We start from the raw sequence: 230,686 nt of genomic DNA, 5'->3' as shown, positions 1-230,686 counted from the left end.
CCGAAGCCGGGCACTACTACTACACCAACGAAAGCTACCGCGATGGCAACGGCCGCACGCAGTCGCGCCGGAAGCGCCACGTGCGCTGGGAGCCCGCCGCAGGCCATGTCGAGCACTTCTTCGACGATGCACTGGTGGCCGGCACGGTCGGCGTCCATCCGCAACTGTTGCGCCAGGTGGAGCCGTTTCCGACCGCCACCGACCTGCGCCCCTACTCGCCCGAGTTCGTGCGTGGCTGGACGGTCGAGCGTTACCAGGTCGACCTGCACAAGGCCTCGCAGATCAACATGGACGACATGCAGGCCAGCCTGCGGTCGCGCTGCGCGCAGGCGGTGCCGGGCGACACCCAGCGCAACCTCGAGGTCGACGCGCAGTACCACGGCCGCACCTTCAAGCACGTGCTGGTGCCGGTCTGGCTGGTCAGCTACACCTACGGTTCGCGCACCTTCCAGGTGCTGGCCAACGGCCACACCGGCGCGCTCGCCGGCGAGCGTCCCTACAGCTGGATCAAGATCGCCCTGGCGATACTGGCCGTGGTGATGGCGCTGCTGGTGATGCTGGTGTTGTCGGGCGGAGACGCCTGACTCCGCACGGGCGGTCGTGTCTTCGGCGAATCGCAGGCAGTGCCTTCGTCTTGCGCGGCGCGGCCGACCCGATGCAGCTGCTTCAGCAGACCGTCGATCGCCCCTTCCGACATCGCGCGCCACCGTCGGTGACACGCGATGCCCGTCCCATTTGCAGGGGCAAGCAGCCGACGCCCGCATTCACGCAATGCGAACGCCGGCCACTGCCCGGCTTACACGGCCTCGAGCACCTTCTCTTCGAACGCCTTGAGCTCACGCACCTTGTCGGCCCAGGCCACCTTGGCCGTCGACGGCGGGTCGTTGCTCTGCATGGTCCGCGACGGATCGACGTAATCCGGGAACGTGCCTGTCCATTCCTGCGGATTCAGCGGCAAGGCGTGCGTGAGCACCGTCTGCAGGTTCACGATCGAATGGCGCGACAACTCGTGCACGAACCATTCGCCCTTCACGTAGAACGCCGTGCGGAAGCCGCCACCGACCGACGTATAGCCGAGGAACTCCGAAGGCGGCAACGACGGCACGTAATCCCAGTAGTTGTAGCAGCGGATGCTGTTCGCCGCCGGGACGTTGGCGTCGTACGCGGTCTTCCAGTTGCTGGTGCCCACCATCGGACTGGCGAAGTTGATGTTGAGCACGGGCACGGACGTGGGCTTGCTGATCGCCAGATCCAGCGTGAACAGCTGGCTCAGCGCCGCGCCCAGGCTGTGTCCGGTGATGTAGATCTGCTTGGGCGAGTACTGCGTCAGCAACGCGAACAACTGCTCGCGCATCGACTGGACCATGTCGCCGCCCTTGCTGTTGTAGACGCCATAGAAGCCGCCGGCCACGTGCGGCGTCGGCGTCACGCTGCCCGCGCTTGGCACGAAATCGACGGTCTCGAAATGGACGTCCTCGTAGATGTCCATGTCCGAGTCGGTACCGCGGAACGCGAAGATGTACGTACCCGGGTCCACCGAGGATTCAAACAGCAGGCCGTACTTCTCGACGCTGCCAAGGAAAAGTATCGCGTCCCAACCCGTCCAGCGCGCGACGAACTTGTAGTTTGGCGGCGGCACGATGGGCTGGTTCATGTAGTCGGCGTAGGCGGCGATCGACGCCTGCGTCAGGGCCAGCGTGAGCGTGGTGTCGAGGGTCGGTTGATTGACCGAGAGCTTGGTTTCCTTGTTCACCGGTTTCCTTCCTTGTCGGTTGTGGAGGACGCAGTGCGCGGGCCGGCTTGTGGCGATTCGCGGCAGTTGAATGGTGCCGCAAGCATTGCGCCGGCAGCAGGTTGTCGCACGTCCCCTCGTCAACGGGATTGCCGCCGCCTGGCCCGCTCCCGTAGATACGACTCGCCCACCGCCGATACAGCTGTAGCAACCGGCAGGTACGAGGTCGTCCACGGATGAATCACCCGGGAAGGCGCGCCCGATGCGATCCGCCTGAGCTGCCCATCTCGGGCGACGCCGGGCCATGGCGTCCCGTGCCAAGGCGCGCTCCGCGGTGAGTCCGGGGCGTCGCGCATCCCGTTCGCCCACGGGCCCCGACGCAGTCGATCCCGCGGTCTGCCCGACTCCGGCCGACCGCCGGTACCTGGCCGGGTTGCCCGCCGGGCGCCGGGCGCCACGCGCCATCCCGCGGGACCAGGCGTCCCGCCGGCCAGACGCACCGGTCGGAATCACGGACATGACGGGCGACCGCGGGATGTCGGCCCACAGGGCGGCGCGCGCTTCATCGGGCAATGCAGGCGCGACGCGCCGTGGTCGTCACCCGAACGTAACCCCGACATCACGCGCCGTCGTTTGACAGGGGCACAGCGCCTTGCCATCGTCGTGATGGTCGCTCCCGTGGCGAGGGCAACGACCGCCCTTGGCAACACCGAGCGCTGCCCGCCATGCGGAACGAGGAACACCCACCTGCGATGTCCGAACGCCTGCTGGAGGTCATCCGCACGCAGACGGAGATCGCCAAGCTCGGCCTGGACCTCGGGCACGTGATGGATCTGGTTGCCCAACGGGCACAGCTGCTCACCGGTGCCGGTGGCGCCGTGGTCGAGCTGGCCGAGGGCGAGGACATGGTCTACCGCGCCACCTCGGGGATGGCCGCTCCGCACCTGGGATTCCGGCTACGGCGCGGCAACAGCCTTTCGGGTCTGTGCATCCGCGAAGGCCATCCGCTGTATTGCGAGGATTCGGAAATCGATCCGCGCGTCGACCTTCCCGGCTGTCGCCAGATCGGGTTGCGCTCGATGATCGTGGTGCCGTTGCGCCACCACGATGCCGTGATCGGCGTGCTCAAGGTGTTGTCCAACACGCCTGCGGCCTTCGACGAGACCGACCTGCACATCCTGGGCCTGATGTCGGACCTGATCGCGGCGGCCATGTTCCATGCGTCCAAGTACGAGACCAGCGAGCTGTTCCACCAGGCCACGCACGACGCCCTGACGGGCCTGCCCAACCGCGCGCTGTTCTTCGAACGCCTGCACCTGTGCCTCGCGCATGCGCAACGCAACAGCAACCGCTTCGGGTTGCTGAACCTGGACATGGACGGTCTCAAGCCGATCAACGACCGACTCGGCCACCGCGCTGGCGATGCTGCCATCCGAGAAATCGCCCAGCGCATCCGCCAGGTCACGCGCGGCTCCGACACGGTGGCGCGCCTGGGTGGCGACGAGTTCGGCGTGATCCTGTGCTACGTGGACGACCACGAAGGCGCCCTGGCCCACGCGCAACGGTTGGCCGAGCAGATCTGCCAGCCGTTCGAGTTCGAGCAGGAGATCATTGCGCTCGATGCCAGCATCGGCGTCGCGGTGTTCCCCGAGGATGGCCAGGAGATCGATGCCCTGCTCGACCAGGCCGATCAGTCGATGTACGCCACCAAGCGCTCGAAACAGCGCCCCTCACCGCGATAGCGCTTGCTCAGCGCAGCTGGCTGTCCTTGCTGCCGCGTCGGTTGTAGCCGCCGACGGCTCCCTGTTCGAGATCGTGTGCCTCCTGGCAGGCGACGCACAGGCGCACACCCGGCATCGCCTTGCGTCGCGCTTCGGGAATCGGCGCATCGCACTCTTCGCAATGCTCCAGCCCGGGCCCATGCGGGAGCTGACTGCGGGCGCGCTTGATGGCGTCGCTGATGGTCGCGTCGATCTGGTCCTGCACGGCGCCGTCGCCTGCCCAGCCGGTGGCCATGGCTGTCTCCGGAGGTCGATTCGTGGTGGGTGCATGAGCATACGCCTGGACGACGCCGTGGGTCGTCACAACATCGTCCCGATGCGTTCGAAGCTGCGTCGCGACGACGCGCCGCACACTCCCTCGCACGCCCTGGCGGCCATTGCCGTTTAGCGCTGCGCCAGCTATCCCGCCATCGGCTGAATGCCGCCAAATTCCTCAGAGGCCATTCATGCCCCGCGTCGCCTAGTACGCACAGGCCAACACCGGGTTGGCATTTGCGACGAAGGCAATCGAGATGACCTCCCATCGACAGACATTGTGGATTGCCCTGCTGGGTGCCGCTCTCTCCATGGGCGGCGTCGTCACGGTCGACGCACGCGAAGCAGGCCAGGCCGCCGAACGCGACCAGCCCAGGATGGCGGGCGAATCGGGACGACAACGGGCCGAGAAGCGCCAGGACACCCAGCAGGCGCAACGCGACGAGGACGAGCAGGAGCGCGCCGCGGGCCGCCGTGACCAGGCGCGCCGCGACGCCGAACGCCGTCAGGCGGCGCAGCAGGCGCAGCAACGCAACGCGCGCGAACAGGCCGCGGCACGCCAGGAAGCGCAGCGCCGTCAGGCCGGACAGATGCAACGTCGCAACGACGCGGCGCAGCGCGACGCACGCGAACGCGCCGCGCGCCAGGATGCGCAGCGCCGACAGGCCGGGCAGATACAGCGTCGCGACGATGCGATGCAGCGCAACGCACGCGAACGCGCCGCGCGCCAGGACGCGCAGCGCCGACAGGCGGGGCAGATACAACGCCGCGACGACGCGATGCAGCAGCGCGAAGCGCGCGAACGGGCCGCGGCACGCCAGGACGCGCAGCGCCGACAGGCCGGACAGGTGCAGCAGCGAAACGCGGAACGACAACGTCAGCAGCGTGAGCAGGCCGAAGCGGGCCGACGCGCCGGCATGCGTCCGGACGATCGCACGAATCGTGATCCTCGACAGTTCGACCGCCGCGATCGCGACCAGCCGCGCGTCGCGGGCCAACGTGACCGACAGGACGCCAACGATCGACGCGCCGGCGAGCGACGTGCCGGTGAGCGCGATGGTGGCCGGGACTGGTCCAACAACGATCGCCGCGTCGATCGTGGTATCGACCGCCGCTGGGATGAGCGCCGGATCCGCGACGACGGCCAGCGCGCCGATCGCTATCGCGCCGCCGTACGCGCGCAGCAACGGTCGGTCAACCAGCAGCGCATCCGCCTGCTGCAACAGCAACGGCGCATGGCCCAGTACCGGTACGAACAGCAGTACTACCAGCGCCTGAACCAGCGGCAGGCGCGCTGGAACATGCACAACCCGTACAACTTCGACAATTCGTACTACTACGAGCCGGCGAGCTATCGCTATCTCTACGGCGGCCGCTACTACCAGACCAACCGTTACGGCGCGGACCTGATGCGTCAGGCGGTCGATCTTGGCTACCGGGAGGGCTTCAACGCCGGTCGTGCGGATCGTCAGGACAGCTGGCGCAACGACTACCGCAATGCGTTTGCCTACCAGGATGCCAACTACGGCTATGACGGCTACTACGTCAGCCAGGCCGAGTACAACCACTACTTCCGCCAGGGCTTCCGACGCGGATACGAGGATGGCTACAACAGCCGCTACCACTACGGACGCCGCGACGACGACGGCAACATCGTCATCCTGGCCGCGGTGCTCGCCGCGATCGTGGGGCTGCAGCTGCTGTAAGGCCCCTTCCACCTGACCCGAACGCCCGGCTCGCCCGGGCGTTCGCATGTCCGGCGGCGCCGTACGACGGCACCCGTCCGGTCGCTCACGTCATTGGGCGCGCTCGTGCTCCGACGGGCCCGTCACCGAGCCTGCGACCGCGTCGCGCTCATCGCGCGGGACCCCAGGCCTCCAACCACCCGGCGTGTGTGGCCCCTCAACGCCGCCCGGGGGCGACCGGTGGGGGCGTGGCATTCAACTGCCGACTTCCGTCGCCCCTCATGCTGGCGGTGCGCACGAAGGCGTCGAGTCCGCGCGCGGGATCGTCGACGAAGGATTCGCCGGCGCGTTCGTTGCTGGCGATGCGGTCCAGCCGGAATTGGCGGAAGCCCTGACGCAGGCGGCACCACGCGCCCAGGGTCCAGCTTCCGCCCCAGAACACGATGCACACCGGCTCGATATCGCGAACGCTGGTGATTCCTGATTCGTCGCGATACGCCAGGCGCAGCACCTGCCGCTGCGTGATCGCGACGTTCAGATCGTCCAGCAATTGGCCGAACTCGCCGTCTCGCTCGCCACGCCACTCCGGCGCGAAGATGCGCGAGTGCTCGCTGCGCTGGCGCAGGTTTTCGGGCAGCACCGCCTCGATCTTCAGCAGGGCCGTCTGCGCGCCGGCCGCCAGGCGCGTACCGGCGAAGGCACGCGCAAAACGGATACCGACCACCAGCGCCTCGATCTCGTCGCTGTCGAACATCAGCGGAGGAATGTCCGAGCCCTTGCGCAGCATGTAGCCCACGCCCGCTTCACCCTCGATCGCCACGCCGGAGCGTTGCAGGTCGGCCACGTCGCGGTAGACGGTGCGCAGTGAGACCCCCAACGCTTCGGACAGCCGTCGTGCAGGCAGCGCGGTGCGCCGCCCCTGCAGGGCGTTGATGATGAGGAACAGGCGATCGGCGCGGCGCATCGCCGCAGTGTAGCGATGCGCCGCGCCGATTCCTGCGCGATGTTGCCTGCGCGGCATTACCCGCGCGGCATTACCCGCACGGCATTACCTGCATGAACCGCCTCAGCCCTGGGCGGCGACCAGCCCGGCATCCTTCTCCGCGGCGCGCTGCATCGCCGGACGCGCCGCCACGCGGTCGATGTAGGCGCGGATCACCGGCACCTCGGGCACCAGTTCGAACATCGTGGTCCAGTTGAGGGCCGTGCCCCACAGCACGTCGGCCGCGCTGAAGCGCTCACCGAGCAGGTAGGGCCCGCGCTCGAGCTGGTCGGTCAGCACCTTCAGCATCGTGTCGTAGTCGCCATAAGGCGAACTCGACGCGGGTCCGGCGTCGCGTTGCATCGAACGGTCCACCACGGCCGGTTCGAAGCACGAGCCGTAGAACACCATCCAGCGCAGGTAGGGGCCGCGCAGCGGATCGCCGATGCCCGGCGCCAGCTCCGCCTCCGGGTACAGGTCGGACAGGTACATCATCACCGCCGGCTGCTCGGTGACCACCGTGTCGCCGTGACGGATCGCCGGCACCTTGCCCATCGGATTGACGGCCAGGTACGCCGACTCGCGCTGCGTGCCAGCCCCCAGGCGATGCACGTGCAGGTCGTACTCGACGCCCAGTTCCTCGAGCAGGGCCAAAGTGCCACCCGAGCGGGACTGCGGGGCGTGGAAGAAGGTGATGCGGGGATGATCCAAGGTGCGTTCTCCTTTGCGTATCGACGTGAGAGGCGCTGCGTCTGGTCCCGATGGCGGGTCCGGATGCGCGTGGCGCCGTCGAGACGAACAATGGGCCAGTGCTGCTGCCAACGTCCTGTCAGCAGGGATGCGAAGGCGTGGCCGAGAACACCCGAAAGCGGCGAGCTGCGGGAAGCGCGTCGGGCGTCAACAGACTCGGGACAGTGCGCCCACGCACGGCTTGCCGAAGGGCGGATGGCGCTCGCCGACAGCACCAGTCATCACGGTGAACACCCGACTCCGCGGACGAAATCCAGGTCTGCGTTGCGTCCGCCGCAACCATTGGTTGCGCGACGTTACCCGTGCAGAAGTCGCAACCATTGATTGCGCGGGCGATGCCTAGTGCAAATGGGGTGTTGGTGATCTCTTAACGCGCAACGGACCCTTTCCCGCATGGACGCGCAGTAGCGAGGAAGCGCCGATGAGTATCACCAAGCCCCGAATCTGGCTGCGTCTGTACGGATCACGATGCAAGCAGCAGGCCGGCAAACTCGCACTTGCGCTGGCATTGCTGCTGATTGTCAGCGGGCCGATGCAGGCCTTCGCGCAAGCGCGTTCCACCCCATCCGCACCGACGCAAGGTCCGCTGTCGGTCGTGCTTTCCCAGGTCAAGGTCATCAAGGATCCCGAAGGGCGCGAGCGTTATGCGCCGGTCGAGACCGTCGTGCCTGGCGATGTGATCGAGTACCGCGCGACCTACCGCAACTCGTCGGCCACGCCGATGTCAGGCGTTGAGGCCACGCTGCCGGTTCCCAAGGGCACGAACTATCTGCCGAAGTCTGCGTCCGCGCAGGGATTTACTGCCGAAGCGGCAACACCGGATGGACGATTCGCCCCTGAGCCGCTGATGCGGAAGGTCACCGGTCCCGACGGCAAGCTGCGCGACGAGACGGTTCCCTACTCCGAGTACCGGACGCTGCGCTGGATGCTTGGCCGGATTGCCGGAAAGGGGGAAGTGACGGTGAAGGCTCGAGTCCAGGTCGAGCGTTATGAGTCGCCGGCACGCATTGGCCTCAACTCACCGCAATCGGACTCGGCCGCGAGGGGGAAATCCGCGGCCCTGGCCAACAGATAACGCCGATCCGCGCGGCGCTCACAGCGCCGCGCTCACAGCTCATCCCGTCTCCGAATGGACTCAGTTCCGTGTTGTTTCGCACGGGCGGAGCTTGCTTCTTGATCATCAACCGCGAGGACGGATGAAATGAAAACACCTCTCCTATCAGCGCCTACAGGCTGGAGGGTGCCTCTGCTGGTCGGCATGGCATTCGCCGGCATTGCAGCGGTGCTGGTCACCGGCTACGCAGTCGCGGTTCCGGCCGCGAACACGCGCATCGGCAACCAGGCCTCGGCAAGCTACATCGACCCCAACGGCCAATCGCAGATCGCCACGTCCAACCTGGTCGAGACGATCGTGCAGCAGGTTGGCGCGTTCACGCTGACGCCCGACAACACCAAGTCCGCGGCGGCTGGCAACGTCGTGTACATGGCGCATACCCTTACCAATACCGGCAACGGGACTGACAGCTTCGATCTGTCGGTTGCGGAGCCGGCAGACGGCATCGAGTTCAGCCGTATCGAAGTCTTCGCCGATGCCAACGGCGACGGCCTGCCCGACAGCACGACGCCTCTGTGCTCCAGCGCAGGTGCGCCGCTGTGCACGGCGGGCTTCACCACGTCGGTGGGCGGCAATGGCGGCGACTTCAAGTTCGTTGTCGCCTACACCGTGCCGGGAACCGCAACGCTCGCGACCTGGCCCACGAACGTGGCGACCGTCACGGCGGACGTGAACGCGGGCTCGCCCGTGCTCGCGACCTACCCCACGGCCACTGCGACCAACGACGACACCGTCAATCTGACGGACCAGGCGGCATTCTCCGTTACCAAGAGCCTCCAGCAACCGGCAGTCGCGGCGGCTGGCGGTGGTGCTTGGCCGACTGCCCTCACAAGCGGTCGGGCATCGCCGGCTGCCGGCTGTTCGACCACGTGGGGCTCTGGCCTGACTCCTGGCTGCACCTACACCGTCTACACCTTGCGCTACAGCAACACCGGTGGCGCGGCGGGCGACTTGTCGGTTGCCGACACGCTGCAGACGGGCTTTACCTATGTCGCGGGATCGGCCGTGTGGAGTTCGGCGCCGGGCACCGGTCTGGGCGACGCGGTTGGCAGCGCCGACGACCCGGCAGGCATCACCTACGAGTCCGCGGCCGGCACGCTGCGCGCGACCATCGCGGGTGTGGCTCCCAACGTCAGCGGCACGCTGAGCTTCGTTGTCCTGGTGAACTCGACCGCATTGGTCGACGACTCGAACACCAACAATGCAGCCGACTATTCGCCCGAGAGCTGCTCCGATCCGCTCGTCTGCGCGAATGCCACGACCAATATCGCAACCTTCGACGTCCTGGCCACCTATGGCGTGGTGGCGGTCGATACCAGCGGCGTGGTCGCCGTCGACGACGTCGAGGACAACCCATCGATGGCGTCCCCCAACCTGGTCGTGGAACCGACGGTGGTTGCGGGTGGCTCGGTGGCGTTCACCACCTACGTGGCCAACACGGGCAACGCGTCCGATACGTTCAACATCACCCTTGGTTCCAGCAACTTCCCCGTCGGGACGACTTTCAGCCTGTTCAAGGCAGACGGCGTCACTCCGGTGCTGGACACCAATGGTGACGGTATCTCCGACACCGGTCCGCTCGCCGCAGGTGTCGAAGGCATTGTGGTGGTCCGCGCCAACGTGCCGGCCAGCGCCACGGTCGGATCGGGCCCCTACTCGGCCATGATGACCGCGGACTCCGTGGGCGACACCAGCACGGCCGTGACCGGCGACGACTCCGTCTGGGTTCAGGTGACCCAGGTGGTCGGTTCGCTGGTCGATCTGACCAACACGGCAGCCGGCACCGGATCGGGCACCGTCGGCGGCGGTGACCTTGGCCCGGGCCCGAGCCCGATGGCCACGACCACCAACACCACGCCGGCTGGAACGGGCACCACCTTCACGCTGTTCATCGCCAACAACGACTCCGTTGCCAACACCTACTCGCTGGCAGCAAGCCAGTCGCCGGCATTCCCGGGCTCCTTGCCCTCCGGCTGGACGGTGACTTTCCACGCAGCCGGTGGCGTCTGCGGTAATCCGACGATCGTCAGCATCGCCGTGGCAGCTGGTGCCCAGGCGCAGGTGGCCGCGTGCGTCACACCGCCGGCGACGGCAACGATTGCCACGCAGAACATCTACTTCCAGGCGAGGGCCCTGGCTGCGGCGTCCAACGGCGGCTTCCCGGTCGACACGAAGCTCGACGCGGTGAACGTCACCGTGCCCGATGTCTGGGCCTGGATGCTGGTGCCGGACAACACCGGGCAAGTGGCGCCGGGCGGTTCCATCGTCTACGCCCACACGCTCTCCAACACGGGCAACCAGCAGTGCGGCACGACCACCCTGACGACGATGCTGTCGGCGGCCGATACGGCGGCGGGATGGACGGCGGTGACCTACGTCGACGTCAATGGCGATGGCCAGATCGATGCCGGCGACACCCTGATCACTGCCCCGCTCCCGACCTTGGCCGGTGGCGCGCAGACCAAGATCCTGATCAAGGTGTTTGCACCGGGCGGCGCAACCGTGGGCAGCATCAGCACCATCACCGTCACGGCCACCGACGCCGATACCGACGGCGATGGCAACGTGTGCCCCGTGGTCTCGGCCACCGACACCACGACCGTGATCACCGGCCAGGTGCGCTTGCTCAAGACCCAGGCGCTGGACACGAACTGCGACGGAACGGAAGAACCTGTCAGTTCGGCGCCAATGGGAGCACAGCCGGGCCATTGCATCGTCTACAAGGTGATTGCCACCAACGAAGGCGCTGCACCGGTTGCCAACGTGTCCATCAACGACGCGGTGCCGGTCTACACCAACTACGCGGGGGCCACCCAGCCGGCCGCCCAGTGTGGCTCGACCGGACTCACTCCCGCGCTCAGCAACCCCGACTACGCCACCTCTGGTTTGCCAGTTGCGGCGGTGAGTTGCGGCAGTGCGTCCAGCACGCTCTCGCCGGGAGGCACGGTAACGCTGCGCTTCTCCGTCCAGGTCGATTCGCTATGACCGGCAGCTGAGTTTTCCTCCTGGGCGGGCGGTTGCCCCACGCAATCTTCCCGCCCAGGAGCCCTCCCCGATCGCGATCTTCCCTTCGCGCGGCAGCACGAGAAGAAGACCGGTCGACGCATTCGGAAGAGCGACTGCGATGGCATTCCAGGACCCGTCAGGTAGCAGGAAGATGGCGTCGCGCGAAGATCGATTCGTGGCGTTCAAGCGGGCCTTCCTGGTGGCCTGGCTTGCAAGTGTTCTGTGCCTGGGCCTCGCGTACTCCAAGGCCACGCAAGCCACCGCACCGGCGGCGGGAACCACCATCTCCAACCAGGCCTTGGGCAGCTATGTTCCTGCCGGCTACACGCAGCAGGAGACCACCAGTTCCAACACGGTGCATGCCAGCGTGCAGGCCGTCGAGGCACTGCTCCTCACCCAGGACCAGACGATCGCACGGACGCCCGGCTCCACCGCACGCTTTGCCCATCTGCTGACGAACACGGGCAACATCGCGTCCACCTACACCCTTACGATTTCGCCTGGCGGCAGCGGCTGCCCGGGCACCACCTTCGAACTCTCCGGCCTGAAGGTTCACCTCGACCTCAACGGCAACGGCAGCATCGACCGCGACGATCCGGCAATCACCCTGGGGGCGCCGGCGGCCATCAGCCTCTCGCCGGGCAGGATCGCCAGCCTGATCGTGGAGGGCAACGTGCCCACTTCGGTCACCAGCGGCCAGGCATGTTTCACCCTCACCGCGACGGCGAACGCGAGCGGTCGCTTCGCAAACAACGTCGACGTGACCACGGTACGCAACGCCGCGGTCATCTGGCTCACCAAGTCTGCGAGCCATCCCGGCATCGTGGTACCGGGTTCGACCCAGGTCGATTACACCGTTAGCGGCAGCAACATCGGCAACCAGGACGCAGCGCCCTCGGAAACCACGGCCGATGGGAGCACGATCCGCGTGGACGGGTCCGCGCGCAGCCTCGTCCTGATTCGCGACGCGATCCCGGAAGGCACGCAGTACGTGGCCGGCTCGCTGAGAACGGCCATGCCGGGCGCGCTGCGCCTGTTCCGGCTGCCGGGCGATCCCGCTTACAGCTTCCGCACCGCGGGCGACGACGCGGCAGCCATCGAGGTCGCCATCGGCCTGCCCTTCTCGCTGGTGCACGATGCTTCGGTGGCGATGACGTTCTCCGTCAGGGTGCTGGCGACGGCCCCGGCCCAGATTCTCAATACTGCCGACGTCGACTACGACGACGGCCTCGGCCCCACGGACGGCCGGTCCAATACGGTAGTGATCCAGACCACGCCGGCCAGCATCGGGCTCGCGAAGGACGCGGACCATCCCATGGTCAATCGCTCGGCGAAGGGTCTCGCCGACGGCACCGTCACGGTGACGTTCGCATTGCGCGCAAAGAACTACGGCGGCGGCACGCTCTACAACGTCCAGGTGACCGACGCTCTCGAGGGCGGTGGGACGCGCTTCGGCGTCCATACGCCGCAGGAAGTGCCGGGCGCCGGTCAGTACACGGTCGTGGCCGGCAGCCTGCGCATCGCCGACATGCAGGGGCCCGGCACCACCGCGGCCGTGAACGCCGCCTTCACCGGTGCAAGCAGCCAGACCGGGCTGCTCCAGTCGGGTGCGACGCTGCCTGCGGGCGGCGAGATCACCATCGTCTTCGCCGTGCGGTTCGCCACCCAGGGGCACCCGCCCACGCTCTACAACAACGCCACGGCCGAGGCCGCGCTCTTCGCCACTGGGCCGAGCGCGGTATCGGACCCGTCGGTCAACGGCACCGATCCGGATCCCGACGGCAATGGAGACCCCTCGGACAACACGTCTCCGACACCGGTGTCCACCACACTGCCGGTGCTGACGCTTCAGAAAACGGTGACTCCACCGCAGCGTACCGGGGCGTCGGGCGAGTTGGAGTTCGAGTACCGCCTGACGGTCACCAACATCGGGACGGCAGCGGCCCCCAACGTCAGGCTGATCGACAATCTCGATTGCACCTTCCTGATGGATCAGGCTGATGGCGCGATCGCAACCTGGCAAATGGTCGGGCGCCCCACCGCGCAGAACGGCCTGCTGACGCCCGCCACGAGCTTCACCGGCAGCGCTCCCTGCAACCGTGCGCAGCACAATGATCCGAACGCGTTCGCGAGCATGCCGACTCAGATCGCGCTGGTGCTCACGGACGGCTCGCGGTCGCTTGCGCCGGGCGCCAGCGAAACCATGACCATCCGCGTGCGAGCCACGCTCAAGCCTGCCGACATCGGCACGCGCGTGCAGATCGACAACCGCGCCTGGGCGGCCTCGCTGGTCAGCAACACCGTCGGCGGTGGTCCGGACGCGGTGGTGATGGCGGTGGCTGACGATGTCGAGCTGCTGCTGATCGACCCGCAAGGCGTGGTCTACAACGCGGTGACTCGCCAGCCGGTCCGGGGGGCGACAGTTCGGTTCTACCGCGAGTCCTGTGCCAGTGCCGCGGCAGGACCCATCACGGCGGACCAGATCTATTACGGCGAGACGTCTGGGCTCTACACCTACCACTCCGACGGCAGCGTCTCGATGGTGACGCCTGCCTCCGGCGAGTATCAGTTCTACTTCAAGTCGCCCCCGATCGTGGAGCGCTGCACCTATCGCGTGGAAGTGGCTCCCCCGGCAGGCAGCGGACTGGCTGCGCCGTCGACCCTGATTCCGGCCGAGCCCGGCACCTTCACCACGTGCAGCGCGGTCGTGCCAAACAGTGCAGCGCCACAAGGGAACGACCCGACGACGCACTACCTGCGCCTGGAGGCCGGACGGGACGGCGCCAACGGCGCGATCTGCGAAGTGGTGCATAACCACTTCCCGCTGGACCCGGCGGGCAGTGGCGGCCTGATGCTGCAGAAGGTGGGCGACAAGCAGTTGGCGGAACTGGGCGACTTCGTCCACTACACGCTGACGCTCACCACCGGTTCGGGCAACCCGACGGTCGGCCTGCGATTCGTCGACGAACTGCCACTGGGGTTTGCCTACGTCCCGGGTTCCACGCGCGTCGACGGTGCAAAGGCGCCCGATCCCGAGGGCGGCCAAGGACGCACGCTGACCTTCGACTACCCTGACTATTCGCTGGCCGCTGGCGCCTCGGTGACCGTGCAGTACCGCCTGCGAATCGGCGTTGGCGCGCCAACGTCGGGCGATGCCATCAATCGCGCGCGCGCCTACTCGGGGACAGTGCAGAGCAACGAGGCGTCGTGGCGTGTCCGGCTCACCGGCGGCGTCTTCTCCGACGAGGCCTTCGTCGTGGGCAAGGTGTTCCTCGACTGCAACCGGAACCAGGTGCAGGATCCGGGCGAGCTTGGCGTACCGGGCGCGCGACTGTTCATCGAGGACGGCACCGGCGCCATCACCGATTCCGAAGGCAAGTGGAGCCTGTACGGCCTGCGGCCGATCACGCATGCGCTGAAGCTCGATGGCACGACCCTTCCCGAGGGTGCGCAGCTGGAGCTCGTCGACAACCGTCAGGCAGGCAGAGCTGACAGCCGCTTCGTCGACCTGCGCAAGGGCAACCTCCACAAGGCCAACTTCGCCATCGCCGGTTGCGACGACGCTGCCGTAGTCGAGGAGGTGAAGAGGCGCCATGCGGAACTCGAAGCCCGCCCGAATGCCGAAGGCGAGGCCGTGCGGGCTCGCGTTCGCCTGACACCCGATGGCCAACCGGTCCGTGTCGGCGACGTCCGTGCGCTCGCCGCCAGTGGCAAGGTCACCGACAGCGGCAGCCCGCAACTGAACCTGCCCGCGCCGCGGCCGCTCATCGAAACACCCGGAATGCGGTCGCAGTCCGGGCAGGCCACCACGTCGAGCGGATTCCAGGCCGTGGCACCCGCACAGGTCCGCGTCGCGCCGATGAGTGCGCTACCTGAAGTGGGTGGGCCAGTCGCTCCTTCAGCAGTGCCCCTGGAGCAGGCGCTGGCGGGGGTGGACAACTCCCTCGCCTTCATGGAACTGAAAGATCGCGACACGCTTCCGTCTCGCCAGGTCAACGTTCGTGTCAAAGGCAGCGACGGCGTCGAGCTGCGGCTCAAGGTCAACGGCGAGGAGGTCTCCGTTCGCCGGGTCGGCAAGAAGGCCGCGCTTTCCGTGCGCAACCTGGTGGCGTGGGAATACATCGGCATCGAACTCAAGCCCGGCGGGAACCTGCTAGAACTCGAAGCCGTCGACCCGTTTGGCAACGTGCGCGACCGCCGTTCCGTCACCGTCATCGCGCCCGACCAGTTCGAAAAAATCGACATCGACGCGCCGACGAGTGTTCGTATCGGCGTGCCCTTGAGGTTCGGTATCCGCCTGGCCGATGCCGCCGGCGTCCCGGTCACGGCCCGCACCGCCGTCACCCTGGAAGCCAGCTCAGGGCGCTGGATCACCAACGACCTCAATCCGGACGAACCGGGCCTGCAGGCTTTCATCGAGGGCGGCCAGGGCGAGTTCGAACTCATGCCGCCGGATGAACCCGGCGACGGCTTCATTCGCGCCGCCGCCGGCGAGGTGCAGCGCGAGGCGAAGATCGACTTCCTGCCCGAACTTCGTCCCATGGTTGGCATCGGCATCGCCGAGGTCCGCGTGGACTTTGGCACTCGCGCGCAGGGCCTGGGCAGCCGCGATGTGTTCGAAGCGGAGCTGGAGAACTGGTCGGAGGACTTCGCCGACGGCAAGGGCCGCGCTTCGGCCCGTCTCGCCCTCTTCTTCAAGGGCGTGATCAAGGGCGAGTATCTGCTGACTGCGGCCTACGACTCCGAAAAAACCTCGCGCGACCGTCTGTTCCGCGACATTCGCCCGGACGAGTACTACCCCGTGTACGGCGACGCGTCGACGCGTGTGTTCGACGCCCAGACCACCGACCGCGCCTACGTGCGGATCGACAAGGATCGCTCCTTCCTGCTCTACGGCGACCTCACCACCGCAGCGAGCCCGGAAGTTCGCCAGCTCAGTCAGGTCAACCGCTCGCTGACCGGCATCAAGCATCACTACGAAAACGACCGTGTCCGCGTGGAGTCCTACGCGTCGCGTGATCGCCTGAAGCAGCAGATCGAGGAATTCCCCGCCAACGGCACGTCAGGACCGTTCTACCTCAAGGCCGCCGGCGACCTGTTCGCCAACGGCGAGCGCGTCGAGATCCTGGTGCGTGATCGCAATCAGCCAAACCTGATCATGTCGATCTCCCCCCTCACCCGCTTCGCCGACTACGCGATCGAGCCGGTGTCCAAGCGCCTGTTGTTCAACCAGCCGGTTCCGTCGCTCGACCCCGACCTCAATCCCCAGTCCATCCGCGTTACCTACGAGGTCGACGGAGGCGGCCCCGCGTTCTGGGTGGCCGGCGTGGATGCCCAGGTAAAGGTGGGCGAAAGGGTCCAGCTCGGCATGGCCGCGTCGGTCGACGAAGACCCGGACAACCGGCGCAAGCTGGTGGCCGCCACCGGCATCGCCCGGCTCGGAGAGCGGACGACGGTCGCCGCTGAGCTCGTCGGCACGCGCACCGATGAAAAGGGCGACGGCCTCGGCGCCCGGTTGGAACTGCGCCACGAGGGCGAACGGCTCAAGGCGCAGGTCCAGGTGGCCAAGGTCGACGGCAACTTCGACAACCCCTCCTCGGCCATCGCTCCGGGGCGCACCGAGGCCAATGCGCGGGTCGAGTACAGCCTTACCAAGGACACGCGGCTCAAGGGAGAGGTGGTCTATTCGGACGGGGAAGACGATGCGAACACCCGCCGCGGCGTTGCCGTCACCGTCCAGCACCGGGTCAACCAGAACCTCACGGCCGAGGTCGGCGTGCGGGCGGGCCGCGAAACCGCGTCGCCTGCCGGATCGTTCGACTACGGAACCGTGTCGTCCCCTTCTGCATCGTCGAATCACCCAAATGGGGCGTCGGAGAACGATCTGCTCACGCTGCGTGGGCGCCTGACCGCGCGACTCCCCTTTGCTCCCCAGGCGCGCGTGTTCCTTGAGGCCGAGCAGGCGCTCGACGATTCCGATCGCCAGGTCGTCGCGGCCGGTGGCGACTACCGGATCAACGACAAGCTACGCGTCTACGGCCGGTACGAGTTCATTTCCAGCCTCACCGGGCCGTACGGACTCAATGACGACCAACACAACAACGTCGGCATCTTCGGCATCGAAAGCACCTACTCGAAGAGTGGTCGTGCCTACAGCGAGTATCGGCTGCGCGATTCCTTCGACGGCAGCTCGGCCCAGGCGGCTTTCGGTCTGCGCAACGCTTTCCGGATCGGCAACGGATTGCGCCTGCAACTCGGCGTGGAGCACACCCAGGCCCTGGGCGGCGAAGCAGGCGTCGAGTCAACGGCTGTCACCAGCGCAGTCGAGTACACAGCGCTCGACTGGCTCAAGGCCAGCGGCGGCCTCGAGATGCGGTTCGGCGACGACGCCGACTCGCTGCTGGGAACCGCGGGCGTTGCGTGGAAGATCGATCCGGACTGGACACTGCTTTCGCGCCTGGCGGTGAGCAGCACGGATGCCAAGCGGGACGACGGCACCGACCGGTTCCTGGTGCGCCAGCAGGTTGGCATCGCCTACCGCCCGGTCGACCAGGACATGTGGAACGCGCTGGCGCGCTACGAGTACAAGCTCGAGCGCCTCAATGGACTGACCGACGAGGAAACCGCCTCCCACATTCTGTCCGCACACGTGAACGTCCAGCCGGACCCGCGGCTGCAGATCAGCGGCCGCTACGCCGCCAAGTACTCGGTCCTTGGCATGGACGACGTGCGCAGCACCTACTGGGCGCAGCTGGTCTCTGGACGGGCGATCTATGACCTGGGCGAACGCTGGGATGTGGGCCTGCAAACCGCCTTCCTGTACGGCAAGGGTGGCGCACGCCAGTGGTCATTCGGCGTGGAAGCCGGCTACCGGCTCATGACCAATCTGTGGCTGTCGGCGGGTTACAACTTCATTGGACTGGACGATCCCGATCTGGCGGGCGAGGACTACCTCGACCAGGGAGCCTACGTCCGTCTGCGGTACAAGTTCGACGAGGGCCTGTTCGGCGCCGCACGCGCGCGGCCGGCCACGCCGCCGGCGGCTGTGCCATCGGCTTCGCGTGAGCCTTCTCCCCCGCCCGCCCCGGTGACGTTGCCCGCTTCGCCATCGGCGGTGTTGAAGGCATCCGAGCTGGCAGGCGTGGCCCATTTCAACTTCGATGGCTACGGCCGCGAAGATCTGGTGCCTGGAACGATGGACGAACTGGCCCGCGTCGCCGCCCAGTGGCGGGAGCAGGCGGCGCCGAGCCTGCTCTTGCTCACCGTCGGCCACGCCGACAAATTCGGCACCAGCGACTACAACCAGCGTTTGTCCGAACGCCGCGCGGAAACGGTCAGGGCCATCCTCATCGAGCTGGGCGTCGAGCAGGACCGCGTGCGAATCACGGCGCGGGGAGCTGACAGGCCGGTCTCCAAAGGCTGCACCGATGCCCTTACCCCCGAGAACATCGCCTGCCTCGCAGCCGACCGCCGCGTCGAGATCCTGATAGCGCCCCACGCCCAGAAGGGAGCGTCGCCAACCGCAGGGGGCCTGCTGCCGTGATCAAGACGCTGCTACGTTTGCTTTCCTGGACCCCGGCCAGCACCTATGCGCGCCGTTGGCCGCAAGTCTTGCCGTGCCTTGCTTTGCTGATCCTTCTGGCCTCTTGCGGCACCGCGCACGCGGCCACCGTCTCCGGCACGGTGTTCGAAGACACGGATGGCGACCTGCTGGGCGGCGGCCCTGGCATCGTTGGGCAGACGGTGCGGCTGTACAACAGTGCGGGCACGCTGGCGCAAACCACCACCACAGTGGCCGGTGGCAGCTATTCGTTCCTCGCCGTGGCAGATGGCGTCTATTACGTTGCCGCGGATGCCCCGACGGTGACTGCGGGCGGTACGGTAGGCGTCCTCTCCGAGCAGACGTTCGCCGGGGCCGGCACCGGCAACGGCGGCGCGATCGGTACGAACTACGGCCCCCTCTGCGTCATGGGCACCCCACCCACCTATACCGATCAGGGGGGCACGACCACCACCAATACGCCCGTCAATAACTCCGCCACCAGCGCTTGCTACGGCGGCCGCCGCGGCAGCGTGGCCGACAGTGGGTCCGCCGTGCTCAACACCAAGGAGCACGTGACCCGCATCAACGTCGCAAGCAATAACGATGTTGCGATCGTTGATTTCGGCTTCTCCTTCAACGTCCTCACCAACGTCAACGACGCCGGCCAAGGCTCGCTGCGGCAGTTCCTGACCAACGCCAACGCGATCGCGGGCGCCAACGTCATGCGCTTCGTGCCGGCGGTGGCCACCAACGCGACCAGCGGCGGCAGCTGGTGGCGCATCGCCTTGGCCTCCAACCTGGCGCCCATTGCCGCGGGCAACGGCGACGGCACCCGGATCGAGGGCACGGCCTACAGCAAGGTCGATGGCAGTACGGTGCTCGACACCAATGCGGGCGACTTGCGGCCCGCCACGGTCGTCGGCTACCTCGCGGACCAGGCCACAATTCCTGCCCTGGCCCGGCCCGAACTGCAGATCGATCGGGCCGCGACGTCGACCGCGTCCTTCGTCATGCCCGTGATCCACGTGCAGGCGGCGAACGTGGCGGTGCGCAGCGTCTCCATCACCTTCGGCACCGAGTCGATCCTGGTGAACACCACCGGCGTGACCGGGCTCTTGGTCGAAGACAGCGCGCTCGGCGTGACGCCTGCCCTGGCCCCTGCGATGCCGTCCACCTGGAACGGTGGCAGCGATGCCGGCGCCAACATTATTGTCACGTCAGCGGCCAACTGCACTGCGGTGGGCAGTGCGGGGACGGTCCGTCATAACGTCCTGATGTCTGCTAACGCTAACGTGCGCTTATGCGGCAACGCTACTTCATACGCGATCAATTTCAATTTTTCCCTTGCCGCTGTTGGCCACCCCCTCGGCACCACCGGCATCGGATTGGCGTTCTGGGGCTCGCTCAGTGCGCTTCCAACGACTTGCAGCAGCAACAACACCCTGGTCAACAATCACACGGCCAGCATGCGCCTGGTCACGGCGATGTGCGGCAGCAACAGCCAGGTGATCGGCAACACGGCCATCTCGGGAAATGGGTCCAGCATCGATGCGAATACAGCGACGAGACTTCTGGTCCGTGGCAACGTCGTTACCAACTACAGCTTCGGATCCCCGGTGCTGGTCCGTAACGCCGCGGTCGGGCAGCAAGTTGAGATCACCCAGAACAGCTTCGCGAACAACCCTGCCAACGGCATCGACCTGAACGGCAATGGCGTCACCACGGTCACGGCCACGGGCGGCAACTGTCCCTCCTCCGGCGTGACGAACGGCGGTATCCCGCGGCCACGAATCACGAGCAACCAGCTGTCGGGGACCACGCTGACCGTCTCTGGCAACTACTGCAATACAGGCACGTACCGGATCGAGTTCTTCAAGGTGGCAGCGGGCAGCGCGGGCGACATCGGCGCCGACACCCTGCAGGCCGGCGAAGGCCAGTTCTATCTCGGCGCGCTGACGGGCCAAACCGGTGGCACCTTCACCAACAGCGCGGTCACGATTCCCGCCGCTACGCTCGCGATCGGCGATTCGATCACGGCGGTCGCGATTCGCGAGGACGGGGCGACGACGGCGGGCAACTCGTCCGAGTTCTCCGCCAACGCATTAGTGGGTGTGGCAGTCAGCGGCACGGTGTTCCAGGACACGGTGGGCGATCTGCTGGCCGACGGCGCGGTGGGCAGCGCGGGCAATCCTGCGATCGCGGCGCGAACCGTGCGTCTGTTCAACAGCGCGGGCACGGAACTGCAAACCGCGACCACCGCCGCCGACGGCACGTACGCCTTCAACGGCGTGGTGAACGGTGTCTATTACGTCGCGGTCGACGCGCCGATCGTGGACGCGGGCGGTACGGCAGGCGTACTCGGCGAGCAGACCTACGCCGTTGCCGGTACCGGCAACGGCGGCACGGCGGGCACCAACTACGGTTCGCTCTGCGTCATGGGCACACCGCCAACGTACACCGATCAGGGCGCCACCACCACGACCAACACGCCGGTCAACAACTCGGCCAATGGTGCCTGCTATGGCGGACGCCGCGGCAGCGTTGCCGACAGCGGCACCACGACGATCAATACCAAGGAACACGTCGTCCGCATCAACGTGTTGGATAGCAGCGTCACCTCAGTCGATTTCGGCTTCTCGTTCAACGTCGTCACCAGCATCAACGATGCCGGCCAGGGCGCGCTGCGGCAATTCATGATCAATGGCAATGCCATCGCGGGCGCCAACGTCATGCGCTTCGTGCCGACAGTGATGCCGAATGCGGGCGCTGCCACGTGGTGGCGAGTAGCCCTGGCGTCCAACCTCCCGGCGATCACGGCCGGCAACGGCGCAGGCACCCGGATCGAAGGCGTGGCCTACAGCAAGGCCGATGGCAGCACGGTGCTCGATACCAATTCGGGCGACCTGCAACCCGCCACGAGCGTCGGCTACCTCACGGACCAAGCCACGATTCCGGCCATAGCCCGGCCCGAACTGCAAATCGATCGGGCCGTAGTGTCAAACGCGGGGTTCGGTTGGGCACTCCCAGTGATTCATGTCCAGGCGGCCGACGTGGCGGTGCGCAACGTTTCCATTACGTTTGGCAGTGAGAGCGTCCTGGTCAATAGCAACGGCGTCACCAATCTACTTCTGGAGAACAACGCGCTGGGCCTTACGCCCAATGGCGCTCAGGCGTGGCCGTCCACCTGGAATGGTGGATCCGATAGCGGCAACAATGTGAGCGTGACAAACACGAATTCCGGAAACTGTAGCGCGCTCAGCAGCACGGGCACGATCCGCAGCAACGTGATCGCTTCGCCGGGACCCAGCATTCGTCTTTGCGGCAACGGGGTGGCCTATACGATCTCCTCCAACATCGCACGCATCATCACCGGCCATCCGACGGGAACAAAAGGTCAGGCCTTGGTGCTATGGGGGAGTAATCTTTCTGCCCCGGCTACGTGCGTAAGCAACTCGACTCTCCTCAACAACATGGCAGAGACCCGGGCTCTCGCCTTCGCTAGTTGCGGCAGCAACAACGTGATCGTTGGCAATACGGTCAACACGGCCGCGGGTGGCGACCTGCTTGCCGCCGTCATGGCAACAGACGCCACCGGACTTCTGATCCGTGGCAATGTCCTTGCGAACATGAATTCGGGAGCCGCCCCTCCCAACGCGGGCGCGGGCGTACAGGTCCGGCAAGCTAACGCCGGCGGCGGGCTGCGGGTTCAGATCACGCAGAACAGCTTTTTCGCCAACGCTGCCAACGCCATCGACCTGAACAACAATGGCGTGACCACCACAACCGCCACCGGCGGCAACTGCCCCTCCTCCGGCCTGGCGAATGGCGGTCTCCCGCGGCCACGGATCACGAGCTCCTCGCTGGCCGGAACGACACTCACAGCCTCCGGCAACTACTGCAACACCGGCACCTACCGACTCGAGTTCTACAAAGTGGCCGCGGGCAACGCGGGTGACGTCGGCGCCGATACCCTCCAGGCCGGCGAGGGCCAGATCTATCTCGGCGCGCTGACGGGCCAGACCGGTGGCGCCTTCACGAACAGCGCGATCACGATCCCCGCCAGCACGCTGGCGAACGGCGACTCGATCACGGCCATTGCCATCCGCGAGGATGGGGCCGCGACGGCAGGCAATACCTCGGAGTTCTCCGCCAATGCATTGCTGGGTGCCACGGTCAGCGGCACGGTGTTCCAGGACAGCGTGGGCGATCTGCTGGCCGACGGCGCGGTTGCCAACGCGGGCAACCCCGCCCTCGCGGGTCGGACCGTGCGGCTGTTCAACAGCGCCGGCACGCAGCTGCAAACCGCAACCACGGCTGCGGACGGCACGTACTCGTTCGGGAGCGTGGTGAACGGCGTCTACTACGTCGCGGTCGACGCGCCGATCACGGATGCGATCGGCACCGCAGGCGTGCTCGGCGAGCAGACCTATGCCTCGGCCGGTACCGGCAACGGCGGCACCGCGGGCACGGACTACGGTTCGCTCTGCGTCATGGGCACGCCGCCCACTTATACCGACCAAGGCGCCACGACCATCACGAACACGCCCGTCGACAACTCCGCCACCGGCGCCTGCTACGGCGGACGCCGCGGCAGCGTTGCCGACAGCGGTACCACGACGATCAACACCAAGGAACATGTCGTCCGCATCAACGTGTTGGATAGCAGTGTCACATCGGCCGACTTCGGCTTCTCGTTCAACGTCCTCAGCAACGTCAACGACGCCGGTCAAGGCTCGGCGCGGCAGTTCGTCGTCAACGCCAACGCCATCGCAGGCGCCAACGCGCTGCGTTTTGTTCCGGCGATAGCCACCAACGCGGTGGGCGGCGGCGGCACCTGGTGGCGCGTCGCCCTGGCCTCGAACCTGCCCGCGCTGACCTTGGGCAACGGTAACGGGACCACGATCGACGGCATGGCCTACTCCAGGGTCGACGGCAGCACGGTGCTGGACACCAACGCCGGCAACTTGACGTCTGCGCAGACGGTCGGCGTCGGCTCGGACCAGGCAACGATCTCCCCCGTGGCGAGGCCGGAATTGCAGTGGGAGCGCAACGCGACCGGAGCGATGACGACGGTGCCTGTCCTTCATGTGCAGGCCGCCAACACCAGCATTCGCAGGGTGTCGGTCACACGGGGCACGGAGTCGGTATTGGTTACCACCAGCAACGTGAGCAACCTGCTGGTGGAAGACAGCGCCCTGGGCGTGGCACCGGACGGCAGCAGCGCCCCACCGACCGACACCGGCAGCAGCGGCACTGCAATTCGTGTGGGCTTTACGGGCGTGAACATCTGCCCCGGCCTCACGAACAGCACGGGCACGATTCAACGCAATGTGTTGGGCAGCATCGCCGGCAACGTGAACTTCTGCGGACTGGCCCTGGCTTCAGGGAGCAGCTACACGGTGTCCTCCAACTTCTTCTCGGTAAGCGGCACCACCGCGGCGGGCTGGGGCTCGGCTGCTGCCCTGGGGCCATCGTTGAGCGCGAGCAACATCACGTTCATCAATAACCATGTTCAGGGACGGAATGCTGGCGTCATGCCCTACTCCGGAAGCAACAACCGGGTGATCGGCAATTTCATTGGCGGCTCTATTGGTAATGGCCTCACCTCCCGCGATGCCACGGGGCTTCTGGTCCGAGGCAACCAATTTACGGGCGGCGGTACCGCAGCTGTCTTCCTCCTGGCCGCCTCGGGCGCGACCGGTCAGCAGGTCCAGGTCACTCAGAACAGTTTCTCCGCCAATGGCGGCAACGCCATCGACCTGAACTGGAATGGCGTAACCACCACCACCGCCACGGGCGGCAACTGTCCCTCCTCCGGCCTGCACAATGGCGGCCTCCCGCGGCCGCGGATCACCAGTGCCACGCTAGCCGGAACGACGCTGACGGTCTCCGGCAACTACTGCAACGCAGGCACGTACCGGATCGAGTTCTACAAGGTGGCCGCGGGCAACGCGGGTGACGTTGGCGCCGACACCCTGCAGGCCGGCGAAGGCGAGACCTATCTCGGCGCGCTGACGGGCCAGACCGGCGGCGCCGTCACCAATGGCTCGTTCACGGTCTCCGGTTCGCTCGCGATCGGCAATTCGATCACGGCCATCGCCATCCGAGAGGACGGCGCGACGACCGTCGGCAATACGTCGGAGTTCTCCGCCAACACCGTGGTCACGCTGCAGTTCCCGCGCATCACGCTCACCAAACTCTCCATCGGGGCTGTCGGTACGTTCGTCTTCAACGGTGAGGCCGCGAACGCGAACGGCTTCCCGACCAACAGCAGCTATTCGCTCACGACGACGGCCCCGAACACGCCCGTGGCAGGGACGCAGGTCACCCTTGCCGCTGCCAACGTGCTTACCGACATCAAGGAGACCTTGCCCGCAGGTTGGGTGCTGAGCGCAGTGACCTGCACTGACGCGAATGCGGCCGGCTCCGGCAACCCGACCGGCACGCTCACGCCGCAGATCGTGAATGGCAACACGATCAGGATCGCTGCCGAGAACGCGAAGCTGGGCGCGGACCTGCGTTGCACGGTCACCAACACGCAAGCGGGCTTCTCGCTTTCCGGCCTGGTCATCCTGGACGACGGCGCGGGCGGCGGCACAGCGCACGACGCGATCCAGAACGGCGCAGAGACCGGCCGGGGAAGCGTCACCCTCAGCCTCACCAACTGCGGCCCCACCACTTACAGCACCGCAACCACGGATGCAGGCGGCACCTTCTCGCTCAGTCTATCGGGGGTGCCGGCGGGCCCGGTGTGCCTGGTCAAGACGCCCACGGCAGGTTTCCTCCCCGTGAGTGCCAACATCGGCAATGCGGCCGGTGGTGTCTACACCCGAACGACGGACACGCTCGCCTTCACCCTGGCGGCGAACACGAACTACTCGAGCATCATCCTGGGCGAAGTCACGCAAAGCCGACTGACGACCGATGGCGCGCAACAGGTTCCGGACGGCGGCAACGTCACCTATGCGCACACCTTTGTGGCTGGAACCTCGGCGCAAGTGGCCTTCTCCACCTCCGACGCGCCCACCCCCGCCGTGCCGGGCTGGGCGAGCTTGCTCTATCGCGATGCCAACTGCGATGCACTGCTCGATGCGGGCGATTCGCCAGTGACCAGTCCGGTTGCGGTGACCGCAGGACAGACCGTGTGCCTGCTCAATCGGGTGACCAGCCCGGCAGGCGCGACCGATGGCATGTCCAACGTGACCACCGTGACGGCAAGCGAAGCCCTGACACTGATCACGCTCATCGTTCCGCACACGCGCACCGACACGACCACGGTAGGCAAGGCGGGATTGACCCTGATCAAGCAGGTGCGGAAGGTCACGGTGTGTCCGGCGACCGCGGCGGCCTCCCAGCTGGACGCCACGGTGTGGACGACGTCAAACACGGCGCTTCCTGGGCAGCTGCTCGAATACCGCATCATCTATCGCAACGACACGCCTGCCCCCGTGACGCAGGTGAAGGTCCACGACACTGTCCCTGCCTACACGCAGTTCAAGTCGGCGCTATGCCTGGACACGCCGGTAACGGGGCTATCAGGCTGCACGGTCACCTCCGCGCCGGCAGTCAATGCCACCAGCGGTGCCGTCGAATGGACCGTTGCTGACGCCGCTGGCCCCGTCGCGGGGCTGCAGCCAGGAGCGACCGGGAACGTGGGCTACTGCCAACAGGTGATGCCGTGAAGGCTGAGGTCGGCCCCCCCCATGTCCATGCGACGCAGCCCGATCGGGATCCCATTTGGGATCCCATCCTTGGCACCCGTGTGGGGGCATGTTGCGACCAGCGGCCCGCACCGCCCTCATGTGCGTCAACGATCAACCGGCCAGGGCGTCCCCGGCATGAAACATCATGTTCGGCATTGCATGACGCCCGGCGTGCACGCCATTGCGGCGCCTCACGGGCAGGAACCACCGAAATCTTTCGCCGGCCGTCACGCGATCGGCGCGCATAATGAAGCTGCAAGGTCGCCCCCGCCCTGCTCCCTGCTGCCGGTGGCCTCGATGCAGAGGGACCTCGATGTGAACGGAGTCGGGTGCCACAAGCGATTGAGAACGATCGTCATCGATGACGATCCGTTCTTCGTGGAGCTCCTTTGCGCGCTCCTGAGAGATGCCGGCCTCAACGAAATCGACGTAGCCACCAGCGGCGACGACGCCCTGAGCAAGATCGGCCCGACGCCACCGGATCTCCTGGTGTGCGACCTCAACATGCCGACCATGGACGGCGTGCAGCTCCTGCAGGCTGTCGCCTCCCTTGGTGTGCGGCCCTCCATCATTCTTGTCAGCGGCGAGGACGTACGCGTACTGGATGCGACCCGTCGTTTTGCCGAGGCCATCGGACTCCCCGTACTCGGCGTACTGAGCAAGCCCATCTCGTCCGACGCGCTGCTTGACCTCCTGCGCCAGTACCGGCCTCAGCCGGTCCCGCAAGAGGACCACGAAGTCACCATCTCGATGGAAGCACGACAGTTGATGTCCGGGCTGAAGACCGGCGCCATGCACCTGGCGTACCAACCGAAGGTCGAACTGGCAACCGGCGCCCTGTACGGGGTCGAGTGCTTGCTGCGCTGGGAGGACGCGCAGATCGGCAGCATTTCCCCGCGGGATGTCGTGACAGCCGCCGAGAAGAGCGGCGTCATCAACGAACTCACCCTGGCAATCCTTGACCAGGTAGCGATCGATCATGCCGCCATGGAACACAGTGGGGTGCGCACGAACTGCGCGGTCAATCTTTCGATGCGGAGTCTGTACGAAGTCGAGATGGTGGACCGGATGAAAGCCGCGCTCGCCGCGGAGGGCGGCTTGTTCCGCGACTACACCTTCGAGGTCACGGAAACCCACATGGTGGAGGATCTGCCCCGCGTCCTCGAGGCGCTGATCCGTCTGAGACTCTCCGGATTCAGCGTATCGATCGACGACTACGGCACGGGCGCTTCGACGATGCAGATGCTGGCACAGCTTCCCAGTTCCGAGCTGAAGATCGACCGCAGCTTCGTGGCCGCCGGCGTCCGGAGCGAGGAAGGTCGCCTGTTCCTGCGCTCGGCGATCGAACTGGGCCTGGGCCTGAACCAGACCATCGTGGCTGAAGGAGTCGAGATCCAAAAGGAGCATGAGCTGGCGCACCAGCTGGGTTGCCACCTGGGCCAAGGCTTCCTCTACGCAAGGCCCATGCCGCTGGATGAACTGCTCACCTGGGTACGGGACCGAGGGTAGTGCCTATTGTCCGGCGACAGCGAGGCTTTCGATTCCGTCCTCTGCGAGGCGCCTCTTGACGTCGTCAAGCTCGGTCGTCGTGGCGTATGGCCCCAACCGCAGGCGATAGAGCGTCCGACCATCTTGTTGGTAGGTTTCGATTCTCGAAACGTATGCAAGAAGCGCGATGCGCGCCTTGAGCGCTTCGGCCTGCAGCCCCGACGGGAACGGGCCGACCATGAGCAGGGAGGCGGTTCGCCGCTGCGTGGAGGAGTCGTACTTCATGCTGCTGGCACCGACCGCCTCTAGCTGCAAGGCATGGGGAAGAAGGACACCGGTCGGGCTTGCTTCTATCGGAGTGAATGTGTCCTTTCCTTGAGGTTCACTCCCACCACTCCTCTCCATGTTCGTGAATGCTGGCGGCCCGTCGCGAAAGATGGCGAGCGCGACACCCAGGACACCCACGAGCAACCAAACCGAAACGGGGACTCCTTCCTTGTAGCGACCTCTCCCCGTTCGCTTCATCGCTAGCCACCAGACTCGCAGATAGCTCATGACAAGACGCCTACTCCACATGCGCACTGGCCATGCTCCGATCTGGCGTGGGCGCATCGGCGAACAGGTGATGGATCTCGTCCTGCTTGACGTAACCGACCAGTGCTTCCAGGCGGGCGTACATCAGTACTCCGTTGCTTATCAATGAGACGGTAATCGACAGGCCTTGTCTCTAAAGCGTTGCACTCGATCAACAGCTTACGCAGCGATTGGGCAACTGCCGAGGGTGTTTCCGGGAAACCTCACGTTGGCAGATGGCGAACACCCACCGGACCGCAACGTGACTGCAACGCAGGAAAGCAATGGGCTCTGGTCATGGCACTGTCCGTTACGCCGTGACCTGTCCTGAAGGGCGTTCTGGATTTGCTCCCTCCCAGGGCGGAGGGTTCGGAATGCGCTCCATCAGGAAGCTGATCAGGGCCTGCACCTTCTGCGATGCTTTCCGGCTGAGCGGATAGACGATGGACACAGGGTTCGGCCGGGGCGCGCACTGCGCCAGGACGATCTTCAGCTGGCCCGATGCAACCAGATCGGACGCCACGTAGCTTGGCAGTAGCGCAAGGCCCAGCCCCGACTTGGCAGCTTCGAGCAGATGGAAATAGCAGGCACTGCGGATCCGCTCGCGCACGCGGAAGATGCGCGGTCCTGCGCTGTCAAGGCACCACCCTGACTGCATTTCACCGCTTGAATGCACCAGGCAGTCGCGTTGCTCGAGCTCGTCTGGCGATTCAGGCGTGCCATGTGCCTCCAGGTAGGATGGGCTCGCGCACACCCACATGCTGCTGTAGCTGATTGTCCGCGCAACCATGCTTGAGTCAGGCAGGCGGCCGATTCTGAGCGCCAGGTCGAACCCCGTGTCGTGAAGACTCGACTCTCGCTCGTCAACGTCGATCTCCACCTTCAAGTCCGGGTAGCGTCCCGCGAATTCGGCCAGCATGGGAGCGACGACGCGCGCGCAGAAAAACCGCGGCACGGAGACGCGAACCACTCCGCGAAATCCGCCATTGGAGCTGGCGACGAAATCGTTCGCAGCCTCGATGGACTCGAGTATTCGTACGCATTTGACGAAGTACACGGCCCCGACTTCCGTGGGGCTGACGCGCGCCGCGGTACGGTCGATGAGCCGGGCCCCGAGATGAAGCTCCATCTCGCTGATGCGGCGGCTTATCACGGACTTGGAAGTACCCAGGCGGCGGGCCGCACCGGTGAAGCTGGCCGCATTGATGACGGCCACAAAGGCGGCCATGCTGGCTACGTCAACCAAAGTACCGTTCCGGATTGCCAGACCTGAAGGGGCCGCTTCCTGATTCATATCCGCAGCGCTCCTTCAATGGCTGCCCTGAGCACGTCGGCATCGGCGTCTGGCGAGATGATGGTCCTGCGGCCATCGAACACCCACGCGGATGCTCCAAGCCCGGCAACCGGTCGCAACAGCAGCATTCGCCTTTTCACCCCGGCAGCATGGAGCCGATAGCTCAATCCGATGCCCGTCGCGCCGGCGAACTCGCCCCCCAGGATGATCATCTCGACACCCGCAGCAGCAGCGGCATCCTCCACTTCCTCCAGCTCCCCGCATGTGCGCGCGTTCAGGCCCAGACAGGAAAGCTGGGACAGCACCCGCTTGCGGAGCCGGGAATCATCAATGGCAACCAGGATCGTCGTGGACAATGGTGGCCAGTGGTTTTCGTCGCCGCTCCCGGCGGGGGAGCCAGAGCTGAGCGGTAGTTCCAGACGAACTCCTGACTCGGGCTCACGCGAACAAACCAAGCGACCGCCAAGAGCGCTGACCAATTGATGCGTCGCCGGATACCGCAGGTCCTTGGGCAGGTCCCGCAGGCCGCAGTCTTCCTTCCCCGCACCGCGATCCACCAGGACGTCCGCCACAAGTTGGTCATGCTCGAGAAACACCCTGATCGACAGCGTCCCTCGGGTGGCGTCCAGGACACCTGTAATGAGGCCAACGAGGATCTGGTAGACCGCCGCGTGCTCAATCGAAGCCAGCTCAATTGAGCCCAGCCGGTAATCGACTTCGAAGCAAACACGCTGAAGCTGCGGACCTTCGCCGAACTGGCTCTCCAGTTCCTTTACGAGATGCTTGACATCAAGCGGCTCCCAGCCAATTGCGTCGTGCGTGCAGGAGCCTTGCAGCGATGAATGACACGCCCAGGCAAGCGCCTGCAGGTGCATCGAAGCGCGCTTGATGCAGGAGATCGCATGCGCCTGCGCGCTGGGTTTGGCAACACCGTCGTCGAGAACCTGGGCGTGGCCTCGGATCTCGTCCAGACGCGCCTGGAAATCCCATGAAAGCGTCTCGACGACTTCCAGCCGATGCCGCTCCATGTCACCCGCCTCACGCACGCCCAGGCGATCCCCGGACAGGCCATACTGGCGCTCAAGCGAAACGCGACGTCGCCGTTCTCTCAACGCCAACTCGTGACTCGCCTGCAAGACTTCGCGAAGCTCAAGGGCCTCACCGGCAGCATCGAACAAGACCATATGCCGCATCACCCCCTCGGGAACGATGCGTATGTCGGCATGACGACCGGAGGGCATCTGCACCTCTACAATCGAACCGACAGGCTCCTGCCAACCGACAAGCAGATCGCTCAGCATCTCAACGAGCGTGTCCTTGCAGTCGGCGTAGTACGCCAGATCGCCGGAGGTATCCATCACCTCGCCCAACTCGCCAAAGGTGACGATCACAGGGGCCCGCTGGCGAACCAGAGTGGCGACCAGGTCCTGCATATCCTTGGAGAAGACGGGATCGGTCATAAGCTGACCGCTCCAGCAATCTCGGCAAACGCCAGCTCGATGGACTCGCCCGTCTTTGCGCTCGTGCAGAACACCGCCAGGTTGTGACTGAGCGATTCGATCAGCTCGGGCGAGATATCCCACTCGTCGGCCAGGTCGACCTTGTTGACGAGCAGCACGGCGGGGACATCAGCATTCAGGGCCTCGGCGGCCTGTTGCCATAGGTCCAGGGCACTGCTCACGGTGTCGCGACGCGTGCCATCGGCAACCAGCACGAAGCCGTGCGCACCAGCCACGTAGTTGAGCCTGCTCTGACCGAGCTTGCTGGAGCCGGCAATATCCCAAAGCACCAGTCGCATGCTCGGGCGGGCGACAAGGTCAACCACCTTCGTGTCGACCTTGACGCCGACCGTGGTCAGATAGGACTCGGAGAACGTGCTGCGAACGTAGCGGGCCACCGCACTCGTTTTTCCGACCGAGAAGTCGCCGAGCAGGCAGATCTTTCGCGCGAATGAGTTCATCTTTCTCGCCAACCTCCGTCGGACTTCGACGGATCATGTTCGCGTCCATGTCGGGCGCCTATCGTGACTTCCGGCACCGCTGAAGCGCTGCCGGCAAGGTCAGGTTGGACGAACAAGCGTCCGTTTGATACTGGGAAAAGTCTTAGTCGGGCCTTCTGTTCGGCGGTCCAAGCGGCGTGCTCATGACCTGGGCATTGGCGGCCCGGCACCTGCCGTGAAAGCGCACGGACAGAGTGTCCATGCTCACATCGATATCGATGGACTCGTTCATCCGCGAGCGGATTGCTTCGCCAAGCCATTCGGCGCGACGCAGGCGAAGCTGTCGGTTGATGCCCAGTGGACCCGGTTCGTCGGTGAAGCCGTAGGTGCGGACGTGGATCTTCAGTCCGGACCGATGGGCCTGGCGCTGCAGGGCTTGCAACGATGCCACGAGCGCCCGCAGGTGCAACTCATCCGCCACCGCCGCGGACACCCCACCTGCAAAGTCGATGCGAATGCTTTCGATCTCACCGATGAGCGCATCGACGTGCGTCATGCCAGGGTAATCCAGCCCACCCGTCTCTAGTCCCCGTACCCCCTCGACAGCCGGGGGCCGCCTGTCGAGCCCATACCACATGGCGAATGGAACCGATCCGCGCAGGTGCAACGTGCCCGCTTCGTCCAGCTCCGTTGACACGCCATGCGGAAGCGCCAGCTGCTGTCGTGCACGACGGACGACCACTTCCGGGTCGGACGACACATAGGGACGCAGGCGCCAATCGGTTCGCACACCGGGGTGGAGGCTGCGCAGTACAGAACGCGGGTCCTGGCCGGCCGGATCGAGCAGACCGTTGATCATCAACGCCCCGCGCCCTTCCGACTCGATGCTGAGCAGTGCGAAACCAGGCAGAGCGTCCAGGTCGTTGCGGATGGTGCCGACCTGGCGCGACCAGCCAACTGCCATCCAGCTCCAAACCAGCATCGCGACGAGAATGCTGGCAACCAGTGCACCCACAAAATAGTGGCCGGAGGTGCGCCGCCTGACAGGATCAACCTCCTTCAACTCTTCAAGGTCAGCCAGCGCCCCGGCTGGGAGGTTCACTTGCTCCTCGCCGTGTTGCTCCCGAAGCGTGTGCAGCGTCTCGTTCAGCTCATCAAGACGTCTTCCCAGGTTGCTCGGTGGCACGCCACTGACGAACGCCGCCAGGCGCAGGCAAGGCCCATGACTGAGCAACAGACGATAGTCGCCGACCGTGGCCCCTCCCAGGCCGCCTTCCTCCCCTGAAGCGACCGAGTCCTGCACGAACTGTTCGATGGCCGTCAGCATGCCGGCAATGGCATCGACGTCGACGCCCGGCCGGTCATGCCGGCAGAGGTGATCCAGTAGCAAGCCGCTTTCGCGACGGATCAGGAACAGGTGTTCGACCTGGTAATGCAGCCTGTGCCGCAAGGCAACACTGGCGTAGGGAATTCCGGTTCGCAGGCACTCCAGTCGCCAGCGCAACGCCCTCAGACTGAGCGTCTCCTGCAGCGCCTGGTCGAGATCCTGCGCCATCGCGCGCAGCGCCTCACTCAGCGCGCGACGTATCGCCGGGCCAATGATCGGAAACACGGCTTGGACAATCGCGCCCGGGCGCTTCTGGACAGCCAGCTCCAGCGATTCGGCCGTGGATTCGGAGAGCGCGCGCGCGAGCCTCGACGCGCCGCGGGTCGAGTTTGCGACCTCAATGCTCTCGGCGAGCGTTTCCGGAAGGCGCTCGAAGCGAGCATCGCTTCGTTGAACGGCCAGGTCGATCTTTTCCAGACGAAGCTGCTCTACACCCAGCAACAGTGTCCGGATGCGATGGTAGTCGCCGCTCATGGCGAAGTGCCTAGTCGACCTCGGGCAGATCGAGCGCCCCGCGCAGCCGCATGGACAGCTCACTCATCAGATCGGCCATGTCGTGGCGGCTGAGCTTGCCTTGATGGATCTGGTCGCGCTCGCGTGCCAGGGATTCGCGCAATGTCTGGAGCGCCGCGGCGATCTCGGCACCCAGACTGGCGATGGACTCATGCGATCGGCTGTCGGTCCTGGCCAGATCCTTCTCCAGACTCTCGATAGCCACGCTCAGCTCACCGCGCTGGGTTCGCATGGCCTGGCTGATGCGGCTGTCCAGATCATCCAGCGCCGCCGTTCGCGCATGGCATTCCTGCCTGAGCTGCGACTGCAGGCGCTCGGCCAGCGAGTCCAATCGGGAGTCCATTGCCGACAACCGTCGTTCGACATCGCCTTCGATTCGAGCGACTTCATGCGTCAAGCGCTCGCCGATCTCCTGGAACCTTCGGTCGTATTCCCGCGACAGCCCGCCAAAGAGAATGTCGCGAATCTGCTCCATCTTGCGATCATCGGGCGTCGTCGGCCCCGAAGACTCGACTGAATGGAGGATGGCCATCTCGGCCAATGTCGACTTCTTATTTGCCATGGCCTTCTCCGGGCAGCGTGTCGCCGGGCTCCGTTGCTTGGCTCTTTCCGGATTCCACGAGCATGGAGGTTCGATCGATGAGTTCCACCAGCGCTGCCCGGGCTCGCACGATCTGCTGGGTGAGCACGGGATCGATCGCCTGTGTGCCCGCATTTTCGATCACCGCCAACCGTCGGCCGGCGCGCTTCTCGCCTACCAGGTGGCAGGCCATTGCGGCACGATGGGCGGCCTCATGCGCCAGCCGACGGTCTCCCGACTTCAAGGCAAGGTCCAACAACTGCAGTTCATCGCTGATGGCCTGGCGAAACGCCAGTAACACCCCCATCGTGCGTCCGGGATCCTCGCCCAGCAGCTTGGACAGCGACGCAAACGCCGTCGGTGGCGCTATCGTTCTTGCACGCATCGCATTGCTGCTGAGTGCTGACCGCTGCCCCTGATATCCACGACAAACCCGACTCCAGAACCGTGACCCGTAGGATCGATGGTAGGGAGATGGCCACCGGATGCCATTGGGAAAAGTCTTAGGTCCGCCGTCGGCCACGCACGGCGATTCAATCAATCAGATAGTCCAGCCCGTGTGCGGAAAGATAGGGCCCGATCTCGGCATTGGATCTCAGTCCAAGCTTGCTCAGCGCGTTGTACTTGTGAGTGGTGACCGTCTTGTAGCTGCGACACGTGTCTATGGCGATGACCTGGAGATTCTCGCCGCGTGCGAGTGCCAGCAGCACCTTTCGCTCGCCGCTGGTGAGCTGATGCCAGGGGTGGCTGCGCGCAGACTCCAGGTCAATCGCGGGGTCGACGAACGCCCCCCCTGCCAGCACGGCGCGAATCGCGTCGATCGCGAGGTGGGGGCCGCTCGCCTTCAGCACATGCGCCCTCGCCCCAAGATCAGATGTCGCCAGGGCCAGGGATGGATGCGCATAACCGGTGTAGATCACGATCTTCAGATCCGGCCGCATCGCAACCACCGCTTCCAGCAAGGTAACGCTCTTCAGCTCCCCGGGCATCTGCAGATCCAGCACCAGCAGGTCGAACGAGCGCGCCTGGATGGCTGCGAGCAAGCTGTCACTGTCGCTGGCGGTCTCGATCGACGTGCCTTCACCGGGAAAAGCCGTCTTCAGCATCTCGCTCAACGCAATGCAGATGATCGGATGGTCGTCGGCGATCAGTATCCTCATGAACGCGCCCCGCGCGATTCAGCCACCTGCAACGGGCTGGCGCCGTACTGCTCCACCCTGGCCAGGGTTTGCTCGGTTTCGTTCCTTGCCACCTCCAGGAGCTGATTCAAGAGAGCATCGTCGACCTGCGTGCTCCTTGCGGCCCCCTCCAATTCATCGAGCGCCTGCCAGGTGGATTGCTCTCCCATCTGCATGCAGGCCGACTTCAGCCGATGCGCCAACCTGGCGACGGCGCTGCGATCCATGCTTTGCCTGGCTGCCTCCAGCGCAAGGAGGTCGTTTCGCGTGGTGTCGGTGAAGATTCGCAACAGACGCGCAAGCTTCGCCTCGTCGCCCTGGAGCATCTCGGCCAGGGCGGAGAGCCCCAACGGGAGGCCGGGCTTCGCCTGCCCAGGCACGCAGACCGAGGGCTCGTTCGAGATGCCTTCTGGAAGCAACTCACTGAGCATCCCAAGCAGGTCGTCCATACGCACTGGCTTGGCCAGATAGCCGTCCATGCCAATCGACAGGCAACGGGCTTCTTCACCCTTATCGGCGTTGGCCGTCAGCGCAAGAATCTTGAGGCGCGATCGCTTGTGCTCATGCTCGAGCCTGCGGATGCGCTCGGCGAGCTGGTATCCATCCAGCCGGGGCATGTAGCCATCGGTGATGAGAAGGTCGTAGCGATCCGGATGAGCCAACAACTTCATCCAGGCTTGCTCGCCATCCTCGACCACATCACAGGTGCATCCAAGCTGATTCAGCTGATGCGTGATCACTTCGCGGTTGGTCGGATTGTCCTCGGCCAGGAGGATCATCCTTCCCGGCGCTGCTTCGGGCTCCCGCCATTCCGACACCTCGCCCCCCTTGGCCTCGCTGGGCACGCCCTTGGCAGGTGCATCGACTCGTCCGAGCGCAAGCTCCACCCCGCGAACAAGTTCGGCGCGCACCAACGGATTGCCCTCGATAACGACGATGCCCCCTCCCATCGGAGTATCGAGGGTGCCTCCAGCCTGTAACAGGATGATGGGGCGTCTGGCGAGCGATGGGTCCGCCTTCATTGCAGCCAGGCGCTCTTGAGTACCCTCGCCTCTGTCGATCAACACAACGTCGACTGCCTGATTCTGCTGATCGCGCGGCCTGGACTTCAGCACCTCGATGTCCTGCGCGAAGTCGACGTCGGCACCGAGCAGACTCAGCGGCTCCCCGATGATCGATTGCCGTCCCACGTTTGCCAGGACAAGCACTCGCACCCCGCTCAAGGGCTTTGCAGCCGGCCTGCCAGGCGAGACGGCATCGGAAGGGATGGTGACGGTGAAGCAAGCACCCTCTCCGATCCGGCTGTCGCAGGCGATACGTCCTCCCATCATCTGGGTGAGATGCTGGGCGATGCTCAACCCAAGCCCAGTACCGCCGTACCGGCGCACGGTGGTTGCGTCGGCCTGCTGGTAGGGCTGGTACAGGTTCTGTACGGTTTCCTCATCCATTCCGATGCCGGTGTCTGCGATCGAGATGCAGAGCACATCGGGCGCTGCCATGACCGCGCTGATGCTTACACCACCGCGCTCCGTGAACTTCACCGAGTTGCTGACGAGGTTGGTGAGAATCTGGTGCAGCCGCACGCGGTCTCCGAGAATTCGCGCGGGAACCGCCGGATCCACATGGAGGTCGAGATCAATTCCCCTCTTGGTTGCCTGAATGCCGAACGCCGAGGCCACGGACTCGATCAACCTGCGCGGGGAAAGCGGGGCGCGTTCCAGCTGCAGCTTTCCGCTTTCAATCTTGGAGAAATCCAGCACGTCATTGACGACGGACATCAGCACCGACACCGAGTCCTTGCAGGTCTCCAGAACCTTCTGCTGGGCCCGGCCCAGCGGCATCCGGTCCAGCAGTTCGATCGTCCCCACGACGCCGTTCATGGGGGTGCGGATCTCATGGCTCATCATCGCCAGGACGCGCCCCTTGGTCTCGGCTTGAAGCTGCGTTTCGTAGGCCTTCTGACGCAGTTCCCGCGTATGACGGTCCTCGGTGATGTCGTGGAGCATGCCTGTAAACAGTTCGATCCTGCCTTCTTGGCTGTGCCGTTCGATGAGCTGTCCCCGCAGCCGAACCCAGGCCCATGTCCCGTCCGGCTTGCGCAATCGGTACTCGACTTCCGAATCGATGGCGCGACGCGCCAGGAGCGACTCCCGCAGACTTTTCGCGACGTGAGCGTCGTCGGGGTGGATCAAGCCATTGGTCAGCGCGAAGTACTCGTCGATCTCGGTGGGGAGCTTGCCAAGCTCATACCCGAGCATGCTTTCGCCGACGTGCACCACCCGGCCATGCGTCAGATCGATCTCGATCATGACGTCGCCGGAGGCTTGCATCGACATCCGCAGCCGTTCGTCACGCTCCTGCAGTTCTCGCAGATGCTCCAGGCGACGCCGGCGGCGTACCAGGTACTGGCGTGCCACCAGGGCCACCAATGCTGCAGCCGCGAGCGCATAGAGCAGATAAGCCCAGGGCTGCTTCCATGGCGGTGGCGCTACTTCCAGCGGAATGGAAAGTTCAGGAGAACGCCATCCGCCCCGGTTGTCGAGCTGGCGAACTTCGAACTGGTACGAACCTGGCGCCAATCGGTGATAGCTGACGGATAGATCGGACGGCATGTCCTGCCATCGCTCGTCGAGGCCAACCAACCGATACGAGAGGCGCCGCGAGTCACCAAGCACCGCAATTCGAAACGTGATGCGCCCGTCGTCGTATCGCGCACCGAGCGATTGCAGCTCGCTGCCGCGCAAGTTGACCGCCCTTCTACCACCCGCTTCATAGTCGCTTAGCAGTACGGGGGCCGACTTGGCCATGCGGACGCGCTCCGCATCCAACCGCCATACGCCGTCAACGCCGCCGAAGTACAAGCCACGATCTGAACTCAGGAAGGCCGCGCCCTTGCCGATCTCGCCATCGGGTACGCCATCAGGCTTGAGGTAGCTCTCGAATCTGTCCAGCTTGGGATCCCAACGAGCGATGCCTCGGTTGGTACCAACCCACAGCGCGTCCTGGGTATCGCTGGTGATCGCAGAGACGGTCATGTCCGGCAGACCTTCGGCGATGCCGTAACGCTGGAAGCGGACGGTTCCCTTATCGACGACGACCATTCGGTTGAGACCGGCCTGGGTGGCTACCCAGACATGCCCCAACCTATCGGTGTAGGCCTGCAGGACCCGGTTATCGGACAGGCTTCTGCGGTCATTGGGATCGTGGCGAAACTGCAGCACCCGCTGCTGCTTCGGCCAGTACCGGATCAGACCGATATTGCTGCTGACCCACAAGGAGTCATCTGGCCCTCCGGTCACGTCATGCCCGATGAATTTGATCTCGCGCTTCCTGTCGAGTACGGATATCTCCCTCACATACGCAGCACCCGGCTCCAATACGGTCAGTCCGCGATTGCTGGTAATCCATAGCTTCCGATCTGCACCCAGGAATGCGCCGGTGAAGTACAGGCCGGGCAGTTCCGACTTGCCATCCTCCGATCGCGATGGGATCTGGACGGTCCCTTCCCTGGGGTGCCACCGCAGCAACCCTTCCCGACCCGTAGGGATCCAAACGCCACCTCGGCCATCCTTCACCAGTACGTGTGCGTTCAACGCCGGAGATGGCGCCGGGAGCGCGCGATCGAGTTCCGGGGCCAAGTCGGTGACCTGGCCTGTATCGAGGTCGAGTCGCGCGAGGCTGTTTCCGCACAGAGCCAGCAGGAGCTGGCGGCCTTCCCCTTCCTGCATGGCACAGACACTCCGGCCCCGGCTGCCTGGAAGGCTGTAACGGGTGACGACATCCTGGCCGAGGCGAAGGCGGCTGACGCCTCCAGTCAGGAGACCGATCCAGAGATTGTTGTGTCGATCGATCGCCAGCGACAGCATTCGATCCGACGTCATGCTCGACGGATCCTCCGGACGATGCTTGTAGATCGTCAGCGTGCGCTCTCGCGAATCGAATCGATGCAAGCCCAGGTCGTATTCGCTGCCAAACCACACGATGCCGTTGGCATCCACGACCATGGAAGTCGCATACAGCGACTCCACCGGAAGCTCGGTCTTCTGCATCGAGCCCGATGCCGCATCGAACTTCCAAAGCGCCTTTCCTGCGGCCAACCACAGGTTCGGACCTTCCGCAGCCATCGCGGAGATCGGTTCGCGATCCGGATTGGTCAGCAAGGCACGAACCTTTTCCGGCGCGTTCACATCCACGTCGACAACGCTGTGGCCGTTGCTCACCACGAACAGATGGCGAGCGTCCGCACTGAACGCCATCGTCAGCACCGGCGATCCGTCTTTGGGAAGCTTGGCTACGACCACTGCAGAGGTGTTGGGGTCGTATCGCAACAGCCCAAGCTCGGTCAGCATCCAGATGCGATCGTTTGCATCACCGCCAAGCCAGACGATCAGCTTGGGACTTGCGCCCTCACGGGTTTTCACCGGCACGGCGGTCAGACGCTCGTTCGCGGTATCGAGGCGCTGCAGGGTGCCGTCATCACTGGCGAACCAGATCGCCTCGCGAGTCGGGACCACAAACCTGTTGTCGCGGCTCGCCAGCGAGTCGCGGCGATTGGGATCGCGATCCAAGCTATAGATGTGGTGCCCGTCGTAACGGTGGACGCCACTGTTGCCTGCGATCCATACGAAGCCGTGGCGGTCTGCCGACACCTTCCAGACATAGCTGCTGCGCAGCCCTTCATCACGGCCGATCGCGTCGAACATCGGCTCGATCCCGCTCGCAACCAGTCTTACCGGTGCAGGGTTCGGTTGCTCGATCTTGGTGGGGACTTCGGCCCGTTGCGTGGCAAAACCCGCCCCCGGCCAGAGCAGGGCCAGGGACAACGCCAAACCACTTGCAAAGCGCCGCATGGAAGGGCTTCCACGACAATCCGGCATTCGCCGTTAGTGGACTCCTCTGCGCCCAATCCATTGTCTTATCGGAGCCGGGGCCAGCCTGCGCGTGTGGTCGCGTGGATGTCAAGCTGATCGCCAGCCCCTTCGGGATTGGTGGATGGCATGCCTGCCAGGACCTGCAACTCTCGCAGGCGACCGGTGTGGGTAGAGGGCAGCAATGGTCAACAGGCTTAGCACCTTCTCACGATCCGACGCCTGGAACGGAGTGCTCGCCTGGACCCGATTCGCGAACGCACTGTTCGCGATTTTCGAACGCCTAACCGCGGAAGCTTTGAAGATGAAGGCTGGTTTCGGTGGCGCTGATGCCCTTCACCTTGCGGATGCGTTCGAGCGCGGCGGACAACTCGCCCAGGCTGCCGACGCGCAGCTCGGCCAACAGATCCCAGCGACCATTGGTGTCGTGCAGGCTGGCCACGGCCGGTTCGCCGAGCAGCGCACGCACCACGGCATGCTGGTTGCCCTCCACCGCGATGCTGGTCCAGGCGTGGATCTCGTCGGGTGTGGCATCGGGTCGCAGCTTGACGGTGTAGCCCACGATGACGCCGTCACGCTCCAGCCGCGCAATGCGGTTGGTGATGGTGCCGCGCGACACGCCCAGGGCGCTCGCGAGCTCGGCGATGGATGCCCGGGCGTTGTGGCGGAGCTTGGCGATCAGTTGCTGGTCGAGTGCGTCCATGGCGCATTGTGGCAACGGATCCTGCCGAAATGCCATGCGAATACCAAAAAGCTGCCACTTCTGCCGTTTTGCGCTGACAGCCGCGTGCGGACAATGGCGCCATCGCCGGTGCTTCCCCGCGCTGCGCCATCGCCATGAGGACCACCATGACCACCCTGCTCACCACCCAGGACATCGCCCGCATCGTTTCCGCCTACGGCCTGCCGCGGGTGCTTGCGAGGATGGTTGACTACCTCGAGGCCGACTTCCGCCGCTGGCCCGAGTTCGAGAAGTGCGCGCGCCTGGCCTCGCATTCCGACGTCGGCGTGATCGAGCTGATGCCGGTTTCCGACGCCCACGAGTACAGCTTCAAGTACGTCAACGGCCACCCCAAGAACACCCGTGAAGGCCTGCCGACGGTGATGGCATTCGGCGTGATTGCCGATGTCGCCACCGGTACGCCGACGCTGCTCAGCGAGTTGACCCTGACCACGGCGATCCGCACCGCGGGCACCTCGGTAATGGCCGCCAAGGTGTTGGCCCGCCCGGACAGCCGCGTCATGGCGCTGGTCGGCAACGGCGCGCAGAGCGAATTCCAGGCACTGGCTTTCCATCACTTGCTGGGCATCGAGGAAGTGCGTCTGTTCGACGTCGACACGCAGGCCACCGACAAGCTGGCCGCGCATCTTGCCCAGGTGCCGGGTCTGCGCGTCACGCGTTGCGCCAGCACGGCCGAAGCCGTGCGTGGTGCAGACATCGTCACCACCGTCACCGCCGACAAGAGCAACGCCACCATCCTCACGCCGGACATGCTGGCGCCGGGAATGCACATCAATGGCGTCGGCGGCGATTGCCCCGGCAAGACCGAACTGCACGCCGAGGTGCTGGCGCGCTCGGCGGTGTTCGTCGAATTCGAACCGCAGACGCGCATCGAGGGCGACCTGCAGCAGATGCCGGCCGATTTCGCCGTCACCGAACTCTGGCGCGTGCTGGTGGGCGAGGCCGCCGGTCGCAGCAGCGACGCGCAGACCACCGTGTTCGACTCGGTCGGCTTCGCGCTCGAGGACTACTCGGCCCTGCGCCTGCTGCGCGATTGCGCGCGCGAGCTGGGCCTGGGCGTGGAAGCCGGGCTGATCCCGGCGCTGGCCGATCCGAAGGATCTGTACGGCCACCTCGTGGCGCCGCAGCAGGAGCAGCGCGCGGCGGCGTAACGCGACGCGCGGACGACGCCACGCCATGGCGCCAACTGGCGGACATTGCTGACCGTCGGCCGCTGGCCTGCCACGCGGCGGTGGAGGATTTCCGACCAGGCCGGCACCTCGCGGCGCCGGCCTGCCTTGCCTGATCGGCGTCCGTGACGCTCACCCTCCCGGCCCCGCTGCTGCGACACCGGGCCCTTCGCAGGTTCACTCCGCCAGTTCCACCCGGTCGCGGCCCTCGGACTTGGCGCGATACATCGCCGCGTCGGCGCGTCTGAGCATGTCGGCAATCGACTCGCCGTGGCGGTACTGCGCAACGCCGGCCGAGAACGTGATCGACAGCGGGCCGGCGCTCGTCAGGGCCGGGCTGTCGTGCATCGCGGTGCGCAGGCGTTCGATGGAAACCCACGCGTCGGCGCCGTCGGCATGCGGCAGCACCAGCAGGAACTCCTCCCCACCGTACCGACCGCAGGTGCTCTGACTCTTTCCGCGCCCGATGACGTCCATCCGCCTGAGGTGCGAACGCACGCATTCGCCCACCGCGCGCAATGCCTCATCCCCCACGCCGTGGCCGTAGGAATCGTTGACGCGCTTGAAATGATCGATGTCAAGGATGCAAAGCGCGAACGGCTCGTCGTAGCGAACAGCGCGATCCTGCTGCTGCTCCAACGTGTCCATCAGGTGCCGGCGGTTGTAGAGTCCGGTCAGCTCGTCGCGGCTGGCAAGCTCCTTCAGTCGGGCCAGCGCGGTGGCAAGGTCCGCTGACCTGCGCGCCAGGCTCGCACGCAGCTGCACCACGTAGCTGCCCAGTATCGACAGCCACAGCAGCACCATCACCAGCACCACGAAATACAGCAGCTCCAGCCGGAAGGCATCGCTGCCGCGTTGCGATGGGTCGTACTTGATCACCAGCATCAAGGCGTAGCCCAGCACCACCGCGGCGGTCAGCGCCAGGTACTGGACCCTGGTGAAAGAGAAGATGCCGAAGAAGAAGGCGGTGAAGAACAGGGCCGTGGTGATGACCGTCGCTTCCTTGGCGTAGTAGGCCATCACCAGTGCCAGCAGCGCGGCCAGGCCCACCTGCAGCACCACCATGCTGGGATCGGCGAATCGCCGGCTGAACCCACCGCGGATGGCGACGAAGAAGAGGACGTTGATCGTCACCGCCACGCCGAGAAACCACGCCAGCCCAACGTAGCCGAAGCCCACCCATCCGTTTTCCACCGAATACACCAGTGGCGCCATGAACATCAGATAGGACACCAGGCCCATGACCTGGCGTTTGAGTCGGGTCGCCAGCTGACGATCGTCCTTGGGGATCAGCGAACGCACCATGCGGAGCCTCTTGCGCCGTTGCGGCCATTCTCGCGACGGAAGTTCACGGCGCTGTGAAGGTCGCGCGATGCCGGCGCCGGCCACACGTGGGATTCACGCAACAGGCAGCAGCATCGCGACGTCATTTCGGCGCACGCAGCCATCGCGCCGCCCGCCTGCGGTGGCGCCCACGGGCGCCACAAACGAAGGACCCCCATGACGATCCTCCAACAGATCGGTGAAACGCTCGCCGCCGAGTTCGCGCTGCCCGACGCGGGGCATTGGACACTCATCCTGGTGCGCTTGTTGACGGCCGCGCTGCTGGGCGGCGTGCTGGGTCTGGAGCGCGAGAGCAAGGGGCGCGCCGCCGGCCTCAAGACCCACATCCTGGTGTCGATGGGCTCGGCATTGTTCGTGCTGGCGCCGCTGCTGGGGGGCATCGACCCGGCCGATGTCACGCGCATCATGCAGGGCATCGTCTCGGGCATCGGCTTCCTCGGTGCCGGCGCCATCATCAAGCAGGGCCGGGGCGAACGCGTCGAAGGCCTGACCACCGCCGCCGGTATCTGGATGACCTCCGCGATCGGCATGGCCGCCGGCATGGGCCAGCAGATCGTGGCGATCGTCACCACCGCGATCGCCCTGTTGGTGTTCGCGGTCATCCCCAAGCTGATGCGCGGCAAAGAGGCTCCCGGACCATAGGTCTACCGTCGGGCCAGCGCGACGCGACGTCGCCCACCACCAACCCGCACGCGACACCGCGCGCCCTTCGCCGGGCGTGCGAAGCCCGCTCGCCCGCGATCGCCGGCGATGCAACCACGGCAAGACGGCACGGCTGTGCAGACGCGCATGTCAGTCCACGGGCCGCTACCTCGTACCCATTGCTGTCACCCCTCGTGACCAACCCCGACCAAACCCGCGGGCGCACCACGCCGCCATCGCCCATTCCATGGAGACCCGACTCATGCTCATGACATTCCCCGCCGGACGTCGGCGGACGCAGCGCCTGCTGCCTGCGCTGCTGGCAACCCTGGCGCTCGCGCTGTCGACGACAGCCGTTGCCGCGACGCGTGGCAACGCGACCGCCGTTTCCTCGTTCGGCGCTGTCGTGTCGCAGGACAATCTGCAACGGCAGTTCCTGGTCAAGAACGGGCGCGTCTACCGACGCAGCGAATCCAACTGGAACCTGTGGGAAAGCATCGACACCGGCCTCAACGGTACCGCCCAGGTTGGTGTCGGTGAGATCACCGGTTTCAGCGCCGAGGTGTACCAGGACGGTCTGCAGCGCCAGTTCCTGACCCGCGGTGGCCAGGTGTATCGCCGGACGCAGCAGACCAACAACGCCTGGGGTGCCTGGGAAGACATCACCGCTGTTTTCGCCGCCGCCGGTCAGGGCCGGATCACCGCCTTCAACGTCGCCGTCTACAAGGACAACCTGCAGCGGCAGTTCCTGGTGCGCGCCGGCCAGGTCTATCGCCGGACCCAGCTGGCCAACAACGGCTGGAGCGGGTGGGACAACCTCACGTACCTGTTTGCGGGCGTGGGCGGGAACGCGGTCATCACCAGCTTCAGTGCGAGCCTCTACCAGGACAACGTGCTGCGGCAGTTCCTGGTCAAGGGCAACAAGGTCTATCGCCGCCTCGAAACGGACCTCAACACCTGGCAGGAGATCTCGCCGATCTTCGCGCCGGTCGGGCGTTCGCCCAACGCACGTGTCGCCGAGCCGATCCACCGGCGCGTGATGGTGCTGGAGTTCAACCCGGTGATCGAAAGCCACGGCAGCCGCCGGCTCAACGATGCCATGGGCTGGCGCAATCCGCTGGTCCTCGAAGACCAGTACACCCGCTATCTCGAATCGGCCACCAGCCAGGTCGTCCAGTACACCGTGGCCCAGCGCGTGCGCCTGGACCAGTTTCCGCCCCGCACCGATGGCACGGTCTACACCGATGACCAGTACATCGCATGCTTCCGCGCCAAGACCTGCAACGAGCGCGAGACGCTGAACTATCGCAAGGTGCTGACCGACCACCGTGTCTGCGAGAAATTCAACGCCGGCGAGATCGACGAGCTGTGGCTGTGGGGCGGCCCGTTCTTCGGCTACTGGGAAGCCAACATGGCCGGAACCGGGGCATTCGACACCAACGGTGCCCCGGTCACCGGCACCGCCTGCCAGGGCAAGCTCAACATCATGGGCTTCAACTACGAACGCGAACCCGAGCGCATGCTCGAGGACATGGGACACCGCGTGGAAGGCACGATGGTGCACCTGTTCGGCGGCGTCTGGCGCAACGGCTACCTGAAGCTTCCGAACCCCTTCCCCGCCAACGCCAACGTGTTCGAGCGCTTCACCGCGCGCGGCTTCGACAACACCACGGCGGCGTGCGGCAACATCCACGGCAGCCTCAATACGCCGGTGTACGACCGCGTCAACAACGCGTGGGGGTACGACTTCAAGAACCCCAACCTCGAGAGGAACACCTGCGACGACTGGGACCGCTACCCCAGCCTCACCGGCGCCACCACCACCAACAACTGCACCCGGTGGGGCTGCAGCGACCTGGGCTGGCACACCTACTGGCTGTCGAAGATCCCCAAGTACGTGGGCACCCACAACGGCCTGCACAACAATTGGTGGGTGTACATGCTGGATTGGGACGCGGTGGTACCGCAGTAAGGTGACCTGTCGGCGCGGCCACTTTCGGTCGCGCCGGCGACGCTGGCGCTCACGCCACCGGGACACGGTGGTGAATCATTGCGGTGCAATGGCGACGGCGGTGGGCGCGACAGACCGTCGTGGCTCACAGCCCGTCCAGGAACGCCCGGACACGGGCCAGGGCATGCCGGGCCTCTTCGCGCTCAAGATCGAACTGGTATTCGTGCCCCAGCGCAGGCGCGTGATCGCGGGCGTAGAACAGTCGATTGACGCGGACACCCTCGCGTTGCAGGGCATCGGCCATCGCCACCGACTGCGGCGCCAGCGGATCGGCATTGCCCACCGAAATGAAGGTGGGCGGGAACGCGGGCGTGACGTGGCGGGCGACGGAAAACTGTTCGACCTTCTCCCTGTCCGGCGGCATTGCGCCCAGGTACGACCACACCACCGTCCGCAGGAACCACGAGGCGGAGGAATCGCTGGCCCAGGTCAGCGCGTCGTGCGGTCCGCAGAACAGCACGGTGCCGACCAACTGCGAACGAGCGATGCCCGGCGTCAGTCCCATCGCGTTGGCGTAGTCCGGCGACGACACCAGCGCGGCCAGTTGCGCGGCCAGCTGCGCGCCGGCCGAGTCGCCGGCCAGCACGAAGCGCGTGCGATCGATGTGCAACCGGTCGGCGTTGTCCGACAGATGCGCCAGCGCTCGGTTCAACTGCCGGACCGGCGTGGGGTACTGCGCGCCCGGTGCGATGGAGTAGTCCACCGCAATCACGGTGTAGCCATCCGCGGCAAGCAGGCGGGCGTAGTTGGCCACCTGAGTACGGCTGCCGGCCAGGAACCCGCCGCCGTGCACCCACACGATGGTGGTGAGCCGGCGATCGGTGCCTGCCACCTTCGCAGGGAAATGGATGTCGAACAGCGCGTCCGGGTCGGCCGTGTCGTAGCGCAATCCCGTTTGGCTGGAAACGCCGGCCGGCACATGGTTTCGCAACGCGGCATCGGATGCCACGCCGCCGCGATCGAAGGCCCAGCGGATCAACAACGCCGAGGGCCAGGGGCTGGTCCGGAACGCCACCAGCCCGGCACCGGTCAGCAGCGCCAGCGTCGCCAGGAGGATCGACAGCCCGCGCCGCTGGTGGTGCAGCGAGCGGACCGGATGCGATGCAGTCATGCCGACCTCGCGCGTGTGCGTCGGTTCATCCTACGACGTGCACGAGCGACCAGGCCGCCCCCGGAAAACCCGTCGAAGGCGCCCGTGCGTCCGTAGGGCGCGGCCGGCGCGCCGCCGCCGATCAACCTACAGGCGCGCCGACGACAAGCGGTCGAGCACCGATTTCAACGCCAGCGGTTTCATCGGCTTGGCCAGCAACGACAGGCCGGCCTCGTGCACCGCGCGGCGCACCGGCTCGCTACGATCGGCGCTGAGCACCAGCGTGGGGCGATCACCGAAACGCGCGGCCAACCGCGCGGCCAGATCGACGCCGGTGTCGCCCCGGTCGAGGTGGAAGTCGAACAGCCACAACGCCGCAGGCGTAGCCACCATCGCCGCCTGCGCGCCGTCCTCGTCGCGGGCGGTGGCCACCTCGCACCCCCAGCGCCGCAACAGCTCGGCCAGCGCCCTCAGCGCCTGGTCGTCGTTGTCGACCGCCAGCACCCGCAGCCCGGCCAGCCCCCCACGCGGCATTGCAATGGTGTGGGCCGCGTCGACGGCCGTCATCGCCGGTCGCGGCATCGCGCGCGCAACGCGCACCGAGAACACCGTGCCGTGGCCCGGTCGACTGCGCAGTCGCAGTGGTGCGTGCAGCAACTGGGCGATGCGGTCGGCGATCGACAGGCCCAGCCCCAGGCCCTGCCCCGGCGCGTCCTCGCCACGCCGGAACTCTTCGAAAATCAGCGTCTGCTGCTCGGGCGCAATGCCCGGGCCGGTGTCGTGCACCTCGATGCGCAGGCCATCTCCCTCGCGCCGAACGCCCAGCAGCACACCACCACGGCCGGTGTAACGCACGGCATTGGCGAGGAAGTTCTGCAGCACGCGGCGCAGCAGCTGCGGGTCGCTGCACGTCCACGCGCGGCTGGCAACGAAGCGGAAGCGCAGGCCGCGCGCCGCGGCGATCGCACCAAACTCGGACGCCAGCGGCTCCAGTACCTCCGCCAACGGCAGTTCGCGTGTCTGCGGCACCAGGCCGCCGGCCTCCAGTCGCGACATGTCGAGCAGGCCCGTCAGCAGATCGGCCGTGGAATCGAGAGCACCGGAAATCTGCGCGACGGTTTCGCGCGGTTGGACGCGCACCGCTCCCTTCGCACCGTCGAGCGGAGCGCCGAGCTGCTGGGCCAGCGCATCGGTGAACAGCTGCGCGGCGTGCAGCGGCTGCATGAGGTCGTGTCCGATCGCGGCGAGGAAGCGGCTCTTGGCGTGGTTGGCACGCTCGGCGTCGCGGGTGGCGACTTCCAGGTCGATCGTGCGCGCGGCGACGCGTTGTTCGAGCGTCGCGTTGGCCTCGATCAATCCGGCCTCGGCGCGACGGAATGCGGTGACATCGGTGAACGTGGCAACGAAGCCACCGCCGGGCATCGGGTTGCCGCGGATTTCGATGATCGCGCCGTCGCCCAGCACCCGTTCGGACAGGTGGGGCGTGCCGGCGCGCATGAAGGCCAGCCGCCGCGCCAGCGCGGCGTCGAGATCGCCCTGCATCGGCAGGCGGCGCATCGCCCACATCGACAACTCGGCGATCGGCTGGCCGACCCGCAGCAGTTCCTCGGGATAGCCGAACAGCTCGGCGTAGCGCCGGTTCCATGCCACCAGACGCAGTTCGGCGTCCACCACGCTGATGCCCTGGCTCATGTTCTGCAGTGCCGCCTCGAGTACGCGCTGGTTGAAGCGCAGGTCGGCCGAGGCTTCGCCGACGATCGCGGCCACCGTGTCCAGGTGCAGCGACTCGCGACGCGCGGCATCCAGCAGCACGCGCGCCGAGGCCGAGCCCAGCACCGCCGCGAGCTCGCGCTCGATGCCCTCTTCCACCAGCGCCGGCACCGCGCCGCTTGCCGGCGCACCGGACAGCAGTCGCGCGACGCGATCGCCCGGCAGGAAGCGCAGGCCCGCGTCACGCAACGACTTGGCGTCGAGTCCACGGCGCGCGCGATGCGGCGTGTGCCGCCGCCACGCCGCGACCAGCACCGTCACCAGCGACCCGACGAACAGGCTGGCGCCCACCGCGCGGCCAAGCCGGCTCCAGCCCGTCAGTCCGAACAGGCCGTCGGGCGACAACAACGCGAGCCCGAACGGCCCACTCGACAGCCAGTCCGGCGCTTGCCCGCGCACCGCCAGCGTCAGTGGCACCAGCAACACCCACGCCCACGCCGCGAACCCGGCCAGTACGCCGGCAATGGCCGCGCGCGGCGGTGTCTGAGGCCGCCACACAGCGAACGCCAGTGCCGGCACCAGCGTGGCAAGCGCGGAGAACGACACCGCGCCGACGTCGGCCAGCGCCTCGCTGCCGGCAACCAGGCGGCTGTAGGCCCACGCCAGCAGCATGATCACCACGATGCCGATGCGCCGCAGCGCCAGCACGCGGCCGCGCAGGTCGCTGCCGTCGTTTCGCGACCACGCCCCGCGCAACAGCCCGGGCGCAAACCAGTGGTTGCCGATCATCAGGCTCAGGGTCAGCGTGCTGACCACCACCATGCCGGTGGCCGCGCTGAGCCCGCCCAGGAACGCAAACAGCGCCAGCCCCGATTGCCCCTGCGCAAGCGGCAACGCCAGCACGTACAGATCCGACGGCACGCCGCTATCGCCCAGCAAGGCGGCGCCCGCGCGCGCCAACGGCAGCACCGGCAGTGCGATCAGCACCAGGTACAGCGGAAACAACCAGCGCGCGGTGCGCACGTCGCGTTGATCGCGGCACTCGACCACGCCGACGTGAAACTGGTGCGGCAGGATGAACATCGCGAATGCCCCCAGCAACACCAGTGGGGCGAAACCGCTCGGCGTCGATGTCAGCACCGGGGGTGCCGCGGCGGGCTCGGGCAGGTGGTCGAGGCCGAGCCACACGAACGCGCCCAGTGCCAGCATCGCCGCCAGCTTGAACACCGACTCGAACGCCATCGCCAGCACCAGGCCGCGGTTGTGCTCGGCCGCGCTCGCACGACGCGTGCCGAACAGCATCGCGAACAGCGCCATCGCCAGCGCGACATACAACGCACTGTCGTGCCAGAGCGGCGCGCCGCTGTCGTCGGCCGAGTGCGTGGTCAGCATGGCGAAGCTCATTGCGACGGCCTTGAGCTGCAGCGCGATGTAGGGAATCAGCCCGAGCGCGGCGACCAGCGTGACCGTCGCGGCCAGCCACGCATCCTTGCCCAGGCGCGTGGCGATCAGGTCGGCAAGCGAGGTGGCGTTGGTCTCACGCGCCAGCCGCACCAGTCGCATCATGAAGCCCACGGCGAGCGCATACAGCACGATGGCGCCGAGGAAGGTCGGCGGCAATGGCCAGCCGTACCGCGCGGCCTGGGTGACGGTGCCGTAGAAGGTCCACGAGGTGCAGTGCACCGCCAGCGACAGCGCGTAGACGTGCCGCCAATGGCGCGCCAGCACCCCCGGGTGGCGTTCGCCGTACAGCGCGGTGGCGAACATCAACGCCAGCCACACCAGGCTGGCCAGCGCGACCGTGGTGAAACTCAGCATCGGCAATCGCCGTCACGCAAGACCACGCCCGTGCTCCCCTTGTGCCGTTGCCGAGCATAGCCAATGGCGCCCGGAAAGTTCGGGGCGCGCTTGGTGCGGCCCCGGACGGGGGCGACGGCGGTGGGTCGGTGGGCCAGGGCCCACCCTACTTTTTCGTTTGGACCGTAGGGTGGGCTCAAGCCCACCGGCAGGACGCCGCCGGCCGCTTCCGCAACGCGACGCCACGCCACGCAACAACGACGACGACGACGGACCGAAGGGTGGGCTCAAGCCCACCGTCACGAAGCCCACCGCCAGACTCGAGTTGGAGGGCGCGCTCCGTGTGGCCCGGGCGCGAGCGGCGCCGCGGCGCCCGGTCCGGTGGGCCAGGGCCCACCCTACGGCTCGACGGCAGGTGCGCAGCCCCCCGCACGCCGGGCGAATTCAGAAGTCGTAGCGCGCCGTCAGGCTGTACTGGCGCGGCGGACCGTAGAACCCCGTCATCACGCCCAGCGCGGCGTTGAGGTTGTAGCCGGTGGTGCGGTACTCCTCGTCGGCCAGGTTGGTGCCCTGAAGCGCGAGCGTCCACGCGCCGCCGGTCTTCCAGGTCACGCCGGCGTTGACCAGGCCATAGCCGTCCTGGCCGATCGGCCGCGCGCCGCTGCGGACGATCTCGGTGGTGGCCACCACCTCGCTCTGGTAGCTGTAGCCCACGCGCGCGGAAAGGTTGCCGCCACCGGACAGTCCGGTGCGGTACTCCAGGTTCAACGCGCCGGAGAACTCCGGTGCGTTGGTGAACGCCTGCTCGTGCGCGATGTTGACGCCGGCGTACAGGAACTCGTCGTACTTCGCGTCCAGCCAGGCCAGGTTTCCCGAGACCAGCCAGTTCTGCGTCGGCAGCCACTGGTACTCGACCTCCAGGCCATTCACCGTACCCGCGCCGGCGTTGGTGAAATCGCCGAAGAACGCGTCGTTGGTGCCGTCGCCATTGCTGTCGTAGGACGTGAACACCGACAGCTGGATGTCCTTGTACTTGTTGTGGAACGCCGACAGGTTGACGAACAGCGACTGGTCCAGGAACGCCATCTTGCTGCCGATCTCGAAGCTGTCCACCACCTCGTCGTCGAACGGCTCGGCCGAACGCGGCACCGCGGTGGCCTGCGCGCGGATGTTGTAGCCGCCGGACTTGAAGCCGCGCGTGGCCAGGCCGTACAGCAGGATGTCGGGCGTCAGCTGGAAGTCCAGCGAGACCTTGGGCGAGGTGTTCTTGAAGTTGATCGTCCGGTCGAAGTCCGCCGCCACCGAGATGGGCGTGGTGTAGGTCGCGTCGGTGTAGCCGCGATTGAGCACGTCGGCGCGCTTGTCTTCGTCGGTATAGCGCACGCCCGCGTCGAGCGTGAGCCGTTGCGTGAGGTCGAATGTCCAGTCGGCGTACAACGCGACGCTCTCGGTGTAGACAGTGCCCTGGGTGTCGCCGAACAACAGGTTGAAGAAGTTGTTGCGCACCTGCCCGCCCGCTTCGCCGTCGAAGGCGTACAGGCCCATCACGCCACGCGCGCGACCGCCACCGTCGTAGTTGAGCTGCAACTCGTGGCTGACCTGCTGGTCGCGGTAGAACGCCTTCACGTCGGCGATCTTGTTGGGCAGCGTGTCGAAGTCGATGTTGGTCTCGGTGTCGGATTCGCGCTTGGCCAGCACGTACTTGACGCCCCAGTTGTCGTTGATGCGCCAGTTGGCCGTCGCCGATGCGCCCTTGATCGTGGTGTCGTTGACGTTGGGCATGCCGCTGCGGATGTCGTAGCGGCTGTCCATCGGTGCGAAGCCGGGCGCGAAGCGGTTGGGTGCCAGCATCTTCGCGCCGCGCACGCCGGACTGGTCGTCCATCCAGTCGAACGCGAACTGCAGGTTGAAGTCGTCGCTGACGTAGGCGCCCAGGCTGCCGCGAAGGGCGAGGATGTCCTTGTCGCTGACCTGGGCGCCGGTGAGCGTGTTTTCACCGAACCCGTCGCGGCTGAGCCGTGCGACCGCGACGCGCGCACGCAGCGCGTCGTTGCCACCCAGCGAGCCGCCGATGGCTGCCTTCACGTCGAGTTGCCCGTAGTTTCCGGCGGTGACCGAGACGAAACCGCTGGTATCGGCCGGCAGGCCGCGCGAGATGTACTTGATCGCGCCGCCGATGGTGTTTTTGCCGTACAGCGTGCCCTGCGGCCCGCGCAACACCTCGACGCGCTCGACGTCGAACACGTCGAGCAGTGCGCCCTGCGGACGGGCGATGTAGACGTCGTCGAGGTAGATGCCGACGCCCGGGTCGACGCCCCACAGCGGGTCGGACTGGCCGACGCCACGGATGTAGGCGGTGATGGTGCTGCTGGAACCGCGCGCGGCGTAGATGGTGAGGTTGGGCACCTGCGCGTCGAGATCGCCCAGATCATCCACCGCCAGCCGGTCCAGTGCTTCGGCGGTGAACGCGGTGACCGCGACCGGCACTTCCTGCAAGGTCTCCTCACGCTTGCGCGCAGTGACCGTCACCCCGCCCAGCGTGCGCGGCGCTTCGGCGGCCGGCGGCGTGGCGGCCACGTCACCGCCGACCTCCTGGGCCCAGGCAGCCGGCGCGAGCAGCGCGCAGGCAATGGCGACACTCAGGCGCTTGCGGCTGTTGCAGTAGCGGTAGTCGGTACGACCCATCACGTTTGCTCTCCCCTGATGCTTCGAGTGCTGGTGCTTCGAATGCTGGCGCTTCGAATGCGTGGCATGCGGCCGTCTGCCGTCATGCCGCGAAGACTAGGGGCCCGCCAACACACCCGGCAGTTGTACGTTCGGACAATGCCCCGCAACGGGTGCGATGCCGACACTGCGTCCCTGTCCCGCCACATGCGGTCCGCAAACCGAGCCGTACGTCGCGTTGGTCCATGGCCCCGCCACGCCGGCCCGCCGGCAATGCGATCGCCGTCAACCAAGCCGCCGGCGAGGCGCACACCGTTCACCCGGGGAGATCGAATGGCTTTCCTGATCGTGCTGGCCGCACTGTGTTTCCTGATGCTGGTCGCCTACCGCGGCTACAGCGTGATCCTGTTCGCGCCGGTGGCGGCGCTGGGCGCGGTGCTGCTGACCGACCCGAGCCTGGTCGCACCGATGTTCACCGGGTTGTTCATGGACAAGATGGTCGGGTTCCTGAAGCTCTACTTCCCGGTGTTCCTGCTCGGCGCGATCTTCGGCAAGTTGATCGAGCTGTCGGGATTCTCGAAGGCGATCGTGGTCGCCACCATCGCGTTGTTCGGCGCCAGTCGCGCGATGCTGTCGATCGTGGTGGTTTGCGCGCTGCTGACCTACGGTGGCGTGTCGCTGTTCGTGGTGGTGTTCGCGGTGTACCCGTTCGCCGCCGAGCTGTTCCGCCAGAGCGACATCCCCAAGCGACTGATCCCGGGAACGATCGCGCTGGGCGCCTTCACGTTCACGATGGACGCGTTGCCGGGCACGCCGCAGATCCAGAACATCATCCCGACCACGTTCTTCGGCACCAACACCTGGGCCGCGCCGTGGCTGGGCACGATCGGCGGTGTGTTCATCCTCGTCGTGGGGCTGCTCTACCTCGACTGGCGGCGGCGCGTCGCGCGCAAGGCCGGCGAGGGGTACGGCGATCCGGCCACGCTGCTCAACGAACCGCTCGCGTTCGCCGGCGGCGCGCTGGCCAACCCGGCGATCGCGATCCTGCCGCTGGTGCTGGTGGGCGTGTCCAACAAACTGTTCACCACGTGGATTCCGCGCCTCTACGGCGAGTCCCACGCGTTCGATCCGGCGGTGATCGGCGACGCCGCGCCGGTGGTGCAGAAGGTGGCGTCGGTGGCTGCCATCTGGGCGGTCGAAGGCGCGCTGCTGGTCGGCATTGCCACGGTCCTGGCATTCGCCTGGAAGCCGGTGATGGCGGGCTTCGCCGAAGGCACGCGCAGCGCGATCGGCGGCGCGTTGCTGGCCGCGATGAACACCGCGTCGGAGTACGGCTTCGGCGCGGTCATCGCGGCGTTGCCGGGGTTTCTGGTGGTGGCCAACGCGCTTTCGGCGATTCCCGATCCGCTGGTCAACGAAGCGGTGACCGTGACCGCGCTGGCCGGCATCACCGGCTCGGCATCGGGCGGAATGAGCATCGCGCTGGCGGCGATGGCCGAAACCTTCATCGCCAACGCCAACGCCGTCGGCATCCCGATGGAAGTGCTGCACCGCGTCGCGGCGATGGCCTCCGGCGGCATGGACACCCTGCCCCACAACGGCGCGGTGATCACATTGCTCGCGGTCACCGGCCTGACCCACCGACAGGCCTACAAGGACGTCTTCGCGATCACGCTGGTCAAGACCGCCGCGGTTTTTGTGATCGTTGGCACGTTCTACGTCACCGGCCTGGTCTGAATCGACCCAGCGGCTTCGCGGCGTCGCTGGGGCTGGCTATGCTCGAACAAATCGCCGCCGTCGCGGTGGCGACAGGGGAAACCAAGATGCCAGCGCGCCGTCGCCTGATTCGCCTCCTCGGCCTGACCGATTCGCAACCCGGCGGCCACCCCGCCGACGCCGCACCCACGCTGCGGGCCACGCCGACAACGCCGGGTGTGCATCGTGCGCCCGGGTTGTCCAGCCCGACGCCTGCCAGGCCGGCTCCCGGTGCGCCGCCGGCAACGGCCCGCCCGCGCCCTGCGACCGACATCCGTACCGTCATCGCGCGTCGCTACCGCTTCGACCGTACGCTGAGCCGCTCGGCTCGCACGTCGACGGTTCCACCGCCGGTCAAGTCCACCGCCCCGTCACCGGCGACCTCGGCGCCCCCGCTCAAGCTCACGCTCGCTCGGCCCGCGCTCCCCGTGCGGGTGCTTGGCAACATGGGCTACGGCGCCACGCCGGCGATGCTCGCCAAGTTCAACAGCTTCGGCAGCGACGAGATTTCGCGCTGGCACGGCTTCGTCGAATGGCAGCTTGACTGGCAGGCCATCGACGACAGCGCCGTCGAGGCACGCCTCGCCAGCGCGGGCTACTCCACCCTGGGCAAGAGCCTGCCGCAGCTGTGGACCGACCACGTGCTGAACGACCCGGAGTGGGATGTGCGCATGCGCCCCGCGTGGGAAGTGCAGCGCGCTTCATTCGTACGCGCCGTGCATTCGCAACGGCAGCTGCGCGAGGTAGTCGTCAACTTCTGGCACGACCACTTCAACGTCACCGCCAACGAGTTCTCGGCCGGTCCGGTGTACCCGCACTACGATCGCGACGTGATCCGCGCCAACGCGTTCGGCAATTTCCGCACGATGCTCGAAGCGGTCGCCCGCAGCCCGGCGATGCTGTACTACCTCGACAACGTCGACAACAAGCGCTCCGGCCCCAACGAGAACTTCGCGCGCGAACTGCTCGAACTGCATACCTTCGGCGCCGAGCACTACCTGGGCTTCATGGACCCGTTCGCGGTGCCGCCGTGCCCGGAAGATCCGACCTACCCGTCGGGCTATACCGACATCGACGTCTACGAAACCGCCTCGGCGTTCACCGGCTGGTCGCTCAAGAACGGCAATTGGGAGTTCCCGACCGAGAACGACGGCACGTTCGCCTACCGCGCCACCTGGCACGACAGCGGCCCGAAGTTCCTGCTGGGCAAGATGCTCTATCCGGAACAACCGGCACTCAAGGACGGCCGCGACGTGCTCGACCGCCTCGCCAGCCATCCGGCCGTGGCGCGCCACGTCTGCCGCAAGCTCGTGCGTCGCCTGGTTGATGACAACCCGCCTGAAACGCTGGTCGCCAGCGCGGCCGCGGTGTTCCGCACGCACTGGCAGAGCCCCGACCAGATCGAACGCACGCTGCGCCACATCCTGCTGTCGGATGCGTTCTACAACAGCTGGGGACTCAAGCAGAGGCGCCCGTTCGAGCTGGTGGTCGCGGCGATGCGCAGTCTGGGCATCAACTGGACACTCGCGGTCGGCGACGACACCAGCGACGGTTTCATGTGGCGCATGGGCTTCACTGGCCACGTGCCGCACGAGTGGCCCGCGCCCAACGGTTACCCCGATCGCGGCAGCGCGTGGGAAGGCGCCAACAGCCACGCGATGACCTGGAAGATGATGGGCTATCTGACCGAAGGCAAAGACGGCGGCGGCATTCCGCTGGCGCCGATCCTGGCCACAACGCGCAGCGAAGTGGCCAGCTGGACCGCCGTGCAGCTTGTCGCGTTCTGGTGCCTGCGGCTGTTGGGCTACCTGCCCAGCGCCGCGCAACGCCAGCCGTTGGTGGCCTTCATGGCACAGAACGGCGACCCGGCCACCTACGTGATTGCCGATACCGATGGCTGGTCGGGCAGCGACCTCAAGCAGCACTACAACCAGCAACGCCTGCGCAGCATGGTGTCGCTGATCCTGATGTCGCCCGAATTCGCCAGCCGCTAGGCCATAGGAATCGCACCCATGTCCGTCACCATGAACCGTCGCCAGTTCCTCAAGGGCTGCGCCGCGACCGGCGCGCTTGGCGTCGCAGGCCCCGGCCTGTTGTTCTCCGGCAGCGCCCAGGCTGCCGCCAACGCCCACGACACGGTGGTCCACCTGTTCCTGCGCGGGGCAATGGACGGCCTGAACCTGGTCATCCCCACCGGCGGCGTCGACCGGGGCTTCTACGAGCAGGCGCGTCCCGACCTCGCCATCGCGGCCAGCGGCAGCAGCTACGCCGCCCTGCCGTTGACCCTGGCCGGCGGCGGCGACACCGGCTTCGGCCTGCACCCGTCGGCCACCGGCCTGCGCGACCTGTGGAACGACGGCCACCTCGGCATCGTGCACGCCTGCGGCCTGGCCACCACGCTGACGCGCAGTCACTTCGATGCCCAGCTGTACATCGACCTGGGCACGCCGGGGCAGCAGTCGATCGGCAGCGGCTGGATGGGCCGCGCCTGGGACAGCCAACCCGGTGCCAGCGGTTCGGTGACGATGCCTGCACTGGCGGTCGCCTCGCGCGCACCCGCCTCGATGCTGGGCTCGACCAAGGCGCTGGCGATGGCCAGCCCCGGCGATTTCGAGCTCAACAGCGGCGCCTGGGCCTGGCAGTCCACGCGACCGGATTCGCCAGCCGGCCTGCGCGGCGTCAACCAGACGCTTGCCAGCCTGTGGGCCGGTCAGACCGGTCTCGAGCTCGGCGGCCAGCGCGCCGATGCCGCGCTGCGCGTGGTGGCACAGCAGGACTATTCCGCACTGCCGGCAAACTGGCCCACCAGCACGTTCGCACGGCAGCTGTGGACGATCGCGCAGTCGATCCGTTTCGACCTCGGCCTGCGGTACGCAACGCTCGACCTCGGCGGCTGGGATACCCACGACGGCCAGGGCACGGCCGGCGCGGGCTACCACTACTACCAGAACAAGATCGTCGAGCTGTCGGCCGCGCTCAGCGCGTTCTATGCCGAACTCGCCGGTACCGGCCACATGTCGCGCGTGACGGTGGTGGTGCAGTCCGAGTTCGGCCGACGCGTACGCCAGAACGGCAACGGCGGCACCGACCACGGCTACGGCAATCCGGTGCTGGTGCTCGGTGGGGCGGTCAACGGCCGACGCTTCTACGGCCAGTGGCCCGGCATCGATCCGGAAGTCCTGTCGCCCTACTTCGGCGACTTGCCGGTGACCACCGATCATCGCCGGGTGCTGTCGGAGATCCTGATCCGTCGCATGGGCAACCCCAACATCAGTGCAGTGTTCCCCGGTTACAGCGGCTACAGCCCGCTGGGCATCATGCAGGGCACCGACCTCACGCCGCAGTTGTCGGTCGCAACAGCGGCAACCGCCACATCGGCACCCTCGCGCGGCACGCAGCATCATCACCTGATGCCGACCTCCAACCGCGGCCGCGTCGGCGTGTCCGAACGCTGACCGCGCCTGGGCCAGGGCCTGCCGGAATCTTCCGGCAGGGCTTGCGGCTCGACCTGATCACCCGATCGGACGTCCGCCGATCGCACGCCCGTCGATCGCGTGCCCGCCGGCCGCGATCCGGTCCGGTCCGGTCACCAATCTCCGGCACCCAATACGCGACCGTCACCGGCGTCTCAGCCGGTGGGACGCGACGCGCTAGTATCGCCGCGCCGCCAACGCTCCCGGTCCTGCCATCGCCGTCGTGTCCAACCCACCGCGAAAGATCCTGCATGTCGACATGGACGCGTTCTACGCGTCGGTCGAACAGCGCGACGACCCCTCGCTGCGCGGCCAGCCGGTGGTGGTGGCATGGCGCGGTGCACGTTCGGTGGTGTGCGCTGCCAGTTGCGAGGCGCGCGCGTTCGGCGTGCGCTCGGCGATGCCCGCCGTGCGCGCCGAGCGGCTGTGTCCGCAGGCGGTGTTCGTGCCGCCGGACTTCGCCCGGTACAAGGCGGTATCGCGGCAGATCCGCGAGATCTTCGCCCGCCACACCGACCTGATCGAGCCGCTCTCCCTCGATGAGGCCTACCTGGACGTCACCACCACCCACAGCGGCCTGCCATCGGCCACTGCGACCGCGGAGGCGATCCGCGACGCAATCCGTGAGGAGACGCTGCTGACCGCCTCCGCCGGCGTGGCGCCGAACAAGTTCGTCGCCAAGATCGCCTCCGACTGGAACAAGCCCGACGGCCTGTGCGTGGTCAAGCCGCAGCAGGTGGAAGCCTTCCTCGCCCCGCTGAAGGTCGGTCGCCTGCCGGGCGTGGGCAAGGTCATGGAAGGCAAACTCGCCGAACTGGGCGTGGCGACCGTCAACGACCTGCGAACGCTTGGCCTGGCCGCGCTGGAACACCGCTTCGGTCGATGGGGTCGACGCCTCCACGAGCTCTCGTTCGGCATCGACGACCACCCGGTCACGCCCGAACGCCCGACCGTGCAGATCTCGGCCGAGGACACCTTCGCCACCGACCTGCCGCTGGACGAACTCGAACCCCACATCCGTCGACTCGCGCAAAGCACCTGGCAGCGCTATCAGCACGAACGTGCGCAACCGCAAGGACGGATCGCGCGCACGGTGGTGCTCAAGCTCAAGACCGCCGACTTCCAGATCCTCACGCGCAGCCTGACGCCGGCCGCGCCGCCTGGCTCCGTGACCGAGCTGGCCGACATCGCCTGCGAGCTGCGCCAACGCGTCGAACGCCCCGCCTCGACGCGCTACCGGCTGGTGGGCGTTGGCTTGGGCGGCTTTGTCGACAGCGACGACTTCCAGCTGCAGACGGAATTGTTCGCCGGACACGAATAGGCGACAGATTGCGACCGACGCACCGCGAGCGCCGGATGGCACGCGATGGATCGCCGGAAATGACCAGCGCGCGCCGGTTGCAGCGCGCGCGCCCAAACCCCGCCGCGGCAGCACGCCTGCCTGACGGGCGCGTTGCCGCCGGTCCGAGCAAGCGGTGCGCGATCGCCGGCGAGCTGCCGGCGACGGCGCGCCCGTCAGGCAGTCGGCTGGCTCGCGGACGCCACCTCGGCCGAAGGCATGCTGCCGCCTTCACCGCCCGTCGACGCTGCAGGCCTGCGTCGCGCCCACCGATCGCGCAGTTGCAAGAACGGCCGTTCGACCGCGTAGTGCAACAACGCGCCAGCCAGCAGCGTCGCCACCGCATACGCGGCAAACGCGAGCAACCCGCGCCCCTCGAGTTGTGCGCCAAACGTCTCGCTGACGAAGTGGAACACCTGCTTGTGGGTCAGGTACAAGCTGTACGAGGCCACCGCGATCCAGCCGGCGCCCGGCACGCGGCAACGCGCGATCCAGCCTTCGCGTCCCGCCGCCGAGGCGACCAGCAATGCCAGGCCTGCCGACAGCACGGGAAACCCGAACGTGTTGCCGATCAGGCCGACGCGATCGCGGAACAGCCACATTGCCAACGCGACCCCCACCACGCCGCCGAGCAGCAGCCAGTTGGCCTTGGCCTGCAGGCGTGCCCAGGCGCTCGGGCGATAGAACCGGACGGCGGCCAGCACCACGCCCGCCAGCAGGCCGTCCAGGCGCGCGTAGGTCGGGTAGTAGATGTCTTCGACGAAGCGCCGGCCGAAACTGCGTTCGACGTCTTCCAGATCCCGGACCGGCAGCATCTCAAAGATCCACACGTACCCGCGGATCGCGATGCCGGCCAGTACCAGCGCCACGCAGACGCAGACGAATCGCTTGGCCGAAGGACGCCTTGCCAGCCACAGCGCCAACCATGGGAACACCAGGTAGAAGTGCTCTTCCACGCACAACGACCAGACGTGCGAGAACGCCTTGTTGTGCTCGTAGTCGATCAGGAAATTGACCGTAAACGTGAGGAACTGCCACAGCGGCTGGATGCCATCGGCCTCGCGGAACGCGGGCACCGTGAAGTACACGGCCAGCACCGCCAGGAACGCGGGCAGCACGCGGAACGCACGGCGCACATAGAAGTCGCGAAGCGATGGCGATTCGCCCTGCGACAGCGGTTTCAGCAGCTGCGAGCCAATCAGATAGCCGCTGAGCACGAAGAACAGGTCAACGCCCATCCATCCGTACCGCGACAACCAGCTGTAGCTGTCGCCGAGCCCGCCGGCGATGAAGGAATGGAACAGCATGACCCAGACGATGGCGATGGCGCGAAGCAGGTCCAACCCGGAAAGACGACTCATGGTTTCCTCGGATGACACGCGGCGGAACGACCGCCGCTGGGCGGTCGCGAAAGGGGAAAAGAAGGAGGGAATGCAACAGAACAGAACCCGGCCAGGCTGGCCGTCAGCGACGCTGGATCAGCGTGCCGCGGCAAGCGGGGACGGACGATCATCTTATGACCGAATCGGGCAGCTGGCAGCACGTTTTGCTTCGTTGTTTTCGATTTTTTTTCGGTGCGCCGCCAGACGATCGACGGCGTCGACGCTGGCCGGCATCCGTGGCTGGACGGACTGCCGGGGCCCGGCACCCCAACCGCCCAGCCGATTCGCCGTCCGCAGATACCGTCCGTCGCCGGGCGGACACTGCGTTGTCACGACCAGCCTCCCATCCATGCCGCCGAAGGTCCAAACTGACGCCGGGGGGAATCGTGGAGTCTTGAACATGCAAATTGGCCAACTTGCCAGCCGCGCCGGCATCTCCATCGCGACCGTGCGCTATTACGAACGCAACAACATCCTGCCCTCACCGCCTCGTCAGGAAACGGGCTTCCGTGCCTATGGCGAAGAAGACATCGCTCGCCTCCAATTCCTGCAACGTGCCCGGACGCTGGGTTTCAGCCTGCCGGAGATCCGCGAACTGCTCACCCTGTCGCAACAGGAGGGTGGCGACTCGTGCGCTCTCAAATCCGCCGCGATCGAGCGGTTGCAGGATGTCGAGAGCAAACTCGCCGACCTGGGCCGCATCCGCGATGGCCTGCTCGAGCTGATCGCCGACTGTCCCAACCGTCCGGAGCCCGGGCGGTGCCCGGTCCTGGCGGCACTGGTTCCCGACGACGGCACCGCAGCGGCCGGCTCATAGCGTCGCGATGCGATGGACGTCGGTGGCGCGCATCGCGCCACGTGCGCCACGGGCGGCCCATCGACGCGGGGAGCGGGTGTTCCCGCTCCCCTCGTTGCACGGCAACCCTTAGCCACGCGTCAACGCCATCCACAGCGCCCACAGGAACAGCGGGGTGGCCAGCCCCACCAGGAACGCGAACTGCAACGGGCCGGCGGCCAGCAGCCACAGGACGGCACCAAGCGCGGCAGCCAGCAGCCCGACTGCCAGCAGGATCAACAGCCAGATCACCCACGGAACGCGGCCAAGCGCCTCCACGCACCAGTGACGCGATTCCGCCCGACCGGGCAACTGGCGCAGGTCGGCCCTGCCGTTGATGACGAACTCGGCAATCCAGTCCCAGCATCGCTCCTGGATGCCAGCCGAATGCGCCCCGGCAACGTAACGAACCTCTTCCACCCCGTTGCTCCGGGTCTTGGTGTCGAAGCCATCGTGTCCCGCGCTTCCCAGGTCCTGCCAGCGGAACCGCTGGAACAGCTTCGGGAAGAACGCCACCACCCAGTCCGCCGACGCAACGAAGTTCAACACCTTGCCCACACGACGCGACTGGCCGCCGGTAAAGCGTCGCCAGTCGAAACGCGTGCTGACCACGCTGCCGGCAAACACCACGTTCTCGAAACGCACACAGGGGTACAGCTCCAGGGCCCGGGCCAGCAGGTAGGTACCGTGGCTGTGCCCGACATACGAGATGCGCGCGCGCGTTCGGCCAGCGCGCCACCGCGCTGGTGTACTCGTCCATCAGCCATTCGATCTTGCGTCGACGATGCCAGGGCAACAGGAACGACAGGATCGGAAAGTAACCGTAGCTCGACGTCTCCGTCGCCCACTTCTCGCCCGAGGCCGCGGCACGCAGGCGGATTCGCCGCGCGATCTTGTGGGTCCAGTAGCCGACGTCACGAATGCCATGCATCACGAACACGACGCGTTGCACGCTGGGGTCGGGTTCGTCGAATCGTTCGTCGGCGGGCAGAACCGCGCCGTCGCGCAGCGAGCCTTCGTCGTCGATCAGCGCCGACAGCAGCACGGCCCTGCGCGCCGCACCGTGGACCGGGTCGTCCAGCGCGATGATGTCCTGGTGACCCGAGAAGGGCACTTCCAGGTAGACGAAATCGTTGCCGGTGACCTCATCGATGTTGTCTTCCGGCGCCACCAGTTCGTCGACGGAACCCAGCAGTTGCACCACCAGCGCCCGGCAGGGGGCCGGCGGGTCCGACGCGCTGTCCGCCACCGGTGGCGCGGTTCCGGGCCGGTCCCGCATGAACAACCATTGGATGCGCAGCTGGGTGATGAACTCCGATCCCCGACGGATCTGGAAGATCAGCGGCCACCTGCCGAACAGGACGCGCGCGAGGTAACACGCCATCACGCCCAGGCGCCCAACGATTGCCGGCAGTACGCCCAGGTGGTGGGAGATCTTCCAACCGCGGTTCATTCCGGCCAGCAGCACGATCCGCGATACGAGGCCCGCCCATTCGCGCGCCTCCGTCAGCGGCCTGCCATTGGCGCCGCCGCGCGCGAACGCAGGCTCGAACGGGGCGTCCGGGTGCTGTCCGCACGCCACCGCGTACAGCTTTCGCGCAAACAGGCCGCCGAGGCTGTGGCCAACCAGCACGATCTGGCTGAAGCCCTCCCCCTGCGCATCGGCGCGCGTGACCAGCCAGTCGACATCGACCAGGACGTTGGCCACCATCTGGTTGGGCTCCGACAACGAGACCGTCGCCGCCGGCAGCCGCGGCACGTGCAGCACCGCCGCTGGCCACGCGTCGCGCACCACGCCCACCAGCGACGCCAACTCCTCCGGGCTGCTACGCCATGCGTGCAGCACCACCACCAACGCGCCTCCTCCCGCTTGCGCTTCGGTACCCGCTCCTTGCTGCACATCCGTCGCCGCGATGATTCCGTCCATCGTCGTCCCCCGAGTGTGTCGGTCGCCGCGCCGCGGCCCGGCGAAAGGGCAGCAGCGGCACCCACACCGCCCCCGGCGTCGCGCTGCACGCCAACGCTACACCGGTTTGGATGCCTCCGGGATGGCGCGGACTGGGCCTCACGTGCCGCCCCGCCACAGGGCCACGCGTCACGTGCCGGCAGGCCAAGCCCCGGACAACGGCGAAGAACGCACAAAGAAAAAGCGGGCCGAAGCCCGCTTTTTCCAGAAAGGACTGGGGTGCGCGCGGCTTATTCGGCCGGCACGCCCTCGCCTTCTTCGACGGCCTTGATCGACAGGCGGATACGGCCCTGCTTGTCGACTTCCAGCACCTTGACCTTCACCGTGTCGCCTTCCTTGAGCTTGTCGCTGACCTTCTCGACGCGCTCGCTGGAGATCTGCGAGACGTGGACCAGACCGTCCTTGCCCGGCAGGATGGTGACGAACGCACCGAAGTCCATGATCTTGGCGACCTTGCCTTCGTAGATGCGGCCCGGCTCGACGTCGGACGTGATCTGCTCGATGCGGTCCTTGGCGGCCTGCGCGGCAGCGGCGTTGACCGACGCGATGACGATCGTGCCGTCATCCTGGATGTCGATCTGGGTGCCGGTTTCCTTGGTGATGGCCTGGATGGTCGAACCACCCTTGCCGATTACTTCGCGGATCTTGTCCGGGTGGATCTTCATCGTCAGCAGGCGCGGAGCGAACTCGCTCAGCTCGCTGCGCGGCGTGGTGAGGGCGTGGGCCATCTCGCCGAGGATGTGCAGACGACCGGCCTTGGCCTGCGCCAGCGCGACCTTCATGATCTCTTCGGTGATGCCCTGGATCTTGATGTCCATCTGCAGCGCCGAGATGCCTTCCGACGTGCCGGCCACCTTGAAGTCCATGTCGCCCAGGTGATCTTCGTCACCGAGGATGTCCGACAGCACGACGAAGTCGTTGCCTTCCTTCACCAGGCCCATCGCGATGCCGGCGACCGGTGCCTTGATCGGCACGCCCGCGTCCATGAGCGCCAGCGACGAACCGCAGACCGAGGCCATCGACGAGGAACCGTTCGACTCGGTGATCTCCGAGACGATGCGGATCGTGTACGGGAACTCTTCCATGGTCGGCATGACAGCCAGCACGCCGCGCTTGGCGAGGCGGCCGTGGCCGATTTCGCGGCGCTTCGGGCCCATCATGCGACCGGCTTCACCCACCGAGTACGGGGGGAAGTTGTAGTGGAACAGGAAGTGTTCCTTGTACTCGCCCGAGACGGCGTCGATGATCTGGCCATCGCGCGCGGTGCCGAGGGTGGCAACCACGATCGCCTGGGTCTCACCGCGGGTGAACAGCGAGGAGCCGTGGGTACGCGGCAGGATGCCGACCTTCGAGGCGATCGGGCGAACGGTGTCCAGCGCACGGCCGTCGATGCGGACCTTGGTGCTGAGCACCGCGGCGCGCATGGTCGAGTATTCCAGCTCGCCGAATTCCTTCGACAGGTCGGCGGCCTTCCAGCCATTGGCCTCGGCCTGCTCGGTCAGCGAAACCAGCACGTCCTTCTTGAGCGCCGAGATGGCGTCCTTGCGCTCGAGCTTGTCGCGCACGGCGAAAGCCTGCGTCAGGCGGTCGCCGATCGCGGTCTTGAGCGCGCCGACGAGGGCTTCGTTGGCGGCCGGGGCCGACCAGTCCCACTTCGGCTTGCCGGCTTCGGCAACCAGCTCGTTGATCGCGTTGATGGCGATCTGCATCTGCTGGTGGCCAAACACCACCGCACCGAGCATCACTTCTTCCGACAGCACGTCGGCTTCGGATTCGACCATCAGCACCGCGTTGGCGGTACCGGCGACCACGAGCTCCAGCTTGGAGTCCTTGAGTTCGCTGACGGTCGGGTTGAGCAGGTACTGGCCGTCCTTGTAACCGACCTTGGCCGCGCCGATCGGGCCATCGAACGGAGCACCCGACAGCGCCAGCGCGGCGGACGCGCCCAGCAGCGCCGGGATGTCGCCGTCGATTTCCGGGTTCATCGACATCACGGTGGCGATGATCTGGACTTCGTTGCGGAAGCCTTCCGGGAACAGCGGACGGATCGGACGGTCGATCAGGCGCGAGATCAGCGTTTCCTTCTCGGTCTGACGGCCTTCACGCTTGAAGAAGCCACCCGGGATACGGCCGCCGGCGTAGAACTTCTCCTGGTAATCGACGGTCAGCGGGAAGAAGTCCTGCCCTTCGCGCGCGCTCTTGTTGGCAACGGCGGTGACCAGCAGCACGGTGCCGTCGACGGTGACCATGACGGCGCCGCCGGCCTGGCGGGCGACTTCACCGGTTTCGAGCGTGACGGTCTGGTTGCCGTACTGGAAGGTCTTGGTAATTTTTGCCACGGTATGTATTCCTCGGTTCGATACGTTCCGGGCGGAGCCCCTGCCCCGTCCGGTCGGCGGCCATCTGGCCGCCTGGGATGTATGGACCACTGCCGGTCCGGCCTTGCCTGCGTTGCGTCCTGCAGCGCGTCGCGAACATTCCTGTCCGCCAAAACAAACCGCGGCGCATCTCTGCGCCGCGGTGGGTATCTCGGTTAGCGGCGCAGACCGAGCTTCTCGATCAGTGCCTTGTAGCGATCGCCGTCCTTGCCTTTCAGGTAGTCGAGCAGGCTGCGGCGACGGTTCACCATCATGAGCAGGCCGCGACGGCTGTGGTGGTCCTGCTTGTGGGTCTTGAAGTGGCCGGTCAGCATCTCGATGCGGGCGGTCAGCAGGGCAACCTGGACTTCCGGCGAACCGGTGTCGTTCTCGCCGCGCTTGTGGGTTTCGATGATGGCGTTGGTGTCGATGGACATCGTGGTATCTCTTGGATGCGTGGCCTGCAGAACGCGAATCGAGCGCGTTTGACGCGTCGATGCACCGCCTGGCTCGCCGTTTGCAAGGGGAATGGCACCTTCTGGTGCCGGGGGTGCTTTTGAAAGCCCGCGGATTGTAGACCCCGAGCCCTGCCGGAACAAGGCGTTACGGCCCACGGACCGTCACGGGCTGGACGGCGATGCCCAGCTGAACAGGCGCTGCGCGCGCAGCAGGCCCTGGCCATCCACTTGGCCCAGCCCGAGCACCCGTCCGTCGGCGTCGTGCACCGCCACCGTGCCCGGCACCCGGGCAGGTTCGGCGGGCAGGCGCACCGTCTGGCCGTAGCCGATGCGCAGGGCATCGCCAGCGTCGAGGTCGATCCGTGCGAAGCCCGTCAGGCCGGCCTCGATCGGCAACAGGCAGGCTTCCAGCGCGGCCTCGCCCTCGCCTTCGGCAATCGCCCGGAGCTGATCGACGGTGTACATCCGCGGCGACGTGAACGGATCCACCCACAGCCGCCTCAACTGCGTGACATGCGCGCCGCACCCCAGGGCCTCACCCAGATCGCGCACCAGGCTGCGCACATAGGTGCCCGAGCCGCATTCGACCGACAGGCGCAGGCGCGGTCCGTCGCGTTCGATGAGTTCCAGTGCGTGCACCATCACATCGCGCTCGGGCGCCTCGATGGCCTCGCCTCGACGGGCCTTGGCGTACAGCGGCTCGCCGCCCTGCTTGAGCGCGGAATAGATCGGGGCGCGCTGACGGATCGGGCCGCGCAAGGGCGCCAGCGCCGCTTCGACGCGGCCGGCATCGAGGTCGGCTGGCACCGGCCGTTCGAGCAGCGGCGCGCCGTCGGCGTCGTCGCTGTCCGTGGTCAAGCCGAGCACCGCGGTGGTCTCGTAGGCCTTGGACGAGCCCAGCAGCAACCCGGCAATCTTGGTGGCCTCACCGAAGCAGACGGGCAGTAGGCCGGTCGCCAACGGGTCCAGGCTGCCGGTGTGCCCGGCCTTCTCGGCCCGAAACAGGTGCCGGACCTGTTGCAGCGCCTGGTTCGAGCTCATGCCGGCCGGCTTGTCGAGCAGCAGCAGGCCATGCAGCGGGCGAAAGACGGTGCGCGGCTTCTTGTTCATCGGCTCATCGTGGCGTGCGGCCATCCGGGGCGGCGACCGTGCGGCGGGCGACGCGGCAGGCAGGCCCATCCCCTGGGACGTGCCGCTGGTGGGTTGCGGCACGCGGGCATGCAGCGTGCAGAAACGACAAGGCGGCGAATCCGCCGCCTTGCAGGGTGCTGGCTCGAGGTGCGCGACAGGGCCGCGCACCCGGCCGGTCTTACTCGTCGCGCCCGGGGTCGGCGTTGTCGGCGGCGCCCGCATCGGCGCCGTCGACGACATCGTCGTCCAGATCGGTGCGAGGCGGGTTGTCGCGCAACAGGTTGTCGATGCGCTCACCACGATCGACCGAGTCGTCGTAGTGGAAGTGAAGCTCCGGCACGTGCCGCAGCTTCATCGCCTTGCCCAGCTGGTACCGCATCTGCGGTGCCAGTTCCTTGAGCGCCTTGACGGCTTCCTTCGAACGCTCTTCCTGCAACGCGGTCACGAAAACCTTGGCGTGGGCCAGGTCCCGGGTGATCTCCACGTCCGAGACGCTGACCGACGGCAGGCCGTGCTCACGCACGGTGGAACGGACGATCGTGCCCAGCTCCCGACGGATCTGGGCGGAAACGCGATCGCTGCGATAGAACGACTTCTGTGCCATGTCCGCTTACAGCGTCCGCTGCACTTCGATGCGCTCGAAGCACTCGATCTGGTCGCCGGACTTGACGTCGTTGTACGCCTTGACGCCGATACCGCACTCGGTGCCGTTGCGCACTTCGTCGACGTTTTCCTTGAAGCGACGCAGCGACTCGAGTTCGCCCTCGAACACCACCACGCTGTCGCGCAGCACGCGGATTGGCTTGTGGCGCTTGACCACGCCCTCGACCACCATGCAGCCGGCAACCGCGCCGAACTTCGAGCTGCGGAACACGTCGCGGACTTCGGCGGTGCCGATGATCTCTTCGCGGATCTCGACGCCCAGGATGCCCGACGCCACCTGCTTCACCTGGTCGATCACGTCATAGATGATCGAGAAGTAACGCAGGTCGACACCGTTGGTATCGATAACCTTGCGCGCCGACGCGTCGGCACGGACGTTGAAGCCGATGATCGTGGCCTTCGAGGTCGCCGCCAGGGTGGCGTCCGACTCGGTGATACCACCGACGCCGCCACCGATCACGTTGATCCGGATTGCCGGGGTGGACAGGCTGGTCAGGGCCTCGCGCAGGGCCTGCACGGAACCGTGCACGTCCGCCTTGACCACCAGGTTGAGGCTGAGCTGGCCCTCGCCCTGGCCCATCTGGGCAATGATGTCTTCCATGCGGTTGCCCGCAGCGGCGACCAGGCGCGATTCGCGGCGCTTGGCGTCGCGCTGCTGCGCAACATCCTTGGCCAGGCGCTCGTCCTCGACCACCACGAAGTCATCGCCCGAATCCGGCACGCCCGACAGACCCAGGATCTGCACCGGAATGGACGGGCCGGCTTCGCCGACCTGCGAACCGGTTTCGTCGAACAGCGCACGCACGCGGCCGTACTGCACGCCGCACACGAGGTAATCGCCCTTCTTCAGCTGGCCCTGCTGCACCAGCACCGTGGCGACCGGGCCGCGGCCCTTGTCCAGCGACGATTCGATAACCACGCCGGTGGCGCGGCCGGTGGCAACCGCCGACAGCTCGAGCACTTCGGCCTGCAGCGAGATCGAGTCCAGCAGGTTGTCCACGCCCAGGCCGGTCTTGGCCGAGAGTTCGACCATCTGCGTGTCGCCGCCGAAGTCCTCGGCCACGACATCGTGGGCGAGCAGTTCGTTCTTGACGCGCAGCGGATCGGCATCGGACTTGTCGATCTTGTTGATCGCCACGATCAGCGGCACGCTCGCCGCCTTCGCATGCTTGATCGCCTCGATCGTCTGCGGCATCACGCCGTCATCGGCCGCAACCACCAGCACCACGATGTCAGTGAGCTTGGCGCCACGGGCACGCATCGACGAGAACGCGGCGTGGCCGGGGGTGTCGAGGAAGCTGATGACGCCCTTGTCGGTCTCGACGTGGTACGCACCGATGTGCTGGGTGATGCCGCCGGCTTCACCGGTGGCAACCTTGGTACGACGGATGTAGTCGAGCAGCGAGGTCTTGCCGTGATCGACGTGGCCCATGATGGTGACCACCGGCGGCCGCGCGATCTTGTCGCCCTGCACGTCCTCGACGTGGGCCAGCAGCGCGTCCTCGACGTCCTCGCCACCGCCGCGCACGACGGTATGACCGAGTTCCTCGGTGACCAGCGACGCGGTGTCGAAGTCGATCGACTGGGTGATGGTGGCCATCACGCCCATCTTGAAGAGCGCCTTGACGACGTCGCCGCCCTTGAGGGCAAGCTTCTGGGCGAGATCGGCCACGGTGATCGTGTCACCGATCGACACCTCGCGCACGATCGGGGTGGTCGGGCGCGAGAAGCCATGCGCGCCGCCGCCAGAACGCGACTGCTCGGCATTGCGGCGCTGCGGACGACCGCCCGGCTTGCCGCGTGCATTCGTGGTGCGCCGTGCGCGGTCGGATGCACTGAGGTGCATCTGGCCTGCGAAACGGTTGGCGCGATCGTCGTCCTCGACGCCGGCGACCATCGCGTGCGAGCCGCGGGTCTTGTGCGCTGGCGCACGCGGCGCATCGGCGCGCGGTGGCGCAGCCGGCTTCGGGTGCGGATGACCGTGGCCGTGGGTGGTCGGCGGCTTGCGCGTCGCGGGCTCTTCGTCAGCCACCACCGGGGCGGCGGTGGCACGCGCCTCTTCCTCGGCCTTGACACGCGCTGCCTCTTCGGCGGCGCGACGGGCGGCGTCCTTCACTTCCGCGCGGCGACGGTCGTCTTCGGCGAGCTTCTGCTGCTCGGCGAGATTGCGCTGCTTGGATTCCTCCAGCTTGCGCAGGATGTCGGCGCGCTCGTCGGTCGGCGGCGGATTGTCCTCAGGACGCATCAGCGTGACCTTCTTGCGCACCACCACATCGACCGTGGCACGGCTCTTGCCGCCACCGACGGTGAGTTCCTGCTTCTTGCTGCGGTTGAGCGTGATCTTCTTCGGCGCGTCGCCTGCCTCGGCAGGCAACTCGACCTTGCCGTGGGCGCGCTTGAGGAAGCCCAGCAGCTTGACCTTCTCGATGCTGGTCACGACCTGATCGGGGCCGCTGAAGCTCATACCGGCCTCGGCCAGTTGCTCCAGCAGCTTCTCGACCGGCGTGTTCACCAGTGCGGCCAGCTTGCGGATAGTGGTTTGCTGCGACATTCGGATTCCGTGTCCTCGTGGCGCGGGACGGTTCCCGCGCGTGATGGAGCAATTCTAGCGCTGTGGGGCCCGCGGGCCCGGACTCACTCGAACCAGTGCTTGCGTGCTTCCATGATCAAAGCGGCAGCGCGTTCCTCATCGACACCTTCGATGTCGGTGAGTTCGTCCGTGGCAAGGTCCGCGAGGTCGTCGCGGGTCACCACGCCACGCCCTGCGAGCGTGTAGGCAGTCGCCTCGTCCATGCCTTCCAGCGACAGCAGGTCGGCTGCGGGCTGATGCTCCTCGAGCTGCTCCTCGGCGGCAAGCGCCTCGTTGAGCAGCGCGTCGCGGGCACGCGCACGCAGTTCTTCGACGATGTCCTCGTCAAAGCCCTCGACCGCGAGCAGCTCGCCCACCGGCACGTACGCGATTTCCTCGACGGTGCTGAAGCCTTCGGTGACCAGGATGCCGGCGATTTCCTCGTCGACCTCGAGCTTTTCCTGGAACAGCTGACGGGCGGTGTTCTGCTCGGCTTCGGACTTGGCCGTGACCTGGTCCTGGGTCATCACGTTGAGCTGCCAGCCCGACAAACGGCTGGCGAGGCGCACGTTCTGGCCACCCTTGCCGATGGCCTGGGCCAGACGGTCCTCGGCAACGGCCAGGTCCATCGAGTGCTTTTCTTCGTCGACGATGATCGACTGTACTTCGGCCGGCGCCATCGCGTTGATCACGAACTGCGCCGGATTGTCCGACCACAGCACGATGTCGACGCGCTCGCCGTTGAGTTCGTTGGTCACCGCCTGCACGCGCGAACCGCGCATGCCGATGCAGGCGCCGATCGGATCGGTACGGTTGTCGTGCGCAAGCACGGCGATCTTGGCGCGGTCACCCGGGTCACGGGCGCAGCCCTTGATCGACACCAGGCCCTGGCCGACTTCCGGCACTTCGAGCTTGAACAGCTCGATCATGAATTCCGGCGCAGCGCGGCTGATGAACAGCTGCGGGCCGCGCGGCTCGGAACGCACGTCGAACAGGTAGCCGCGCACGCGGTCGCCGGCACGCAGCACGTCGCGCGGGATGCCGCGATCCTTGGAGATGATCGCCTCGGCGTTGCCGCCCAGGTCGACGTAGATGTTGCCGCGCTCGACGCGCTTGACGATGCCCGTGACCAGCTCGCCGACGCGATCCTTCCACGCATCCACGACCTGCTGGCGCTCGGCCTCGCGCACGCGCTGCACGATCACCTGCTTGGCGGCCTGCGCGGCGATGCGTCCGAAGTCCGGATTCTCGATCTGCTCTTCGATGTAGTCGCCAACCTCGACGCCGTCGACCTCGTCGATCGCGTCCATCATGCGGATCTGGCGGTCGGGCGATTCCATCACCACGTCGTCAGCCACGACCTCCATGCGCCGGAAGGTCTCGTAGCTGCCGTCCTTCTGGTCGATCGAGACGCGTACCAGCACGTCCTCGTCGTGGTAACGCTTCTTGGCGGCGGAAGCCAGCGCGGCCTCGATGGCCTCGAAGATGACCTCGCGCGGCACGCCCTTTTCGTTGGCGACCGCGTCCACCACCAGCAACAGTTCCTTGCTCATCTCGTCACTCCGCACGGGTCGGCTTGCGGGCCGCCGGCTTGTTGGTTGGCTTGTTGGTTTTCTGCTTGCCCGGGCGCGCTGCGCCGGCAGGCTTGTTCCTGGCCGGACGTTCGCGCAAGGCGCCGTCCTTGCCCGCGGGCTTGGCGCCCTTGCCCGGCTTGCTCGGAGCCAGGCCCAACGCGGCCCAGTCCGGAACCAGCCGCGCCTTGTCGATGTTCTCGAACGCAACCTCCATGTCGAAACCGTCGGCATCGAAGGTGATCATGTCGCCCTCGATCACCGCGATCCTGCCAAGCAGGCGGCGGCGGCCATCCTGCGGCAGCCGCAGCGTGACCTTGGCTTCCTGGCCGAGGAAGCGCTGGTAGTGGGCCAGCGTGAACAGCGGACGGTCGATGCCCGGCGAGGAAACTTCCAGCGTGTAGTTGCTGGTAATCGGATCCTCGACGTCGAGCTGGGCCGACACTTCGCGGCTAACCGCCTCGCAATCCTCGATCGACACCGAACGCGGCTCGCCATCGCTACCGACGGCAGCGTCAGCCGGCACGTCGATGTAGAGGCGCAGCAGCGCGCCGCCCGGCGACGGCAGATATTCGGCACCCAGCAGTTCGACGCCCAGCGACGCCACGGTCGGGGCCAGCAATGCGGAAATCTGGGCAGCTTTGTCCGTCACGCGCTCGTACTCCTGCGGTTGCGACTGCGATTTGCAACTTGCGAAAACAACAAGGGGCCCGATGGGCCCCTTGTCCGGTACTGCTGGATTTCGGTGAGACTCGCGAGCAGAGCGAATCTCAAAGCCCGAGTTACCGACAAAAAGAAAGCCTCTTTCGAGAGGCTTTCAGCGGCGCCGGTTACAACCGGCGCCTTGCCGAAACTGGTAGCGGGGGCAGGATTTGAACCTGCGACCTTCGGGTTATGAGCCCGACGAGCTGCCAGACTGCTCCACCCCGCATCAGGCCGATCATAATATCGATCGGCTACTTACTTCGCAAGCCCTAATTTCATCAGAGCCTGATTTTTCTTTCGATCAAGCCTGGAACGCGCGAACGCACCACTCCATGATCGGGTTCCACGCAACGCCGAGGGCAAGCAGCAACAGTGCGTTGACTGCGAACACGAGACGGAGGGGACGGTTATTGCTCGGCGCGGGAATCTCGCCGTCGGGCTGGTCGAAGTACATCGCCTTGATCACGCGCAGGTAGTAGAACGAACCCACGACTGCGAAGACCACGCCAACGAGTGCCAACCATAGCATGTCGCCCTGCAATGCTGCACGCAAAACCGCAAGTTTCGCCCAGAATCCAAGGAACGGCGGCAGGCCGGCCAACGATGCCATCACGCACAGCACCAGCGCCGCGAGCCACGGGCTGCGGGCGTTGAGGCCCTTGTAGTCGTCGATGCGATCCGCTTCGAAGCCGCGGCTGGACATCACGATGATCGCGCCGAACGCCGCGGCCGACATCAGCGAGTAGCTGATTGCGTAGAACATTGCCGCCGAGAAGCCCTGCGCGCCGCCACCGGCGAAACCCAGGAACAGGAACCCGACGTGCGAGACGGTGGAGTACGCGAGCAGCCGCTTGAGGTTGGTCTGCACCAGTGCGGTGAGATTGCCGATCGCCAGCGACAGCACCGCCAGTCCGGCCAGCAGGATGCGCCAGTGGTCCTCGAGCGGACCGGCGCCGACCTCCAGCAACCGGTAGGTCATGCCGAACGCAGCGAGCTTGGGCGCCGCGCCGATGAACAGCGTGATCGGCGTCGGTGCACCGTGGTAAACGTCCGGCAGCCACATGTGGAACGGCGCCGCGCCGAACTTGAAGGCGATGCCCGCGACAACGAACACCACGCCCGTCACCAGCATCATGCGCTGGTCGGTCACGGCGGTATTGGCGGCGATCTCGGCCAGGTCGAGGCTGCCCGTGGCGCCATACACCAGCGACAGTCCATACAGCAGCAGGCCCGACGCCAGCGCGCCCAGCACGAAGTACTTGATCGCCGCTTCGGAGCCCAGCGGGCTGTCGCGATCGACCGCCACCAGCGCATACGAGCAAAGCGCCAGCATCTCCAGGCCCAGATAGATCATCGGCAGGCTGCCCGACGACACCATCAGCATCATGCCGAGGGTCGCGAACAGCATCAGCACCGACACCTCGCCCTTGAACAGGCCGCGCTCGCGCAGGTAGGGCCAGGTGTAGACCATCGCAAGCGCGCTGACCACGCAGATCGTGACCTTGAGGACGTCGGCGGCGATGTCGCGCACGAACATGCCGCTCAGCACCGTGCCCTGCCCGCCCACGCCAGTGGCCAACATCGCGGCGACCACCAGCAACAGGCCGACCGCGAACACGTGGCTGACGACGCGACGACGCTCGTCGAGGAAGAGGTCGAGCATCAGCAACGCGAAGGCGCCGCCGGCCAGCACCAGTTCGGGCAGTAGCGGCAGGAAATCGGCGGCGGTGCGGACGGTCGGTGTCATGGACGAATCTCGTATTGATCAGGTCGCTTGCCGGGGCAAGCTGACTGTTCGGCTATGCGGCAGCCTGGTTGTGGCGACCGGTGCGGGCAGCCGTGCAGCCCCGCACCGTCATTGCGTCACCACGCCCCTGGGGGCGTGGCTGGAGCCATTACAGCTTGGTACCTGCGATCTGCAGGGCGAGCTTGGCGATCGAAGGTTCCATCAGGTCGGTCAGCGGTTTCGGCCACAGGCCGATGGCCAGCACGCCGGCTGCGAACACGCCCAGCACGAACACTTCACGCGGGTTGATGTCCTCGAGCTCGGCCACGTGCGCATTGGCGACCTCGCCCCAGAGCACGCGCTTGACCAGCCACAGCGTGTAGCCGGCGCCGATGATGAGCGTGGTGGCGGCAACGAACGCGATCAGCGGGCTGGTCTGGAAGCTGGCCAGGATCACCATGAACTCGCCCACGAAGCCCGACGTACCCGGCAGGCCGGAGTTGGCCATCGCAAACAGCACGTAGTACACCGCGAACATCGGCATCACGTTGGCGACGCCGCCGTAGTCCTTGATCATGCGCGAGTGCATGCGGTCGTACAGCACGCCGACGCAGGTGAACATCGCCGCGGAGATGAAGCCGTGGCTGATCATCTGCACCATCGCGCCCTGCAGGCCAAGGCGTGCGGCGTCCATGTTGCCCTGCTCGCGCACCAGCGCGAACGCGATGAACGTGCCCAGGGTCACGAAGCCCATGTGCGAGATCGACGAGTACGCGATCAGCTTCTTCATGTCCTCCTGGGCCAGGGCAACCAGGCCCACGTAGACGATCGCGATCAGGCTCAGTGCGATCACCAGCCATGCCCATTCCTGGCTGGCGTCGGGAACGATGGGCAGGCTGAACCGCAGGAAGCCGTATCCGCCGATCTTCAGCATGATCGCAGCCAGGATCACCGAACCCGCGGTCGGCGCCTCGACGTGCGCGTCCGGCAACCAGGTGTGCACCGGGAACATCGGAACCTTGACCGCGAACGCGATCAGGAACGCGAAGAATATCCACATCTGCTCGGTCGCCGACAGCGGCAACTGGTACATGTCCGCCAGCTGCCAGCTGCCACCCTTGAGGTACAGGTAGATCAGCCCGATCAGCATGAACACCGAACCGAGGAAGGTGTACAGGAAGAACTTCACCGACGCATACACGCGACGCGGGCCGCCCCAGACGCCGATGATGATGAACATCGGGATCAGCATGCCTTCGAAGAACACGTAGAACAGCATCGCGTCGAGCGCGCTGAACACGCCGATCATCAGGCCTTCGAGGATCAGGAACGCGGCGTAGTACTGGCTGACGCGCTTGTCGATGGACGTCCAGGCGCTGATCAGCACCAGCAACGACGTCAACGTGGTCAGCACGATCAGCGCCACCGAGATGCCGTCGGCACCCAGGTTGTAGCCGATGTCGTAGGCCGGGATCCACGAACGCGTTTCGACGAACTGCATGCCGTCGTTGGCGAAGTCGAAGCCGGTGTACAGCGTGGCGCTCAGCACCAGCGTCGCCAGGGCCACGACGATGGCGAACCATCGGGCGGCGTTGGCGCGTTCGTTTCCGAACGCCAGGGTGGCAAGGCCGCCGAGGATCGGCAGCCAGATCAGCAGGCTCAGCAAGGGCCAGTTGGTCACGTCGCGGTCCTTGTCAGGGTCAGAGGCCGGAGCGCATCAGCACGGCGAGCAACACAATCAGGCCGAGGATCATCGCGAAGGCGTAGTGGTAGAGGTAACCGGATTGCAGCCGGCGGACGAGTCGCGCAGTGAGGTCGACCACACGGGCACTGCCGTTCACGCCGGCACCGTCGATCACGTGGCTGTCGATCGCACGCGACACCTTGCCAAGGGCGAGGCCGCCACCGGCGAAGCCGCCGATCCACAACGTGTCGAAGCCGTACTTGTTCTCGAGCACGCGCACCGGCCACGCCAGCACCTTGGCGATCTTCGCGGGCAGTTCCGGCTTCCACCAGTACAGCACCGTCGCCAGCAGGAAGCCCGAGAGCGCGAGCCAGAACGCTGGGGCCGTGAAACCGTGCAGCGCGAACTTGATCGGGCCGTGCCATTCCTTCGCCAGCGCACCCATGGTGTCGCGGGCGGCAGCAACGTCGATCGAACCGAGGAAGAACGGCAGCTGGGCGTGGTGGCCCATCATGTCGGTGCCGAACAGCATCGGGCCGGCGGTGAAGAAGCCGATCACGATCGACGGAATGGCCAGCAACATCAGCGGCACCGTCACAACCCACGGCGACTCGTGCGGCGTGTGCGCATGGCCATGGTCGTCGTGGCCGTGCGCGTCGTCATGCGCTTCGTGCTCGTGCGCCAGTGCCTGCTCGTGCTCGGTCGAGTCCGCTTCCGGCGCGACGTAGTGGTCGGGCTCCGGATCGTGGAAGTGTTCCTTGCCGTGGAAGGTCATGTACAGCAGGCGGAAGCTGTAGAACGAAGTCACAAAGGCGCCCAGCAGCACGGCCCAGTAGCCATAGGTGGCCACCCAGTTGCCCGCCTCGTGCGCGTTGTGCGCAGCGGCCTCGATGATCGTGTCCTTCGAGTAGAAACCGCTGAAGAACGGCGTGCCGACCAGAGCGAGCGTGCCGATCACCATCGTGATGTAGGTGATGGGCATGTACTTGCGCAGGCCGCCCATGCGGCGCATGTCCTGCTCGTGGTGCATGCCGATGATCACCGAGCCGGCACCCAGGAACAGCAGCGCCTTGAAGAAGGCGTGAGTCATCAGGTGGAACACGGCCGCCGAGTAGGCCGACACGCCCAGCGCCACGGTCATGTAGCCCAGCTGCGACAGCGTGGAATACGCGACCACGCGCTTGATGTCGTTCTGCACGATGCCGATCAGGCCGGTCCAGAACGCCGTGGTGGCGCCGATGAACAGCACGAAGTTGAGCGCGGTCTGGCTGAGCTCGAACAGCGGCGACATGCGCGCGACCATGAAGATGCCTGCGGTCACCATCGTCGCGGCATGGATCAGCGCCGAGATCGGGGTCGGGCCTTCCATCGAATCGGGCAGCCACACGTGCAGCGGGACCTGCGCCGACTTGCCCATCGCGCCGATGAACAGGCAGATGCAGATCACCGTCGCGATCGACCACTCGTGGTCGGCGATCACCGACATCGTCTGCCCACCCAGCGTGGAGCTGGCGTTGGCGAACACGGTGGCGTAGTCGAGCGAGCCGAACATCCACAGCACGCCGGCGATGCCGAGCAGGAAGCCGAAGTCGCCGACGCGGTTGACCAGGAATGCCTTGAGATTGGCGAACACCGCCGTCGGGCGCTTGAACCAGAAGCCGATCAGCAGGTACGACACCAGGCCCACCGCTTCCCAGCCGAAGAACAGCTGCATGAAGTTGTTGCTCATCACGAGCATCAACATCGAGAAGGTGAACAACGAGATGTAGCTGAAGAACCGCTGGTAGCCCGGGTCCTCGTGCATGTAGCCGATGGTGTACAGATGCACCAGCAGCGACACGAACGTGACCACGACCATCATCATCGCGGTCAGCTTGTCGACCATGAAGCCGACGTGCGCCTCGTAGCCACCGACCTGGAACCACGTGTAGACGTTCTCGTTGAACGGCGGCGCCCCCTGCCCGACCAGTTGCCAGAGCACGTAGCCCGACAAGGCGCAGCTGATGGCCACGCCGAGGATGGTGATCGTGTGCGCGCCCGCGCGGCCGACCCTGCGACCGAAAAAGCCGGCCACGATCGCGCCGAGCAGCGGCGCGAGCACGACCGCCAGCAGGACGCTCTTGGAAATGGCGAGTTCCACACCCGGCATCGGATCAGCCCTTCATCGAATCGATTTCGGCGACGTTGATCGTGCGCCGGTTACGGAACAGCGTGACGAGGATCGCCAGGCCAATGGCTGCCTCAGCCGCAGCAACGGTCAGGATGAAGAACACGAACACCTGGCCGGCCGGATCGCCGAGTTGCCGCGAGAACGCCACGAAATTGATGTTGACGGCGAGCAGCATCAGCTCGATCGACATCAACAGCACGATCACGTTCTTGCGGTTGAGGAAGATGCCGGCGACGCTGATGCAGAACAGCACCGCGCCCAGCGCGAGGAAGTGTCCCAGGCTCAGGCCCGACGTAATGAGTTCGTTCACGGCTTGGCCTCCGGGGCAGGCTGCTCGACGACCGCAACCGGCGGCTTCACGGCGTCCATCTTCACGATGCGCAGGCGGTCGGCCGAACGCACGCGGGCCTGGTCACCGGGATTCTGGTGCTTGGCGCCCTCGCGGCGACGCAGGGTCAACATCACCGCCGCGATCACCGCCACGGTCAGGATCACCGCAGCGACCTCGAACGGCAGCAGGAACTCGTCGAACAGCGCGTGCGCCAGCCACTTGGTGTTGGAGATGCCGGCGACCTCGGCGGCATCGGCCGTCAGCGGCACCGACATCTGCGCGCGCACGCCGATCAGCGTCAGCATCTCCACCAGCATCACCACCGCGACCACCAGCCCGATGGGCAGGTAGCGCACGTAGCCCTCGCGCAATGGCGCGACGTCGATGTCGAGCATCATCACGACGAACAGGAACAGCACCATCACCGCGCCGACGTACACCAGGATCAGCGCGACGCCGAGGAACTCGGCGCCGGCGATCAGCCACACACAGGCGATCGAGAAGAACGTCAACACCAGGAACAGCGCCGCGTGCACCGGGTTCTTGACGCTGATCACCGCTCCGGCAGCAAACACGGCCGTGGCGGCGAACAGGTAGAAGGCAATGAGCGAGATATCCATGGCGGGCACTCAGCGGAAGGCGGCGTCGGCAGCGCGGCGCTCGGCGATCTCGGTTTCGAGACGGTCGCCGATCGCCAGCAGCTGCGGCTTGGTGACGATGTTCTGTCCGCGCTGTTCGAAGTGGTACTCGTGGATGTGCGTCTCGACGATCGAATCGACCGGGCAGGACTCTTCGCAGAAGCCGCAGAAGATGCACTTGAACAGGTCGATGTCGTAGCGCGTGGTACGGCGCGTGCCGTCCTCGCGCTTCTCCGAGTCGATCGTGATCGCCAGCGCCGGGCACACCGCCTCGCACAGCTTGCAGGCGATGCAACGCTCTTCGCCGTTGGGGTACCGGCGCAACGCATGCACGCCGCGGAAACGCGGCGACTGCGGCGTCTTCTCCATCGGGTACATGAGCGTGTACTTGGGCTTGAACAGGTACTTCAGCGTCAGCCAGAGCCCCTGGAGGAGCTCGAGCAGCAGCAGGCTCTTGAAGTAGGAAACGATGCGATTCATGCCTTCTGCCTTATTGCCCCGGCTCGAACACGCCGTAGTACGCCATCAGCGCCGTAACGACGATCCATGCGATCGAGATCGGAATGAATACCTTCCAGCCCAACCGCATGATCTGGTCGAAGCGGTAGCGCGGGAACGAAGCCCGGAACCAGATGTAGCAGCTGGCGAAGAAGAACACCTTGGCCAGCAGCCACCACCAGCCGTCGACCGACAGGAACGGGATGCCCCAGCCCTGGAACGGGCTCAGCCAGCCGCCGACGAAGAAGATCGCGGCCAGGAAGCTGATCAGGATCATGTTGGCGTACTCGGCCAGGAAGAACAGCGCGAACGACGCGCCCGAGTACTCCACCATGTGGCCGGCGACGATTTCCGACTCGCCTTCGACGACGTCGAACGGCGCGCGGTTGGTCTCGGCGACGCCCGACACGAAGTAGATGACGAACAGCGGCAGCAACGGCAGCCAGAACCATTCGAGGAAGCCACCGTTGCCGGCCTGCGCCATCACGATCTCGGACAGGTTGAGGCTGCCGGCGGCGACCATCACGCCGACCAGCGCGAAACCCATCGCGATTTCGTACGACACCATCTGTGCCGAGGCGCGCATCGCGCCGAGGAAGGCGTACTTCGAGTTCGAGGCCCAGCCGGCGAGGATGATGCCGTACACGCCAATGGAGGTCATCGCCAGCAGGTACAGCAGGCCGGCATTGGCGTTGGACAGCACCAGCTGCGCATCGAACGGCACCACCGCCCAGGCCGCAAAGGCCGGCACCAGCACGATCAGCGGGGCAAGCCGGTACAGGAACGGCGACGCGCTGGTGGGCTGGATGACTTCCTTGAACAACAACTTGAACACGTCGGCGAAGGTCTGCAGCAGGCCCATGCCGACGTACATCGGTCCATGGCGCACGTGCATCCAGCCGATCAGCTTGCGCTCCCACAGCACGTAGAACGCCACCGAAAGAATCACCGGCACGGCAATGGCGAGGATCTTGAGGACGATCCACAGCACCACGCCGACATCGCCCAGCGACAGCATCCAGTCGCGCAGCGGATCGATCACGCTTCCGAACATGCTCATGCCCTCACCGCCTGCACGCGACCGGCGCCGAGCGGCGCGGTCGCGCCATGCCCGCCTTCCACCCATACCGTGCCACGCGCGACCTTGTCGCTGGTGACGACCGGCAGCGTCGCGGTGCCGGCGGAGGTGCTGAACTTGCCGACCACGCCCTCGGCCAGTCCAAGCGACAGCGCATCGGCCGGGTGCAGCACCGCGCGCGGTTCGAGATTCAACGGATGCGACTGCAGCGCCGCGGCGCGGCGCACGGTGGCGTCGCTGCGGTAGATCGCAACGCTGGCGGCGATCTCGAGCCCTTCGCCAGACGACTGCGCCGGCGCACCGGCAACCGCGACGACGTCGCGCATCTGCATGCCCGAACGCAGACCGGCCAGGTCGGTGAAGTCGAAACCGTCGGCACCCAGCTCACCGCCCAGGGCACGCAGTACGCGCCAACCGGCGCGCGCGTCACCGGGCAACTTGCCACCGGCGCTGGCTGCCTGCTGGCGGCCATCGAGGTTGGTCAGCGTGGCATCGATCTCGGGCAGCAGGCCGATCGGCAGGATCACGTCGGCGACCGCTTGCGTCGAGCGGCAGGCGTAATGGCTGAATGCCACGACCTGCGCTGCGCCCAGTGCCTTCATCGCACGTGCGGTGTCGGCGAAATCCAGACCCGGCTCGATGCCGTAGATCACATACGCCCCGCGTGCGTCGGCCAGCATCGCCTGCGCATCGCGTGCGCTCGGCAGCACGCCGTAGTCGGACAGGCCGACCGCATTGGCACCCTGCGGGATGCGGCACAGCGCCGCGCCCGTGGCGGTGGCGAACTCGGTAGCAGCACTGCGGATGGCGGCGGCATGCGCACCGTTCTCGGCGAGCGCACCGACAATCACGACAACCCGCTCGCCCGCCGTTGCGGTCGCACGCAGCGTGGCATCGGCCAGCGCACCGGCGACCTGCGACGGCGCGACGATCTGCTTGCTGGCGATGTCGAAGCTGAAATCGAAGTCGACCGGACCGACCACGTGCACCTTCGCGCCCGCGGTCCAGGCCTTGCGCACGCGCTGGTGCACCAGCGGCAGTTCGTGGCGCAGGTTCGAGGCGACGATGACGATCGTGTCGGCATGGTCGATATCGGCAACCGGCACAGCGAAGGTCTCGGCGGCGGCGCCGTCGGACAGGTCACGCTGCGCGATGCGGTGGTCGATGTTGCCCGTGCCCAGCGCCTGCGCCAGGCGGACCAGCAACGCGCCCTCTTCGTTCGAGGTAGCCGGGTGGGCGAGTACGCCGAGCTGATCCGCGCCGTTGTCGCGCAGGATCTTGGCGGCCTTGGCCAGTGCCTCTTCCCACGACGCCTCGCGCCACGCGTCGCCGTCCTTGACCATCGGCCGGGTCGCGCGGTCCTGGGCGTACAGGCCCTGGTGCGAATAACGGTCACGGTCGGACAGCCAGCACTCGTTGACCGCTTCGTTGTCGCGCGGCACGGTGCGCAGCACTTCGCCGCGACGGATGTGATGGAACAGGTTGCTGCCCAGCGCATCGTGGAAGCCCAGCGACTCGCGTGCGGTCAATTCCCACGGGCGCGCCTTGAACTGGAACACCTTGTTGGTCAGCGCGCCGACCGGGCACACGTCGATGACGTTGCCCGACAGCTCGGTCGTCAATGGCTTGCCATCGAACGTACCGATCTGCAGGTTCTCGCCGCGGTACATGCCGCCCAGCTCGTAGGTACCGGCGACTTCGGCGGTGAAGCGCACGCAGCGCGTGCACTGGATGCAGCGCGTCATCTCGGTGGCGACCAGCGGACCCATGTCCTCGTCGGGCACCACACGCTTGCGCTCGGCAAAGCGGCTGACCGAACGGCCGTAGCCCATCGACAGGTCCTGCAGCTCGCACTCGCCGCCCTGGTCGCAGATCGGGCAGTCCAGCGGGTGATTGACCAGCAGGAACTCCATCACGTTGCGCTGCGACTTGAGCGACTTCTCGCTGCGCGTGATGACCTTCATGCCGTCCATCACCGGCGTGGCGCAGGCCGGCGCCGGCTTGGGCATCTTCTCGACTTCGACCAGGCACATGCGGCAATTGGCCGCGATCGACAGCTTGTCGTGGTAGCAGAAGCGCGGGATCGGGATGCCGGCCTTGTCGGCGGCATGGATGATCATCGAGCCCTTCGGCGCGACCAGCGAAACACCGTCGATCTCGATCGCGACGTGACCTTCCGGCACCACCGGCGCGTTCACGGTTTCAGCGCTCATGCCGCCTGCTCCACGAGACCGGCCTGCTGGTCGTCGACCAGGAAGCGCTTGTTCACGATCGCGTACTCGAATTCGTTCCAGAAGTGGTGCAGGAAGCCCTGCACCGGCCACGCGGCGGCTTCGCCGAACGCGCAGATGGTGTGGCCTTCGATCTGGCCCGCGGCGCCACGCAGCATCTGCAGGTCCTCGAGCGTCGCCTGCTTCTCGACGATGCGCGTCAGCATGCGGTACATCCAGCCGGTGCCTTCGCGGCACGGCGTGCACTGGCCACAGCTTTCCTTGAAGTAGAAACGGCTGATGCGATGGCAGGCGCGGACCATGCACGCGGTGTCGTCCATCACGATGACCGCGCCCGAACCGAGGCCGGAACCGGCCTTCTGGATCGCGTCGTAGTCCATCGTAATGCCCATCATCACGTCGCCCGGCAGCACCTTCATCGAGGAGCCTCCCGGGATCACGGCCTTGATCTTGCGGCCCGGACGCATGCCGCCGGCCAGCTGCAGCAGGTCGGCGAACGAGGTGCCCAGGCGGATCTCGTAATTGCCGGGCCTGGCCACGTGTCCAGACACCGAGAAGATCTTCGGACCGCCGTTGTTGGGCTTGCCCAGATTGAGGAACCACTCGGCGCCGTTGCGGATGATCGCCGGCACCGACGCGTAGGTCTCGGTGTTGTTGATCGTGGTCGGCTTGCCGAACAGGCCGAAGTTCGCCGGGAACGGCGGCTTGTAGCGCGGCTGGCCCTTCTTGCCTTCCAGCGACTCCATCAATGCGGTTTCCTCACCACAGATGTAGGCGCCGGCACCGAGCGCGCCGTAGATGTCGATGTCCACGCCGCTGCCGAGCACGTTCTTGCCCAGCCAGCCGTTCTCGTAGGCTTCCTTGAGCGCCTGTTCGAAATGCTCGAACGGCTCGTGGTGGAACTCGCCACGCAGGTAGTTGTAGGCCACGGTCGAGCCGGTGGCGTAGCAGGCGATCGCCATGCCCTCGACGACCGAATGCGGGTTGTAGCGCAGGATGTCGCGATCCTTGGCCGTGCCCGGCTCCGACTCGTCGGAGTTGCACAGGATGTACTTCTGCGTGCCACTGACCTTGGGCATGAAGCTCCACTTCAGACCCGTCGGGAAGCCAGCGCCGCCGCGGCCGCGCAGGCCCGACTGCTTGACCATCTCGATCACCGCCGCCGGATCCATCTTCTCGGAGAGGATCGTGCGCAGCGCGGCGTAGCCACCGGTCTTGAGGTAGTTCTCGTACGACCACGGCGTGTCGTAGTGCAGCGTCGTGTAGACGACGTTGTGTTCCTGCGGGAGCGGGCCCACCGGGCCGTATCCCTTCGAGTAGTCGTGATGCGCCATCTGAGCCTGCCTCACTTCAACCCGTCGAGCAGCTCGTCCACCTTGGCGGTGTCGAGGTTCTCGATGTAATGACCATTGACCACCACCACCGGCGCGCCGCAGCACGCGGCCACGCACTCTTCCTCGCGCTTGAGGTAGATGCGACCGTCTGCGGTGGTTTCGCCCAGCTTGCAGCCCAGCTTCTTCTCGGCGTGGCGGACAAGGTCCTCGGCGCCGTTGAGCCAGCAGCTGATGTTGGTGCAGAACGCGACATTGTTGCGGCCGACCTTCTCCGTCTCGAACATCGAGTAGAAGCTGGCCACCTCGTACGCCCATACCGGCGGCAGTCCGAGATACTTGGCGACCGCGGCGATCAGCTCGTCGCTGAGCCAGCCGCCGTTCTGCTCCTGCGCGGCGTGCAGGCCCTGCAGCACGGCCGAGCGCTTGCGGTCCGGCGGAAACTTGGCCAGCCAGTGGTCGATGTGCTCACGGGTCTTGTCGGACAACGCGACCATCGGGTCGACGTGCTGACAGGCCTCGAAATTTCCGGTCGCCTTCATTCGTTCAAATCCTCAACGATCGCACCGCGGTTAGCGGTCGATCTCGCCGAACACGACGTCGTAGGTGCCGATCATCGCCACCACGTCGGCCAGCATGTGGCCCTTCACGATCTCGTCCATCGAAGACAGGTGCGCAAAACCGGGCGCACGCAGCTTGACGCGGAACGGCTTGTTGGCGCCGTCGGAGACCAGGTAGCAACCGAACTCGCCCTTGGGCGCTTCGACCGCCGCATATGTCTCGCCAGCCGGCACGCAATAGCCTTCCGAGAACAGTTTGAAGTGGTGGATCAGCGCTTCCATGTCGTCCTTCATCTCCTCGCGGGAGGGAGGCGCGACCTTGAAATTGTCGACGATGACCGGGCCCGGGTTGGCCTTCAGCCACTTCACGCACTGCTGGACGATGCGGGTGGACTGGCGCATCTCGGCCACGCGCACCAGGTAACGGTCGTAGCAATCGCCGTTGGTGCCAAGCGGAATGTCGAAATCGACCTCGGCGTACTTCGCGTACGGCTGCTTCTTGCGCAGGTCCCACGCGATGCCGGAGCCACGGACCATCGGCCCGGTCATGCCCCAGGCCAACGCCTGGTCGGGCGTGATCACGCCGACGCCGACGGTCCGCTGCTTCCAGATGCGATTCTCGGTCAGCAGCGTCTCGTACTCGTCGACGCGCGCCGGGAAGTCGTTGCAGAACGCCTCGAGGTAGTCGAGCAGCGAACCTTCGCGCCACTCGTTGAAGCGCTTCAGGCTGGCGCCCTTGCGCCAGGGCGATTCCTTGTACTTGGGCATCTGCGAGGGCAGATCGCGGTACACGCCACCGGGTCGGTAATAGGTCGCGTGCATGCGCGCGCCCGACACCGCCTCGTAGCAGTCCATCAATTCCTCGCGTTCGCGGAACGCGTAGAGGAACACCGCCATCGCACCCAGATCGAGCGCATTCGACCCGACCCACATCAGGTGGTTCAGGATGCGGGTGATCTCGTCGAACATCGTGCGGATGTACTGCGCGCGTTCCGGTGCCTCGATGCCGAGCAGTCGTTCGATCGCCAGGACGTAGGCGTGCTCGTTGCACATCATCGACACGTAGTCGAGGCGGTCCATGTAGCCGATCGACTGGTTGAACGGCTTGGACTCGGCCAGCTTCTCGGTGCCGCGATGCAGCAGGCCGATGTGCGGGTCGGCACGCTGCACCACTTCGCCGTCCATCTCGAGGATCAGGCGCAGCACGCCGTGCGCGGCCGGATGCTGTGGACCGAAGTTCAGCGTGTAGTTGCGGATCTCGGCGTTGTTGAGGCCCGAGGTGTTGCTGTTCATGGCGGCGCTCATCACTTGCCCTCGCCGCGCTGCGCGGCTTCGCCGATCGCGGTCTGGTAGCGCGCGTCATCGCGGATCACGCGCGGCACGCCGACGCGCGGCTCGATGGACACGGGCTGGTAGACAACGCGCTTGCGCTCGGCGTCGTAACGGACCTCGACATTGCCGATCAGCGGGAAGTCCTTGCGGAACGGATGACCGACGAAACCGTAGTCGGTCAGGATGCGGCGCAGGTCCGGGTGGCCCTCGAAGATGATGCCAAACAGGTCGAACGCCTCGCGCTCGAACCAGTTGGAACCCGGCCACACCGACGTCAGCGATGCCACCACCGGCAGGTCGTCATTCTCGGCAAACGTGCGCAGGCGCAGACGCTGGTTGTGCTGGTACGACAGCAGGTGGGCAACCGCGGCGTAACGGCGCTCGGGCGACATCGCCGCGCCGTTGGGCTGCTCGCCCCACGCGAAGCGGCCGGCACTCTTGCCTTCCACGCCGCGCGAAAAACCTTCCGAGGAAACGTCGGTGTCCCACTCGTCCGAGCCGTAGCTCAGATAGTCGACGCCGCTGACGTCGACGAGCTGCTCGAAGCCGAATTCGTCGCGCAACGCGCGCGCGGCGACCGGCCAGTCGGCGGCAGTGACGTCCAGGGTGACTTCGCCACGCGGCTCGGCCACCGTGACCAGCGCGTCTTCGAAACGCGCGCGCAGGCGCTGCGCAAACGCTACGGCAGTCTCGACCATGTCAGCGGACACCCTGCTTGTCGTCGCCGAAGTTGGTTCCGCGGCGGATCTTCTTCTGCAGCTGCAGGATGCCGTAGACCAGCGCTTCGGCGGTTGGCGGGCAACCGGGCACGTAGACGTCGACCGGCACCACGCGATCGCAACCGCGTACGACGGAATAGGAATAGTGGTAGTAGCCGCCGCCATTGGCGCAGCTGCCCATCGAGATCACCCACTTCGGGTCGGGCATCTGGTCATAGACCTTGCGCAACGCCGGGGCCATCTTGTTGACCAGCGTACCGGCCACGATCATCACGTCCGACTGGCGCGGCGACGGGCGGAACACCACGCCGTAACGGTCCAGGTCGAGGCGCGCCGCGCCGGCGTGCATCATCTCGACCGCGCAGCAGGCCAGGCCGAAGGTCATCGGCCACATCGAGCCGGTGCGCGCCCAGTTCCACAGCGTGTCGAGGTTGGTGGTGACGAAACCCTGCTGCATGACCGGGTTGTCGGCTTCCGGGAGCAGGATGTCGTCCAGCCGCCCTTCCGGCAGCGGGTTGTGCATCAAGCCCGAAACGGTCTGGATCACTCCCATTCCAGGGCTCCCTTCTTCCACACGTAAATGAAGCCCAGCAACAGCATGCTGGCGAAGACGCCCATCTCGATCAGGCCGACGACACCGAGTTCGCGGAACACGGTGGCCCAGGGCACGATGAAGATGATTTCCAGGTCGAAGATGATGAACTGGATGGCGATGAGGTAGTAGCGCACGTCGAACTGCATGCGCGCGTCCTCGAATGCCTCGAAGCCGCATTCGTACGGAGACAGTTTCTCCGCAGTCGGGCGCTTGGGCCCGAGGACATTGCCCACCACGAGCAGGGCGACGCCGATTCCGCTGGCGACGATCAGGAACAGCAGGGTCGGCAGGTATTCGGCCAGCACGCGGTGTTCTCTCGACTTCTTGTTCGGCTAGGCGGCCACGTCGCCGCGGCCCTGGCTCGGCGTTGTTCCGCCGCAGGTCTGGCCCGCATTCGCGAGCCGGACCTTCGTTGTATGGTGCCCAAAGGGGGACTCGAACCCCCACGACCTAAGTCGCTACCACCTCAAGGTAGTGCGTCTACCAATTCCGCCATCTGGGCAAAAACACTTGCTGTCGTCCTGACTATTACCCGCCTGTTGCCGGGCTGGTTTCGCGATGACATTCCATCGCGCCTCGGGCGTCCTGCCGGAGGGTGAATTCTATCCGATAAAGCGGCTTCAGCCACCCGCTGGAGCGGGCTTCGGAGCATCTTCCGGTGCGGCTGCCGGAGCAGCCGGAACTGCCGTCGGGGCCGCCGGAACGGTGGCACCCGTTGCCGGCGCCTGCGGCACCGTGCTGCCTGCGGCCGGAGCCGTGGGAACCGGGACCGCGGTGGCCTTGGGAGCCGCCGGAACCTGAGCCGAGCCGGTGGCCGGAGCCATCAGGCTGTCACCCTGCGCAGCAGGCGCGGCGCCGGAAGTGCGCGTCGCGTGCCAGGCCATGAACAGGCTGATCGAGAAGAATGCGATCGCCAGCCACTTGGTTGCCTTGGTGAGGAAGTTCGAAGCGCCGCGCGCACCGAACACCGTCGCCGAAGCGCCGCCGCCGAAACCCGAACCCGCCTGCGCACCGGCACCACGCTGCATGAGAATCAGCGCGACCATCGCAACCGCGATCAGCACATAGATGACGTTGAGGAACAACAGCATCGGCTAGCTCTTATCTCGTTTGGACCGTCCGGGCGTATCCCGGTCGATCAGGAAACCATTGCCGCGACGATGGCGTTGTAGTCCGCGGCAACCAGCGAGGCGCCACCAACCAGTCCACCATCGACATCTGCCTGGGAAAACAGCTCGCCGGCATTATCGGCCTTCACGCTGCCGCCGTACAAGAGCGGTAGCGAGCCAGCGATTCTAGCATCGTATGCAGCGATTTCGCTACGGATGAATTGATGCACCGCCTGCGCCTGCGCCGGCGAGGCGGTTTTGCCCGTGCCGATCGCCCAGACGGGCTCATAGGCGATGATCGCGCCTTCGAATGCAGCCGCCCCGCCGTGTTGCAGCACCGGGCCCATCTGCTCCTGAAGGCGCCACTCGGTCTGGCCGTCTTCACGCTCGTTCAGGGTCTCGCCGATGCACAGGATCGGTGTCAGGCCGGCGGTCTTGGCGGCAAAGAACTTGCGCGCAACCAGTTCGCTGGTTTCACCGTGGTACTGGCGACGCTCGGAATGGCCGACCAGGCCATAGGCCGCGCCCACGTCGACGAGCATGGCGGCGGACACTTCACCGGTGAACGCACCCTTTTCGTTTGCGCTGACATCCTGGGCACCGAACGACAGACCGCGCGGGCCGTAATGCTCGACCAGCTCTCCCAGGTACGGCAGCGGCGGCAGGACGATGCGCTCGACACCCTGCGGCGCGGCCGCCGACGCGATGGCGTCGAGCAGTTCGAAGGCGAACTTGCGGTCTCCGTGCAGCTTCCAGTTACCGGCTACGATCTTGCGGCGCATCGAGCGCTCCCAGGCTTGCGAGGCCGGCAAGTCTACCGCAGAGCACCCAGATTCCGGCCAGCCGGCGCCGCTGGCGGCCGTATCGCCCACCGCCGTCAGGTACTGACGGGGCCCAGAGTTCACGCCATCGCCATGCCCATCGCACCATCCCCATCGCCACGACTGCGCGGGTTCGCGCCGCACGCACGCGCCGATGCGCGCGTGCTGATTCTCGGCAGCATGCCGGGCGCGAGATCGCTACAGGCCCAGCGTTACTACGCTCATCCGCAGAACCGGTTCTGGCCGTTCATGGGCGAACTGGTCGGCGCCGCCCCTTCCCTGCCCTATGGCGAGCGCCTGCTGCGACTGGCGACGGCCGGGATTGCCCTGTGGGATGTGCTGGCCAGTTGCGAACGCGACGGCAGCCTGGATTCGGCAATTCGCGATGAAGGCGCTCAGGCCAATGATTTCGTCGCGTTCTTCGACGCCCATCGCCGCATCCGCAGGGTGCTGTTCAACGGTGCGAAGGCCGAAAGCAGCTTTCGGCGCCGGGTGCTACCCGGTCTTGCCGATGCCGGCCGGCTGACGCTGGTGCGGCTGCCCTCGACCAGTCCCGCCAACGCCTCCCAACGCGGCGACGCCAAGCTGGCCGCCTGGCGCGACGCGCTGTCGGATGCCGGTGTCGACGTGGGTGCCCGGCAGGACTGATTCGCGATCGCGCGCCCTGTCCACGCACCAGACAAGCGAAAGCCCCGCTCGCGCAGGGCCTTGCTGGGTGTGCAGGCTGGATGGGGCCGGTGCCTACTTGAGCTTGATTTCGCGCAAACGCTCTTCGAGATAGCCCTGCGCCGTGATCGGCTCGGGATAGCGCTTGGGATTGTCGGGCGTGATTGTCGAAGGCAGCACGTCGATCAGGAAATCCGGATTCGGGTGCAGGAAGAACGGCGTGGAGTAGCGCGGCTGGCGCGCCTTCTCGCCCGGCGGGTTGACCACGCGGTGGGTGGTCGACGGGTACACGTGGTTGGTCAGGCGCTGCAGCATGTCGCCGATGTTGACCACGATGGTGTCGGCGTCGGCGGTGAACGGCACCCACTCGCCCTTGCGCGACTTCACCTCCAATCCCTCGCTGCTGGCACCCACCAGCAGCGTGATGAGGTTGATGTCCTCGTGCGCGCCGGCGCGCTCGTTGGGGATGTCGTCGCTGGTGATCGGCGGATAGTGGATCGGGCGCAGGATCGAGTTGCCCGAGTCGGTCTTGTCGGCAAACCAGTTTTCCGGCAGGCCGATGTGCAGCGCCAGCGCCGAGAGCACGCTCGCGCCAAGCAGGTCGAGCGCGTTGTACAGGCCATAGGCGTGTTCGCGGAAGCCGTGCACCTCGTCCGGCCACAGGTTGGCCGGCATGTCCGAGGCGTACCTCGAGTCACGCGGGATCTCGCGCCCGACGTGCCAGAACTCCTTGAGATCGAAGTACTTGGAGTCCTTCGCGGTCTCGACGCCGAACGGCGTGTAGCCACGCGCACCGCCACCGCCGGCGACGTGGTACTTGCGCTTGGTTTCCTCGGGCAGGGCGAAGAAGCCCTTGAACACGTCGTAGGAGTCGTCGATCAGCTGCTGCGCGATGCCATGCCCGCGAATCCCGGCAAACCCCCACTCACGATAGGCCGCGCCGAGCTCGGCGACGAACGCCACGCGGTCTTCGGCGCTGGCGGGTTGGGTGAAGCGGCGGATGTCGAGCGTCGGGATCTGCGCAGTGGTCATGGATATGCCGTTCCGGGATTGGCGTTGATGGATGGCGGAAGTCGGGTCGCTGACGGCTGCGGCCAGCGCGATCGGGTCAGTTCGCCGCCGCGCGGACGGCGTCGGCAAGGCGATCGAGCGTGGACTGCATGAGCCCGTGCTCGTCGGCTTCGACCGTGACACGCACCACCGGTTCGGTACCAGACGGACGCAGGAACGCACGCCCGCGCCCTTCCACCGCCGCCTGCGCCTCGGCCAAGGCGGCCTTGACCGAATCGGCCTCGCTCGGCTGACTACCTGCCGCCGAATAGCGCACGTTGACGGTCTTCTGCGGCACCTTGGTGAAGCCGGCGAGCGCTTCGCGCAAGGAGATGCCGCGGCGACGCAGCACTTCCAGCACCTGCAGCGCGCTGACGATGCCGTCGCCGGTGCTGGCACGGTCCAGGCACAGCAGGTGACCCGACGCTTCGCCACCCAGAACGCCGTGGTTGGCGATCAGCTGCTGGTGGACGTAGCGGTCGCCGACCTTGGCGCGGATGAAGCCCAGGCCCTGCTGCTCGAGCGCGCGCTCCAGGCCGTAGTTGGTCATCAGCGTGCCGACCACAGGACCGCGCAGCCGGCCGCTCTGGCGCCAGTCGCTGGCCAGCACGTACAGCAGGTCGTCGCCATCGCAGACCACGCCGTCGCCATCGACGAACAGCACGCGATCGCCATCGCCGTCGAAGGCAATGCCCAGGTCCGAGCCGGTCTCGCTGACGCGCGCGGCCAGGAAGCCCGGGTGGGTGGAGCCCACGCCGTCGTTGATGTTGACGCCGTTGGGGTCCGCGCCGATGGCGTCGACGACGGCACCCAATTCGCGCAACACCAACGGGCCGATCTGGTAGGTCGCGCCGTTTGCGCAATCGACCACGATGCGCATGCCGCTGAGGTCGAAACCGCGCGGCACGGAATTCTTGCAGGCCTCGATGTAACGGGCCTTGGCGTCATGGCCACGCACGGCCTTGCCAAGCTGCTCGGACGGCACGGTGCGGAACGGCTCGTCGAGTGCCGCCTCGATGGCGAGCTCGGTGGCATCGTCCAGTTTCTCGCCTTCGGCGGAGAAGAACTTGATGCCGTTGTCGTGGTGCGGGTTGTGCGACGCCGAAATCACGATGCCGCCGTCGGCGCGCATCGAACGCGTGAGGTGCGCCACCGCCGGAGTCGGCATCGGACCGACCAGTTGCACGTCGACGCCGGCGGCGACCAGCCCGGCCTCGAGCGCAGCCTCGAACATATAGTTGGAGATGCGCGTGTCCTTGCCGATCAGCACCAGCGGACGACGCCATTCGCGACGCGGCAGCGCCAGGCCGTAGGCATTGCCCAGGCGCAGCACGAAGTCGGCCGAGATCACACCCTCGCCCACTCGACCACGGATGCCGTCGGTACCGAAGTACTTGCGACTCATGCGCGGTTCCCCTCGACCACGATCTCCGCGTCGTCCTCGGGTTGCGGTTGCTTCATCAGCATCGCCAGCAGGTGCGCCAGGCGATCGCGCATCTCGCGACGATCGCAGATCTGGTCGACCGCACCGTGGTCCAGCAGGAATTCGCTGCGCTGGAAGCCTTCGGGCAGCTTTTCACGCACGGTCTGCTCGATCACGCGCGGACCGGCGAAGCCGATCAGCGCCTCGGGCTCGGCCATGTTGATGTCGCCCAGCATGGCGAACGACGCCGACACACCGCCGGTGGTGGGATGCGTCATCACCGAGATGTACGGCAGGCCCGCCGCCCGCAGGCGACCAAGCGCCGCCGACGTCTTGGCCATCTGCATCAGCGAGAACAGGCTTTCCTGCATGCGCGCGCCGCCGCTGGCGGAGAAATTGACGAACGGACAGCCCAGCGCCAGCGCCCGCTCGGCGGCCAACGCGAAGCGCTCACCGACCACCGAGCCCATCGATCCGCCCATGTAGGCGAAGTCGAACGAGGCGGCGACCAGGTCACGCCCCTTCAGCTTGCCCTGCATGGCGACCAGCGCATCACGCTCGCCGGTGGACTTCTGCGCGGCCTTGATGCGCTCGGAATACTTCTTCTGGTCCTTGAACTTGAGCACGTCGACCGGGCCCAGTTCGGCACCGATCTCGGAACCACTGTCGGGATCGAACAGCGATGCCAGGCGCGCGCGCGCGCGGATCGGCATGTGGAAGCTGCACTTGGGGCAGACCTCGAGGTTTTCCTCGAGCTCCGGGCGGTAGAGCACGGCGCCGCAGCGGTCGCACTTTTCCCACAACCCCTCGGGCACGCTGCGTCGTTTGGCCGTACCGGTTTCGGTGCGGATTCCGGACGGCATGAGTTTCTTGAGCCAGGACATGCGTTGGGTTTTTCCCGTTCGGGCCGGCTGAGCCGGCCGTTGTTCAGACGGGCCGCGACGCCTTCCGGGCGGTCTGCGGCCAAGCGTGGGAGTTTAGCGCAGGCGCCCGATGCCGCCTCAGGCGGCGACGTTGGCGTCCAGCGCGGCGCGCAGTGGCGCCAGGAACTCGCCGGCCAGGCGAGCGGCGGTTGGCGCGTCCGCCGCCTCGCCGATCGCGGCGACCAGGGCGCTGCCGACCACCACGCCATCGGCTTCGCGGGCCATTTCACGGGCGCTGGCGGCGTCCTTGATACCGAACCCGGCGACCACCGGCACCTTGGCCTGGGCGCGAATAGCGTGCAGACGGCTGCTGGCGACGCCGGTGTCGAGGCGATCGGCGCCGGTCACGCCGGCATAGCTGACGTAGTACAGGTAGCCCTCCCCTTCGGCGCAGATCAGCGCCATCCGGGCATCGGACGTGGTCGGCGCGGCCAGCAGGATCAACTCCAGGCCGTGCGCGGCGAAGCCCGCGCGGAAATCGGCGGCCTCCTCGGGCGGCAGGTCGACCAGCAGGATGCCGTCGACGCCGGCACCCACCGCCTCGGCAGCAAATGCCTGCGCGCCACGGATCTCGACCGGGTTCAGGTAGCCCATCAGCACCACCGGCGTTTCGGTATCGCGCTCACGGAAGGTGCGCACGGTGTCGAACAGGTAGGCCAGACTGGCACCGCGCGCCAGGGCGCGCTCGGAACTGCGCTGGATGGTCGGGCCATCGGCCATGGGATCGGAAAACGGGACGCCCAGCTCGATGACGTCCGCCCCGGCCTCGACCAGCGCATGCATGACCGGCACCGTGGCCTCCAGCGACGGATCGCCGGCGGTGATGAACGGCACCAGGGCCTTGCGGCCGGAGGCCTTGAGCTGGAGGAAGCGCTTGTTGGTTCGGGTCATGGCGGGAAGTCTTTGACGCGGGTGGGCGCCGATGGGAACGGATCGATGCCATGCGCGGCGATCGATCCATCGCGTTGCAGGCTCGACCGGATCGGCGAGCCTGGATAACCGGCGGCAGTCAACCGGCGCGGGGTGGAACGCTTGCGAGATCCGGTCGTGCGTCCGGTCGACGGCCCGCGCGACGGCGGGAATCGGCGCACGCGCCACCCTGCCCGCTGCGACCGCCACCGGCAACCATCAGAACGTGATGCCCTCGCGGCCGGCGATCGTGTGCACGTCCTTGTCGCCACGGCCGGACAGGTTGCACAGCACGATCGCGTCCTTGGGCAGCTCGCGGGCCAGCTTCACCGCCTGTGCGATGGCGTGGCTGGATTCGAGCGCCGGCAGGATGCCCTCGGTGCGGGCCAGCTGGTGGAACGCCGCCAGCGCCTCGCCGTCGGTCACGCCGACGTACTCGGCACGGCCGGTGTCCTTGAGGAATGCGTGCTCGGGACCGACGCCCGGGTAATCCAGTCCGGCCGAGACCGAATGCGTCTCGATGATCTGGCCGTCGTCGTCGCACAGGACGTACGTGCGGTTGCCGTGCAGCACGCCGGGGCGACCGGCCGCCAGCGACGCCGCATGGCGCCCGCTGTCGATGCCGTCGCCGGCCGCCTCCGCACCGACCAGTCGCACGGCGCGGTCGTTGAGGAAGGCATGGAACACGCCGATCGCGTTGCTGCCGCCGCCGACGCAGGCGGTGACCGCGTCCGGCAGGCGGCCGTACTCGGCCAGCATCTGCGCGCGCGCCTCGCGTCCGACCACGGCGTTGAAGTCGCGGACCATGCGCGGGTACGGGTCGGGACCGGCGACGGTGCCGATGATGTAGAAGGTGTCCTGCACGTTGGTGACCCAATCGCGCATCGCTTCGTTGAGTGCGTCCTTGAGCGTGGCCGAACCGCTGGTCACCGGCACCACCGTCGCGCCGAGCAGCTTCATGCGGTAGACGTTGATCTTCTGGCGCTCGATATCGGTGGCGCCCATGTAGACCACGCATTCCAGACCGAGTCGAGCCGCCACGGTGGCGCTGGCCACGCCGTGTTGCCCGGCGCCGGTCTCGGCGATGATCCGGGTCTTGCCCATCCGCGAGGCGAGCAGCGCCTGGCCGATGGTGTTGTTGATCTTGTGCGCGCCGGTGTGGTTGAGGTCCTCGCGCTTGAGCAGGATGCGCGCGCCGCCCACTTCGCGGCTCAATCGCTGCGCGTGGTAGATCGGGCTCGGCCGTCCGACGTAGTGCGCCAGGTCCTGTTCGAACTCGGCGATGAAGGCCGGATCGATGCGCGCCGCGTCGTACGCGGTCGCCAGTTCCTGCAACGGTCCGATCAGGGTCTCGGCGACAAAGCGCCCGCCAAAACGGCCGAAGTGTCCATCGGCATCGGGATAGGCGTGGAAATCGGTGATGTGGTCAGTGGGCATCGCAGCAGGTCGTGGTGGGCTACGGGCGGTCGCAGCCGGCGCCCGAGTTTAGGGCATGCCGGGCCGGCGATGGCGTCGCGCGCGGGTCTGCCGGTCCGGTCCCGGGATAAGTTGCAGGCTCACCGATCGAGGCGATCGGCGCGACACACTTCCTCGACGAAGCGGCGCATGCGCGCGCCGTCCTTGATGCCTGGCGCGCTCTCGATGCCACTGGACACGTCCACGCCCCATGGCCGGGTCGCGCGTACGGCATCGAACACGTTGTCGGGGGACAAGCCGCCAGCGAGCAGAAACGGCTTGTGCATCGCCTGCGGAATGCGCGCCCAGTCGAACGCCAGCCCACTGCCACCCGACTCGCCGCGCGCGTGGCTGTCGAGCAGGAAGCCGGTCGCCGCCGGGTACTGCGCCTCGAGTGCGGCCGCGTCGGCAGACGCATCGCCGCCCATCGCGACGGCCTTGATGTACGGCACGCCGAAGCCGCGGCAGAACGCGTCGTCCTCGTCGCCGTGGAACTGCAGCAGGCTCGGCCGCACGTGGTGCACGACATCGCGCACCTCGTCGGCATCGTTGTCCATGAACAGCACCACCGCGTCGACCAGTGGCGCCAGCGCATCGCGCAAAGCGCGCGCCTGGTCCACCGCGAGCCGGCGTCGGCTGCGCGCGGCAAAAACAAATCCGACCGCATCCACGCCCAGCGCGCACGCCAGGTGGACGTCCTCGGCGCGGGTCAGGCCGCAGAACTTGATGCGCGTGCGCAATGGTGCGTGCGTCACAGCGTGACCTCGTCGGGAAGCAGCCAGTGCGCCGGATAGCGCGGGCCGACGAACACCAGCCCCGCCGAGGGCGCAGTGGGTCCGGCGACGGCACGATCGCGCCCGGCCAGCAGTTCGGCGATCCAGCGTTCGGGCTGATCGCCGCGCCCGACCGGCAGCAGGCTGCCGACGATGTTGCGAACCATGTGATGCAGGAACGCGTTGGCCTGCACTTCGATCTCGACCACGTCGCCCTCGCGGCGCACCGCGATGAACTGCAGGTCGCGCCGCGGGTGCTTGGCCTGGCAGTGCACGGTGCGAAACGCCGAGAAGTCGTGTTCGCCCAGCAATGCCTGCGCGGCACGGTGCATCGCGTCGGCATCGAGCGGTCGCCGCTCCCAGCTCAGGTATTGGCGATGCAGCGCCGGCCGCACGGGCCGATTGAGGATGCGGTAGCGATAGCGGCGCGCGCGCGCGGCGAAGCGCGCATGGAAGTCGTCGGCGACCACCTGGCACCAGCGCGCGCACACCGCCGGTGGTAGGCGCGAAGTGGTGCCGAGTACCCAGGCGCGTGGATCGCGCTCGGCCGGGCCGTCGAAATGCACCACCTGTGAGGCCGCGTGCACGCCCGCATCGGTGCGGCCCGAGCAGATCACCTCGATCGAGCGCCCGGCGACGAACGACAGCGCGGCCTCCAGCGCCGATTGCACGGTCGGTTCACCCGGTCGATCGGGCTCACCGTGCTTGCTCAGGCGCTGCCAGCCCGAGAATTCGCCGCCGTCGTATTCCACGGCCATCGCGTAGCGCCGCAATGCGACCGGGGCGGCGGCCGCCGGCAGGTCCTGCTCCATGGGCTACTCGAGGTCGCGCAGCATCCGCGTCGCCTGCTGGCGGGCGGCAAGATCGCCGTTGACGACCACTTCGCCCAGCAGCTGGCGCGCGCTGGCCAGGTCACCCAGATTGAGGTAGGCGCGTGCGAGTTCCAGGCGATCGTAACCGCCGCCCTCGCTGCTGTCGGACTCGTCGGACTGGGCGGTCGGACCGGAATGCCAGGTCGGTGCGCGCTTGCTGGGCAGCACTTCGCGGTCGCGGCGGTCCCAGAACGGCAACGTGCCCTCGCCTTGCAACTGGGCAGCCGGCGCGGCGGCGACCAGCTCGGGGGCCGGGGCCGGGACCGGAGCTGCCGCCTGCGTCACGACGACGGGTTCGTCGTCAGCCTGCGGCGCTTCGGCATAGCGGTCGGCCAGCTCGTGGTCACCGGCATCGGCGGCCACTCCGGCGTCGTCGAGCAGTTCGCCGGTCTGGAGGTCGGCCACGTCCTGGCTGTCGAACGCGTCCGCCTGCACGGCCAGGGCATCGTCCAACGGCGCCGCGACGGCGTCGTCGGATGTCGCGATGGGCAGGTCGGGACGTTGCGCCACGGCCAGCGGGAAAGCGTCGGCCAGCGACGAGCTGCCGGCCGTCGCGGCCGGGGCACGGAACGAGGGCGTAGCCGGCGAGCGCCGGCGCATCCACCAGCCACCCAGCAGCAACGCCGCCAGCAGGCTGCCGCCGCCCAATAGCCACGGCATCCAGTTTGCGGCCGGCGGGGCCGGTTGCGCGGCCTGCGAAGCGCCAAGGCGCTGTTGCACCGCGGCCAGTTCGGTGTCCTTCATGGCCAGCAACTGCTGCTGTTGCTGCTGCAGCTTCTCGAGCTCGGCGACGCGCGCCTTCATCTCGGCCAGTTCGGCTTCGCGCGCGACCAGCGCCTCTTCCTTCTGTTGCAGTTCCTGTCGCAGCATCTCGCCCCCACCGCCGCCGGTCATGCCGGATTGTGTGCCCGCCCGGGTCGCGTCGCTGGCGCCGGGCGGAACGATTTCGAGCCGCGCATCGGCACTGCGCCGAGCGCCACCGGCCTGGCCCGCGGGCGCGGCCGAGGCCACCGCGGCAGGGCTGGCGCCCGTGTCGGCGGAAACCGGCTGCGGCACGGCGCGGCGATTGCCACGCCATTCCTGCACCTGGCTGCGCACGATGGCGGTGGCCTGCGCGGACTCGATGCCCGCCAGGTCGCCGGCACCAGGAACGCGCAACACCACGCCCGCTTTGAGCTGGTTGATGTTGCCGTCGATGAACGCGTCCGGATTCGCGCGCAGCAGCGCGATCATCGACTGGTCGAGCGTGCCGTCCAGACCCAGCTGGCCGGCGATGCGCGAGAGCGAATCGCCGCGCTGGACGGCGTACTGACCGTCCGATCCCAGCGACGGTGCCGGTGTTGCCGGCGGCGTCGCCATCGCCAACGGCGCACTGGCCGGCAACGGCTCGGGCTGGGTCGGCGGGATGGCGTTGTCGGCACCCGGCACGGGCACGGGCTCGGGCGTGGCGTCGGGCGTGGTGCCCGGCGCCTGGGGATTGTTTGCGAGGGCCTCGGCGGCCACCGTTCCGGGATCGGCCGGTTGCAGCTCGGGCTCGCGCACGATGGCATTGGACGGCCCAACCACCGGCGCTTCGATCACCGGTTGCGACGGCGCGGACACGGTGCGCGGCGTGTCGATCAGCGCCGAATACTCGCGCACCAGCCGGCCCTGGCCCCAGTCGACCTCGATCAGGAAGGTCAGCAGGGGCTGGTCGACCGGCTCGTCGGTGGTGACCCGGATCACCGGGTTGCCGGCGGCATCCAGGGCGGAACTGAATCGCAGGCGGGCGACGATGCCCTCGGGCGGCCGCAGGCCGATGCGCGCAAAGGTGTCGGGCGAGGCGAGGTTGGCCTGCAGTTGTTCAAGCTCGGCCGGATCGCTGGAGATGATCGGGATCTCGGCCAGCAATGGCTGGCCCAGCCGCGACTTGAGCTCGATCTGGCCGAGCCCGAGCGCCGCGGCGCTGCCACTGGCGGCTGCCAGTACCAGTGCCAACGCCATCTTCAACGGTCGATACCGCGCGATTGACTTCACTACCACTCCTGCCCTTCCCCTTGGCCGCGACTCTAAAGGGGGTCGCGGCATGCGTGCAATGCAACGGTGTCGCGGTTCAGCGTTCGGCGATGACCAGCTCGGCCAATTGCACGGCGTTCAGAGCTGCTCCCTTGCGGATGTTGTCCGACACCACCCACAGGTCAAGCCCGCGCGGGTGCGAGATGTCCTCGCGGATGCGGCCCACGTAGGCGGGGTCGCGGCCGGAGGCGTGCGTGACCGGGGTCGGGTAGCCGCCATTCACGTGCTCGTCCACCACCTCAACGCCCGGCGCCTTCTCCAGCAGCGCTCGTGCCTGGGCGGCGGTGATCTTCTCGCGGGTCTCGATGTGCACAGCCTCGGAATGACCATAGAACACCGGAACGCGCACCACCGTGGCGTTCACCAGGATGGAATCGTCGCCGAGGATCTTGCGGGTCTCCCAGACCAGCTTCATCTCTTCGCTGGTGTAGCCGTTCTCGAGGAAATCCCCGCCCTGCGGGATCACGTTGAACGCGATCTGCACCGGGTAGACCTCCGGCTGCACTTCCTGGAAGTTCAGCAGCGCGGCGGTTTGCCGGCCCAGCTCTTCCAGCGCGCGCCGGCCGGTGCCGGACACCGACTGGTAGGTGGCGATGTTGATGCGCTCGATGCCCACGGCGCGATGGATCGGCGCCAGCGCCACCATCAGCTGCATGGTCGAGCAGTTGGGGTTGGCGACGATGCCGCGCGGACGGTGCTTCAGCGCCTCGGGATTGACTTCCGACACCACCAGCGGCACGTCGGCGTCGCCGCGGAACACCGAGGAGTTGTCGATCACCACAGCGCCCGCGGCGGCGAACCGGGGCGCGTATTCCTTCGATACCGAGCCGCCGGCGGAGAACAGCGCGATGTCGATGCCGGTCGGATCGAACGTCGCCAGGTCCTCGACCACGATCGTGCGCGCGCCGTACTCGAGTTTCTCGCCGGCCGAGCGCTCGCTGGCGAGCAGGTGCAGTTTGCCGATCGGAAACTGACGCTCTGCGAGGACCTTCAGCATGGTTTCGCCGACGGCACCGGTGGCACCGACGACTGCTACGTTCACGGTCTTGCTCATGGAAACACCTGGGGGAGGTTGAAGGACGTCAGCCGGACGCCGCACGGGCGCCGGGGTTGAGGAGCGAAGGTGGTTTTCCGGCAGCGGGGCCGAATCCCAGTGCCGCGGTCAGATTGTCCACGGCCAGCGCCACCATCGCACGCCGGGTGGCAAGGCTGCCACTGGCAATGTGCGGCGTCAGCACCGCGTTGCGCAGGGCCAGCAGCCGCGGGTTGATGGCCGGCTCGCCCTCGAACACGTCCAGGCCTGCTGCGGCAAGGCGCCCGTTGGCCAGCGCATCGGCCAGCGCGTCCTCGTCCACCACGCCGCCGCGGGCGATGTTGGTCAGCGTGGCGTGGGCCGGCATCCGTGCCAGCGCCGCCGCGTCGATCAGATGATGGTTGGCCGGCGTGTACGGCAACACCAGCATCAGGTGGTCCGATTGCGCCAGCAGCGTGTCGAAGTCGACGTAGTGCGCGGCGCAGGCCTGTTCCACCTCGACCGGAAGGCGGCTGCGGTTGTGGTAACGCACGCGCATGTCGAAGCCCGCCGCGCGGCGCGCGATGGCCTGCCCGATGCGGCCCATGCCCAGGATGCCCAGCGTGCTGCCGTGCACGTCGCCGCCCAGCAGCGTCTCGAAGTTCCACTGCTGCCAGTGGCCGTCGCGCAGCCAGCGCTCGGCTTCGCTGATGCGCCGGGCGGCGGCCATCATCAGCGCCCAGCCGAAATCGGCGGTGGTCTGGGTGAGCACGTCCGGGGTGTTGCTGGCCAGGATGCCGGCCTGCGTCAGCGCCGGCAGGTCGAGGTTGTTGTAGCCGACGCCGACATTGGCGATTACCCGCAACCGGGACGCCCCGGCGATCTCGGCGGCACCGATGCGGTCGTTGAGGGTCACCAGCGCACCGTCGACATCGCCCAGCGCCTGCGCGATGTCCTGCGGCGAGTGCTGGGTGATCGTATCGACCGTACGCACGTCGAAGTGCTCGCGCAGGCGCGCGATGACGTCTCCGAAGAGCGGCTGCGATACCCAGACGCGCGGGCGCGGATCAGCCACCGACATGGCCCGGGATGCGAGGCGTGATGTCGCCCACGTCGCCGCACTGCGCGCGATGGCGCAGTGCCTGGTCGATCAGCACCAGCGCCACCATCGCCTCGCAGATCGGCGTTGCGCGAATGCCCACGCAGGGGTCGTGGCGGCCGGTGGTGATGACTTCGACGGTATCGCCGTGGATGTCCAGGCTGTCGACCGGCAGGCGCAGGCTGGAGGTGGGCTTGAACGCGGTCGAGCAACGCAGCGGCTGGCCGGTGCTGATGCCGCCCAGGATGCCGCCGGCGTGGTTGGAGGCAAAGCCGCTGGCAGCCATGTGGTCGCGATGCTCGCTACCCAGCTGCGCCACCGACGCGAATCCGTCGCCGATCTCCACGCCCTTGACCGCGTTGATGCTCATCAGCGCTGCGGCCAGTTCGCCATCGAGCTTGCCGTAGATCGGCTCGCCCCAGCCCGGCGGGAGGCCGTCGGCGATCACGTCGACCCGCGCGCCGACCGAATCGCCGGACTTGCGCAGCGCATCCATGTAGGCCTCCAGCGCGTCGACCTGCGCGGCATGCGGCCAGAAGAACGGGTTGTCCTCGACCACGGTCAGGTCGTAGCCAGCCGGGGTGATGTCGCCGATCTGCGACATGAAGCCCTGCACACGGACGCCGTACCGCTGCGCCAGCCACTTCTTGGCGATCACGCCGGCGGCCACGCGCATCGTGGTCTCGCGCGCGGACGAGCGTCCGCCGCCGCGCGGATCGCGGATGCCGTACTTCTGCCAGTAGGTGTAGTCGGCGTGGCCGGGTCGGAACTGCTCGGCGATCTTCGCGTAGTCCTTGCTGCGCTGGTCGGTGTTGCGGATCAGCAGCGCGATTGGCGTGCCGGTGGTCAGGCCTTCGTAGACGCCGGACAGGATCTCCACCTCGTCGGCCTCGTGGCGCGCCGAGGTGTGCCGGGTCTTGCCGGTGGCACGGCGAGCGAGGTCGTGGCGGAAGTCGTCGGGCGTCAGCGCCAGGCCCGGCGGGCAGCCGTCGACCACGCAGCCGATCGCCGGCCCGTGGCTCTCACCGAACGTGGTGACGGAGAACAACTTTCCGAACGTATTGGCCGACATCAGGACATCTCCAGGTTCTGTTGGCCAGGCCCGCACGTGTGCCAGGACGACCGCCATGCCCCCGGCGCCATCTGCCCGGCCAGCGGTGTTGCCGCAGCGACCGGGAGCAGCGCCAGGATTTCGACCACCCGCCCTGCGGTGCGCAGGGCGCTCAATTCAGCGTGCGTTGGCCAGCTCGCGGATGCGCGCGGCGTGCTCGACCAGGTCGGCGCGCTCGACGACGAAGATGCCCATCTGGCCCACCTTGAACTCGACCCAGGCCAGCGGGAGTTCGGGCAGCAGTTCGACCAGCGCGCGCTCGGCCTCACCGACCTCGCAGATCAGCAGGCCTTCCTCGCTGAGGTGATCGGGCGCGTCGCGCAGGATCTTCAGCGCCAGGTCCAGCCCATCGTCGCCGGCGCGCAGGCCCAGCTCGGGCTCGTGCGCGTATTCCGCCGGCAGCGCGTCGGTCTCGTCGTTGGTGACGTACGGCGGGTTGGTCACGATCAGGTCGTAGACCTCGCCCTGCAGCTGCTGGAACAGGTCCGACTTGCGCAGGGTGACGTTGTCGGCGTGCAGCCGCGTCTTGTTCTCGGCAGCCAGCGCCAGGGCGTCGTCGTTGATGTCGACGCCGTCCACCTGCCAATCCGGGTGGTAGTGCGCGGTGGCGATGGCGATGCAGCCCGAGCCGGTGCACAGGTCGAGCGCACGGTGCACCTGACGGCCGCCGAGCCAGGGCTCGAAGCCCGACTCGATGAGCTCGGCGATCGGCGAGCGCGGCACCAGCGCGCGCGGGTCGCTCTTGAAGCTCAGGCCGGCGAACCAGGCCTCGCCGGTGAGGTAGGCGGCCGGGATGCGTTCGTTGATGCGACGGTCGAACAACGCCAGCACCTTTTGCTTTTCGTCCGTGGTGACGCGCGAGTTGCCGTACACCGGGCTCAGGTCGTGCGGCATGTGCAGCGCGTGCAGCACCAGCTGGGTCGCCTCGTCGAGCGCGTTGTCGTAGCTGTGCCCGAAGGTCAGCCCGGCCGCGCCGAAGCGACTGCCGCCGTGGCGGATCAGGTCGACGATGGTGAGCTGTTCGAAGGTTACGGAAGGATCGGTTTGGGCAGACACGGCAATTCCAGCGCGGAGCGAGGCGGCGATTATAGGGAATCTCCCGCAATCGCCGCCCGCAAAAACCGCAGGCGACTTGCCTCAGCGGTCGTAGCGGAACGTGGCGACGACCGGGTAATGGTCGGACAGTTCGCTGTGGTAGCCGTCGTGCCAGACGCGGCCCTCGGGGAGGTCCCACCAGCCGCGCATCCACAACCAGTACCAGCTGTCGGCCGATTTCAGCGCGATCACCCGCTGCTGCGCCGGTTCGACCGGCGCCAGGTGGTCGTGCCGCCAGAGGACGTAGTCCAGCGTCTGGTCGTAGTCCAGGCTGAACCCGCCGTAGTAGGCGTTGGCCTTGGTCAGCCAGTTGTGCCGGGCCGAGAAGCTGCGGAACGGCTCGCTGGCCGGGTAATCCAGGTCGGTGGCGCTGGTGTCGAGCATCTCCACCACGTCGTCGCCGCGCCCGTACTCGACGTTGAGGTCGCCGGCGATGATCACCGGCTCGCTGCGGGCGATGCCGAAGCCATCGATCCAGTCGTGCATCTCGCGCAGCTGCGCCATGCGCACGGCGTGGTCGGGGCGATCGTCCGCACCGGGATCGAACACCATCGTCTGGCTGGCCTGCAGGTGCGTGCCGATGATGTGGTAGTCGCTGCCGCCCTTGCGCAAGCGCACGTAGGCCGCGCCCTTGTTGGACAGGTAATCCCAGCTGCCGTACCGGCTGGCGCGGTAGACCAGCGCGTGTTTCTCCAGGATCGGCCACCGGCTCAGCACCACCACGCCACCGCGGACCACGGTGATCGCGTTGGAGCAGGCGCCGCTGATCGAGTTCCAACCGTCGCCGCTGCAGCGGTATCCGACGGTGCCGGTGCGGTACGGGTACAGGTCCTGCAGGTCGACCAGCCTGGCGTAGGCCTCGTTGGTGAAGACTTCCTGCAGCACCAGCACGTCGGGCGTCTCGGCCAGGCCGCGGATCGCCGCGGGCAGGCGGTTGCGACGGTTGGCCTGGTCCCAGTCCTGGGTGGGCAGCTGCATGATGTTGTAGCTCATGACGGTCAGGTCAGGGCGGGCCGCGAAGGCCGCCAGCGGCAGGCTGCACACGGCCAGCAGCAGCATGGTGAACAACGTGCGGAGTCGAACGATCGGCATGGTGGACGTCCTGTCTTGGGTGGACCCGGTGGCTGGCAGCCGCCCGGGCTGTCGCGCCCCGGGTCGGCATCGGCCCGGACATCGCGGACGGCTTCGTGCTGCTGTGGGCATCAAACGCCCGACGTGCCGGCGGACTCCCCGAGCGGAAACTCCCCCGAGCCGCCGCCACCGTCGCGTCGACACGCGTGGTGGATGACCGACACCCTCCTCGCCGGCCTTGACCGTACGGTGACGCATCCGCTTCACCGCGGTGACTGTCAGATGTTCAGTGACCGCTATCATGGCGGGGCCCAAGCACCGGACCTGCCATGTTCAATCGCACCACTGTGATCATCCTGATCATCGCGCTCGCCGCCGGCCTCGGCCTTTGGGCAGGGCAATCCCGTTTCGCCGCCACGTCAGGCAAGAAGCCGCTGCCGCAGACCCAGGCCGTCCGCCTGTTCGAGCCGCCGCGCGAACTGCCCGCGTTCAACCTGCGCCAGTCCGACGGCACCGCGCTGGTGCCGGGCGAACTCAAGGGCCACTGGACGTTGGTGTTCCTGGGCTTCACTTACTGCCCGGACGTCTGCCCCACCACGCTGACCGAACTGTCCGGCGCGCAGAAGCAGTGGGCGAGCATCCCCGAGGCCGTGCGCCCGCGCGTGCTGTTCGTGTCGGTCGATCCCGAGCGCGACACGCCCGACCGCATCGGCGAGTACGCGCATGCCTTCCACCGCGACACCCTGGCCGCAACGGCCGACCTGCCGGCACTGGAGGCGTTCACGCGCTCGTTGAGCCTGGTGTTCGCCAAGGCGCCGGCCCCCGAAGGCATGCCCGCCGATCAGTACACGATGGACCACAGCGCGACGATGGCGGTGCTCGATCCGCAGGGCCGCATGGCCGGCGTGCTGCAGCCGCCGCTGGACCCCAAGGCGATCGCGGCCGACCTGGCCAAGCTGACCGCCACCACGGCGCCGTGACGCCGGCCCGGGCGCCGGCAGCCGCCGTCGCCCGGCCCTCGGCCTCACTCCCCCATTCCCCGCGCCGCCGCAATCAAGAGCCCCATCGATGAGCCTGATCACCACCCTCACCTACCTGCTGCCGCACCGTGCGATGTCGGCGGCCGCACGCGCGCTGGCGTATTCGACCCGTCCTCGCATCAAACAGTGGTTGATCGACACCGTCACGCGGAAGTTCGGCGTCAACCTGGCCGAGGCCGCCGAGCCCGATCCGCGCGCCTACGCCAGCTTCAATGCGTTCTTCACCCGCGCCCTCAAGCCCGGCGCCCGCGTGCCCGATCCGGACCCGCGCGTGCTGCTGATGCCGGCCGACGGGCGCATCAGCCAATGCGGCGCGATCGAAAACGGCCGCATCTTCCAGGCCAAGGGGCAGTCGTTCACCGCCGCCGAACTGCTTGGCGACGCCGATGCCGCGATGCCGTTCCAGCACGGCCTGTTTGCCACCGTGTACCTGTCGCCCAAGGACTACCACCGCGTGCACATGCCGTGGGCGGGTCGTCTGCGCGAGACCGTGCACGTGCCGGGTCGCCTTTTCAGCGTCGGCCCGGATGCGGTGCGCAACGTGCCGCGCCTGTTCGCGCGCAATGAGCGGCTGGTGTGCCACTTCGACACCGACTTCGGGCCGATGGCGATGGTGATGGTGGGCGCGCTGCTGGTGTCCGGTGTGGAAACCGTGTGGAGTGGCGTCGAGATCCCGCGCTACGGCGACGCGATCACCGTGAAGGACTTCCGCGGCGCGGACATCGCACTGGACCGTTTCGACGAGATGGCGCGCTTCAACTACGGCTCGACGGTGATCGTGCTGCTGCCGCCGGGCGTGACCGAGCTGACGCCGGAACTCGACGCCGAGATCGCCGTGCGGCTTGGCGAGCCGCTGGCCCGGCGGGTCTGATCGGGCAATGCGGCCCTGACGCGTCGTTTCGACGCGTCGCCCCGCCAGGGTTGCCGTCCCGAACGGAGCGTGGGCTACCGACCCCATGCATCGACGTAGGATGGGTTGAGCGCAGCGATACCCATCAACCGGGATCCAGGCGGGAGCGAAGGCAGCCCTCCTGGCGAATGCCGATTCTGCCAGGCCGATCCGCCCCGCCCTCGGGATTGCAGCTGACACCTTGGCCGCCATCGCGTGCGATGGGTATCGCTTCGCTCAACCCATCCTACGAGGCTGCCGTCCGAGGGTTGCCGTAACGCGGCGCACCCGCGCGAGACAACCATTGGCGGCAGGCGCCGCCCGTGGTGCGTCAGGGCACTAGTCGCGCGTGGCCGAGCGCGCGATCAGCCATTGCGCCGACCAGTACGTGGCCAGCACCACCACGATCCCGGCCGGGAACGGCTGGACGAACCGATCGAAGGCCAACGTGGCGTCCGACGCCACGAACAGCAACCCGCCGACGGCCGCCTGTGTGGCCGGACGATCGCGGTGCTGCCACCACATCGATGCGGCCAGCGCGGCCATCGCCGCCAGCACCAGCACGTACACCACCACCGGCGGTCGCAGTGGCCCCGGCAGGTGCGGCCACAGCACCGAAAGCACCGATCCACCGAGCAAGGCATAGGCCAGCCAGGGCCAGCGCACCGCGAATGCGCGCGCACGACCACCGAACGCCACCAGGTACGCGATGTGCGCACACAGGAAGCTGCCGAGGCCAAACACGAACAGGTCGGGCTTTCCGGGCCCGCCAGGCAGCATCAGCAGCGCGTCGCCCAGCGTCGACAACAGCAGGCCGACCAGCACCGCGCGCCGATAGCGCACGGTGATCGGCGCGGCGCCCAGCAGCATCGCCACGATCAACAACGTCGCCAGCGGCTTGCACACGTAATGCAGCCAACGCTGGTCGGGCAGCAGCGCGCCGACGATCGCCAGCGCGGCGACAACGAGGATCGCCAGGCCCCAGCGACGGCGGGCAGGCGCGATGGTGTGGAGGCTGGGCTGGGACGACATCGAAACTCCTTGCTCGACGATGAAAGAGGCGCGCGGTGCACGTCAACGCGTGGTGCACCTTAGTCGGTGCGCGGGCCAGCAGCCACGTTGCCGCGAACCGCAGGACTCCGCCAACACGGATGCGTCACTGTGCAGGCAGGACGGCCCGCACCGCCGCGCGCAGGCGCTTTTCGCTGCGTCGCAGGGACAGGTCGACGGAGTTGTCCGCCATCCGCCGCGATCGCTCGAGCGCGCGCTCGCACCCGGCGACATCGCCGGCAAGGGCGGCCTTCAATGCCTGCAGTCGCGGTGGCAGGTGCGGCAGTTCCCACAGCTCGCCCTTGCCGCGCGGCAGGGTTTCCAACGGTTGGGGGCAGCGCGACAGCATCGCCGCCGAGAACGCCAGTTCGACGCGCAGCGCCATCGAGGCGCCGTCGAGCAGTTCGCGCATCGCCGGGGGCATGGCCGCCTCGTTGCGCTCGATCTGCGGGGCGAGTGCGACCGCCGCGGCCCAATCGCCGCGATTCTGCGCCGCCTTCAGCCGCAACCAGTCGTGGAACAACGGCATCGGCGCCGGCTGCCGACCCAACGCAGCCAGTTCGTGTTCGGGCAGTTGGTCGGCGGTGACGCCGTGCACACTGCGCGCGTTCAACAAGGCGAATTCGTCGCCGGGCACCGACAGGCGACCGCCCCGCATCAGCTGCCACGCCATCAGCCCGTCGTTGGGCCGCGGCTTTGCCGTGGGGACCAGTGCCGATATCGCCGTCTGCAGATTCATCAGGGCAAACAGGTTCAGCAGCACCGAGAACGCGCCGTCGCTGGCGCCGGCCCACACGCCGCAGACCAGCATCGCCACGAGATTCGCCCCGGCCCCGGCCAGCAGCAGCGCCACCCACTCGCGCTCGGTGGTCACGCCGGGTTTCGGGTGGACCACCACGTAGCCGTCCCAGCCCTCGCCGCGCGGGAGTACCCGCATGCGCACGCCAACCCGGCGCGGTTGCAGAGTCCACCGCGCGATGCGCACCTGCAGCGGCCGCAGGCCCAGTGCACGCGCGACCAGCCAGTGCCCGAATTCGTGCACGGCAACCACGGCCACGTACACAGGTCCAATCGCGACGAGCCCCGCCATCACCAAGCCCGGCGAGGTACCCGACAAGGCGCGCAAGTACCACACCATCAGCAGCAGATACGCCGGCCACCCAAGCAGCCAATGCAGCGCGCTGCAGGCTTTTGCCACCAGCGATGGCTGGCGCGGCGACACGGAGGCGCCAACCGTGGCGGCGCCAACCGCGTCGGCGCCTGCCGGCTCCGCGGGTTCGGTCATCAGCCCTTGCAGCCTTCCAGCTTCAGCACCTGGCCGGGGCGGATGGCGTAGCGCGGACCGCGGATAGCGTTCGCACTGGCCAGCGTGTCGACATCGCACTGGAACTTGCCTGCGATGGAGTACAGCGTCTCGCCGCGCTGCACCGGGTAGTCACGCGGTGCCTGCGTCGCGACAGCCGCCGGGGCCGGAGGCGCAGTCACCGGCATCAGCGGGCCGGCGCTGACCACCGCATTGCGCGCGTCGCTGAGCACCAGGGTGCGGGCCAGGTCGGCGCGGGCACCGCTGACGCAATGGCGGTTGTAGAGCCCTGCCATCCGGGCGGTGACCTGGAGCGTGGTACCGGCCGGGATGAACTGGTCGGCCTCGTAACGCGGGTTGAGGTTGCGCAGCGCGCGCATGTAGCCGTCGCGCGTGCCGCCGTTGCCCAGGCAGATGGTCAGCTCGTAGATTGACGCGGCACGCGCGAGGCGCAGCGTGGCCGGGCGCGCATCGACGCTGGGAAACACCAGGCCGTACTCCTTGGGGTGCAGGTACAACCAGGCCGCGGCGATCACCATCGGCACGTAGTCCTTGGTCTCTGCCGGGAACTGGTTGTAGACATCGGTATCCCAGAAGCTGCGCCCACCGCTGGCGCGGAACACGCGCAGTGCCCGCCCTTCACCACCGTTGTAGGCGGCCAGCGACATCTCGATGTCGTTGTTGAGCTCGGCGAAGCGTTCGTTGAGGTAGCTTGCGGCGGCGTCGGCCGAGGCGCGCGGGTCGTATCGCGTGTCGAAACCGGTGCCGTCCGGGCCAAGGCCGAAGCGGCGCCCGGTGGCCGGCATGAACTGCAGCGGGCCGGTAGCGCCCACGCGCGAGCCGGCGTGCACGCGACCGTTGGACTCCTTGGCCATGATCCCGAACAGCAGCGCCTCGGGCAGGCCGTTGCGCTGGAACGATGGCGACATCAGGTGTCGCATGTACTGGTAGTTTTCGTGGCTGGTGATCAGCGCCACGCGCATGTCGGTAAGCCAACGGCGAATGCCGGCCTGCACCGCCGGATTGTTCTGCACCAGGCGCACCAGGCGTTGGCCGTCCGCGCTCAACAGCGATGCCGCGCTCGCGCTTTGCGGAACCCCGTCGGCCGACGTGTCCGGCGGTTCGTCGGCCAGGGACGTATCGGTGTCGCCATCGCCGGCGGCGTCGGCGTTGGCCTTCAGCAGGCGCTTGTAGGCGGCCAGCATGGTGCCGACCGAACACCCCCGCTGCTTGCCGCACTCGACGATCACGTCCTCGATGTCCTCCAGTGCGGCGTTGCTCTGGGCGATGCCTTCGGGATCGGCATTGCCGATCTTCACGATCGACTCGCGGTACTTCGTTTCGGCCGCCTGCACGCGTTGGTTGAGGGCATCGACGGCCTGCTGGTCGCGGCGCGACAGTGCGCTTGCATCGAACGACAGACCGGCCAGCAGAAGACCCGCGACGGGAGCGATCGCGACAACCAGCGCGGCCGTGGAAGAGCGGACAGACAAGGGCATGGACGGCAACTGCAGCGAAGTGGCTTGGCAGGGTAGCCCCGTGGCGCTGAACCGGGCAAGCCGATGCCGCCGTCGTTCGCGCATAGAATCGCCCGTCACCCAACGGAAGCCACCATGGACTCCAACGCGTCCGTCGTCCCCGCCAACACCATCCTGGTGGGCAAATCGATCACCACGCCCGACGGCGGCCCGGTGCTGCTGCACGGCAAGCTTGGCAACCGCCATGGCCTGATCGCCGGCGCCACCGGCACCGGCAAGACGGTCACCCTGATGACGCTGGCGGAGGGATTTTCGCGAATGGGCGTGCCGGTGTTCCTGGCCGACGTGAAAGGCGATGTCGCCGGCCTGGCAGTGGCCGGCACCGCCAGCGAGAAGCTGCAGGAGCGCGTCGCCCAGATCGGCATCGCGGACTGGTCGCCGCAGGCCAGCCCGACCGTGTTCTGGGACCTCTTCGGAAAGTCCGGTCATCCGATCCGCACCACGGTCAGCGAGATCGGCCCGACGCTGCTTTCGCGCATCCTCGAACTCAACGACACCCAATCGGGCGTGCTCGACATCGTGTTCAAGCTTGCCGACGACCGCGGCCTGCTGCTGCTCGACCTGGAAGACCTGCGTGCCCTGCTCGGCCTGGTGGCCGACGAGCGCAAGGACATCTCCACCTCCTACGGCCTGGTCAGCACGCAGTCGATCGGCGCGATCCAGCGCGCGCTGCTGCGCCTGGAGTCCGATGGCGGCGAGATGTTCTTCGGCGAGCCCGCGCTCGAGCTGGCCGACCTCATGCGCACCACCACCGACGGCCGCGGCGTGGTCAACGTGCTGGCCGCCGAATCGTTGATCCTCAAGCCCCGGCTGTATTCGAGCTTCCTGCTGTGGCTGCTGTCGGAACTGTTCGAGCAGCTGCCCGAGGTGGGCGATCTCGACAAGCCCAAGCTGGTGTTCGTGTTCGACGAGGCCCACCTGCTGTTCGACGATGCGCCGCCCGCGTTGCGCCAGCGCGTCGAGCAGGTGGTGCGCATCATCCGCTCCAAGGGTGTGGGCGTGTACTTCTGTTCGCAGTTCCCCGACGACGTGCCCGACGACATCCTCGGCCAGCTCGGCAACCGCGTGCAGCACGCGCTGCGTGCGTTCACGCCGCGTGACCAGAAGGCCGTGCGCACCGCGGCGCAGACCTTCGTGGCCAATCCGGACCTGGATGTCGCCGAAACGATCTCCCGGCTTGGCACCGGCGAGGCACTGGTGTCGACGCTGCAGGACAAGGGCGTGCCGATGCCCGTCGAACACACGCTGATCGCGCCACCGCGCTGCCGCATGGGCGCGATCACCGAGGCCGAGCGTGCGCAGGTGCGCGCCGGCAGCCCGGTCGGCGGCAAGTACGACCAGCGCGTCGACCGCGATTCCGCGGCCGAGATGCTGGCCAACAAGGCCACCGCCGCTGCCGAACAGGCCAAGGCACCGCCAGCGCGAACCCGCGAACAGGACGACGCCGAGCCCGGTGGATTCGGGCAGTCGGTCAAGGATGCGGTGTTCGGCACGGGCCGCCGTCAGGGCATGGTCGAAACCATGGCCAAGCAGACCGCCCGAACCGTGGGAAGCCAGATCGGTCGACAGATCCTGCGCGGCCTGCTCGGTGGCCTCTTTGGCGGCAAGCGCCGCTGATCGACCCCCTCCGTCGACCCGCCTCAGTCGTCCCGCATCCGTCGTCGCCCACCCCGCTTCGCTGTCCGATCTCCGTCGTCCTACACTTCGCCACCCGCCACCCATCAAGGAGTCGCACCCGATGAAGAAGTTCTCGACCCAGCACACCCTGCTCGCCCTGGCCTGCGTCGGCGCCCTCGCGCTGTCCGCCTGCAAGCCCGAAGCCCCGGAAGCCACGCCGAAGGCGATGCCGGAAATCGCGCCGGTTGCCACCGACGTCACCCCGATGCCCGAGTCCGCCCCGGCTTTCGACCAGAAGGGCTTCGCCGGCACGTTCAAGGGCAGCCTGCCGGCCGCCGACGGCACCAACGTCGACACCACCATCGAGCTCATGGCCGATGGCATGTACGTGATCAATGAAATGGTGGGCAAGGCCGCCCCGAAGAAGATGGACGGCAGCTGGACCGCTGAAGAGAACGGCAGCCGCATCCGCCTGGACCCGAACACCAAGGCCGAGGACGACCGCCTGTACGCGATCACCTCCAAGGACCAGCTCGACCCGCTCGGCGTCGATGGCAAGCCGGTGGCTGGCGCCATGGCGGGCTCGCTCAAGCGCGAAGGCGCCGCCACGATGGCTGCCCCGACCGACGCCCCGGCCAGCACCGAAGCGCCTGCCGCCGCGCACTGATCGCAGCGACACCGCGTTACATCAGGGGCGGCCCGTCACGACGGGCCGCCCTTTTTCATGCCGGTACCCGAGGCCGCCCCCTGATCCGCGTGCCACGCCGTCACGCGGTCTCCGCGGCGCCGACGAGACTGTGTGACGCACTGCCTTGCGAGGCGCGCGGCGATGCGGTTCTCTACTCCCCATCGCCTGCATCCGGTCGAACCATGCCCAACCCGCCCAGCCCGCCCGTCGTCGACCCATCGGTCTCGGCGCTTCCGAACGTGCTGCGCTATCCGCTGCAGGGCTCGGCGCTGCACGCCACGCTGGCGATGACCGCGGGCAACGTGCTCGCGTTGTTGCCGGGCGTGGGTTGGCTGATCGGCATCGTCACCTGGATTGCCGCCTTCCGCTACGCCTTCGAGATCCTGCGCGAAAGCGCCGACGGTCGCGACAAGCCGCCCGAAAACCTGCTCGGCAGCACCGACGGGGCCGCGTGGCGATTCCTTGCCGTGCTGGTGCTGGCCCAGTTGCTGGTGTGGTGGGTGTCGATCATTTTTGGTGTCCCGTCCTGGCTGTGCTGGCTGGTGCTGGTCGTATTGCAGCCGGGCATCACCATCGCGCTGGCGATAGACGACAGCCTGCTGCGCGCGCTGAACCCGAAAAACACGCTGGCCCTTTTCGAACGCATCGGCTCGCCCTTTGTCGCGACCTGGCTGCAGCTGTTCGCCATCCAGGCCGGTGCGATCCTGATCGGCCGCCTGCTGGTGCGTTGGTTGCCGTCGGTGCTGGGCGATGCGGCATTGGCGTTCGTGCTGGTGTGGGCCGTGTTCGCGGCGTTCCGGCTGACCGGCAGCCTGGTGTATCGCTTCCACGAGGCACTCGACCACGAGCCTGGCAGCCTGGGCAATGCACCGCTGGACCGGTTCGCAGAGGACCGTTCGCTGATCGAGGAGGCCCAGGACCTCGTGCGCGAAGGTCACCCCACCGCGGCGATCGCGCTGCTGCAGGAACAGGTCGACACCCGCGCGGTGTCCCTGCCGGTCCACCAGCACTTCCACGACCTGCTGCGCATGCAGACCGACCCCGCACGCTGGGAAGCCCACGCGCGGCAGTTCCTGCATCGTTTGCTGTCGGAAGGCGAACAGCAGCGCGCCCTCACTCTGCTGCGCGAGATGCGCGGCGGCGACCCGGACTTCGTCCCGGAACAGGCCGAGCAGGCCCTGCAGCTGGTGGCGTTCGCCCTGCAGGCCAACCAGCCGCGCCTGGCGATCGACACGTTGCTGGCGCTCATCCGCAGCCAGCCGCGCGCACCGGAGGCGGCGGTCTGGGCGCTCGATGCGGCAACGATGCTGGTCGATCGTTACCAGGAGCACGAGCATGCGCGCGAGGTGCTGCAGCAGGCGCGCCTGCGGTGCCAGGATGACGATCTGTCCGCACGACTCGACGCGGCATTGGCCAGCCTTCCGCCCGCGCCGCACCAGCCCTCCGCTCCGCCTGCGCAAACCCCCTGATGGGCCGCTGGCGACCACCGGCCGAACACAGCACCGCGCTGATCACGCGCGAGGGCCACGATCGGCTCAAGGCCGAGCTCGACGAGCTGTGGCGGGTCAAGCGACCAGAGGTCGTCAAGGCACTCGCCGCCGCCGCGGCCGAGGGCGACCGGTCGGAGAACGCCGAATACACCTATCGCAAGAAGCAGCTCGGCGAGATCGACCGGCGCGTGCGCTATCTCAGCAAACGCGTGCCCGCTCTCAAGGTGATCGAGACCGCCCCGTCCGACCCGCAGGCGGTGTTCTTCGGCGCGACGGTGGAAGTGGAAGACGCACGTTCCGGCGAAACGCAGCGCTATCGCATCGTCGGCCCGGACGAGACGGACGCGAAGCTGGGCTGGATCAGCATCGATTCGCCGTTGGCGCGGGCCATGCTGAAGAAGCGCCTCGACGACGAGTTCGAAGCGCAACTGCCCGGCGGCCCGGCGCGGTTCGTGATCGTCGACGTCGCCTATCCCGACCAGGCGTAACCGCTGGCGCCATGCGCGCCGCCCTCGAACGCGCCCCGTTCCGCACTGCCGACCGGCAACCGGCCTGCGGCAGCGCCCCATGCCAGGGGTTGCGGCGCGGCGTAGCATCGGTGTCCCGCCCTCGCGGTCAACCGGAGCCCCACCATGCACCGTGCGATCAGCAACGCCGCCCTCACTGCCGCGCTCGTCTGCCTGATGGCGCCGCTGCACGCCGGGGAGCCCGCCGCCACGGCCGGCACGCCGACGCCGCCCCCCCATCTGCTGGAGCGCTTCAAGGCGCTGGCCGGCGACTGGTCGGCGACCGGGCTGGATGGCAATTCGATTCCCAACGCGCATTTGCGCTACGAGGTCAGCGCCGCCGGCAATGCGGTGGTCGAGACCCAGTTTCCGGGCACACCCCACCAGATGACGACCGTGTTCACCCGCGATGGCGACGACGTGGTGCTGCACCACTTCTGCGCCAGCGGCAATCACCCGCGCATGCGCGCCAAGCCGGTCGGCGGCAACGATGTCGCATTCGCGTTCGACGGCGCCAGCAATTTCGACCCGACCCAGGCCGGCCACATGCACGACGCGACGTTCCAGTTCGTCGGCAGCGACGAACTGCGCGTGCATTGGCAGTTCTGGCAGGGCGGCAAGCCCAGTGCGGAGGTCGCCGACATGCACGTACGGCGCGTTGCCCCGACGCCCGCGGCAAACTGATCGCCCCCCGAACCGCCCGCTTCGGCGCGGCGGCGGCGATCAGCGTGCGGGTGTCGACGCTCGCGACCCGCCCTCGGCCGCGAGTGCCATCCGGACGGCGCGGTGCGGCGCGTTACCGGACGTCGTCGGACGTGCGTCGTCGGACGTGCGTCGTCGAACGTGCGTCGTCGGGCGCGGCCCGCACGACGCAATCAACTCAGTCCTCGAACGCGACCTCGCCGTACAGATCGTGCTCGTCGCTGCCCATGATCTCGACATCGACGAATTCGCCCGGCTTGAGGCCGGCCTCGAAGCCGTTCTGGATCTGCACCACGCCGTCGATCTCCGGCGCGTCGGCCATCGAGCGCGCGATCGCCAGTTCCCCGTCAAGCACGTCGACCAGGCAGCGCTGCACCGTGCCGACCTTGGCCTCCAGGCGTGCGGTCGAAATCTCGGCCTGGCGCTCCATGAAGCGGGCGAGGCGCTCCTGCTTCACGTCCTCGGGCACCGGATCGGGCAGCGCGTTGGCGGTGGCGCCATCGACCGGCGAGTACGCGAACGCACCGACGCGGTCGAGCTGGGCTTCGTCGAGGAAGTCCAGCAGCTCCTCGAACTCGGCCTCGGTCTCGCCGGGGAAACCCACGATGAAGGTCGAGCGGATCGTCAGCTCCGGACAAGTCGCGCGCCAGCGCTGGATGCGCTCGAGGGTCTTGTCGACCGCGCCCGGGCGCTTCATCAGCTTGAGCACGCGCGGACTGGCGTGCTGGAACGGAATATCGAGGTAGGGAAGGATCTTGCCGTCGGCCATCAACGGAATGATCTCGTCGACGTGCGGGTACGGGTAGACGTAATGCAGGCGCGTCCACAGGCCCAGCTCCGACAGGCCTTCGCACAGCGCCTTCATGCGCGTCTGGTACGACTTGCCGCGCCACTCGTGCTCGGCATAGCGCACGTCGACGCCGTACGCCGAGGTGTCCTGGGAGATCACCAGCAGTTCCTTGACGCCGCCCATGGCCAGTTTTTCGGCCTCGCGCAGCACCTGGTCGACCGGACGCGACACCAGGTCGCCACGCATCGACGGGATGATGCAGAAGCTGCAACGGTGGTTGCACCCTTCGGAAATCTTCAGGTAGGCGTAGTGCTTCGGGGTCAGCTTGAGGCCGTAGTCCGGCAGCAGGTCCAGGAACGGGTCGTGGCGCGGCGGGATGGCCGCATGCACGGCGCTCATCACGCTGCCGTAGTCCTGCGGCCCGCTGATCGACAGCACGCCCGGGTGCGCCTGGCGGATCTGCTCGGGCATCTTGCCCAGGCAGCCGGTAACGATCACCTTGCCGTTCTCGGACATCGCCTCGCCAATCGCGTCCAGCGACTCGGTCACCGCCGATTCGATGAAGCCGCAGGTGTTGACCACCACCACGTCGGCATCGTCGTAAGTGGGTACGAGTTCGTAACCCTCCACGCGCAGCTGGGTGAGGATGCGTTCGGAGTCGACGAGGGCCTTGGGGCAACCGAGGCTGACGAATCCGACTTTGGGGTTTTGCAGGGACATGGCTGGCGATCGCTGGCGGAGAGGCCCGCCCGTCTCGACCGCGCCGTGTCGGGCACGCGGGAACGGACTGGGGCGCGGATTATAGCCTCGGGTCTAGAATCAACCCGAGCCTTCGCCCCCGGCAGCTGAACGGAGACCGCAATGGGCCACTGGATCGACCTCGACACCGAACACGGACGCATCGCGGGCTGGTACGCCGCGCCCGTCGGGCTTTCGCGCGGCGGGGTCGTGGTGGTCCAGGAGATCTTCGGCCTGAACGGGCACATCCGCAGCGTCGTCGATCGCGTGGCCGCGGCCGGCTTCACGGCGCTCGCCCCGGCGCTGTTCGATCCGGTCGAACGTGGCGTCGAGCTGGCGTACGACGACGCCGGCGTCGCGCGGGGCAGGCAGCTCACCGCCGCGCTGGGCTTCGACCGCGCACTGGAGCTGGTGTCGGCCAGCGCCGAACACCTGCAGCTCGAAGGCCTGCGTACCGGCGTCGTCGGCTTCTGCTGGGGCGGCACGCTGTCCTATCTATCTGCCGCCCGGCTGGGCCTGCCGGCGGTGGACTACTACGGCGCACGCAGCGTCGACTTCCTCGATCAGCGCAACGACGGTGAGCCGCTGCTGGCGCCACTGCTGTGCCACTTCGGCGAACACGATGCGAGCATCCCCCCCGAGGCGATCGCCTTGCACCGCCGGAAGCTGCCCGGCGCGATCATCCACCTCTACCCGGCTGGCCACGGCTTCAACTGCGATCCGCGCCGTGACTACCACCAGGCCAGCGCCGAACTGGCCTGGCAACGCAGCATCGATTTTCTCGCGGAGAACCTGCGATGAACCGCAACCCGCCACCCGGCTGGCACCTGCACCCGCAGCTGGCCGATGACACCCATCCGGTGGCCCACCTCGGGCTCAGCGACCTGGTGCTCATGGACGATGCCAACCACCCCTGGCTGATCCTGGTGCCGCGGGTGGCCGAGGCGACCGAACTGGTCGACCTGGACGCGGTGCAGCAGGCCGAACTGATGCGCGAGATTGCCGTGACCAGCCGCGCGCTGCAGGCGGTGTTCAAGCCCTTCAAGCTCAATGTCGCCGCACTTGGCAACCTGGTACCGCAGTTGCACGTGCACGTGATCGCGCGCTTCCAGGACGACATCGCCTGGCCACGACCGGTGTGGGGCAATGCCGCCGCCAGCGCGTACCTGCCCGAAGAGCTGGTGCGTCGCGTGCGCCTGTTGCAGGCTGAGCTGGGCGCCTGACCCGGCACCAACGCCGGACCCGGCAGGACCGCGCATGCTGACGGCAAGCAGCCCGGACTTTCTCGCCTACGTGCTGGACCAACTGGGCCCCATCGCCGGTATCCGCAGTGGGCGATTCTTCGGCGGCACCGCGCTGTGGTGCAACGACGTGCAGTTCGCGATGCTGATGGGCAACACCTTGTACTTCGCAGTCGACGACAGCACGCGGCCGCGGTATGTCGCGATGGGCGGCAGCTGCTTCCGCTATGCCACCCGCAAGGGCATCGTCGACGTCCACCGCTACCACGTAGTGCCTGCCGACCTGCTCGAGGACGCCGACGCACTGCAGGCGCTCGCGCGCGAATCGCTGCAGGTAGCGAGGGTGGCGAAACGCGCAGACATTCCGGCGAAAAAGCCAGCGCCGCCGAAACGCCCCACAGGCAAGCCGGGCGCCGCAGACAAGTCTCCTTAATCGGGCACGCTCGCCACACGCCTGCGTTAGGCAACGATCGACCAACCGGCGGATCGCCGACGTGAGTTGGCCACGGGCGGCGGCTATCTCCCGGGCAATCACGTTGACCGTCCGTATTGGCGATCCACGCCGACAAGCCACACCGACAAGGCACTTTGAACAGCGACACTGGCTGACCCGCGTTGGCTGACCCGCGCCCGACTGACCCGTCGGCGAGGGCATCGCATCGGTACCCCTGCCGCGACGCAGCCGCTACGATCCCGCCGGGCCGCATCGCCCAGGACGCCCGCCAGCCCCAACGGTTCGGCGCCAGGTCCACCAGTGCGATGCCGGCCGTGCCACACGCCCACGCTCCCGACGCCCCCGACACGAGGACACCCCATGCGCCACCTTCTGCTCGCCGCCCTGCTCGCCAGCACCGCGTTCGCCGCCACCCTGCCCGCTCACGCCGGCCTGTTCGACAAGCCGGTGGAGCAATCGGCGCAGGAGGCCGCTGCCGCCAACATGAGCGCGGTGACGGTCTGGGTCGATTCCAGCTGGGGCTTTCGTAACCAGGGCTCGGCCAATTCGCTGAGCAAGGCCCACCAGGTGTTCGCGGGCCACGGCTACAAGGTGGTCAGCGTCGAGCCCTACATCGAGAACGGCGACCTGCAGGGCTTCTTCGTCACGTACCAGAAGCCCTGATGGCACGCGGCGGCGGCCCGCGGGTTGCCCGCTCAGCGGGCCTTGACCACGCGCGTGCCAGCGACCAGGTCGTGCAGGCAGCGCTTGTCGTCACGGAAGATCATCAGGCAATCCACCAGTACCAGGAGGCTGCCCAGGCACGGCACGTTGGCCAGCGCGTGCAGCGGCAGGTAGCGCTTGCCAATCAGGGTCGCCAGGCTGGGCTTTGTGCCTGCCAGGTCGACGATCTTGATACGCAGCAGACGCTTGCCCCACGTCTGGCCCGTCGCCTGCAGCGGGATGCCCTGGATCAGCACGAACCCCAGGAAACCGATCGCCGCCCACAGCAGGATCTGCCCCAGGGGCAGGAGTATCCGCCCAGCGTCGGCGTTGGCGCGGACCATGTCGAAGTAGCCGGCCAGAAACATCACCGGCAGCATCACAACGATCGAGATCACGGCATCGATCAGCACTGCGGCGAGCCGTTCGCCACGATCGGCCAGCGCGTGCACCGATTCGCCATCGACTGCAGAAACCGGCGCGGCCGGAGCCTGGTAGGGATTGAGTTCGTCCATGGTCAATTTGTCCGGTCGATGTGGGTGCGCAAGGGCCCGCTCAGGTACGCGGCAGCGTCACGCCCGTCTGGCCCTGGTACTTGCCGCCACGGTCCTTGTACGAGGTCTCGCAGACTTCGTCGGACTGGAAGAACAGCATCTGCGCCACGCCTTCGTTGGCGTAGATACGCGCGGGCAGTGGCGTGGTGTTGCTGAACTCCAGCGTCACGTGGCCTTCCCACTCGGGTTCCAGCGGCGTCACGTTGACGATGATCCCGCAGCGCGCGTAGGTGCTCTTGCCGAGGCAGACCACCAGCGTGTCGCGCGGAATGCGGAAGTACTCGACCGTGCGCGCCAGCGCGAACGAGTTCGGCGGGATGATGCAGACGTCGCTCTCGATGTCGACGAAGCTGCCCGGATCGAAATGCTTCGGATCGACAATCGTCGAGTTGATGTTGGTGAACACCTTGAACTCGCGCGAGCAGCGCACGTCGTAGCCATAGCTGGACGTACCGAAGCTGACGATGCGTTCGCCGGCGGCGTCCTGCTTCACCTGGCCGGGTTCGAACGGCTCGATCATGCCGTGCTGTTCGGACATGCGGCGGATCCAGCGGTCTGACTTGATGCTCATACGGTGCGGCTGTCCAGCGGGCAAGAAGGCGCGATTCTAGCCGCTGGACCGGCGCCGGTGGACGCGGGGCGACGAACGCCGCGCGGCGCCCAGGCCGCCCATGGGCCACGAAAAAGGCCCGGCGGTGGCCGGGCCTCGAAAGTGCGGCTGGCACGGGCAGACGCGGGACCGGACCGGATCGGCCCAGTCCCGCGCGATGCTCAGAACCCGCTGGCGTTGAGGCGCCCGCCGGTCAGTACCTTGCCGCTGAGCGACGGCGTGGGCACTGCCGTGCCGAGGATCGCCGCCTTGATGTCGGCCGCACTCGCCCCCGGATGCGAGGACTTGTACAGGGCCGCCGCGCCGGTCACGTGCGGGGTCGCCATCGACGTGCCGTTGTAGCTGGCATAGCTCGAGATCAGGTTGCCCTTGGAGCTCTTGGGCACCGTCGACCAGATCGCCGAACCCGGCGCGCCGATGTCGACGGTGGTCGGGCCCCACTGCGAGAAGCTCGACAGTCCGCCGGTGCTGGTGGTCGAAGCCACCGCGATGACATTGGCCTGCGGGTAGTTCGAAGGATAGCTGGCGGTGGTGTCGTTGTTGTAGGCGTCGTTGCCGGCGGCGGCGATGAACAGGATGCCGGCGTTGTTGGCACGCGTGATCGCATCCGACAGGCCTTGCGAGAAACCGCCACCGCCCCACGAATTGTTGGTGGCGACGATGTTGAGGCCGTGCCGGGTCTTGAGGTCGGTGAAGTAGTCGACCGCCTTGATCGCGTTGGCGGTGGTGCCGCCACGACGACCGAGGAACTTGCCGCTGATCAGCTTGACGCCGCTCCAGCACACGCCCGCCACGCCCTTGCCGTTGCCACCAACGCCGGCGATGGTGCCCGAGACGTGGGTGCCGTGGTCGTCGTTGGCGCCGCCGGAATTGATGTTGTTGCTGCCGCCGTCGAAATCCCAGCCGCGAACGTCGTCGACGTAGCCGTTGCCGTCGTTGTCGATGCCGTCGGCCGCGTCGTAGGGGTTGCTCCAGATGTTGGCCGCAAGGTCTTCGTGGGCGTAGTAGATGCCCTCGTCGATCACGCCCACCAGCACGCCGCTGCAATCGGTGTGCCCGCCAGCCCAGGCCTCGGCGGCCTGCGAGCCGTACTGGTTCGCCGGGCTGCTGGCGTCGCCGTACATGCCCCAGAGCGATCCATTGGTGTAGTAGGTGTCGTTCGAGCTGGCGCTGTGGGTGTAGGTCCAGTTCGGCTCGACGTACTCGACGTTGGGATTGCCGTTCAGGCCACGCAACGTGGCCGCCAGGTCGCGACCCGTCGGCAGGCGCAGCAGCGCCAGTTCACCGCGCCCGCCGTTGCCGCCGCGGACCGTGTCGACCTTCAGTGCGCCCAGCCCCTGACGGACCGACGACTGCTGGGCGGCGGTGGAACCGTCGCGGTACTTGACCAGGAGTTCATTGGGTTGGTGCGCGCGGCCGGCCTTGAGTGCGGCCAGCACCAGGTCGGCGCGACCGCCGGCCATTGCAGTGGAGGAAAGGCCCAGCGTGGTGAGCACGGCGCCGGCCAGCATTGCGAATCGAAACGGCTGCTTCATTCGGAACGACCCTCGACGGTTGGTTATGGCTCTCCCAACGGAAAGCGCCGCCGAATGTGACCGACTTGCCTAGCTGGCACATGTTGCAGAGCAGCACTGCTGCTTCCCGATTCAGGTGCCCAGAAGCGATACGGATAAGGGCCGCGGCGTATGGGGACGCTGCGCAAGCGCTGCCGCGAGCCGACGAGCGGTCGCCTGGTAGCTACGAGCGGCAGTTGACTGCGGGTCGGCCACCACCACCGGCCGGCCGGCATCGCCCTGTTCCCGGATCGCCAGCTCCAGCGGCAGGCTGCCCAGCAACGGCACGCCGTACTGCTGTGCCATGCGCGCGCCACCGCCCTCGCCGAAAACGTGCTCGGCATGTCCGCAATTGCTGCAGACATGCACCGCCATGTTCTCCACCAGTCCCAGCACGGGCACCTCGACCTTCTCGAACATCTTCAAGGCCTTGCGTGCGTCCAGCGTGGCCACGTCCTGCGGCGTGGTGACGATCACCGCCCCGGCCACCGGGATCTTCTGGGCCAGCGTCAGCTGGATGTCGCCGGTACCCGGCGGCAGGTCGACCACCAGGTAGTCCAGCTCGCCCCAGCGGGTGTCGTTGAGCAGTTGCGTCAGTGCCGAGGTCGCCATCGGTCCGCGCCAGATCATTGGCGTGTCCTGCTCGACCAACAGGCCGATCGACATCGCCTCGATGCCGTAGGCACGCATCGGCTCGATGCTCTTGCCGTCCGGACTGTCCGGGCGGCCGTGCAGGCCCAGCATCATCGGCACGCTCGGCCCGTAGATGTCGGCATCGAGCACGCCCACGCGCGCGCCGTCGGCGGCCAGCGCCAGGGCGAGGTTGACCGCGGTGGTCGACTTTCCGACGCCACCCTTGCCCGACGCGATCGCGATCAGGTTGCGCACGTTCGGCCGCACTTCGACGTTGGGCTGCACCGCATGGCTGGCAATGCGCTGTTCGAACTCCAAACGCGCCAGCGTCCAACCGCATGCCTGCGCGAGCTCTTGCACCTGGCCCTGCAAGGCATCGCGCAGCGCTGCCGCGGGAACGCCAACACGCACCGACACGGCCACCGACGAGCCATCGACGGCCGCGGTGACACGCGCGCCGATCTCGGCCAGCGTGGTGTCGGTGGACGGAAGGCGCAGCTGCGCCACCTGGGTCTCGAACGCAAGTGTCATGTCGGGGGTCGTGGCGGTTTTGGGATGACGGCAATGTCGGCTGTGACCGTAGCCTCAGCCGAAATAGAAGAAATTCGTTAAACTTCCGGGGCTTTGCGTATCGAGTTGTAACACCGCACCGCAATTGGCGGCGTGGTGTCTTCCCGGCTGTCCCCACACTTTAAGTAGATCCAGAGGATGTAATGGCAGTTTTTGAAGTAAGCATGGAACGCAGTCGCCTGAGTTCCGCCCTCATCGCCATCCTGATGCTGCCCGCCGCTGGCGCGGCGTTCGCACAGGACAGTAACACCGAAGCCGCACCGCAATCCAGCCAGGAAACGGTCGACGTCGCGGACAGCACCGACCATTTCGACACCGTCATCGTGACCGGTTCGCGCATCAAGCGCGCCGAGATCGAAGGCCCTGCGCCGATCACCATCATCAGCGCGGCCGACATCGAAAAGCAGGGTTACAGCAACGTCTACGACGCCCTCGGAAGCCTGACCCAGTTCACCGGCTCGGTGCAGAACGAGTTCGACCAGACCGGCTTCACCCCCAACGCCAGTTTCCTCAACCTGCGCGGCCTCGGCCCGGGTTACCAGCTGGTGCTGATCAACGGCCGCCGCACGGCCGACTATCCGCTGCCCTACAACAGCAGCTCCAACGCGGTGAACCTGGCCAACATCCCGACGGCCGCGGTCGAACGCATCGAGATCCTCTCCGGCGGCGCCTCGGCGATCTACGGTTCGGACGCGATCACCGGCGTGGTCAACATCATCCTCAAGAACAACTACGAGGGCGACCAGTTCTCCCTGCGCGCTGGCACCACCTCGCGCGGCGGCGGCGACAGCGGCCGTCTGCAGTGGTTCGGCGGCAAGGGCGGCGACGCGTTCAACGTCACCTACGCCCTGGAAGTCAGCGCCCGTGAGGAGATCCTCGGCTCGCAGCGTGGCTTCATGGATTCCGCGCTCGACGGTCCGGCCAACGGGCCGCGCACGACTGGCGTCGGATTGTTCAGCGGCGCCACGGGGCAGAACCTGTGGCCCGCCGGACTCGAAACCACCTGCGCGCGCTTCGAGGAATTCGAAGTGGCCGGCAACTCGTGCCTGTACAACGGCCACGCCGCCACCCAGAGCGTGCGCAACTCCGACCGCAACCTGGCCGGTTACGTGGCGGGCACCTGGTACCTGGACGACAACACCCAGGCCTACGGCCAGATCAACGTCAGCGATTCGCGCGCCACGCTGGTTCCGCGCATGGAGCAGTGGACGAAGGTGTTCGGCGACCTCTCGCTCAACGCCTATGCATTTGCGGTGCGCTCGTTCGCGCCGTCGGAGATCGGCGGTGTCGACGCCTACGCGCAGCACTACGACGAAACCACCTTCGATGCGACCGCAGGCCTGCGCGGCTCGATGCTCGATGGTCGTTTCAGCTGGGATGCGACGCTGTCGCACTCGCGCTACGAGTTGGACATCAATCGCCGGATGTTCCTGACCCAGGCCCTGGACGAGTACTTCCTCGGCCAGGAACTCGGCCGCGACGCCCAGGGCCGGCCCATCTACGCGGGCATCAACACCGACCGCCTGTTCAACCCGCTCGACGCCGATACGTACCGGTCGCTGAGCACGGCCGTGCATTCGGAAGCCGAATCGAGCGTCACCCAGGGCACGCTGGTGGTCAGCGGCGACCTGTTCGAACTGCCCGCCGGCGCGGTGGGCATGGCGGCGTTGCTGGAAGGTGCACGCCAGTCGTACGAGCTGACTCCCGACAGCCGCACCCTGCCCGGCAATCCGGGCAGCGGCAGCTTCAACCTGGTCAGCACGGGCGGTGAAGGCAAGCGCAACCGCTACGCATTCGGCCTGGAGTTCAGCGTCCCGCTGACCAGCCAGCTGAAGGCCAGCCTCGCCGGCCGCTACGACAAGTACGACGATGCCACGGCCGTCGACGACGCGTTCACCTGGAGCACGGGCCTGGAATGGCGTCCGTTCGACAGCCTGCTGGTGCGCGGCAGCTACGCGACCAGCTTCCGCGCGCCGGACATGCACTACATGTATGCCAGCAGCTCGGCGTTCTACATCGACATCGTCGACGAGTTCCGTTGCCGTGCCAACGGCGTCGATCCGACCTCGACGACCTGCAACACGCTGGGCGTGCAGCCTTCGGTGGCGGGCTTCCGCAACGGCAGCACCGCGCTCGAAGAAGAGAAGGGAACCTCGACGACCCTGGGCATGGTGTGGGACATCATCGACGACCTCTCGGTCAGCCTCGACTGGTACAACATCAAGCTCGAAGGTGGCGTCAGCGACATCTCGGTCCGCACGCTGATGCGCGAGGAAGCCGCGTGCCGGTTGGGCACCGACCGGGCCGGCAATGCCGTGGCCACCGACAGCCCGTACTGCGTGTCGGTGATGTCGTTGGTCCGCCGCAATGGCGACGGTTCGATCGCGAACTACTCCTCGTTCCCGATCAACCAGGCGATGCAGGAAACCTCCGGCGTCGACGTCAACTGGCGCTACAAGTTCGAGACCGCGCGACTGGGCGACTTCAACCTCGGCCTGGGTTGGAGCCACGTGCTCGACTTCGAACGGCAGGAGTTCGCCGACAGCGCCATCGAGGACACCCGTGACGACCGCGGCTTCTTCAACTTCCGCAGCCGCATGAACTGGAGCGCGGCGTGGTCGCGTGGCGACTGGAACGCCAACGTGCACGGCTATCGCTGGGGCTCGCTGCCCAAGGCCGACGGTAGCGATCGGACCGCGCCGTACCTGGTCTGGAACGCCGGCATCGGCAAGAAGATCAACGAGCGCGCCAGCCTGGGCCTGCAGGTCAACAACCTGTTCGACAAGCTCGCCCCGCGCGATGACAGCTACACCCAGTACCCGTACTTCAACCCGACCTACAGCCCGGTCGGTCGCGAGGTATTCGTGAAGTTCGACTACAAGTTCAACTGAGTCCAACGCACGTACGGCGCGGGCCCGTCCCGCACCTTCAGGAAGCCCGGCGAAAGCCGGGCTTCTTCGTTTTCGCAGGCGTGAATTCCAACCGCCAGCCACCTTGCCGATGTTGCCGGCTCGTCTTCACGGGGGTCCCCCGCTGCACGCCGAGGTAGGGGGGATTGCACCGGCATGCGTCTTGAAAGCGAGACGGCTAGGGCCTTCCCGCGAATTCGTGGGCGGTCCTGCGTCGTGCTGCGCGGTCAAACGCTGCTGCAGTCTGGGTTCATAAAAGCCCTTGCTTTTTTTGTGATGCGCGTGTGACAGAAGCGTTAAACGCATGTTAAGGTCGAGCAGTCAGTGGCTGACACCTACAGCGTTTTCCACCGGATGTGGCCTGTAGACGATCGAGTAAATTCACTAGGGGATTTCACGAATGGCAGTTGAAAGCACAGGGCTGCGCCGCAGCCGTTTGAGCGCAGCGTTGCTTGCCGCTCTGGTCATGCCGGTCGCCGGCGTTGCGTTTGCACAGGACGCTCCCCAAAGCGCTCCCGCGGACGCGTCGGCCCAGCAGGATCTCGACACGGTCGTCGTGACCGGTTCGCGCATCAAGAGGGTCGACATCGAAGGCCCGTCACCGGTCACCGTGATCACCGCCGACCAGATCGAAAAGCAGGGCTTCAGCACCGTCTATGACGCGCTCAATACCCTGAGCCAGTTCACCGGCTCGGTGCAGAACGAACTGACCCAGAGCGGCTTCACCCCGAACGCCAGCTTCCTCAACCTGCGCGGCCTCGGCCCGGGTTACCAGCTGGTGCTGATCAACGGCCGCCGTGCTGCCGACTATCCGCTGCCCTACAACGGCCAGTCGAACGCGGTCAACCTGGCCAACATCCCGGCCGCAGCGATCGAGCGCATCGAAGTGCTGTCGGGCGGCGCCTCGGCGATCTACGGCTCCGACGCCGTCGCCGGCGTGGTCAACATCATCATGAAGACCAACTACGACGGCAACCTGCTGACCGTCCGTGGTGGCACCAGCTCCCGCGGTGGCGGCGACACGGGCCGCGTCCAGTGGGTTGGCGGCACCGGTGGCGACAACTGGAACCTGACCTACGCGTTCGAGTACCTCGCCCGCGAAGCGATCTTCGCCTCGCAGCGTGAGTTCATGGACTCCTACCGCGACGATCCGCTGCAGGGTCCGCCGGTGGAAGGCATCCGCGTCCGCGATCGCCTGCAGCCGCCTCGTACGCCGAACCGGATCTGGCCGGTGGATGCGGCCGAAACCTGCAGCAAGTTCGCCGATTTCGAAACGTTCACCCTCCCGAACAACCTGGGTACCGGTTGCGGCTACTACGGTTTCCCGGCAACCCAGCAGATCCGCAATTCCGACGACACCATCAGCGGCTACCTGTACGGCACGCTGGACTTCACCGACAACCTGCAGGGTATGGCCCAGCTGAGCTTCTCGGATTCGAAGGCCAAGATCGCGAGCTCGACCCAGTTCTGGCAGAGCCCACTGTACGTCGATCAGCAATACGGCACGATCGTCGACGCGCAGCGCATCTTCACCCCGAGCGAAGTCGGCGGCCTGGGTGCCCAGCAGACCCGCGTCAACGAGAAGGCGTTCGACCTCGCGTTCGGCCTGCGCGGTACGGTGTTCAACGGTCGCTTCGACTGGGATGCCACCGTTTCGCATGCCGAGTACCGTGTCGACTCGAAGCAGCCGCGCTTCCTGGCCAGCGCCATCAACGACTACTTCCTGGGTGAGCAGTTGGGTGTGGTTTCGGGACGCCCCGTTTACGACCTCAACGAAGAGCGCTACTTCAGCCCGCTGTCTCCCGACGTCTTCCAGTCGCTGATCACCACGGTCAATACCGAGGCCGAATCGAAGGTCGACCAGGCCTCGTTCGTGTTCAGCGGTGACCTGTTCGAACTGCCGGCCGGTCCGCTTGGCATGGCGGCTACGGTTGAAGCCGCACGCCAGCAGTACGATCTCGTGCCGGATCCGCGCATCCACCCGGATGTCGCCGAGATCTACAACCTCACTGGCACCGGCGGTGGCGGCGAGCGCAACCGCTATGCGGCAGGCGTCGAATTCAGCATTCCGGTCTTCAGCACCTTGAAGGCCAACCTTGCCGGTCGTTACGACAAGTACGACGACGCCACCGACGTGGACGATGCCGTCACCATGTCGGCCGGCCTGGAATGGCGCCCGATCGACAGCCTGCTGTTCCGCGGCAACTACGCCACCAGCTTCCGCGCCCCGGACATGCACTACGTGTTCGCTGACGAGTCGGGCTTCTTCCAGACGGTCACCGACGAATACGGTTGCCGTCAGGCCGGCATCGACCCGACGGACACCGCCTGCACGGGCAGCTCGACCTATACCTACTCCGTGTTCGGCACCCGCTCTGGCAACCCGGACCTGGAAGAGGAAGAAGGCAAGTCCTGGTCGGCCGGCGTGGTGTGGGACGCCACCGACAGCCTCAGCATGAGCGTCGACTGGTACAAGATCCGTCTCGAGAAGCAGGTCTCCGACATCAGCAGCAGCTATCTGTTGCGCAATGAAGCGGACTGCCGCCTGGGCCGCGAGCGCGACGGCACGCCGGTCGATTCGAGCTCGGCTGCTTGCCAGAAGTGGCTCAGCATGGTCGATCGCGTCCCGAGCGGTCCGGACCAGGGCGACATCGATGCGATCCGCCGCAATCCGATCAACCAGTCCTCGATCGAGACGTCGGGCATCGACGCCAAGGTGGCGTACGAACTCGACACCGACCGCCACGGCAACTTCCGCGCCACGCTGGCCTGGACGCACGTGCTGAAGCTGGAAGAGCAGGAGTTCGAAGGCGAGCCGATCGTCAACACCCGTGACCATCTCAGCTACTTCAACTTCCGCAGCCGCGTGAACTGGCAGCTGGACTGGGAGCGTGACGACTGGGCGGTCTCGCTGTACGGCTACCGTTGGGGCTCGCTGCCGAACTGGGAAGAGACCGGTCGCATCGGCTCGTACGTGATCTGGAACGCCGGTGTCCGCAAGGAGATCACCGACAAGGCTTCGATCAGCGTCGCGGTGAACAACGTGTTCGACAAGCTGCACCCGGAAGACAACTCGTTCAACACGTACCCGTACTTCTGGCGTGCTTACAGCCCGATCGGGCGCGAGATCTTCGTGCAGCTCGACTACAAGTTCAACTGATCCCGGTTGAATGGATTTGACGAAGCCCGGCGCATGCCGGGCTTCGTTTTTCTGGGCCCTGAAGACCGCGACCGTCACGCTTCCGTACCTCGGCGGATGCGGGGTATAAAGACCGAAGCCGCGCAGCCATGCACTCGCCACGGCCGCGGTCCAACCATGCAAACCCTGGGAGGGGAACATGCGCAACAAACTGCTCGCCCTGATGCTCGTGCTGTCCTCGTTCGCGTTTTCGTCGGTGGCCTTCGCGCAGGCGTCGCCGATCGGCGTGTGGACCACGGTCGACGACAAGACCGGCAACCCCAAGTCCGTCGTCGAGATCTACGCGGCCCGTGACGGCAGCGTGGCGGCCAAGGTCAACGAAGTCCTGCAGTCCGACCGCGGCCCCAATCCGGTCTGCGACAAGTGCAGCGGCGATCGCCAGAACAAGCCGGTCAAGGGCATGGTCATCATGTGGGGCGTGCGCCAGAGGGGAAACAGCTGGGAAGGCGGGCAGATCCTCGACCCGGCCACCGGCAAGATCTACTCGGTGCGCCTGCGTCCGGCCGCGAACGGCCGCACGATGGAAGTCCGCGGTTTCCTCGGTTTCTCGCTGCTGGGCCGCAACCAGACCTGGACCCGCAGGAACTGAGCACCCCACGGTGCCTGCTGCCCTGGGGCGGCTGGCACTGGACGCACTCCGGAAACGGCCCGCATCGCGGGCCGTTCTCTTTTTCGGTCTCGCGTATGTCGTTCCGCGGGTCGTGCCTGGTCGTGCCCGCTCGACATGGCACGTCACTGCCGGATCGCGGGCCGTGACAGCCGTCGGCGGCAAGGCTGGGCGGTAGTGGTCCGGGTGCGTGCGATACTTTGCAGCCCGCTATCGCCCACCACCGACATGCCACGCGAGTTCGTCGTTTCCTGCGCCCTGCCCTATGCAAACGGTCCGCTGCACCTGGGCCACCTGGTCGGTTACGTCCAGGGCGACATCTGGTCACGCGCGCAGCGCATGGCCGGCAACACCGTGCATTTCGTCTGCGCCGACGACACCCACGGCACGCCGATCATGCTGGCAGCCGAAAAGGCCGGCATGTCGCCGGAAACCTACATCGCCGGCATCCAGGCCGACCACGAACGTGACTTCGCCGACTTCGGCGTGGCGTTCGACAACTACGACTCGACCAACTCGGCACGCAACCAGGCGCTGACCGAATCGATCTACCTCGCGCTCGAGCAGGCCGGCCACATCAGCCGCCGTTCGGTGGCGCAGCTGTTCGATCCCGAGAAGGGCATGTTCCTGCCCGACCGTTACGTCAAGGGCATCTGCCCCAACTGTGGTACCCCCGACCAGTACGGCGACAACTGCGAGCACTGCGGCGCCACCTACGCGCCGACCGAACTCAAGGAACCGCGCTCGGTGCTGTCGGGCGCGACGCCGGAGCTCCGCGATTCGGAGCACTTCTTCTTCGAGGTCGGCCCCCTCGCAGGCTTCCTGCGGGAGTGGCTGTCCGGCGACGTGGCCCTGCCCGGCGTCAAGGCCAAGCTGATGGAATGGCTGGATGCCGAAGGCGGCCTGCGCGCCTGGGACATCTCGCGCGACGCGCCGTACTTCGGGTTCCAGATCCCCGGTCACCCGGGCAAGTACCTGTATGTCTGGATCGACGCGCCGATCGGTTACCTGGCCAGTTTCCAGGCGCTGTGCGAGCGCCGCGGCCTGGATTTCGCCAGCTACCTGCGCCCCGACAGCCAGGCCGAACTGCACCACTTCATCGGCAAGGACATCGTCAATTTCCATGGCCTGTTCTGGCCGGCGGTACTGCACGGCGCCGGGATGCGCGCGCCCACCCGCCTGCACGTCAACGGCTACCTGATGGTCGATGGCGCCAAGATGTCCAAGTCGCGCGGCACGTTCGTGATGGCACGTACGTTCCTCGACGTCGGCCTGGACCCGGAAGCGCTGCGCTACTACTACGCGGCAAAGACTTCCGGCGGCGTCGACGACCTCGACCTCAACCTGGCCGACTTCGTCGCACGCGTGAACTCCGACCTGGTGGGCAAGTTCGTCAACCTTGCCAGCCGCTGTGCGGGCTTCATCGAGAAGCGCTTCGGTGGCGTGCTGGCCGATGCATTGCCCGATGCGGCGATGTACACGCGCTTCGTGCAGCAGCTGCAACCGATCGCCGAGGCCTACGCCCGCAACGAGGCCGCCACGGCGCTGCGCCTGGCCATGGCACTGGCCGACGAGGCCAACCGTTACATCGACGACACCAAGCCGTGGGTGCTGGCCAAGCAGGAAGGCGCCGACGCCCAACTGCAGGCGGTGTGCACGCAGGGCCTGAACCTGTTCCGCGTTCTCAACGCCGCCCTCAAGCCGGTGCTGCCGCGCGTGACCGCGCAAGCCGAGGCCTTCCTCGATGCGCCGGTGATCCACTGGAGCGACCTGGACGCGCCGCTGCTGGCACGCCCGATCGCGCCCTACACCCCCTTGTTCACCCGTATCGACCCCAAGCAGATCGACGCCATGACCGAAGCCTCCAAGGACACCCTCACCGCCGCTCCCGCCGCCGATGCCAAGCCCGCTGCGGCCGCCCCGGTTGCGGCGCCGGCTGCCGCGACGCCGGCCTCGGCCGCCGCACCCGGCGCCGCGGCGACGATCGGCATCGACGACTTCGCCAAGCTCGACCTGCGCGTGGGCAAGGTGCTGTCGTGCGGGTTCGTGGAGGGTTCGGACAAGCTGCTGCGCTTCGAACTCGACGCCGGCGAGCTCGGCACGAGGCAGATCTTCTCCGGCATCCGCACCTCGTACGGCGAGCCGGAGAAGCTGGTCGGCCGCAGCGTGGTGTTCATCGCCAACCTGGCGCCGCGCAAGATGCGCTTTGGCCTCAGCGAAGGCATGGTGCTGTCTGCCGGCTTCGACGGCGGCGGGCTGTTCCTGCTCGACGCCGACCACGGCGCGCTGCCCGGCATGCCGGTCCGCTGAATCGCGTGATCCGCAGCCTGCCGGTCGGCCAACCCCACGCCGCCGGCAGAACGCGCCGCAGCCTGCGCCCACGATGACTCCCGATCTCGTTGAACGCCTCGATCGCCTGTTGCCGCAGACCCAGTGCGGCCAGTGCGGCTATCCGGGTTGCCGGCCGTACGCCGAGGCGATGGCCGCGGGCGATGCCGGCGTCGACCATTGCCCGCCAGGCGGCGATGCCGGCGCCATGGCGTTGGCGCGACTCCTCGGCGCCGAGCCCAGGCCGTACGACCGCAGCCGTGGCGAACACAAGCCGCCCCAGGTGGCGCTCGTGGTGGAGGCCGACTGCATCGGCTGCACCAAGTGCATCCAGGCCTGCCCGGTCGACGCGATCGTCGGCGCCGCCAAACACATGCACACCGTCATCGAGCCGCTCTGTACGGGCTGCGAGTTGTGCGTGCCGGCCTGCCCGGTGGACTGCATCGTCCTGGTAGCGCCGCGGCTTCCCGACGAATCCGTCAGCAACCGGCAGGCTGGACTCCAGGAGCGCTGAAGCGCGCAACCGGGAGGACAGTCGCCCCGCGCTCGTGGGCACGGGACGTCTTCAATCGATCTGCTTTGAAGTGCCGAGCGCCGGAGCCGGTGCCCGAATCGGCGCTGGAATCTTCACTGGCGCTGGCGCTGGAACCGACGCGGGAGCCGGTGCCCGTGGGATTCAGTGCGCCGCTTCGCCCGCGCAGGCCGAGCACACGCGCTCCACCCGGTAGCCCTGGCTGCGCAACCGTTCCACCAGCCCATCCGGACCCAAAACGTGCATCGCGCCCACGACCACCAGCACGTCATCGCTGCCGGGCGTGTCGAGCATGGCGCGCACCTGCGGCAGCCAGGCCTCGTTGCGTTCGACGTTCAACCGCTGATAGGTCTCCGGGGTCTGCTTGCGCATGTCCTCGCGCAACAGCGCATCGAGCGCGGCGACATCGCCGCTGCGCCACGCGCCGTGCATCGCATCCAGGGTGTCGGCGATATGCTTGTCGGGCTCGCCCAGCAACTCTTCCAGCCCGCTGATCTGCTCTTCCAGAGGCGTGCTGTCGAGCAACTTCAACTGCGACGCCATCGTCTCGAGACCGCCTGTGCCCTTGCCCTGGGCATGCGCGCGGCCCATCAGGTGCGTGTCGAGGCCGATTTCGCCCGAGAAGCCCTTCGACCGTGATTCGCCCATCATCAGGCTCAACGTCACGAACCACGGCTCGTAGGCATCCAGAAGCTCAATCGAGGATCCCATCGCGGAAAGTCGCGCGCCAAGGCGGCTGTGCAACTTGGCCGGCAGCACGCTGGCCAGGGTGCGATCGTCGCCGAAGCGTGCGGCCGCCAGCATCCTGCTGGAGAGTGCGGGGTCGTTCAATTCCGCCGGCGGCACCTCGAACACCACGCGTTCGGCGTTGCCCAGCGCCGCTTCCACGTCCGTCGACAACGGATAGTCCGTGGTCTTGAGCACGTGGAACGAACCCAGCAGGTACACGCTGTTGTCGGCGTCGGAAAGCTTCCATAGCAACGGCACCGGCGGCTGTTGCTGCACTTCCTTGGACACGCCTGCAGGTGCCACGGGCGGCGCCATCGGTTTTTCGGAATGCGGCTTGCTGGCCGCATGGCCGGGTGCGATGGGTCCGACGAGTGCCGCGATCAGGATCGCAACGAGGCCGGCGAAGCGGATCGGAAGCAGGTTGGGGTTCAAGGCAGGAGTCCGTGGTGGTGAAGCGGTCAGTTGGCCGCCTTGTAGGCCTTCTCGCCGGCGTCCACCAGCAAGTCGAGCCGGTTCTCCGGCGGCGGCAGCGGGCAGGTCGCAAACGCGGTGAACGCGCATGGCGGGTTGTAGGTGCGATTGAAGTCGAGCGTCACCCGGCCCTGCGGGTCGGGTCGGGTGGCATCCAGGAAGCGACCGGCGCCGTAGCTGCCGTGGCCGTTGGTGCGATCGGCAAACACCAGGAACAACTCGCCGTCGCCCTCGTCGAGCGCCTCGATGCGGTACGACTTGCCGTCGCGCTCGAACTCGACGGCGCCAGGGTTGGGCACCTTGTCGGTGGTGCCGACGATGTTGGCGACCTCGATCGTCCGGCCCGGCGGATGGGGAACGAACTTGCCAGTGATCTTCCAGTCTTCCTTGGCCGGCCAGTAGTCGATGCCTTTGAAACCGGTGCGGGTGGCCGCATCGGCGTGCTTTACCCGCAGGGCGTAGCGGTCGCCGCGCTTGATCACGGTCACCAGGCCCTTGCCTTCGTCGAAGCCGAGCACGCTTGGGCCGGCCACCGCTTCGTCGGTGTTGAGGAACACCGGCCCGGCCAGCGGCTGGCCATCGAGGGTCAGCGCCAACCCGCTCTCGGGCACGAAACGCAGCCGACCGCCGCGCAGGTCGATCATGCCCAGGTGCTTGGGCCCCATGCCCAGGCGCATGCCGTTGTCGGCATCGCTTCCCAGGTAGTGCCCGCCCGGTCCGATCCAGTGCAGGCCGATCAGCGAGGTCCAGCCGTCGGGCTTGATCAACCCGGCCTTGCGCTCGTCGCGCCAGGCCTGCTGCTGGGCCGCAAACGCGTCAGCATTGGCTTGCGCCGCGGCCGCGTCGGCATTGGCCGCGTCGGGTCCGGACCCGCCACACCCGGCGATGGTCAGCGTGAGCAGCACCGCAGACAACAGCGAATACCGCAATGTCGAACGTGGTTGCATTTATCTTCCCCGCAGGAACCAGCGGTCCATTTCCGCCAGATTGAAACGCGTCCAGGTTGGACGGCCGTGATTGCATTGCCCGGAACGCTCGGTCGCTTCCATGTCGCGAAGCAAGGCGTTCATCTCGGCCGGGCCGAGTCGACGGTTTGCGCGTACCGCGCCATGGCAGGCCATGGTCGCCAGCAGTTCGTCGCGTGCTTCCGCGACGCGGCGCGACTGGCCATGTTCGCGCAGGTCGGCCAGCACATCGCGCAACAGCGCCTCGACGTCGCCATGTGCCAGCAGCGCCGGCACGCTGCGCAACGTCAGCGATTGCGGGCCACTGCGTGTCACCTCGAAGCCCAGTGCGTCCAGCGTGGCCGACTCGCGCTCGGCAACATCGGCCTCGCGTTCGGACACCGCCAGCGTGGCCGGCACCAGCAACGGCTGCGTTCGCAGGCCTTCGCCATCGTGCGCGTGCTTGAGCCGCTCGTAGCCGATGCGCTCGTGCGCGGCGTGCATGTCGACCACCACCAGTCCGTCGGCGTTCTCGGCCAGGATGTAGATGCCGTGCAACTGCGCGATCGCATAGCCCAGTGGCGGCATGCCGCCCGGAGCGTCGTCGGGCATCGGTTGATGCGTGAACGGCGGGGCCGCAGACGACGGACCGGCAAACGCCGCCGCCGCGAACGGCATGCCCGACGCCGCAACCGGCGCATCTCCATCGGCAGGCACCGCGCCGGGCTGTCCGTACAGCGCCGCGTAGAGGTTGCGCGCATCGGCCACCTGCAGGCCCAACGGCGCCTGCGGAGCGTTCCAGCGGTACGCCGACCCACCGGCTGCCATCGCGCCCTGCTGCCAACGATCGCCATCGATGCCCGCGTTGCCGTTGCCGGGTGCGAGCGGCGCATTGCCGGCGCGTGTCTCGGCCAGCGCCTCGTGCAGCGTGCGGTAGACGAAATCGTGGATCAGCCGCGCATCGCGAAAACGCACCTCGTGCTTTGCCGGGTGCACGTTGACGTCGACACGCCGCGGGTCGAGTTCGAGGAACAGCACGTAGGCAGGCTGACGCCCGTGGAACAGCACGTCGGCATACGCCTGCTTGACGGCGTGCGAGACGCTGCGATCGCGGATCGCCCGGCCGTTGACGTAGAGGTACTGCTGGTCAGCGCTGGCGCGGTTGTACGCCGGCTGGGCGATCCAGCCATGCAGGCGCAAGCCTGCGGCGGCATGGTCGACGCGCATCGCGTTACGCGCGAACTCCTCGCCCAACGCCTCGTGCAGGCGTACGTCCGACAGCAGGTCGCCATCGCCTTTCCAGCGCCGCGACGCCTTGCCGTTATGCGAGACGCGCAGTTCGACGTCGGGTCGCGCAAGCGCCAGCTGGCGCAGCCAGTCTTCGATGTGGCCCAGTTCGGTGCGCTCGGCCTTCAGGAACTTGCGGCGCGCGGGCACGTTGAAGAACAGGTCGCGCACCTCGATGGTGGTGCCTTGCGGGTGCGCGCGTGGCGTGACCTCGCCGACCCGTCCGCCATCGATCTCGAGTGTGGCGCCGTGTTCGGCCTCCACGCGGCGCGAGCTCACCACGAAGCGACTGACCGAGGCGATGGACGGCAGCGCCTCGCCGCGGAACCCCAGCGTGGCCACGCCTTCCAGATCGTCGAGCGATGCGATCTTGCTGGTGGCATGGCGCGATACGGCCAGCGTCAGTTCGTCGGCACCGATGCCCTTGCCGTCGTCGCGTACGCGGATCAGGCGGACACCGCCCTCTTCGAGATCGATGTCCACGCGCCTGGCGCCGGCATCGAGGGCGTTTTCGACGAGTTCCTTGACCACCGAAGCGGGACGCTCGACGACCTCGCCGGCGGCAATCTGGTTGATCAGGGTGTCAGGCAGTTGGCGGATCGTCACGGTGCTCGCGGCGCCCGTGGGCGTCGTCAGGAAGTCAGCGCCGATGATAGCCGAGCACGATCAGGGGCTGCCGCCCGCGGCTCCGGCCGTTTGCGCCTGTGCACGGGCGGCGTACATCGTGCCCGGCGGCGGCTGCTGGGTGAAATAGGTGTTGACGCCGTCGAGCACCGCGCGCGCCAGCGTGCGCTGGTAGGCCGGGTCGACGAGGCGGCGCTCTTCATCGGGATTGGAGATGAAGGCGGTCTCGACCAGCATCGCCGGCATGTCCGAGGTGCGCAGCACCGCGAAGTTGGCGCGCTCGATGTGCGGCTTGTGGTTGTTGCCGATGCGCTTGAGGCCGCTGAGCACGTGGTTGGCCGCGTCTTCGGACGCGCGCATGTGGCCGCTCTGGGTGAGGTCGAGCAGCACCGAGGTCAGGGTGTTGTCGGTGTCGCGCAGGCGCACGCCACCCACCAGGTCGGAGGCGTTTTCCTTGTCGGCCAGCCAACGCGCGCGCTGCGAGGAAGCGCCACGCGTCGACAACACGTACACCGACGATCCCTTGGCAGCGCGGTTCTCGGCGGCGTCGGCGTGGATCGACACGAACATGTCCGCACGCGCCGAACGCGCAAGGCGCGCACGCTGTGGCAACGCGATGAACACGTCGGTGTCGCGCGTCAGGTACGCGCGAAGCCCAGGCGTGGCGTTGATCTGACGCGCGAGTTCACGTGCGATGGCAAGCGTGACGTCCTTCTCGCGACGGCCCGCCAGTCCAACTGCACCGGAGTCCTGACCGCCGTGCCCGGCGTCGATCGCGATGACCAGCGGGCGCATGCCGCCGCGCATCACCTGTTGCAATGTGCGCACCGGGGCGGGCGTGGCGGCAGCTCCCGATGGCGTGCCCGGCGGCGTGGCCGATGTGCCGGCGCCAGGAGCCGGCGTGGGCTGCCCGGTGGCGATACGAGTCGGGACGCCGGTTGCGATCGTGGTCGGCACCCGCGGCGCGACTGCGGCAGGCGCGGTTGCCTGCGACGACGACGGCACGGTTGCAGACGGCAGGGTTGCAGCGGGAGCCGCTGCCGAGGACACGGGCGCGGGATGTCCCGCCGCATTGGCGCCCCGCGCGGTGGCCGCGCGAGCGGCCAGCTCGGAGATCAGGCGCGTGGTGGCGGCGGCCGACGCCGCGTCGGGCGCGACGTACGCGGGCGTGCCGGCAGCGCCTGCGGTTGAAGGCAGGCCCGGTGAGGCCGCGCTGGTCGAGACCGCGGGTGCAGTGGCTTCCGAGCGCGGCACAGTTGCCTGCGGGACGGTTGCCGCCGGGGCCGGCGTCGAAGCCATCGCCGTCGCCGTCGATGCCGTTCCGGCTGAAGGCAGCGTGGTGGTGGAAGTGGTTGCGGCAGGCGCCGCGGCACCTGGGACCGTCGCCGGGCGCGAGGCAACGCCATCGCCCGGCCATTCGAGCACCAGGCGCGGGCCGGTGCCGCTTTGTTCGATGCGCGGTTTCAGTACGGCCACGGGTTGTTCGAGGTCGAACACCAGTCGTGTCGTCCCGGGAACCGGTTGGCCGCTGCGGATCGAGCGGACGACGCCAGTGCCGGCAGGCAACTGCGTGCCACGTGCCAGGGACGATGCAGGAAGGTCGACGACCAGTCGCTCGGGGCCGTGCAGGCTGATGACCTTGAACTCGCCCGTGCCCGACAGCGCGATCTCGGCGCGGGTACCGGTGGCGCCGGTGCTGACCTGCACGCCCTTGATTTCGCTGGCGTGCGCCAGGTTCCAGCCGAGCGCCGTGAACAGGGCCGCGCCGAGCAGGAATTTCTGGACGGTGGCCCCTTTGACTCGCATGGGCGGTAGTCAACCACCGGCCCTGGGTGATTGCAAGAACTTTTTCCTTTGGAATCCGCGACCTGCCGGAACTTCCTAGGCAATGGTTCAGGAGTTGGCCGGAGCGCCTTTGGTGGCGGACAGGGTGTCCAGCCAGGTCCGTCCCGCAACGGTTCCGGCGGCCAGGCGGGCGTGCCGACCATCGCCCTTCATCGTGAGCTGGACACGCAGGTCCGCGGCGGGCAGGCCGCCGACGCCGCGTTCGGGCCATTCGACCAGCCACAGCACGACGTCATCGCCGTCGAGGCCCAGGAACTCCAGTTCGCCCGGATCGCCGATGCGGTACAGGTCCATGTGCCAGGCCTCGCCACCGGCGGGGAGCGGGTATCGCTCGACCAGCGTGTAGGTGGGGCTGCGGATGGTCCCGACCACCCCCAGGCTGCGAAGCAACGCCCGGGCCAACGTGGATTTGCCGGCGCCCAGCTCGCCTTCCAGGTACACCACCGCGCGGGGCGGCCGCGAACCGGCGAGCCGGGCGGCCAGCTGGTTGGTGGCATCGGCGTCGGCCAGATCGAGTTGGTGTTCGGCCAGGGGCGATGCACGCGTTGCGGTATCGGTCACTGCGGGTCCTGCGTGGTGGTTGGGTGGTAGGCGGAGAGGCCGGCGGTCATTGCGAATGCGATTGCGCGTCAGGAGTCGTCGGTGGTGTCGGGATTGGCAAGCCTACGCAGGTAGGGCATCAGGTCACCCGGAAGTAGGCCGCGCTCGCCGCCGTCACCGGCGGCCATGTCGCCCGCGGCAGCATGCAGCAACGCAGCGCAGCTGGCCGCGTCGAACACCGCCAGTCCCTGCGCCCGCAGCGCGGCGATCGCACCCGTCAACACATCGCCCATGCCACCGACAGCCATGCCCGGATTGCCCGCATCGATCACGCGCGCCGTTGCACCCGGTGCGGCCACCACCGTGCCGGCACCTTTCAGCACGACAACGCAGGCGTAGCGTTCGGCCAATTGCGCCGCGGCGGCAAAGCGGTCCGCCTCGACGGCCGCGACGGTAACACCCAGCAACCGCGCCGCTTCGCCCGGGTGCGGACTCAACACCGCGTCGACCAGCTTCCGCGGGCGCCGCGCCAGCGCGTTCAGCGCATCGGCATCCAGCACCAGGGGTTTGCCGCTGGCGAGCACGAGATCGAGCAGTCCCTCGCCCCACTCGCCCTGCCCCAGTCCGGGGCCGATCGCGATCACCGACGCACGTTCGATCATTGGTAAGAGCTGGGCCGCGTTGTCGACCGCCGTCGCCATGCATTCGGGCCGTCGCGCGAGCAGCGGCGCGATGTGTACGGCGCGCGTGGCGACGCTGACCAGACCGGCGCCGCACCGCAGCGCGGCTTCGGCACACAGTACGATCGCGCCGCCAAAACCGGTATCGCCGCCCACGCACAGCACGTGGCCGTTGTGCCCCTTGTGCGCGCCACGCTCGCGACGCGGCAGCCACTGCGCGAGTGCACCGCGAAGCAGCGCCGTCGAGGCGCCTTCGCTGGCAATCAGCGATGGCGGCAGGCCAAGGTCGGCGACGATCACGCTGCCCGCCTGGACCCGCCCTGCCCCGGTCAACAGACCAGGCTTGGCGGCGATGAAGGTAAGCGTCACCTCGGCAGAAAACGCCGACGCGGCCCGTCCGCTGTCGGCGTCGACGCCGCTGGGCACGTCCAGCGACAGCACCGGCACGCCATCGGCGTTGATCGCGTGGATCAGCGCGGTGGTGGTGGCGTCCGGGTCCCGGGTCAAGCCGATGCCGAACAGTGCGTCCACCCAGATGTCGACGTCCGGCAGGTCGTCGCCGGTGTCGTAGATCTGAACGTCCCCGCCGGACGCCGCGTACTGCGCCGCGACGTCGCGGCACAGCGCGCTGCGCGGCGCGCCGTCAGGCAGTACCAGCACTCGAACCGGTCGACCGGACGTCAGCGCCAGGCGCGCCAGAACGTAACCGTCGCCCCCGTTGTTGCCCGGGCCACAGACCACGCCGATGCAGAACGCCCGCGGCCAGCGTTCCAGCAGCAATCGCCACGCCGCCAGCCCAGCCCGCTGCATCAGTTCGGCCGGGCCGGCGCCGTGCAGGCGGGCGGCGGCGCCCTCGATCCGGCGGACCTGACCGCTGCGCAACAACGGTATTGTCGAGGTGGGCGGCATCCGGCGATTCTATACTTGCGGGATGTTGCAGCCGTCCCACACCCGCACCCCGCCCACCGCCCCGGACGTCGACCACGTCGCGCTGGCGCGGCGCATCCGCGAGTTGGCGCGCGAGTTCGGGTTCCAGCGCTGCGGCATCAGCGGGATCGAGCTGGGTGCCGACGAGTTGCATCTGCGCGATTGGCTCTCGCAGGGCCTGTACGGCTCGATGGAATGGATGGCGCGGCACGGCGAACTGCGCGCCCGCCCGCAGGAGCTGATCCCCGGCACGCTGCGCGTGATCTCGGTGGGCCTGGATTACGGCCGCAACGACGACGACAGCGCCTGGCAGACCATCGCCGACGGCGAGCGCGCCTACGTGGCCCGCTACGCTCTCGGCCGCGACTACCACAAGCTGATGCGGCAGCGCCTGCAGAAACTCGCCGACCGCATCGCGGACGTCGTCGGGCCGTTCGGCCATCGCGTGTTCGTGGACTCCGCGCCGGTGCTCGAACGCGCGCTGGCGCGCAACGCGGGGCTGGGCTGGATCGGCAAGCACACCTGCCTGATCGACAAGGACGGCGGCTCGTGGTTTTTCCTCGGCGAGATCTACGTCGATCTGCCGCTGCCGGTGGATGTTCCGGCCAGTGCGCATTGCGGCACCTGCATGCGGTGCATCGACATCTGTCCGACGCGCGCCATCACCGCACCGCATCGGCTCGACGCGCGTCGATGCATCTCCTACCTGACGATCGAGCACGAAGGCTCCATTCCGCCGGACCTGCGCGAGCCGATGGGCAACCGCATTTTCGGCTGCGACGATTGCCAGCTGGTGTGCCCGTGGAACAAGTTCGCCAAGCGCAACGACGAACCCGACTTCCGCGCCCGCAACGACCTCGACAAGGCGACCCTGGCGCAGTTGTTTGCCTGGGACGAGGACGAGTTCCTGCGGCGCACCGAAGGCTCGGCGATCCGCCGCAGCGGCCACGAGCGCTGGCTTCGCAACATCGCCGTTGCGCTGGGCAATGCCCCCACCACGCCCGACGTGCTGGCCGCCCTGGAATCGCGCCGCGAACACGCCAGCGCACTGGTCCGCGAGCACGTGCAATGGGCGTTGCAGCGGCATCGAGAAAAAACGCAGGACGTGCCGCAAGCGTAGCCACGCCTCGGCGTCGGGAGCGGTCCCGGCTCGAGCCGGTCAGTCCGCGCGCCGATCTACGCAATGCGAAGGCGCGCGGCGGGAATCCACGGCCGATGACGTGTCGCCACCGCCCTCATCGGCACCGATTGCGGCCCGGGTTGGCCTGCCTGGGATTACCGCCTCGCGCCGGTCGACAGGATCTGCCGCCGGCGCCGATCGCGTCCACACGCTGTCGGTGTGGCGCGATCCATCCACGGATCGATCAGGCCGCCTGGGCGGGGATCGAGTGGTTGGTGTGGGTCAGCATGTTCTGCCGGTCGACATAGACCAGGGTCGGCTTGTACTTGACCGCCTCGGCCTCGTCGCAGACGCCGTACGCGCAGATGATGATCAGATCGCCCGGCTGCGCGCAGTGGGCGGCGGCACCGTTGATCGAGATCACGCCGCTGCCTTCCTCGCCCCGGATCGCGTAGGTCGAGAAGCGCTGGCCGTTGTTGATGTTGTAGATGTGGATCTGCTCGTACTCACGGATCCCGGAGATGTCGAGCAGGCGCCCGTCGATCGCGCACGAGCCTTCGTAGTGCAGCTCGGCGTGGGTGACGGTGGCGCGGTGGATCTTGGCCTTGAGCAGGTTCAGTTGCATGTCCGGTCTCGTTCCGCGTGGGGCGCGGGCGTGATGAAGTCGCAAAGTCTACCAGCGCTTTGCGCGCTGCAACATGGAACGCAGCGTGCTGCGAGGCGGTATTCAGGCACCGGGGCGAGCGGCCGGCCGGGGCACGGCCGGGTGCCGGTTCAGATCGTGAACTCGAGGTTGTCGATCAGGCGGGTGCGGCCCAGCCGCGCGGCAATCAGCGCCACCCGTGCGCCGCCCTGCTGACCCTGACCCGGCTCGTCCAGCGCCGGCGTGCGCAGCACCGCGTAGTCGACGTGGAATCCCGCCGCAATGAGGCTGTCGCGCGCTTGCGCCTCGACCACCGCCGGCGGCATGCCGTCCTGGACCGCCTCGCGCATCGCCTGCAGCGTGCCGTGGATGGCCGCCGCGCGCGGCCGCTCCTCGGGCGACAGGTACTGGTTGCGCGAACTCATCGCCAGGCCATCGGTCTCGCGCAGGATGGGCGCGGCCAGCAGCTCGATCGGGAACGCCAGCTCGCGCACGAAGTAGCGGATCACCGCCAGTTGCTGGTAGTCCTTGCGCCCGAACACCGCGACGTCCGGCTGGACCTGGTTGAACAGCCGCGTCACCACCGTGGCAACGCCGTCGAAATGCCCGGGGCGATGCGCGCCTTCCAGCACCGCGGTCACGCCGGGCACGACCACCTTTACCGTGCCGTCGGTGCCGAACGGGTACATCGTCTCGACCGACGGCATCCACACCAGGTCGCAGCCCGCCGCATCCAGCCCCGCGGCATCGGCCTCGGGCGTGCGCGGGTACTGGCCGTAGTCCTCGTTCGGGCCGAACTGGGTCGGGTTGACGAACACGCTGGCGACGACGCGATCGGCATGCTGGCGCGCCAGGTGCACCAGTGAGTGGTGCCCGGCATGCAGATTGCCCATGGTCGGCACGAGGGCCACGCGCAGGCCCTCGCGCTTCCATTCGCTGATGCGCGCACGCAGCGCGGCCAGTTCGACGACGGTTTCGATCATGGGAACTCGCAGAGAGGGTGTTTGGCGCGAATCGGATTCTGACGCGGATCAGCGCGCGGCGGCACGAAGGAACGCATCCATCAAGGAAACGCATCCCTGGCCAAAGCCCCCATCACGGCGCGCCGGGCAGCGCGCGGGTCACTGCGGGGCGATGCCGACACAGCGCATCCGATCCGTTGCCTCAGCCGAGCCGGTCCGCGGCTCGGGCCGTCACGCGTAGGAATGTTCGGCAGCTGGAAACTGTCCAGTGCGCACGGCCTCGGCGAAAGCCTGCACGGCACCGGCGATGGAGCCACCCTCGGCGAGGAAATCCTTCACGAACTTCGGCCGGCGGTGCCCGCTGTTGAGGCCGAGCAGGTCGTGCAGCACCAGCACCTGGCCGTCGCACTGCGGACCGGCGCCAATGCCGATGGTGGGAATCGCCAAATCGCCGGTGATGGCGGCGGCGAGCGCCGTCGGGACGCATTCCAGCACCAGCATCGCGGCCCCGGCTTCGGCCACGGCGCGCGCGTCCTCACGCACCTTGGCCGCGGCGCTGTCGTCGCGTCCTTGCACCTTGTAACCGCCAAGGCGCAGGACCGACTGCGGGGTGAGGCCCAGGTGCGCGCAGACCGGGATCTCGCGCTCCACCAGAAAACGGATCACCTCGAGCTTGTGCCCGGCGCCTTCGAGCTTGACCATCGCCGCACCGGCCTGCAGCAGGCGCATCGATGCATCGAGCGCGCGCTCTGGCGTGGCATCGGCAAGAAACGGCAGATCGGCGACCAGCAGCGGGCGTCGCGCGCCCTTGGCCACGCACCGGGTGTGATAGACGACGTCGTCGACGGTGACCGGCAGCGTGCTGTCGTGCCCCTGGCTGACCATGCCAAGCGAATCGCCGACCAGGATCAGGTCGACGCCGGCGGCGTCCATCGTGCGCGCGAAACCCGCGTCGTAGCAGGTCAGCATCACCAGTTTGCGTCCGTCGCGCTTGGCATCGGCCAGTGCGGGAACGGTCCAGGGCTTGTCGTTGGCGGTTGCGGCGTACATTGCGTCCTTATCTGAAACCGGGCCGAGGACGGTCAGGTTTCCGCGGGGGGAGACGCATACGGTAGCGCCTCGATGTCACCCATCGCCATGGTTGCGAGTGCATCGCGCGCGCTGCCGACGCCGGGAATGGCGATGTCGGGCGCGATCTCGACCAATGGCAGCAACGCAAACGCGCGTTCGTGCAGATGGGGGTGCGGCACGCGCAGGCCGGGAACGTCGATGATCCGTTCGGCGTACAGCAGCAGGTCCAGGTCCAGCGTTCGCGGCCCCCATCGATCGCCGCCGTCGCTGCGGCGCTCGCGCCCGGCCTCGCGCTCGACTTGCAGCAGCCGGTCCAGCAGAACCTCGGGGGCGAGCGTGGTCTCGATCTGGGCGACGGCGTTGATGAAATCGGGTTGCTCGGTCATGCCCCACGCGGGCGTGCGGTACAAGCGCGACGCAGCGAGCAACCGGCAGCCGGCCAGTCGACCGAGCGCGGCGAAGGCCGCCTGCACGGTCTGGGCGGCTTCGCCCAGGTTTGCACCCAGGCCGATATAGGCAATCACCGGCGGATTCATCGGCGAACCATCCAGACGCGGTCGATCAGGTCGGCGAAACGCCCGGAGGCCCCCGCCGGCGACGACGACGCTTGCGCGGCGCCTCGCTCTGGCCGGTATCGGCATCGACGTACGAGGCATCGTGTCCATCGAGTTGCGCAGCGAGTTCGTCGCCGGGCTGCTGCTGTGCCTCGTGCCAGAACGCCACGTCGGCCGCGTGCTCGTCCGATGCCGCCAGGCGCAGCTTGAGGAAGTCGAACGCGGCGCGGAAGCGCGGGTGCGCGAGCAGGCGGAACACGCGCTTGCGCTGGCGTTGCGAGAAACGCGACTGGAGCAACCAGATTTCCTGCATCGGCAGCGAGAAACGGCGCGGCAGCGCGATCATCTCGAGCTGATGCACGGTGACGCGATCGGCGGCGCGGCGCTGCGCCTCGGGGGCGTGCACGCCTTGCGCCTGCAGCGCCATCAGCGCGCGGCAATAGGCCGGCCACAGCAGCAGTGCGAACAGGAACGCGGGCGAGACCGGCTCGTCGTTGGCCACGCGCACATCGGTGCCGCGCAGGCCTTCGAGCAACATCCGGCGCAACGCACCGCTGCGGTTGGACTTCAGTGCCGCTGCCGTTTCCGGCAACAACGCGGGCAACAGTCCGTGATGTTCGAGACCGAGGAAGCTCTCCACCGCGTGCCCGGACAGGAACAGCTTCAGGCACTCCTCGAACAGGCGCGCCGGCGCGGCTTCGGCCAGCAGCGGCGCCAGCACCGGGATCGGCGCGGCAGTCGCCGATTCGATCTCGAAGCCGAGCTTGGCGGCCAGGCGCACGGCACGCAGCATGCGCACCGGGTCTTCGCGATAGCGCGTTTCCGGATCGCCGATGAGGCGCATCAGGCGATTGCGCACGTCTTCGAAGCCGCCGGTGTAATCGCGAACGGAGAAGTCCTCGACCGTGTAGTACAGCGCGTTGGCGGTGAAGTCGCGGCGGACCGCGTCGTCCTCGATCGTGCCGTAGACATTGTCGCGAACGAGGCGGCCGCCATCGTCGGTTTCGCGATCGCCGCTGCCGTCGTCGATGTTGGCGCGGAACGTCGCGACCTCGATGATCTCGCGGCCAAACACCACGTGGGCAAGGCGGAACCGGCGACCGATCAAGCGGCAGTTGCGGAACAGCTGCTTGACCTGCTCGGGCGTGGCGTCCGTCGCGACATCGAAGTCCTTCGGGTTGCCGCCAACCAGCAGGTCGCGAACCGCGCCCCCGACCAGGTAGGCGCCAAAGCCCGATTCGCGCAGGCGATACAGCACGCGCAGCGCGTTCGGGCTGATCTGCTTGCGCGAGACGTCGTGGAGGTCACGCGGGATCACCCGCAGCGGGGTTTCAAGGGTATGGGTATCGGGTCGCATTCGAGCGGACGTGGCCGCAACTGGATTTCGTAGGAAAAGGGTGTTGCCCAGGGCAACAAGGCTGCCTATACTAGCAGGCCGCACCGGGTTGAGAGTCTGGTACGGAATACAACCTGCTCCCTTCGTCTAGAGGCCTAGGACGTGGCCCTCTCAAGGCTAAAACACGAGTTCGAATCTCGTAGGGAGCGCCAATTCGCGACGATGTCGCACGAAAGCCCGCACAGCGATGTGCGGGCTTTTTTGTTTTCCCGTTCATCGCGGTGCGACTCGACGCGGGCGGTCCCCGAAACGTCCCGCTCCGCGCTTGTCGGCAGTCACTCGTCCGTCCATTTCGCGGTCCGGCCACACCGCGTTGCTCTGCTCGCCCGGCACCGGCCCGCTTGGGTTTCGACCCTGCTAATCGCTACACTTGCCTATCGCGATTCCACCGGACCGGACCATGCCCTTCGTCGTCACCGAGAACTGCATCAAGTGCAAGTACACCGACTGCGTGGAGGTCTGCCCGGTCGATTGCTTCCACGAGGGCCCCAACTTCCTGGTCATCGATCCGGACGAGTGCATCGACTGCACCCTGTGCGAGCCCGAGTGCCCGATCAACGCGATCTACCCCGAGGACGACGTTCCCGCCGGGCAGGAGGCCTTTGTCGCCCTCAATGCCGAACTGGCCAAGGCCTGGCCGGTGATCACGACCCGCAAGGACTCCCCCGCCGACGCCAAGGACTGGGAAGGCAAGGCCGGAAAGATCGACCTGCTGGAGCGCTGACCCGCTGACGCGCTCGCGCCTCGCGACAACGCCGGACACAAGAACGGGCGCCCTGGGCGCCCGTTCTGCTTTGCGCTCGGTGCCGGCACAGGCCGGCCACGAGGGCTCAGTTGCCGGCCAATGCCACCTTCAGCGCGGCGATCAGCTTGCCCGGCGCTTCGCCCGTGGCCGGCAGGCCGCGGGGGTCAACCGCCGAAACGTACGCACCGCCCTGCCCGTCGGCAACGCGGACCAGGAAGTTGGCTCCCTCGTAGCTCACGTCGAACGCGCCGAGCAGCTGCGCGCGGCTGGCGATGGTCAGGCCAGGCGTGCCGCCAAGCACCTCGCCGACCTTGTTGAACACCTCATCGCGCGTGCCCGGCACCAGGAAGCCGCTGGATGCCTGCGCGGCGGAGGCGATGGTGCCCGACGCGGTGACCGGGCCGGGAGCCGGCCCTTCGACCGGGGTGGAACCGAGTTCCGGCGGAACCTCGAGCGGACGCTGCGCCGGGTCCGCCGCATACAGGGCGTTGCCCTTGCGGAACCAGCTGCAGCCGCTGCCGGCGGCAACGCCAAGTACAAGGACGCCAGCCAGAACGGCACGGGTAAGGGAAACGTTGCGATGCATGTGAATCTCCTGCTGGTTCAGGCCGCGAACGAATCGCGACAGGCGTGTTCGATGTCGCGGATCTCCACGGCAAGCGTCGCCGCGAGGTCGCGATAGGGTGCGGAAAGCGGCACCAGTGGCAGGCGCAGGCCATGGCCGATGCCCTGCAGGGCGAGGATCGCCTTGACCGGGATCGGGTTGGACTCGATGCCAAGGAAGTCGTACGCCGCGTGCAGGCGCGCATCCCACGCCTGCGCCTGTTCGGTCTTGCCCTCGCGGCACAGGTCGCAAAGGCGACGGAACGCCGCCGGAAGCACGTTCGAGGCAACCGATATCACGCCGTCGGCACCGGCCAGCATGGCACGCGCCGCGGTGGGATCGTCACCGGTGAGCACGGCGAAACCCTCGTCGCGGAACGCCAGCAGCGCCGCCATGCGTTCGGGTTCGCTGCGCGCTTCCTTGATGCCGATGATGCGTGCGTGCCCGGCCAGTTCGGCAACGGTTTCCGGAAGCAGGTCGCCACCGGTGCGGCCCGGCACGTTGTACAGCACCACCGGCAACGCGCCGTCGTCGGCAATGGCGCGGTAGTGGGCCACCAGGCCCGCCTGCGTGGGGCGCACGTAGGGTGGCGTCACCACCAGGGCGGCGTCGGCGCCCAGTGCGGCCGCACGGCGGGTCAGCTCGATGGTTTTCGCGGTGTTCGAGAGCCCCGTACCGGCCAGCACCGGGACGCGCCCGGCGACGAATTCCACCGCGCAGCGCAGCAGCGTGTCGTATTCGATGTCGTAGAGCGCCGCGGCCTCGCCGGTGGAACCGGCGACGACGAAGCCCTGGGTACCGTTGTCGAGCTGGGTCGCGAGCAGCGTGTGCCAGGCGTCGAGGTCGATCTCGCCGGCGACGTTGAACGGGGTCGCCAGCGCAGTGATGCTGCCGGAAAGTCGCAAGGTGGGGCCTTTGCCCAGGCGGGCGAAGCAGATGAGGGGAACGATGACGAGGGGGGAAACACGGCTGGCAATGGCCGGCGCGCCGTCCTGCGCGCACGAGGATGTTACTTGCGGCGCGAAAGCACGGGCAAGTATGCTGGCTGCAGGCCGCCCCGTGCGGGCCGCCAGCCCGTTTTCCCGCTTGATCCGCATCCCTTGCAGGCGCCGCCTTGACTGATTCCGTTGCCCGGCCGTCGCCGAACGAAAACCACCTCCTGATCAACGCCTATACGACGCATCCGGAATCACCGCTGCTGTCGGTGACGCGCCGCATCGCCGACAGCGGCTGCAATCTCGTCGACGCGCGCCTGTCGACGGTCGGTCGCGATGTCTCCGTGACCGCGCTTGCCGTGGGCTCGTGGGATGCGGTGGCAAAGCTCGAGGCGATGCTCGCGCGGCTGGAACGCGAGGAAGGCATCCGGCTGATCTGGTACCGCACCGGCGCCAAGCAGGTGCAATCCAACCTGCTCCCGTACATCGTCGAGGTCGTGGCGGCGGACAAACCCGGCATCCTGTTCCAGCTGGCCGACTTCTTCGACCGCCAGGGAATCACCATCGAGAGCCTGCATTGTTCGCGCTACCGTGCGATGCAGACCGGCGCGGACATGTTCTCCGCGCAGGTCACCATCGGCGTTCCGTCGAGCATGCACATCGCCGCGTTGCGCGACGATTTCCTCGAGTTCTGCGACCACCTGAACCTCGATGCGATCATGGACCCGATGAAGTTCTGAGGAAGCCCGCGAACCATGCTCGATACCGGCGATCGCGCCCCAACCGAACTGCCACTGGCGCTGTCCAGCGGCCGCACCACCACTCTCGGCCAGTACGCCGGCCGATGGCTGGTGCTGTACTTCTACCCGAAGGACAGCACGCCCGGCTGCACCACCGAAGGCATTGATTTCAACGCGCTGCTGCCGCAGTTCGATGCACTTGGCGCCAGCGTGCTGGGCGTCTCGCGCGACTCCATCAAGTCGCACCAGAATTTCTGCGCGAAACAGGGCTTTGCGTTCGAGCTGGTCAGCGACCAGGACGAATCGCTTTGCAACGCGTTCGGCGTGATCAAGGAAAAGAACATGTACGGGCGCAAGGTGCTCGGGATCGAGCGCAGCACGTTCCTGATCGACCCTTCCGGCGTCATCGCCTGGTCATGGCGTCCGGTGAAGGTGGCCGGCCATGCCCAGGCGGTCCTCGACACCCTCAAGGCCGCCACGACGCAGTGACCACCCTTCGCACAGGCCGGTCAGCCACCCCGCCACGCGGGACCGTGGCGGCCTGCGGCCGTGCGGGAGAGCCCTCGATCACATCGCCCGACGTCGCGCATCGCGACGACGCCGGGTTGCACATCCGCGTCCACGCTACGGACGCCGGGACACGCGCGGGCCAGCGCCCGCACGTCGGCAACACCACGCTGCAGCCAACCGCACGAGGCCTGGGAATGACGAGAAGCAAGCGGATCTACGTGCTCGATACCAACGTGCTGATGCACGACCCGACCGCGCTGTTCAAGTTCCAGGAGCACGATGTGTTCCTGCCGATGCAGGTCATCGAGGAACTCGACAACGGCAAGAAGGGAAACACCGAGGCCAGTCGCAACGCGCGCCAGGTCAGCCGTTTCCTCAACGAGCTGATCGAGGCAGAAGGCACCGACAAGATCTCCTCGGGTTCGGGCATCACCCTCAACCGGCCCAAGGGGCTGCAGCTGCGTGGCGAGCAGAGCATCGGAAAGCTGCGTTTCCAGACCCACGATTTCGACTCTGGCAAGCGTTTTGGCGCGGTGATCCCGGACAACCACATCCTCGGCTCGATCCTGTCCCTGCAGGAGGATGAGCCGGGCGTGCCGGTGGTGTTCGTCTCCAAGGACATCAACCTGCGGATCAAGGCCTCGATCGCGGGCATCGTGTCCGAGGACTACGAGAACGACCGCGCGCTAGACGACTTCAGCCTGCTCTACACCGGCGTCACCGCCCTGCCGGAGGATTTCTGGCAGCGGCACGGCAAGGACCTGAGGTCGTGGACCGAGAAGGGTCGCACCTTCTACGAGATCAGCCGCAGCGACGACGACGACTGGTACCCGAATCAGTTCCTCTACCTGCCCGGCGACGAGGAAGCCGAACTCAAGGTCGCGCGCGTCACCGACGCCAAGGTGACCCTGCAGATCGTCGACGACTTCCGCCACAACCAGCATGCGGTGTGGGGTATCACCGCGCGCAACCGTGAGCAGAACTTCGCACTGAATGCGCTGATGGACCCGGAGATCGATTTCGTCACGCTGCTGGGCACCGCCGGCACCGGCAAAACGCTGCTCGCCCTGGCGGCAGGGCTGGCGCAGACGATGGACCAGCAGCGCTACCGGGAGATCATCATGACCCGCGCGACGGTCAGCGTCGGCGAGGACATCGGCTTCCTGCCCGGCACCGAGGAAGAAAAGATGACGCCGTGGATGGGCGCGCTCACCGACAACCTGGAGGTGCTGACGCACAACCAGGAAGGCGGCAGCTGGGGCCGCGCGGCAACCAACGACCTGCTTGCCAGCCGAATCAAGATCCGGTCGCTGAACTTCATGCGCGGCCGCACGTTCCTGAGCCGCTGGCTGATCCTCGATGAGGCCCAGAACCTCACGCCCAAGCAGATGAAGACCCTGATCACGCGCGCAGGTCCCGGCACCAAGATCATCTGCCTGGGCAATGTCGAACAGATCGACACGCCCTACCTCACCGAAACCACGTCGGGCCTCACGTACGCAGTGGATCGCTTCAAGCATTGGCCCCACAGCGCACACGTCACCTTGCGTCGCGGCGAACGCTCCCGACTCGCCGATTACGCGTCGGAAGTCCTGTAGGCCGATCGTGGGCGTGCAATTGCCACGCTGGGTGTGGGTCGGCGCGGGAGCGCTGGCCTGCATCGCCGGGATGGTCAACGTGGTCGGCTACCTGGGATTCGAGCACCAGGCCATCACCCACCTGACCGGCACCACCAGCCTGCTGGGCGCCGCACTCGCCGATGGCGACGCCGGCAGCGGCTTGCGTCTGTCCGGAATGATCCTCGCGTTCATGGCGGGCGCGGCGATCAGCGGTCTGATCATCCAGGACAGCGCGCTGTACCTGGGACGCCGATATGGCGTCGTGCTGATGCTCGAGTCGTTGCTGCTGTTTGCCTCCATTGGATTGTTCAAGCACCAACAGATCGCAGGTGCGCTGCTGGCCGCGATGGCCTGCGGCCTGCAGAACGCCATGGCAACGACGTACAGCGGCGCGGTCGTGCGCACCACCCATCTCAGCGGCATGTTCACCGACCTGGGCATCGGCCTGGGCCACGCACTGCGTGGCATGCCGTTGCCGAGACGACGGCTGATGCTGAGCAGCCTGATCATTGCCCTGTTTGCCACCGGTGGCGTCATTGGAGCGGCGTTGTTCCGACGGTTCGCCTACGACGCGTTGCTGGTACCTGCGACCCTTACTGGGCTGGTCGGCTTCGGCTACGTCGGATATCGCCAATGGCGACTGGCGCATCCCCGGGCGCAAGCATGATCGACCGCGCGAAACGCCCGTCGATTGCCGGACATAGCCGGGCAGCCGGTCTGCAGCGGCGGCGCAACGGCGACACGACGACAAGCCACCGCACCCCCCTCGGCTGTGCCATCACCGTCAGGACACCACCCGCATGAACGATCCGCGCCCCAGCTGCGCGCTGACCATCGCCGGCTCCGACTCCGGCGGCGGCGCCGGCATCCAGGCAGACCTCAAGACGTTCGCGGCGCACCGGGTGCACGGGCTCAGCGCACTTGCCGCCCTGACCGCCCAGCACACGCGCGGCGTGACCGCGGTGCATGTGCCGGACACGGCTTTCCTGCGGGCGCAGATCGACGCGTGCTTCGACGATTTCGCCATCACCGCCGTCAAGCTGGGGATGCTGGCCACCGGTGAGGTCATCCACGCCGTCGCCGATGCGATCGAGCACCACCGACCCGCGCACGTCGTGCTGGACCCGGTGATGGTGGCGACTTCCGGCGCGCGCTTGCTCGCCGCCGATGCGTTGGATGCCCTGCGCCATCGCCTGCTGCCATTGGCGACCATCGTCACGCCGAATCTGCCCGAGGCCGAACTCCTGATCGGTCGCGCCATCGGCAGCCGCGACCAGATGCATGAGGCCTGCGACGCGTTGCTCGCGATGGGTTGCCGCGCGCTGATGCTCAAGGGCGGGCATCTGGCCGACGGCGGTGACGACGTGATCGACGTGTTCGCCGATCACGTGACGCGCAGTACGATCCGCCATCCGCGGCTCGCGGTCGAGGCGCACGGCACGGGCTGCACGCTGTCTTCCGCCATCGCGGCACGCCTGTGCCATGGCGATGCGCTACCCGACGCCTGCGACGCGGCATCGGGATACGTGCATCGCGCGTTGCTGGGCGGCTACCGTCCCGGCCGCAGCGATGTGCTCGTGCTCGACCATTTCGGCGCAGGACGGCCCTGACCCATGGAAGCACGCGAATTGCCGTTGAGGTCCAGCGACGGCCACGTATCGGGCCTGCTGGCCGTCGTACCGGCGTCGCCAACCGCCTCGCTGCTGTGGTTGCCGGCGATGGGCGTTGCTGCGCGACATTACCTGCCGTTCGCCGACGCGTTGGCGGCACGCGGCATCGCGGTGTTCGTCCACGAATGGCGCGGCAACGGAAGCAGCAGCCTGCGCGCTGGCCGCCATGGCGACTGGAACTACCACCCACTGCTGACCATCGACCTGCCCTGCAGCGAGGCCGCCGTCGCAGCGACGCTGCCGGACGTGCCGCGCATCCTCGGCGGACACAGCCTCGGCGGACAGCTCGCGTGCTGCCGGCTTGGGCTGGAACCCGACAGCGCCAGCGCGCTGTGGCTGGTCGCCAGCGGCTCACCGTACTGGCGGGCGTTTCCGGCGCCGATGCGCTACTGGCTGCCGATGGCGTACCGCTTCCTGCCGTGGCTCGCCGATCGTCACGGCGCATTGCCCGGCAAGCGGATCGGATTCGCCGGTCAGGAAGCGCGTGGCGTGATTCACGACTGGTCGCGCAGTGCGATATCGGGGCGCTACGCCACCACAGGGCTTGGCATCGACCTCGACCGCGCACTCGCACGCGCCGCGCCTCCGGTACGCGCCGTGAGCTTCGACGACGACTGGCTCGCACCGCCTGGATCATTGGACTTCCTGCTGTCCAAGCTGTCGGACGCCGAACGTCGATTGTTCCATCTGGACAGTGGAGCGCTGGGCGTACGTGCCGACCACTTCGCGTGGATGAAGCAACCTGCCGCCGTGGTCGACGCACTGATCGACTGAGTGGCGTGGCCGCCGCAACGGCGATCGACCTGATCGAGATCGGCGCAGCAGGAAGGCAGGCAAGAGCGACGTAGTGCGCACGCGCGTGTCGACGCCGTGCGCAACGTGAGCCGCGCGTGTCGACGCCGTGCGCAACGTGAGCCGCGCGCCGCGAACACCCCACGGCACCAGCACGACATGCATGCGTGCGTAGATCGCCCAACCAACCCATCGAATCAGCGACGCGTGCCGTGGCTCGTGGCTCGTGGCTCGTGGCTCGTGTGCAACGTGCAACGTGCAACGTGCAACGTGCAACGTGCAACGAGTGTCGACTGATCTGTCGCAAACGTCGAAAAACAAAAAAGCCGAACGGTTTCCCATTCGGCTTTCTTGCTTCTTTCGTGGCGCGCCCGGAAGGATTCGAACCTCCGACCCCCAAGTTCGTAGCCTGGTGCTCTATCCAGCTGAGCTACGGGCGCTTAGTCAGGAAATTATGACGGGTTGGCGCAGATCCGTCAAATTTTTTTTCATCTTTTCGCGTGTCGATGCATCGATGAATTGATGCGTCGTGCGACTCGCGATGCCGGATGAAAACGGCATATTGAAACTGGCGGAGAGTGAGGGATTCGAACCCTCGATAGAGCTTTTGACCCTATACTCCCTTAGCAGGGGAGCCCCTTCAGCCGCTCGGGCAACTCTCCGCGTCACATGACTCGGCGCGGACGGGAAGCATAACGGCTAGCTTCACTCGCGGCAAACATTTTCTCAGTCGTTGTTGCCCTTCGAGCTGTCTTCGCCACCACCGTCGTCTCCGCGCTGGATGCGCTGATAGATCTCTTCACGGTGGACGGCTACATCTTTCGGCGCAGTGATGCCGATACGGACCTGGTTACCCTTGACGCCGAGCACGGTGACGGTCACCGAGTCGCCGATCATCAAGGTCTCACCGACGCGACGCGTCAGGATTAGCATTTATAAGTCTCCTCGTGCCGGCGCCTGTTGCGCCGACGGTGGCGCTTCGTTCTCGCGAAACGCTCGCATTAGCCACGAAACGGTTAATTATCCAGTTGATTGAAGACGCTCACAAGCGTCACCCAGCATGAATCGATGTTCAGGTCATGTGCTGTTCAACCCAACCTACTACGCCCGACAGCGCCGCGGAAAGGGCTGCACCATCCTCTCCGCCTCCTTGCGCCATGTCAGCCCGGCCACCGCCCTTGCCGTTGATCTGTCCCGCCACATGGGCCAATAGCTCACCGGCGTTGACCTTGCCCGATGCACTTCCATTGACCCCTGCGACCAGTGCTGCCCTGCCCTCCCCGGCTCCGGCCAGCACGATCACCGCATCGCCCAGCTGTTGCTTGAGACGGTCAACCGCATCTCGCAAAGCCTTGGCATCAATACCTTCCAGACGGGTAGCAATTACCCGAACACCACGTACCTCGATCGCCGAACCGGCCAAGTCAGCCGTGGCACCAGAAGCAGCCTTCGCCTTCAGCGATTCGAGCTCGCGTTCCGTGCGCTTCTGGCGCTCAAGCAGGCCCCGCAGCTTATCGCCGATATCGGCGCTGGTTCCGCCCAGCAGTCGTGCCGCCTCATCGAGCAAACGCTCATTGGCGGCAACCTGCGCCAGCGCACCCTGCCCGGTCACCGCTTCGATTCGGCGGACCCCGGCCTGGATGCCGCCTTCCGACAGCAGCTTGAACAGGCCGATGTCGCCGGTGCGCGACACGTGCGTGCCGCCGCAAAGCTCGGTGGAACCGGCGCCCAGTCGCAGCACGCGGACTTCGTCGCCGTACTTCTCTCCGAACAGCGCCATCGCGCCGAAGTCCATCGCTTCCTGCATGCCCATCTGGCGGACTTCGGCCGCATGGTTGGCACGGATCTCGACGTTGACCAGGCGCTCGACCTCGGCCATCTCGGCATCGGTCATGGGCTGGAAGTGCGAGAAGTCGAAACGCAGGCGATCGGGTGCAACCAGTGAACCCTTCTGGGTGACGTGGGTGCCCAGTACCTGGCGCAGGGCCGAGTGCAGCAGATGGGTGGCGGAATGGTTGAGCACCGTCGCGTTGCGGCGCACGGTGTCGACGGCACCAAGCAGGTGGTCGCCGCGCTTGAGCACGCCCGACTTGAGCGTACCGACGTGGCCGTGGAACTGGCCGGCGAACTTGAGCGTGTTGTCCACCACGAAGCGCGTTCCGGCTTCGTCGAGCTCGCCGGTGTCGCCCACCTGACCGCCGCTTTCGGCATAGAACGGCGTGCGATCGAGGATCACGACGGCCTCGTCGCCCGCGGCGATCTGGTCGACCGGGCGTCCGTCCTTCAACAGGGCGACGACCTCGAGCCCGCCCTCCATCAACTTGTCGTAACCCAGGAACTGCGTCGGCGACAGCTGCGCGGCGAGCTCGGCCGGCATCGTGGTGGCGTTGCCGAACTTGCCGGCCTCGCGCGCCATGCGCTTCTGCTCGTCCATCGCCGCATCGAAGCCGGCCATGTCCACCGTGAGTCCGCGCTCGCGCGCGATGTCGGCGGTCAGGTCGACCGGGAAGCCATAGGTGTCGTACAGGCGGAAGGCGTCGGCGCCGGGAATGCTGCCCTGCGAACGCTCGGCCACCTCGTCAAAAATGCGCATGCCCGAATCAAGCGTCTGGGCGAAGCGTTCTTCTTCGGAACGCAGCGCACGCTCGACCAGCTCCTGCTGGGCGACCAGCTCGGGATAGGCTTCGCCCATCACGTGGACCAGCGCGGGCACCATGCGGTGGAAGAACGGCCCCTTCTGGCCAAGCATCCAGCCATGGCGCAGCGCGCGGCGGATGATCCGGCGCAGCACGTAGCCGCGGCCTTCGTTGCTCGGCAACACGCCGTCCACGATCAGGAACGAACAGGCGCGGATGTGGTCGGCGATGACGCGCAGCGACTTGTTGTCCAGGTCGGCGGTGCCGGTGAACTCGGCGGCGGCGGCAATCAGGTGACGGAACAGGTCGATGTCGTAGTTGCCGTGCACGCCCTGCAGGACCGCAGCCAGCCGCTCCAGACCCATGCCCGTGTCGACGCACGGCGCCGGCAGTGGCGCCAGGCTGCCGTCGGGCTGCCGGTCGAACTGCATGAACACCAGGTTCCAGATCTCGATGAAGCGATCGCCGTCCTCGTCCGGCGAACCCGGAGGGCCGCCGGCGATGTGCGCGCCGTGGTCGTAGAAGATCTCGGTGCACGGACCGCAGGGACCGGTATCGGCCATCTGCCAGAAGTTGTCCGACGCGTACGGCCCGCCCTTGTTGTCGCCGATGCGGACGATGCGCTCGGCGGGAACGCCGATCTTGCGGTTCCAGATGCCGAAGGCTTCGTCATCGGTGTGGTAGACGGTGACCAGCAGGCGCTCCGGGTCCAGGCCCCAGACGCCGGTCAGCAGTTCCCATGCCCAGGCGATCGCGTCTTCCTTGAAATAGTCGCCAAACGACCAGTTGCCAAGCATTTCGAAGAAGGTGTGGTGACGCGCGGTGTAACCGACCTGGTCGAGGTCGTTGTGCTTGCCGCCGGCGCGCAGGCAGCGCTGGACGTCGGCCGCGCGCACGAAACCGGGCTTTTCGCTGCCGAGGAACACGTTCTTGAACTGGACCATGCCCGAGTTCGTGAACAACAGCGTCGCGTCGTTGGCCGGCACCAGCGGTGCCGACGGGACAATCGTATGGGCCTTGCTGCGGAAGAACTCGAGGAAATCGCGACGGATTTCGGTAGTGGTTTTCATGCCTGACGCGACGCCGGTGTGCCGATCTAAGGAGGGGCCGGGTCGGTCAGGGCCGGCTCCAGCCGACCATGCCGGCATCCTTTCGAGCAGACGACCCAACCCCCGGGAAGCCCTTTAGCCTATCAGCTGGAGGCCCACACTGCGTGAGCGGGGCGCCTGGGTATCACCCGGATGCGTGTCAGTCGGAGGTACGGCGACGGATGGCGGCGCTCACGCAGTCGGCAGGAAAACCCCTGCGGTACAGCAGGTCGGCGGCCTTCCGCCGCTGGACCGGATTGGTGGCGATGTCGGCGCCAAAGCGGCGTTGCACCAGGTCGGCGGCAATGTCCTCCCAGCTGCCTTCAAAGGCCTCGAAGGCCTGGGCGACCGTCTCCTCGCCCAGTCCGTGGGTCTGCAGTTCAGCCCGAACGCGAACCGGCCCGTACCCACTGCCCGCGCGGCTGCGCAACAGGCTTTGGGCGAACCGCACATCATCCTGCCAGCCCGCCTGTGCCAGATTTTCGACCGCGGCATCCACCTCGGCCGCATCGAGCCCGCGGGCCACCAGCTTGCGCACCAGCTCCCGCCGCGAATGCTCGCGGCGGGTCAGCAGGACCAGGGCCCGCTGTGTGGGCGTGGCCACCTTTCTCGGGCGGCGTCCGGTCCGCCCGTCGATGGGGCCTTCGTCGTCCGGGTCGGCGCCCACAGGGGCCACGCCGGGGGAATCGGGCAGTTCATCGATCACGGGGCGGCCTGCCTACCTCAGGCGTCGGCTTCGGCGGGGTCGCTTTCTTCACGCGGTGCATCCGACGGCACGTACTTCTCGCGCAGCGCCGCCTCGAGCCGGGCCGCCATCTCGGGGTTTTCCTTGAGGTAGGTCCGCGAGTTCTCCTTGCCCTGGCCGATGCGCTCGCCATCGCAGCTGTACCAGGCGCCTGCCTTGTCCACGAGCTTGGCTTCGACACCCATGTCGATCAGCTCGCCTTCGCGCGAGATGCCCTCGCCGTACAGGATCTCGGTGATGACCTGCTTGAACGGGGGCGCGAGCTTGTTCTTGACGATCTTGATCTTGGTCTGGTTGCCGATGATCTCGTCGCCCTTCTTGACCGCGCCGATGCGGCGGATATCGATACGGATGGAGGCGTAGAACTTCAACGCGTTGCCGCCGGTGGTGGTTTCCGGGCTCTGGCCGGGCATCATCTGGCCGATCTTCATGCGCAGCTGGTTGATGAAGATCACCAACGTGTTGGAACGCTTGATGTTGCCGGTCAGCTTGCGCAGCGCCTGGCTCATCAGGCGGGCCTGCAGGCCGGGAAGCTGGTCGCCCATCTCGCCCTCGATCTCGGCTCGGGGGGTCAGCGCGGCGACCGAGTCGACCACCACCATGTCCACCGCCGCCGAACGCACCAGCATGTCGGCGATCTCAAGCGCCTGCTCGCCCGTGTCGGGCTGCGACAGCAGCAGGTCGTCGACCTTGACGCCCAGCTTGGCGGCGTAGATCGGGTCGAGGGCATGCTCGGCGTCGATGAAGGCCGCCGTACCGCCCTTCTTCTGGCACTCGGCGATCGCCTGCAAGGTGAGGGTGGTCTTGCCCGAGGACTCCGGACCGTAGATCTCGACCACGCGACCCTTGGGCAGGCCGCCGATGCCGGTGGCGATATCGAGCATCAGCGAGCCGGTCCCGATGACCTCGGCAACCTCGACGGCGCGATCGCCCATGCGCATCACCGAGCCTTTGCCGAACTGCTTCTCGATCTGGCTCAGGGCTGCGGACAGGGCGCGCTTCTTGTTCTCGTCCATGGTGGGTTCCTTGGGAAGTCGGAGGGAAGGGGTTGGAATGGAGGGCAATCTACGGGCAGCGCATCGCAGGAGCTGAGACGCGGGCCGCCGCGATCACGTCAGGACTCATCGGCTTGGACGCACCAGGCCGCAGTACAGGCCTTCGATGGCGAAATCCTGATCGGGCAACACATCGATCGGCGCGTAGTCGGGATTGCGCGGCAACAGACGGATGCGGTCCTTGCCGATCTTGAGCAGCTTGACGGTGATCTCGTCGTCGATCCGGGCCACCACGATCTGACCCGAACGCGCATCGCGGGTGCGGTGCACACCGATGAGATCGCCATCGAAGATGCCTTCGTCGCGCATCGAGTCGCCGTGAACCTTGAGCAGGTAGTCCGGCGACGGGTGGAAAAAGGTGCGATCAAGCAGCACGTAGTCGTCTGCGCCGTGGGCATCGGCGCCCGAGCCGATCGGCGAACCGGCGGCGACCCGGCCGAGAATCGGCAGGCGCAACGCGTCGTCATTGCTGGCAGCCACCCGCGCCGGCTGGCACAGGCGGATGCCGCGCGCCTGGCCGGGCACGCGCTTGATGGCACCTGCCTGTTCGAGCGCCTGCAGATGGTATTGGGCCGCACGGATGCTACTGAACCCCATCGCGGCGGCGATCTCGGTCTGCGAGGGCGGCACGCCATCGCTTTCGATACGCCCGGTGATGAGCTCGAGGATGGCGCGCTGGGTATCGGAGATGTCCATGGTTAGTAGCAATACTACTAACAAATCGCTTCGTCAATCAAATCAATGGGGCGGGCCCGTCGTCTATCCCAGGATGCCCAGCAGGCCGCGAAGCGAGGCCGCCACGGTCTGGCGCCGTACCGCCTCGCGGTCGCCGTCGAAGTGGAAGAGTTCGGCCTGCGTGTAGCCGCCGCGACGCTTCCAGCCGATCCAGACCGTGCCTACCGGCTTCTCTTCGGTGCCACCGCCAGGGCCCGCGATGCCGGTGACGGCCACGGCAAGGGTTGCCCCGGAATGCACCAGCGCGCCAGACACCATTTCGATGACGGTTTCGCGGCTGACCGCGCCATGCAGTTCGAGCGTCTCGGGCCGCACGCCGAGCAGCGCCTGCTTGGCCTCGTAGCCGTAGGCCACCATCCCGCACTCGAACCAGCCCGACGAACCGGCGACATCGGTCAGCACCTTGGCGATCCACCCGCCGGTGCAACTCTCGGCGGTCACCAGCAACTGGTGGTGGCTGCGCGCGTGATCTCCCACCTCGTCGGCGAGCGCCTGCAGTGCGGCATCGGAGAGGTCGAGCTGTGACAAACCGGCATCGTTCATGCCGGCCACTATACCGACCACCCTCGTTGCGTCGGCGCAGGCCCCACCGCGGAGGGACCGTCGGGCAGCCCGCGTTCACGGGCCACCCGGCCGGGTTTTGGCGGCAACCGCGTGCGCTCAGTACTTCATCCGCAGGGTCACGCCGTAGGTGCGCGGGGCGCCGAGGAACGCGTTCCACGAACCGGCCTGCAGCGGCGCATCGAACCCGACCTGCTTGTACTCGGTGTCGGTGAGGTTGAGCGCCCAGGCCTCGAGCATCCAGCGTTTGTGGCTGCTGCCCACGCCCACCCGCGCGTTGACCACCGTGTACGCCTCCTGCGCCTTCTCCGCATCGAGGTCCGAGCCGGTGTTGTAGTCCGAGGTGTACTTGCCACCCATGTGGAAGCGCCCGATCAACGAGCTGCCGAACTGGAACTGGTAGGTGACCGCCGCGGTGCCCGACCAGTACGGCGCGAAGCTGGCGCGGTTGCCGGGAAGCTTGGACAGGTCGGCGTCGGGCAGCAGGTCGTCGCCATAGCGCGTATCGGCATAGGTGAGGCCGCCCTGCAGCATCAGCCCGTCGACGCCGGTCTGCCACAGCACTTCGGTGTCGATACCCTGCGACACGACTTCGGGAATCGAGCGGACCACGAAGCTGGTGCCGAGGAAGCTGTTGAGCTGGAAGTCGGAATACGTCTGGTGGAACAACGTGGCGTTGAGCAGCAGGTTGCCGCCGGCCCAGGTGGTCTTGGCGCCCAGCTCGTAGCTGTCGACGAACTCCGCGGGGAACGAGGTATCGGCGACCGGCGCGATGCCGGCGGTGCCGCTGGACAGCCCGTTGGAGGACTGCACGCGATCCAGGTTGAAGCCGCCGGCCTTGTAACCGCGTGCGGCGGAGGCGTAGGTCATCACGCGATCGTTCCAACGGTAGGCCGCCTTCAGCGTGCCCGACCACTCGCCTTCGCTGCGCTCCTGGTTGGTCGCGCGGCCGTCGTGCAGCGGGTTCGCCCACGGCAGGCACATGAAGCCGATCACCTGCGGCACCAGCGTCGACAACAACTGGACCGGCACGCCGCGTGCGGCCAGTGCGGCACCGACCTGTGCCGGATTGGCCAGCGCCGAACCGCAGCCCGCGCCGCCATTGGGATTGTCGTACAGGGATTCCAGTCGCTTGCGCTCGCGGGTGTAACGCAGGCCCACGGTCAGGTCGAGCGCATCGGTGGCGTGGAACGTGGTGTTGGTGAACAACGCGGCGCTGCGGCTGCTCTGCTCGTAGTCGTCGTCGGCCCCCAGGCCGGCGAAGTTCGCGCCGCCGCTGGCCTGCCCGAAGAAGGCACCCGCGTTGGCCATGTTGACGTTGATGCCCAGCGGCGCCAGCTGCTGTGCGATGCGCGACAGCACCGCGATCGACAGGTATGGCGCGTACGCATTGCCGATCCGGTACGAGTCGTTGCGCGTCAGGTCCTCGTCGGAATAGAACGCACCGACCATCCAGTCCAGACGATCGCTGCTGCCGGTCAACCGGAACTCCTGGCTGAACGTCTCGAAGCCAGTGAACGATTCGTCCGGATCCGCTTCGCGGTACAGCAGATCGGCGCTGGTGAAGTCGAAGTCCAGGCCGTTGATGGCCTGCCAGTCACGCTGGGCGGTGATGGAGGTCAGCGTGGAACCGCCGAACCACGGCGACTCCCAGTTGAGCTCGACCGCCACGCCCTTGTCCTTGATGTCCTGCTCGGTACTGCGGTTGCTCCAGGCCACGCGCGCGAACGGATCGGCCACCGGGGCAACGCCCGTGCCGCCGACCAGCGCGTTGATGATCGCCGCGGTCGGACCACGCACGGTGGTCATGCCGACGCAGCAGTTCTCTTCACGGCTGGTGAAGTCGGCGCTGATGTTGATGTCGAGCGTCTCGCTCGGCTCGAACAGCACCTGGCCGCGCAGCGTGTGGAAGTTCTGGTCGCCGTCGGTGGTTTCGCGGCGCGGACCTCTGCCGGTGCGCACGTCGCTGAAGCCATCGCGTTCGCGCATCGCGCCGTACACGCGCAGCGCGGCGCTTTCGCCCACGGCGGTGTTGAGCGCACCGGACACACCCAGTGCGCCGTAGTTGCCGGCCGTGATCTCGCCTTCGACCGACGTCTGGTAGCTCGGTCGGCGGGTCACCACGTTGATGACGCCGGCCGAGGTGTTCTTGCCGAACACCGTGCCTTGCGGGCCCTTAAGCACTTCGATGCGTTCGATCTCGCCCAGGTCGCCGAAGCCGACGCCGTTGCGCGGCCGGTACACGCCATCGATCACCACGCCCACCGACGACTCAAGGCCGGGGTTGTCGCCCACCGTGCCGATGCCGCGGATGCGCGCGACCGTCTGCACCTCGCTCTGCGTGCTCGACACGGTGAGCCCGGGCACCAGGATTTGCAGGTCCTTGACGTCGCGCACGCCGGTGTCACGCATCACCTGCTCGGACAACGCGGTGACCATGATCGGCACGTCCTGCAACGCCTCCTCGCGCTTCTGCGCGGTGACGGTGATGCTGTCGAGCGTGGCGGGGCTTTCTTCGTCCGGCGGGCCGCTGGTCGGCGCCTGTTGCGCATGCAACGGCATCGACGACAACGAGAACAATGCGGTGGCAACCGCAACCACCAGCACGTTGCGACCCGGCTTGCGAGTTTGCATGGCGCTACTCCCCTGGATGGATGGAATGCATTCGTCGCGACTGCCGCAGCTCCCCGGCTGGCGACCCGTGATGGGCGATCCCGAATGCCACATCACGACTGGACACATTCCGCCCTCAACCAGTCATCCATTACCATCCGGGGGCTTACGGCGACGACGCTAGCACGTGGCTAGCGGCCGTCATGACGCACTGCAGCAATCGGCATCGAGCGCCACTCCGAAACGCCCCCGCACCGGCTGTGCCGGCCCGTCGCCGTCCTTCAGCCAAAAGGCATCCTCCCGACGCGAACGTGCATCGGGTCAAGGCAACGCATCGGCCCAGTGGGTCCACCACCGCTTGGGCTGGGTTGGGTACTTTTCCCACCATTGATTGATGGCGCGTTGATCGCCTGCAATCCAGCCAGCGCGGTGTGTTCGATCCGTCCGCGCAATACGCAGCGCCCTGGCCAGGCGCGGATAGAGCGCAGTGCCCGCCAGGTCGGGGTGAACAGTAAGCAGACTCAGCAACGTGTAGGCGTCGGTGTCGGCCGCGTTCGCCGCAACCCGATCGGCAGCGGCGCGGATGTCGGCGGCGGTGACGTCGATGTCTTGCATGTCGCCATCGGAGGTATCAGCTCGGGTCAACGCGTTTTCCAGGTCCCGGACCGACGTCGTGAACGCGCGCGTGGCGTTTGGACGCAGCGGCGTGGCAGGCCCGCGTGCATCAAAGCGCATGCCAAATCCGGCCGGGACGAGCACGTCCTTCGATCCGACGCGATAGGCCACCCAGCCGCTTCGGACGAAGACCCTCCCGCTCCCGTCGCCTTGTTTCCACACATCGAAATCGCACCCCAGGTCCACGACTTCGGCCGGGCCGTCGGCAACGCGGAAATGGCCCGGCGGTGCCCATATCCGGGCACGCATATGGCCAACCTCGAGCGTCACGCGGTGCGCTCCGGTCCGCGTTTCGAGCAGGCGCAGCCTCGACCCCGGCGAGAGCGCAATGCGTCCAATGCGCGCGACGGCAATGCGAAGCGGGTCCTTTCCGGCGGCCTCGACCACAGCGCCTTGCGCCAACCGATCGGCGACATCGTTTCGGGTTGCTGCCTCTGCCGCAACGACAGACCAGGACCGGCCAGCCGGCCAGGCGAGGCGATACCCCCATCCGATGCAGACGAGCAAGCACGCGGCCAGGCCGGCGGCGCTCCACGCGAGGGCCTTGCGCGTCGAGCGAGGCCACCGTCGTTCAACCGGCCGCCATTCGCCCAACCCCCTGGCTTTGCTGCCATAGGGCGAGAGCAACGTCGCGAAGTACTCCAGGTCCGCGTCGTCGGGACAGTTCGGATTCCATCCACCCTGGTGTGTTTCGTTCATGGCGCCTTCTCCACAGCCATGGCGGCGGTCGGTGTCACGCCCAACGCATCACGCAACTTGGCCATGCCGCGGTGCAGGTTGACCCGTACCGACTCCGGGGTGAGCCCGGTCATCGCGGCGATCTCCGGGCCGGTCAGGCCCTCGGCCAATCGCAGCAGCAACGTCTCGCGATACGCCTGCGGTAACGACATGACCGCACGCAGGACTTTCTCGGCTTCGGTGCGGTCTTCGGGAGAGGCCTTGTGGCTTTCCATATCCGGCACATCCGTCAGGCTCAGTTCGCGGCCGGACACTGGCGGCTGCACGCGGCGGGCGATGGTCGCGATCCACGGACCGAACTTGTGATCCTCCTTGAGTTGCGCCAGGTGCCCAAACGCGTTGGCAAAGCATTCCTGGGAGAGTTCGTCGGCCAGTGCGGGACGGAAACGACCCAGCAGAATCCCGTGCACCAGCGGGGCGAAACGCCGATACAGCTGCGCATAGCCCGCCTGCGAGCCACGACGCGCCTCGCGGACCCAGCCTGCGACGTCGAACGCCGTCAAGGCATTGCGATCGGTCCTGCTCAAAGGGGAGTTCCCGTCATCCACAGGTAGAGCCGGATTGGCCGGCCATCGTTAACAACGCGGTCGCGTGTTAACGGCCCGGGTTCGGCAATGGTCTTCCTGTCAGTCCGTCTCATCCAGGAAGCATCCATGCGTGCCCTGCTCTGTCTTGTTCTGTCGTGGTCGTGTCCACCTGCCGTAGTCGCAGCGGGTGTCGCCCTCTGGGACGCGCTGCCTGCCATCGATGTTACGCACCTGCAAGACGCGAACACCGGAGAGCAGGCCTGCCCGTTGTGCCGGCACGGTTACGACGCCGGCGGGTTCGTGGCTTCGACCCAGCGCGGTGCGATCGCGCTGCGGTCTGGCAGGCGGGTTACCGCGAGCGCCGTTTCCAGGATCACCGGGCGCGAACGCGTCGTCGGCCTCCCCTGCGAGGGCTGTGAGGCAGTTTTTCAGGGGATACCCGCCAACCCCGGACCCGTGTCCCGGATTGCCACGGAGCACGACGCCGGAGATCGGCTACTACTCACCGGCACGGTCAGGAACCTGGCGGGCAAGCCGCAGGCCAACATCGTGGTCTACACCTATCAAACCGACGCCCGGGGCCGCTACCCGTCCGGCCCGGGACTCTCGGGCGCGGCGGCTCGCCACGGTCGACTGCGCGCCTGGGCGAGAACCGACGCGTCGGGTCGTTACACCTTCACCACTGTCCGGCCAGGTGCCTACCCCGACCGGACCACGCCTGCGCACATCCACCTGCACGTCATCGAGCCGGGTCGGTGCACCTATTACCTTGGCGATGTCCTCTTTGCCGGCGATCCCAGGCTCTCGTCTTCGCTCCGCGCCCGCGATGCCGGCGCTCACGGTGGCCCCGGCATCGTGCAACTTTCGGGGGACGGCCGTGACGGCTGGCGGGCCATCCGGGACATCCACCTCGGACGGAACGTCTCCGGCTACGCGGCGTGCTCCGGATGACGCACGCCCTTCAATGGCCTGGCGGTGTGCGAACCCCGCAAAACGGCGATGCGAGGCCGGCGGCGAGCGGCATTCTCTCGGGCCGATTTCGGCACGCACGCGAAACATCAACGGGGCAAGCATCCCCACCACTGGCTACAATCGCCCGCTCCCTCGCGACCGCCGTGCCCCCGCGCCTCGCGACCGCCCCGGCGGCCACCGAAATCCAGCAGCGAACGAATGTCCAACCCCGCCGAGAAGCCGCCCGAACACACCCCGTTGATGAAGCAATTCTTCGCGGCCAAGCACGATCACCCCGACGTGCTGATGTTCTTCCGGATGGGCGACTTCTACGAGCTGTTCTACGACGACGCGCGCAAGGCCGCACGGCTGCTCGACATCACCCTTACCCAGCGCGGCAACTCCGGCGGCGCGCCGATCCCGATGGCGGGTGTGCCGCACCACTCCGCCGAAGGCTATCTCGCGCGGCTGGTGGCGCTGGGCGAGTCGGTGGCGATCTGCGAGCAGATCGGCGACCCGGCGCTGGCCAAGGGCATCGTCGAGCGCAAGGTCGTTCGCATCGTCACCCCCGGCACGGTCACCGACGAAGCGCTGCTTAGCGAACGCCGCGACACACTGCTGCTTGCCATCGCGCGCGGCAAGAGCGGATTCGGCGTCGCCTGGGCCGACCTCGCCGGTGGCCGCTTCCTGGTCAACGAGGTCGCCAACGAGGACGCACTCGAGGCCGAACTGGCGCGGCTGGAGCCGGCCGAGACGCTGTGCGCCGACGAAGACGGCTGGCCGGCATTCGTGGCCGAGCGCAGCGGCGTGCGCCGGCGTGCGCCCTGGCTGTTCGACGCCGACAGCGGCCGGCGCCAGCTGCTGCGCTTCTTCAACCTGCACGATCTGTCCGGCTTCGGCCTCGAAGACAAGCCGTTGTCGATTGCCGCCGCTGCGGCGCTGTTGGGCTACGTCGAGGAAACCCAGAAGCAGCGGCTGCCGCACCTGACCGCCATCGCGGTGGAGTCCGGCGACGGCGCCATCGCGATGAACGCCGCCACGCGCCGCCACCTCGAACTCGACAGCCGCGTCGATGGCGACACCCGCACCACCCTGCTGGGCGTGCTCGACTCGACCATCTCGCCGATGGGCGGACGTCTGTTGCGCCGCTGGCTGCATCGACCGTTGCGCGACCGCGCCACGTTGCGACTGCGCCACCACGCGGTGGCGACGTTGATCGAATCGCGCAACAACGATGCCCTGCGCGAGCGGTTCCGCGCGGTGGGCGACCTCGAACGCATCCTCTCGCGCATCGCCCTGCGCAGCGCGCGACCGCGCGACCTGTCGACGCTGCGCGACGGCTTGGGCCTGTTGCCAGAACTGCGCGCCCTGCTCGCCCCGCTGGACTCGCCGCGTCTGGCCGAGCTGGCCGCCGAGCTGGGCGAACACGACGAGCACGCGCACCTGCTGCGCACGGCCATCGTCGAACAGCCGCCGGTGCTGGCGCGCGACGGCGGCGTGTTCGCGCCGGGCTTCGACGCCGAACTCGATGAGCTGCGCACGTTGTCCACCCATGCCGACCAGTTCCTCGTGGACCTGGAAGCACGCGAACGCATCGCCAGCGGCATCGCGACGCTGAAGGTGGGCTACAACCGCGTGCACGGTTACTACCTGGAGGTCAGCAAGGCACAGGCCGACAAGGCGCCCACGCATTACACGCGTCGCCAGACCCTGACCAACGCCGAGCGCTACATCACCGAGGAGCTCAAGCAGTTCGAGGACAAGGTGCTGTCTGCGCGCGAACGCGCACTCGCCCGCGAACGGATGCTGTACGAAACCATCCTCGACGAACTCAATGCCCGCCTGCAGCCGCTGCGTCGCTGCGCCGCCGCATTGGCCGAACTGGACGTGCTGGCCGCGTTCGGCGAACGCGCACACGCGCTGGACTGGGCGCAGCCGGAGTTGTGCGACGAGCCCGGCATCCGCATCGAACGCGGCCGCCATCCGGTGGTCGAGGCCGTCCGCAGCGAACCGTTCGAGCCCAACGACCTGGTGCTTGGCGACGATGCCGCGCACGGCGCACGCCGCATGCTGGTGATCACCGGTCCGAACATGGGCGGCAAGAGCACCTACATGCGCCAGAACGCCTTGATCGTGCTGCTGGCGCACATCGGCAGTTTCGTGCCGGCCGCACGCGCGGTGCTGGGACCGGTCGACCGGATCCTCACGCGCATCGGCGCGGGCGACGACCTGGCGCGCGGCCAATCGACCTTCATGGTCGAGATGAGCGAAACCAGCTACATCCTCCACCACGCCAGCGACCAGTCGCTGGTGCTGATGGACGAGATCGGCCGCGGTACGTCGACCTACGACGGTCTTGCGCTGGCCGAAGCCTGCGCACGCCACCTCGCCCAGGCGAACCGCGCGTACACGCTGTTCGCTACCCACTATTTCGAACTCACCGCGCTGGCCGAACCGGGCAGCGGCATCGCCAACGTGCACCTGGACGCGGTCGAACACGGCGACGCACTGGTGTTCATGCACGCAGTCAAGGACGGTCCGGCCGATCGCAGCTTCGGTCTGCAGGTCGCCGCGCTGGCTGGCCTGCCCAAATCGGTAGTGCGACAGGCCCGCGGCCGCCTTGCCGAGCTGGAACAGCACAGCCGGGACAACCCGCAGCCCGCACTGACGCCGGCAGCGCTGGATGCGCCGCAGCAGTTCGGCCTGTTTGCCGCGCCGTCGGCCGCACTCGACGCCCTGGCCGCGATCGACCCGGACGAACTCACCCCCAAGCAGGCGCTCGAAGCCCTGTACCGACTCAAGGCGCTGGGCTGAGCCCCGCCCAATTCGCAGGATGGGTTGAGCGCAGCGATACCCATCAAGCGCCGTCCCGACCCATCCCACGAGATACCTTCGAGGCCCCATCGCGGCATCCAACGAGGCCGCGAAACGTAGGATGGGTTGAGCAAAGCGATACCCATCAAGCGCCGTCCCGACGGTCGTGAAGGTGATGGTTGCGCGACGGCCGTGGTCTTCGCGACGAACCGGCCGCAGGTGCAGCGAAGGGGTCGCGGCTGGCGTTGCCGTTGGAGTTGAACGCGATGGGTATCGCTGCGCTCCACCCATCCTGCGAGGCACCTACGAGCACCGTAGGATGGGTTGAGCAAAGCGATACCCATCAAGCGCCGTCCCGACGGTCGTGAAGGCGACGGTTGCGCGACGGCCGTGGTCTTCGCGACGAACCGGCCGCAGGTGCAGCGAAGCGGCCGCAGCTGGCGTTGCCGTTGGAGTTGAACGCGATGGGTATCGCTGCGCTCCACCCATCCCACGAGGCTGGGCTGAGGGATCCTTTCGAGGTTGCGGCGCGATAGATATCGCTGCATTCACTCTACGCCGCGATAGCGGTTCGCTATCGTCCCGGTAAGAAAGTTCAATTTCCCCACACAATCACGCGGGCCTACCGTGGTGCTCCAGCCACCCACGCACGGAGCCCGCAATGAGCCAGCCAGACACGCCCCACAAGCCAGCCAACGTGCTGACCACCACTGCCGGCAACCCGGTGCCGGACAACCAGAATTCGTTGTCCGCCGGACCGCGCGGTCCGCTGCTGCTGCAGGACGTCCACCTGGTGGAGAAGCTTGCCCACCAGAACCGTGAGCGCATTCCCGAGCGCGTTGTCCACGCCAAGGGCTGGGGCGCGTACGGCACGCTGTCCATCACCGGCGACATCTCCCGCTACACCCGCGCCAAGGCGCTGCAGCCCGGCGCGAAGACACCGATGATCGCGCGCTTCTCCACCGTTGCCGGTGAGCTGGGCGCGGCCGATGCCGAGCGCGACGTGCGCGGCTTCGCGCTGAAGTTCTACACCGAGGAAGGCAACTGGGACCTGGTGGGCAACAACACGCCGGTGTTCTTCATCCGCGACCCGCTCAAGTTCCCCGATTTCATCCGCACGCAGAAGCGCCACCCGCGCACCAACCTGCGCTCGCCCACGGCGATGTGGGACTTCTGGTCGCTGTCGCCCGAAAGCCTGCACCAGGTGACCACGCTGTTCTCCGACCGCGGCCTCCCCACCGACGTTCGCCACATCAACGGTTACGGCTCGCACACCTACAGCCTGATCAACGCCGAGGGCGAACGGGTCTGGGTGAAATTCCACTTCAAGACCCAACAGGGCCACCAGCACTGGACCAACGACCAGGCCGTGGAGGTGGTGGGCAAGACCCGCGAGAGCACCCAGGAAGACCTCTACGCCGCGATCGAGAACGGCGACTACCCCCGGTGGACCGTGCAGGTGCAGGTGATGACCGATGCCCAGGCCGACGAGTGGTCTGCGCGCACCGGTTGGAATCCGTTCGACCTGACCAAGGTGTGGCCGCACGGCGACTTCCCGGTGATCGAGATCGGCGTCCTGGAACTCCACCGCAATCCCGACAACTACTTCGCCGAGATCGAGCAGGTGGCGATGTCGCCGTCGAACATCGTGCCGGGCATTGGCTTCTCTCCCGACAAGATGCTGCAAGGACGCATCTTCAGCTATGCCGACGCGCACCGTTACCGCCTGGGGACGCACTACGAGGCGCTGCCGGTGAACGCGCCGCGATGCCCGGTGCACCACTACCACAAGGACGGCGCGATGCGATTCTTCGAACCCAGGACCGGCAACGTCGACGCCTACTACGAGCCCAACTCGGTCGGTGGCCCGAAGGAAGCGCCGCGGTACGCAGAACCGCCGCTGCCGCTGCACGGCGACGCCGATCGCTTCAGCCATCGCGACGGCAACGACGACTACACACAGCCGGGCAACCTGTTCCGGTTGTTTGACGACGCGCAGAAACAACGGCTGTTCGACAATCTGGCCGCTGCGATGCAGGGCGTACCGGAGACCATCTTGCGACGCCAGATCGCGCACTTCAGCCGGTGCGATCCGGCCTACGGCGCGGGCGTGGCAAGGGCGCTGAAGCTGGACCCGATCGGCGACGACCGCGTCAAGGGCACCAGCGCGACTGACCAGCCCGACGAAGTCGGCGTGGGCTGAGGCCGCGCATCGATCATGCGACGCCCGGCGAAACCGCCGGGCGTCGCGTGATTGACCGGCGCGTGGATTGGCTACATCGCCGAGGCAATCAGCTTGCCCAGCGTCGCAAGCGCCGGCCCGGTGCGCGGATCGGCGGTGTGCCCGTAGTTCAGGCGGATGCCGTTGGCGAAACCGCGATGGGCGGAAAAGATCGGACCCGGCGCGATGCTGATGCCGTGGCTAAGCGCGCGGCGGTGCAGTTCCAGCGCATCGACGCCCGGCGGCAATTCCACCCAGACGAAGTAGCCGCCACTGGGTCGTGTGACCCGGCAACCCGCCGGGAAATGCCGCGTCAGCAGTTCGAGGAACGTCGCCTGCTGGTCGGCCAACGTGCGTCGCAGCCGGCGCAGGTGACGATCGAAACCGCCCTTCTCCAGCCACGCCGCGATGGCGTGCTGCGCCGGTGCCGAGGTGGTCAGCGAGGTGGTGAGTTTCAGTCGCGCAACCGCCTGCCGGTAACGCCCCGGCGCCACCCAGCCCACCCGATAGCCCGGCGCCAGGCACTTGGAGAAGGACGAGCAATGCATCACCAGGCCGTGCCTGTCCCACGCCTTGGCCGGCAGGTGCCGACTCGTGCCGTGATACAGCTCGGCGTAGACGTCGTCCTCGATCAGCGGCACCTCGAAGCGCGCCAACAACTCCACCAGCGCCTGCTTTTTCGCGTCCGGCATCGAGCTGCCCAACGGGTTCTGAAAGCTGGTCATCAGCCAGCACGCCTTGGGCCGATGACGTTCGAGCACCTCCGCCAGCGCCGCCAGGTCGATGCCCTCGCGCGGGTGGGTGGCGACCTCGATCGCGCGCAGGTGGTTGCGTTCCAGTGCCTGCAGCGCGGCGTAGAACGTCGGCGATTCGACCACCACCGCATCGCCGGGACGCGTCACCGCGGCCAGGCACAGGTTCAAGGCCTCGAGCGCGCCGTTGGTGATCACGATGTCGTCGGCCGGCACGTGCATGCCGTCGACCAGGTAACGCAGCGCGATCTGTCGACGCAGCCGCGAGAAGCCCGGGGTGAGGTCGTCGACGCTGCTCCACGGATCGAGCTGCTGGACGCTGCTGGCCATGCTGCGGCCCAGGCGTGCCAGCGGAAACAATTCGGGGCTGGGGAACGCCGAGCCCAACGGCACCAGGTCGCGCGACATCGCCGACTCCAGCACCTCGAAGACCAGCTCGCTGACGTCCAGTTCGGTGGATTCGGACGGCGGCGGCACGCGCATCTCCGGCTCCGGCGGCGCCGCCAGCGCCTTCGCCGCGCTGCGGGTGACGTAGTAGCCAGAGCGTTCGCGCGACCGCACCAGGCCCTGCGCCTCCAGCCGGTAGTACGCCTGGAACACGGTCGCCGGACTGACCGCGCGGTGCCGGCTGGCTTCGCGCACCGACGGCAGCCGGTCCCCCGGCCGCAGCAATCCGTCCCGGATGGACCGGGCGATCTCCTCGGCCAGGGCTTCGTAGCGCTTCACGGGTGGTCGCCGGGCCGCAATCGCGACGTGCTGGTGTGTCTGGGCAAGCGCATTGTCGGATTCTAGCTCGATGCGAAAACCGTGATGAACCGTGGCCTACAGGCCATCTGATCCGGTTTTTTCGACGGAATCTGAGTATTTCGCGCCTGTTCTGCGCAGCCTAGGATGCCCCATCGCCCAAGCCGGGCCCGCTTGCCCACAAAGCCGATGAACCACCAGGTTGAACTCAACCTCGCCCTGATCCTGTTCCTGCCCTGGTTCGCGGTCCTGTCCGCGTTGTACTGGTACTTCCCGAAACAACCGCGCCACGGGGCTCGCAAGCTGTTCGACAGCGTGGCCCTGCTGCTGGCGGTGTTGGCCTCCGCGCTGGGCATGTACTGGGGGTTTCTGACCGCCGATCCGAACGCCGGCGCGATCTGGAAACAGGTACTGGCCACGTCGGTGGCCTATGGCCTGTTCCTGCTGGTGATGACGCTTGCGCTTTGGATCCGCCATCGTCTGTTCAAGGTCGGTGCGGCGAGCCGGTCTCCGCCGGCGGCCATTCCGCCGGCAAGCGCGGCTTCCGTCGATTCGCCCGCAGCGGACTGAGCGGGCGTCGCCCCATACCACCCGCGGCGCGTGCCGCCATGAGGCCCTCATGAAGACCCTGTTTGTCGTCGCGTTTCTCGGCCTGATCCTCTACAACCTCGGCGCCGGGCTGTACTACATGCTGGTCGACCACGGCAGCAGCAAGCGCACCGTGAACGCGCTCACCAAGCGCATCGTGCTGTCGGTTGCGTTGATCGTGCTGGTCATTATCGGCATGGCCACAGGTCTCATCGAGGCCCACGGCGTGGGTGTCTGACCTGCCCTGCGCGCTCGTGCAACGAGCCTGCAGCGCCACCGCACGCGTGTCTCACGGTAACCATCACCGCGACCGAACATGCCGGCGATAGGATCGATTTCCCGCCGATCCCATACCCCGGAGCCGCCATGAACGCCTCGCTGACCGACGACCTCATCCACCAGTTGCAGGGCGCGCCCATGGCGCAGATGGGCCAGCAGCTGGGCCTGTCCGAATCGCAGACTGGCGCGGCCGTGCAAGCCGCGCTGCCGCTGCTGCTCGGCGCGCTGGGCCGAAACAGCGGCCAGCCCGAAGGCGCGCAGGCCCTGTTCGGTGCGTTGCAGCGCGACCACGACGGACTCGATCTGGGCAATGTGCTGGGAAACGTGCTCGGCGGTGGCGGCCAGGGTGCGCAGATCCTCGGCCACATCTTCGGCACCCGCCAGCAAAGCGCGGCGCAGGGGCTCGGCGCGGCCACCGGGCTCAAGGGCGACAGCGCCAGCAGCCTGTTGAAGATCCTCGCGCCCATCGTGCTGGCGTACCTGGCCAAGCGCATGTTCTCGGGTCGTGCTTCGGCAACCCCCACCGCCGATCCCGGATCGACGAGTGTCACGCCGGAGGATCTGGGACGGATTCTCGGCCAGGAGCACAGTCAGATCCGTAGCCAGGGCGGCCTGGGCGGTGGCCTGCTGGGTGCGGTGCTCGACCGCGATGGCGACGGCGATACCGACTTCTCCGATCTCGCCGGACTGGCTGGCTCGGTGTTTGGCGGGCGACGATAGCCCACCACATGGCGCGACCGTGCGCGACGCTGGCCGTCGCGCGTCGCCTGCGTTCTCAGAGCGCGTCGATGTCGCCCAGCGCGCGGATCAGGCGACGCGCGCGCTTGTCGGGCCTGGTCTCCGGCGCGCAATAGCCGGTCCGTTGCGCGGCGCGGTTGGCGCGCTCGTGTTCGCGTCGCAGGCGTGAGTCCTCGCTCTCGACATACAACTGCTGGGCGACGCTGGCCGAACCGCGCGAGTCGCTGAGCCCGACCACCGTCACCTCGAAGGTTTCCTCCGCGCGGCTCACCGACAGCAGGTCACCGGCACGAACGGCGCGCGAGGCCTTCGGCCGTTGCCCGCCGATCTCGACCTTGCCGGTTTCAATGGCGTGCCGGGCGAGGCTGCGGGTCTTGTAGAAGCGCGCCGCCCACAACCACAGGTCCAGGCGCATGGACGATGTCGCGACGGCGGCGTCGTGGCTGACAGGTGCGGATTGGCTCATCTGTGGTCACGGCATGGGTTCATGGGCGAAACCGGGCGTCGCCCGGCACCGTTCGGCGTCGCGTCGTGGCGCGCGCGTGCCTTCCGTTCGTACATGCGGGCGAACGCCGGAAACGCAAACGGCCGCCCAAAGGCGGCCGTTGCGGTGCTTTCGCGCGGGCAATCCCGGAGGATTACTTCGCGGCGTCGGCCTTGGCCTTGGCGTAGGCGGCCAGATCTTCCTTGATGCGCGCCTTCTTGCCTTCCAGACCACGCAGGTAGTACAGCTTGCCGGCGCGAACCTTACCGCGGCGCTTGACTTCGACCGAGTCGATGATCGAGCTGTGGGTCTGGAACACGCGCTCGACGCCGAAGCCGTGCGAGATCTTGCGGACGGTGAACGCGGAGTTCAGGCCGGCATTCTTCTTGGCGATGACCACGCCTTCATAGGCCTGGAGGCGCTCACGGTTGCCTTCCTTGACCTTGACGTTGACGACGATGGTGTCGCCCGGGCCAAAATCCGGCAGCTGGCGCTGCACCTGTTCGGCTTCGAAATTCTGGAGGAGCGTATGGAGCGAGGGCTTGTTCATGACTCTATGGCCTGTTTGAGTAGTTGTAGCGCGAGTGCACGTGGACCCGCGTCTGGCATCGGTGGAACGTAAGCGGCGGATTATAGCCAGTATTTTCGCGTGATGGCTAGTCGTTGCGGGTGCCCTGGGCACATCCGGGGTTCACGGCAACGCTGTCGACGGTGGCATTGGCCCCGGCGTCGGGTGCCGCGACCGCCAGTTGCTCCCGGAATTCTGCGAGCAGCTTGCGATCGGCCTTCGACAGGGTTGCCTCGTCGAGCAGGTCCGGGCGCCGCTGCCAGGTCCGGCCCAGCGCCTGCATCCGCCGCCAGCGCGCGATCTGCGCGTGGTTGCCGGACATCAACACCCCCGGCACCGGACCCAGCTCGTGCTCGACCGGCCGCGTGTAGTGCGGGCAATCGAGCAGGCCGTCTTCGAAACTGTCCTGCACCGCCGATTCGGCATCGTTGAGCACGCCCTCGCGCAGGCGCGCCACGGCATCCACGACCACCGCCGCAGCCAGCTCGCCGCCCGACAGAACGTAATCGCCGATCGAGATTTCCTCGTCGACCTCGGCCTGGATCAGGCGCTCGTCCACGCCCTCGTAGCGACCGCACAGCAGGATCAGGCGCTCCCGCCCGGCCAGCTCGCGCACCTTGGCCTGGGTCAAAGGCGCGCCCTGCGGGCTGAGGTAGATCACCTTCGCCGGCGCCGGATCGGCGTCGCGTGCCGCCCGCAGGCTGGCGCGCAACGGCTCGATCAGCATCACCATGCCCGGACCGCCGCCGAACGGCCGGTCATCGACACGGCGATAGTTGCCTTCAGCGTAGTCGCGCGGGTTCCAGCCGTGCAGCGACAGCAGTCCACGTTCGCCGGCACGCCCGACCACGCCGAATGCCGCGCATTGCGCGACAAATTCGGGGAACAGGCTGATGACGTCGATACGCATGAACGGAGAACGTACTCAGAGGTGGAAAAGGCGCCGAGGCGGCGGCTTCCGCCCGCGCCCGGGGCATCGGCTGCTAGAAATCGGGATCCCAATCGACAGTCACCACGCCGGCCTCGAAGTCCACGGAGGTCACGTACTGCGGCTGCACGAACGGGATCATGCGTTCGCGGGAGTCGTCGCGGGTGACCAGCACGTCGTTGGCGCCGGTCGAGAACAGGTGGGTGACCACGCCCATCGGCGTGCCGTCCACGTTGACCACGCGCAGGCCTTCCAGGTCCACCCAGTAATACTCGCCGGGCTTGGGCGGCGGCATTGCCGCGCGCGGGATGTAGATCTCGGTACCGCGCATCGCCTCGGCGGCGTCGCGGTCGAGCACATCGGGCAGGTGCCCGATGAGGTACTTGCCGCTTTCCTTGCCGCGCGCGCCACGCACTTCGCGTTCGACGCCCTGCGGGTCGCGCAGGATCCACGGCTGGTAGCGGAAGATGGCGGGGCGCGGTTCGGTCCACGACTCGAGCTTGAGCTCGCCGCGCAAACCGAAGGCGCCAAGCACCCTGCCCAGCAGGATGCGGCGCCCGGTATCGTTCATGCTTGAAGGGTCGGCCGCGCTAGCCAAGGCGACGCGCGGCCGGCCGGATCAGGCTGCGGGAGCGGCCTTGGCCGCTTCCTTGAACAGCACGGCGACCTTGTCGGTCAGCTGCGCGCCGTTGCCAATCCAGTGCTGGATGCGCTCGATGTTGAGCTCGACGCGCTTCTCGGCGCCCTGGGCAACCGGATTGTAGAAACCGACGCGCTCGATGTTGCGGCCGTCGCGGGCGCTGCGGCTGTCGGTGACGATGATGTGGTAGAACGGACGCTTCTTGGCGCCGCCGCGGGTCAGTCGGATCTTGACCATGGTCTGCTGTTTCCTGTGTTGCCCAGTCGCCGGAATGGCGAGGTAAGCCGGCAATTGTAGGGGATCGGCCGCGTCGGGGAAACCCCTGGGGGCCCGCCCCCGCTCCGGTTCAGCGGAATGGCATGCCGCCGCGGCCGCCCATCATGCCCTTCATGCCGCGCATCAAGCCCTTCATGCCGCCGCCGGAGAGCTTGCTCATCATCTTTTCCATCTGCTGGAACTGCTTCATGAGCTTGTTGACGTCGGCCGGGGTCATGCCCGCGCCCTTGGCGATGCGCGCGCGGCGCGAGCCGTTCAGCAGCGCGGGGTTGCGGCGCTCCTTGCGGGTCATCGAGTTGATGATGGCCACCATGCGCGGCACTTCCTTGCCGGTCACCTGGCTCTTGACCGAGTCGGGGATCTGGCCCATGCCCGGCAGCTTGTCCATCAGGCCGTGGATGCCGCCCATGTTCTGCATCTGCTCAAGCTGGTCCTTCATGTCGTTGAGGTCGAACTTCTTGCCCTTGGCGACCTTCTCGGCCAGCTTGGCGGCCTTGTCCTTGTCGACCTGCTGCTCGACCTGCTCGACCAGCGACAGCACGTCGCCCATGTCGAGGATGCGGCTGGCGACGCGGTCCGGATGGAACACGTCCAGGCCGTCGGGCTTCTCGCCCACGCCGATGAACTTGATCGGCCGACCGGTCACGTAGCGCACGCTCAGCGCGGCGCCGCCGCGCGCGTCGCCGTCGGTCTTGGTCAGCACGACGCCGGTCAGTGGCAGCGCCTCGGAGAACGCCTTGGCGGTAACCGCGGCGTCCTGGCCGGTCATCGAGTCGACCACGAACAGGGTCTCGACCGGGTTCACCGCGGCATGCAGCACCTTGATCTCGGCCATCATCGCTTCGTCGATCGCCAGGCGGCCGGCGGTGTCGACGATCAGCACGTCGACGAACGACTTGCGGGCATCGTCGATCGCAGCGCGGACGATGGCTTCCGGCTTCTGGTCGGCGCTGGACGGGAAGAACAGCACGTCGACCTGCTGGGCGAGCTGCTTGAGCTGCTCGATCGCGGCCGGACGGTAGACGTCGGCCGACACCACCATGACCTTCTTCTTGCGGCGTTCTTTCAGGTGCTTGGCGAGCTTGGCAACGGTGGTGGTCTTGCCCGCGCCCTGCAGGCCGGCCATGAGGATCACCGCCGGGGCCGGCACGTTGAGATTGAGGTCGGCCGCCTGCGAACCCATGACCGCGGTCATTTCGTCGCGGACCACCTTGATCAGCGCCTGGCCCGGGGTCAGCGACTTCAGCACTTCCTGGCCGACCGCACGCACCTTGATGCGCTCGATCAACGCCTGCACCACCGGCAACGCGACGTCGGCCTCGAGCAGCGCGATGCGGACCTCGCGCAGCGACTCGCGGATGTTCTCCTCGGTCAGGCGACCGCGGCCGCGCAGGCGCTCGATGGTTCCGGAAAGGCGCTGGGTCAGGGATTCGAACATGGAGTGTGGCCGGCGGGGCGTGCGATAGCGGGCGCGAAGTATAGCCCGGCACCCGCGGGGACTTGCCGTGCCCGCGTGGCAGCCGCCAGGCCGATGCGGTGGTGTCGCGACGCGGCGCCGAAGCGGGCGCGGGCTATGCCACACTGGCCCGATGACAATCGTTCTCATCGCCTGCCTCCTCTACCTCGCTGCCGCCGCGCTGCTGATCGCCCAGGTCCGGCGCGAACCGCCCGGACGCGGACGTGGCTGGCTGCTGCCGGCGATCGTCGCAGTGCTGCTGCACGGCAGCGCGCACGTGCTGGCGTGGCGACACACCGGATCGACCGACCTGCACATGTTCGCCGCGCTGTCTCTGGTCGGCCTGGGCATGGCGGCGCTGACGACCGTGGTGGGCGCCTCCGGACGCATGGCCGCGCTGGGCGTGGTGGTGTTTCCGCTGGCGGCGATCGTGTTGGCCGCGTACCAGGGTTACGGCCACACCGACGGCGCGCCGCTTGACTGGCGTCTGCAGCTGCACGCCTGGTTTGCCCTGCTCGGCTACGCCACCCTCGCGGTCGCCGCGTTGTTCGCCGTGATGTTGTGGCTGCAGGAGCGCGCACTGCGCCGGCGCGAGTTCCATCGCTGGCTGCGTGCGATGCCGCCGCTGGTCGAGCTGGAATCGCTGCTGTTTCGCACGATCACGGTCGGCTTCGTGTTGCTGGCCGCCACGCTGCTCACCGGCGCGCTGTTCGTCGAGGACATGTTCGCCCAGCACCTCGTGCACAAGACCGTGCTGAGCGTGATGTCGTGGCTCGCGTTCGGCGCCCTGCTGCTCGGTCGCTGGCGCTATGGCTGGCGCGGCGCGATGGCCGTGCGCTGGACGCTGGTGGCCATGGGCCTGCTGGTGCTGGCGTTCTTCGGCAGCAAGTTCGTGGTCGAGCTGGTGCTGCACCGCACCCCCTGAACCCTTTGACCCTGTTCAGCCAGGCGTGCCGGATGGAACCGGCTGTTTCACTGCTGCAACAATAGTTGCATTGACAAATATTGCGCAGGCGAGGATATTGCGCCGCCATGAACACCCAGCCCCCCGTTTCCGCCACCTGCGGCGGCTCGTCCCTGGCCCTGTTGCTGCGCGAGATCCGCGCCGCGTTCTGGTCGCAAATGGAGGGCGAGCTGGCGGCCGCCGGCCACGACCTCAATTTCAGCCAGTACATCACCCTCAAGCGCCTGTCCGAGGGGGAGGCCAGCGTCACCGACCTGGCCCGCGTCGCGCAGCTCAACCCCGGCGCGATGACGCGCCTGCTGGACAAGCTGCAAGCCAAAGGCATCGTCACCCGCTTGGCCAACCCGGCGGATCGCCGCGCCCTGCACATCCATCTGACGGATGCCGGCGTGGCGATCTGGAACGACATCCACCATTGCGGCCAGCGCATCCGCGAACTCGCCACTGCCGGCATGAGCGACGCCGATCGCGACCAGCTCGCCCGCCTGCTGACGCAGGTGCGCGACAACCTCACTTCTTCCGGTTCCTGAGCCATGACTCCCTCCGACTCCGGGCGCGCCGCCATGCCGCGCGCCACGACGGGCGGCTATCGCCGCCGCGCCAGCACGGTTCTCGCGGCGATCGCCGTGGGCCTGATCCTTGCCGGCTGCGCCAGCACCGGTGGCCTTGCTCCCGAAGGACAGCTGCTCGATGTCGACGGCCTGGCCAGCCGGCACAGCCTGGACAAAGCGTCCTTCTCCGACGCCGATTTCCCGCCTCAGGCGTGGTGGCGGACGCTTGGCGATCCGCAGCTGGATGCCCTGATCGACGAAGCGCTGGCCGGCGCCCCGAGCCTTGACGCCGCCGACGCGCGCGCGCGCCAGGCCGTTGCCCAGGCCGGACTCGCCGACGCCGCGCGTAAGCCCACCGTCGGCGCCACGGCGCAGTATTCCGGCGTGCTGATTCCCGAATCCGTGGCGCCCGAACCCATCGGCGGCGAATACCGCGGCGTGGGCCTGATCGGCCTCAACCTGGCCTTCAGTCCCGACCTCTGGGGCGGTCATCGCGCCCGCTGGCAGGCAGCGCTGGGCCAAGCGCGCGCCGCCGAAGTGGATGCGCAGGCGGCGCGCCTGGCGTTGTCGTCGAACATCGCCGGCGCTTACGTCGCGCTCGCCCAGGCGCACGATGCCGAAGCGGTGGCGATTGCCGAGAGGCAGCGTGCCAGCCGATGGCTCGATCTGGGCCAGCAGCGCGTCAAGGCCGGCCTCGACAACCAGATGCAGATCCGCGCAGCGCAAAGCACCGTCGCCGCCGCCGAGCTGCAGGCGCAGGCCGCACGGCAGCAGATCGAATCGGCGCGCAACGCCATCGCCGCGCTGCTGGGCAAAGGCCCGGACCGCGGCCTCGAGATTGCCAGGCCGGCACTGTCGAGTGCCGCCTCACCGACCCTGCCTTCGATGCTGCCCAGCGAACTGCTTGGTCACCGTCCCGATGTCGTTGCCGCGCGCTGGCGTGTCGAAGCCGCGTCGCAGGGCATCAAGGCGAGCAAGGCCGAGTTCTACCCGTCGATCAATCTCAGCGCGCTGGTGGGCATCGCCGCCGGCAACCTGGGCGACCTCTTCAGCCGCGACGCCGCGCTCGCCCAGGGCGGGCCAGCGATCAGCCTGCCGATCTTCGACGGCGGCCGCCTGCGCAACCAGCTCGCCCGCAGCGATGCCGCCTACGACCTTGCCGTGGCGGACTACAACCAGAGCGTGGTCGCCGCCCTGCGCGAGGTCACCGACGCCGTGCAGTCGGCGCGTTCGCTGGATGCCCAGATCGCCTCGGCCGATCGGGCCCGCGACGCCGCGGCGGCCGCGCACCAGCTCGCAACAACCCGCTACCGCGCCGGATTGGGCACCCAGCTCGATGTCCTCGTCGCGCAGCGGCCGCTGCTGCAACTGGAGCAGCAGCGCACCGTGCTGCGCGCGCAACGGCTGCTTGCCGCGATCGATCTGGACCGCGCACTCGGCGGCGGTCTGCAGCCGGTCGCGCCGGCGGCCGTCGACGTGCCGCCCGCCAGCGACGCCAACACCGCGCAGCGCACGCCGGCGCAGGCCCAGCCCGCCGCCCCTCTCTGATTCGCTCCTCTCCCTTACGGCCGCACCGCCATGACCACCGAAATCAATCCGAACGCGGCCACCGCCGCCGTCGCGCCGCAACCCAACACGAAGCGCCGCCTCGCACTGTTGATCCTGCTGGCCGTCATCGTTGCCGCCTCCATCGCGTGGGCGGCGTGGTACCTGCTGGTCGCACGCTGGCACGAGGCCACCGATGACGCCTACGTACAGGGCAACGTCGTCGCGATCACCCCGCAGACCAGCGGCACCGTGGTCAGCATCGCGGCCGAGGACGGCATGAAGGTCGCCGCCGGCCAGGTGCTGGTGCAGCTCGACCCCAACGACGCCAAGGTCGCCTACGAACAGGCGGTCGCCAACCTGGCCGGCACCGTGCGCCAGGTGCGCGGTCTGTACAGCGCCGTCGACGTCGGCCAGGCCGACCTCGCCGTGCGCCAGGTTGCCGTGCAGCAGGCGCGCGCTGACGTGCAGCGCCGCCAGGGCCTGGTGGCCGGCGGCGCGGTGTCGGCCGAAGAGCTGAATCATGCGCGCGACCAATTGGCCTCGGCCGAGGCCGCGCTGTCGTCGGCACGCGGCAATCTGTCGCGCAACCGCGCCTTGGTCGATGCGACTTCCGTGGGCAACCAACCACAGGTCAAGGCGGCCGCCGCACAGCTTCGCCAGGCCTACCTCAACCTGCAGCGTTCGGCGATCGTCGCACCCGTGTCGGGCCACGTCGCCAAGCGCAGCGTGCAACTCGGCCAGCGTGTGCAGCCGGGTGCCACCTTGATGACGGTGATCCCGCTGGAACAGGTGTGGGTGGAAGCCAACTTCAAGGAAACCCAGCTCGCCACGATGCGCATTGGCCAACCGGTGGAACTGCATGCCGACCTGTATGGCGACGACATCCGGTTCGACGGGCACGTGGCCAGCCTCGGGCTCGGCACTGGCAGCGCCTTTTCGCTGCTGCCGGCGCAGAATGCCAGCGGCAACTGGATCAAGATCGTGCAGCGCGTTCCGGTCCGCATCGAACTCGATGCCCGGCAGTTGGCCGGGCACCCGCTGCGCCTGGGCCTGAGCATGCACGCCGACGTCACCATCCGTGACCAGAGCGGCGCCGCGCTGGCCAGTGCGAGCAGCGGCAAGCCGGTACTGAGCACGGATGCGTATGCCCGCCAGCTGTCCGACGCCGATGCGCTGATCGACGCCGTGATCGGCGACAACCTGGCCGGTGGCCGCGGCTGAGCAAGGCAGCGGTCGCCACGCATCCCCCCGTGCCAGGCCATGACCGACCTTCTCGCCGCGCCACCGACAAACCGTAGCCCGGGAAAGGCGCTCCGCCGCCCCCGGGCTCCCGGTGTCGCGTGCCGCGCCACGCCATTGCACAGGCTCTCCGATGTCCTCACCCGATAACACTCCCGCCGCGCCGCAGGCAGGCTTCCGGCCGCCCAACATCGCGTTGACCACGCTCGGCCTGGCGCTGGCGTCGTTCATGCAGGTGCTCGACATCACCATTGCCAACGTGTCGCTGCCCACCATCGCCGGCAACCTCGGCGGCAGCAGCAGCCAGGCGACGTGGGTCATCACCTCGTTTGCAGTCAGCAACGCGATCGCGCTGCCGTTGACGGGCTACCTGACGCGGCGCTTCGGCGAACGCAAGCTGTTCGTGTGGGCGACGATGCTGTTCGTGATCGCCTCGCTGCTGTGCGGGCTGGCCACCAGCATGAATTTGCTGGTCGGCGCGCGCGCCATCCAGGGCTTCGTCGCCGGACCGATGTACCCGGTGACCCAGGCGCTGCTGATCTCGATCTACCCACCGCACAAACGCGGGCAGGCCATCGCGCTGCTGGCGATGGTGACGGTGGTCGCACCGATCGCCGGCCCGATCCTGGGCGGGTGGATCACCGACAACTACAGCTGGGAATGGATCTTCTTCATCAACATCCCCATCGGCATCTTCGCCAGCCTCGTGGTGGGCAGCCAGTTGCGCGGGCGCCCGGAAAAGCTGGAGAAGCCGAAGATGGACTACGTCGGCCTGATCACCCTGGTGCTGGGCGTTGGCGCGCTGCAGACGCTGCTCGACCTGGGCAACGAGCAGGACTGGTTCAACTCCACCGAGATCGTGGTGCTGGCGATCGTGTCGGTGGTGTCGCTGGCGGTGTTCCTGATCTGGGAACTCACCGAGAAGGACCCCATCGTCAACCTGCGCCTGTTCCGCCACCGCAACTTCGCCAGCGGCACCATCGCGATGGTGCTGGCGTACTCGGCGTTCTTCGCCATCGGCCTGCTGGTGCCGCTCTGGCTGCAGCGCAACCTTGGCTACACGCCGTTGTGGGCGGGCTTTGCCAGTGCGCCGATTGGCATCCTGCCGGTGCTGCTGACGCCGTTCGTGGGCCTGTACGCGGCGCGCTTCGACCTGCGCATGGTCGCCAGCCTGGCGTTCGTGGCGATGGCGTTCACCAGTTTCATCCGCGCCGGCTTCAACCTCGACGTCGACTTCGACCACATTGCGCTGGTGCAGTTGTGGCAAGGCCTGGGCGTGGCGCTGTTCTTCATGCCGGTGCTGACCATCCTGCTGTCGGACCTGGAACCGCACGAGATCGCGGCCGGTTCCGGGCTGGCCACGTTCTGCCGCACGCTGGGCGGCAGCTTCGCCGCGTCGCTAACCACCTGGGCGTGGACGCAACGCAGCACCATCCACCACGCACGACTGACCGAAAACATCACCGTCGGCGATCCGGCGGTGCAACAGACCGTGGCCACGCTGGGCCAGGGCGACCCGCAACGTGGCGCGATGGTGCTGGACAAGCTGATCGCGCAGCAGGCGTGGCAGATCGGCTTCAACGAGGTCTTCCACCTGCTCGGCATCCTGTTCCTGCTGGTGATCGTGTTCGTCTGGTTCGCCAGGCCGCCGTTCGCGGCCAAGGTGGGCGGCGCCGCGGCGGGCGGGCACTGAGCAGCCAGCCCGGCGGTGGACCACGGGTCGACCGTGCTTGGCGCAGACGCCGTTGTCGATCAGATGAAAACGGTGGGCGGCGATGTACATTGCGGGGCCACGCCTCAGCCGATGTCGACGATGTCGCACTCCCAGTACGTACTGACCCTGTCGTGCCCCGACCGCCCCGGTATCGTCAACGCCGTCACCGGCCATCTGTTCGAGAACGGCGGCAACATCCTCGAGTCGCAGCAGTACAACGACCTGGAAACCGACCGGTTCTTCATGCGCACGGTGTTCGCGCAGTCGGAGGCAAATGCATCGCCCAACGGCCTTTTCTCCGGCATGGAAACGCTGGCGCAGCGGTTCGACATGCACTGGACGCTGCGCGACCGCTCGCAGCGGCGCCGGGTGATGCTGCTGGCATCCAAGTTCGACCACTGCCTGGCCGACCTGCTTTACCGCTGGCGCATCGGCGAGCTGCAGATGGACATCACCGGCATCGTCGCCAACCACCCGCGCGAGACGTACCGCCACATCGACCTGGGCGATGTTCCCTTTCACCACCTGCCCGTGGCAAAGCACGACAAGGCCGCGCAGGAGGCGCAGCTGCTGGCGCTGATCGAGCAGACCGGCACCGAATTGGTGGTGCTGGCGCGCTACATGCAGGTGCTGTCGGCACCGCTGGTGGAGCGGCTGGCCGGGCGCTGCATCAACATCCACCACTCGTTCCTGCCCGGCTTCAAGGGCGCCCGCCCGTATCACCACGCGCACGCGCGCGGGGTCAAGCTGATCGGCGCGACGGCGCACTTCGTCACCGCCGATCTCGACGAAGGCCCGATCATCGAGCAGGACACGCAGCGGGTCAGCCATCACGACACGCCGGCCGACCTCATCCGCATCGGCCGCGACATCGAGCGACGCGTGCTGGCCCAGGCGCTGCGCTGCTACCTCGACGATCGGATCCTGCTCAACGGGCAACGGACGGTGGTGTTCGCCGTCTGACCTCTGGCCGGGGGCACCGGCGCAGGTGGAGCCTCTTGCCGATCGCGCTTTCGCCGATCGCGTCACCCACCGCCCATCAGCGCGCCAGCAACCTCAGCGCAACCGCCGCCGCCACGCCCAACGCGCACCCAGCCAGCACTTCGCCTGGCGTGTGCCGGCGCATGCGCAGCCTTGCCCACGCCAATAGCGGCAACATCCCCAGCGCGACCACCGCCGCCGGCACGTACAGCGACAGCAGCGTGACTCCCGCGTAGGCCAGGCTGGCCATGTGCAGCGACAACTTGATCCAGCGGTTCAACAACGCCGCCACGCACAGCATGGCCACCACGGCCAACACGCCCTGCGCCAATGGCGCGACGCTGCCGCGCGTCCACCACCAGTAGCCCGCCAACAGCAGCAACACCACGGCGTACAACGCCGGTCGTTCGCGCGGGTGCGATGCATCCACGGTGCCCCAGCGCCCGGATCGCCGACGTTGCCAGATGAATCCCCACACCACGGCAATCACCACCGTCATGCCCACCAACGTGCGTGGCCACGCCGTCGGAGCCAGCACGATCGTGGCGATCATCGCCAGCGCGGCAAACACCGCGAACGGGTGCAAGACGATCGAGACGATCCGGGCGAAGGCATCGCCCGCTCGCGCGGGTGCAAGGGTGTCGTTCATTCCCGCCAATCTGCGCGGCAGCGACGCGGCAGGCAAGTCACCGACGACGCGCACACCGCGCGCATGACCGTCGCGCTCGCGATAGCTTCGCAGGAGCGGCTTGCGTCGTGGTCACCCGATCGTCTCGCCCTGCCCCGCCATGCGCAACGCGCGCCGCGGCCCGCGGCACCGCCTACGCCTGCTCCAGCGCTTCGGCCAAGCGCTCCACCGCGATCACCTGCATGTCGCCCACGCGACCGGACTTGGGCGCATTGCCCTTGGCCACGATGGCGCGCTTGAAACCGTGTGTGGCAGCTTCCTTGAGGCGATCCTCGCCGTTGGGCACCGGCCGGATCTCGCCCGACAGGCCGACCTCGCCGAACGCCACCGTCTGCTCGGACAGCGGCCGGTCGCGCAGGCTGGACAGCACCGACAGCAGCACCGGAAGGTCGGCGGCCGTCTCCTGCACGCGGATGCCGCCGACGATGTTGACGAACACGTCCTGGTCGCCAACGCCGACGCCGCCGTGTCGGTGCAGCACCGCCAGCAGCATTGCCAGGCGGTTGCCTTCCATGCCCACCGCGACCCGTCGCGGGTTGGACAGCGGCGAGGAATCCACCAGCGCCTGCACTTCCACCAGCAACGGCCGCGTGCCCTCGCGGGTCACCATCACGCAGCTGCCCGGCTGTGGCGTTCGGCTGCCGGACAGAAAGATCGCCGACGGGTTGGGAACTTCCTTGAGGCCCTTGTCGCCCATGGCGAACACGCCCAATTCGTTGACCGCACCGAACCGGTTCTTGAACGCACGCAGCACCCGGAAGCGGCTGCCGCTTTCGCCCTCGAAATACAGCACGGCGTCGACCATGTGCTCCAGCACGCGCGGCCCGGCGATGCCACCCTCCTTGGTGACGTGGCCCACCAGGAACACCGCGGTGCCGGTCTCCTTGGCATAGCGGACCAGACGCGCCGCGCTTTCGCGCACCTGGCCGACCGAACCCGGCGCGGCGCTGAGTTCCTCGGTCCACAGCGTCTGCACCGAATCGGCGACGATCAGCCCGGGGCGCATCTTCGCCGCGTGTTCGAGGATGCGCTCAACGCCGGTTTCGGCCAGCGCGTGCACGCCGTCCAGCGGCAATCCCAGCCGCGTGCCGCGTCCGGCCACCTGGCCCAGCGACTCCTCGCCGGTCACGTACAGCGCCGGCAGCACGGCGGCCATCTTCGCCACCGCTTGCAGCAGCAGGGTCGACTTGCCGATGCCCGGATCGCCGCCCACCAGCACCACAGCGCCCGGCACCAGCCCACCGCCCAGCACCCGGTCCAGTTCGCCGATACCGGTGCTGACGCGTACTTCCTCGTTGTGGCCCAAGTCCTTGAGCGCAGTGACCGCCGGCGCGTCCACCTTGCCGGCCCAGCCGGAACGCCGACTGGCCCCCACGCCGCCCTTGGTCGCCGTCGACGCCGGTTCGACCACGAACTCGCTCAGCGTGTTCCACGCGCCGCACTCCGCGCACTGCCCCTGCCATTTGCCGTGATCGGCCCCGCACTCGGTGCAGACGTAGGCGGTGCGCGCCTTGCTGGCGGACTTGCTGACAGGGGTGGCCATCGACACAGGGATCCGTTCGGAACTAGGTCGACAGGGTAGCTGCGGTTGGTCGCGCGAGGTGAGATTGGCGCGAAGCGTCCGCGGCCGGAACGCGGCGCCTGGCACCTCGCCCCCCCCGCACACCGGTTTACGGGAGCGTCGTGGCCACACGCAGGTCCAGGCGATAGTCCGATGCGCTGGAGCCGGCCGTGGTGTCCAGCTCCAGACGCACGCGACGCCCTTCCTTGTCGGCGGTCCAGCGGTTGGTGCCTGGCTCGCGCGTCCACTCGGGCAGGCTGGCGATGCCCTTGGCGATGCGCTGCAACAGGTCGTCGGCGGTCGTTCCGGCGGTGACGTGGAAGCGCATCCGCCATTGCTGTTCGTCGCCCAGCGAGAATTCCTGGGACATCGCCAGGTCCTTGGGCCACTCGACGGCCTTGTCCAGGGACCGCGGCACATGGCGATCGGCCATTCGCGAGCGAACGAAACCGCCCTCGGGCTTCCAGTCGTACTCCAGATGCAAGGCAACGGACTGCGCCTTCTCGGTGCCCTTCAACCGGGCCACCACGTGCAGGGCCGCGTCCAGGCCCGACGACAAGCCGGCCGCCGTGACAATGCGGCCGTTGTCGGCCCAGCGCACGTCCCGGATCACGTTGACGGCCGGAAACTGGCGGGCCAGCTCGTCGATGCGCGGGGTGAAGGTGGTGGCCTGCTGCCCGTCCAGCAGCCCGGCCCCGGCCAGGATGAAGGCCCCGGTGCAAACCGACAGCACGTGACGGCTGCCGGCCGCGTGCTCGCGAATGAACGACAGCACCTGCGGATCCTTCTGCGCATCCCCGACATCGCCACCGGGCACCAGCAACACGTCGAACGGCGGTGCGTCGGCGAAGCTGGCATCCGGCGTCACCGTCAGGCCCATCGCCGTGGTGACCGGCTTGCCGTCGTGGGACAGCGTCACCACGCCAAAGCCGGCATTGCCGAAGACCTCGTACGGGCCGGCAAAGTCGATGATCTGCACGCCATCAAACAACACCACGCCCACGCGCACCTCCGAGGGGCTGCTGGGCGCGTTGGCGGCCAACGCAGGCAGCGATAGCAGTCCGAAGAACAGAACGGACAAGAGAACGATCCATCGTTGGCGCATGCGTGTTTCCCCCGTGAGAGCCGCCCACGCTATCCGAACGCCGCACGCAGATGCGGACATCAACCGTACCGATCGGGACATCGCCCTACCGGCTCAAGCGCGCCCGATAGGCGGCGGGAGAAACCCCCAGCAGGCGAACAAACGTCCTGCGCATCGTGTCGGCGGAGCCAAAACCGCATTCGTCCGCGATCCGCTTGATGTCCTTGCGCGAGCTTTCCAAAAGCGGCTTCGCGGCCTCGACGCGCAGTTGCTCCACGTACTTCTGCGGCGTGGCCGAGAACGCCGCCATGAACCTGCGACAGAACTGCCGTGGACTCATGTGCATGCGCTGGGCGAGCTGGCCCACGCTCAGGTCCAGGCACAGGTTGTCGGGGATCCAACGCGCCAGCTGCGCGAACTGATCGGGCAGGTCCAAGGCCTGCAACTGGCGGCTGAACTGGCTTTGCCCGCCGGATCGCTTGCTTGCCATGACCATGCGCTTGGCCACCTTCAGCGCCAGCGCCTGGCCGTGATCGGCGGCCACCATCGCCAACGCCATGTCCATCCCGGTCGTGATGCCGGCCGAGGTCCAGACCTCCCCGTCGCGCGTGTAGATGGCGTCGGGCTGCACCCGCACCCTGGGATAGCGCTGGCGCAGCTCGCGCAGATCGCTCCAGTGCGTGGTCGCCTCGCGATCGTCCAGCAGCCCGGCCTCGGCCAGCAGCAGGGCGCCACTGCAGACCGAAGCCACGCGCCGCACCTGCATCGACGCCGTTCGCAACCAGTGCACCAGCGTGGCATCGGCGCGCGCGATGTCCAACGCATCGCCCATGCCGCCGCACACCAGAAGCGTGTCGGGCACCTGCGTCATGTCGCCGCAGGCCATGTCCGGCAGCAACCTCATGCCGGAAGCAAGCACGATCGGCTGCATGTCCACCGACAACACCTGCAGGCGATACAGCGGCTCACTGCAAGGCGCGTCCTCCTGCGCCTGGCGGCTGGCAAGCGCGAACACTTCCAACGGGCCCGTGATGTCGAGCGATTGCGCGCCCGCATAGGCCAGCATGCAGATCGTGCGTGTCGGAGAGGAGAGCAATCGGGCGCCGTGGGTGATGGCAAGGCCGCCAACTTAAGGTGAACGGTGCGCGGCGCCAAGCGTGGCGCAGTGCCGAAATGCCCCGTCGCGCGGACGCCTTGGTGTCCTCACGCGTCGGCGCCCGCGGGCACGCGGGCCATCTCCACGTGGGACACATGCGCCAGCAATCCGGACTGACCGACGGCGACGTGGCTGGCCAGTACGTGCGTGTCGGGGTAGTCCCCCGCGTTCTGTGGGCGGAACGGGATGGGGGCGTCCTCGAAGAGATGCTCAAGACGAACACGCCATGCCGCCTTCGCTGCCGCCACCGTTTCGGCCGTAATGCGCGCGGTCCCGTAGATCGCGTGGGTGGGCAGCACGTCCATCCCGGGGAAGAACAACGTGCCGTGGGTGATCGGGAACAGCAGCTGCTCGAGCGGCCCGTTGATGCCGCGTGGCGAAAAATCCACCGCGGGGCCACCGACCGTCACGGACAGCAATGCCCGCTTGCCCTTGAAGGCGCCATCGCCGTAGCGATAGCGGTTGCCGGCGCCTTGGTACCCGTACGCGAGGCCGTACGCCCACACCCGGTCCACCCAGCCCTTGAGGATGGCCGGCATGCTGTACCACCAGAGCGGAAACTGCAGGATCACGGCGTCGGCGGCGAGCACCTTCTGCTGCTCGGCCTCGATGTCGGCGACCTGTCGTCCGCTGGAATAGGAATGTCCCGACTCCTGCACGAAGTACAACCGATCCGGATCGGCGCGCGTGGGGAAATCGTGCTCGTCGAACACCGCCTTCCACCCCATGCCGTACACGTCCGAGATCATCACCTCATGCCCCTGCTGCTGGAGCGTCTGCACGGCCACATCGACCAGCTGACGGTTCAACGACGCGGGCTCGGGGTGTGCGAAAACGATCAGGACCTTCTTCTTCATTGCGTTTCTCCGTGGCGGTGGCGTTGCCGGTGCGAGGCAGTCTCGGCGAGCGTTGGCCATCGGTGAAATTGCATAACGCTTTGGCTACCATCCACGCGATGGATAGCAAGCGTCTCGACCTCAACCTGCTGGTCACCCTGGAAGCGTTGCTGGAGGAGCAGAACGTCACGAAAGCCGCGGCACGGCTGCATCTCAGCCAACCGGCCGTCAGTGCCCAGTTGAGCCGGCTGCGCGATACGTTCGATGACCCGCTGCTGATTCCCGCGCAGCGCGGGATGACGCCGACCGCCAAGGCCATCGAGTTGCTCGATCCGTTGCGCCGCGCGCTCGATGACGTGCGTGCCGCCGTCGCCACGCATCGCACCTTCGATCCAGCGAAGGCCGAACTGATCGTCGCCATCGCCTGCACGGACTACATGCAGGCGGCGTTGGTCAAACCGCTGATGGTGGAACTCAGGCAGCGCGCGCCCGGCGTGCGCGTGGCCCTGCGCAATCTCGACGCATCGCAGGTGGAGGCCCAGATGCTGCGAGGCGACGTCGACCTGGCGTTCATGACGCCACAGACCGCGCCACCCGGCCTTCGTTCCAGGCATCTGTTGGATGATCGCTACGTGCTCATCGGCCGCCGCCATCACCCGCAGCTGCGGGAAGGGATCAGCGTCGAGGCGCTGGCCGGGCTGGAGCACGTGATCGTGTCGCCGCGTGGTGGCGGCTTCGTCACGCCGGTGGACAGCGCCCTGGCCGCCCTCGGGCACCGTCGCAATGTGGTGCTGTCGGCGGCCTCGTTCCTGTTTGTGCCGGAGATCGTGGCGCAGTCGGACTTCGTGGCATTGGTGCCCGAACGGCTGGTGCTCGACCGCACCGACCGGCTCACCCTGGTCGACTGCCCCTTTCCCGTGGAAGGCCTGACCATCGCGATGGTGTGGCACGAACGCAACCACGGCCACAGCGGGCAACGCTGGGTGCGCGAGACGGTGGTTTCGCTGGCCGGCTCAGGCACGCACCGCCGGGATTGAAGCCGGCGGTTGCGCATCGCGTCGCACCGGGCGCTTGGCCCGGATCGGAAACCAACGCTCGAACTGGCCGGGCCGCGATGCAGTGCGGCTCTGGCTCGAACCAATCGTCAGGCGACGGCCAAACGCATCACTTGCTTTCACCCTCATCGCGCTTGGCGCCGGCGTCCTTGTCCTTCTGTTCTTCTTCTGCGCCAAAGGGCTTGACGTCGGCGTACTGGGAGTTGCCGAAGTGCTCGGCTGCCGCCTTGCGCTCGGCCTGGGCCTTGGCCGAGTTCAAGTCCAATTCATTGCTGCTTGCGCCGCAACCCGAGGCCAGGAGGATGAAAACGAGGAGGGCCGACTTCGCCGTCATGTCCGACATTCTTTGCAGCTCCGTGTGGTGGATATCAGGTGACTCTTGCAGGCCGGCGCGTCGAGCCCGAGCCTTGGGGTATTACGCCGAGGGGCGAAGCAAGCTCGTGCGTGGACCCGTTGCGCGTCCCGGCGCCTCACGGCGTCCAATGGAACGGCGAACGGATCGTTCGGGTGCCGATCTGCAGCACCCCGGATTGCCGGTGAACCGATAGCGTGAACGGCGCGACGGCACCCGCGCCGTCAACGTACCGAAGGATCAGCACCTGGCCCTTCGTGTCGAAGGTTTCAACGACGACGTTCTCGGCGAGAAGCACGACGCCATCCCGGTCTCCCGGGGCGTGAAAACGCACTGAGGCAATGACCGGCTGGTCCGAGTCGCCGACCTCGAGGTCGATCCAGTAGCCGCCTCCCTCGAAGGAGAGGGACGACGTGGCCGACGCCGGCGCGCACAGTGCAAGCATCAGCAATGCCGTGCCCAGAATGCGGAGTGCGAGTTGTCCCATGTGAGCACCTGACGCCTCGATTGAGCCGGGCCCACGATGCGACGTGGGCCCGGACGAATGGTTGGAGCACAGCACCTGCCCCGCCTGCCTTCGCCGGCATTTCACCACAAATGGCCGCCCGCACGCGTCCCGGTCAATGCGTCATCGGCGCGAGGCAAAGGGCGTCGCGGTAGGCGCACAGGTCCTCGATCAGCGCCTGCTCGTCGGCGAGGATGCGGGCTTTCTCGGCGTCGCCGACCAGCTGGATCATGTAGCTCTGTTCGTCGATGCCCTGGCGGTCGATGAACGGGTTGCGCAGGCTGCCCGGGGCGGCGAGGTCCGGGTGGGCGCCGATGTCGGCGTTGGTGACACCCGGCGCATAGAACATCAGGTGCGGCATCGCCATCGTGCGGACCTGCATGTCGGGCGGTCCGACGGTGCGCATCACTGGCGCGAGCATGTACGACAGGCCGGCCTTCGCGGGCGCCGCGTAGGTGCCATCCCGGAAGCGGCCCGCGATCTGCGCCTTCAACGCCACGGCACCCGTTCCCGAGGCGCGCAGGGCGGCGGCGTCCATGATGACCCGCAGGTAGGTCTTCGTTCCCACGGCGTCGTAGCACAGCGGGATGTAGATGTCGTCGCGGAAGTCGCCAAGTTCCCACACGGTGCGTTGGACCAGGCAGGCCACGCCGCTGCTTCCCTGACGGGCCAGCCCGTAACCGTTCGCGGGGTCGAGCACGTACACGGTCGCTGCGTCGCGCAGCTCCGGCGGCATGGCGCTGAGCGCGAGCCGGGTTTCCAGGGTATCCGGCATCGACTGGATCGTCGTGCCCGGCGCGTGGCCCGCACGAGCGGGCGCCATCGCCAGTGCGATGACGGTCAGTGCGAACGTCCACACGATGTTCATAGCGCGCCTCCTTGGCAGTTTGGGTGACTTCGGTGTGTCCGACCCGCGATGCGCTGCGCGCCCTGCGAGGCGCGCGCGCGTCCGGTTCGCAACCGTCACGCCGGGAGGCGACGGTCGTACGCTTCCCTCAATTGGCTCCAGCCGTCCCAGAACGGCTCGACGACCGATTCGCCGCTCACGCGGGCCACCAGAAGGTCCAGGTGCGTGTGCCAGCCGGCACCGACCTTGCGCATGGTCGAACGGTCAGGCAGCTGTCGATGGATCAGCGTGAGCCGCACCTCGTCGCCCTGCGGCTGGAGGTCGATGGACACATCGCCACTGCCGTTCCAGGTGAAAGCCAGCCGGTGTGGCGGCTCGAACACCGTGATCGTGGATTGCATCCGGTGCTCCTGGCCGAAACCTTCCGGACGCGTGCCCGGCGGGTCGGTGAGCTCGTCGTTGCGCCACACCAGCTCGAACGGCGTGCCGGCCTGCGCCTGCATGTCACCTGCCGCGAGCCATCGGCGGCGCAGGTCGCTGTCGGTGAGGTACGCCCAGACACGCTCGATGGGGCCCGGTAGCAGGCGTTCGAAACGGACGGTGTCGGGCGCGGTGAGCGTGGCAAAACCGGTTTCAGTTGCGGTGATGTTCATGGCTTCCTCCGTGATGTGGGGGGCTTGCGGGTGCGCGGCAGTGACGGTGACGGTGCCGTGGACGTGCGTGCGTCCTCGGCCCGGAGCAGCGAATCAAGGACGTCGAGCTTCTGGTTCCAGAAGCGTTCGTAGTGACGGATCCATTCCGCGCCCACATGCAGCGGGCGCGCATCGAGCCGGCAGGTGTGCACCCTTCCCTGCACTTCGCGCTGGATCAGCCCCGCGCGTTCCAGGATCTGGATGTGCTTGGACGCGCCCGCCAGCGAGATGTCGAACGGCGCCGCGAGTTCGCTGACGGTTCGCGGGTGCGTCGCCAGTTCACGCAGCATCGCGCGCCGCGTGGGATCGGCAAGTGCGCGGAAGACGGTATCGAGGCTTGAGGAATTATCAACCATGTGGTTGACAATACGCCGACCGAGCCGATTGTCAACCATCTGGTGAAATATCTGCAGGCTGGGGGGAATCGACGTCGAGCGGCGCTTCCCTGCCCGCGGGTGGTGCCAACCGCCGGCCGGTCAGGAGACGTCGGTCATTGCCGATCCGGGGCATCGTGGCGTCGTTGCCCGCACCGCAAGGCACTCGCCCCCAACAGCATTCGGCCCTGCGGGTGCAGGGCCGATGCGCATCGCGGCTCAGTCGCGGATGAAGTCCAGCAGGTCCTGGTTGAGCCGCTGCTTGTGGGTATCGGTGATGCCGTGCGGCGCCCCGGGATAGACGATCAGCTTTGCGTCCCGGATCAGCGCGGCGGACGCCTTGGCGGATGCGTCGAGTGGCACGATCTGATCGTCGTCACCGTGGATCACCAGGGTGGGCACGTCGAACTTCTTGAGGTCCTCGCGGAAGTCGGTTGCCGAGAACGCGGCGATCGAGTCGTAGGTGTTCTTGTGCCCGGCCTGCATGCCCTGCACCCAGAACGACTGGATCAAGCCCTGCGACGGCTTCGCACCGGGACGGTTGAAGCCGAAGAACGGGCCCGAGGCGATGTCCAGGTACAGCTGCGAGCGGTTTTCCAGCGAGGCATTGCGCAGGCCGTCGAACACGTCCATCGGCAGGCCGCCCGGGTTGTCGGCCGTCTTGAGCATCAGCGGCGGGACTGCGCTGACGAGAACGGCCTTCTTGACGCGCGCCGTGCCGTGCCGGCCGATGTAACGCGCCACTTCGCCGCCGCCGGTGGAGAATCCCACCAGGGTGACGTCCTTGAGGTCCAGCGCCTCGATCACCGCGGCCAGATCGTCGGCGTAGTGATCCATGTCGTTGCCGTCCCAGGGCTGGCTGGAGCGGCCGTGCCCGCGGCGGTCATGGGCGACGACGCGATAGCCCTGCGATGCCAGGAAGATCATCTGCGATTCCCAGCTGTCCGAGTTCAGCGGCCAGCCGTGACTGAAGGTGACCACCGGACCGTTCCTCGGGCCCCAATCCTTGTAGTACAGCTGCACGCCATCGCGCGTGGTGACGTAGCTGCCGTTGACGCCGGCGCCCTGGCTGACGGCGGCGCCAGCGAGTGCGCCGACCGACGGCGCGATTTCGGCCTGGGCCGTGGTGGCCAGCGTGAGGGCGGCCAGTGCCAGGGTGCGATGCAAGATGCTCATGTGTGCTCCGGTTCTAGTGGCGCGACCGGCAGTGATCGCGTGATGCACAGGCTATGGCGTGGCCCTGGACGCGAGAACTGCAGCGCCCCTGATGGGAGCCATCGCTATCGCTGATGACCGCTGCGGGACATCGTGCGGCGAGTGACGGCGCGCGGCCAGTGCCTGCGTGGAGCGCGCAAAGCATCACGGATGCGCGCACGGATCGCGTGGATCAACGCATCATCCGGCAACACGATTCTGCAGCGCGATCCGGCAGGGCGATCCAGCAGGGCGATCCAGCGCACACCGGATGGCCCGTCGTCAGCGAGATCCTGCGCCCGCTGGAAGGCGCGCGCACGTCACGGCAAGGCGACGTCCAGTTGCGCGGACAGGTAGAACTGCTGTCGCAGCCAGACGTGGCTGGCATCCTGGTGGCTTCGCGGATGCCACACCAGCGCCAGCCGGATGTCGGACAACTCGACCGGCGGATCCGAGAACTCCAACTGGTCGGCGAACTGGCTCAGGAATCGGGTCGGCAACGTGCACACGCAATCGGTGCTGGCGAGAATCAGCGGGGCGAGCGCGTAACTCTGGATCGAGAAGCGGACGTTCCGCGAACGGCCCAAGGCCAGCAACTGATCGTCCACCACGCCCGCGAATCGCCCTCCCTGTGACGAGACGATCAGGTGGTCGAGCGTGCAGAACGTATCGAGGTCCAGCGGCCCCACGCCACGCGGGTGTCCCTTGCGCTGCGCCGTTCGGAATCCGTCCGCCCACAACGGTCGCTGCATGAGGTCGCCCGGCAGACCTTCCGGGCCGGTGACCAGCAGGTCGATCTGTCCCTGTTCGAGGCGGTCCAGCACGTCGGCGGGCGGATGGATGAACGCCAGTTTTGCCAAGGGTGCCGCGGCCTGCACCCGCGCGCTCAGGTCGGGCGCCAGGACGGCGGCAGGCGTGTCGAATAGCGCAACGACGAACGTGCGCGTACTGGTGACCGGATCGAACTGCGCCGGCGGGTCCACCAGCCGCTTGAGGCCGGCCAGCACCTGGAGCAATTCGTGCTCCAGCGCTTGCGCGCGCGGCGTGGGCACGACGCCGCGCCCATTGGCCGCCGGAACGAACAAGGCGTCGCCGAAGATCTCACGCAGCCGGGCCAGACGGCCCGACAACGCCGGCTGCGTGATGCCAAGACGGGTCGCGGCTCGCGTCACGTTGCGCTCTTCGAGCACCACCTTGAGGGCAAGCAGCAGGGCGCTGTCGATCTCCGCGTGGGTCATCGTCGTCTCCATGAGCGTTGGCGGGTGTCGCCGCCGACCCGCTGATGGAAGCCGATTCCGGAACGACGCCGGCGCATGAGACCAGAACCGACGGCGCAACGGAATCCGGCAGCGGTCGTCGCGCGGTCTGCACGCGCGGGGTTTACACGCGCGCGCCTGCTTGCAGACCGTGCCGCGAGAGCCCTGCGTTGGCCACGCTGTCGCGCTCGATCGCGCTCGATCGCCCTCATTCGCGATTGCGGTACTCGGCGCTCACCCACGCGTAACCGTCTCCTTCTCGACGGAGGTAACCAAGACCGGGAAAGGGCAAGTGGGCCGCGGCGACCAGTCGCCGCCCGCCGGCCGCCGCAGCAAACTGGCGTGCGCGCTGCGCCTTGGCGGCGGGTTGATCGACATCGAAGGTGATGGTGACATCCGGTCGCGGGAGCTGGATCGCGCCCACGTGGAGGATGTCGCCCCAGAACTCGATGCGCTCGTTCGCGCTTTCGACCCGATAGAAGCTGTGGCCGGGCGTGTGTCCCGGTGTCGGGATGGCGGTGATGCCCGGCAACACGACGGTCTCGCCGGTGAATGCCTTCAGCTTTCCGGCACGCCGGTACGGCTCGATCGTCGCCAGCGCCTCCGCCAGATGGCGTGGCTCCAATCCCCTGCCCAAGTTGCCGCGATCGAGGAAGAAGTCGACATCGGCCTGGGCAACGTGAACCGTTGCGTTGGGAAAGACCCGCCGCCCGGCGCGCGCCAGACCGCCGGAGTGATCGGTGTGGATGTGCGTGATCAACACATCGCTGATCTGCTCGGGCCGGTACCCGGCCGCGGCCAGGCTCTCCGGCAACTTGCCGCCGAGGGAGCCAAACAACTCGCCCGCGCCCGTGTCGATGAGCACCACGCGCGAACCTGAGTCGACCACGTACGCATTGATCGAGGTTTCAATCGGGTTCCGCGCGAAGCCCGCGTGGAGCAACGCCTCGATCTGACCGGCCGTCGCCCCGCGCAGGAGCGGGTGCAGATCAAGTGGCAGCGTGCCATCGCTCAACGCGGTGATGCGAAACGCGCCCACGTCGAACCGATAGACCCCCGGCAGCTGCGGTTTGGGCGTCGGCGCTACTGGCGGCTGCGCAATGGAGGACAGCGGCTTTGCGGAATGCGTGTCGGGCGGTGGCGACACCTGCACGGTAGCAACCGACGGGCGTGGTTCCGACGTCGCCGCAGGATGGGAAACCGAACCGGCGGCCAGGATCATGGCGACGGCCAGCATGGCGGGACGGAACCGGGCTTTCTCGTTCATCGTGAGCACCTGCAGGTAATGCGATCGGCGCTGATCGCGTGATGCAGGCTAGGCATCTCTCCAACGCGCGGGAACTCCAGCAGGCCTGATAGGACCTATCGCCGGCGCCGATGGTCGAGCTGGGCTCGGGGCACCGGAGGGAATTGCGATCGTGGGGTTGTGCTGTTGGGGGAAAAGACGCTCAACGAACGCGATGCACGCCCGTGGTCGCCCCTGACCTGGGCACGGCTGACGGTGGGACCAAGCGGATTGACTGCCGGCGCGTCGCAATGCGGCACGTGGAATCACCCAGTGATTGCGACGTTGCGCAGTGCGGATTTTCGCCGCACGGGACAGCCGCAAATCCGGCGCGTTGAAACCCGTCCTACGTCCCTTCCGGATCCATCCTGTCGGTAGCAAGGAGCACCAGCGGTTCGCACTCCTTGGCGCTGCATCCCCAGTGACGGGTTTCACCACCGCCGGTCCAGGTAGCGGTCGCCCCACCGTCAAGCTGAAACCGCCACGTACGTCCTTCCGCCTGCAACTCTCCCGAGATCGAACACGGACCTTGGTAGAACAGGCTGTACGGGCTTTCCTCGTAGCGCTCACTGAGCCGAAAGAAGCGCTCCACATTGGTGGTGGAAAGGCGCCAGTTGCGGCACGCCACCGCTTCGGCACCTCCGGCGGTACCCGCGTAATGTGCGGGATCCACCTTGGTGACACGCAGCGCCGATTCGGAAGAAGCGAGGCGGTCATGGACCGGCGCGGATTGTGCCGACGCCACGCTGGCGGCCATCCCCAACAGCATCGCCAGCACCCGCAGAACCATGATGATCACCACGCCGACCCTTCCCTCGTGCCCATCGTCCGGGTCGGACGGCGCGGCCTGATCCGACGGTGTGCACGACGCAACCGCCACTGCCGGTGAGGGCGTGTCCACCGCTTGACGGTCTTCCGTCGCCACCTCGCCGCCGCCATCAGGCCGCGGGCAATCGTCCGGCCGAACGTGCGCCCCGGGCGGCCTGGCACGACGGCGAAGCGGTCGAGGAAACATCGAGATGTTCATGGGCCTCATCCTTGAGTCCGTTGGTGCCAGCACGCTTCCTGCGTGCCTACGGCTTTGCCTATGCCCGTTGCGATTCCGCAAAACCCACTGCCCGCCTGCGGCGCGGCCATCCACCCGCTCGCGCCGTCACAAGCACGCGCGTGGCGGGTTCACTCTAGACAAGTCGGTGCCCGCAAAACGCATGGCAACGACAGCCCGTCACGCGTTCAAGCGTGTCGAACCGTTGCGGTTCAGGCCTCCAGGAAAATCCCCGACACAACGACGCGGCGATTCATCACAAGCAGTGACTGCATCGACTGACCGCATTGGGTGGGAGTGGACGGCCGTGCCCGCACCCGCAGGACGCGAGGTTCGAACGCGAACCGATCCACGCCAGTCAAGGGCAGGCCTGCAATCAGCAGGCCCGCAAGCGGCATTACGGCGCACCCCGCCGCGCGAATGCGCATTGCCCAGCCTCACGGCATGGTCCAGCCCAGCCCGACGTATCCGGGCGTGCCCCGCGGCGCTGCTCAGGCTGCGTCAGTCGACGGCTCGCTTGGCCGCCTCTACCTGCGACGCTCGCTGGAGCTGCTCGCACTGATATTCCAACGGCGCCCGAGCCATCAACTGCTCGGTCATCGCGTCCACCGCCGCAAGTACGGCGGCTTCGTTTTCGGGCGTTGGCTGTTTGTCGTATGCCGCCTTGAGCCGCTGCGCTTCGCTCTCCAGGCGCTGGAACTTGGCCGCTTGCTCGGGCACTTCCACGGCGCACCGTTCGAGCGTCATCGAGGGCGTTGGCGACGGTGGCACGTCGACGCGATCGGACTCGGAACCCAGGAGCAAAAACATCAGCGGGGCGGCGAATGCATGGAAGCTGGTCACGGGCGATGGCACCGGAAGTGGACGGACTGGCGGCAATGCCCGTCGCGCGCGGCTCACCGCGACGGGCGCGCCGAGTATGCCTGGCCCGACCGCGCCAGGATCAATCCGGCCGACCGCGTACGTGGCCGGGAGATCGAGCCCGCGGTAACCGCGCTTTCGCCGACAGGGGCAATCGCCCCCCCTAGTCAGCCCAACCAAGAAGCGCACACCGTCCTTTCTGCATCAAGCACTTAGCCGAGCCAGTGCCGGGCCTCTTCCCTCCACCGGCCCCTCCCCCGCCCCCATCCCCTATCATCCCCACCTGCCCCACCGTTCCTGGCTTGATGACTTCCGATTCCCCTGAGCCGCTGCACGAATTCCTTGCCCCGGGCATCGAAGCCGACGACATCTCCGCACTGTTCCCGCTGTTGCGCGGGCGCGACATGCTGCGTGCGTTCACCGCGCTGTTCCACGGTGGCGAGGGCGGCGTGCTGGCGCGCCTGTTGGTGCTGCGCACCCTGGGAGCGCGAGCCGAGGCGCCGGAATGGTCGCTGCAGGAGATCCGCGAGCAGTTGGCCTACCTGGATGCCACCAAGCTCGACACGGTGGTCGCGCGCCTGAAGGAGCACGACCTGCTGGTCTGGGACGCGGCGACAACGCGCTACCGGATCAGCCCGTTGGGCCGCAAGGCGCTCACTGCCGTGGCCGGGTTGCTGCAGTTCGACGACGACGACCACGACGGACTGGGCTACATCACCGCGCAGCTCGCCGCCGGCCAGGCAATGGGCCGAGTGGGCGCGGAGGAACTGGGCCACCTGCTGTCGCGCATGAACGAGCTCAAGGACGATTTCGACCGCGCGGTGCTGTCGGGGTCCGAGCACCGCATCCGTGCCGCGGCCGCGTCGCTGGATTCGGTGTGGCACTGGATCGAGAAAGGCACGAGGGTGATCCAGTCGATCTCCGAGGACCCGGGACTGGAATCGACCACGCACCGCATGGCGCAGGCGGTCGGGCGCGCACAGAGCGCACTCCTGCGCCAGACCGGCGTATTCCAGCGCGCGCTCAACCAGATCGACCAGCACCGCGTCCACCTGGGCGACACCGGGCTGTCGTCGAGCGACCTGGTGGAATGGCTGCGCGGCCGCGATGCGGCGGATCTGGTGTCGCAGGTGGACCACGCGCACTGCCTGCCGCTGCCGCCGCGCTGGGTGTTGGATGGCATCGCGCTGGACGTGGCGGAATTCGAGCTGGTCGATCGCGAGCGCGCGATGGCCGAGGCCACCGTGTTGCCGCCGGCCGAAAGCGCGCCGGAAACGGCGGTGGTCGAAACCCAGGAAGAAGACCTGTCGCCGCTGCTGCACTGGCGCGACCGCCTGGGTTCGCTGGCGGGCGTTGCCGACCTGCCTGCGCTGTCGGAACTGGTGCCCGGCCAGAGCTATGCCGACAGCGCGTGGCGCCTGTCGTTGCTGACGCTGCTGGGCGACCGCGAATCGGCCGCGCTGGAAGGCCCGGTGGCCGAGATCGCACGGCTGCCACTGCAATTGTCGATCGAACCCACGCTGGTCGAGCTACCCCATCACCCGCAGGTCCGCGCCATCAGCGCCGGCGCCCTGCTACCTGCTGCAAAGGACACCTGATGTCGATCGAAGACGAGATCGCCTCGCTGGTCGCGCGCCTGCTCGCGCACCGCTGGCTGCCACGCGAGGACGAACTGGCGCGGCGCGCACTGCTGGACGACCACTTCCGCGAAGAGCTCGACCGCCGCCTGGCCGCCGTCGGGCTGGTGTTGCGCGAGCATCCGTACAGCGCGTACATCGGCGTGGGGCTGGCACGCTCGAGCGAGCGCGCCGTGTTTTCCACCGACGGCGGCTGGCTGTCCAACACCCTCCAGTTGGACCGCGACGCGATCGCGCTGCTGGTGGTGGTGTGGGCGCTGATCATCCTGCCCAAGCGCCAGCGTCAGTTGGAGCGACAGAAGGCCGAAGACGCCGCGCAGTCGCAGATGTTTGCCGATCGCAAGCCCATCCCGGTCGATCCCGACATTGCCCCGCTGCTGGCCGAACGCACGCTGCTGGCCGACTTCGGCGACAAGCTCGGCGGCAAAATGCGCATCAACGTCAACCTGGGCCAACTGGCGCGGCACGGCTTCATCCAGCGCCTGCGCGGCGGCGAAATCGCCGAGGGGCCGCTGCTGGACCTGGTGTTCGACTATGAGCGCACCGCACGGCGGATCCTCGATGGCGCGCTGTCGGACCTGTTGTTTCCGGAGGATCGGGAGGACGCAACTGCGGACTCGGAGGCATCGGTGGATGCCGATGTGGCGCAGGACGCCGATGGCGCGGAACTGCCGCCCGGCTCGTCGCACGACGAAGAACACGATGAAACGCCCGTCGGCAGCGCAGACCACGGGCTGAACGACGCGGTCGTCGACAGCGACCACGACACGCCTTCCACCGCGCACGCCGAGGACGCGAACCATGTTTGATTTCCGTTCGCTCGAACTCGTCCACTGGGACTACTGGCAGCGCTTCACCCTGCCCATGGATGCCAACATCATCACGGTGGTTGGCCCCAACGGTTCGGGCAAGACCACGCTGCTGGACGCACTGCGCACGCTGCTGACCATCGATTGCGCCGGCAACCGCGACTACAAGAACTACCTGCGCCACAACGGCCGCCCGTACGCGTGGCTGCGCGCGGTGGTGGGCAATCCGCAGGGCCCGACCGGCTCGCGTCCGTTCTTCCCGTTGATGGACCCGCTGGTGACGCTGGCCGTGCGCATCCAGAAGAAGGGCGGCGAATGGAACCGGCAGTACGCGGTGGTGGCCGGCGACGCGTCGATCGAGCAACTCGAACAGCGCAACGACTGGCTGGGCCTGCGCGATTACCGCGTGCGCCTGGAAGGCGCCGGCCTGTCGCAGGCGATCCGTCGCGTGTTGTCGCTGGAACAAGGCGCCACCGACAAGCTGTGCCAGCTGCCGCCCAAGGCGCTGCTGGACCTGGTGTTCGATGTGTTCGGCGACAAGGCCGTGCTCGACGACTACCAGCGCGCGCGCAGCGATCAGCACGAGGCCGAACGCGAGCTGGGCTTGCTGGGTCAGCAGCTGGCGCAACTGGGCCTCAGCCTGGAGCAGGCCGAGGCGCGCGCGCGCAGCTACCAGGAATGGCAGGCGCTGAAAGATGAGCGAGTGCAACTGGAAAGCCAGACATTGCCGCGCATCGAGTTGGCCGAGCAACGCAGCGCGTTGCTAGGTGGCCAGGCTGCGCTCGTTGGCCTGCGCCGCCGGCACGCCGACGCCGTCGAGCAGCTCGACCAGCAGCACCAGGCGATCGCCCGCCTCGACGACGATGCCGCCGAGGCCGTCGCCAGCGCGCAGCGTGCCGAACAGGCGCATCGCGCCGCCACCGAGGCCTTCACCGCCGCGCGTGTCCGCTTCGAACGCAACGAGGTGATCGTGCAGCAGCACGCCCACCTGTTGCAGCAGGTGGCCGCCGATGCGGACGCCGACCTGGGCGCGCTGGCGCGGCAACTGGAAACCGATCGCGAACGTTTCGCGGTGGTCGGTCAGCGCGAGTACCAGGTCAAGCATGAGCTGGCACAACTGGAGAACGAACGCAGCGCATGGCAGAGCGGCCGTCGCCACACGCCGGAGTTCGAGACCACGTTCCGGCGTGCGCTGGAACAGGCCGGCATCGGCCATCGCATGCTCAGCGAGACCGTCGAAGTCACCGACCCGCAATGGCAGGGCGCGGTGGAAGCGGTGCTGGCCGGTTCACGCCATGTGGTGCTGCTGGACGACCCGTCCGATCAACGCCGCGCATACCAGTTGGGCGAGCAGCACCGCTATCGTCACTTCGTGGTGGCCGACCGCGAGAAGCACGTGCGGCCCAGCCGTGGCTCGCTGCTGGAAGTGATCGCGTTCGACGCGCCGCCGCCGGACTGGCTGGTGCGACAGCTCGACCGGATCCGTCGCGTCGACGACGTGGACGAAGGCAGCAAGCTGCCACGCGACCAGGATTGGATCACGCCGCAGGGCTATTTCCGCGAGCGTCGTGGCGGCCGCCACATGGGCGTCGAGGATTTCTACTTCGGCAAGGCGGCGCGCGAGCTGCAGCTGCGCCGCGGCGAGCAGCGCCGGCAGACGCTGGACGACGAGCGCCGCGCACTGCGTGACGAACGCGGCGCGCTGCAGCAGCGCATCGCCGATGCCGAATCCCGCCTCAAGGGCATCGACTCGGCCGACCAGTTGGCGGCGCGGGCGGAGGAGTTCGCGCTGGCCGCGGCGCAGCGTCGCGAGCTCGAGAACGAAGGCGTGCAGGCGCTGGCCGCGCACCAGAGCAGCGACACCGCGTTGAAGGTGGCGCGCGAGGTGATGGGCGGCTACGACAAGCAGCGCGTACGCATCGAGGCCGCCATCGAACAGGCGCGGCGCCAGGTGCTCGATCACGAACGCCTGCTGCAGCAGCAACGCGGCGAACGGGCGCAACGCATCGCCGATTACCGCCGGCGCCGCGCCGGCATGCCGTCGCAGTGGCGGCACCCGCAGGCACTGGCCGAGCTGCGCGAGCGGTTCGAATCACCGCAGGCGGTGCGTCGCGAGATCGACCGCCTGGAGCGTCGCCTCGCCGACGGCCATTGGCAGACCGACGACACCTGTCTGCCCCTGCGCGACAAACTCGCGTCCGACCACGACACGCTCAAGCACGATCTCGACGCGCGCCATCGTCACCTGGAGCGCGGCAAGCAGATCATCGAGGATGCGCGCGGCGCCTACCTCAACGTGCTGCGTGCGACCGTCCGCCAGTACTCGCGGAACCTGCGCTTCCTGGCCGAGCTGGCCGGTATCGGCGTGGAAGTGGACCAGCCCGAGATCGCCAACGACGACCTCGCGCTGGCCCAGCTGGGCCTGTCGGTGCGCTTCGAGTTCGACAAGAAGGGCTGGATCGGGCTGGACGATGGCGAGGCATCGGGTGGCCAGCAGGTTATGAAGTCGCTGCTGTTGCTGGTGGCGCTGATGCGCGACGAGCATCGTCCGGGCGGGTTCGTTTTCATCGACGAACCGTTCGCCCACCTGGACATCTTCAACATCGACAAGGTCGGCGCGTTCCTCAAGCAGACGCGCGCGCAGTACGTGCTGACCACGCCCAACACGCACAACGTCAACGTGTTCCAACCGTCGGAACTCACGCTGTGCACCAGCAAGCGCCGACCGGGCTCGCCGTGGGCGCAGCCGGTGGCGGTGCTGCGACGTGCGTTGGGGGATATCGATGCGCCACCAGTCGTCGCCAAGGGCGGCGCAAAGCCGGTGGTGACGGAAGCCTGAGATCGTGCGGCGTGCGGCGTGCGGCGTGCGGCGATCGGTATCGCCGCATGCCCAATGCTTCATGCCCATCGAGGTGATGGCGCCGCGATCGGCATCGCGGCGCGCGGACAAACTACATCGCGGTATCGCGGTCAGCGGCCACCGTGTCGACCCAGTCGTTCACCACGCCTTCCAGCACCGCCAGCGGCAACGCGCCATTGCCCAGCACCACGTCGTGGAAGGCGCGCAGGTCGAATCGATCGCCCAGTCGCTGCTTCGCGCGTTCGCGCAGTTCCACCATTTTCAGGTGGCCCACCTTGTAGGAACACGCCTGGCCCGGCTGCACGAGGTAGCGATAGACCTCGGTGCGCACGCTGGCCTGCGTCATGCCGGTCTTGCGGTGCATGTAGTCGATTGCCTGCTCCGGCGTCCAGCGCTTGCGGTGCAGGCCGGTGTCGACCACCAGACGCACCGAACGGAACATCTCGGCCTGCAGTCGGCCCAGGTTGCCCCAGGGGTCGTTCTCGTACAGGCCCATCTCGGCAGTCAGCTGCTCGGCGTACAGCGCCCACCCTTCGGTGAAGGCGCTGGGGTTGAGGCTGCGCCGCAGCAGCGGCAGGTCCGTCAGCGTCTGTCCCAGCGAGATCTGGAAGTGGTGTCCGGGCGAGCCTTCGTGGTGGACCAGCGTGGGCAGGCTCCAGCGCGTGTTGGCGTTGATATCGCCCAGGTTGATGAAGAACAGGCCGGGCCGCGAACCGTCGAGGGTCGGCGCCACGTAGTACGCACCGGGCGAGGTGGCCTGGGCGTCGTCGGGAACACGGCGAACCTCCAGCCGTTGCGGCGGAACACGACCGAAGTACGCGGGAATGTGCGGCTCGAGCCGTGCCAGTGTGCGCTCGACATCGCCGACGAGTTCCGCGCGCCCCGCCTCGGAGTCTTCGTAGACGAAGCGCGGGTCCTTGGCGAGCGCGAGCATGCGTTCGCCCACGGTCCCGTCGCGCAGGCCCTGCTTCGCCAGCAACCCGTCCATCTCGCGTTCGATGCGCGCCACCTCGTCCAGGCCAATCTGATGGATGGCGTCGGCGTCGAGGTTGGTGCTGGTGTTCCAGCGCAGTGCAGCGTCGTAGAACGCGCCGCCATCGGGCAGCGCCCACACGCCACGGCTGCCGGGTTGGGTGGCGATCACCTCATCCAGCCGCGCAAGCAGCCGCGCGTAGGCCGGATTCGTGGCCTCGTCCACCGCCTGGGTTGCCTGCGCCAACAATTCGGCGCGGCGCTCGGGAGCGATCGACGGCAGCTTGTCCAACCGGTGCTGCAGCGAACCCACGAACATGCTCGACCCCGACGCGGGTTGCAGCAGGCTGCGGATCTGCGAGGCCGCGCCTTCCAGTGCGATCTGCGGCGGGATGACACCGTGCTCGGCCTGCATGTCGAAATTGGCACGCACCTGGTCCAACTTGGTGGCCATGGCGCGCAGACGCGCGACGTAGTTGCGGGCGCTGGTGTCGTCCACCACCGCGTGCTGGTTGACCATGAACTGCGGCAGCGTCACCGGAACACTGAAGAGCTGGTCGACGGCGTAGGTCGACGCGCCCACCGGCATCCAGGCCGGCGCCCAGTCGACGCGCATTAGGTCGATCTGAGTGGTGTAGAACCAGCTCGCCAGATCGTATGACCAGCGGTCCTGCCCGGTGATCGTGCTGCGGTCCAGGGCAGTGAGCGCATCCAGGTTGGCCTGCAGCTCGGCGCGGTGCTCGGCGCGACGCGGCAGCGAGATGTCGGTCAGCCGGTCGGACAGATCGCCCACCTCGTCGTTGGACAGGCCAAGCAGGGTGCGCAGTTCGGGATCACGATTGACGCCGCGAAAGGTCTGCGCGTCGACCAGCGCGCGGATGCTCGGCGGAGCCGACTCCGCCTCGCCAGCGCGCGACGGTTGGGCAAGCCCCATTGCAATGGCGATGGCGATGGCGAAGGTGTTCAACGTTGCACGACGCATGGGCACTCCGGCGCGTTCAAAGCCCGGCATTGGATCACACCGCGGCCAACGCAATGCGTGACCGTGTCGCCGCGTCGCCGCGTCGCACAGGACACGGCGTTGCGTGGGACTGTCGCTCCCGGCTCGGGGGAACGGCCGGTAGAGGTTGTCGGACTACGTGACCGAAAACTCCAATCCAGTCGCGGTTTAGCCAATGAACAACCTGGTGCCGTCCTTGAACTCGATGCCAAGTTCCGTGGCTCGAAAACGGATGAAGCGACTGACCTCCTTGCCCTGGAGCAACTCAAGTAGGCGGTCTGCATCCCGCTGGAATTTGTCGGTCTCTTGCATTGGGGCCTGACGCCTGAGTTGAGCCGACCGCGGACCGGCTTCGGCCTGATGAAGTGTTAGGCCTCGTCGTCAATCCAGGCAAGCGAGGAAATGCGCCACCCGATGCCAAGCTCTACCAGCTGAAAGCACTTGGTTCCCGCCCCGGAATAGCTGCTGCCGTTGAGCTCTCCGAGCTTGCTGTAGCGCGACGTGCGCGTTGCAATGCCACCAAAGATGGACGTGTTGGAGTCGGTCTCGTACTCATGGAAATTGCGCAGCGCGCCACGAGTCAGTAGTTCAATGCGCGGCAGCGCAAACTCGACGGGAGTGTAGATGGCCGTCTCAGCCTTCGAATGGCGGACTACTACCGCCTTGTCCGTGAAGCAGTCAGTAACCCTGCGGATCTCCGGTAGGGCATCTCCGCGATTGTCGAAGGCCGAAAAGAAGGTGCCAATGAGCGCATCAATCTTGTCTTGGTCGCGTTGATCTCTCATACGATGCCTAACGCCCGAATGAAGCCAACCCGCGAAACGGGTTCGCCTTGAATGAATTGTGAGGCCCTAGCCAGCAATAGGCTTGAGCCGCCCCAACATTGAGCTGCATGTGTGGTGTGGAACATAGCGTCTGAACTAGGCCGAGCCGCGAAGTGGCTTCGGCTTGATTAAATCATTCTAAGGGGCACTCCGTTTACCCACCGCCCTCCATTTTTGGCGATGCGGGCAAGCCCATGAAGAGAATGCGATTGCCCTCACAATGTTTCTTGTAACGCTCGTAAGACAGATCACTTACCGGACGGACGCACTGGTTGAGAGTGGCACCTCCAATCAAGGCAAAGATAAAGCCCTTACGATCGCCCCCGTGTTGTTGGATGAAGGTGCTCAGGTCTGGATCCTGCTCCAGCTTCTTCATCTCGGCCTCGGTTTGAACAAGGCACTGATCCGCGGACGTCGACCTGTTCAGTCTTTGCCCAATGCCGATGAACTCGAATGATTTCGCGCAGAGCGCTTCGAACTGTTCATCACCAGCGTAAGCAGGGGCAACCAAGCTTGCCAAGAGCACCACAGCGGCGACTGTTCTCACAACGACCCCTCTAACGACTGAATTGAGCCGAGCCGCGAAGGGGTTTCGGCATGGAGGACTGATAGGTACCGCGCCCGAGGGACAGAGGGCATGATCACCTCAGGCTAGAGCAATCAATGCCGGGAGAAAGCTTGGATACCGCGTCCTTCTGAACGGCAAGCCTGGCCGCCTCATCCTGGCTGAGATTAGGCGCGGATTTGGGCGCTTCCAAGGCGGCAATTTCCCTTTGAAACGCAGCAATTGCCTCCTCGTCGGACTTGACCGGATAGGCGCCACAGCCAATCTCGCCAAGAGTCGGGGGAAGCTGGGCAAGGCCCACTGCGAACTTCTCCTTTGCCGAATTGAACTGGGATATCCGTGACTCGAGGTCGCTCAGTCTCTCGCCCGGGGTTGGGCTCTGTGCCTGCGCCGTGGTGATGCCGGCAGCAATGGCGATCGTCAAAAGCAGAATCGTTTTCATGGGTTTCTCTAACAACGCCAATGTGTTCTCCATGGCAACCGACACCTGAGCTCTGCGGGCAGCGAAGCGGCTTCCGCTTCACGTTAGGCTAGCGCGTAGTGGCGGGAACCGAGAACTTGTAACTGTACTCGCGGATCTCCTGAAGACTGGGAGCATGCTCCGAGTTCCTCAAGTCCAATGCGCCATCTGAGAAGCCGGACAGTGCCTCGGTGCACGCGGCAGCGTCAGGTTTGCGTCCGGGGAGCGTAGTACGGACGGCCTGCTCCGCGTCCGCATCGTAGGATTGCAGGGTGCGGAGTACGTAACCCTGACCTTGAGAATTGGTGACCGAAACGTACTTGGTCCAAAAGAACGCCGGCGTCACCAAATACTGATTCCGCTCGCGCCAGGACGCCAATGCCGCAATTGCGTTGGCTCTGATTGGATCAGGGTGCTTCTGGCATTTTTCAGAGATCTTGGTATGAATCAGCCCTTGCGTGAATGCGTACTGGGCCGCGCTGTTGCGGGCATCAGTCACCGGAAGCCGTTCGATTGGCTGGCTGGCCTCTTGGGCGAGGCAAGGAGCAAGGAGTCCCATGCCAATGGCAAAAGCGATGAAACGAGTAGCCAAGGCATTTCTCCCGAGTTAACGCCTGAACTAGACCGAGCGGCGGAGCGCCTTCGGCTTGAATGATTGGCTGGACCCATCACCAGCCGCAGCCGATCGCTGCCGCCTAGGGAGTCGAGAGCGCGCATTGGCATAGGACCACGCGATCAGCTCCTCAAGATAACCGGACGGAACCGTGCCGACATCCACCATTGTGACCCAGCGGAACCTGGCCAGGTAGCGGGCCGGCTTGATACCCGGCACGCCAGTCAACTCCAGGAAGCGCTCGGGGGTGGTGCAAATGCTGAAGCGCCACCTCTCCGGCTCGCTGGTCTTGAAGTAGGCAAATTTTCTGCCTCCAACATAATAGACAAGCACATTGCTTGGCGGCCCATACAACTTCGATGAGGCGCCGGGGTAACGACTGCAACACGCCTTGACGCTTGCCACATCCATTTCCCGGCCCCTCGGCGGCCAAACCATGAACAAAGCCCAGCCGCAAAGCGGTTTCGGCTTCTTGGTTGAACGGTTGAATCTACGCAGCAGCCAATGCTGGCTGGCGCTTCCTGGCAAGAATGGCAATGGTTGGGGGAATGGCGAGCCAGAACCCCGACGCCGGCATCAGCACAACCCCCACAATCACCAGGCCAAGGAGGCCCCACCCGAGGGACTTGGGCAAATGGCCGCCCGTCGCCCGCTCGAGCGCCGACGTGGCCATACCGCACACGAACAGCACGATGCCGAACAGGACGAACCAGACGACCACTCCAGTCAGCGGGTCTGCGCCGACGGTGTTGAATACGCCGCGGCTCACGATGGAAGCGAGCACGTCCTTGAACACAGCGATCGCAAATAGCGTGTGGATGATGGAAACACCCATGATCCAGCGACCAATCCAAATCTTCATCGTGAACTCTCCGTAGGGAAACCTGGCCTCCGAAATTGAGCCATGTCGCGAAGCGACGACGGCCAGCATGAAGTATCAGCCCGTCCTAGCCCTGTGGCGTCAGGCAGGGTCCCCAATGAGCATTGACTCTCTCGTGGAACTCCTGTGGAGTCTCGAGGGCAGCCACTTGCCAATCACTATGCGAGAGGCTGGAATCAAGCTGGTTCAGTATGCAGCCACACAATGCACTGGCTCTCGCCGGAGTGGCTCCTCGTTTGACCACCGAATTGCTGCATCCATTCAAGTAGCCGTCCTTGAACTTGGCGATGTCGGTATTGGTCATGTCTTGCGGTCGTCGTTGCGCGCAACCGACGATCGTCAAAGCGAGCGCCAGCAGAAATAGCATTCTCATCATTTATCCCGGATTGATGAATGGCCAAACGCAAGAATCAGGTCGGACGGCTACGGTGTCGGCCTGAACGCACCGTTAGGCGACACCGCTGAGAGACGCATGGCGCTTCTCCGCATAAATCTTGAGCGACTGCATGGTTCGAGGAAGCCCCTCACGGACCTGCTTGGCAACGCTTGAGCCGAACAGGAAAGCAAGGAGGCCGGTGAACCACACCCGATGAGTTACTTCAGAGCCGGTCACGGTTGGAATGACCGTGTGCTCGAAATGCATTCGGAACAGGGGAATGTATCCCTCTACAGTGAATGATCGACCCTCGGTCCGCTCCGAGACTACCATTGGCACCCCCATCCCCTTGCTGGGTACTATCCGGCCCCTGGTTCCAACTGAGAACGGGCCGTTGAGTTGGGCGAACTTCGTGTCTGGATCCCAAAGGTGCCATTGATCGACCTCGCTCCAAATTTTGTCGATGACGACAGGCGGAACTGCAATTTGAACGCACTCTTCGATGTGCATATCGGCCAATGAAATGGGTGGGGATGCGCTGCGATCGAGCGCCAGGATTAGGCCGAGTCGCTCATGACGCTTGCTTGAGCCCGCACGACCGCTGATCCGTAGCCGCTCTGCCAGTTCCAGGCTGACGCCGGTCGGACGCGCGCCCCACCTTTCAGTTATGAGTTGCTAGGCGGCATTGCGATGGACGAACACCGCGACGCCGAAGATCAGGGCCAGAGCCATCATCACCATCCAGCCGTTCCTCTGGTGAAATTGAATTGGATTTCGACCCAACAAGCTTTCCGCACTCGCAGTGTTCAATATCCAGCCGTGCGAGCAGGAGGGACAGGCGAGTTGAAACTGCTTGCTGATGACCCAGCCAAACAGATGGTAAAAATTGCCGTACTCGTACTTCAGACGCAAATTGAAGACGCGGTCTTGCTCGCAGTTGTGACAGAACTGATGCTCTTCAACATCAAAGCCAACAGTGCGCTCGCCCCAGCCCCACAAGATCATTTTTTGGATTTCCCCGAAAAGTTCCCGCGCACACGACCACCAAAGGCTACTTCGCCAGCCAATCGGCGCCCGCCTTGGCGATCTGGCCATCCTCGGCGGCCTGCGCGCCGGAAACACCAATACCTCCAACTACCCTGTCATCCACCATCAATCGCAAGCCGCCCTCGAGCGGCATGCTGGCTGGCAGCGTCAAGACGACATGGTTTCCATTCTCCAGCAACTCCTGATGGAATTTCGTGTCACGCCGATAGTTTGCGGCATGCTGCGCCTTCGCGATGGCAATATCGACGCTGGCGTTGGTTGTGTCGTCCATGCGCTGGAAGTAAAGCAACCGTCCGGAATCATCCACGATTGCGATGGAGACGCGCCAGCTGTGCGCCCGGGCTTCGGCTTCCGCGGCAGACGCGATCTCCTTTGCCGCTGCCAGGGTGAGGACCGGCTTCATCATCACCCTACTGTCGATAGAACTCATCCCAAGGCTCGTCATAGGCAAGATCATCCCAATCAAAAGTGTGGCTGCGAATTTCAGTTGCTTCATGAGAGCTAACGCCTGATTGGCCGATCCGCGAGGCTGCGGCAGCCTGACTGATTGGTTAGGCCATTGCCTACTGTCGATTCGTCGGGGCGGCAAGCTGGTTTGCTCGGCGACCCAGAATACCCGCATGGACAAACTGCGAGATCACAACGCAGACCACGGCGAGAACAAAGATGAACGTCCAGATTCCTGGGGGACGAAACCCTAGTGGAACGGAGAGGATCAACAGTGCGCCAGAAGTTGCGCCGACAATCAGCGCGGTTTTGGCCTTTGACTTCGATCGTTGCCTAAGACTTTCGGCCTGAAGTTTCGCGTCATGGCCGCTGATTGCATTGCTGGACATCGTCGCTCCTTGAAAGTTGGGTGGTGCTTCCATGTGCCCGTGAAGGCGGCTTCGGCTTCAATGAATCATCAGGGTATCCAGAACTTGAGCGGTCGGTCTGACATCCACGAATGGAATCCTTGGACGATGCCTCAGCAGCGGTGATGCCATTAGAACTAGGACCGCCATCACGTCTCCTGTGGCGCCTAGCACTTTGCCGAGCCGCGAAGCGGCTTCGGCTTGAATGAATTGCTAGGCCCCAGCCAGCGCTGTGACCGACTCGACCGTGATGCTGCCATTGAACCCATCAGCAATGCACGCGGCAATGGCATCCGAAAACTCGTCCGCAAGGGCAGAGCCATCCGAATCGTAGTCATTGTCCGCTTGTAGCAGCAGCCTAGAGCCATCCCAGGTGCTCTGGACGTTCTGGTGCCAGGGTCGGTGAGTGAACTCCTCCGCGATGTCAGAGGCGGCGACGGCGCCGACATGCTCGGGGACTCCATTACAGGCAAGCATTACTCGATACATGAGGCCTAACGCCTGAATTAAGCCGAGCCGCGAAGCGGCTTCGGCTTGAATGAATTGTTAGGCAGCAGCCCGTGACTATGGCAAATGCTCACGAGCCAGCTCCCTTGCGGATAGTAGCGCCGACAACACCCGGTCGCGATTGTGCACGTTGTTGATGCCGGCGGGCAATCTGCTCAGCCATGGCTGAAACTCCCAATTCTCTCCGCCAGTGGCAGAAACACGCGTTGAGCCGGACGGCGAGCGGAAGTAGGCGATTGCGGCCTCAAGCTGAGCTTGGGATAGGAACTCAAGCCTAAACTTGCCAGATGAAACAACAAGCACATGCCGCGCGGGACTAGGGGACGGAACCTGCGGCATGTGATCGCGGTGAACCGTGGGATAAAATGCTTCAATTGCGAGAGTGCTCATCTGCTGCCTAACGCCTGAAATTAAGCCGACCCGCGAAGCGGGTTCGGCTTTAATGAATTGTTAGGTCCCTGAGCGGCAATGGGCCGGTTTGTTAGGCCTCACCCGCAGCCCCCTCAGTTTCCACGAGCAGCAATACGCCGAGATTGGCCAAGGCTTGCGAAACCGACGGACTGATAGCAAGGCCACCGTCTGAGGGATAGCAGATGATCTTCAAAAAGGCTGAAGGGTCGATGGCGACAAGGGCCGCTTTGCGTGAAGAAAGCCATTCAAGAGTCTCATCCAATAGATCCTCAATCTCTCCAGCACCCGCCACGCGACGCAACCAAACCGTTTGCTGGCGGATGAGCCCATTCTCCCGTTTGGTGCCAAAATCGTGGTGTTTGAGATCGCTCTCGCCCAAGGCTGGAAGTAGCTGCTCAAGCGTCGCCACCAGTGGTGATGGCGGAGGCCGAACTGGCCCCGGAGCAGGGACAACAGGTCCGGGACGGTGATGGTCTCCCTGCGAAGGCGTACCTCTTTCGCGACGTTGATGAGCTCCTTCCAGAGAGACTGCGCTTCGTCCTCACGGCCAGACGCGAGCAAGCGACGGCACTGCGCGACAGCCTGGGTCTCGTTCTCGGAGTGCGCGAGCTGCAAGTCAGTAGGCAGCACGTGCAGGCGCCGAATGAGCTCGATGGTCTCCTCGTCGGACGCGCCGCCGGGCTTCTGGACGCTGTCGAAGACGCGCGACTGCCTCTTATTGCTGCGGATGCGACTCAACGTGAGCGCCGCATCCGTACCGCTGCACGCGTTCTTCACCTCGCGCCACGTCGGAACGAACGCCTTGTCCGTCCCTATCGTCACCAAAGCGAGCCCGTCAGCAACTCGGCTGAAGGGTCCCTGCAGGTCACGCCACTGATCCCAGGCGCGCATCACAAAGTCAGCGGGAAGGCCGGCTGCGTTTACCTGTAAGTTGCCCTTAGCCGAAACCGCCAGCCGCCGTGGGACGCCGGCCGCCTGCGCCGTCAGCAGCAGGTCGTCGATACGCCAGCCCAGGGTCGAGACCTGGGCTTGGACCTGTGTGACTACACCTCCAATTCCCGGCGCCAGCTCACCCGATAGGGCCTTCACCAACTGCCAGGCGCCTATCAGAATTCGAACCCGGCGCCGCTCGTCGACCGCAGCGTCGCGGGCGCGCGTTTCGCGCTGCCGCCACGAGGTGTTTTCGGCTTCGATGTGTTCTTAGACGTGGCCATTAGCTTCCGAATGCTTGTAGCTCTGGATTATTGCCATATCTGTCGGAGAGAAGCCTGGCGCGCAGGCTCCTCGCAGCCTTTGGTGGGCTTGAAGCGCCGATTGCTAGTTCAGCACCACTGAGTTGCACCGCCAAACTTTGCCGAGGAGGTGCCGAAGCCGCCGCGCCTCCAGTCAAAACCTGGGGTGTGCACCCGGAACAGACCTCCGGAACGTCTCCAGAGGGTCGCCAACGGCCACCCGACCGATGCTGCTTTCAGGACATGGGTCCTAGAGAAAGCCTAGCTGCGTCGCCTTCAACGTGGCAGCTGCACGTGTAGTGCATTCAAGCTTGCGAAACACGCTCTCAACGTGCGTGCGCACGGTGCTTGGGCTGATCGACAGCTTTTGCGCTGCGGTCTTGTTGCTCGCGCCAAGGCTGATCCAGCGCAGCACGTCCCGCTCGCGTTCCGAGAGAAGCCCCGTCAACGGCGCGGCGAGCGGCTTGGCCATGATACGCCGCGGCTTGTTCAACAGGACGCGGACAACCTCGGCGTCGAAGCGTCCTGCAGTGGCTTCGGCCATCAACAGCTCGCCCGCGGCGGCGTCCGTCAATGCATCGCGCCAGGGGCGCGCCGCACGCAACGCAACCAGAGCCGCGGCGGCGGCCAGGATGCGTCCTTCGACAGGAATGTTTCCCGCCTTGGCCTCGCGGTAGTAGCCGGACCCGTCGGGCCTTTCGTACGCGTACGACGCGACTTCCGCCTCGCCCGCAAGCGAACCGATTTGCCGCGCAGCACGTCCTGTCCAGTAGGGAACCAGCCGCACACGCTCCCACGCCGACTCCGCGAGTTTGCCGGGGGTTTCCCAGATCATGTTGGGTACCGCGGCCCGGCCCATGCCATGGATGAGCGCGGCGCGATAGACCATCTGCTGACTGGGTGCCCCCAGACCGAGCTCCACCGCCGCATTGCTGGCCAGCTGCGCCACCCGGCGCGAGTAGCCGGTCATCCACGGCAGCTTCAGGTCGATGACGTGAGCCAGGATCTCCAGGGATGTGGCGCGATCGGCGAATGCAACATCGAGCGAACACGGCCCGGACAATGTCGGATCGTCGTCGAGCGCCGCCAGCCATCGCGAGGCATTGGCGACCACCAGGCTGGCGAGCGCCTGCGGATACAGAACGCCCGCACGATGCTCGATGAGCTTGCACGCCTGCTCGAGGCCGTAGAGGCGATTGAAGATGTCCAGGTCGCCGGCGAGCGACGCGATGTAGACCGTGACGGGAACCTGTTCGCCCCGCAGACCATCGGGCGCTCCGCTGCCGTCGTGGCTTTCAAACAGATGGCGCAAGGCGAATTGCGTCGCGTCGTTCAAACCCAATTGCGCCGCGATGTCGCCCGAAACCTCGCAATGGATGCGCGACAGCGAGAGGAATGCCGATCCCTTGCGACGAGTGCCGGCACGAAACCCGCTGCTGGAAGACTGCGTGGCGAGCAGCGCCTTCCGTCCGTTCACGTCATCGCCGAACAGATGCGCAAACTCGGGCGCGTTGGCTGTGCAGCCTGACCAGCGCAACAGGGAGACGGCAGTAGCTTCCTGGCAGGTCATGTCGTCGGCGCCAACGGACTTGGCCAGTTGTCCGGCCAACCAGGCAGCCCGCGGCGAGTGATCGGTGGGCTGCCCCATGGCTAGGTCGCCCACGAACGCGAGCGAGCGAATCACGTCCAGCAGGGGAACGGCGGAGGCGTCCACGTCGGATCAAGTACCTTGGAAGGGGGCCGGAAGTCTAGCGCCCCCTCCCGCTCCCGACCTCGGTCATTCAACCGATGGTGCGCACAGGGCGCCGAGCGCAACCTGTGCCTCGAGGGTGAACGTGATCCCCGCTCTCCCCAAGTGATGTGTGTGCCCTCCTCGCTTCGCCGCCCAACCTTTGGAGAAGACTCCGTGAACATGAAAATTCTTGGCCTCGCTGCCGCTACCGCCATGACCTTTGCCTCCACCTCGAACGCCGCGCCTGCGGAAACCCCGGAAGCCGTAAAGAACGTCGTGCTGGTGCACGGCGGCTTCGTCGACGGCTCCGGCTGGGCCAAGGTCTACAACATCCTGAAGAAGGACGGCTACAACGTCACCATCGTGCAGAACCCGACCACGTCGCTTGCCGATGACGTCGCGTTCACCAAGCGCGCCATCGCGCAGCAGAACGGTCCCGTCGTCCTCGTCGGCCATTCTTACGGTGGCGTCGTGATCTCTGAAGCCGGCACCGACCCCAAGGTCCGGAGCCTGGTCTACATCGCTGCGTTCGCTCCCGACAAGGGCGAGTCGGTGCAATCACTGATCGCCAACCCGCCGCCGGGTGCACCGCAGCCACCGATCCTCCCGCCGCAGGATGGCTTCCTGTTCCTCGATCGCGCGAAGTTCGCAGCCTCGTTCGCGGGCGATGTCTCCGCTGAGGAAGCCGCTTTCATGGCGGACTCGCAGGTGCCGTGGGGTGTCCAGGCGCTAGGCGGCGCCGTTACCGAGCCGGCTTGGAAGGCGAAGCCGAGTTGGTACCTGGTGGCCACCGAAGACCGCATGATCCCGCCGCCGGCGCAGCAGATGATGGCCAATCGCGCTGGTGCGACGGTAGTCGAGGTGCCCGGCAGCCATGCGATCTATGTCTCGAAGCCGGAGGCGGTCGCCAAGCTCATCGAGCAGGCCGCGCACGGCAAGATGTAATGCAGGCAAGGAGCGGAGCGCCATGCGCGCTCCGACTCCCAAGTTCCTTTCGCTCATCTGCCTAGTTCGGATCATCGATAGCACGCGGCTGCGACTCGACGTCATCAAGGCTTTGCTGCCATCTCGGCGAGTTGAAAACGTGAACCTCGAGATCGCGCACACGATCGGACAGCCATGGCTGGTCGTGCTCTGGGGGTTGCTCGTTCATCAGCTCACGGAAGACCGTGTACCACGCATCGCCCCCTAGGCCGCATCATTCCGACGTCGCCGACGTTCTTCGTAGAGTCGTTCGTCGGCTCGCGCCATGGTCTGTTCCAGAGTCTCGTTGTTCTTTCGCGTGGCCCATCCGAGCGATAAGCCGCACGGAGAATCTCGCGGCGCGACCTCGGCAATACGCTCTGCTAAAGACGCAGTTGGCCGGGTCGCATCGTTGCAGAGCAACACCATGAACTCATCTCCGCCCCAAGTTATGGCCGCCAACCGCTCCGCCCTATCGGCACTGGCCGTAGGCACAGGCGGCCCAGAACGGGCAACCGCCGTGCCGCGACTAGCGAGCCTGTCAAAGCACAAGGCATCGTCATCGGAGTGTAGATCTAGACGCCTCGTCCAATGTCACGTCGCTTCGACCTGGAGAACTGACGTGCGCCGAGCGGCACTAGTCGAGGTGGCGCTGATAGAGCAATTCACCACAACGCTTGCCTACTGCCGCAAAGATGATGGCCACCACGCCAAGGACTGCGAGGTGCAGGGACACCGCTAACCCTAGCCAGGAAAAGACTTCACTGGAATTTATCGCCTCGATGTACATCGGCCAGACGCGCCCCAACAAGTAGGCCATGAGCGATGACTCGAACACGCTGAGGCAACCTAGGATTGTGAGTTGCCAAGATTTCATCTCCTTGAATGCCCGCGCCTTGAAGGGTCGATTCGTCGCCGTACGCGGCTCTTGGCCTGGCCCGCTTGAAAGGTCGCTCACAGCATCTCCTCTTTTTTGTGGATTTCCCTGTCCATCTTCGCCATCGCCGGATCACAGCCGAAGCCGTTACCGATTCGGTGCTCGCACAAGCCGGACACTCGAAGGTCGACGAAGCACGGCAAGTCAGGCTTCGTTCGTTCTGATCCGTGTTAGCGGCCGAGCTATTTCGGCTTCCAGAACCTTCAGATCGACGAGGCTTCCGGCGCTTGTCTGGCTACGGAGTTTGCGGAACCTCTGCAGGAAACGGCCCAGGTCCGGGTCGTAGATGCCGCCGTTCATGTGGATCACGCCCAGCCCGTCGATGTGCTCGTGGCCGGTGAAACCGCGCGTCGTCAGGCGCCGTCTGCTTTGCTTCAGGCTCTGGGGCGACGGTGGAGGCAGTGCCATGCAGAGCACTGACTCGCATGTCACGCGGGCGGCTTAATTGTCTCCGTCCCCATTGATTCGATTCTCTGCGTGTAGGACGCCGTGAGATCACCGATGCAGTTTGATGATAGGCAGGCTTCCGCTCCATCGGAGCGGGTTCCGAAGTCATCGCCAGAGAATCCCCAGACCCGCGTCTCAACGCCAAAGAAAATGAACCTGGAACCATTTCCACTCCCTTGAGGCCACACCAGGAACCTACAGAGTCAGCAGGATCTTGGGAGGCAGTGTAGGCAGTGTAGGCAGTGGAGGCAGTGCTATGCAGAACGCTGACTAGCATGTCACCGGCAGCTTATTTCCCCCGCCCCCATTCTTGGCGGCTCTACGGAGCCTCGCCACAGGTTGACTCAACAATTCTGGCATCTGCTAACTCCAAGACCGCCCCAGTTCTCCGTCGCGGCTTGTCCAGCATTCCGTCAATGATGACTTCTCGCCCCAAACAGACAGTAGGTTCCAACTTAAACCGAACATCTATTGCGTAACTCCATGCACCGTCAGTAGCGGCCTCGCGGTCGCTATAGAGGCGATAGAACCCACCTTCCTTCGCAAGAACTCCAGATGCCGTTTGTAAGGCAGGAAGTCTTAAATCAAGCTTCATCACGTCCTCCACCCCAAGAATGTGGCCCGAAGGACGGCGCGCACAGACAAATTCTCTTTGCGCATAACCGTACGGCCTCCCGAAGGAATAATAGACAGTAGCGTTCCCAAGATTGATTTCCGGACGAGTACTCAGATCCCCTTTTACTAGGACGTAATTTCCTATATAGGCGCCCAGCGGAAGGGACCCGTCTATTGCGTTGGCGTCCTTATCATTCACCAATGGAATCGAGCCTTGGGCATCTCTGCGAATGGCCGACATTCGATCCTGATAGATGGCAAAAGAACAATCCTCCGAGTACCCAAGGACACCTGAGATCGGGGGCTCACTACGCGCCTTCTCCAAGATCACGGTTACCGGTTCCGCCGCATATACAGCACATGATACGGCAGCGCAGAGCGGCGCCACGAGACATGCTTTAGTAAGAGAATTCATAGTGACAGTTCTGAGAATTATTCAGGATTGGAAAATACAACACCTTACCGGTGCCAGCCGGGACCATCCAGCCATTAACGCCATCTCTTCGATATCCATCCATGTCTCCTCCTGAAAAGCCGTACCTAACCCGAAAACTCTCCCCAAGCCTCAGCCCGCGCTGAGCATCAACGTCTGCTTGATTTGCGAATAAGTCGACCCCGGTCGGCGGGTGGGAGTGGATGTCGCCAACTTTGCGATAACCTGACGGGACGGTGCCGGATGGGCCAATTTCAACATGCGACCCCCAAGTGTCTATTTCTCCGCTCTGCAAGTCGCCAGTCGTGCCCTCGATTGGGTCGTAAAACAGGGCGCCATGTTCGAAATTGTTCACAAGGGTTTCAGCGTTAAGGTCTTGAGCAACACGCTTCGCCCTCGCTAGCTGGGCTGCATCCACACCACCATCGCCTGGGCACATACGGCTTGTTTCGCCGCTCCTGCCCGCACTCCGCTTCGCGACTTCGTTGCTTCGACGCCCAATCATCGCCGCCTGGATCGCTCCACTGATAGCCCCATTCGCAAACTTCCCACCCGTCAGCTCTGACAGCGTGCCGCCGACGAGCGCACCGACGGTGATGCGGGCGAAGTCGTTGGTGATGCCGCGTACGCCCGGCATCACCGCCGCGGTCAGGCCGGCGGCGACGAAGGCGTGGCCGAAGCTACCGCCCTGGACGTACTCGAGCACACCACCGGTCATCGCCATGGCTCCCACGCGGACTGCACCGCCGTACCGCGCAACGCCCATGCCGATGCCGGCGGTAAGGCCTGCGGTGAATGCGCCACGGATGCCCCCGTCCCAGCTGCCGGTGGCGATGGCACCACTGACGAACCCGCCGGCCGCCGCCGCCGCGATCGCCGCACCGCCTTGCAAGTCCCAGGTGAAGTAGGTGTACACAATCGCGAACGCAGTGGCCGCCCACTGCCGTTCCGCGATGCCGATCATGCCGGTCGGATCGGTGTAACGCAGCGGGTTGTTGAACACGTAGGTGTACGCGTTCCAGCTTTGCGCGTTGTTTGGCGCCTGGATCACCGGGTCGGGCTGCAGGAAACGGCCCAGGTCCGGGTCGTAGATGCGGCCGTTCATGTGGATCACGCCCAGCCCGTCGATGTGCTCGTGGCCGGTGAAACCGCGCGTCGTCAGGCTCGGTGCGGCTGTAGTCATGAGCACCGGGTTGGCGGTGTCGCGGCGCTCACCGAACGGACGGTAATCCAGTTTGTCGGTGACAACGCCGTTGGCATCGGTGATCCGTGCCAGGCTGCCCAGATGGTCATGGAACAGGTAGCTCCTGGTGACCGCCGCGCCGACGATCTTCTGCAACATGACCCCGGCCACGGTGCGCTTGATGGTGGTAACGCCGCCGACGACCTCGATCTCGACATTGCCCAGGTACAGCGTGCGCTTGCTGCCGGCGGCATCCTCGCGCTTGTAACGGGCGCCGTCACTGCCGTACCAGAAGCGTGCACGCAGACCATTGCCCAGCGCAATCTCGTGCGCGCGGTCGTCGAGCGAGTAGCGGATCGTGCGGTCGGCCGACGTGCCACTGCTGTCACGTAGCGTCTGGTTGCCGCGTGCGTCGTAGTAGTAGGACGACGTGACGACGCCTGCGCTGTTGACGATCTCGCTGACCCGATGCGCGCCCACCGGCCCGGCGCCGCCGCTGCCCACCAAGGTGCCGGTGCCACAACCGGCCATGCCTTCGTAGCCGTAACTGGCGCCGTGCCGCTTGCACACGTTGCCCACGGCGTCATAGCTGTGCGACAAGGTCGTCACGTTGACCGGCGCGCCGGCCTGCATCGTGAACTTCGCGTCGGTGAGCCGGTTGAGGTTGTCGTAGGTAAACGACTCCAGGTAGTGCTGGTCCTTCTGCTGCGTGTGCAGATTGCCGGCGGCATCCCAGCCATACCCTTCCTGCAGCACGTTGCAGCTGCCGGCGGCGCCTGCGCAGACGGTTTCCACCCGACCGTTGTCGGCGCGGTAGCTGCGGGTGACCTCCATCGCCGCGCCGTTGCCGCGACGCTCCTTGATCACGTTCCCCCACGCATCGGTTTCCAGCGTGGTCAGGTAGGTGGTGTCGTCGGGCGGGCAGCTGACGGTCGTGTCGCTCGCATTGCTTTCGCACACCGACACCGCCTGGCCACGACTGTTGAGAATGGTCTTCGCCCAGCGTCCGGATGCGTCCATCCCCTTCCATGGGCGCCCGTAGGTGTCATATCGGACCGCGGTGGCATAGCTGACGCCGTCAATGATGGTCGTCGTGCCCAAGCCGCGGCCGAAGGCGTCGTACTGGTAGCTGCGTGCGAACTCCAGCGCCGTGGCAGCCTGCCCCGCCCAGGCCGCGTACGTGCCCGCCACCTCCTCGCGAGCCAACTGTCCGACACCGTTGGCGGCGGTGTCGAACTCGAACGTCGAGGTCGATTCGACGGTACCCCCGGCACCCTTGACGGTGCGGCGCCAGGTGCGCCCGCGCGCGTCGATCTCGCTCTCGATCCGATTGCCTTCGCCGTCCCGTTGCGCGGTCAGTTCGCCCAGCGCGTTGTATTCGAAGTACAGCGCGCCAGCGTCCGGGTCGTCCTGGACGGTCTTTCGACCCAGTTCGTCGTAGCCGAAACGGTTGCGAATCAGGCCGCGCCCGGCGTCGCGATTCACCTCAAAGAGCGTGCCATCGGCGTTGTACTTGTAGCCAGTCACCAACCCATCCGCATCGATGGTCTGGGACAACTCGCCCTTTGCGTTGCGGATCTCGGTGGTGGTCTTTCCGCGCGGGTCCGTTCCGATGGTCAGGTTGGCGCGGTACTCGGTGGACACCGTACTGCTGTCGGGTGCGGTGATCTTCGTCGGGCGGCCGAGCACGTCGAACGTGGTGACCGTCCACTGGCGCCCGGTCTGGCAGACATCGGCGGCGACGGTCGGCCCATTCGACCCGCCCGTTCCCGCCAGGAAGAACGGATTGGATACGCGCACCGGATTGCCGGCGGCGTTGTAGTCGGTGCACACGGCACTGACATCCTTGTCGGCGACATTGACGTTGAACGTACCGCCAGCCTTCATGACCGGGCGGCCGAGCACGTCGAACCACGTCCACGTGGTGACGGAAGCTTCCCCTCTGACCTGCTGCCGGAACCGGGCACCGGCCGGGCACGACACCTGACCAACGCCCGCGCCACACCAGCGGTACGTCGTCCAGGCCTCCACGCCCGCAGCAGGATCACCGACGGCGAATCCGCTTCGCACCTGCGCCCACCCGTAGTACGGCCGACCGAACGTTCCGGCGACCGCCACCGTGCTGACACCATTGAGATTGACGGCTTCGGTCACGTCACCGAACACGTTGCGCGACACCACGGTCTGGGTCGCCTGTTCGCTGGATCCCGTGCCATTCCAGAACGGCTCGAAGGTCGTGACCGGATAGCGCCCCCGCGTGTCGTACTCGACGCGGCTGTAGCGATTGACCTGGGTTGCCGTGGCGGGGTGGAAGACCATGCCAGCGCAGGCGTTGGAGGATGCCGGATCGGCACAGGCGCTGGACCGGGTGCGGTTGCCGTACTCGTCCAGCGTGTAGACCTTGAGTAGGTTCTGGCGGGCATCGCTTCCGTCCCCCGCGAAGCTGCGCTCATGCGTCAGCTGGCCGGTCATCGCCGTGCCCATGTCGTAGGTGAACAGGCTCTTGCGCACGACATCCGGCAACCCCGGACGCCGATGGGTAACCGTGGCGCCGGTCAACCGACCCAGGCGCCAGACCGTGGTGTTGTCGGCGCTGTAGACGTTGAAGGTGATGACCGTCGACATCGGTGTCGAACCGGTGCCGGCAAAGGTGTCCGCGCTGGTGAGGGTGACGTTGCCGTAGGACGCGTAGTCGAAGGTCGTCACCAGCCGGCTTGCCTGGGTGCCGCTGAGGTGATCGCGCAACGACTCCTCGCTGCCACTGGTACGGACCTGCACCGGTGCCTGCACCGTCGTGCTGAATGCAGTGGCTCCTGCACCGATGTCGGTGTCCGACTCCCAGCTTTGCAGGCTGTCGGAGAACCAGCTACCCGGAAGCACGGGGAACGCCTGCCCCGGCGTGGCAAAGCACGCGTTGCCGACCGGCTGCGCGGGATTCAGGCAGGCGGGCACGGCGTAGCTGCCGCCGACGACCGCCCGCTTGGTGGTACGCGCCGGCATGCCGGTGTAGGGGAAGTTCTGGTTGTAGCTGGTGGTGGTGGTGACATAACCGCCCGACTGATTGACGTCGACGGTGGCGATCTCGCCAAAGCCGAGGAAACCGCGACCGCCGCCCTGGACCATTGCCCCGGCGTAACGATAGTGGACGGTCGCCTTGGCGTTCGCGTTGCCGGCCTGTGGCGAGCTGCTGGACACCGAGGCCACCGCGTAGGTGGGCGCCAACAGATCCATCACCGGGGCGCCACGTCCCCAGTTGAAAGCGTTGCGGCTGTTCGCGCCCCGACGGTAGAGCGCCCCGTTGGTCAGCGTCGCGTAGTGGACCTCCGTGAGCGCGCCGAAGCCGTTGGTGAACGCTGCGATCACATCGCGCGGGCGATTGCGAGTCGTCGAGCGCGCAACGTAGAAGTGCGGGTCGTCATCGCTCCAGCGGATGCGGTAGTAGTCCAGGACGCCGTCTGCATCCAGATCGGCAAAGAAGCTCGAATAGCGGTTGAAGCACGGGTCATCGCCGCAGTCGGTGGTGGCGCCGCCACCGGCCACCGGCACTTCGCCCTCGAAGCCGCCGGCACGCGTGGCGTAGCGGACCACGTACATGTCCTGGGTGACCCGTGGGTAGATCAGGTCCGCGCGGCCATCGCCATTGAGGTCGGCGATCCGGATGAACTGCTTCTTCGAGGGAATGCCGAACGCGATGGGAGCGGCGTAGCCGACTCCGGTGTTGAGGTGCAACGTCGAGTTCGTGCCAGGAAGCGCGACCTGCAGCAGATCGGTCAGGCCATCGCCGTTGAAGTCCGCGAAGTGCTCGTTCGCGTCACGGTTTCGGAAGATATCCGACGCATTCCGTGAAGGCGTCAACCCATACGTTGACAGGACGATTGCACCGGTGCTGCCCGGTGCAATCGACTCGACGACTAGCGAGAGCAGGTAGCCTACCGCGGATTCGGCGATGCACTTGCCCAGCGGAGTAATGGTGAAGACTTGACGCGGATTGCCACCACCGCCCGTGCAGGTTCCTGATTCCGTGTACGTGTAGGACTGCGTCGCGACAAGATTGGCCGTGAGATCGGAGCGCGAGTCGCCGTTGAAGTCCTGCAGCTGGAAGCCGCCGATGTTCTGGTTCAACTCGATGAAGTTACTGGACGTGCACTCGGCCTCGGGAGGCATTCCGCCGCACTGATTGCCCGCTGGATGGGCCGGCAACACGATGCTGCGCTCCGCGCCCCACGCGAAGATTCCCGTCCCGCGCTCCATCAGGCGCGCAACGACGCCGCTATTTCCGTCCATGCGGCGGTAGACGATGTCCAATAGCCCATCACCGCTCAGGTCCGCCAGCTGCGGGTGAGCAACGCGATCGGTGGGGGATGTCGGACGCTTCACCGGGATCGAGATCCCGGCCAACAGGTTGGTGCCCATGTCGATGACGGTTCCGGACTCGCCCAGCGACGGGTAGATCGCCCAGGTGTCGTTCGCGCCACCGCCGGCCATGAACAGGTCGTCGCGACCGTCGCCGTTGTAGTCGAACAGCTGCCAGCTGGCATCACCCAGGACGCTGATCTCGGTGGGCGCGCAGAGCTGCTGATCGGTGACAGGACGGAACGTCGGCTTGCCGTACGAATCGAGCTCGCCGATCGCCACCACGATGTACTCGGTGGTGCAGGCTTCGCTGGTGTCGGCGTTCTTCAGCCACACCATGTCGGGACGGCCGTCGCCGTTGATGTCGCCGAGCTTGTAGCCGTTGAACTTCTGCATGCTGCCGAACAGACCGGGATTCCACGTCCCCTCGCCAACGAACTCGTTGCTCGGCGTGCTCCAATCGAACGTGGTCGGCGCCATGCACACCACCGCACCGCTGTCGCGGCACTCCTGCAGGCTGGTCAGCAGGCTGGCATTGCTGCCCGAGGTGCTGGTGGCGTAGGCAAGCTTGTAGAAGCGTGCCGGTTCGCCATCGCCGGACGAGGCGATGCTGTCGAGGCGGTGAGTCTGCGCCACCTCGCCCCCGGCCTGGTAGCCGCGCTGCCATTGCGCACCCGGGCGTGCGGAATAGTTGAAGACGATTTCGGCGTACGGCGCTTTCGCGGCGCCTACCTGACCCGGCAGCACTACCTTGCCGGTGTATCGAACCTTGCTGATCAGGTGCTCGCCCAGCCCCGCACCTGCCGGGTTCTTCAGGTAGTGGTAGTCAATGTAGTTGCCGGTCGAATCCTGGAAGCGGGTCTGTGCCCACAACAACGCCAACGCCGTCTTGCCGGGCGCCGTGCTATTGAAGTAGCCGTTGTAGCCCAGCGACTGGGTGTTGTTGCTGACGCGATCGCCGTACCACGACGTCGAGCCGTCCTTGCGTTCGACGGTGAAGAACGCCGGACCGTTGGTAGCGGAGGCCGTCGGCGTGTACGCGCACACCCGGGAGAACGTCTCGACCTCGGTGCGCAGCTGTTGCACTTGCATGCCAGCCACGTTGGCACAGGCCGGGCCATCGGCTACGACGAGCAGGCGCTGGCCATCAAGGCAATAGCGGTCGCTGGCGGTGAAGTTGACTGGCCGCGGGTCACCGTCGGTGACCGCCCCGGCGACGATGAAATCGCCCGCCTCGCGCGTGGCACGGCACCGACTGACCGATGACAACCCGCCGATCGACCAGCCTTTACCGAGCGGTCCGTTGCCAGCCTGGCTGGAGTAGTTCAACGACAGTTTCGGCGAAACGCCCGCGGTACCCGGCACGGCATAGAGCGCGACCGAGTAGGTCGCCGATCCGGATTCGTCCACGCGGAACTCGGCGGCCGTCGCTGCGACGGCGTCGGAAGCGGTGTCCGGAACCACCGCGGTGGCGTCGATCGCGCTGACATCGGCGACTGCATCGGCCACCACGAACCCGATGGGAGCCAGCAGGATGCCGACGACGAGAGTGAAAAGTCCGGCCGCGAGAATCGGGCGACGCGACTCGCTAACGACACCACTGCGTGGCGTCGAGACATGCTGTTTGTTGGTCACTCATTGTCCCCTGCGCCGATGCAGCGCACGGGAATGCCGCGACACGATCACCAGCATCCTTGTGGTCCAGGATGGCGCGAATCGATGCGGAATGGGCGACCCCTCGCCGTTCCCCGAAGCTACCAGCCCGCTGTCTTGCGCTCATTATGGAACTTGCACAAAGCGGGTCAAGGAGCGCGAAGTCAGGAAATGCCGCGATCAGCCCTAGGGAAAAGCCTTGCTGTGTAGACCCACCACGTTGTCCAGTGGAAGCGAGAGACGGCTGACCGGTACCTGATAGCCGACGCCGCAATTCCTGTCCATCAGGAATGGTCGGCAGCATCGTGCAGTCAACTGTTCGTAATCTCCACCGGGTGGATGCCAGTGTCGTCGATGACACAGCGCGCCCGCTGGGGAGTACTGGCCAGCATGCCGCCGCCAGCGGGCCCCGCTGTGACCACTACACCTTTGCTGGCTGGAGTGGGGATGGCCCATCCGGCGTGGGCCAATTTTGGGCCACTAGAATCGAACTTTCGGGCGATTTGTGACCATCGCTACCGCTTGCTGGGAATAGCAAAAAGCCCCGGACTGGCCGAGGCTTTCTTTGTTCGATGCCGGCTAGACGCCTGACAACAAGGCACTTTCAGCAATAGACCCCTAGAAAATGGGGCATCTAAGAAGTGCCTGGTTTGGTGCCGGAAATAGGAATCGAACCTACGACCTACGCATTACGAATGCGCCGCTCTACCAACTGAGCTATTCCGGCGAGAACCTGCGGGTTGGGGCTGGCCCCTGGCCCTTGCGGACGGATCCGCGTGGCCGCGAATTGTACGGTTGTGCGACGTGGCCGGTCAATTGATCAGATGCAGGCGCAGTTCCTTGGGCAGGGCGAACACCATGTCCTCGGGCTCGCCGTCCAGCTCGGACACGTGCTGCGCGCCCAGCTCCCGCAGGCGCTCGATCACGCCGCGCACCAGCACCTCGGGCGCGGAGGCGCCGGCGGTAATGCCAATGCGCTTGCGGCCGTCGA

General features: G+C 66.7%; 185 protein-coding genes and 6 tRNA genes (2 of these 191 cut by a window edge). 60 read left to right on the top strand and 131 right to left on the bottom strand.

The annotated features are described in order from the left end of the window. Window positions 1–584, top strand: the 3' portion of a protein-coding gene (locus EER27_RS05585) for a TFIIB-type zinc ribbon-containing protein (RefSeq protein WP_123087027.1). The gene continues 550 nt to the left of window position 1, outside the view; the window shows 584 of its 1,134 coding nt (coding positions 551–1,134); its start codon lies beyond the left edge, outside the window; its stop codon occupies window positions 582–584. 212 nt (window positions 585–796) lie between these two features. On the opposite strand, the gene EER27_RS05580 is transcribed toward EER27_RS05585, so the two are convergent. Next, window positions 797–1,753 (bottom strand): lipase family protein, encoded by a 957-nt coding sequence (locus EER27_RS05580; protein ID WP_223807183.1) that lies wholly within the window; start codon window positions 1,751–1,753, stop codon window positions 797–799. A 731-nt stretch (window positions 1,754–2,484) separates the two neighbouring features. Here EER27_RS05580 and EER27_RS05575 point away from each other — a divergent pair. Next, window positions 2,485–3,474, top strand: coding sequence for a sensor domain-containing diguanylate cyclase (locus tag EER27_RS05575; protein WP_123087026.1), 990 nt, complete (start codon window positions 2,485–2,487; stop codon window positions 3,472–3,474). A gap of 7 nt (window positions 3,475–3,481) precedes the next feature. Here the strand turns inward: EER27_RS05575 and EER27_RS05570 are convergent, their stop codons facing one another. Then, window positions 3,482–3,748, bottom strand: a complete 267-nt coding sequence (locus tag EER27_RS05570) for a DksA/TraR family C4-type zinc finger protein (protein ID WP_123087025.1) — start codon at window positions 3,746–3,748, stop codon at window positions 3,482–3,484. Between the two features lie 277 nt (window positions 3,749–4,025). On the opposite strand from EER27_RS05570, the gene EER27_RS05565 reads away from it, so the two are divergent. After that, window positions 4,026–5,474, top strand: coding sequence for a hypothetical protein (locus EER27_RS05565; RefSeq protein WP_148040943.1), 1,449 nt, complete (start codon window positions 4,026–4,028; stop codon window positions 5,472–5,474). Window positions 5,475–5,670: 196 nt separating this feature from the next. Here the strand turns inward: EER27_RS05565 and EER27_RS05560 are convergent, their stop codons facing one another. Further along, window positions 5,671–6,417 (bottom strand): helix-turn-helix transcriptional regulator, encoded by a 747-nt coding sequence (locus EER27_RS05560; protein ID WP_123087275.1) that lies wholly within the window; start codon window positions 6,415–6,417, stop codon window positions 5,671–5,673. A gap of 102 nt (window positions 6,418–6,519) precedes the next feature. Beyond that, on the bottom strand, window positions 6,520–7,146 hold the full coding sequence (locus EER27_RS05555) for a glutathione S-transferase family protein (protein ID WP_123087023.1): 627 nt from the start codon (window positions 7,144–7,146) through the stop codon (window positions 6,520–6,522). Between the two features lie 460 nt (window positions 7,147–7,606). Here EER27_RS05555 and EER27_RS05550 point away from each other — a divergent pair, with 460 nt between their 5' ends. The 5 genes from EER27_RS05550 to EER27_RS05530 all read left to right on the top strand — a co-directional run bounded on the left by EER27_RS05550 (window position 7,607) and on the right by EER27_RS05530 (window position 28,060). Further along, window positions 7,607–8,260, top strand: a complete 654-nt coding sequence (locus tag EER27_RS05550) for a DUF11 domain-containing protein (protein WP_123087022.1) — start codon at window positions 7,607–7,609, stop codon at window positions 8,258–8,260. Between the two features lie 126 nt (window positions 8,261–8,386). Further along, window positions 8,387–11,284 (top strand): hypothetical protein, encoded by a 2,898-nt coding sequence (locus EER27_RS05545; protein ID WP_223807182.1) that lies wholly within the window; start codon window positions 8,387–8,389, stop codon window positions 11,282–11,284. Between the two features lie 172 nt (window positions 11,285–11,456). Further along, entirely contained in the window at window positions 11,457–18,848 is a 7,392-nt protein-coding gene (locus tag EER27_RS05540; RefSeq protein ID WP_123087021.1) for an OmpA family protein, read from the top strand. Continuing rightward, entirely contained in the window at window positions 18,845–26,530 is a 7,686-nt protein-coding gene (locus EER27_RS05535) for a prealbumin-like fold domain-containing protein (RefSeq protein ID WP_123087020.1), read from the top strand. The genes EER27_RS05540 and EER27_RS05535 overlap by 4 nt, the downstream gene beginning before the upstream one ends. Window positions 26,531–26,686: 156 nt before the next feature. Beyond that, window positions 26,687–28,060, top strand: a complete 1,374-nt coding sequence (locus tag EER27_RS05530) for an EAL domain-containing response regulator (RefSeq protein WP_190285662.1) — start codon at window positions 26,687–26,689, stop codon at window positions 28,058–28,060. Window positions 28,061–28,063: 3 nt separating this feature from the next. On the opposite strand, the gene EER27_RS05525 is transcribed toward EER27_RS05530, so the two are convergent. The 10 genes from EER27_RS05525 to EER27_RS05480 form a co-directional block, all read right to left on the bottom strand. Next, entirely contained in the window at window positions 28,064–28,594 is a 531-nt protein-coding gene (locus EER27_RS05525; protein ID WP_190285661.1) for an SPOR domain-containing protein, read from the bottom strand. A 328-nt stretch (window positions 28,595–28,922) separates the two neighbouring features. Continuing rightward, window positions 28,923–29,906, bottom strand: coding sequence for a LysR family transcriptional regulator (locus EER27_RS05520; protein ID WP_123087017.1), 984 nt, complete (start codon window positions 29,904–29,906; stop codon window positions 28,923–28,925). Beyond that, window positions 29,903–31,366, bottom strand: coding sequence for a HAMP domain-containing histidine kinase (locus tag EER27_RS05515; RefSeq protein ID WP_123087016.1), 1,464 nt, complete (start codon window positions 31,364–31,366; stop codon window positions 29,903–29,905). Before EER27_RS05515 ends, EER27_RS05520 begins: the two co-directional genes overlap by 4 nt. After that, window positions 31,363–31,866, bottom strand: a complete 504-nt coding sequence (locus EER27_RS05510) for a Rab family GTPase (RefSeq protein WP_123087015.1) — start codon at window positions 31,864–31,866, stop codon at window positions 31,363–31,365. Before EER27_RS05510 ends, EER27_RS05515 begins: the two co-directional genes overlap by 4 nt. A 142-nt stretch (window positions 31,867–32,008) precedes the next feature. Continuing rightward, on the bottom strand, window positions 32,009–33,706 hold the full coding sequence (locus EER27_RS05505) for a hypothetical protein (protein ID WP_123087014.1): 1,698 nt from the start codon (window positions 33,704–33,706) through the stop codon (window positions 32,009–32,011). Between the two features lie 10 nt (window positions 33,707–33,716). Then, window positions 33,717–34,307 (bottom strand): hypothetical protein, encoded by a 591-nt coding sequence (locus EER27_RS05500; RefSeq protein ID WP_148040942.1) that lies wholly within the window; start codon window positions 34,305–34,307, stop codon window positions 33,717–33,719. After that, a complete protein-coding gene (locus EER27_RS05495) occupies window positions 34,297–34,632 on the bottom strand; it encodes a hypothetical protein (protein WP_148040941.1) in 336 nt (111 codons plus the stop codon). The genes EER27_RS05500 and EER27_RS05495 overlap by 11 nt, the downstream gene beginning before the upstream one ends. A gap of 226 nt (window positions 34,633–34,858) precedes the next feature. Further along, window positions 34,859–35,485 (bottom strand): response regulator transcription factor, encoded by a 627-nt coding sequence (locus EER27_RS05490; RefSeq protein ID WP_123087011.1) that lies wholly within the window; start codon window positions 35,483–35,485, stop codon window positions 34,859–34,861. Beyond that, window positions 35,482–40,353 (bottom strand): ATP-binding protein, encoded by a 4,872-nt coding sequence (locus tag EER27_RS05485; RefSeq protein ID WP_190285660.1) that lies wholly within the window; start codon window positions 40,351–40,353, stop codon window positions 35,482–35,484. Before EER27_RS05485 ends, EER27_RS05490 begins: the two co-directional genes overlap by 4 nt. Before the next feature lie 301 nt (window positions 40,354–40,654). Continuing rightward, the gene (locus EER27_RS05480) at window positions 40,655–41,074 is read right to left on the bottom strand and encodes an Lrp/AsnC family transcriptional regulator (RefSeq protein WP_123087009.1); all 420 of its coding nucleotides are present in this window, start codon (window positions 41,072–41,074) and stop codon (window positions 40,655–40,657) included. A gap of 146 nt (window positions 41,075–41,220) precedes the next feature. On the opposite strand from EER27_RS05480, the gene EER27_RS05475 reads away from it, so the two are divergent. Continuing rightward, on the top strand, window positions 41,221–42,264 hold the full coding sequence (locus EER27_RS05475) for an ornithine cyclodeaminase (RefSeq protein WP_123087008.1): 1,044 nt from the start codon (window positions 41,221–41,223) through the stop codon (window positions 42,262–42,264). Window positions 42,265–42,459: 195 nt separating this feature from the next. Here the strand turns inward: EER27_RS05475 and EER27_RS05470 are convergent, their stop codons facing one another. Further along, window positions 42,460–43,584 (bottom strand): GGDEF domain-containing protein, encoded by a 1,125-nt coding sequence (locus tag EER27_RS05470; RefSeq protein WP_223807180.1) that lies wholly within the window; start codon window positions 43,582–43,584, stop codon window positions 42,460–42,462. 198 nt (window positions 43,585–43,782) lie between these two features. On the opposite strand from EER27_RS05470, the gene EER27_RS05465 reads away from it, so the two are divergent. Together EER27_RS05465 and EER27_RS05460 are read left to right on the top strand one after the other, a co-directional pair. Then, the gene (locus EER27_RS05465) at window positions 43,783–44,268 is read left to right on the top strand and encodes an MgtC/SapB family protein (RefSeq protein WP_190285659.1); all 486 of its coding nucleotides are present in this window, start codon (window positions 43,783–43,785) and stop codon (window positions 44,266–44,268) included. Window positions 44,269–44,530: 262 nt separating this feature from the next. Continuing rightward, window positions 44,531–46,240, top strand: coding sequence for a PLL family lectin (locus EER27_RS05460; RefSeq protein ID WP_148040940.1), 1,710 nt, complete (start codon window positions 44,531–44,533; stop codon window positions 46,238–46,240). Between the two features lie 124 nt (window positions 46,241–46,364). Here the strand turns inward: EER27_RS05460 and EER27_RS05455 are convergent, their stop codons facing one another. The 3 genes from EER27_RS05455 to EER27_RS05445 form a co-directional block, all read right to left on the bottom strand. Next, the gene (locus EER27_RS05455) at window positions 46,365–47,390 is read right to left on the bottom strand and encodes an alpha/beta hydrolase (RefSeq protein WP_123087005.1); all 1,026 of its coding nucleotides are present in this window, start codon (window positions 47,388–47,390) and stop codon (window positions 46,365–46,367) included. Between the two features lie 126 nt (window positions 47,391–47,516). After that, entirely contained in the window at window positions 47,517–50,897 is a 3,381-nt protein-coding gene (locus EER27_RS05450; RefSeq protein ID WP_123087004.1) for a PAS-domain containing protein, read from the bottom strand. Window positions 50,898–51,320: 423 nt separating this feature from the next. Beyond that, window positions 51,321–53,561, bottom strand: a complete 2,241-nt coding sequence (locus tag EER27_RS05445) for a TonB-dependent receptor (protein ID WP_123087003.1) — start codon at window positions 53,559–53,561, stop codon at window positions 51,321–51,323. A gap of 312 nt (window positions 53,562–53,873) precedes the next feature. On the opposite strand from EER27_RS05445, the gene EER27_RS05440 reads away from it, so the two are divergent. From EER27_RS05440 to dinB, 4 genes are all read left to right on the top strand, one after another. Then, the gene (locus EER27_RS05440) at window positions 53,874–55,277 is read left to right on the top strand and encodes a GntP family permease (protein ID WP_123087002.1); all 1,404 of its coding nucleotides are present in this window, start codon (window positions 53,874–53,876) and stop codon (window positions 55,275–55,277) included. Between the two features lie 86 nt (window positions 55,278–55,363). Beyond that, window positions 55,364–57,289 (top strand): DUF1800 domain-containing protein, encoded by a 1,926-nt coding sequence (locus EER27_RS05435; protein ID WP_190285658.1) that lies wholly within the window; start codon window positions 55,364–55,366, stop codon window positions 57,287–57,289. Between the two features lie 18 nt (window positions 57,290–57,307). Further along, a complete protein-coding gene (locus tag EER27_RS05430; RefSeq protein ID WP_123087000.1) occupies window positions 57,308–58,750 on the top strand; it encodes a DUF1501 domain-containing protein in 1,443 nt (480 codons plus the stop codon). Window positions 58,751–58,991: 241 nt separating this feature from the next. Further along, window positions 58,992–60,089: a DNA polymerase IV gene (gene dinB, locus EER27_RS05425; RefSeq protein WP_123086999.1), complete on the top strand. Its 1,098-nt coding sequence runs from the start codon at window positions 58,992–58,994 to the stop codon at window positions 60,087–60,089. A gap of 194 nt (window positions 60,090–60,283) precedes the next feature. On the opposite strand, the gene EER27_RS05420 is transcribed toward dinB, so the two are convergent. Further along, complete coding sequence (locus EER27_RS05420; RefSeq protein ID WP_123086998.1) at window positions 60,284–61,468, bottom strand: acyltransferase family protein; 1,185 nt, start codon at window positions 61,466–61,468, stop codon at window positions 60,284–60,286. Between the two features lie 421 nt (window positions 61,469–61,889). Here EER27_RS05420 and EER27_RS17060 point away from each other — a divergent pair, with 421 nt between their 5' ends. Next, on the top strand, window positions 61,890–62,306 hold the full coding sequence (locus tag EER27_RS17060) for a heavy metal-responsive transcriptional regulator (protein WP_190285657.1): 417 nt from the start codon (window positions 61,890–61,892) through the stop codon (window positions 62,304–62,306). Between the two features lie 108 nt (window positions 62,307–62,414). Here the strand turns inward: EER27_RS17060 and EER27_RS05410 are convergent, their stop codons facing one another. From EER27_RS05410 to tpiA, 26 genes are all read right to left on the bottom strand, one after another. Beyond that, entirely contained in the window at window positions 62,415–62,969 is a 555-nt protein-coding gene (locus EER27_RS05410; protein WP_123086997.1) for a hypothetical protein, read from the bottom strand. A 1,551-nt stretch (window positions 62,970–64,520) separates the two neighbouring features. Beyond that, on the bottom strand, window positions 64,521–66,629 hold the full coding sequence (gene pnp / locus EER27_RS05395; RefSeq protein WP_123086994.1) for a polyribonucleotide nucleotidyltransferase: 2,109 nt from the start codon (window positions 66,627–66,629) through the stop codon (window positions 64,521–64,523). Between the two features lie 194 nt (window positions 66,630–66,823). After that, window positions 66,824–67,084: a 30S ribosomal protein S15 gene (gene rpsO / locus EER27_RS05390; RefSeq protein WP_123086993.1), complete on the bottom strand. Its 261-nt coding sequence runs from the start codon at window positions 67,082–67,084 to the stop codon at window positions 66,824–66,826. Between the two features lie 183 nt (window positions 67,085–67,267). Further along, complete coding sequence (gene truB, locus EER27_RS05385; protein ID WP_123087271.1) at window positions 67,268–68,215, bottom strand: tRNA pseudouridine(55) synthase TruB; 948 nt, start codon at window positions 68,213–68,215, stop codon at window positions 67,268–67,270. Window positions 68,216–68,414: 199 nt separating this feature from the next. After that, a complete protein-coding gene (gene rbfA, locus EER27_RS05380; RefSeq protein WP_123086992.1) occupies window positions 68,415–68,840 on the bottom strand; it encodes a 30S ribosome-binding factor RbfA in 426 nt (141 codons plus the stop codon). Window positions 68,841–68,846: 6 nt separating this feature from the next. Beyond that, window positions 68,847–71,450, bottom strand: a complete 2,604-nt coding sequence (gene infB, locus EER27_RS05375) for a translation initiation factor IF-2 (RefSeq protein WP_123086991.1) — start codon at window positions 71,448–71,450, stop codon at window positions 68,847–68,849. A gap of 83 nt (window positions 71,451–71,533) precedes the next feature. After that, on the bottom strand, window positions 71,534–73,021 hold the full coding sequence (gene nusA / locus EER27_RS05370) for a transcription termination factor NusA (protein ID WP_123086990.1): 1,488 nt from the start codon (window positions 73,019–73,021) through the stop codon (window positions 71,534–71,536). Between the two features lie 4 nt (window positions 73,022–73,025). Further along, window positions 73,026–73,691: a ribosome maturation factor RimP gene (rimP, locus tag EER27_RS05365; RefSeq protein ID WP_123086989.1), complete on the bottom strand. Its 666-nt coding sequence runs from the start codon at window positions 73,689–73,691 to the stop codon at window positions 73,026–73,028. A gap of 202 nt (window positions 73,692–73,893) precedes the next feature. Then, window positions 73,894–73,970, bottom strand: a tRNA-Met gene (locus EER27_RS05360). Window positions 73,971–74,045: 75 nt separating this feature from the next. Next, window positions 74,046–75,491 (bottom strand): NADH-quinone oxidoreductase subunit NuoN, encoded by a 1,446-nt coding sequence (gene nuoN, locus EER27_RS05355; RefSeq protein WP_123086988.1) that lies wholly within the window; start codon window positions 75,489–75,491, stop codon window positions 74,046–74,048. Between the two features lie 148 nt (window positions 75,492–75,639). After that, window positions 75,640–77,151 carry an NADH-quinone oxidoreductase subunit M gene (locus EER27_RS05350; RefSeq protein WP_123086987.1) on the bottom strand — a complete coding sequence of 504 codons (1,512 nt, stop codon included), beginning with the start codon at window positions 77,149–77,151 and terminating at the stop codon, window positions 75,640–75,642. A 19-nt stretch (window positions 77,152–77,170) separates the two neighbouring features. Then, window positions 77,171–79,294, bottom strand: a complete 2,124-nt coding sequence (nuoL, locus tag EER27_RS05345) for an NADH-quinone oxidoreductase subunit L (protein WP_123087270.1) — start codon at window positions 79,292–79,294, stop codon at window positions 77,171–77,173. A gap of 13 nt (window positions 79,295–79,307) precedes the next feature. Beyond that, complete coding sequence (nuoK, locus tag EER27_RS05340) at window positions 79,308–79,610, bottom strand: NADH-quinone oxidoreductase subunit NuoK (protein ID WP_123087269.1); 303 nt, start codon at window positions 79,608–79,610, stop codon at window positions 79,308–79,310. Window positions 79,611–79,630: 20 nt separating this feature from the next. Then, window positions 79,631–80,275: an NADH-quinone oxidoreductase subunit J gene (locus EER27_RS05335; RefSeq protein WP_123086986.1), complete on the bottom strand. Its 645-nt coding sequence runs from the start codon at window positions 80,273–80,275 to the stop codon at window positions 79,631–79,633. A 9-nt stretch (window positions 80,276–80,284) separates the two neighbouring features. Further along, window positions 80,285–80,773 (bottom strand): NADH-quinone oxidoreductase subunit NuoI, encoded by a 489-nt coding sequence (nuoI, locus tag EER27_RS05330; protein WP_123086985.1) that lies wholly within the window; start codon window positions 80,771–80,773, stop codon window positions 80,285–80,287. 10 nt (window positions 80,774–80,783) lie between these two features. Further along, entirely contained in the window at window positions 80,784–81,851 is a 1,068-nt protein-coding gene (gene nuoH / locus EER27_RS05325; RefSeq protein ID WP_123086984.1) for an NADH-quinone oxidoreductase subunit NuoH, read from the bottom strand. Beyond that, entirely contained in the window at window positions 81,848–84,082 is a 2,235-nt protein-coding gene (nuoG, locus tag EER27_RS05320; RefSeq protein ID WP_123086983.1) for an NADH-quinone oxidoreductase subunit NuoG, read from the bottom strand. The genes nuoH and nuoG overlap by 4 nt, the downstream gene beginning before the upstream one ends. Beyond that, window positions 84,079–85,434 carry an NADH-quinone oxidoreductase subunit NuoF gene (gene nuoF / locus EER27_RS05315; protein ID WP_123086982.1) on the bottom strand — a complete coding sequence of 452 codons (1,356 nt, stop codon included), beginning with the start codon at window positions 85,432–85,434 and terminating at the stop codon, window positions 84,079–84,081. Before nuoF ends, nuoG begins: the two co-directional genes overlap by 4 nt. A gap of 11 nt (window positions 85,435–85,445) precedes the next feature. Further along, window positions 85,446–85,973 carry an NADH-quinone oxidoreductase subunit NuoE gene (gene nuoE / locus EER27_RS05310; RefSeq protein WP_123086981.1) on the bottom strand — a complete coding sequence of 176 codons (528 nt, stop codon included), beginning with the start codon at window positions 85,971–85,973 and terminating at the stop codon, window positions 85,446–85,448. Between the two features lie 30 nt (window positions 85,974–86,003). Then, window positions 86,004–87,296, bottom strand: a complete 1,293-nt coding sequence (locus EER27_RS05305) for an NADH-quinone oxidoreductase subunit D (RefSeq protein ID WP_123086980.1) — start codon at window positions 87,294–87,296, stop codon at window positions 86,004–86,006. Then, on the bottom strand, window positions 87,296–88,021 hold the full coding sequence (locus EER27_RS05300) for an NADH-quinone oxidoreductase subunit C (RefSeq protein WP_123086979.1): 726 nt from the start codon (window positions 88,019–88,021) through the stop codon (window positions 87,296–87,298). The genes EER27_RS05305 and EER27_RS05300 overlap by 1 nt, the downstream gene beginning before the upstream one ends. A 1-nt stretch (window position 88,022) precedes the next feature. Next, window positions 88,023–88,595, bottom strand: a complete 573-nt coding sequence (locus EER27_RS05295) for a NuoB/complex I 20 kDa subunit family protein (RefSeq protein WP_123086978.1) — start codon at window positions 88,593–88,595, stop codon at window positions 88,023–88,025. Beyond that, the gene (locus EER27_RS05290; RefSeq protein WP_123086977.1) at window positions 88,586–88,942 is read right to left on the bottom strand and encodes an NADH-quinone oxidoreductase subunit A; all 357 of its coding nucleotides are present in this window, start codon (window positions 88,940–88,942) and stop codon (window positions 88,586–88,588) included. The genes EER27_RS05295 and EER27_RS05290 overlap by 10 nt, the downstream gene beginning before the upstream one ends. Before the next feature lie 112 nt (window positions 88,943–89,054). After that, window positions 89,055–89,139, bottom strand: a tRNA-Leu gene (locus tag EER27_RS05285). A gap of 118 nt (window positions 89,140–89,257) precedes the next feature. After that, complete coding sequence (secG, locus tag EER27_RS05280) at window positions 89,258–89,728, bottom strand: preprotein translocase subunit SecG (protein ID WP_123086976.1); 471 nt, start codon at window positions 89,726–89,728, stop codon at window positions 89,258–89,260. A gap of 47 nt (window positions 89,729–89,775) precedes the next feature. Further along, window positions 89,776–90,528 carry a triose-phosphate isomerase gene (gene tpiA / locus EER27_RS05275; RefSeq protein ID WP_123086975.1) on the bottom strand — a complete coding sequence of 251 codons (753 nt, stop codon included), beginning with the start codon at window positions 90,526–90,528 and terminating at the stop codon, window positions 89,776–89,778. A 132-nt stretch (window positions 90,529–90,660) separates the two neighbouring features. Here tpiA and EER27_RS05270 point away from each other — a divergent pair, with 132 nt between their 5' ends. Next, on the top strand, window positions 90,661–91,215 hold the full coding sequence (locus tag EER27_RS05270) for a DNA-deoxyinosine glycosylase (RefSeq protein WP_123086974.1): 555 nt from the start codon (window positions 90,661–90,663) through the stop codon (window positions 91,213–91,215). 93 nt (window positions 91,216–91,308) lie between these two features. On the opposite strand, the gene EER27_RS05265 is transcribed toward EER27_RS05270, so the two are convergent. The 13 genes from EER27_RS05265 to EER27_RS05205 all read right to left on the bottom strand — a co-directional run bounded on the left by EER27_RS05265 (window position 91,309) and on the right by EER27_RS05205 (window position 106,102). Next, window positions 91,309–92,265 (bottom strand): isopenicillin N synthase family dioxygenase, encoded by a 957-nt coding sequence (locus EER27_RS05265; RefSeq protein WP_123086973.1) that lies wholly within the window; start codon window positions 92,263–92,265, stop codon window positions 91,309–91,311. A gap of 76 nt (window positions 92,266–92,341) precedes the next feature. Beyond that, on the bottom strand, window positions 92,342–93,688 hold the full coding sequence (gene glmM, locus EER27_RS05260) for a phosphoglucosamine mutase (protein WP_123086972.1): 1,347 nt from the start codon (window positions 93,686–93,688) through the stop codon (window positions 92,342–92,344). Further along, window positions 93,685–94,590 carry an acetyl-CoA carboxylase, carboxyltransferase subunit beta gene (accD, locus tag EER27_RS05255; RefSeq protein WP_123086971.1) on the bottom strand — a complete coding sequence of 302 codons (906 nt, stop codon included), beginning with the start codon at window positions 94,588–94,590 and terminating at the stop codon, window positions 93,685–93,687. The genes glmM and accD overlap by 4 nt, the downstream gene beginning before the upstream one ends. Before the next feature lie 117 nt (window positions 94,591–94,707). Then, window positions 94,708–95,520 (bottom strand): tryptophan synthase subunit alpha, encoded by an 813-nt coding sequence (gene trpA / locus EER27_RS05250; RefSeq protein WP_123086970.1) that lies wholly within the window; start codon window positions 95,518–95,520, stop codon window positions 94,708–94,710. Between the two features lie 237 nt (window positions 95,521–95,757). Next, a complete protein-coding gene (gene trpB, locus EER27_RS05245) occupies window positions 95,758–96,975 on the bottom strand; it encodes a tryptophan synthase subunit beta (RefSeq protein ID WP_123086969.1) in 1,218 nt (405 codons plus the stop codon). Between the two features lie 119 nt (window positions 96,976–97,094). Further along, entirely contained in the window at window positions 97,095–97,748 is a 654-nt protein-coding gene (locus tag EER27_RS05240; protein WP_123086968.1) for a phosphoribosylanthranilate isomerase, read from the bottom strand. Continuing rightward, on the bottom strand, window positions 97,745–98,578 hold the full coding sequence (gene truA / locus EER27_RS05235) for a tRNA pseudouridine(38-40) synthase TruA (RefSeq protein WP_123086967.1): 834 nt from the start codon (window positions 98,576–98,578) through the stop codon (window positions 97,745–97,747). Before truA ends, EER27_RS05240 begins: the two co-directional genes overlap by 4 nt. Before the next feature lie 3 nt (window positions 98,579–98,581). Then, window positions 98,582–100,654, bottom strand: coding sequence for a FimV/HubP family polar landmark protein (locus tag EER27_RS05230; protein WP_190285656.1), 2,073 nt, complete (start codon window positions 100,652–100,654; stop codon window positions 98,582–98,584). Window positions 100,655–100,730: 76 nt separating this feature from the next. Next, the gene (locus tag EER27_RS05225) at window positions 100,731–101,747 is read right to left on the bottom strand and encodes an aspartate-semialdehyde dehydrogenase (protein WP_123086965.1); all 1,017 of its coding nucleotides are present in this window, start codon (window positions 101,745–101,747) and stop codon (window positions 100,731–100,733) included. 28 nt (window positions 101,748–101,775) lie between these two features. Continuing rightward, window positions 101,776–102,786, bottom strand: a complete 1,011-nt coding sequence (locus EER27_RS05220) for a 2-hydroxyacid dehydrogenase (protein ID WP_123086964.1) — start codon at window positions 102,784–102,786, stop codon at window positions 101,776–101,778. Next, entirely contained in the window at window positions 102,773–103,876 is a 1,104-nt protein-coding gene (aroC, locus tag EER27_RS05215; RefSeq protein WP_123086963.1) for a chorismate synthase, read from the bottom strand. The genes EER27_RS05220 and aroC overlap by 14 nt, the downstream gene beginning before the upstream one ends. Window positions 103,877–104,032: 156 nt before the next feature. After that, complete coding sequence (prmB, locus tag EER27_RS05210) at window positions 104,033–104,971, bottom strand: 50S ribosomal protein L3 N(5)-glutamine methyltransferase (RefSeq protein ID WP_123086962.1); 939 nt, start codon at window positions 104,969–104,971, stop codon at window positions 104,033–104,035. An 81-nt stretch (window positions 104,972–105,052) separates the two neighbouring features. Beyond that, window positions 105,053–106,102 carry a sphingomyelin phosphodiesterase gene (locus EER27_RS05205; RefSeq protein ID WP_190285655.1) on the bottom strand — a complete coding sequence of 350 codons (1,050 nt, stop codon included), beginning with the start codon at window positions 106,100–106,102 and terminating at the stop codon, window positions 105,053–105,055. Window positions 106,103–106,410: 308 nt separating this feature from the next. On the opposite strand from EER27_RS05205, the gene EER27_RS05200 reads away from it, so the two are divergent. Together EER27_RS05200 and asd are read left to right on the top strand one after the other, a co-directional pair. After that, window positions 106,411–107,061: an SCO family protein gene (locus tag EER27_RS05200; protein WP_123086960.1), complete on the top strand. Its 651-nt coding sequence runs from the start codon at window positions 106,411–106,413 to the stop codon at window positions 107,059–107,061. A gap of 88 nt (window positions 107,062–107,149) precedes the next feature. Then, entirely contained in the window at window positions 107,150–107,992 is an 843-nt protein-coding gene (gene asd, locus EER27_RS05195) for an archaetidylserine decarboxylase (protein WP_123086959.1), read from the top strand. A gap of 357 nt (window positions 107,993–108,349) precedes the next feature. Here the strand turns inward: asd and EER27_RS05190 are convergent, their stop codons facing one another. The 3 genes from EER27_RS05190 to EER27_RS05180 form a co-directional block, all read right to left on the bottom strand. Beyond that, window positions 108,350–109,042 (bottom strand): lysoplasmalogenase, encoded by a 693-nt coding sequence (locus EER27_RS05190; protein WP_123086958.1) that lies wholly within the window; start codon window positions 109,040–109,042, stop codon window positions 108,350–108,352. A gap of 124 nt (window positions 109,043–109,166) precedes the next feature. Beyond that, window positions 109,167–110,345, bottom strand: a complete 1,179-nt coding sequence (locus tag EER27_RS05185; RefSeq protein WP_123086957.1) for a M50 family metallopeptidase — start codon at window positions 110,343–110,345, stop codon at window positions 109,167–109,169. Then, complete coding sequence (locus tag EER27_RS05180) at window positions 110,345–111,862, bottom strand: transglycosylase SLT domain-containing protein (RefSeq protein ID WP_123086956.1); 1,518 nt, start codon at window positions 111,860–111,862, stop codon at window positions 110,345–110,347. The genes EER27_RS05185 and EER27_RS05180 overlap by 1 nt, the downstream gene beginning before the upstream one ends. Before the next feature lie 114 nt (window positions 111,863–111,976). Here EER27_RS05180 and EER27_RS05175 point away from each other — a divergent pair, with 114 nt between their 5' ends. From EER27_RS05175 to EER27_RS05155, 5 genes are all read left to right on the top strand, one after another. Continuing rightward, window positions 111,977–113,518 (top strand): helicase HerA-like domain-containing protein, encoded by a 1,542-nt coding sequence (locus tag EER27_RS05175; protein ID WP_123086955.1) that lies wholly within the window; start codon window positions 111,977–111,979, stop codon window positions 113,516–113,518. Window positions 113,519–113,639: 121 nt separating this feature from the next. Continuing rightward, on the top strand, window positions 113,640–114,185 hold the full coding sequence (locus EER27_RS05170) for a copper resistance protein NlpE N-terminal domain-containing protein (protein ID WP_123086954.1): 546 nt from the start codon (window positions 113,640–113,642) through the stop codon (window positions 114,183–114,185). Between the two features lie 203 nt (window positions 114,186–114,388). Next, entirely contained in the window at window positions 114,389–115,675 is a 1,287-nt protein-coding gene (locus EER27_RS05165; RefSeq protein ID WP_123086953.1) for a tetratricopeptide repeat protein, read from the top strand. Continuing rightward, a complete protein-coding gene (gene greB, locus EER27_RS05160; protein WP_123086952.1) occupies window positions 115,675–116,184 on the top strand; it encodes a transcription elongation factor GreB in 510 nt (169 codons plus the stop codon). The genes EER27_RS05165 and greB overlap by 1 nt, the downstream gene beginning before the upstream one ends. A 144-nt stretch (window positions 116,185–116,328) precedes the next feature. After that, window positions 116,329–116,886: a hypothetical protein gene (locus tag EER27_RS05155; protein WP_123086951.1), complete on the top strand. Its 558-nt coding sequence runs from the start codon at window positions 116,329–116,331 to the stop codon at window positions 116,884–116,886. 196 nt (window positions 116,887–117,082) lie between these two features. Here the strand turns inward: EER27_RS05155 and rimO are convergent, their stop codons facing one another. Next, window positions 117,083–118,414 (bottom strand): 30S ribosomal protein S12 methylthiotransferase RimO, encoded by a 1,332-nt coding sequence (gene rimO / locus EER27_RS05150; RefSeq protein ID WP_123086950.1) that lies wholly within the window; start codon window positions 118,412–118,414, stop codon window positions 117,083–117,085. Between the two features lie 141 nt (window positions 118,415–118,555). On the opposite strand from rimO, the gene EER27_RS05145 reads away from it, so the two are divergent. The 4 genes from EER27_RS05145 (at window position 118,556) to EER27_RS05130 (ending at window position 120,790) form a co-directional block, all read left to right on the top strand. Further along, window positions 118,556–119,233 (top strand): dienelactone hydrolase family protein, encoded by a 678-nt coding sequence (locus tag EER27_RS05145; protein ID WP_123086949.1) that lies wholly within the window; start codon window positions 118,556–118,558, stop codon window positions 119,231–119,233. Then, complete coding sequence (locus tag EER27_RS05140) at window positions 119,230–119,655, top strand: HIT domain-containing protein (protein WP_123086948.1); 426 nt, start codon at window positions 119,230–119,232, stop codon at window positions 119,653–119,655. Before EER27_RS05145 ends, EER27_RS05140 begins: the two co-directional genes overlap by 4 nt. Before the next feature lie 34 nt (window positions 119,656–119,689). After that, complete coding sequence (locus tag EER27_RS05135; RefSeq protein WP_190285654.1) at window positions 119,690–120,106, top strand: TfoX/Sxy family protein; 417 nt, start codon at window positions 119,690–119,692, stop codon at window positions 120,104–120,106. 381 nt (window positions 120,107–120,487) lie between these two features. Further along, window positions 120,488–120,790 carry a hypothetical protein gene (locus tag EER27_RS05130; protein WP_123086946.1) on the top strand — a complete coding sequence of 101 codons (303 nt, stop codon included), beginning with the start codon at window positions 120,488–120,490 and terminating at the stop codon, window positions 120,788–120,790. 32 nt (window positions 120,791–120,822) lie between these two features. Here the strand turns inward: EER27_RS05130 and EER27_RS05125 are convergent, their stop codons facing one another. The 4 genes from EER27_RS05125 to apbC form a co-directional block, all read right to left on the bottom strand. Further along, a complete protein-coding gene (locus tag EER27_RS05125; RefSeq protein WP_123086945.1) occupies window positions 120,823–121,344 on the bottom strand; it encodes an RDD family protein in 522 nt (173 codons plus the stop codon). A gap of 40 nt (window positions 121,345–121,384) precedes the next feature. Beyond that, window positions 121,385–121,954: a dCTP deaminase gene (dcd, locus tag EER27_RS05120; RefSeq protein WP_123086944.1), complete on the bottom strand. Its 570-nt coding sequence runs from the start codon at window positions 121,952–121,954 to the stop codon at window positions 121,385–121,387. Between the two features lie 200 nt (window positions 121,955–122,154). Further along, window positions 122,155–123,528: a S8 family peptidase gene (locus EER27_RS05115; RefSeq protein WP_123086943.1), complete on the bottom strand. Its 1,374-nt coding sequence runs from the start codon at window positions 123,526–123,528 to the stop codon at window positions 122,155–122,157. A gap of 111 nt (window positions 123,529–123,639) precedes the next feature. Next, complete coding sequence (apbC, locus tag EER27_RS05110; protein WP_123086942.1) at window positions 123,640–124,710, bottom strand: iron-sulfur cluster carrier protein ApbC; 1,071 nt, start codon at window positions 124,708–124,710, stop codon at window positions 123,640–123,642. A gap of 203 nt (window positions 124,711–124,913) precedes the next feature. On the opposite strand from apbC, the gene EER27_RS05105 reads away from it, so the two are divergent. The 5 genes from EER27_RS05105 (at window position 124,914) to rnfB (ending at window position 134,306) form a co-directional block, all read left to right on the top strand. Beyond that, on the top strand, window positions 124,914–127,640 hold the full coding sequence (locus EER27_RS05105; protein ID WP_190285653.1) for a TonB-dependent receptor plug domain-containing protein: 2,727 nt from the start codon (window positions 124,914–124,916) through the stop codon (window positions 127,638–127,640). A gap of 418 nt (window positions 127,641–128,058) precedes the next feature. Further along, window positions 128,059–130,818 carry a TonB-dependent receptor plug domain-containing protein gene (locus EER27_RS17435; protein WP_317843120.1) on the top strand — a complete coding sequence of 920 codons (2,760 nt, stop codon included), beginning with the start codon at window positions 128,059–128,061 and terminating at the stop codon, window positions 130,816–130,818. Between the two features lie 178 nt (window positions 130,819–130,996). Beyond that, complete coding sequence (locus EER27_RS05095) at window positions 130,997–131,446, top strand: DUF2147 domain-containing protein (RefSeq protein WP_123086940.1); 450 nt, start codon at window positions 130,997–130,999, stop codon at window positions 131,444–131,446. Window positions 131,447–131,692: 246 nt separating this feature from the next. Then, window positions 131,693–133,774 (top strand): methionine--tRNA ligase, encoded by a 2,082-nt coding sequence (gene metG / locus EER27_RS05090; RefSeq protein WP_123086939.1) that lies wholly within the window; start codon window positions 131,693–131,695, stop codon window positions 133,772–133,774. 73 nt (window positions 133,775–133,847) lie between these two features. Further along, a complete protein-coding gene (rnfB, locus tag EER27_RS05085; RefSeq protein ID WP_123086938.1) occupies window positions 133,848–134,306 on the top strand; it encodes an Rnf electron transport complex subunit RnfB in 459 nt (152 codons plus the stop codon). Between the two features lie 162 nt (window positions 134,307–134,468). On the opposite strand, the gene EER27_RS05080 is transcribed toward rnfB, so the two are convergent. The 6 genes from EER27_RS05080 to EER27_RS05055 all read right to left on the bottom strand — a co-directional run bounded on the left by EER27_RS05080 (window position 134,469) and on the right by EER27_RS05055 (window position 142,353). Next, the gene (locus EER27_RS05080) at window positions 134,469–135,485 is read right to left on the bottom strand and encodes a TraB/GumN family protein (protein WP_190285652.1); all 1,017 of its coding nucleotides are present in this window, start codon (window positions 135,483–135,485) and stop codon (window positions 134,469–134,471) included. A 26-nt stretch (window positions 135,486–135,511) separates the two neighbouring features. Next, on the bottom strand, window positions 135,512–136,471 hold the full coding sequence (locus EER27_RS05075; RefSeq protein WP_190285651.1) for a DUF1684 domain-containing protein: 960 nt from the start codon (window positions 136,469–136,471) through the stop codon (window positions 135,512–135,514). Continuing rightward, a complete protein-coding gene (gene mutL, locus EER27_RS05070) occupies window positions 136,472–138,361 on the bottom strand; it encodes a DNA mismatch repair endonuclease MutL (RefSeq protein ID WP_123086936.1) in 1,890 nt (629 codons plus the stop codon). A 60-nt stretch (window positions 138,362–138,421) separates the two neighbouring features. Continuing rightward, window positions 138,422–140,185, bottom strand: coding sequence for an N-acetylmuramoyl-L-alanine amidase (locus tag EER27_RS05065; RefSeq protein ID WP_123086935.1), 1,764 nt, complete (start codon window positions 140,183–140,185; stop codon window positions 138,422–138,424). An 87-nt stretch (window positions 140,186–140,272) separates the two neighbouring features. Next, complete coding sequence (gene tsaE / locus EER27_RS05060; protein WP_425480815.1) at window positions 140,273–140,785, bottom strand: tRNA (adenosine(37)-N6)-threonylcarbamoyltransferase complex ATPase subunit type 1 TsaE; 513 nt, start codon at window positions 140,783–140,785, stop codon at window positions 140,273–140,275. A gap of 68 nt (window positions 140,786–140,853) precedes the next feature. Next, complete coding sequence (locus tag EER27_RS05055; protein WP_123086934.1) at window positions 140,854–142,353, bottom strand: NAD(P)H-hydrate dehydratase; 1,500 nt, start codon at window positions 142,351–142,353, stop codon at window positions 140,854–140,856. Between the two features lie 22 nt (window positions 142,354–142,375). On the opposite strand from EER27_RS05055, the gene queG reads away from it, so the two are divergent. Then, window positions 142,376–143,491, top strand: coding sequence for a tRNA epoxyqueuosine(34) reductase QueG (queG, locus tag EER27_RS05050; RefSeq protein ID WP_123086933.1), 1,116 nt, complete (start codon window positions 142,376–142,378; stop codon window positions 143,489–143,491). Between the two features lie 244 nt (window positions 143,492–143,735). On the opposite strand, the gene panD is transcribed toward queG, so the two are convergent. The 5 genes from panD to pcnB all read right to left on the bottom strand — a co-directional run bounded on the left by panD (window position 143,736) and on the right by pcnB (window position 148,078). Continuing rightward, window positions 143,736–144,116, bottom strand: a complete 381-nt coding sequence (panD, locus tag EER27_RS05045; RefSeq protein WP_123086932.1) for an aspartate 1-decarboxylase — start codon at window positions 144,114–144,116, stop codon at window positions 143,736–143,738. Between the two features lie 149 nt (window positions 144,117–144,265). Beyond that, entirely contained in the window at window positions 144,266–145,117 is an 852-nt protein-coding gene (panC, locus tag EER27_RS05040; protein WP_123086931.1) for a pantoate--beta-alanine ligase, read from the bottom strand. A 210-nt stretch (window positions 145,118–145,327) separates the two neighbouring features. After that, window positions 145,328–146,146 carry a 3-methyl-2-oxobutanoate hydroxymethyltransferase gene (panB, locus tag EER27_RS05035; RefSeq protein WP_123086930.1) on the bottom strand — a complete coding sequence of 273 codons (819 nt, stop codon included), beginning with the start codon at window positions 146,144–146,146 and terminating at the stop codon, window positions 145,328–145,330. A gap of 32 nt (window positions 146,147–146,178) precedes the next feature. After that, on the bottom strand, window positions 146,179–146,703 hold the full coding sequence (gene folK, locus EER27_RS05030; protein ID WP_123086929.1) for a 2-amino-4-hydroxy-6-hydroxymethyldihydropteridine diphosphokinase: 525 nt from the start codon (window positions 146,701–146,703) through the stop codon (window positions 146,179–146,181). A 25-nt stretch (window positions 146,704–146,728) separates the two neighbouring features. Then, window positions 146,729–148,078 carry a polynucleotide adenylyltransferase PcnB gene (pcnB, locus tag EER27_RS05025; RefSeq protein ID WP_123086928.1) on the bottom strand — a complete coding sequence of 450 codons (1,350 nt, stop codon included), beginning with the start codon at window positions 148,076–148,078 and terminating at the stop codon, window positions 146,729–146,731. 115 nt (window positions 148,079–148,193) lie between these two features. On the opposite strand from pcnB, the gene EER27_RS05020 reads away from it, so the two are divergent. Next, window positions 148,194–148,269, top strand: a tRNA-Glu gene (locus tag EER27_RS05020). 248 nt (window positions 148,270–148,517) lie between these two features. Then, window positions 148,518–148,841, top strand: a complete 324-nt coding sequence (gene fdxA, locus EER27_RS05015) for a ferredoxin FdxA (RefSeq protein ID WP_123086927.1) — start codon at window positions 148,518–148,520, stop codon at window positions 148,839–148,841. 106 nt (window positions 148,842–148,947) lie between these two features. Here the strand turns inward: fdxA and EER27_RS05010 are convergent, their stop codons facing one another. Together EER27_RS05010 and dapA are read right to left on the bottom strand one after the other, a co-directional pair. Then, a complete protein-coding gene (locus tag EER27_RS05010) occupies window positions 148,948–149,448 on the bottom strand; it encodes a hypothetical protein (protein WP_123086926.1) in 501 nt (166 codons plus the stop codon). Window positions 149,449–149,465: 17 nt separating this feature from the next. Further along, complete coding sequence (dapA, locus tag EER27_RS05005; protein WP_123086925.1) at window positions 149,466–150,371, bottom strand: 4-hydroxy-tetrahydrodipicolinate synthase; 906 nt, start codon at window positions 150,369–150,371, stop codon at window positions 149,466–149,468. A gap of 209 nt (window positions 150,372–150,580) precedes the next feature. Here dapA and EER27_RS05000 point away from each other — a divergent pair, with 209 nt between their 5' ends. From EER27_RS05000 to EER27_RS04975, 6 genes are all read left to right on the top strand, one after another. Then, window positions 150,581–151,141, top strand: a complete 561-nt coding sequence (locus EER27_RS05000; protein WP_123086924.1) for a glycine cleavage system transcriptional repressor — start codon at window positions 150,581–150,583, stop codon at window positions 151,139–151,141. A 15-nt stretch (window positions 151,142–151,156) separates the two neighbouring features. After that, the gene (locus tag EER27_RS04995) at window positions 151,157–151,630 is read left to right on the top strand and encodes a peroxiredoxin (protein ID WP_123086923.1); all 474 of its coding nucleotides are present in this window, start codon (window positions 151,157–151,159) and stop codon (window positions 151,628–151,630) included. A gap of 215 nt (window positions 151,631–151,845) precedes the next feature. Beyond that, window positions 151,846–153,249 (top strand): PhoH family protein, encoded by a 1,404-nt coding sequence (locus EER27_RS04990; RefSeq protein ID WP_123087265.1) that lies wholly within the window; start codon window positions 151,846–151,848, stop codon window positions 153,247–153,249. 7 nt (window positions 153,250–153,256) lie between these two features. Further along, window positions 153,257–153,937 (top strand): YoaK family protein, encoded by a 681-nt coding sequence (locus EER27_RS04985; protein ID WP_123086922.1) that lies wholly within the window; start codon window positions 153,257–153,259, stop codon window positions 153,935–153,937. Between the two features lie 133 nt (window positions 153,938–154,070). Continuing rightward, a complete protein-coding gene (gene thiD / locus EER27_RS04980) occupies window positions 154,071–154,880 on the top strand; it encodes a bifunctional hydroxymethylpyrimidine kinase/phosphomethylpyrimidine kinase (RefSeq protein WP_123086921.1) in 810 nt (269 codons plus the stop codon). Between the two features lie 3 nt (window positions 154,881–154,883). Continuing rightward, window positions 154,884–155,714, top strand: a complete 831-nt coding sequence (locus tag EER27_RS04975) for an alpha/beta hydrolase family protein (protein WP_123086920.1) — start codon at window positions 154,884–154,886, stop codon at window positions 155,712–155,714. 381 nt (window positions 155,715–156,095) lie between these two features. Here EER27_RS04975 and EER27_RS04970 read toward each other — a convergent pair. From EER27_RS04970 to EER27_RS04920, 11 genes are all read right to left on the bottom strand, one after another. Then, window positions 156,096–156,172 (bottom strand) — tRNA-Arg (locus EER27_RS04970). Window positions 156,173–156,301: 129 nt separating this feature from the next. Beyond that, window positions 156,302–156,394, bottom strand: a tRNA-Ser gene (locus EER27_RS04965). Window positions 156,395–156,458: 64 nt separating this feature from the next. Beyond that, entirely contained in the window at window positions 156,459–156,665 is a 207-nt protein-coding gene (csrA, locus tag EER27_RS04960) for a carbon storage regulator CsrA (protein ID WP_123086919.1), read from the bottom strand. Between the two features lie 139 nt (window positions 156,666–156,804). Continuing rightward, complete coding sequence (gene alaS, locus EER27_RS04955) at window positions 156,805–159,438, bottom strand: alanine--tRNA ligase (protein ID WP_123086918.1); 2,634 nt, start codon at window positions 159,436–159,438, stop codon at window positions 156,805–156,807. 178 nt (window positions 159,439–159,616) lie between these two features. Beyond that, a complete protein-coding gene (locus EER27_RS04950; protein WP_190285681.1) occupies window positions 159,617–160,123 on the bottom strand; it encodes a regulatory protein RecX in 507 nt (168 codons plus the stop codon). A gap of 56 nt (window positions 160,124–160,179) precedes the next feature. After that, window positions 160,180–161,217, bottom strand: coding sequence for a recombinase RecA (recA, locus tag EER27_RS04945; protein ID WP_123086917.1), 1,038 nt, complete (start codon window positions 161,215–161,217; stop codon window positions 160,180–160,182). Window positions 161,218–161,322: 105 nt separating this feature from the next. Further along, window positions 161,323–161,952 carry a transcriptional repressor LexA gene (gene lexA, locus EER27_RS04940; RefSeq protein WP_123086916.1) on the bottom strand — a complete coding sequence of 210 codons (630 nt, stop codon included), beginning with the start codon at window positions 161,950–161,952 and terminating at the stop codon, window positions 161,323–161,325. A 63-nt stretch (window positions 161,953–162,015) separates the two neighbouring features. After that, window positions 162,016–162,534, bottom strand: coding sequence for a CinA family protein (locus EER27_RS04935; RefSeq protein ID WP_123086915.1), 519 nt, complete (start codon window positions 162,532–162,534; stop codon window positions 162,016–162,018). Between the two features lie 117 nt (window positions 162,535–162,651). Further along, window positions 162,652–165,186 carry a TonB-dependent receptor gene (locus EER27_RS04930; protein ID WP_123086914.1) on the bottom strand — a complete coding sequence of 845 codons (2,535 nt, stop codon included), beginning with the start codon at window positions 165,184–165,186 and terminating at the stop codon, window positions 162,652–162,654. Window positions 165,187–165,486: 300 nt separating this feature from the next. Then, a complete protein-coding gene (locus EER27_RS04925; RefSeq protein ID WP_148040939.1) occupies window positions 165,487–166,539 on the bottom strand; it encodes a FecR family protein in 1,053 nt (350 codons plus the stop codon). Continuing rightward, window positions 166,536–167,105, bottom strand: coding sequence for an RNA polymerase sigma factor (locus EER27_RS04920; RefSeq protein ID WP_190285650.1), 570 nt, complete (start codon window positions 167,103–167,105; stop codon window positions 166,536–166,538). The genes EER27_RS04925 and EER27_RS04920 overlap by 4 nt, the downstream gene beginning before the upstream one ends. Window positions 167,106–167,231: 126 nt before the next feature. Here EER27_RS04920 and EER27_RS04915 point away from each other — a divergent pair, with 126 nt between their 5' ends. From EER27_RS04915 to EER27_RS04905, 3 genes are all read left to right on the top strand, one after another. Beyond that, window positions 167,232–168,056 (top strand): dioxygenase family protein, encoded by an 825-nt coding sequence (locus tag EER27_RS04915; RefSeq protein WP_190285649.1) that lies wholly within the window; start codon window positions 167,232–167,234, stop codon window positions 168,054–168,056. A 219-nt stretch (window positions 168,057–168,275) separates the two neighbouring features. Next, window positions 168,276–170,870, top strand: coding sequence for a DNA mismatch repair protein MutS (gene mutS / locus EER27_RS04910; RefSeq protein ID WP_190285648.1), 2,595 nt, complete (start codon window positions 168,276–168,278; stop codon window positions 170,868–170,870). Window positions 170,871–171,531: 661 nt separating this feature from the next. Further along, window positions 171,532–173,073 carry a catalase gene (locus tag EER27_RS04905; RefSeq protein ID WP_123086910.1) on the top strand — a complete coding sequence of 514 codons (1,542 nt, stop codon included), beginning with the start codon at window positions 171,532–171,534 and terminating at the stop codon, window positions 173,071–173,073. 71 nt (window positions 173,074–173,144) lie between these two features. On the opposite strand, the gene EER27_RS04900 is transcribed toward EER27_RS04905, so the two are convergent. Then, the gene (locus tag EER27_RS04900; RefSeq protein WP_123086909.1) at window positions 173,145–174,569 is read right to left on the bottom strand and encodes an aminotransferase-like domain-containing protein; all 1,425 of its coding nucleotides are present in this window, start codon (window positions 174,567–174,569) and stop codon (window positions 173,145–173,147) included. A gap of 207 nt (window positions 174,570–174,776) precedes the next feature. On the opposite strand from EER27_RS04900, the gene EER27_RS04895 reads away from it, so the two are divergent. From EER27_RS04895 to EER27_RS04885, 3 genes are all read left to right on the top strand, one after another. Then, complete coding sequence (locus tag EER27_RS04895) at window positions 174,777–175,157, top strand: hypothetical protein (RefSeq protein WP_123086908.1); 381 nt, start codon at window positions 174,777–174,779, stop codon at window positions 175,155–175,157. A 49-nt stretch (window positions 175,158–175,206) separates the two neighbouring features. Beyond that, entirely contained in the window at window positions 175,207–175,413 is a 207-nt protein-coding gene (locus EER27_RS04890; protein WP_123086907.1) for a twin transmembrane helix small protein, read from the top strand. 128 nt (window positions 175,414–175,541) lie between these two features. Then, complete coding sequence (locus tag EER27_RS04885) at window positions 175,542–176,174, top strand: DUF937 domain-containing protein (protein ID WP_123086906.1); 633 nt, start codon at window positions 175,542–175,544, stop codon at window positions 176,172–176,174. Between the two features lie 55 nt (window positions 176,175–176,229). Here EER27_RS04885 and EER27_RS04880 read toward each other — a convergent pair whose 3' ends face one another. From EER27_RS04880 to ffh, 6 genes are all read right to left on the bottom strand, one after another. After that, window positions 176,230–176,658 carry an RNA-binding S4 domain-containing protein gene (locus EER27_RS04880; RefSeq protein WP_123086905.1) on the bottom strand — a complete coding sequence of 143 codons (429 nt, stop codon included), beginning with the start codon at window positions 176,656–176,658 and terminating at the stop codon, window positions 176,230–176,232. 172 nt (window positions 176,659–176,830) lie between these two features. Then, the gene (gene rplS, locus EER27_RS04875) at window positions 176,831–177,226 is read right to left on the bottom strand and encodes a 50S ribosomal protein L19 (RefSeq protein WP_123086904.1); all 396 of its coding nucleotides are present in this window, start codon (window positions 177,224–177,226) and stop codon (window positions 176,831–176,833) included. 106 nt (window positions 177,227–177,332) lie between these two features. Further along, window positions 177,333–178,154 carry a tRNA (guanosine(37)-N1)-methyltransferase TrmD gene (trmD, locus tag EER27_RS04870; RefSeq protein ID WP_123086903.1) on the bottom strand — a complete coding sequence of 274 codons (822 nt, stop codon included), beginning with the start codon at window positions 178,152–178,154 and terminating at the stop codon, window positions 177,333–177,335. A 73-nt stretch (window positions 178,155–178,227) separates the two neighbouring features. Then, entirely contained in the window at window positions 178,228–178,743 is a 516-nt protein-coding gene (gene rimM, locus EER27_RS04865) for a ribosome maturation factor RimM (protein WP_123086902.1), read from the bottom strand. Window positions 178,744–178,791: 48 nt separating this feature from the next. Further along, a complete protein-coding gene (rpsP, locus tag EER27_RS04860) occupies window positions 178,792–179,049 on the bottom strand; it encodes a 30S ribosomal protein S16 (protein WP_123086901.1) in 258 nt (85 codons plus the stop codon). 109 nt (window positions 179,050–179,158) lie between these two features. Then, on the bottom strand, window positions 179,159–180,526 hold the full coding sequence (gene ffh, locus EER27_RS04855) for a signal recognition particle protein (protein WP_123086900.1): 1,368 nt from the start codon (window positions 180,524–180,526) through the stop codon (window positions 179,159–179,161). A gap of 151 nt (window positions 180,527–180,677) precedes the next feature. Between ffh and EER27_RS04850 the strand changes: the two genes are divergently transcribed. The 6 genes from EER27_RS04850 (at window position 180,678) to purU (ending at window position 187,523) form a co-directional block, all read left to right on the top strand. Beyond that, window positions 180,678–181,469 (top strand): cytochrome C assembly family protein, encoded by a 792-nt coding sequence (locus EER27_RS04850; RefSeq protein WP_123086899.1) that lies wholly within the window; start codon window positions 180,678–180,680, stop codon window positions 181,467–181,469. Window positions 181,470–181,576: 107 nt separating this feature from the next. After that, complete coding sequence (locus EER27_RS04845) at window positions 181,577–182,038, top strand: MarR family winged helix-turn-helix transcriptional regulator (protein ID WP_123086898.1); 462 nt, start codon at window positions 181,577–181,579, stop codon at window positions 182,036–182,038. A 33-nt stretch (window positions 182,039–182,071) separates the two neighbouring features. After that, a complete protein-coding gene (locus EER27_RS04840) occupies window positions 182,072–183,607 on the top strand; it encodes an efflux transporter outer membrane subunit (RefSeq protein ID WP_123086897.1) in 1,536 nt (511 codons plus the stop codon). A 30-nt stretch (window positions 183,608–183,637) separates the two neighbouring features. Further along, the gene (locus EER27_RS04835; RefSeq protein WP_123086896.1) at window positions 183,638–184,828 is read left to right on the top strand and encodes an HlyD/EmrA/EmrK family protein; all 1,191 of its coding nucleotides are present in this window, start codon (window positions 183,638–183,640) and stop codon (window positions 184,826–184,828) included. Between the two features lie 151 nt (window positions 184,829–184,979). Further along, entirely contained in the window at window positions 184,980–186,539 is a 1,560-nt protein-coding gene (locus EER27_RS04830; protein ID WP_123086895.1) for a DHA2 family efflux MFS transporter permease subunit, read from the top strand. Between the two features lie 120 nt (window positions 186,540–186,659). After that, on the top strand, window positions 186,660–187,523 hold the full coding sequence (gene purU / locus EER27_RS04825; RefSeq protein WP_123087262.1) for a formyltetrahydrofolate deformylase: 864 nt from the start codon (window positions 186,660–186,662) through the stop codon (window positions 187,521–187,523). A 76-nt stretch (window positions 187,524–187,599) separates the two neighbouring features. On the opposite strand, the gene EER27_RS04820 is transcribed toward purU, so the two are convergent. The 5 genes from EER27_RS04820 to EER27_RS04800 form a co-directional block, all read right to left on the bottom strand. After that, window positions 187,600–188,190, bottom strand: coding sequence for a hypothetical protein (locus EER27_RS04820; RefSeq protein ID WP_123086894.1), 591 nt, complete (start codon window positions 188,188–188,190; stop codon window positions 187,600–187,602). Window positions 188,191–188,362: 172 nt separating this feature from the next. Further along, window positions 188,363–189,772 carry a DNA repair protein RadA gene (gene radA / locus EER27_RS04815; protein WP_123086893.1) on the bottom strand — a complete coding sequence of 470 codons (1,410 nt, stop codon included), beginning with the start codon at window positions 189,770–189,772 and terminating at the stop codon, window positions 188,363–188,365. 127 nt (window positions 189,773–189,899) lie between these two features. Continuing rightward, the gene (locus tag EER27_RS04810) at window positions 189,900–190,871 is read right to left on the bottom strand and encodes a DJ-1/PfpI family protein (protein WP_190285647.1); all 972 of its coding nucleotides are present in this window, start codon (window positions 190,869–190,871) and stop codon (window positions 189,900–189,902) included. A gap of 109 nt (window positions 190,872–190,980) precedes the next feature. Continuing rightward, window positions 190,981–191,940, bottom strand: a complete 960-nt coding sequence (locus tag EER27_RS04805) for a GlxA family transcriptional regulator (protein WP_123086891.1) — start codon at window positions 191,938–191,940, stop codon at window positions 190,981–190,983. A gap of 137 nt (window positions 191,941–192,077) precedes the next feature. Continuing rightward, window positions 192,078–192,887, bottom strand: coding sequence for an NAD(P)H-dependent oxidoreductase (locus EER27_RS04800; protein WP_123086890.1), 810 nt, complete (start codon window positions 192,885–192,887; stop codon window positions 192,078–192,080). A 98-nt stretch (window positions 192,888–192,985) separates the two neighbouring features. Between EER27_RS04800 and EER27_RS04795 the strand changes: the two genes are divergently transcribed. Continuing rightward, a complete protein-coding gene (locus EER27_RS04795) occupies window positions 192,986–193,903 on the top strand; it encodes a LysR family transcriptional regulator (protein ID WP_123086889.1) in 918 nt (305 codons plus the stop codon). A gap of 127 nt (window positions 193,904–194,030) precedes the next feature. Here the strand turns inward: EER27_RS04795 and EER27_RS04790 are convergent, their stop codons facing one another. The 10 genes from EER27_RS04790 to EER27_RS04740 all read right to left on the bottom strand — a co-directional run bounded on the left by EER27_RS04790 (window position 194,031) and on the right by EER27_RS04740 (window position 202,314). Beyond that, on the bottom strand, window positions 194,031–194,264 hold the full coding sequence (locus EER27_RS04790) for a hypothetical protein (RefSeq protein ID WP_223807179.1): 234 nt from the start codon (window positions 194,262–194,264) through the stop codon (window positions 194,031–194,033). 127 nt (window positions 194,265–194,391) lie between these two features. After that, the gene (locus EER27_RS04785; protein WP_123086887.1) at window positions 194,392–194,760 is read right to left on the bottom strand and encodes a hypothetical protein; all 369 of its coding nucleotides are present in this window, start codon (window positions 194,758–194,760) and stop codon (window positions 194,392–194,394) included. Between the two features lie 133 nt (window positions 194,761–194,893). After that, the gene (locus EER27_RS04780; RefSeq protein WP_123086886.1) at window positions 194,894–195,646 is read right to left on the bottom strand and encodes a hypothetical protein; all 753 of its coding nucleotides are present in this window, start codon (window positions 195,644–195,646) and stop codon (window positions 194,894–194,896) included. A gap of 95 nt (window positions 195,647–195,741) precedes the next feature. Then, window positions 195,742–196,278 carry an SRPBCC family protein gene (locus tag EER27_RS04775; RefSeq protein WP_123086885.1) on the bottom strand — a complete coding sequence of 179 codons (537 nt, stop codon included), beginning with the start codon at window positions 196,276–196,278 and terminating at the stop codon, window positions 195,742–195,744. Next, window positions 196,275–196,673 carry an ArsR/SmtB family transcription factor gene (locus EER27_RS04770; protein WP_123087261.1) on the bottom strand — a complete coding sequence of 133 codons (399 nt, stop codon included), beginning with the start codon at window positions 196,671–196,673 and terminating at the stop codon, window positions 196,275–196,277. The genes EER27_RS04775 and EER27_RS04770 overlap by 4 nt, the downstream gene beginning before the upstream one ends. 237 nt (window positions 196,674–196,910) lie before the next feature. Continuing rightward, complete coding sequence (locus EER27_RS04765) at window positions 196,911–197,867, bottom strand: alpha/beta fold hydrolase (RefSeq protein ID WP_123086884.1); 957 nt, start codon at window positions 197,865–197,867, stop codon at window positions 196,911–196,913. A gap of 338 nt (window positions 197,868–198,205) precedes the next feature. Continuing rightward, window positions 198,206–199,123 (bottom strand): LysR family transcriptional regulator, encoded by a 918-nt coding sequence (locus EER27_RS04760; RefSeq protein ID WP_123087260.1) that lies wholly within the window; start codon window positions 199,121–199,123, stop codon window positions 198,206–198,208. A 226-nt stretch (window positions 199,124–199,349) separates the two neighbouring features. After that, window positions 199,350–200,378 carry an MBL fold metallo-hydrolase gene (locus EER27_RS04755; RefSeq protein ID WP_223807178.1) on the bottom strand — a complete coding sequence of 343 codons (1,029 nt, stop codon included), beginning with the start codon at window positions 200,376–200,378 and terminating at the stop codon, window positions 199,350–199,352. Window positions 200,379–200,772: 394 nt separating this feature from the next. Beyond that, window positions 200,773–201,453: a hypothetical protein gene (locus EER27_RS04750; protein WP_148040938.1), complete on the bottom strand. Its 681-nt coding sequence runs from the start codon at window positions 201,451–201,453 to the stop codon at window positions 200,773–200,775. Between the two features lie 519 nt (window positions 201,454–201,972). After that, window positions 201,973–202,314, bottom strand: coding sequence for a hypothetical protein (locus EER27_RS04740; RefSeq protein WP_123086881.1), 342 nt, complete (start codon window positions 202,312–202,314; stop codon window positions 201,973–201,975). Window positions 202,315–202,637: 323 nt separating this feature from the next. Between EER27_RS04740 and EER27_RS04735 the strand changes: the two genes are divergently transcribed. From EER27_RS04735 to EER27_RS04725, 3 genes are read left to right on the top strand one after another with little or no spacing between them, the layout of a single operon-like run. Further along, window positions 202,638–203,930: a hypothetical protein gene (locus tag EER27_RS04735; RefSeq protein WP_123086880.1), complete on the top strand. Its 1,293-nt coding sequence runs from the start codon at window positions 202,638–202,640 to the stop codon at window positions 203,928–203,930. Beyond that, entirely contained in the window at window positions 203,930–204,778 is an 849-nt protein-coding gene (locus EER27_RS04730; RefSeq protein ID WP_223807177.1) for a hypothetical protein, read from the top strand. The genes EER27_RS04735 and EER27_RS04730 overlap by 1 nt, the downstream gene beginning before the upstream one ends. After that, complete coding sequence (locus EER27_RS04725) at window positions 204,771–207,617, top strand: AAA family ATPase (protein ID WP_123086879.1); 2,847 nt, start codon at window positions 204,771–204,773, stop codon at window positions 207,615–207,617. Before EER27_RS04730 ends, EER27_RS04725 begins: the two co-directional genes overlap by 8 nt. A gap of 112 nt (window positions 207,618–207,729) precedes the next feature. On the opposite strand, the gene EER27_RS04720 is transcribed toward EER27_RS04725, so the two are convergent. The 13 genes from EER27_RS04720 to EER27_RS04660 all read right to left on the bottom strand — a co-directional run bounded on the left by EER27_RS04720 (window position 207,730) and on the right by EER27_RS04660 (window position 219,093). After that, the gene (locus EER27_RS04720) at window positions 207,730–209,592 is read right to left on the bottom strand and encodes a DUF885 domain-containing protein (protein ID WP_190285646.1); all 1,863 of its coding nucleotides are present in this window, start codon (window positions 209,590–209,592) and stop codon (window positions 207,730–207,732) included. Between the two features lie 386 nt (window positions 209,593–209,978). After that, window positions 209,979–210,395: a DUF4440 domain-containing protein gene (locus EER27_RS04715; RefSeq protein ID WP_123086877.1), complete on the bottom strand. Its 417-nt coding sequence runs from the start codon at window positions 210,393–210,395 to the stop codon at window positions 209,979–209,981. 193 nt (window positions 210,396–210,588) lie between these two features. Then, a complete protein-coding gene (locus EER27_RS04710; protein WP_123086876.1) occupies window positions 210,589–210,981 on the bottom strand; it encodes a hypothetical protein in 393 nt (130 codons plus the stop codon). A gap of 94 nt (window positions 210,982–211,075) precedes the next feature. Next, a complete protein-coding gene (locus EER27_RS04705; protein WP_123086875.1) occupies window positions 211,076–211,474 on the bottom strand; it encodes a hypothetical protein in 399 nt (132 codons plus the stop codon). 55 nt (window positions 211,475–211,529) lie between these two features. Further along, window positions 211,530–212,051, bottom strand: a complete 522-nt coding sequence (locus EER27_RS04700) for a hypothetical protein (RefSeq protein ID WP_148040937.1) — start codon at window positions 212,049–212,051, stop codon at window positions 211,530–211,532. A 27-nt stretch (window positions 212,052–212,078) separates the two neighbouring features. Beyond that, the gene (locus EER27_RS04695) at window positions 212,079–212,483 is read right to left on the bottom strand and encodes an MmcQ/YjbR family DNA-binding protein (protein ID WP_123087258.1); all 405 of its coding nucleotides are present in this window, start codon (window positions 212,481–212,483) and stop codon (window positions 212,079–212,081) included. A gap of 79 nt (window positions 212,484–212,562) precedes the next feature. Further along, a complete protein-coding gene (locus EER27_RS04690) occupies window positions 212,563–212,934 on the bottom strand; it encodes a DUF6463 family protein (RefSeq protein ID WP_223807176.1) in 372 nt (123 codons plus the stop codon). Between the two features lie 466 nt (window positions 212,935–213,400). Further along, window positions 213,401–213,838: an SRPBCC family protein gene (locus EER27_RS04685; RefSeq protein ID WP_123086873.1), complete on the bottom strand. Its 438-nt coding sequence runs from the start codon at window positions 213,836–213,838 to the stop codon at window positions 213,401–213,403. A gap of 165 nt (window positions 213,839–214,003) precedes the next feature. Then, a complete protein-coding gene (locus tag EER27_RS04680; RefSeq protein ID WP_123086872.1) occupies window positions 214,004–214,333 on the bottom strand; it encodes a hypothetical protein in 330 nt (109 codons plus the stop codon). A gap of 46 nt (window positions 214,334–214,379) precedes the next feature. Further along, window positions 214,380–214,871, bottom strand: a complete 492-nt coding sequence (locus tag EER27_RS04675) for a GlcG/HbpS family heme-binding protein (protein ID WP_223807175.1) — start codon at window positions 214,869–214,871, stop codon at window positions 214,380–214,382. A gap of 67 nt (window positions 214,872–214,938) precedes the next feature. Further along, window positions 214,939–215,211: a hypothetical protein gene (locus EER27_RS16860; protein ID WP_148040936.1), complete on the bottom strand. Its 273-nt coding sequence runs from the start codon at window positions 215,209–215,211 to the stop codon at window positions 214,939–214,941. Between the two features lie 1,125 nt (window positions 215,212–216,336). Then, window positions 216,337–217,236 (bottom strand): hypothetical protein, encoded by a 900-nt coding sequence (locus EER27_RS04665; RefSeq protein WP_148040935.1) that lies wholly within the window; start codon window positions 217,234–217,236, stop codon window positions 216,337–216,339. 393 nt (window positions 217,237–217,629) lie between these two features. Continuing rightward, complete coding sequence (locus tag EER27_RS04660; RefSeq protein ID WP_223807174.1) at window positions 217,630–219,093, bottom strand: HD domain-containing phosphohydrolase; 1,464 nt, start codon at window positions 219,091–219,093, stop codon at window positions 217,630–217,632. 150 nt (window positions 219,094–219,243) lie between these two features. Between EER27_RS04660 and EER27_RS04655 the strand changes: the two genes are divergently transcribed. Together EER27_RS04655 and EER27_RS17255 are read left to right on the top strand one after the other, a co-directional pair. Further along, on the top strand, window positions 219,244–220,056 hold the full coding sequence (locus tag EER27_RS04655) for an alpha/beta hydrolase (protein WP_223807173.1): 813 nt from the start codon (window positions 219,244–219,246) through the stop codon (window positions 220,054–220,056). A 22-nt stretch (window positions 220,057–220,078) separates the two neighbouring features. Beyond that, window positions 220,079–220,303 (top strand): hypothetical protein, encoded by a 225-nt coding sequence (locus EER27_RS17255; RefSeq protein WP_123086868.1) that lies wholly within the window; start codon window positions 220,079–220,081, stop codon window positions 220,301–220,303. Here the strand turns inward: EER27_RS17255 and EER27_RS17555 are convergent. The 6 genes from EER27_RS17555 to ispH all read right to left on the bottom strand — a co-directional run. Continuing rightward, window positions 220,300–220,569: a diguanylate cyclase domain-containing protein gene (locus tag EER27_RS17555; RefSeq protein WP_123086867.1), complete on the bottom strand. Its 270-nt coding sequence runs from the start codon at window positions 220,567–220,569 to the stop codon at window positions 220,300–220,302. The genes EER27_RS17255 and EER27_RS17555 overlap by 4 nt on opposite strands. 142 nt (window positions 220,570–220,711) lie before the next feature. Continuing rightward, on the bottom strand, window positions 220,712–221,032 hold the full coding sequence (locus EER27_RS04640) for a hypothetical protein (protein ID WP_148040933.1): 321 nt from the start codon (window positions 221,030–221,032) through the stop codon (window positions 220,712–220,714). Window positions 221,033–221,155: 123 nt separating this feature from the next. Continuing rightward, a complete protein-coding gene (locus EER27_RS04635) occupies window positions 221,156–221,419 on the bottom strand; it encodes a hypothetical protein (RefSeq protein ID WP_148040932.1) in 264 nt (87 codons plus the stop codon). Window positions 221,420–222,471: 1,052 nt separating this feature from the next. Continuing rightward, on the bottom strand, window positions 222,472–229,677 hold the full coding sequence (locus EER27_RS04630) for an FG-GAP-like repeat-containing protein (protein ID WP_123086864.1): 7,206 nt from the start codon (window positions 229,675–229,677) through the stop codon (window positions 222,472–222,474). A 669-nt stretch (window positions 229,678–230,346) separates the two neighbouring features. Then, window positions 230,347–230,422, bottom strand: a tRNA-Thr gene (locus EER27_RS04625). A gap of 85 nt (window positions 230,423–230,507) precedes the next feature. Then, window positions 230,508–230,686, bottom strand: partial view of a 4-hydroxy-3-methylbut-2-enyl diphosphate reductase gene (ispH, locus tag EER27_RS04620; RefSeq protein ID WP_123086863.1) — the 3' portion only. It continues 772 nt past the right edge of the window; the window shows 179 of its 951 coding nt (coding positions 773–951); the start codon falls outside the window, past its right edge; it ends in the stop codon at window positions 230,508–230,510.

Origin of the sequence: Montanilutibacter psychrotolerans, from assembly GCF_003719825.1 — a bacterium.
In the GTDB taxonomy this organism is placed as follows: Bacteria; Pseudomonadota; Gammaproteobacteria; order Xanthomonadales; family Xanthomonadaceae; genus Montanilutibacter; species Montanilutibacter psychrotolerans.
Note: the sequence above shows the minus strand (reverse complement) of the source record. Positions and strands in the feature narration are given on the sequence as shown.

Bases quoted from the DNA above. Each gene is read 5' to 3' on its own strand.
- EER27_RS04680 (WP_123086872.1), bottom strand. From the start codon at position 214,333: ATGATCTTGTGGGGCTGGGGCGAGCGCACTGTTGGCTTTGATGTTGAA.
- purU (WP_123087262.1), top strand. From the start codon at position 186,660: ATGTCGCACTCCCAGTACGTACTGACCCTGTCGTGCCCCGACCGCCCC.
- rplS (WP_123086904.1), bottom strand. From the start codon at position 177,226: ATGAACAAGCCCTCGCTCCATACGCTCCTCCAGAATTTCGAAGCCGAA.
- panB (WP_123086930.1), bottom strand. From the start codon at position 146,146: ATGTACGCCGCAACCGCCAACGACAAGCCCTGGACCGTTCCCGCACTG.
- EER27_RS05550 (WP_123087022.1), top strand. From the start codon at position 7,607: ATGAGTATCACCAAGCCCCGAATCTGGCTGCGTCTGTACGGATCACGA.
- EER27_RS05175 (WP_123086955.1), top strand. From the start codon at position 111,977: ATGGACTCCAACGCGTCCGTCGTCCCCGCCAACACCATCCTGGTGGGC.
- infB (WP_123086991.1), bottom strand. From the start codon at position 71,450: ATGTCGCAGCAAACCACTATCCGCAAGCTGGCCGCACTGGTGAACACG.
- lexA (WP_123086916.1), bottom strand. From the start codon at position 161,952: ATGGACATCTCCGATACCCAGCGCGCCATCCTCGAGCTCATCACCGGG.
- EER27_RS05560 (WP_123087275.1), bottom strand. From the start codon at position 6,417: ATGCGCCGCGCCGATCGCCTGTTCCTCATCATCAACGCCCTGCAGGGG.
- EER27_RS04785 (WP_123086887.1), bottom strand. From the start codon at position 194,760: ATGGGACAACTCGCACTCCGCATTCTGGGCACGGCATTGCTGATGCTT.
- EER27_RS04770 (WP_123087261.1), bottom strand. From the start codon at position 196,673: ATGGTTGATAATTCCTCAAGCCTCGATACCGTCTTCCGCGCACTTGCC.
- EER27_RS04990 (WP_123087265.1), top strand. From the start codon at position 151,846: ATGACGAGAAGCAAGCGGATCTACGTGCTCGATACCAACGTGCTGATG.
- EER27_RS05455 (WP_123087005.1), bottom strand. From the start codon at position 47,390: ATGACTGCATCGCATCCGGTCCGCTCGCTGCACCACCAGCGGCGCGGG.
- EER27_RS05500 (WP_148040942.1), bottom strand. From the start codon at position 34,307: ATGGCAAATAAGAAGTCGACATTGGCCGAGATGGCCATCCTCCATTCA.
- EER27_RS04850 (WP_123086899.1), top strand. From the start codon at position 180,678: ATGACAATCGTTCTCATCGCCTGCCTCCTCTACCTCGCTGCCGCCGCG.
- EER27_RS04935 (WP_123086915.1), bottom strand. From the start codon at position 162,534: ATGAACGATGCCGGTTTGTCACAGCTCGACCTCTCCGATGCCGCACTG.
- EER27_RS05475 (WP_123087008.1), top strand. From the start codon at position 41,221: ATGACCACCCTGCTCACCACCCAGGACATCGCCCGCATCGTTTCCGCC.
- metG (WP_123086939.1), top strand. From the start codon at position 131,693: ATGCCACGCGAGTTCGTCGTTTCCTGCGCCCTGCCCTATGCAAACGGT.
- EER27_RS05420 (WP_123086998.1), bottom strand. From the start codon at position 61,468: ATGAGTCGTCTTTCCGGGTTGGACCTGCTTCGCGCCATCGCCATCGTC.
- EER27_RS05200 (WP_123086960.1), top strand. From the start codon at position 106,411: ATGTTCAATCGCACCACTGTGATCATCCTGATCATCGCGCTCGCCGCC.
- radA (WP_123086893.1), bottom strand. From the start codon at position 189,772: ATGGCCACCCCTGTCAGCAAGTCCGCCAGCAAGGCGCGCACCGCCTAC.
- EER27_RS05295 (WP_123086978.1), bottom strand. From the start codon at position 88,595: ATGGGAGTGATCCAGACCGTTTCGGGCTTGATGCACAACCCGCTGCCG.
- EER27_RS04690 (WP_223807176.1), bottom strand. From the start codon at position 212,934: ATGAAGATTTGGATTGGTCGCTGGATCATGGGTGTTTCCATCATCCAC.
- EER27_RS05430 (WP_123087000.1), top strand. From the start codon at position 57,308: ATGTCCGTCACCATGAACCGTCGCCAGTTCCTCAAGGGCTGCGCCGCG.
- EER27_RS05435 (WP_190285658.1), top strand. From the start codon at position 55,364: ATGCCAGCGCGCCGTCGCCTGATTCGCCTCCTCGGCCTGACCGATTCG.
- EER27_RS05495 (WP_148040941.1), bottom strand. From the start codon at position 34,632: ATGGGGGTGTTACTGGCGTTTCGCCAGGCCATCAGCGATGAACTGCAG.
- EER27_RS04835 (WP_123086896.1), top strand. From the start codon at position 183,638: ATGACCACCGAAATCAATCCGAACGCGGCCACCGCCGCCGTCGCGCCG.
- EER27_RS05480 (WP_123087009.1), bottom strand. From the start codon at position 41,074: ATGGACGCACTCGACCAGCAACTGATCGCCAAGCTCCGCCACAACGCC.
- EER27_RS05465 (WP_190285659.1), top strand. From the start codon at position 43,783: ATGACGATCCTCCAACAGATCGGTGAAACGCTCGCCGCCGAGTTCGCG.
- EER27_RS05010 (WP_123086926.1), bottom strand. From the start codon at position 149,448: ATGCATCGCAACGTTTCCCTTACCCGTGCCGTTCTGGCTGGCGTCCTT.
- EER27_RS04890 (WP_123086907.1), top strand. From the start codon at position 175,207: ATGAAGACCCTGTTTGTCGTCGCGTTTCTCGGCCTGATCCTCTACAAC.
- queG (WP_123086933.1), top strand. From the start codon at position 142,376: ATGTTGCAGCCGTCCCACACCCGCACCCCGCCCACCGCCCCGGACGTC.
- EER27_RS05105 (WP_190285653.1), top strand. From the start codon at position 124,914: ATGGAACGCAGTCGCCTGAGTTCCGCCCTCATCGCCATCCTGATGCTG.
- EER27_RS05485 (WP_190285660.1), bottom strand. From the start codon at position 40,353: ATGCGGCGCTTTGCAAGTGGTTTGGCGTTGTCCCTGGCCCTGCTCTGG.
- EER27_RS04695 (WP_123087258.1), bottom strand. From the start codon at position 212,483: ATGGATGTGGCAAGCGTCAAGGCGTGTTGCAGTCGTTACCCCGGCGCC.
- EER27_RS05440 (WP_123087002.1), top strand. From the start codon at position 53,874: ATGGCTTTCCTGATCGTGCTGGCCGCACTGTGTTTCCTGATGCTGGTC.
- rimO (WP_123086950.1), bottom strand. From the start codon at position 118,414: ATGTCCCTGCAAAACCCCAAAGTCGGATTCGTCAGCCTCGGTTGCCCC.
- EER27_RS04840 (WP_123086897.1), top strand. From the start codon at position 182,072: ATGCCGCGCGCCACGACGGGCGGCTATCGCCGCCGCGCCAGCACGGTT.
- EER27_RS05270 (WP_123086974.1), top strand. From the start codon at position 90,661: ATGCCCATCGCACCATCCCCATCGCCACGACTGCGCGGGTTCGCGCCG.
- EER27_RS04635 (WP_148040932.1), bottom strand. From the start codon at position 221,419: ATGGCACTGCCTCCACCGTCGCCCCAGAGCCTGAAGCAAAGCAGACGG.
- recA (WP_123086917.1), bottom strand. From the start codon at position 161,217: ATGGACGAGAACAAGAAGCGCGCCCTGTCCGCAGCCCTGAGCCAGATC.
- EER27_RS04735 (WP_123086880.1), top strand. From the start codon at position 202,638: ATGACTTCCGATTCCCCTGAGCCGCTGCACGAATTCCTTGCCCCGGGC.
- EER27_RS05065 (WP_123086935.1), bottom strand. From the start codon at position 140,185: ATGCGAGTCAAAGGGGCCACCGTCCAGAAATTCCTGCTCGGCGCGGCC.
- EER27_RS05335 (WP_123086986.1), bottom strand. From the start codon at position 80,275: ATGGATATCTCGCTCATTGCCTTCTACCTGTTCGCCGCCACGGCCGTG.
- trpB (WP_123086969.1), bottom strand. From the start codon at position 96,975: ATGCCCACTGACCACATCACCGATTTCCACGCCTATCCCGATGCCGAT.
- EER27_RS05205 (WP_190285655.1), bottom strand. From the start codon at position 106,102: ATGCCGATCGTTCGACTCCGCACGTTGTTCACCATGCTGCTGCTGGCC.
- EER27_RS04675 (WP_223807175.1), bottom strand. From the start codon at position 214,871: ATGAAGCAACTGAAATTCGCAGCCACACTTTTGATTGGGATGATCTTG.
- tpiA (WP_123086975.1), bottom strand. From the start codon at position 90,528: ATGCGCCGCAAGATCGTAGCCGGTAACTGGAAGCTGCACGGAGACCGC.
- EER27_RS05115 (WP_123086943.1), bottom strand. From the start codon at position 123,528: ATGAAGCAGCCGTTTCGATTCGCAATGCTGGCCGGCGCCGTGCTCACC.
- EER27_RS04725 (WP_123086879.1), top strand. From the start codon at position 204,771: ATGTTTGATTTCCGTTCGCTCGAACTCGTCCACTGGGACTACTGGCAG.
- pcnB (WP_123086928.1), bottom strand. From the start codon at position 148,078: ATGCGACCCGATACCCATACCCTTGAAACCCCGCTGCGGGTGATCCCG.
- EER27_RS04915 (WP_190285649.1), top strand. From the start codon at position 167,232: ATGCGTGCCCTGCTCTGTCTTGTTCTGTCGTGGTCGTGTCCACCTGCC.
- truB (WP_123087271.1), bottom strand. From the start codon at position 68,215: ATGAACAAGAAGCCGCGCACCGTCTTTCGCCCGCTGCATGGCCTGCTG.
- nusA (WP_123086990.1), bottom strand. From the start codon at position 73,021: ATGAGCAAGGAACTGTTGCTGGTGGTGGACGCGGTCGCCAACGAAAAG.
- EER27_RS04755 (WP_223807178.1), bottom strand. From the start codon at position 200,378: ATGCTGGCCGTCGCCATGATCCTGGCCGCCGGTTCGGTTTCCCATCCT.
- EER27_RS04845 (WP_123086898.1), top strand. From the start codon at position 181,577: ATGAACACCCAGCCCCCCGTTTCCGCCACCTGCGGCGGCTCGTCCCTG.
- rbfA (WP_123086992.1), bottom strand. From the start codon at position 68,840: ATGGCACAGAAGTCGTTCTATCGCAGCGATCGCGTTTCCGCCCAGATC.
- EER27_RS05265 (WP_123086973.1), bottom strand. From the start codon at position 92,265: ATGACCACTGCGCAGATCCCGACGCTCGACATCCGCCGCTTCACCCAA.
- EER27_RS04830 (WP_123086895.1), top strand. From the start codon at position 184,980: ATGTCCTCACCCGATAACACTCCCGCCGCGCCGCAGGCAGGCTTCCGG.
- rpsO (WP_123086993.1), bottom strand. From the start codon at position 67,084: ATGTCCATCGACACCAACGCCATCATCGAAACCCACAAGCGCGGCGAG.
- EER27_RS05165 (WP_123086953.1), top strand. From the start codon at position 114,389: ATGCCCAACCCGCCCAGCCCGCCCGTCGTCGACCCATCGGTCTCGGCG.
- secG (WP_123086976.1), bottom strand. From the start codon at position 89,728: ATGCTGTTGTTCCTCAACGTCATCTATGTGCTGATCGCGGTTGCGATG.
- EER27_RS05460 (WP_148040940.1), top strand. From the start codon at position 44,531: ATGCTCATGACATTCCCCGCCGGACGTCGGCGGACGCAGCGCCTGCTG.
- glmM (WP_123086972.1), bottom strand. From the start codon at position 93,688: ATGAGTCGCAAGTACTTCGGTACCGACGGCATCCGTGGTCGAGTGGGC.
- EER27_RS05545 (WP_223807182.1), top strand. From the start codon at position 8,387: ATGAAAACACCTCTCCTATCAGCGCCTACAGGCTGGAGGGTGCCTCTG.
- EER27_RS05570 (WP_123087025.1), bottom strand. From the start codon at position 3,748: ATGGCCACCGGCTGGGCAGGCGACGGCGCCGTGCAGGACCAGATCGAC.
- EER27_RS17435 (WP_317843120.1), top strand. From the start codon at position 128,059: ATGGCAGTTGAAAGCACAGGGCTGCGCCGCAGCCGTTTGAGCGCAGCG.
- mutS (WP_190285648.1), top strand. From the start codon at position 168,276: ATGTCCAACCCCGCCGAGAAGCCGCCCGAACACACCCCGTTGATGAAG.
- asd (WP_123086959.1), top strand. From the start codon at position 107,150: ATGAGCCTGATCACCACCCTCACCTACCTGCTGCCGCACCGTGCGATG.
- EER27_RS05510 (WP_123087015.1), bottom strand. From the start codon at position 31,866: ATGAACTCATTCGCGCGAAAGATCTGCCTGCTCGGCGACTTCTCGGTC.
- EER27_RS04720 (WP_190285646.1), bottom strand. From the start codon at position 209,592: ATGCGTCGTGCAACGTTGAACACCTTCGCCATCGCCATCGCCATTGCA.
- EER27_RS05180 (WP_123086956.1), bottom strand. From the start codon at position 111,862: ATGCCCTTGTCTGTCCGCTCTTCCACGGCCGCGCTGGTTGTCGCGATC.
- EER27_RS05155 (WP_123086951.1), top strand. From the start codon at position 116,329: ATGCACCGTGCGATCAGCAACGCCGCCCTCACTGCCGCGCTCGTCTGC.
- dcd (WP_123086944.1), bottom strand. From the start codon at position 121,954: ATGAGCATCAAGTCAGACCGCTGGATCCGCCGCATGTCCGAACAGCAC.
- trmD (WP_123086903.1), bottom strand. From the start codon at position 178,154: ATGCGTATCGACGTCATCAGCCTGTTCCCCGAATTTGTCGCGCAATGC.
- EER27_RS05300 (WP_123086979.1), bottom strand. From the start codon at position 88,021: ATGGTCGAGACTGCCGTAGCGTTTGCGCAGCGCCTGCGCGCGCGTTTC.
- EER27_RS04930 (WP_123086914.1), bottom strand. From the start codon at position 165,186: ATGCAAACTCGCAAGCCGGGTCGCAACGTGCTGGTGGTTGCGGTTGCC.
- aroC (WP_123086963.1), bottom strand. From the start codon at position 103,876: ATGTCGGCCAATACGTTCGGAAAGTTGTTCTCCGTCACCACGTTCGGT.
- EER27_RS05225 (WP_123086965.1), bottom strand. From the start codon at position 101,747: ATGAGCAAGACCGTGAACGTAGCAGTCGTCGGTGCCACCGGTGCCGTC.
- EER27_RS05505 (WP_123087014.1), bottom strand. From the start codon at position 33,706: ATGAGCGGCGACTACCATCGCATCCGGACACTGTTGCTGGGTGTAGAG.
- EER27_RS05140 (WP_123086948.1), top strand. From the start codon at position 119,230: ATGAACCGCAACCCGCCACCCGGCTGGCACCTGCACCCGCAGCTGGCC.
- EER27_RS04800 (WP_123086890.1), bottom strand. From the start codon at position 192,887: ATGAAGAAGAAGGTCCTGATCGTTTTCGCACACCCCGAGCCCGCGTCG.
- folK (WP_123086929.1), bottom strand. From the start codon at position 146,703: ATGAATCCGCCGGTGATTGCCTATATCGGCCTGGGTGCAAACCTGGGC.
- alaS (WP_123086918.1), bottom strand. From the start codon at position 159,438: ATGAAAACCACTACCGAAATCCGTCGCGATTTCCTCGAGTTCTTCCGC.
- nuoN (WP_123086988.1), bottom strand. From the start codon at position 75,491: ATGACACCGACCGTCCGCACCGCCGCCGATTTCCTGCCGCTACTGCCC.
- EER27_RS05095 (WP_123086940.1), top strand. From the start codon at position 130,997: ATGCGCAACAAACTGCTCGCCCTGATGCTCGTGCTGTCCTCGTTCGCG.
- panC (WP_123086931.1), bottom strand. From the start codon at position 145,117: ATGATCGAAACCGTCGTCGAACTGGCCGCGCTGCGTGCGCGCATCAGC.
- EER27_RS05075 (WP_190285651.1), bottom strand. From the start codon at position 136,471: ATGCAACCACGTTCGACATTGCGGTATTCGCTGTTGTCTGCGGTGCTG.
- EER27_RS17060 (WP_190285657.1), top strand. From the start codon at position 61,890: ATGCAAATTGGCCAACTTGCCAGCCGCGCCGGCATCTCCATCGCGACC.
- EER27_RS04905 (WP_123086910.1), top strand. From the start codon at position 171,532: ATGAGCCAGCCAGACACGCCCCACAAGCCAGCCAACGTGCTGACCACC.
- trpA (WP_123086970.1), bottom strand. From the start codon at position 95,520: ATGACCCGAACCAACAAGCGCTTCCTCCAGCTCAAGGCCTCCGGCCGC.
- EER27_RS05170 (WP_123086954.1), top strand. From the start codon at position 113,640: ATGAAGAAGTTCTCGACCCAGCACACCCTGCTCGCCCTGGCCTGCGTC.
- EER27_RS05185 (WP_123086957.1), bottom strand. From the start codon at position 110,345: ATGACCGAACCCGCGGAGCCGGCAGGCGCCGACGCGGTTGGCGCCGCC.
- nuoE (WP_123086981.1), bottom strand. From the start codon at position 85,973: ATGAAGGCGACCGGAAATTTCGAGGCCTGTCAGCACGTCGACCCGATG.
- ffh (WP_123086900.1), bottom strand. From the start codon at position 180,526: ATGTTCGAATCCCTGACCCAGCGCCTTTCCGGAACCATCGAGCGCCTG.
- EER27_RS05520 (WP_123087017.1), bottom strand. From the start codon at position 29,906: ATGAATCAGGAAGCGGCCCCTTCAGGTCTGGCAATCCGGAACGGTACT.
- EER27_RS17255 (WP_123086868.1), top strand. From the start codon at position 220,079: ATGCGCGCTCCGACTCCCAAGTTCCTTTCGCTCATCTGCCTAGTTCGG.
- EER27_RS04730 (WP_223807177.1), top strand. From the start codon at position 203,930: ATGTCGATCGAAGACGAGATCGCCTCGCTGGTCGCGCGCCTGCTCGCG.
- EER27_RS05220 (WP_123086964.1), bottom strand. From the start codon at position 102,786: ATGTCGGTGGCTGATCCGCGCCCGCGCGTCTGGGTATCGCAGCCGCTC.
- EER27_RS05515 (WP_123087016.1), bottom strand. From the start codon at position 31,366: ATGACCGATCCCGTCTTCTCCAAGGATATGCAGGACCTGGTCGCCACT.
- rpsP (WP_123086901.1), bottom strand. From the start codon at position 179,049: ATGGTCAAGATCCGACTGACCCGCGGCGGCGCCAAGAAGCGTCCGTTC.
- EER27_RS04760 (WP_123087260.1), bottom strand. From the start codon at position 199,123: ATGACCCACGCGGAGATCGACAGCGCCCTGCTGCTTGCCCTCAAGGTG.
- EER27_RS04750 (WP_148040938.1), bottom strand. From the start codon at position 201,453: ATGAACATCTCGATGTTTCCTCGACCGCTTCGCCGTCGTGCCAGGCCG.
- EER27_RS04765 (WP_123086884.1), bottom strand. From the start codon at position 197,867: ATGAGCATCTTGCATCGCACCCTGGCACTGGCCGCCCTCACGCTGGCC.
- EER27_RS05305 (WP_123086980.1), bottom strand. From the start codon at position 87,296: ATGAGCGCCGCCATGAACAGCAACACCTCGGGCCTCAACAACGCCGAG.
- EER27_RS04885 (WP_123086906.1), top strand. From the start codon at position 175,542: ATGAACGCCTCGCTGACCGACGACCTCATCCACCAGTTGCAGGGCGCG.
- csrA (WP_123086919.1), bottom strand. From the start codon at position 156,665: ATGCTAATCCTGACGCGTCGCGTCGGTGAGACCTTGATGATCGGCGAC.
- EER27_RS05445 (WP_123087003.1), bottom strand. From the start codon at position 53,561: ATGGGTCGTACCGACTACCGCTACTGCAACAGCCGCAAGCGCCTGAGT.
- EER27_RS04705 (WP_123086875.1), bottom strand. From the start codon at position 211,474: ATGGAGAACACATTGGCGTTGTTAGAGAAACCCATGAAAACGATTCTG.
- EER27_RS05125 (WP_123086945.1), bottom strand. From the start codon at position 121,344: ATGGACGAACTCAATCCCTACCAGGCTCCGGCCGCGCCGGTTTCTGCA.
- apbC (WP_123086942.1), bottom strand. From the start codon at position 124,710: ATGACACTTGCGTTCGAGACCCAGGTGGCGCAGCTGCGCCTTCCGTCC.
- EER27_RS05190 (WP_123086958.1), bottom strand. From the start codon at position 109,042: ATGTCGTCCCAGCCCAGCCTCCACACCATCGCGCCTGCCCGCCGTCGC.
- EER27_RS04820 (WP_123086894.1), bottom strand. From the start codon at position 188,190: ATGAACGACACCCTTGCACCCGCGCGAGCGGGCGATGCCTTCGCCCGG.
- EER27_RS05135 (WP_190285654.1), top strand. From the start codon at position 119,690: ATGCTGACGGCAAGCAGCCCGGACTTTCTCGCCTACGTGCTGGACCAA.
- EER27_RS04715 (WP_123086877.1), bottom strand. From the start codon at position 210,395: ATGAGAGATCAACGCGACCAAGACAAGATTGATGCGCTCATTGGCACC.
- EER27_RS04995 (WP_123086923.1), top strand. From the start codon at position 151,157: ATGCTCGATACCGGCGATCGCGCCCCAACCGAACTGCCACTGGCGCTG.
- nuoG (WP_123086983.1), bottom strand. From the start codon at position 84,082: ATGAGCGCTGAAACCGTGAACGCGCCGGTGGTGCCGGAAGGTCACGTC.
- rnfB (WP_123086938.1), top strand. From the start codon at position 133,848: ATGACTCCCGATCTCGTTGAACGCCTCGATCGCCTGTTGCCGCAGACC.
- rimM (WP_123086902.1), bottom strand. From the start codon at position 178,743: ATGAACGATACCGGGCGCCGCATCCTGCTGGGCAGGGTGCTTGGCGCC.
- greB (WP_123086952.1), top strand. From the start codon at position 115,675: ATGGGCCGCTGGCGACCACCGGCCGAACACAGCACCGCGCTGATCACG.
- thiD (WP_123086921.1), top strand. From the start codon at position 154,071: ATGAACGATCCGCGCCCCAGCTGCGCGCTGACCATCGCCGGCTCCGAC.
- EER27_RS04895 (WP_123086908.1), top strand. From the start codon at position 174,777: ATGAACCACCAGGTTGAACTCAACCTCGCCCTGATCCTGTTCCTGCCC.
- EER27_RS05130 (WP_123086946.1), top strand. From the start codon at position 120,488: ATGCGCCACCTTCTGCTCGCCGCCCTGCTCGCCAGCACCGCGTTCGCC.
- EER27_RS05450 (WP_123087004.1), bottom strand. From the start codon at position 50,897: ATGCTGAGTTTCACCACGGTCGCGCTGGCCAGCCTGGTGTGGCTGGCG.
- EER27_RS04775 (WP_123086885.1), bottom strand. From the start codon at position 196,278: ATGAACATCACCGCAACTGAAACCGGTTTTGCCACGCTCACCGCGCCC.
- EER27_RS16860 (WP_148040936.1), bottom strand. From the start codon at position 215,211: ATGTCCAGCAATGCAATCAGCGGCCATGACGCGAAACTTCAGGCCGAA.
- EER27_RS04795 (WP_123086889.1), top strand. From the start codon at position 192,986: ATGGATAGCAAGCGTCTCGACCTCAACCTGCTGGTCACCCTGGAAGCG.
- EER27_RS05055 (WP_123086934.1), bottom strand. From the start codon at position 142,353: ATGCCGCCCACCTCGACAATACCGTTGTTGCGCAGCGGTCAGGTCCGC.
- nuoH (WP_123086984.1), bottom strand. From the start codon at position 81,851: ATGAGCATGTTCGGAAGCGTGATCGATCCGCTGCGCGACTGGATGCTG.
- EER27_RS05575 (WP_123087026.1), top strand. From the start codon at position 2,485: ATGTCCGAACGCCTGCTGGAGGTCATCCGCACGCAGACGGAGATCGCC.
- EER27_RS05565 (WP_148040943.1), top strand. From the start codon at position 4,026: ATGACCTCCCATCGACAGACATTGTGGATTGCCCTGCTGGGTGCCGCT.
- accD (WP_123086971.1), bottom strand. From the start codon at position 94,590: ATGTCCTGGCTCAAGAAACTCATGCCGTCCGGAATCCGCACCGAAACC.
- nuoF (WP_123086982.1), bottom strand. From the start codon at position 85,434: ATGGCGCATCACGACTACTCGAAGGGATACGGCCCGGTGGGCCCGCTC.
- EER27_RS04880 (WP_123086905.1), bottom strand. From the start codon at position 176,658: ATGAGCCAATCCGCACCTGTCAGCCACGACGCCGCCGTCGCGACATCG.
- EER27_RS05490 (WP_123087011.1), bottom strand. From the start codon at position 35,485: ATGAGGATACTGATCGCCGACGACCATCCGATCATCTGCATTGCGTTG.
- EER27_RS05530 (WP_190285662.1), top strand. From the start codon at position 26,687: ATGAAACATCATGTTCGGCATTGCATGACGCCCGGCGTGCACGCCATT.
- EER27_RS04780 (WP_123086886.1), bottom strand. From the start codon at position 195,646: ATGAACATCGTGTGGACGTTCGCACTGACCGTCATCGCACTGGCGATG.
- EER27_RS05525 (WP_190285661.1), bottom strand. From the start codon at position 28,594: ATGAGCTATCTGCGAGTCTGGTGGCTAGCGATGAAGCGAACGGGGAGA.
- panD (WP_123086932.1), bottom strand. From the start codon at position 144,116: ATGCAACTGAACCTGCTCAAGGCCAAGATCCACCGCGCCACCGTCACC.
- EER27_RS05540 (WP_123087021.1), top strand. From the start codon at position 11,457: ATGGCGTCGCGCGAAGATCGATTCGTGGCGTTCAAGCGGGCCTTCCTG.
- EER27_RS04925 (WP_148040939.1), bottom strand. From the start codon at position 166,539: ATGAACGAAACACACCAGGGTGGATGGAATCCGAACTGTCCCGACGAC.
- truA (WP_123086967.1), bottom strand. From the start codon at position 98,578: ATGGAGCAGGACCTGCCGGCGGCCGCCGCCCCGGTCGCATTGCGGCGC.
- EER27_RS04805 (WP_123086891.1), bottom strand. From the start codon at position 191,940: ATGCTGGCCTATGCGGGCGCGCAATCGCTCGACATCACGGGCCCGTTG.
- EER27_RS04790 (WP_223807179.1), bottom strand. From the start codon at position 194,264: ATGTCGGACATGACGGCGAAGTCGGCCCTCCTCGTTTTCATCCTCCTG.
- EER27_RS05145 (WP_123086949.1), top strand. From the start codon at position 118,556: ATGGGCCACTGGATCGACCTCGACACCGAACACGGACGCATCGCGGGC.
- EER27_RS04685 (WP_123086873.1), bottom strand. From the start codon at position 213,838: ATGCACATCGAAGAGTGCGTTCAAATTGCAGTTCCGCCTGTCGTCATC.
- EER27_RS04975 (WP_123086920.1), top strand. From the start codon at position 154,884: ATGGAAGCACGCGAATTGCCGTTGAGGTCCAGCGACGGCCACGTATCG.
- nuoI (WP_123086985.1), bottom strand. From the start codon at position 80,773: ATGAATCGCATCGTTTCCTACTTCAAGAGCCTGCTGCTGCTCGAGCTC.
- fdxA (WP_123086927.1), top strand. From the start codon at position 148,518: ATGCCCTTCGTCGTCACCGAGAACTGCATCAAGTGCAAGTACACCGAC.